The sequence below is a fragment of the Asanoa siamensis genome (genome assembly GCF_016862555.1).
Lineage (GTDB): Bacteria > Actinomycetota > Actinomycetes > Mycobacteriales > Micromonosporaceae > Asanoa > Asanoa siamensis.
This window is the reverse complement of sequence record NZ_BONE01000004.1, coordinates 1-184166: the sequence shown is the minus strand read 5'-3', so window position 1 is coordinate 184166 and position 184166 is coordinate 1. Positions and strand designations below refer to the sequence as shown.

The 184166-nt window shown below is 72.9% G+C and carries 160 protein-coding genes, 1 pseudogene and 1 riboswitch; of the genes and pseudogenes, 75 read left to right on the top strand and 86 right to left on the bottom strand.

Annotated elements, in window-relative coordinates; translation table 11 throughout:
* The 4 genes from Asi02nite_RS04530 to Asi02nite_RS04515 all read right to left on the bottom strand — a co-directional run.
* The coding region (locus Asi02nite_RS04530) for an ATP-binding cassette domain-containing protein (protein WP_203710860.1) at positions 1-152 on the bottom strand (152 nt) is incomplete at its 3' end.
* 1 nt (position 153) lies between these two features.
* The gene (locus Asi02nite_RS04525; protein WP_203710843.1) at positions 154-1071 is read right to left on the bottom strand and encodes an ABC transporter permease; all 918 of its coding nucleotides are present in this window, start codon (positions 1069-1071) and stop codon (positions 154-156) included.
* 55 nt (positions 1072-1126) lie between these two features.
* On the bottom strand, positions 1127-2119 hold the full coding sequence (locus Asi02nite_RS04520) for an ABC transporter permease (protein WP_203710842.1): 993 nt from the start codon (positions 2117-2119) through the stop codon (positions 1127-1129).
* Positions 2116-3861, bottom strand: coding sequence for an ABC transporter substrate-binding protein (locus Asi02nite_RS04515; RefSeq protein WP_203710841.1), 1746 nt, complete (start codon positions 3859-3861; stop codon positions 2116-2118). Before Asi02nite_RS04515 ends, Asi02nite_RS04520 begins: the two co-directional genes overlap by 4 nt.
* A gap of 232 nt (positions 3862-4093) precedes the next feature.
* Positions 4094-4182, top strand: a riboswitch (ZMP/ZTP riboswitch).
* A 24-nt stretch (positions 4183-4206) separates the two neighbouring features.
* On the opposite strand from Asi02nite_RS04515, the gene glyA reads away from it, so the two are divergent.
* Positions 4207-5475: a serine hydroxymethyltransferase gene (glyA, locus tag Asi02nite_RS04510; RefSeq protein WP_275410269.1), complete on the top strand. Its 1269-nt coding sequence runs from the start codon at positions 4207-4209 to the stop codon at positions 5473-5475.
* Between the two features lie 54 nt (positions 5476-5529).
* On the opposite strand, the gene Asi02nite_RS04505 is transcribed toward glyA, so the two are convergent.
* From Asi02nite_RS04505 to Asi02nite_RS04485, 5 genes are all read right to left on the bottom strand, one after another.
* Positions 5530-7128, bottom strand: coding sequence for a metallophosphoesterase family protein (locus Asi02nite_RS04505; RefSeq protein WP_203710840.1), 1599 nt, complete (start codon positions 7126-7128; stop codon positions 5530-5532).
* A gap of 18 nt (positions 7129-7146) precedes the next feature.
* A complete protein-coding gene (locus tag Asi02nite_RS04500) occupies positions 7147-8370 on the bottom strand; it encodes a PQQ-dependent sugar dehydrogenase (protein WP_203710839.1) in 1224 nt (407 codons plus the stop codon).
* 345 nt (positions 8371-8715) lie between these two features.
* On the bottom strand, positions 8716-9108 hold the full coding sequence (locus Asi02nite_RS04495; RefSeq protein WP_203710838.1) for a VOC family protein: 393 nt from the start codon (positions 9106-9108) through the stop codon (positions 8716-8718).
* A gap of 147 nt (positions 9109-9255) precedes the next feature.
* Positions 9256-9528: a MoaD/ThiS family protein gene (locus Asi02nite_RS04490; protein WP_239126463.1), complete on the bottom strand. Its 273-nt coding sequence runs from the start codon at positions 9526-9528 to the stop codon at positions 9256-9258.
* A gap of 67 nt (positions 9529-9595) precedes the next feature.
* Positions 9596-10678 carry a WD40/YVTN/BNR-like repeat-containing protein gene (locus tag Asi02nite_RS04485; RefSeq protein WP_203710836.1) on the bottom strand — a complete coding sequence of 361 codons (1083 nt, stop codon included), beginning with the start codon at positions 10676-10678 and terminating at the stop codon, positions 9596-9598.
* A gap of 65 nt (positions 10679-10743) precedes the next feature.
* Between Asi02nite_RS04485 and Asi02nite_RS04480 the strand changes: the two genes are divergently transcribed.
* Positions 10744-11166: a PH domain-containing protein gene (locus Asi02nite_RS04480; protein ID WP_308440142.1), complete on the top strand. Its 423-nt coding sequence runs from the start codon at positions 10744-10746 to the stop codon at positions 11164-11166.
* Between the two features lie 125 nt (positions 11167-11291).
* Here Asi02nite_RS04480 and Asi02nite_RS04475 read toward each other — a convergent pair whose 3' ends face one another.
* The 3 genes from Asi02nite_RS04475 to Asi02nite_RS04465 all read right to left on the bottom strand — a co-directional run bounded on the left by Asi02nite_RS04475 (position 11292) and on the right by Asi02nite_RS04465 (position 15501).
* Positions 11292-12212: a 2-hydroxyacid dehydrogenase gene (locus Asi02nite_RS04475; protein ID WP_203710834.1), complete on the bottom strand. Its 921-nt coding sequence runs from the start codon at positions 12210-12212 to the stop codon at positions 11292-11294.
* Between the two features lie 10 nt (positions 12213-12222).
* Positions 12223-14094 carry a hypothetical protein gene (locus Asi02nite_RS04470; protein ID WP_373312149.1) on the bottom strand — a complete coding sequence of 624 codons (1872 nt, stop codon included), beginning with the start codon at positions 14092-14094 and terminating at the stop codon, positions 12223-12225.
* Between the two features lie 207 nt (positions 14095-14301).
* Positions 14302-15501 carry an MFS transporter gene (locus Asi02nite_RS04465; protein WP_203710832.1) on the bottom strand — a complete coding sequence of 400 codons (1200 nt, stop codon included), beginning with the start codon at positions 15499-15501 and terminating at the stop codon, positions 14302-14304.
* A 58-nt stretch (positions 15502-15559) separates the two neighbouring features.
* Between Asi02nite_RS04465 and Asi02nite_RS04460 the strand changes: the two genes are divergently transcribed.
* The 7 genes from Asi02nite_RS04460 (at position 15560) to Asi02nite_RS04430 (ending at position 24837) form a co-directional block, all read left to right on the top strand.
* Positions 15560-16558, top strand: a complete 999-nt coding sequence (locus Asi02nite_RS04460) for a winged helix-turn-helix domain-containing protein (RefSeq protein WP_203710831.1) — start codon at positions 15560-15562, stop codon at positions 16556-16558.
* 410 nt (positions 16559-16968) lie between these two features.
* Positions 16969-17382: a PaaI family thioesterase gene (locus Asi02nite_RS04455; protein WP_203710830.1), complete on the top strand. Its 414-nt coding sequence runs from the start codon at positions 16969-16971 to the stop codon at positions 17380-17382.
* 113 nt (positions 17383-17495) lie between these two features.
* Positions 17496-20129 (top strand): putative bifunctional diguanylate cyclase/phosphodiesterase, encoded by a 2634-nt coding sequence (locus tag Asi02nite_RS04450; protein ID WP_239126462.1) that lies wholly within the window; start codon positions 17496-17498, stop codon positions 20127-20129.
* A gap of 544 nt (positions 20130-20673) precedes the next feature.
* Positions 20674-20973, top strand: coding sequence for an Asp-tRNA(Asn)/Glu-tRNA(Gln) amidotransferase subunit GatC (gene gatC, locus Asi02nite_RS04445; RefSeq protein WP_203710828.1), 300 nt, complete (start codon positions 20674-20676; stop codon positions 20971-20973).
* Between the two features lie 5 nt (positions 20974-20978).
* Positions 20979-22463, top strand: coding sequence for an Asp-tRNA(Asn)/Glu-tRNA(Gln) amidotransferase subunit GatA (gene gatA / locus Asi02nite_RS04440; RefSeq protein ID WP_203710858.1), 1485 nt, complete (start codon positions 20979-20981; stop codon positions 22461-22463).
* Positions 22463-23962 (top strand): Asp-tRNA(Asn)/Glu-tRNA(Gln) amidotransferase subunit GatB, encoded by a 1500-nt coding sequence (gatB, locus tag Asi02nite_RS04435; protein WP_203710827.1) that lies wholly within the window; start codon positions 22463-22465, stop codon positions 23960-23962. Before gatA ends, gatB begins: the two co-directional genes overlap by 1 nt.
* 206 nt (positions 23963-24168) lie before the next feature.
* Positions 24169-24837, top strand: a complete 669-nt coding sequence (locus tag Asi02nite_RS04430) for a hypothetical protein (protein WP_203710826.1) — start codon at positions 24169-24171, stop codon at positions 24835-24837.
* Positions 24838-24847: 10 nt separating this feature from the next.
* Here Asi02nite_RS04430 and Asi02nite_RS04425 read toward each other — a convergent pair whose 3' ends face one another.
* Together Asi02nite_RS04425 and Asi02nite_RS04420 are read right to left on the bottom strand one after the other, a co-directional pair.
* Positions 24848-25618 carry a phosphotransferase gene (locus Asi02nite_RS04425; protein WP_203710825.1) on the bottom strand — a complete coding sequence of 257 codons (771 nt, stop codon included), beginning with the start codon at positions 25616-25618 and terminating at the stop codon, positions 24848-24850.
* Between the two features lie 69 nt (positions 25619-25687).
* Positions 25688-26518: an alpha/beta fold hydrolase gene (locus Asi02nite_RS04420; RefSeq protein WP_203710824.1), complete on the bottom strand. Its 831-nt coding sequence runs from the start codon at positions 26516-26518 to the stop codon at positions 25688-25690.
* A 51-nt stretch (positions 26519-26569) separates the two neighbouring features.
* On the opposite strand from Asi02nite_RS04420, the gene Asi02nite_RS04415 reads away from it, so the two are divergent.
* On the top strand, positions 26570-27211 hold the full coding sequence (locus tag Asi02nite_RS04415) for a TetR/AcrR family transcriptional regulator (RefSeq protein WP_203710823.1): 642 nt from the start codon (positions 26570-26572) through the stop codon (positions 27209-27211).
* Between the two features lie 6 nt (positions 27212-27217).
* Here Asi02nite_RS04415 and Asi02nite_RS04410 read toward each other — a convergent pair whose 3' ends face one another.
* From Asi02nite_RS04410 to Asi02nite_RS04375, 8 genes are read right to left on the bottom strand one after another with little or no spacing between them, the layout of a single operon-like run.
* Positions 27218-28816, bottom strand: a complete 1599-nt coding sequence (locus Asi02nite_RS04410) for an alkaline phosphatase family protein (protein ID WP_203710822.1) — start codon at positions 28814-28816, stop codon at positions 27218-27220.
* Positions 28813-29445 (bottom strand): GTP cyclohydrolase II, encoded by a 633-nt coding sequence (locus Asi02nite_RS04405; protein ID WP_373312144.1) that lies wholly within the window; start codon positions 29443-29445, stop codon positions 28813-28815. Before Asi02nite_RS04405 ends, Asi02nite_RS04410 begins: the two co-directional genes overlap by 4 nt.
* Before the next feature lie 11 nt (positions 29446-29456).
* On the bottom strand, positions 29457-30149 hold the full coding sequence (locus Asi02nite_RS04400; RefSeq protein WP_203710821.1) for a RibD family protein: 693 nt from the start codon (positions 30147-30149) through the stop codon (positions 29457-29459).
* Positions 30142-31155 (bottom strand): lysylphosphatidylglycerol synthase transmembrane domain-containing protein, encoded by a 1014-nt coding sequence (locus Asi02nite_RS04395; protein WP_203710856.1) that lies wholly within the window; start codon positions 31153-31155, stop codon positions 30142-30144. Before Asi02nite_RS04395 ends, Asi02nite_RS04400 begins: the two co-directional genes overlap by 8 nt.
* 26 nt (positions 31156-31181) lie before the next feature.
* Positions 31182-31973, bottom strand: coding sequence for a class I SAM-dependent methyltransferase (locus tag Asi02nite_RS04390; RefSeq protein ID WP_239126461.1), 792 nt, complete (start codon positions 31971-31973; stop codon positions 31182-31184).
* A gap of 11 nt (positions 31974-31984) precedes the next feature.
* Positions 31985-32992, bottom strand: a complete 1008-nt coding sequence (locus Asi02nite_RS04385; protein ID WP_203710819.1) for a glycosyltransferase family 4 protein — start codon at positions 32990-32992, stop codon at positions 31985-31987.
* A complete protein-coding gene (locus Asi02nite_RS04380) occupies positions 32989-33387 on the bottom strand; it encodes a 6-pyruvoyl trahydropterin synthase family protein (RefSeq protein ID WP_203710818.1) in 399 nt (132 codons plus the stop codon). Before Asi02nite_RS04380 ends, Asi02nite_RS04385 begins: the two co-directional genes overlap by 4 nt.
* Before the next feature lie 8 nt (positions 33388-33395).
* A complete protein-coding gene (locus Asi02nite_RS04375; RefSeq protein ID WP_203710817.1) occupies positions 33396-34373 on the bottom strand; it encodes an MDR/zinc-dependent alcohol dehydrogenase-like family protein in 978 nt (325 codons plus the stop codon).
* 81 nt (positions 34374-34454) lie between these two features.
* Here Asi02nite_RS04375 and Asi02nite_RS04370 point away from each other — a divergent pair, with 81 nt between their 5' ends.
* The 5 genes from Asi02nite_RS04370 (at position 34455) to Asi02nite_RS04350 (ending at position 40984) form a co-directional block, all read left to right on the top strand.
* Positions 34455-35189: a CDP-alcohol phosphatidyltransferase family protein gene (locus tag Asi02nite_RS04370; RefSeq protein WP_203710816.1), complete on the top strand. Its 735-nt coding sequence runs from the start codon at positions 34455-34457 to the stop codon at positions 35187-35189.
* Between the two features lie 43 nt (positions 35190-35232).
* Positions 35233-36174, top strand: coding sequence for a uroporphyrinogen decarboxylase/cobalamine-independent methonine synthase family protein (locus Asi02nite_RS04365; RefSeq protein ID WP_203710855.1), 942 nt, complete (start codon positions 35233-35235; stop codon positions 36172-36174).
* 21 nt (positions 36175-36195) lie between these two features.
* Positions 36196-36558 (top strand): VOC family protein, encoded by a 363-nt coding sequence (locus Asi02nite_RS04360; protein WP_373312143.1) that lies wholly within the window; start codon positions 36196-36198, stop codon positions 36556-36558.
* A 65-nt stretch (positions 36559-36623) separates the two neighbouring features.
* The gene (gene ligA, locus Asi02nite_RS04355; protein ID WP_203710815.1) at positions 36624-38747 is read left to right on the top strand and encodes an NAD-dependent DNA ligase LigA; all 2124 of its coding nucleotides are present in this window, start codon (positions 36624-36626) and stop codon (positions 38745-38747) included.
* A gap of 164 nt (positions 38748-38911) precedes the next feature.
* Positions 38912-40984 carry a putative bifunctional diguanylate cyclase/phosphodiesterase gene (locus Asi02nite_RS04350; RefSeq protein ID WP_203710814.1) on the top strand — a complete coding sequence of 691 codons (2073 nt, stop codon included), beginning with the start codon at positions 38912-38914 and terminating at the stop codon, positions 40982-40984.
* Between the two features lie 223 nt (positions 40985-41207).
* On the opposite strand, the gene Asi02nite_RS04345 is transcribed toward Asi02nite_RS04350, so the two are convergent.
* From Asi02nite_RS04345 to Asi02nite_RS04335, 3 genes are all read right to left on the bottom strand, one after another.
* A complete protein-coding gene (locus tag Asi02nite_RS04345; protein ID WP_203710813.1) occupies positions 41208-41609 on the bottom strand; it encodes a hypothetical protein in 402 nt (133 codons plus the stop codon).
* 350 nt (positions 41610-41959) lie between these two features.
* Complete coding sequence (locus Asi02nite_RS04340) at positions 41960-42799, bottom strand: SCO6745 family protein (protein ID WP_203710812.1); 840 nt, start codon at positions 42797-42799, stop codon at positions 41960-41962.
* A 40-nt stretch (positions 42800-42839) separates the two neighbouring features.
* Positions 42840-43583, bottom strand: coding sequence for an FkbM family methyltransferase (locus Asi02nite_RS04335; RefSeq protein ID WP_203710811.1), 744 nt, complete (start codon positions 43581-43583; stop codon positions 42840-42842).
* A 77-nt stretch (positions 43584-43660) separates the two neighbouring features.
* On the opposite strand from Asi02nite_RS04335, the gene Asi02nite_RS04330 reads away from it, so the two are divergent.
* Positions 43661-45031: a ferredoxin reductase family protein gene (locus tag Asi02nite_RS04330; RefSeq protein ID WP_203710810.1), complete on the top strand. Its 1371-nt coding sequence runs from the start codon at positions 43661-43663 to the stop codon at positions 45029-45031.
* Here Asi02nite_RS04330 and mnmA read toward each other — a convergent pair.
* The 6 genes from mnmA to Asi02nite_RS04300 all read right to left on the bottom strand — a co-directional run bounded on the left by mnmA (position 45028) and on the right by Asi02nite_RS04300 (position 50490).
* The gene (mnmA, locus tag Asi02nite_RS04325; protein WP_203710809.1) at positions 45028-46098 is read right to left on the bottom strand and encodes a tRNA 2-thiouridine(34) synthase MnmA; all 1071 of its coding nucleotides are present in this window, start codon (positions 46096-46098) and stop codon (positions 45028-45030) included. The two genes, Asi02nite_RS04330 and mnmA, sit on opposite strands and share 4 nt — an antisense overlap.
* 21 nt (positions 46099-46119) lie before the next feature.
* Positions 46120-47286 (bottom strand): cysteine desulfurase family protein, encoded by a 1167-nt coding sequence (locus tag Asi02nite_RS04320; protein WP_203710808.1) that lies wholly within the window; start codon positions 47284-47286, stop codon positions 46120-46122.
* 79 nt (positions 47287-47365) lie between these two features.
* The gene (locus tag Asi02nite_RS04315; protein ID WP_203710807.1) at positions 47366-48325 is read right to left on the bottom strand and encodes an electron transfer flavoprotein subunit alpha/FixB family protein; all 960 of its coding nucleotides are present in this window, start codon (positions 48323-48325) and stop codon (positions 47366-47368) included.
* Positions 48326-48341: 16 nt separating this feature from the next.
* Positions 48342-49118, bottom strand: a complete 777-nt coding sequence (locus Asi02nite_RS04310) for an electron transfer flavoprotein subunit beta/FixA family protein (RefSeq protein ID WP_203710806.1) — start codon at positions 49116-49118, stop codon at positions 48342-48344.
* Positions 49119-49294: 176 nt separating this feature from the next.
* Complete coding sequence (locus Asi02nite_RS04305; protein WP_373312142.1) at positions 49295-49690, bottom strand: hypothetical protein; 396 nt, start codon at positions 49688-49690, stop codon at positions 49295-49297.
* 2 nt (positions 49691-49692) lie between these two features.
* A complete protein-coding gene (locus tag Asi02nite_RS04300) occupies positions 49693-50490 on the bottom strand; it encodes a GNAT family N-acetyltransferase (RefSeq protein ID WP_203710805.1) in 798 nt (265 codons plus the stop codon).
* 11 nt (positions 50491-50501) lie between these two features.
* On the opposite strand from Asi02nite_RS04300, the gene Asi02nite_RS04295 reads away from it, so the two are divergent.
* The 4 genes from Asi02nite_RS04295 (at position 50502) to Asi02nite_RS04280 (ending at position 55205) form a co-directional block, all read left to right on the top strand.
* Complete coding sequence (locus tag Asi02nite_RS04295) at positions 50502-50903, top strand: YidH family protein (protein WP_203710804.1); 402 nt, start codon at positions 50502-50504, stop codon at positions 50901-50903.
* 130 nt (positions 50904-51033) lie between these two features.
* A complete protein-coding gene (locus tag Asi02nite_RS04290) occupies positions 51034-51315 on the top strand; it encodes a DUF202 domain-containing protein (RefSeq protein WP_203710803.1) in 282 nt (93 codons plus the stop codon).
* A 50-nt stretch (positions 51316-51365) separates the two neighbouring features.
* Positions 51366-51773, top strand: a complete 408-nt coding sequence (locus Asi02nite_RS04285; RefSeq protein ID WP_203710802.1) for a PLD nuclease N-terminal domain-containing protein — start codon at positions 51366-51368, stop codon at positions 51771-51773.
* Positions 51774-51974: 201 nt separating this feature from the next.
* Positions 51975-55205 carry an AfsR/SARP family transcriptional regulator gene (locus tag Asi02nite_RS04280; protein WP_203710801.1) on the top strand — a complete coding sequence of 1077 codons (3231 nt, stop codon included), beginning with the start codon at positions 51975-51977 and terminating at the stop codon, positions 55203-55205.
* Here the strand turns inward: Asi02nite_RS04280 and Asi02nite_RS04275 are convergent.
* Together Asi02nite_RS04275 and Asi02nite_RS04270 are read right to left on the bottom strand one after the other, a co-directional pair.
* Entirely contained in the window at positions 55202-55672 is a 471-nt protein-coding gene (locus tag Asi02nite_RS04275) for a DUF6232 family protein (protein WP_203710800.1), read from the bottom strand. The genes Asi02nite_RS04280 and Asi02nite_RS04275 overlap by 4 nt on opposite strands.
* Before the next feature lie 22 nt (positions 55673-55694).
* A complete protein-coding gene (locus Asi02nite_RS04270; RefSeq protein WP_203710799.1) occupies positions 55695-56156 on the bottom strand; it encodes a DUF6232 family protein in 462 nt (153 codons plus the stop codon).
* Positions 56157-56245: 89 nt separating this feature from the next.
* Between Asi02nite_RS04270 and Asi02nite_RS04265 the strand changes: the two genes are divergently transcribed.
* The 4 genes from Asi02nite_RS04265 (at position 56246) to Asi02nite_RS04250 (ending at position 61324) form a co-directional block, all read left to right on the top strand.
* The gene (locus Asi02nite_RS04265; RefSeq protein WP_203710798.1) at positions 56246-57019 is read left to right on the top strand and encodes an enoyl-CoA hydratase/isomerase family protein; all 774 of its coding nucleotides are present in this window, start codon (positions 56246-56248) and stop codon (positions 57017-57019) included.
* A 79-nt stretch (positions 57020-57098) separates the two neighbouring features.
* Positions 57099-58916: an Hsp70 family protein gene (locus tag Asi02nite_RS04260; RefSeq protein WP_203710797.1), complete on the top strand. Its 1818-nt coding sequence runs from the start codon at positions 57099-57101 to the stop codon at positions 58914-58916.
* A 67-nt stretch (positions 58917-58983) separates the two neighbouring features.
* The gene (locus tag Asi02nite_RS04255) at positions 58984-60606 is read left to right on the top strand and encodes an acetolactate synthase (RefSeq protein WP_203710796.1); all 1623 of its coding nucleotides are present in this window, start codon (positions 58984-58986) and stop codon (positions 60604-60606) included.
* Between the two features lie 37 nt (positions 60607-60643).
* Complete coding sequence (locus Asi02nite_RS04250) at positions 60644-61324, top strand: hypothetical protein (RefSeq protein ID WP_203710795.1); 681 nt, start codon at positions 60644-60646, stop codon at positions 61322-61324.
* On the opposite strand, the gene Asi02nite_RS04245 is transcribed toward Asi02nite_RS04250, so the two are convergent.
* A complete protein-coding gene (locus Asi02nite_RS04245; protein ID WP_203710794.1) occupies positions 61296-62207 on the bottom strand; it encodes a ribokinase in 912 nt (303 codons plus the stop codon). The two genes, Asi02nite_RS04250 and Asi02nite_RS04245, sit on opposite strands and share 29 nt — an antisense overlap.
* 39 nt (positions 62208-62246) lie before the next feature.
* On the opposite strand from Asi02nite_RS04245, the gene Asi02nite_RS04240 reads away from it, so the two are divergent.
* The 5 genes from Asi02nite_RS04240 to Asi02nite_RS04225 all read left to right on the top strand — a co-directional run bounded on the left by Asi02nite_RS04240 (position 62247) and on the right by Asi02nite_RS04225 (position 67495).
* The gene (locus Asi02nite_RS04240) at positions 62247-63218 is read left to right on the top strand and encodes an LLM class flavin-dependent oxidoreductase (RefSeq protein ID WP_203710793.1); all 972 of its coding nucleotides are present in this window, start codon (positions 62247-62249) and stop codon (positions 63216-63218) included.
* Between the two features lie 74 nt (positions 63219-63292).
* Entirely contained in the window at positions 63293-64081 is a 789-nt protein-coding gene (locus Asi02nite_RS04235) for an ABC transporter ATP-binding protein (RefSeq protein ID WP_203710852.1), read from the top strand.
* 243 nt (positions 64082-64324) lie between these two features.
* On the top strand, positions 64325-65266 hold the full coding sequence (locus tag Asi02nite_RS41400) for an FAD:protein FMN transferase (RefSeq protein WP_239126460.1): 942 nt from the start codon (positions 64325-64327) through the stop codon (positions 65264-65266).
* 43 nt (positions 65267-65309) lie between these two features.
* The gene (locus Asi02nite_RS04230) at positions 65310-66635 is read left to right on the top strand and encodes a serine hydrolase domain-containing protein (protein WP_239126459.1); all 1326 of its coding nucleotides are present in this window, start codon (positions 65310-65312) and stop codon (positions 66633-66635) included.
* Positions 66632-67495, top strand: a complete 864-nt coding sequence (locus Asi02nite_RS04225) for an EamA family transporter (protein ID WP_203710791.1) — start codon at positions 66632-66634, stop codon at positions 67493-67495. The genes Asi02nite_RS04230 and Asi02nite_RS04225 overlap by 4 nt, the downstream gene beginning before the upstream one ends.
* An 85-nt stretch (positions 67496-67580) precedes the next feature.
* Here the strand turns inward: Asi02nite_RS04225 and Asi02nite_RS04220 are convergent, their stop codons facing one another.
* The 4 genes from Asi02nite_RS04220 to Asi02nite_RS04205 all read right to left on the bottom strand — a co-directional run bounded on the left by Asi02nite_RS04220 (position 67581) and on the right by Asi02nite_RS04205 (position 71480).
* Positions 67581-68399, bottom strand: a complete 819-nt coding sequence (locus tag Asi02nite_RS04220) for an ABC transporter permease (RefSeq protein WP_203710790.1) — start codon at positions 68397-68399, stop codon at positions 67581-67583.
* Positions 68396-69127, bottom strand: a complete 732-nt coding sequence (locus tag Asi02nite_RS04215) for an ABC transporter ATP-binding protein (protein WP_203710789.1) — start codon at positions 69125-69127, stop codon at positions 68396-68398. The genes Asi02nite_RS04220 and Asi02nite_RS04215 overlap by 4 nt, the downstream gene beginning before the upstream one ends.
* 42 nt (positions 69128-69169) lie before the next feature.
* Positions 69170-69937, bottom strand: a complete 768-nt coding sequence (locus Asi02nite_RS04210; protein ID WP_239126458.1) for a TetR family transcriptional regulator — start codon at positions 69935-69937, stop codon at positions 69170-69172.
* 91 nt (positions 69938-70028) lie between these two features.
* Positions 70029-71480 (bottom strand): glycoside hydrolase family 3 N-terminal domain-containing protein, encoded by a 1452-nt coding sequence (locus Asi02nite_RS04205; protein ID WP_203710788.1) that lies wholly within the window; start codon positions 71478-71480, stop codon positions 70029-70031.
* A gap of 133 nt (positions 71481-71613) precedes the next feature.
* Between Asi02nite_RS04205 and Asi02nite_RS04200 the strand changes: the two genes are divergently transcribed.
* A complete protein-coding gene (locus Asi02nite_RS04200; RefSeq protein WP_203710787.1) occupies positions 71614-72789 on the top strand; it encodes an ROK family transcriptional regulator in 1176 nt (391 codons plus the stop codon).
* A gap of 59 nt (positions 72790-72848) precedes the next feature.
* Here the strand turns inward: Asi02nite_RS04200 and Asi02nite_RS04195 are convergent, their stop codons facing one another.
* The 3 genes from Asi02nite_RS04195 to Asi02nite_RS04185 form a co-directional block, all read right to left on the bottom strand.
* Positions 72849-73520: a GNAT family N-acetyltransferase gene (locus tag Asi02nite_RS04195; RefSeq protein ID WP_203710786.1), complete on the bottom strand. Its 672-nt coding sequence runs from the start codon at positions 73518-73520 to the stop codon at positions 72849-72851.
* Between the two features lie 13 nt (positions 73521-73533).
* Positions 73534-75660, bottom strand: a complete 2127-nt coding sequence (locus tag Asi02nite_RS04190) for a heavy metal translocating P-type ATPase (protein WP_203710850.1) — start codon at positions 75658-75660, stop codon at positions 73534-73536.
* A 99-nt stretch (positions 75661-75759) separates the two neighbouring features.
* On the bottom strand, positions 75760-76572 hold the full coding sequence (locus tag Asi02nite_RS04185; protein ID WP_203710785.1) for a class I SAM-dependent methyltransferase: 813 nt from the start codon (positions 76570-76572) through the stop codon (positions 75760-75762).
* Between the two features lie 47 nt (positions 76573-76619).
* On the opposite strand from Asi02nite_RS04185, the gene Asi02nite_RS04180 reads away from it, so the two are divergent.
* Positions 76620-77189 carry a helix-turn-helix domain-containing protein gene (locus Asi02nite_RS04180; protein WP_203710784.1) on the top strand — a complete coding sequence of 190 codons (570 nt, stop codon included), beginning with the start codon at positions 76620-76622 and terminating at the stop codon, positions 77187-77189.
* A gap of 78 nt (positions 77190-77267) precedes the next feature.
* On the opposite strand, the gene Asi02nite_RS04175 is transcribed toward Asi02nite_RS04180, so the two are convergent.
* Complete coding sequence (locus tag Asi02nite_RS04175; protein ID WP_203710783.1) at positions 77268-82247, bottom strand: NAD-glutamate dehydrogenase; 4980 nt, start codon at positions 82245-82247, stop codon at positions 77268-77270.
* 171 nt (positions 82248-82418) lie between these two features.
* Between Asi02nite_RS04175 and Asi02nite_RS04170 the strand changes: the two genes are divergently transcribed.
* Positions 82419-84350 carry a penicillin-binding transpeptidase domain-containing protein gene (locus tag Asi02nite_RS04170; RefSeq protein WP_203710782.1) on the top strand — a complete coding sequence of 644 codons (1932 nt, stop codon included), beginning with the start codon at positions 82419-82421 and terminating at the stop codon, positions 84348-84350.
* A 325-nt stretch (positions 84351-84675) separates the two neighbouring features.
* Here Asi02nite_RS04170 and Asi02nite_RS04165 read toward each other — a convergent pair whose 3' ends face one another.
* The 3 genes from Asi02nite_RS04165 to Asi02nite_RS04155 all read right to left on the bottom strand — a co-directional run bounded on the left by Asi02nite_RS04165 (position 84676) and on the right by Asi02nite_RS04155 (position 86948).
* Positions 84676-85194, bottom strand: a complete 519-nt coding sequence (locus tag Asi02nite_RS04165) for a hypothetical protein (protein ID WP_203710781.1) — start codon at positions 85192-85194, stop codon at positions 84676-84678.
* 469 nt (positions 85195-85663) lie between these two features.
* A complete protein-coding gene (locus Asi02nite_RS04160; RefSeq protein ID WP_203710780.1) occupies positions 85664-86314 on the bottom strand; it encodes a hypothetical protein in 651 nt (216 codons plus the stop codon).
* Between the two features lie 34 nt (positions 86315-86348).
* Positions 86349-86948, bottom strand: coding sequence for a TetR/AcrR family transcriptional regulator (locus Asi02nite_RS04155; protein WP_203710779.1), 600 nt, complete (start codon positions 86946-86948; stop codon positions 86349-86351).
* Between the two features lie 59 nt (positions 86949-87007).
* Between Asi02nite_RS04155 and Asi02nite_RS04150 the strand changes: the two genes are divergently transcribed.
* The 6 genes from Asi02nite_RS04150 (at position 87008) to Asi02nite_RS04125 (ending at position 93045) form a co-directional block, all read left to right on the top strand.
* The gene (locus Asi02nite_RS04150; protein ID WP_203710778.1) at positions 87008-89056 is read left to right on the top strand and encodes a HelD family protein; all 2049 of its coding nucleotides are present in this window, start codon (positions 87008-87010) and stop codon (positions 89054-89056) included.
* Positions 89057-89083: 27 nt separating this feature from the next.
* Positions 89084-89536 carry a hypothetical protein gene (locus Asi02nite_RS04145; protein WP_203710777.1) on the top strand — a complete coding sequence of 151 codons (453 nt, stop codon included), beginning with the start codon at positions 89084-89086 and terminating at the stop codon, positions 89534-89536.
* Between the two features lie 52 nt (positions 89537-89588).
* Positions 89589-90809, top strand: coding sequence for an alpha/beta hydrolase family protein (locus Asi02nite_RS04140; protein ID WP_203710776.1), 1221 nt, complete (start codon positions 89589-89591; stop codon positions 90807-90809).
* Positions 90810-91220: 411 nt separating this feature from the next.
* On the top strand, positions 91221-91379 hold the full coding sequence (locus tag Asi02nite_RS04135) for a hypothetical protein (RefSeq protein ID WP_203710775.1): 159 nt from the start codon (positions 91221-91223) through the stop codon (positions 91377-91379).
* 274 nt (positions 91380-91653) lie between these two features.
* Positions 91654-92370, top strand: coding sequence for an SDR family oxidoreductase (locus Asi02nite_RS04130; protein WP_275410262.1), 717 nt, complete (start codon positions 91654-91656; stop codon positions 92368-92370).
* A gap of 99 nt (positions 92371-92469) precedes the next feature.
* Positions 92470-93045: a dihydrofolate reductase family protein gene (locus tag Asi02nite_RS04125; protein ID WP_203710773.1), complete on the top strand. Its 576-nt coding sequence runs from the start codon at positions 92470-92472 to the stop codon at positions 93043-93045.
* Here the strand turns inward: Asi02nite_RS04125 and Asi02nite_RS04120 are convergent.
* Positions 93030-93653, bottom strand: a complete 624-nt coding sequence (locus tag Asi02nite_RS04120; RefSeq protein ID WP_203710849.1) for a helix-turn-helix domain-containing protein — start codon at positions 93651-93653, stop codon at positions 93030-93032. The two genes, Asi02nite_RS04125 and Asi02nite_RS04120, sit on opposite strands and share 16 nt — an antisense overlap.
* Positions 93654-93755: 102 nt before the next feature.
* A complete protein-coding gene (locus tag Asi02nite_RS04115) occupies positions 93756-94775 on the bottom strand; it encodes an alcohol dehydrogenase catalytic domain-containing protein (protein WP_239126454.1) in 1020 nt (339 codons plus the stop codon).
* Between the two features lie 119 nt (positions 94776-94894).
* Here Asi02nite_RS04115 and Asi02nite_RS04110 point away from each other — a divergent pair, with 119 nt between their 5' ends.
* The 4 genes from Asi02nite_RS04110 (at position 94895) to Asi02nite_RS04095 (ending at position 98641) form a co-directional block, all read left to right on the top strand.
* Complete coding sequence (locus tag Asi02nite_RS04110; RefSeq protein WP_203710772.1) at positions 94895-95710, top strand: helix-turn-helix domain-containing protein; 816 nt, start codon at positions 94895-94897, stop codon at positions 95708-95710.
* Between the two features lie 79 nt (positions 95711-95789).
* Positions 95790-96365 carry a helix-turn-helix domain-containing protein gene (locus tag Asi02nite_RS04105; RefSeq protein WP_203710771.1) on the top strand — a complete coding sequence of 192 codons (576 nt, stop codon included), beginning with the start codon at positions 95790-95792 and terminating at the stop codon, positions 96363-96365.
* Between the two features lie 163 nt (positions 96366-96528).
* The gene (gene rox / locus Asi02nite_RS04100) at positions 96529-97950 is read left to right on the top strand and encodes a rifampin monooxygenase (RefSeq protein WP_203710770.1); all 1422 of its coding nucleotides are present in this window, start codon (positions 96529-96531) and stop codon (positions 97948-97950) included.
* A gap of 85 nt (positions 97951-98035) precedes the next feature.
* On the top strand, positions 98036-98641 hold the full coding sequence (locus Asi02nite_RS04095) for a DedA family protein (protein WP_203710769.1): 606 nt from the start codon (positions 98036-98038) through the stop codon (positions 98639-98641).
* Here the strand turns inward: Asi02nite_RS04095 and Asi02nite_RS04090 are convergent.
* The 13 genes and pseudogenes from Asi02nite_RS04090 to Asi02nite_RS04030 all read right to left on the bottom strand — a co-directional run bounded on the left by Asi02nite_RS04090 (position 98625) and on the right by Asi02nite_RS04030 (position 118373).
* On the bottom strand, positions 98625-99152 hold the full coding sequence (locus Asi02nite_RS04090) for a DUF4231 domain-containing protein (RefSeq protein ID WP_203710768.1): 528 nt from the start codon (positions 99150-99152) through the stop codon (positions 98625-98627). The genes Asi02nite_RS04095 and Asi02nite_RS04090 overlap by 17 nt on opposite strands.
* A gap of 1193 nt (positions 99153-100345) precedes the next feature.
* A pseudogene (locus Asi02nite_RS04085) lies at positions 100346-101312 on the bottom strand (arginase family protein); the annotation flags it as partial.
* Positions 101313-101325: 13 nt separating this feature from the next.
* Positions 101326-102267 carry a tetratricopeptide repeat protein gene (locus Asi02nite_RS04080; RefSeq protein WP_203710767.1) on the bottom strand — a complete coding sequence of 314 codons (942 nt, stop codon included), beginning with the start codon at positions 102265-102267 and terminating at the stop codon, positions 101326-101328.
* Positions 102268-102273: 6 nt separating this feature from the next.
* Positions 102274-105300, bottom strand: a complete 3027-nt coding sequence (locus tag Asi02nite_RS04075; protein ID WP_203710766.1) for an FtsX-like permease family protein — start codon at positions 105298-105300, stop codon at positions 102274-102276.
* Positions 105297-108389: an FtsX-like permease family protein gene (locus Asi02nite_RS04070; protein ID WP_203710765.1), complete on the bottom strand. Its 3093-nt coding sequence runs from the start codon at positions 108387-108389 to the stop codon at positions 105297-105299. Before Asi02nite_RS04070 ends, Asi02nite_RS04075 begins: the two co-directional genes overlap by 4 nt.
* Positions 108389-109255: an ABC transporter ATP-binding protein gene (locus tag Asi02nite_RS04065; RefSeq protein WP_203710764.1), complete on the bottom strand. Its 867-nt coding sequence runs from the start codon at positions 109253-109255 to the stop codon at positions 108389-108391. The genes Asi02nite_RS04070 and Asi02nite_RS04065 overlap by 1 nt, the downstream gene beginning before the upstream one ends.
* Before the next feature lie 66 nt (positions 109256-109321).
* Positions 109322-110995, bottom strand: a complete 1674-nt coding sequence (icmA, locus tag Asi02nite_RS04060) for a coenzyme B12-dependent isobutyryl-CoA mutase large subunit (protein ID WP_203710763.1) — start codon at positions 110993-110995, stop codon at positions 109322-109324.
* 33 nt (positions 110996-111028) lie between these two features.
* The gene (locus Asi02nite_RS04055) at positions 111029-111550 is read right to left on the bottom strand and encodes an Asp23/Gls24 family envelope stress response protein (protein WP_203710762.1); all 522 of its coding nucleotides are present in this window, start codon (positions 111548-111550) and stop codon (positions 111029-111031) included.
* Positions 111551-111583: 33 nt separating this feature from the next.
* Positions 111584-112258: an ATP-binding cassette domain-containing protein gene (locus Asi02nite_RS04050; protein ID WP_203710761.1), complete on the bottom strand. Its 675-nt coding sequence runs from the start codon at positions 112256-112258 to the stop codon at positions 111584-111586.
* The gene (locus Asi02nite_RS04045) at positions 112255-113127 is read right to left on the bottom strand and encodes an ABC transporter ATP-binding protein (protein WP_203710760.1); all 873 of its coding nucleotides are present in this window, start codon (positions 113125-113127) and stop codon (positions 112255-112257) included. The genes Asi02nite_RS04050 and Asi02nite_RS04045 overlap by 4 nt, the downstream gene beginning before the upstream one ends.
* Positions 113124-116171, bottom strand: coding sequence for an FtsX-like permease family protein (locus Asi02nite_RS04040; RefSeq protein WP_203710759.1), 3048 nt, complete (start codon positions 116169-116171; stop codon positions 113124-113126). Before Asi02nite_RS04040 ends, Asi02nite_RS04045 begins: the two co-directional genes overlap by 4 nt.
* 49 nt (positions 116172-116220) lie before the next feature.
* Entirely contained in the window at positions 116221-117192 is a 972-nt protein-coding gene (gene meaB / locus Asi02nite_RS04035) for a methylmalonyl Co-A mutase-associated GTPase MeaB (protein WP_203710758.1), read from the bottom strand.
* Positions 117189-118373: an acetyl-CoA C-acetyltransferase gene (locus Asi02nite_RS04030; protein ID WP_203710757.1), complete on the bottom strand. Its 1185-nt coding sequence runs from the start codon at positions 118371-118373 to the stop codon at positions 117189-117191. Before Asi02nite_RS04030 ends, meaB begins: the two co-directional genes overlap by 4 nt.
* 89 nt (positions 118374-118462) lie before the next feature.
* On the opposite strand from Asi02nite_RS04030, the gene mce reads away from it, so the two are divergent.
* Complete coding sequence (gene mce / locus Asi02nite_RS04025; RefSeq protein WP_373312147.1) at positions 118463-118912, top strand: methylmalonyl-CoA epimerase; 450 nt, start codon at positions 118463-118465, stop codon at positions 118910-118912.
* Here mce and Asi02nite_RS04020 read toward each other — a convergent pair.
* The gene (locus Asi02nite_RS04020; protein ID WP_203710755.1) at positions 118909-119838 is read right to left on the bottom strand and encodes a TIGR03621 family F420-dependent LLM class oxidoreductase; all 930 of its coding nucleotides are present in this window, start codon (positions 119836-119838) and stop codon (positions 118909-118911) included. The two genes, mce and Asi02nite_RS04020, sit on opposite strands and share 4 nt — an antisense overlap.
* Before the next feature lie 118 nt (positions 119839-119956).
* On the opposite strand from Asi02nite_RS04020, the gene ccrA reads away from it, so the two are divergent.
* The 10 genes from ccrA (at position 119957) to Asi02nite_RS03970 (ending at position 130257) form a co-directional block, all read left to right on the top strand.
* Positions 119957-121282, top strand: coding sequence for a crotonyl-CoA carboxylase/reductase (ccrA, locus tag Asi02nite_RS04015; protein WP_373312146.1), 1326 nt, complete (start codon positions 119957-119959; stop codon positions 121280-121282).
* 137 nt (positions 121283-121419) lie between these two features.
* Complete coding sequence (locus Asi02nite_RS04010) at positions 121420-122658, top strand: coiled-coil domain-containing protein (protein WP_203710753.1); 1239 nt, start codon at positions 121420-121422, stop codon at positions 122656-122658.
* 183 nt (positions 122659-122841) lie between these two features.
* The gene (locus Asi02nite_RS04005; protein ID WP_203710752.1) at positions 122842-124254 is read left to right on the top strand and encodes a coiled-coil domain-containing protein; all 1413 of its coding nucleotides are present in this window, start codon (positions 122842-122844) and stop codon (positions 124252-124254) included.
* Positions 124255-124339: 85 nt separating this feature from the next.
* Positions 124340-125680: a carbohydrate-binding domain-containing protein gene (locus tag Asi02nite_RS04000; RefSeq protein ID WP_203710751.1), complete on the top strand. Its 1341-nt coding sequence runs from the start codon at positions 124340-124342 to the stop codon at positions 125678-125680.
* A 141-nt stretch (positions 125681-125821) separates the two neighbouring features.
* The gene (locus tag Asi02nite_RS03995; RefSeq protein WP_203710847.1) at positions 125822-126922 is read left to right on the top strand and encodes an AI-2E family transporter; all 1101 of its coding nucleotides are present in this window, start codon (positions 125822-125824) and stop codon (positions 126920-126922) included.
* A 97-nt stretch (positions 126923-127019) separates the two neighbouring features.
* Complete coding sequence (locus Asi02nite_RS03990; protein WP_203710750.1) at positions 127020-128006, top strand: hypothetical protein; 987 nt, start codon at positions 127020-127022, stop codon at positions 128004-128006.
* 64 nt (positions 128007-128070) lie between these two features.
* Positions 128071-128829 carry a hypothetical protein gene (locus Asi02nite_RS03985; RefSeq protein ID WP_203710749.1) on the top strand — a complete coding sequence of 253 codons (759 nt, stop codon included), beginning with the start codon at positions 128071-128073 and terminating at the stop codon, positions 128827-128829.
* Positions 128826-129137: a transcriptional regulator gene (locus Asi02nite_RS03980; RefSeq protein ID WP_203710748.1), complete on the top strand. Its 312-nt coding sequence runs from the start codon at positions 128826-128828 to the stop codon at positions 129135-129137. The genes Asi02nite_RS03985 and Asi02nite_RS03980 overlap by 4 nt, the downstream gene beginning before the upstream one ends.
* Positions 129138-129196: 59 nt before the next feature.
* On the top strand, positions 129197-129727 hold the full coding sequence (locus Asi02nite_RS03975; RefSeq protein WP_203710747.1) for a GNAT family N-acetyltransferase: 531 nt from the start codon (positions 129197-129199) through the stop codon (positions 129725-129727).
* Positions 129724-130257 carry a GNAT family N-acetyltransferase gene (locus tag Asi02nite_RS03970; RefSeq protein WP_203710746.1) on the top strand — a complete coding sequence of 178 codons (534 nt, stop codon included), beginning with the start codon at positions 129724-129726 and terminating at the stop codon, positions 130255-130257. The genes Asi02nite_RS03975 and Asi02nite_RS03970 overlap by 4 nt, the downstream gene beginning before the upstream one ends.
* Before the next feature lie 8 nt (positions 130258-130265).
* On the opposite strand, the gene Asi02nite_RS03965 is transcribed toward Asi02nite_RS03970, so the two are convergent.
* From Asi02nite_RS03965 to Asi02nite_RS03950, 4 genes are read right to left on the bottom strand one after another with little or no spacing between them, the layout of a single operon-like run.
* The gene (locus Asi02nite_RS03965; RefSeq protein WP_203710745.1) at positions 130266-131807 is read right to left on the bottom strand and encodes a lipopolysaccharide biosynthesis protein; all 1542 of its coding nucleotides are present in this window, start codon (positions 131805-131807) and stop codon (positions 130266-130268) included.
* Positions 131808-132701, bottom strand: coding sequence for a glycosyltransferase family 2 protein (locus tag Asi02nite_RS03960; RefSeq protein ID WP_203710744.1), 894 nt, complete (start codon positions 132699-132701; stop codon positions 131808-131810).
* Positions 132701-133879 carry a class I SAM-dependent methyltransferase gene (locus Asi02nite_RS03955; protein ID WP_203710743.1) on the bottom strand — a complete coding sequence of 393 codons (1179 nt, stop codon included), beginning with the start codon at positions 133877-133879 and terminating at the stop codon, positions 132701-132703. Before Asi02nite_RS03955 ends, Asi02nite_RS03960 begins: the two co-directional genes overlap by 1 nt.
* Positions 133867-134895, bottom strand: coding sequence for an NAD-dependent epimerase/dehydratase family protein (locus tag Asi02nite_RS03950; protein ID WP_203710742.1), 1029 nt, complete (start codon positions 134893-134895; stop codon positions 133867-133869). The genes Asi02nite_RS03955 and Asi02nite_RS03950 overlap by 13 nt, the downstream gene beginning before the upstream one ends.
* Before the next feature lie 195 nt (positions 134896-135090).
* On the opposite strand from Asi02nite_RS03950, the gene Asi02nite_RS03945 reads away from it, so the two are divergent.
* From Asi02nite_RS03945 to Asi02nite_RS03925, 5 genes are read left to right on the top strand one after another with little or no spacing between them, the layout of a single operon-like run.
* Positions 135091-136320, top strand: a complete 1230-nt coding sequence (locus Asi02nite_RS03945; RefSeq protein ID WP_203710741.1) for a class I SAM-dependent methyltransferase — start codon at positions 135091-135093, stop codon at positions 136318-136320.
* Entirely contained in the window at positions 136320-137135 is an 816-nt protein-coding gene (locus Asi02nite_RS03940; RefSeq protein WP_203710740.1) for a glycosyltransferase family protein, read from the top strand. The genes Asi02nite_RS03945 and Asi02nite_RS03940 overlap by 1 nt, the downstream gene beginning before the upstream one ends.
* Positions 137135-137770: a PIG-L deacetylase family protein gene (locus Asi02nite_RS03935; RefSeq protein ID WP_203710739.1), complete on the top strand. Its 636-nt coding sequence runs from the start codon at positions 137135-137137 to the stop codon at positions 137768-137770. Before Asi02nite_RS03940 ends, Asi02nite_RS03935 begins: the two co-directional genes overlap by 1 nt.
* 14 nt (positions 137771-137784) lie before the next feature.
* Positions 137785-139032 carry a polysaccharide pyruvyl transferase family protein gene (locus Asi02nite_RS03930; protein ID WP_203710738.1) on the top strand — a complete coding sequence of 416 codons (1248 nt, stop codon included), beginning with the start codon at positions 137785-137787 and terminating at the stop codon, positions 139030-139032.
* Positions 139029-140297: a Coenzyme F420 hydrogenase/dehydrogenase, beta subunit C-terminal domain gene (locus tag Asi02nite_RS03925; RefSeq protein ID WP_203710737.1), complete on the top strand. Its 1269-nt coding sequence runs from the start codon at positions 139029-139031 to the stop codon at positions 140295-140297. Before Asi02nite_RS03930 ends, Asi02nite_RS03925 begins: the two co-directional genes overlap by 4 nt.
* A 56-nt stretch (positions 140298-140353) precedes the next feature.
* Here the strand turns inward: Asi02nite_RS03925 and Asi02nite_RS03920 are convergent, their stop codons facing one another.
* The 3 genes from Asi02nite_RS03920 to Asi02nite_RS03910 are packed head-to-tail and all read right to left on the bottom strand — an operon-like array spanning position 140354 to position 142473.
* On the bottom strand, positions 140354-140794 hold the full coding sequence (locus tag Asi02nite_RS03920) for a hypothetical protein (protein WP_203710736.1): 441 nt from the start codon (positions 140792-140794) through the stop codon (positions 140354-140356).
* Positions 140791-142203, bottom strand: a complete 1413-nt coding sequence (locus tag Asi02nite_RS03915) for an O-antigen ligase family protein (RefSeq protein ID WP_203710735.1) — start codon at positions 142201-142203, stop codon at positions 140791-140793. The genes Asi02nite_RS03920 and Asi02nite_RS03915 overlap by 4 nt, the downstream gene beginning before the upstream one ends.
* Before the next feature lie 45 nt (positions 142204-142248).
* On the bottom strand, positions 142249-142473 hold the full coding sequence (locus Asi02nite_RS03910; protein WP_203710734.1) for a hypothetical protein: 225 nt from the start codon (positions 142471-142473) through the stop codon (positions 142249-142251).
* Positions 142474-142593: 120 nt separating this feature from the next.
* Here Asi02nite_RS03910 and Asi02nite_RS03905 point away from each other — a divergent pair, with 120 nt between their 5' ends.
* Complete coding sequence (locus Asi02nite_RS03905) at positions 142594-143106, top strand: serine acetyltransferase (protein ID WP_203710733.1); 513 nt, start codon at positions 142594-142596, stop codon at positions 143104-143106.
* A gap of 93 nt (positions 143107-143199) precedes the next feature.
* Here Asi02nite_RS03905 and Asi02nite_RS03900 read toward each other — a convergent pair whose 3' ends face one another.
* Genes Asi02nite_RS03900 through Asi02nite_RS03875 form a run of 6 tightly spaced genes read right to left on the bottom strand, consistent with a single transcriptional unit; the run spans position 143200 to position 150334 of the window.
* On the bottom strand, positions 143200-143991 hold the full coding sequence (locus Asi02nite_RS03900) for a GNAT family N-acetyltransferase (RefSeq protein WP_203710732.1): 792 nt from the start codon (positions 143989-143991) through the stop codon (positions 143200-143202).
* A gap of 47 nt (positions 143992-144038) precedes the next feature.
* A complete protein-coding gene (locus tag Asi02nite_RS03895) occupies positions 144039-146045 on the bottom strand; it encodes an alpha-galactosidase (RefSeq protein WP_203710731.1) in 2007 nt (668 codons plus the stop codon).
* A 2-nt stretch (positions 146046-146047) separates the two neighbouring features.
* Complete coding sequence (locus tag Asi02nite_RS03890) at positions 146048-147262, bottom strand: cellulase-like family protein (RefSeq protein WP_203710730.1); 1215 nt, start codon at positions 147260-147262, stop codon at positions 146048-146050.
* A gap of 8 nt (positions 147263-147270) precedes the next feature.
* Positions 147271-148152, bottom strand: a complete 882-nt coding sequence (locus Asi02nite_RS03885) for a carbohydrate ABC transporter permease (protein WP_239126452.1) — start codon at positions 148150-148152, stop codon at positions 147271-147273.
* Positions 148152-149060, bottom strand: coding sequence for a carbohydrate ABC transporter permease (locus Asi02nite_RS03880; RefSeq protein ID WP_239126451.1), 909 nt, complete (start codon positions 149058-149060; stop codon positions 148152-148154). Before Asi02nite_RS03880 ends, Asi02nite_RS03885 begins: the two co-directional genes overlap by 1 nt.
* A complete protein-coding gene (locus Asi02nite_RS03875; RefSeq protein WP_203710729.1) occupies positions 149057-150334 on the bottom strand; it encodes an ABC transporter substrate-binding protein in 1278 nt (425 codons plus the stop codon). The genes Asi02nite_RS03880 and Asi02nite_RS03875 overlap by 4 nt, the downstream gene beginning before the upstream one ends.
* 104 nt (positions 150335-150438) lie before the next feature.
* On the opposite strand from Asi02nite_RS03875, the gene Asi02nite_RS03870 reads away from it, so the two are divergent.
* From Asi02nite_RS03870 to Asi02nite_RS03845, 6 genes are read left to right on the top strand one after another with little or no spacing between them, the layout of a single operon-like run.
* Positions 150439-151188 carry an SDR family NAD(P)-dependent oxidoreductase gene (locus tag Asi02nite_RS03870; RefSeq protein ID WP_203710728.1) on the top strand — a complete coding sequence of 250 codons (750 nt, stop codon included), beginning with the start codon at positions 150439-150441 and terminating at the stop codon, positions 151186-151188.
* Positions 151189-151215: 27 nt separating this feature from the next.
* Positions 151216-151965 (top strand): FadR/GntR family transcriptional regulator, encoded by a 750-nt coding sequence (locus Asi02nite_RS03865; RefSeq protein ID WP_239126450.1) that lies wholly within the window; start codon positions 151216-151218, stop codon positions 151963-151965.
* The gene (gene dgoD / locus Asi02nite_RS03860; RefSeq protein WP_203710727.1) at positions 151946-153094 is read left to right on the top strand and encodes a galactonate dehydratase; all 1149 of its coding nucleotides are present in this window, start codon (positions 151946-151948) and stop codon (positions 153092-153094) included. Before Asi02nite_RS03865 ends, dgoD begins: the two co-directional genes overlap by 20 nt.
* Positions 153088-153834: an aldose epimerase family protein gene (locus tag Asi02nite_RS03855; protein WP_203710726.1), complete on the top strand. Its 747-nt coding sequence runs from the start codon at positions 153088-153090 to the stop codon at positions 153832-153834. Before dgoD ends, Asi02nite_RS03855 begins: the two co-directional genes overlap by 7 nt.
* Positions 153834-154703 (top strand): class I SAM-dependent methyltransferase, encoded by an 870-nt coding sequence (locus tag Asi02nite_RS03850; protein WP_203710725.1) that lies wholly within the window; start codon positions 153834-153836, stop codon positions 154701-154703. Before Asi02nite_RS03855 ends, Asi02nite_RS03850 begins: the two co-directional genes overlap by 1 nt.
* Before the next feature lie 43 nt (positions 154704-154746).
* Positions 154747-155256 (top strand): FBP domain-containing protein, encoded by a 510-nt coding sequence (locus Asi02nite_RS03845; RefSeq protein ID WP_203710724.1) that lies wholly within the window; start codon positions 154747-154749, stop codon positions 155254-155256.
* Between the two features lie 10 nt (positions 155257-155266).
* Here the strand turns inward: Asi02nite_RS03845 and Asi02nite_RS03840 are convergent, their stop codons facing one another.
* From Asi02nite_RS03840 to Asi02nite_RS03830, 3 genes are all read right to left on the bottom strand, one after another.
* Positions 155267-156334, bottom strand: coding sequence for a DUF2855 family protein (locus Asi02nite_RS03840; RefSeq protein WP_203710723.1), 1068 nt, complete (start codon positions 156332-156334; stop codon positions 155267-155269).
* A gap of 20 nt (positions 156335-156354) precedes the next feature.
* Positions 156355-160047 carry an NIDO-like domain-containing protein gene (locus Asi02nite_RS03835; RefSeq protein ID WP_239126449.1) on the bottom strand — a complete coding sequence of 1231 codons (3693 nt, stop codon included), beginning with the start codon at positions 160045-160047 and terminating at the stop codon, positions 156355-156357.
* A 133-nt stretch (positions 160048-160180) separates the two neighbouring features.
* A complete protein-coding gene (locus tag Asi02nite_RS03830; protein ID WP_203710721.1) occupies positions 160181-163858 on the bottom strand; it encodes an NIDO-like domain-containing protein in 3678 nt (1225 codons plus the stop codon).
* A 348-nt stretch (positions 163859-164206) separates the two neighbouring features.
* Here Asi02nite_RS03830 and Asi02nite_RS03825 point away from each other — a divergent pair, with 348 nt between their 5' ends.
* The 6 genes from Asi02nite_RS03825 to Asi02nite_RS03800 are packed head-to-tail and all read left to right on the top strand — an operon-like array spanning position 164207 to position 170339.
* Entirely contained in the window at positions 164207-165478 is a 1272-nt protein-coding gene (locus Asi02nite_RS03825; protein WP_203710720.1) for a glycosyltransferase family 4 protein, read from the top strand.
* A 51-nt stretch (positions 165479-165529) separates the two neighbouring features.
* A complete protein-coding gene (locus Asi02nite_RS03820; RefSeq protein ID WP_203710719.1) occupies positions 165530-166474 on the top strand; it encodes a YveK family protein in 945 nt (314 codons plus the stop codon).
* A gap of 56 nt (positions 166475-166530) precedes the next feature.
* Positions 166531-167820: an O-antigen ligase family protein gene (locus Asi02nite_RS03815; protein ID WP_203710718.1), complete on the top strand. Its 1290-nt coding sequence runs from the start codon at positions 166531-166533 to the stop codon at positions 167818-167820.
* Positions 167821-167827: 7 nt separating this feature from the next.
* The gene (locus Asi02nite_RS03810) at positions 167828-168670 is read left to right on the top strand and encodes a glycosyltransferase family 2 protein (RefSeq protein ID WP_203710717.1); all 843 of its coding nucleotides are present in this window, start codon (positions 167828-167830) and stop codon (positions 168668-168670) included.
* Entirely contained in the window at positions 168664-169506 is an 843-nt protein-coding gene (locus Asi02nite_RS03805; RefSeq protein ID WP_203710716.1) for a glycosyltransferase, read from the top strand. The genes Asi02nite_RS03810 and Asi02nite_RS03805 overlap by 7 nt, the downstream gene beginning before the upstream one ends.
* Positions 169507-169523: 17 nt before the next feature.
* Positions 169524-170339 carry a serine hydrolase domain-containing protein gene (locus tag Asi02nite_RS03800; RefSeq protein WP_203710715.1) on the top strand — a complete coding sequence of 272 codons (816 nt, stop codon included), beginning with the start codon at positions 169524-169526 and terminating at the stop codon, positions 170337-170339.
* Here Asi02nite_RS03800 and Asi02nite_RS03795 read toward each other — a convergent pair.
* From Asi02nite_RS03795 to Asi02nite_RS03780, 4 genes are read right to left on the bottom strand one after another with little or no spacing between them, the layout of a single operon-like run.
* Complete coding sequence (locus tag Asi02nite_RS03795; RefSeq protein ID WP_203710714.1) at positions 170336-170662, bottom strand: Rv1322 family protein; 327 nt, start codon at positions 170660-170662, stop codon at positions 170336-170338. The genes Asi02nite_RS03800 and Asi02nite_RS03795 overlap by 4 nt on opposite strands.
* 16 nt (positions 170663-170678) lie before the next feature.
* Positions 170679-172463, bottom strand: coding sequence for a 3-hydroxyacyl-CoA dehydrogenase family protein (locus Asi02nite_RS03790; protein ID WP_203710713.1), 1785 nt, complete (start codon positions 172461-172463; stop codon positions 170679-170681).
* 59 nt (positions 172464-172522) lie between these two features.
* A complete protein-coding gene (locus Asi02nite_RS03785) occupies positions 172523-173386 on the bottom strand; it encodes an alpha/beta hydrolase (protein ID WP_203710712.1) in 864 nt (287 codons plus the stop codon).
* Complete coding sequence (locus Asi02nite_RS03780) at positions 173383-174441, bottom strand: alpha/beta hydrolase (protein WP_373312139.1); 1059 nt, start codon at positions 174439-174441, stop codon at positions 173383-173385. Before Asi02nite_RS03780 ends, Asi02nite_RS03785 begins: the two co-directional genes overlap by 4 nt.
* Before the next feature lie 82 nt (positions 174442-174523).
* Between Asi02nite_RS03780 and Asi02nite_RS03775 the strand changes: the two genes are divergently transcribed.
* Positions 174524-176029: an aldehyde dehydrogenase family protein gene (locus tag Asi02nite_RS03775; RefSeq protein WP_203710710.1), complete on the top strand. Its 1506-nt coding sequence runs from the start codon at positions 174524-174526 to the stop codon at positions 176027-176029.
* On the opposite strand, the gene Asi02nite_RS03770 is transcribed toward Asi02nite_RS03775, so the two are convergent.
* The 5 genes from Asi02nite_RS03770 to nucS are packed head-to-tail and all read right to left on the bottom strand — an operon-like array spanning position 176001 to position 182948.
* Positions 176001-178733 carry a tetratricopeptide repeat protein gene (locus Asi02nite_RS03770; protein ID WP_203710709.1) on the bottom strand — a complete coding sequence of 911 codons (2733 nt, stop codon included), beginning with the start codon at positions 178731-178733 and terminating at the stop codon, positions 176001-176003. The two genes, Asi02nite_RS03775 and Asi02nite_RS03770, sit on opposite strands and share 29 nt — an antisense overlap.
* Positions 178734-178738: 5 nt before the next feature.
* Positions 178739-180079: a hypothetical protein gene (locus Asi02nite_RS03765; RefSeq protein WP_203710708.1), complete on the bottom strand. Its 1341-nt coding sequence runs from the start codon at positions 180077-180079 to the stop codon at positions 178739-178741.
* Positions 180072-181148, bottom strand: a complete 1077-nt coding sequence (locus tag Asi02nite_RS03760; RefSeq protein ID WP_203710707.1) for a hypothetical protein — start codon at positions 181146-181148, stop codon at positions 180072-180074. The genes Asi02nite_RS03765 and Asi02nite_RS03760 overlap by 8 nt, the downstream gene beginning before the upstream one ends.
* On the bottom strand, positions 181145-182251 hold the full coding sequence (locus Asi02nite_RS03755; protein ID WP_203710706.1) for a hypothetical protein: 1107 nt from the start codon (positions 182249-182251) through the stop codon (positions 181145-181147). The genes Asi02nite_RS03760 and Asi02nite_RS03755 overlap by 4 nt, the downstream gene beginning before the upstream one ends.
* A gap of 37 nt (positions 182252-182288) precedes the next feature.
* Complete coding sequence (gene nucS, locus Asi02nite_RS03750; RefSeq protein ID WP_203710705.1) at positions 182289-182948, bottom strand: endonuclease NucS; 660 nt, start codon at positions 182946-182948, stop codon at positions 182289-182291.
* Between the two features lie 44 nt (positions 182949-182992).
* Between nucS and Asi02nite_RS03745 the strand changes: the two genes are divergently transcribed.
* From Asi02nite_RS03745 to Asi02nite_RS03735, 3 genes are all read left to right on the top strand, one after another.
* Entirely contained in the window at positions 182993-183598 is a 606-nt protein-coding gene (locus tag Asi02nite_RS03745; RefSeq protein ID WP_203710704.1) for a DUF4126 domain-containing protein, read from the top strand.
* Between the two features lie 74 nt (positions 183599-183672).
* On the top strand, positions 183673-183933 hold the full coding sequence (locus Asi02nite_RS03740; RefSeq protein ID WP_203710703.1) for a hypothetical protein: 261 nt from the start codon (positions 183673-183675) through the stop codon (positions 183931-183933).
* Positions 183930-184166, top strand: a 237-nt coding sequence (locus Asi02nite_RS03735) for a hypothetical protein (protein WP_203710702.1), incomplete at its 3' end; no start/stop codon positions are given. The genes Asi02nite_RS03740 and Asi02nite_RS03735, both read left to right, overlap by 4 nt.

Here is a 184166-nt window from a genome sequence, read left to right as displayed (position 1 = left end):
CTCTTGCCCAATGTGGACTTGCCGCAGCCCGACTCGCCGACGACGCCCATGATCTCGCCGTCGGCGACCGAGAACGAGACACCGTCGAGGGCCCGGACGTCGCCCCGGAGCGTGCGGTAGTGGACCCGGAGGTCGTCGACCTGGAGTGTCACCTCACATCTCCCGCAGCTTGGGGTTGAAGACCTCGTCGAGCCCGACGTTCATCACGTAGAGCGCCCCGACGATCGCGGTGATCGCCGCGCCGGGCGGCACGAACCACCACCACAGTCCTAGATGGAGCGCGCTCCAGTGCACGGCGCTGTTCATCATCAGGCCGAGCGAGACCACGTCGGTCGGGCCGAGGCCGATGAAGTCCAGCGTCGCCGCCATCAGCACCGCGCCGCCGAAGAGCAGAATGAACGTCATGAACAGGTAGGAGCTCATGTTCGGCGCGATCTCCCGGCGGATCACCGCGATGGGGCGCATGCCGCTCAACCGGGCCAGGTCGACGAACTCCCGCGACCGGAGCGAGAACGTCTGCGCCCGGACGGCCCGCGCCACCCACGGCCAGGAGAACAGCCCGATGAACAGCGCCTGCATCGGCACGGACGTGATGCCGACGTACGCGTGCAGGATGATCAGGACGGCCAGCGCCGGCAGCACCAGGACGATGTTGGTCAGCATGTTGAGCAGCTCGTCGACCAGCCCACCCCGGTAGCCGGCCACGAAGCCGATGGTCATGCCGATCAGGCCGGCGAGCACGCCGCCGAGCACGCCGACCACGAACGTCGCGCGGATCCCGTTGGCGAACTGGAGGAACACGTCCTGCCCGAATGTGGTCGTGCCGAACCAGTAGTCGGCCGACGGCGGCGCGGCCGGCGGGCCCACGTACTCGTTCGGGCCGTGGTCGGTGAAGAGCGGCGCGATCAGACCCAACAGCAGGAAGGCCAGGATCACCACCGCCCCGCCGACGACCTTCCGGTTGCGCAGCGCGAAGTGCAACGCCTCGCGCCGCTTGCCCACCAGGGGCGCAACCGGTTCAGCGAGCGCGGGCACCCCCGGCGCCTCCACCACGTGCTCGGTGTCGGTCATGCCGCCGCCTCCCTCCGGCCGGCGGCACCTGACCGGCGTCCGCCGAGTTGTCCGCTCACGTCGCTCCCTGCATGCCGGTCCTGGTGCGCGGGTCGACCAGGACGTACACGATGTCGATCAGGAAATTGGCGGCCAGCACGCCGATCACGATGAACAGGAAGATCCCCTGCAGCAGGAAGAAGTCCTGGTTCTGGATGGCCTGCAGGATCAGGTGGCCGAGCCCCGGATAGGCGAAGACGATCTCCGTGACCAGCGCGCCGGACACCAGCACGCCGAGTTGCAGCGCTAAACCGGTTAACTGCGGCAGCAACGCGTTGCGGAACGCGTAGCGGCGGATCAGCCGGCGCGGCGCACCGAGCGCCGCCAGATAGCTCGCGTAGTCGGCTTCCAACTCGTAGATGATCAGGTTTCGCATGCCGATGGCCCACCCGCCGAACGCCACCATGAACAGCGACAGGAACGGCAGGAACCAGTGCTGGGCAAGGCTTCCGACGAACGTCCACGACCATTGCGGGCGCAGCTCGAAGCTGTAGCCGCCGGCGACCGGGAACACACCGGCCACGATGCCGAGGCCCCAGGCGAGCAGGATGCCCAGCCACATGTACGGCGTGGCGGTCAGCGCGTAGGACACCGGCAGCGCCGTGTTGTCGAGCCACTTGCGGCGGGCCGCCAACGCGCCGACCTTGTTGCCGGCCCACCAGCTCAACAGGATCGACGGCAGCAGCAGCGCCAGCGTGTAGGGCACCGCCCGGACGATGACGTCGGCCACCGGCGCCGGGAACAGCCACACGCTGACGCCGAGGTTGCCCTGGAACAGCTCGACCCAGTAGTTCAGGTACTGCCTCCACAATGGAACATCGAGACCGAAGACGCTCTCGTAGTACGTCCGCATCGGCGCGATCGCCTCGGGGTTCGAGACCGAGGTGCGGGTCAGCATGCGCAGGACCGGGTCCCCCGGCATGAACCGGGGGATGATCCAGTTGAGGGTGACCGCGACGACGAAGGTGAGCGCGTAGATCCCGAGCTTGCGGCCGAAGTACCGGCTCATCCGGCGGCCGGCTTCAGCTGGGTCAGCATCTTGATGCTGCCCATCTCCCACAGGTTGTTCCAGGTGGTCGGCAGGTCCTTGGGAGTGTCAGCGGCCGACGACGGCCAGTTGGTCCAATGTGTTGTGTTGTACTGGGACCAGAGCCCGTTGTACCAGAGCGGAATCATCGGCAGCTCGGTGAGGTGGATGCGCTCCAGCTCGGCCATCGTCGCCTTGAACTCGGGCGCGTCCTGCGGGGTGCGGGCCAGCTTCTGCACCAGCTCCCAGGCCGGCTTGCTCTCGTACCGCGCGAAGTTGGCGCTGAACTGCTGAGCCTGGATCGGCAGCTGGAACACGTAGTTGAAGTAGTGCCACGGCGTGTTCGACAGTCCCGCCCAGTTGTTGATCAGCAGATCGAACGTGCCGGCGGTGCGGGCGTCGTCGAGCGCACCGGCGTCGGGGAACTCGGGCACGACGTTGATCCCGGCGGCCTGCGCGCCGGCGCTGATCACCCGCGCGGCCTCCATCCAGTCGGTCCACCCGGCCGGCACGATCAGCGACAGCTTGACCGCTTTACCGTCCTTGCCCTCCACGAAACCGTCGCGGTTCGTGTCCTTGTAGCCGGCGTCCGCGAGCGCCTTCTTCGCCTTGGCGGTGTCGAAGGCGAACCCGTTCTGGCTCACCACGGACTGGTCGACGAACTGGTCCCAGACCGGCAGCAGGCCCGTCGGGTTGGCGGCGCGGACGATGTTGCCGTACACGCCTTCCACGATCTTCTTCGTGTCGATCGAACTGGCCAGCGCCCGCCGGAACGCGACGTCGTTCATCGGCGCCTTGGTGGTGTTGGGAATCAGCATCGCGGTGTTGGCGGAAAGCATGTAGGGCGGATCGGGGTAGTAGGTCTTGATGTTGAAGTTTCCCTTGACCAGGTTGGCGATCCCGGGCAGGAAGTTGTTGGACAGGTCCATGTTTCCCTGCAGCAGCAGGCCGAGCGCGACCTCGTTGCTGGAGTTGACGATGTCCACGATGTAGTTCGGCTTGACGTCCAGGTTGAGCGCCTTGGTCGCCCACCAGTCCGCCTTCTTCTTCCACACCATGCGGTCCTGGTCATGCGTCAGGTACTCGTACGGTCCCGTGCCGACGGGCTTGTCGTTGGCGGTCGTCGTGATGTCGGCCTCGGAGCGCGACTCCCAGATGTGCTTGGGCACGATCGCGTTCTCGTAGAGCCAGTTCTCCCACTCCTGGATCCGCGGGTCGGAGAAGGTGAACTTCACGGTGCGCGGGTCGACGACGTCGACGGCGGAGAGCCAGGTCCAGAGATTGCTGTACGGAACGGCTTTGATCTTGCCGAGCTCGGCCGTGTATTTCACGTCGTCCGCGGTCAGCGGCTTGCCGTCGCCCCAGGTGATGCCCTCGCGCAGCGTCAGCGTGTAGGTCTTGTCGGCCCACTCCCCCTTCTCCGCCAGCCAGGGGGTGATCTCGGTCTTCTCGGGGTCGAAGAGGAACAGCGTCTCGTACGCGAGTCCCACCGTTCCCATCGCGTACCCGGGAATGATGGGGTTCCAGCTGTTCGGCGGTCCCCACTGGGTGCCACTGGTGTAGAGCGTCTCGTTGCGCGGGTAGGCCCCGCCCCCGCCGCCGGCCGGCCCGGGCAGCCCGCCGGCGCCCGACGTCGCGGCGCCGTCGTCTCCGCCGGTGCACCCGGCTACTCCCAAGGTGAGCGCGAGCACGCCCGCCACCAGCCACCTCGACCGCCTGTGCATTGCCGTCCTCCTTGCTGCTGGGAACCTCCGACGCGGGCTGTAAGCTAGATCACTTAACCGGATAAGTAGAGACACTGAAACACGGGTTTCGCCAATGGTCAAGAGCGCTCTCATGCGCGCAACGGCGTTCGTCCAGGCCCGAATGGGAGCGCGACCACTTAACCGGTTGCTTCAGCAGTCTTCGATGGCTTCGCGCCGTCACCCACGACGACCGGCGGCTCGGCTAGCATTTCGGGGTACTCGCGACTGGCGCAGCGAGGTGGAACTGACCACCGGGGAGCGATCGCAGGCAACGCCGCACCGCGCGCCTGGGTGTGGTGTTCGTCAGATGCCTCAGGAGACGCCGTGCACGTGCCACCGATCCCCCACCTGACCGCCGAAGACCCCGAGCTCGCCACCCTCGTCGAGGCGGAGGCGACCCGCCAGCACGACAAGCTGCGGATGATCGCATCCGAGAACTACGTGTCCGAGGCGGTGCTCGAGGCCAGCTCCACGGTGCTGACCAACAAGTACAGCGAGGGCTACGCCGGCAAGCGCTACTACGAGGGCCAGCAGCTCATCGACCCGATCGAGACGCTGGCGATCGAGCGGGCGAAGAGCCTGTTCGGCGTGGAGCACGCCAACGTCCAGCCGTACTCGGGCTCCCCCGCCAACCTCGCCGTCTACCTGGCGTTCCTGCAGCCGGGCGACACAGTGATGGGGATGTCGCTGCCGATGGGCGGCCACCTCACGCACGGCTGGTCGGTGTCGGCGACCGGCAAGTGGTTCAACCCGGTGCGCTACGCGGTGAACCGGGAAAGCGGCCGGATCGACCTCGACGAGGTACGCGACCTGGCGCGGGCGGAACGGCCCAAGGTGATCTTCTGTGGCGGCACCGCCGTACCCCGGACCATCGATTTCCCGGGTTTCGCGGAGATCGCCCGCGAGGTCGGCGCCGTCCTGGTCGCCGACATCGCCCACATCGCCGGCCTGATCGCGGGCGGCGCGCACCCGTCGCCGGTGGGCCACGCCGACGTGATCACGACGACGACGCACAAGACCCTCCGCGGCCCGCGCGGCGCCATGATCATGACGACCGCCGCGCACGCGTCGGCGATCGACAAGGCCGTCTTCCCGGGCCTGCAGGGTGGCCCGCACAACCACACGACCGCGGCGATCGCGGTGGCGCTGCGGGAGGCGTCGACCGAGGAGTTCGGCCGGTACGCGCACCAGATCGTCGCCAACGCGGCGGCGCTCGCGGCGGCCATGACGGAGCGCGGCTTCACGCTGATCTCCGGCGGCACCGACAACCACCTGATCCTGGCTGATTTGACCGGCAAGGGCATCGCCGGCAAGCCGGCCGCGCAGGCGCTCGACCGGGCGGGCATCGAGCTGAACTACAACACGGTGCCGTACGACGTTCGGAAGCCGTTCGACCCGTCCGGCATCCGCCTGGGCACGGCGGCGCTGACCACGCGCGGCCTGACGGAGCAGCACATGCCCCAGGTCGCGGCCTGGATGGACGAGGCGGTCACGGCCGCGCTCAAGGACGACGAGGCGACGATCGACCGCATCGCCGGCGAGGTGCAGGATCTGCTGGCGGGTTTCCCGATGCCGGGCTACCGCGCAGCCTGACCGGTTAAGCAACTCTCGGACGGGCGGCGGCCATCGACCGCCGCCCGTGGTCGGTCAGTCGCCCGGTGGGGCCGTCGTACCCGTCGGCGTGGGGGTTGGGGTTCGGGTTGGCGGCGGACTCGGCGTGATGGGTTTGCCCGGCTGCGGCCTGTCGATCACCGTGCGGTTCAGCGTTACCTGGGCCTGGCCCGTGCCGCCGAGCTGGATGTCGTCGTACGCCTGCAGGGTCTTGGTGTCGTCGAAGTAGAGCACCGACATCTGCAGCGGCGTCGGCTGCTCACCCTCCAGGCCGCGCAGGCCCGCGCCGCCTGTCGAACCCTGGACCAGTACGCGGCTCGGGGTCGTGATGCCCGGCAGCTTCGGTAGCGTGCGGACCTCGCGGTGGTGCAGGTGGCCGGAGAGGATCGTGGGACACACGCCGTTGAGCGCGGGCGCCGACTCCGGATCGTGGACCAGGCAGAGGTTAGCCGGCTTGCCGCTCGCCCGGATCGTCGCCGCGAGTTGCGCGCCCGCGTTGTAGACCTGCTCGATGACCTGGCGCGAGCGCCCGGAGCCTGACGGGGAGGTCTCCTTGTCGGGGGTGAAGCGGGGGTCGCCGATGCCCGCGATGCGCAGGCCGGCCACGTCGACGACCTGGTTCTCCAGGACGACGGCGCCGCGCTGGCGGCCGACCGCACCCGCGGTCACGGCCGAGTCGTGGTTGCCGCGGATATAGACGTACGGGACGCCGAGCAGGGAGATCGATCCGACGTACGTCGCCTCCGGCTCGGAGCCCCAGTCGGTGATGTCGCCCGTGTCGATCACGGCGTCGATGTCGAACTGGTCGACGACCGTGCGGATCGTCGGCCAGGCCGACGGGTTCAGGTGCAGGTCGGAAACGTGCAGGACGCGGATGCCGCCGTCGATCTGGTCGTAGATCGGCAGCTTGTTGACCGTCGTGTAGATCCGGCTGACGTTGGCGACGATGGTCTTGAGCTGCTCGGCGTACTTGCCGTAGTCCTGGGCGATCCGCCGCGCGTCACCGACGATCGCGGGGGCGTTGACGAGCAGGCCCTCGTACCGCGGCTGTTCGATCGAATCGGGCCGCAGCGTGCCGGCGGCCAGGCCGAGGCTACCGACGGTGACCGCCAGCGCGACGCCGCCGCACCAGGCCGCGCGGCGGGTGCTGCGGAAGACGAGCAGGCCGATGATGACGGCGCCGAGGACCGAGACCGAGACGGTACGGAAGCCCAGGCGCAGGATGCCCTCCTGGAGGTCGTCGACCACGGTCTGGCTGGCCCGGGTGATGCCGGACGGGTCGCTGATCAGCGCCTGGGTGCGGCCCTGGTCGAGGGCGCCGAGCTGGACCGTCAGCCGCAACGGCCCGTCGTGGCTGTCGATGTGCAGCGCGCCGAGCGGCGGGATGAGGACCTCGGTCTCGCCGCTGGTCGCGGGGCGTACGGACATCTCCGCCTGGAACGGGCCGATGTCGGTCTGCGCGCGGGCGCCGAGGAGCACGCCGACGACGACGCCGATCACGGCGACGCCGAGGATCGCGGAGGAGACGCCGGCGCGGCGGGTGAGCCGGGACCACGGGACTCGCCGGACGGCCGACCGTACCCTGGTCAGCCGCCGCGGCTTCGTCTCGCCGTCGTCGGTCACGGGATCAATCATTACCCGCCGCCGTCGTGGTCAACTCTTTCCCGCGCCGCCGCCGGAGAACACGAGGCGCAGGATGCGGTCGTCGTCCGGCTTGGGGTCGCCGCGCCCGTCCTTGTTGGAGGTGCTGACCCAGACCGAGCCGTCGGGGGCGACGACCGCGGTGCGTAGTCGACCGTACTCACCCTGCAGTAATGATCGTGGCGCGCCGAGGATCGTGCCGGAGTCGGTCAACTCCATCGCCCATAGTCGCTCGCCGCGCAGGCAGGCGGCGACGAGTACGCGCTCGACGATCGCGGCGCCCGAGCACGACGATTCGCTGGTGGGCCAGGTGACCAGCGGATCGACGAACTTGCCCTGGTTGGCGCCCTCGGCCTTGCCCTCGACGGTCGGCCAGCCGTAGTTCTTGCCGGGTTGGATCTGGTTGATCTCGTCCCACGTGCTCTGGCCGAACTCGGTGGCCCACAGCCGCTTGCCGGCGTCCCAGGCGATGCCCTGCACGTTGCGGTGGCCCATCGAGTAGACGAGCGAGTTGGGGAACGGGTTGCCGGGGGCGGGCTTGCCGTCGGGGGTCATCCGCAGGATCTTGCCGCCGAGGCTGGCCTTGTCCTGGGCGAGGCCGCGCTCGGACGCGTCGCCGGTGGTGACGTAGAGGAAGCCGTCGGGCCCGAACTCGATGCGCCCGCCGTTGTGGATGCCGGAGAGCGGGATGCCGGTGACGATGGGCTGCGGGGCCTGCCCGAGCACCATCTTGCCGACGCGGTTGTCCTCGGTGGTGGAGTAGTAGACGAAAACGGATTTGTCCGACTCGTACTTGGGTGACACCGCGATGCCGAGCAGCCCGCCCTCGCCCTGGGCGTCGACCCCGTCGAGCGTCGCTACGGTGCTGACCCGCAGGCCATTGGTGTCGGAATCGGGACCGACCTTGAGGATCCGCGAGGTGTCGCGCTCGGTGACGAGCGCCCCGCCGTCGGGCAGGAACGCGATGCCCCACGGCACCTCGAGGCCCTTGGCGATCACGGAGACGGCCACGGACTGCTCGAGCCCGCCGCCACTGGCACTGGACGGGTCGGCGGAGGGCGTGGGCAGGTTGGGCGGCTTGCCGGCGGCGTCGGGCTCGGGCTGGCCGAAGGCGCAACCACCCACCGCGAACAACAACGCGGCCATGACGGCACCACCTTTGAGGCGGCGGCGGAACGATGGATGCCCGGTCACCCGGCACAGCCTAGCGGGGCTGTCTGACAAGTCGGTGCGCATGCATCAACGGAGCCGCGCCGTGGCCGGGCGGTTCCGCCACCAGGCTGGGCGCCGGATCGGAGCCGGCGCCGCGGGCCGCCGCCGGGCCAGGCAAGGCCGGGCGGGGCCGCCGCAGGGCAAGGCCGCCGCAGGGCAAGGCCGCCGCAGGCAAGGCCGCCGCAGGGCAAGGCCGCCGCAGGCAAGGCCGCCGCGGGGCAAGGCCGGGCGGTGCCGCCGCGCGGGGCCGGGCCGCCGCCTCGCCCGCCAAACCTGGGCAGCGCCGGCCTAACGCCCGAGCCACCCGCGGCAAAGGCGTCCCTAGGCAGTGCCGGGCAGGCCCAGGCCCGCCGATCCGCAGAACCCGACCTAGCCCTCGACAACCGGCTCCGACACGATCCACAGGTGCCCGAACGGATCGGCGAGCCGTCCGTCCTTCGACCCGTACCCCCTTTCCGCGACCGGAAAAACAACCGTCGCCCCGGCCTCCACCAAGGCCCGCGCGGCCGCGTCAGCGTCGGTGACGCCGAGGTGGAAGAGCACTGGCGTCCCACCCAGCGACGTCGGCGCCGGGTCGCCGTCGCCTTCGTCCTTGAGGTGGATCCGCGAACTGCCGACGGTGAGCTCGGTATGAACGATCCGGCCGGCGTCGTCCGTGTGCCGCTCGCCCTCGGTCGCCCCGAGGGCGCGCTCGTAGAACGCCACGGCCTTGGGCCCGTCCGCCACGACGATGCGGGGGATCAGTTCGGTCACGAGTTCCATGCACCCATCGTCACCCCAGGGGCCGGTGGCGCCGCGCAGGAATCGCGCACGGACAGGGACGGCCCGTCGTGGGCACGACCGCCGCACACCACACCAATGACAGGTCCGCGCCGCTCACCCCCTTCAGGAACCACGAAACGAAGCCAACTAGCCCCCGGCGACCGACGGCAGCACCTGGATCTCGGCGCCCGCCGGGACCGGGGTGTCCAGGCCGCCGGACCGCCGGCAGTCGTCACCGTCGACGTAGATGTTGACGTAGCGGCGCAGGTCGCCCCGCTCGTCGCGCAGCCGCCGCTCCAGCCGCGGCCACTCCGCCGCCACGGCGTCGAGCACCGCCCGTAGCGACCCCGCGGCCGAAACCGTCAACCGACTCTGCCCGGACGCCTCCGCCCGCAACACCCCAGGCAGCAGAATCGTCACCGCCTCGCCGCTCACCGCTCCGCCGCCCGCACCGACAGCCCAATCGCGAGGCCCGCCGCGCCGGTCGTCATAGCTCGACCGCCCGCACGGACAGCACATCCGGCAGATGCGCCGCCACCGGCACCCACGACTCGCCCTCGTCTGGGCTCGACCAGACCGCACCCGACCGGGTCCCGAAATAGACCCCCGCCGGAGTCGCATCATCCACGCACATCGCGTCGCGTAGGACCGTCGGATAGAACGGCGCCGTCGGTAGGCCCGCTGACAGTGCCTCCCACGTCGAACCCGCGTCGGTCGAGCGGAAGACCCGGCAGCGGTGGTCGGGCGGGAAGCGCTCGCTGTCGGCCGCCAGCGGGAAGGTCCAGATCGTCGACGGCCGCTCCGGGTGGGCGACGATCGGGAAGCCGAAGTCGCTCGGTAGGCCCTCCGCGATCGACGACCAGGTCGCGCCCTCGTCGTCGGAGCGGTAGACGCCGCCGTGGTTCTGGGCGTAGAAGCGGGTCGGGTCGCCGGCGTCGCGGGCCACCTTGTGCACGCACTGGCCGAACTCGGGGAACGGGTCGGGGAAGAAGCCCGCCCGGATGCCCGCATTGCCGGGCGACCAGGTCGCGCCGCCGTCGTCGGTGCGGTAGACGCCGCCCGTCGACATCGCGACCAGCACCCGCGCCGGGTCGGACGGATGGGGCAGGATCGTGTGGATCGCCTGGCCGCCGAAGCCGGCGCCCCAGTCGGGCCGGTGCGGGTGGTCCCATAGGGCGCGGACCAGGGAGAACGTGCGCCCGCCGTCGTCGGAGCGGAACAGCGCCGAGGGCTGCGTGCCCGCGTAGACCACGTCGGGCTCGCTCGCCGGGCCCGGCGCCAACTGCCAGACCCGGACCAGCGACGTGTCGGTGCCGGCCGGGAAGGCGACGGGGGCCTCGTCGGGCTCGGACCAGGTCTTGCCCAGGTCGTCGCTGGTCGAGACGCTCGGCCCGAAATGCGAGCTGTCGACCCCGGCCAGCAGCCGGGGCGTGGCCCGCCGGCGGTCGATGCCGACCGCGTAGATCGACGTCATCGGAAAGTGCGGCCCGCTGACCTCCCAGTCGACCCTGTTGCCGCTGGTCGCCAGGAACAGGCCCTTGCTCGTGCCGATCGCGAGGAGGACGGTCATGGCGAGGAGTATGCCCTCGACCACCGACAGAAAAGGTCCGAAGGGAAGGTGGGAGGATGGCCGACATGAACAGGGTACGTTTCCGTCCGCATCAGTCGATCTTGATCGCCGCGTTCATCGCTTTCGTCGGCGTACTCCCGATCGCGTTCGGCCCCAGCATCCCCGGCGACAACGCGCTGACGGACGACGGCTCCAACGTGCGCTGGATCTTCGTACCCCTGCTGCTCATCCCGATCGCGGTTTTTGTCTGGGTTCTTCGGTCAGGAACAGACGCCGACGCCAGCGGCCTACGGGTCCGCGGCCTGCTCGGCACCAAGCGAATCCCCTGGTCACAGATCCGCGAGCTGGCGACCGACGACCGCGGGCGCGCGGTGGTCCTGCTCCGCGACGGCTACGCGGTCACCCTCTCGTCGGTCCGCCGCGACGACGTCGGCCGCCTCGTCGAGGCCAGCGGCCACGGCATCGTTTGGCAGCAGAACGAGCGATAACCGAAGATCAAGATCCGGCTTTCCCGGGTCCGTCGGGGGCACGACCGTCGCTCCCGCCGGACACCGCTCGCTCCGCTTCGCTGCCAGGTCCGCGGGAGGAAACACCCGATCGGGTGACCCCCGCTTCAGTAGCCGCCGACGACCTCGTTCTCGAGCGGCTCGCCCGCGACGAAGCGGCGTAGCTGCTCGCCGATCAACCGGTACGCCCGCGGATGCAGGCCGCGGACCGACCCCGCCACGTGCGGCGTGATCAACACGTTCGGCATGCCCCAAAGCGGATGCTCGGCCGGCAACGGCTCCGGGTCGGTCACGTCCACCGCCGCCCCGATCCGCCCGGTCGACAACGCCGCGACCAACGCCGAGGTGTCCGCCACGGGGCCGCGGGCGCCGTTGACCAGCAGCGCGCCGTCCTTCATCGCCGCCAGGAACTCGGCCGAGATCAGGCCGCGCGTCTCGGCGGTGAGCGGCACGATCACGATCACCACGTCGGCGGCGGGCAACAGCGTGGGCAGGTCCGACACGGGATGGACGCCGTCCCGCGCGGTGCGCGCCACAGAGGTCACCGACACCTCGAACGGCTCGAGCCGGGCCTTGATCGCCGCACCGATCGAGCCGGCGCCGACGATCAGGACGTGCTTGCCGGCCAACTCGTCCGTCGGCGCGAAGGCCGCGTAGGACCACTCCCGCCGGGCCTGGGCGAGGGCGAAACCCGGGAAGGAACGCAGGTACGACAGGACCGCGGTCAGCACCCACTCCGCTGTCGAGGAGTCGTGCACCCCGCGGGCGTCGTGCAAGGTGACGCCGGCGGGAAGCTGGCCGTACCAGGCGTCGGCGCCCGCCGAGAGCAGTTGCACCACCCGCAGCGCCGGCATCTTGGCCGCCAGCCGCACGGAGTCGGCCTGGGCGAGGAACGGCGGCACCCAGAAGACCAGGTCCGCCGGGTCGGAGGGCAGCTCGTCGGGCCGCTCGGCGATCTCCAGCGTCACCTCGTCGGGCACCGGCCCGAGCAACGCGCGGCCGTGGGGGTGGGGGATCCAGACCTTCACGTCCGTCAACCTAGTCCGGCAGCGGCAGGTCCACCCGGGTGGCCGGCTGGTAGAGGTCATAACCGGAGACCACGATCGACTCGTACGCGATGCGTCTGGTGTCGAGATAGTCCCGTACCGCGCGGCTCTCCGCCGAGTCCGTCGGCAGCGCGAACGTCCTGGTCGGTGCGGCCGCGACCGCCCGCTTGTAGGGCTGGTAGCGGTCGAAGCCCGGCTTCAGGTCGGCGCCGATCACGGCGCAGCGCACCCGCTCGGCGGAGATGTAGGCGATGTAGTTACAGGTCCAGTACTCGGAGTAGACCGTGGTCACGCCGCGCCGGTCGAGTTCGGCGAGCAGGCCCGGCTGGCGGTCGTCGACGGCGGCGATCCGGGGCAGCTCGCGTACGACCATGCCCGTCGCGACCAGCGCGAACGCGCAGATCACGGCCAGCCCGGCCGCGCCCAGCCAGCGGGTGGCCCGGCCGCGCAACGACCACAGCGGCCACAGCACAGCCGGCGTCGAGATCAGCAGGCAGTGCAGGTAGCGGCCGCTCTCCATCGGGGTGGCGCCGGCCGCGTTGCTGCGCGCGTACACCAGCAGGCTGACCAGGGCGGCGGCCACGAGGGCCAGCCGGCCCGCCGCGCGTACCCGATCGGGGTCGTTCCGGAAAGCGCGCCACGCCCCGTAGCCGGCGGCGGCGAGCAGCAGGAGCCAGACGGGCGCCCACCAGAGCTGCCAGGGCTCGCAGCGGCCGGCCGCGCACATGCCGGTGGCGAGGGGGATGCCGGTGAGCACGCCGCCGTGCAGTTGGTCGGCCCACGATGCGTCGGGTCCGCCGCCGTTGAGGCCGAAGAAGGTGGGGATCGCGCTGTGTTTCCAGGAGGAGGTGAGGTCGTGGATCAGGAGGGGCGCGACGCCGACGAGGGCACCGCCGGCCAGCGCGATCCAGCCGCGTCTGTCCGGGCGCTTCAGAAGGAGTACGGCTGTTGCGGCGGCGAGGTATGGGAGGACTAGCCAGTCGACCCAGACCATGAGCCCGGTGAGCAGGCCGAATGCGGCGTAGCCGGCGATCCGGGCGCGGCCGCCCCTCATGCTCGCGTGGCTGCGGGTGGTGCTCGGGTGGCCGCCCGTGGTGCTAACCTGGTCGCCCATGGTGCTCACCTGGTCGCCCATGGTGCTCACCTGGTCGCCCGTGGTGCCCGCCCGACCGCCCGTGGTGCCCGCCCGACCGCCCGTGGTGCCCGCCCGACCGCCCGTGGTGCCCGCCCGACCGCCCGTGGTGCTCGCCTGACCGTTCGTGATGGTCGCCCGACCGCCGACGGTGCCCGCGCGACCGCCCGTGATGGTCGCCGGACCGCCAGCGGTGCCCGCCCATCCGCCGGCGGCGAGCGCGACCGCCAGCAGCATGAGGGCGGCGCCGGCTGGGTTGATCTCGGGGTAACCCCCGCCGGATATGAGCTGATTTTTCAGGATCCGATCGGATCCGAGGGCGAGCAACCCGACGACGAAGGTCGCGAACCAGGGCGAGTAGAGCCGCCTGGTCATCGCCCACATGGCGGCCAGGAACGCGGCGAAGAGGAGCAGGTTGGGCAGCCGCAGGGCAAGCACGGACCCGTTGGCAAGGGCCACGAGAGGCGCGGCCAGGTAGGCCTCGAGCGTCCCCATGTAGTTCTGGCCGTAGAAATAGACCGGCAGCCCGCGCCCCTGCCCGATATGCAGGGCGGCGAGCCCCATCGTGCCCTCGTCGCTGTTGGTCGGCGGGGCACCGGCCAGCAGAACCGCAACCCGGTAACCGAGCGCCGCGACACCGAACGCGACCGCGGTGACGACCGCGGCGCCGGGCCGCCGCCACCACCGATTGGATGGCGACACCACGGGCGTGGTCTGCGCGCCGGTCAGGATCGCCACGCCGGGCAGTCTCTCACGATCCCGCCACCGCCGTCGGCTCCCGGTACACCAACCGATCTTGGCCCCCGGACCGCGACCTCACCACCCGACCGACCCAAGCCCCCGCCCACACAACGCCCGGACCGCGACCTCACCACCCGAGCGATCCGGGCTGCCGTGGTCACAGGTCCTGGTCCGCGCGTAGCCATGCGCGGTGCACCCTCAGGCGGAACCCGACGTGCCGGCCGGCTGAGCGACGCGTGGATCTTCGCGTGCGCGTAGGCGTGGCTGGAGCAGTGCCGTGACCGTGAGGCTGGCTATCGCCGCCACCGTCATCGCGGTCGCCGGGCCCGTTGCCTCGGCGACCAGGCCGACCGTGCCCGCACCGATTGCCTGGAAAGTCATCCGGCCGCTTCCGTCGAGGCCCAGCGCCTGGCCCCGCAGGTCCTCCGGCGTGTGGTCGATCAGCCGCTGTTGCAGGCCGAGCGTTCCGGCGTAGCCGAAGGACGCCACGAACACCGCTACCGCGCCGACGGTCAGGTCGGGGTGCAGGAAAAAGAGGAGATATGGCACCGCAAGCAGCGCCTGCAGTTTGGTGATGAAGCGGTTCAGCGTGGCGGGCGGGACGAAGCGGCCGATCACCAGGTCGCCCGTGAGCATGCCGGCCGCGGCCGCGACGAAGAGGACTGCTGCCCAGTCGCCGGCGTAGGGCACGTACATCGCTTCCGCGCCGACGATCAGGCCGTTCGGGACCCAGGCGGCGAGCAGGACCGCGCGGGTTGACCGGTTCGCGAACAGGGTCCTGTTGCCCTGCCAGGTCGCCGACACTCCGGCCCGGCCGGTGGCCCGGGGCGGCCGGGTACGCAGGCCGAGGAAAGTGATCACGGCCGAGAACGCGATAAAGACGGCTGCGACCGCCAGCGCGCGGTGCGGGCCGAGCGTCGCGATCAGGGTGCCGCCAGTCGCGAAGCCGAGGATCTGCATCGCGCCCACCGAGACGTTCAGTGTCGCCCGGCCTAGCACGAAGCCGCCGGGCAGCACGTCCACCAGGATCGCGTTGCGCACGCCGCCGCTCAGCGCGTCCACGGCACCGAACGCCATGATCAGCAGCAGCATGCCCCAGACGGGCAGCACACCCGAGGCCAGCACCAGCGCCGCGATCGCGCGGGCGACGTCCCACCCGGCGAGGAAACCGCGCGGGCGGACCCGGTCCGCGTACGCCAGCAGGGTCATCGCACCCAACGCCTGCGGCAGCAGCCCGCCGAGGAAGGCCAGCGCGGACAGCAGCGGTGAACCGGTTGAGGCGTAGACGAGCGCGGAGAGCGCCAGCATCTGGATGGTCTTGCCGGCCACGGTGGCGGCGTTGCCGGCGAAGAGCGCCCGGAACTCGCGGTTGGCGAAGATCTCGCGGTAGGTCGTCACGCCCCGCAATATCTGGCGGCGCCGCGCTGAACCGGTAGAGTTTCGGCTGGAGCCGAAAATGACCCTGGTGAAAGTCGACCCGACCGACCTGGCCAACACGCGTTTCGCGCTGTCGCCCATGGTCGAGCTCGTCGGTGCGCTGGCGACAATCGCCGACGCGGGGCACACCCCGGCCTGGCTGGCGCCGTGGGCCGACCGGCACCGTCCGGTCTTCGCGGCGGTAGCCGCCGCTGAGCCCACGCTCGCGGCTCTGCTGACCACGATGCGCGGCGCCCGCTGGACGCCCGACTTCATGGTGCCGCCACCGTCCGGAATGGACACTGAATTCGCCGAGGAGCTCGCCCGGGTACGCGCCACCCCGCCCGACCGGCTGCACCGTGACCTGAGCCTGACCGCGCTCGCCGGCCCCCACAACGCGGGCCAGATCAGAGCCGAGCGACCACCACCCGAGGCTTTTGCCGCTCCGGACGCCCTGGACCGCCTCGCCGACGCGCTTGCGATGCTCTGGGACCACACGCTCGCGCCGGACTGGCCACTGCGCAGGACGTTGCTGGAGCGCGACGTCGTGCAGCGGGCGGGCATGCTCGCCACCTACGGCTGGGCCCGCGCACTGGAAGGCGTCCGCGCCGGCTTCCGCTGGCTCGACGGCGCGATCCAGATCAACGACTGGGACGGGCCTCCGTACGTCGTCGCCGGTGCCCGTCTGGTCCTGGTCCCGAGCGGTTTCGGCCGCGGTTACATCGGCGCGGACCCACCCGAGGGCTACGCGCTGGTCTACCCGGCCCGCGGCATCGCCGCCCCCGCCGACGCGCCGATGGGAGACGGCCTCGACCGCCTGCTCGGCCGGTCGCGCGCCCGACTACTGCGCGCGCTGGCCGAGCCCGCGAGCACCACCCACCTGGTCGGCGCGCTGGGCATGCCCCTCGGCACGGTCGGCGACCACCTCACCGTCCTGCGCGACGCGGGCCTGGTCACCCGCACCCGCAGCGGCCGCTCGGTCCTCTACCGCCACACGCCGCTGGGCGCCGCCCTCGCCACACCGCCGAACGAGCCGTAACGACTCCTGTAGTGGCCCAGCGCAGAACACACACCCGGCGCGAAGACGGCAGGGCGGCGCTGAGGGGCGGGGTGTGGCGGCGGGCTGCGTCGCTGCAGTTCGCCCGGCGGAGGTGTGGTGGCGGTTGGGCTCCGAAGGACCGTTGACGGTGTGGCGAGGGCGGCGCGGGGTGCGGCGGATTGCGGCCCACAAACCGCACCCGCCGGGAACGCGGCGACCACCTCGAGGGCGGCGGGCACGTCCGCGGGCGACAGCGCCGGGCGGACCAGGTTCCGCAGGGTCCGGTCGAGGGCGGCGATCGCCAGGGTCGGCCACCCACACCTCCGCGCCGGCACCGCCGCTCCCCCGCACGCAGCTCGGGCTGTCCACAGGGTCCGCCGGAGCGCGTTGGCAGCCCGTACCCTCGTGTCGTGGGTTTCTCCGTCGAAGACGCGAACGCGGTGCTGGCCGAGAATTTCGCGCCCTGGGTGCGGGATCTCGGTCTGTTGGTCGAGCAGGTCGAGCCCGGCGTCGCCACGCTGCGGCTGCCGTGGTCCGATCGACTAGCCAGGCAGGGCGGCGCGATGAGTGGGCAGGCGCTGATGGCCGCCGCCGACACCGCCACCGTCATCGCGATCTCCGCTGCCCGGGCGGCGTTCGTGCCGATGACCACCGTGCAGTTGTCGACGACGTTCCAGCGGCCGATCGCCGGCGTCGACGTGCTCGTGCTGGCCACGGTGACCAAGCTCGGCCGCACGCTGGCCTTCGCCGACATCGCACTGACCCCCGACGGCGCGTCGGCACCCGCGGCCCAGGCGCACACGGTCTACGCGCTGCTGGGATGACCCTGATCGAATCAGTCGGCGTAACTTTCCACAGGTGCCCTCGTTGAGCGCATGAGGCGCGGTATCTTGTCGCCGCGACTCCCCCGGCCCCTCCACCCAAGGGGATGACCACCGTGTCATCTACGTCCCCACAGCTGCCCCGGTTCGTGCGGATCGTCGCCATCGCCGGGCCGCCCGCGGCGGCCCTCGTGGCGCTGGTCTGCGCGGGCGTCGGGGTCGTGCCGACGCTGCCCGCGCTGGCGGCCGCGACCGCGCTGACGGCCGCGGTCGGCACCACGCGGCTCGTCCGGCTCGCGCTGCGGATCCACGCGCGCGTGCACTCGTTCGGGCCGTGCCGCGGCGCCGGCTACCTCGGCATGGGCACGCTCGCCACCGGCCTCGGCGGGCTGCTTCTTCCCTTCGCGCCGCCGGGCGCCCGGGCACCGGTCGTGACCGTCGGCCTCGCCCTGGCGGCCGTGCTGTTCGTGATCGGGCTGCTGCTGCTACCCGGGGCCGCGACCACCACGCATGCCCGGCTACGCCGGCTCTTCGACGGGGTGAGCCTCGGCATCAGCATCGCGTTCGCGGTCTGGCTGCTACCCCCTCAGGGCGGGATGCCGGCGGCCGCGCTGGCCTCGGCGCTGCTCGGCTCGTTCGGGCTCGCCACCGCCACCGTGATCGTGCTGCGGGTGGTCGCCTATCGACGCGCGGCCTGGCTCTGCGGCGCCGGTGTCGGCATCGCGATGGGCGGCCTCGGCGGGCTGTCGATCATCCTCGCCTACGGCGGCCCGTCCTGGGCGCTGCTGATCGCCGCCGTCCCGGTCGCCGTCAGCCCGGCGCTGATCCTCGCGGGCGCGGCGCTGACCGAGGCCGGCGTGGAACCGGCACCGGTCGGCGAGCCCGAGTCGCACCTGTCCGCGTACCCGTTGCTGACCATCCCCGCCGTCGTCGCCACCCTGGCCGCCGCCTGGCACCTGATCACCGTCGGCGAGTTCGACAAAACCTCGATCGTGCTCGGCCTCTCAGTCATCCCCACGGTCGTGGCGCGCGAGGTGTTCGCGGTCTCCGACGTACGCCGGTACGCGAAGCGGCTGTCGTCGCAGGAGGCGCACTTCCGTTCGCTGGTCTCCGGCGCCGGTGACCTCACCATGGTGGTCGGCGAGGATCTCGTGGTGCGCTGGCAGTCACCGGCCGCCGCCCGCCTCTTCGGACTGTCCGATGCGGATGTCGTCGGTCGCCCGTTCCCGGACCTGATGCACCCCGAGGACGCGGCCGACGTATTGGCGGTCCTCAACCAGACACTGTCCACCGAGGACGAAGGTGCGCGGCCGGCGCTCGTGCCGGCCAGGCTGCGCGACGGGCACGGCGCCTGGCGCGACACCGAGTCGACGGTCAGCGACCAGCGCGACATCCCCGAGGTGGCCGGGCTGGTCGTGCACATCCGCGACGTCGGCGAACGGCGCCGGCTCGAGCGCACGCTGCACAAGCTGGCGTTCACCGACCAGCTGACCGGCCTCGCCAACCGGCGCGAGCTGATGCGCACGATCGCCACCCAGCGCTCCGTCGAAGGCCACACCGGGGCGCTGCTGGTGATCGACCTGCACGGCATCGCCGGTGTCAACGACGCCCGCGGGCGGGAGGTCGGCGACGCCGTGCTGATCGAGGTGGGCCGCCGACTACGCGCGACGGTCGGCACCGACGACGTCGCGGCCCGCCTGGCCGGTGACGAGTTCGCGGTGGTCACGGTCGAGGGCCCGGTCGTCGCGTACGCCCTGGGCACCCGCCTGCTCACCGCGCTGACCGAGCCCTACCTGCTACCCGGCGCGACGGTGCACATCTACGTCAGCGTCGGCCTGGCCGAGCTGTCCGGCGGCGACGGCGTCGACGACGTCCTACGCCGGGCCGACCTGGCCCGCCGCCGCGCGGGGCAGCTCGGCCGGAACCGGATCGAGTGGTACGACGCGTACCTCGAGGAGCAGCTCGTCCGCCGCATGGACCTCGAACGGGAGCTACCCGGCGCCACGACCCGCGGCGAGCTCGACCTGGTCTTCCAACCGATCCTCGGCCTGCACGACGGCCAGCCGGTCGGCGCCGAGGCACTGCTGCGCTGGCGCAGCCCCGCGCTGGGCACGGTGCTGCCAAACGAGCTGCTACCGGTCGCCGAGGACCTGGGCGTCATGGGCGAGATCGGCCAGTGGGTGCTCCAGGAGGCGTGCCGCCGCATCTCCGGCTGGGACCCGCGCCTGTGGCTGTCGATCAACGTTTCCCCCGCCGAGCTGGCGGCACCCGACTTCGTCAGCCAGGTCGCCGCGACCCTCGTCGCCACCCGCCTGTCACCGGAACGCCTGGTCATCGAGATCGCCGAGGGCCGCGTCAGCGCCGACACCCCGACAGTGGTCACCCAGCTCGCGGGATTGCGGGCTCTGGGCGTGCGGACGGCCCTCGACGACTTCGGCGCGGCGCAGGCGAGCCTGGCCCACCTGCGCCGGCTGCCGATCGACATCCTCAAGGTCGACCGCGCGCTCGTCGGCGAGCAGGGCGCGAGCCGCCAGAACGGCGGCATGGCCAAGCCTTTGATCGACGTTGTCGTCAGCGTCGGGCGGCGGCTGGGCATGGAGATCATCGCCGAGGGCCTCGAATCGGGCGTCCAGATCGACCAGGCGCGGGCCGCCGGCTGCCAACTCGGGCAGGGCTTCGCCCTCGCCCAACCGGCACCGGCCGAACGTTTCGAGGCCTTCCTCGCCGAACGCCTGACCCAAGGCAGCTGACCAACAACGAATAAAGCCAGATATGGCGCTCCCGGTCGGTCGTGGGCGCCGGTCACCTCGGTCAGCAGGTCACCGCACCACGGCGGCCACCGGATCACCGCAGCCACCGGATCACATTCGATCGTCTCGGGGGTCTCCGGGCGGTCGGGGCGGCTTCGGCGCGGTCGTTTTCCCGGCCGGGATCACAGGCAAAACGGATCAAGCCGGCTCCGCACGACCCCGGCCGGGCGAAATGTGGTTGTCGGGCCCCTTGGGTTTCCAAGCGCGGGCCTGGCAGGGACGGGCCCCCTGGGGCCCGGCCCGGTGTCCGGCGGGAGCGACGGTCCGGACCACCGCGGACCCGGGCAATCCCGATTGTGATCTGGATCCCCCAGGCCCCACCCCGCACCGAGTAGAAATGAATGGTTCCGGGCCGCCGGATCGGCGGAGGGGCCGCAGACACCGCCCCCTGCCCGGACAAATAGACTCGCTCGGGTCGCTGGCGGCGTGCCACGCTCGCCCGCGGACCGCATACGAATCGCCCACACGACGCAAGGGGGCACCGATGGCTGCCATTTCCCGCGATGAGGTCGCGCATCTCGCGCGGCTCTCGCGGCTCGCCGTGACCGAGCAGGAGCTCGACACGTTCGCCGGTCAGCTGGACGTGATTCTCCAGGCCGTGGCACGGGTGGGTGAGGTCGCCGCCGCGGAGATTCCGCCGACCTCGCATTCCGTGCCGCTCACCAACGTGTTGCGCGAAGACGTCGTGATCAACTGCCTGACCCGGGAAGAGGCCCTCGCGGGCGCACCGGACGTCGAGGCGGACCGGTTCCGGGTGCCGCGCATCCTGGACGAGGAGGCGTGACCAACGTGTCAGATCTGACCAGGTTGACCGCCGTCGACATCGCCAAGCGGATCAGCGACGGTGACGTCTCCGCCGAGGAGGTGACCCGGGCGCACCTCGACCGGATCGCCGCCGTCGACGGCAAGGTGCACGCCTTCCTGCATGTCGACGCCGACGGGGCCATCGCCGCCGCCCAGGCCGTCGACGCCAGGCGCGCCCGGGGAGACGAGCTCGGCCCGCTGGCCGGCGTGCCCGTCGCCGTCAAGGACGTCCTCACCACCAAGAACGTCCCCACCACCGCCGGCTCCAAGATCCTCGAAGGCTGGCGACCCCCCTACGACTCGACCGTCGTCGAGCGGCTGCGGGACGCCGGCACCGTGATCCTCGGCAAGACCAACATGGACGAGTTCGCGATGGGCTCGTCGACGGAATACTCGGCCTACGGCCCGACCAACAACCCGTGGGACCTCGGCCGGATCCCCGGCGGTTCCGGTGGCGGCAGCGCCGCGGCGATCGCCGCCTACGAGGCTCCGCTGGCCATCGGCACCGACACCGGCGGCTCGATCCGCCAGCCCGGCGCGGTCACCGGCACGGTCGGGTCGAAGCCCACCTACGGCGGCACCTCCCGGTACGGCCTGATCGCCTTCTCGTCGAGCCTCGACACCCCGGGCCCGTGCGCCCGCACCGTCCTCGACGCCGCCCTGCTGCACGAGGTCATGGCCGGCCACGACTGGCGCGACTCCACCTCGATCCCGCAGCCCGTGCCGCCGGTCGTCGAGGCCGCGAAGCGCGGCATGACCGGCGACCTGACCGGCGTCAAGCTGGGCCTGGTCACGGAGTTCGGCACGGGCGAGGGCGCGGAACCCGGCGTGCTGGCCGCGTTCAACGACGCACTCGCCGCGCTCACCAAGCTGGGCGCCGAGATCGTCGAGGTGTCCGCGCCGCACTTCCAGTACGCGCTGCCCGCCTACTACCTGATCGCGCCGAGCGAGTGCTCGTCGAACCTGGCCCGGTTCGACGGTGTCCGCTACGGCCTGCGGGTCGGCGACGACGGCAACCGCTCGCTGGAGGAGGTCATGTCGCTGACCCGCGAGGCCGGCTTCGGCCCCGAGGTGAAGCGCCGGATCATGCTCGGCACGTACGCGCTGTCCAGCGGCTACTACGACGCCTACTACGGTCAGGCGCAGAAGGTCCGCACGCTGATCACGCAGGACTTCAACCAGGCCTTCGAGCAGGTCGACGTGCTGGTCTCGCCGACGACCCCGTTCGTGGCGTTCCCGTTCGGGTCGCGCACCTCCGACCCCTACCAGATGTACCTCGCCGACCTCTTCACGATCCCGACCAACCTGTACGGCGGCCCGGGCATCTCGGTGCCGTGCGGGCTCTCCGACGGGCTCCCGGTCGGCTTCCAGATCATGGCCCCGACGATGGCCGACGACCGCATGTACCGGGTCGCCGCCGCGCTCGAGTCCGCCGTCGGCACGCTGACCCCGCCGTCCCTGGAGGGCTGATGACCACCACGACGCTGCCCGACTACGACGCCGCGGTCGCCGCCTTCGAGCCGGTCATCGGCCTGGAGACGCACGTCGAGCTCGGCACCAACACGAAGATGTTCTGCGGCTGCCCGACCGACTTCGGCGGCGAGCCCAACACCCGGGTCTGCCCGGTCTGCCTCGGCCTGCCCGGCGCGCTGCCGGTGGCCAACAAGGCGGCCATCGAGGCGACGATCCGGATCGGCCTCGCGCTGAACTGCTCGATCGCGACCTGGTGCCGGTTCGCCCGGAAGAACTACTTCTACCCGGACATGCCGAAGAACTTCCAGATCAGCCAGTACGACGAGCCGCTCTGCGTCGACGGCTACCTCGACGTGGAGGTCGACGGCCGCACCGTCCGGATCGGCATCGAGCGGGTGCACCTCGAGGAGGACACCGGCAAGACGCTGCACGTCGGCGGCGCCACCGGCCGGATCCACGGCGCGACCGAGTCGCTGGTCGACTACAACCGCGCCGGCATCCCGCTCGTCGAGATCGTCACCAAGCCGGTGCCGGGCGCCGGTGCGCTCGCGCCCGAGATCGCCCGCGCGTACGTGACCGAGCTCCGCGACATCCTCCGCGGCCTGGGCGTCTCCGACGTCCGGATGGAGGAGGGCTCGCTGCGCTGCGACGTCAACACGTCGCTGAACCGCCCTGGCGAGGAGTGGGGCACGCGCACCGAGACCAAGAACGTCAACTCGCTCCGCTCGGTCGAGCGCGCGGTCCGCTCGGAGATCATCCGGCAGGCGGCGGTGCTCGAGTCCGGCGGCCGGATCATTCAGGAGACGCGGCACTTCTCCGAGGAGACCGGCGACACCCGCCCGGGCCGGTCCAAAGAGGAGGCTACCGACTACCGGTACTTCCCGGAGCCGGACCTGGTGCCGCTCGCCCCGGACCCGCAGTGGGTCGAGGAGCTGCGCGCCGCCCTTCCGGAGGCGCCACGGGTGCACCGCAAGCGCCTCCAGGAGGCCTGGGGTCTGTCCGATCTGGACATGCGGTCGGTGGTCAACGCGGGCGCGGTCGAGCTGATCGAGCAGACGGTCGCGGCGGGCGCGACGGCCGCGGCGGCCCGCAAGTGGTGGCTGGGCGAGCTGGCCCGCCGCGCCAACGAGGACGGCATCGAGCTGTCCGCGGTCGGCGCCACGCCCGCGCAGGTCGCGGAGCTGCAGACGCTGGTCGACGGCGGCAAGCTCAACGACAAGCTGGCGCGGGTCGTGCTCGAGGGCGTCATCGCGGGCGAGGGATCCCCGACGGCGGTGATGGAGGCGCGCGGGCTCGCGGTGGTCTCCGACACGGGCGCGCTGACGGCGGCGGTCGACGAGGCCATCGCCGCGAACCCGGACGTGGCCGCGAAGGTCCGCGACGGCAAGGTGGCGGCGGCGGGCGCGCTCGTCGGCGCGGTCATGAAGACCACGAAGGGCCAGGCCGACGCGAAGACGGTCCGCGAGCTGATCCTGGAGCGTCTCGGCGCCAACTGATCGAACGAGCGGTGCCCGGGTCCGCGGTGGTCACGACCGTCGCTCCCGCCGGGCACCGCTCGCTTCGCTTCGCTGCCAGGTCCGCGTGTGGTCGAGGGACCCATCTGACGGGTCACGCGGTCGGGTGAAAGCTCCGCCGGCCCGGTGATGGCGCGCCGTGCGGCTACTAGGCTGGCGCGACCGTCCACAGTCGGAGGACACCCGTCATGCCCGGTCCCGGGGCAGCGCGCGAGCAGAGCTGGCTGAAGAGCAACCTGACCAACGTCGCGTCCGTGGCGACGGTTCTCGGTCTCGTGGTCGCCGTCCTGTCCCTGGCGAACGATGTGGACAGCCGGATCCGTGACGGCGCCGCCAAGGCGTCCGCGTCACCCACCCCGCGCGCCACGACCACGGCGCCGTCGCCGGCGCCGGCGCCGGCGACGACCCGACCGCCGGCGTCGCCGCGGCCCAGCCCCAGCGCGGACAGCCTCGAACAATTGCTGCCCGGTCTGTTCCCGGAGGATCCGGGCGAGCAGGCCACCCAGTGGCGGCTGCCCAGGCCCGGATGCGGGACGACCACGAACCTCCGGCTGAGCGGCGGAGTGGTCGAGGACGCGAGCTGGCACCTCCAGTTCACGGCGTGCGACGGGCGCTGGCGCCTGGTCGCCTACCCGTCGCGGACGTCGTCGGCCGTCAGTTCGGGCGCGCGGCACGCCGACTGTGTGAACGCGATAGCCGCGTCACCGCTCACCGCGAAGCTCACCCTGGAACGCGGCACGGTCTTCTGTGTGGCGACCGACTCGGTCGGCGGGCGGCGTCAGGACTACCGGATGCACGTGGACGACATCACCGCGGAAGGCGAGTTGGTCATCACGGCCTGGCACTGGTTGGGCTGACGCGAAGCGGTCACGCGTGGGAGCCCGCCCGTAGGGCCTGGGCCGCCGGGGTGGCCCTCGGGTTGCGGGCCGCGGCCGGGCCGCCGTCCGGGCGGAGCAACCAGAGCCAGTACATCGCCCACAGGCGACGGGCCGCGCGCAGCCGGTCGCGGTCGACGTCGAAGTGCGACAACAGCGCGTCGAGGTCGAAAGCCCGGTTCGACAGGTGTTCGCAGAGCAGGGCCAGTTCCGTCGCCGGATCGGACGTGCGGGCGTCCTCGAGGTCGACGATGCGGACCCGCGAGCCGTCCCACAGGTAGTTCGCCCTGTTCGGGTCGCGGTGCCCCAGCACCAGCAGCCGCGGCCGCTCCGCCAGCAGCGCGGGATCCGGCCCGCGCCACCAGTCGACGGCCGCGGCGAGGGCGGCGGCGATCTCGCCCGCGGCGCCCGGCCAGTCAAACCCCAAGAGCGGGCGGCCGAACGACAGGTCGTCATGCCACCCGTCGACCGCCGGCTCACCGTCGACCGGCACCATCCACAATGTCCGGAGCGCCGCGGCCAGTGCGCCGAGCACCGCCGCACCCGGCCGCTCAGGCAACGGAGCACCCGGCACGACGCTCATGGCGACGACGGGCGGCACCGCGTCAAGCCTCGCCGCGAGCGGTGCCGGGCCCAGACCCGGCGCGTGGCGGTGCAACCGCAGCAGCACCGACCACTCGCGGATGTGCTCTCCGCGGTCCCACGAGGTGTAACGCTTCGTTACCGACCCGCCGGCGACGTGCACCTCATGCGTCGTGGCCACGCCTCAGCGTGGCACGTTGCCGCGCGTCGCCACCGACCCGGCGGCAACCCGCACCTCGTGCGCCGCGGCCTAGCGTGGCAGGTTGTCGCGTGTCGGGGCCGCGAAGAAGGTCGCGAACGGCTCGACGAAGTGCGGTTGCGCGCGGTTGATGCCGTCGTGGCCCGCGCGCGGGATCACGATCGCCCGGGCGTGCGGCAGGGCCGCCGCCAGGGCCTCGTTGCCGGGCACGTAGTAGCGCGGGCCGTTCGCCCCGCAGGCGAGCAGGACCTCGGCCGTGACGCCGGACCACTGGCTGGCCGGCCCGTCGTGGGCGTGGATCAGCGCCGTCTCGTCCAGGGTGATGCCGACCAGGTCACCCATCGTGCGGCCGATCGGTGTGCGCAGGAACAGCCGGGTCATGGCGACCTGCAGGCCCAACGGCAGCCTGGAAGTGGCCTGGTGGGTGTTGATCCCCGCCGCGGTGATCGCCAGCGCGCGGGCCGCGTCGCCCGCGTCGGCCGCCGCTCGGGCCGCCGGGAGCCAGGCCGAGGGGGTGTTGCCGTCGATCGAGACGGCCGCGTCGTAGAGGGCCAGCCGGGTGATCGGCAGCCGCTGCGCCGCCTTCAGCGCGATGAAGCCACCGGCGCTGTGCCCGATCACGTAGCCCGCCCCCGTGTGGGAGAGCACCGTCGCCAGGTCGTCGACGTCCTGCTCGCCCGTGTAGGGCACCTCGCGCGGCCCCGCGTCGGCCCGGCCGCGCCGGTTGTAGAGGTGCACCGTGAACCGCTCGGCCAGCGCCGTCGCAAGCCGCCGGTAGACGTCGATCGTGACCCCGCCGCCGTGCACCACGACGATGCCGGGACCCTGTCCCATGGAATGCAGCACGATGGTCGCGCCGTCACCCGCCGAAATCCGCCGCATCTTGACCCTCCCGTAAAACCGTGAACGTGGTTCGCAGTTTACAGTAGTGAGGTGGCCGACGCACAACCCATCTGGAACCGACCCGCCCGCGGCGCCCGCGGACCCGCGCCCTCGCACAGCCGGGCGGAGATCGTGGCGGCGGCGATCGCCATCGCCGACGCCGACGGCCTGCCGGCGGTCTCGATGCGCGCGGTCGCGGCCAAGCTGGGCACGGCGGCGGGCGGCCTCTACCGCTACCTCTCGTCCCGCGACGACCTGCTCGACCTGATGACCGACCGCGCGGTCGGCGAACTCGAGCCCTATCACGACACGAGCGGGGACTGGCTCGACCACCTGGTCGCCCTCGGCCGCGCCCAACTCGACCTGCACCGCCGGCACCCGTGGCTGGCCGACGTCATCCAGCGCCCGTCCGCGGTCGGCCCGCACGCCCTGTCGTTCTTCGACCGCTGCCTGGGCGTGCTCGCGCCGCTCGACGCCCCGACCAGCGCCAAGTTCGAGGCCATCGCCCTGATGACAGGCACTGTCGTGCTGTTCAGCCGGAGCGCGGCAACCGGGCCGAACCCCTTCGCCGGCCTCGACCCCACCGCCCACCCACACCTGGCCGCGGCGCTGGCCAACCCCAGCGACCCCGGGCGCCAGGACCTCTTCGACCACGCCCTCCGCGGCCTCCTGCGCGGCCTGCTGACGCCGTGAACGACCTCAGGGAGTCGCGAACGCCGCCAGGAACCGGTCGCGGAAGGCGTCCATCCGCCAGACCGGCCCGTCGGCGACGGGCGCCAGGCCCGGCGACCAACCCCAACTCGAGATCCGCGGCAACACCTTCGGATCCTTGGCGATCACGGTGATCGGCACGTCACGGTTGGGATCCGGCCCCGTGATGATCGGCGACGGCTGGTGGTCGCCCAGCATCACCATCACCGTGTTCTCGTCGCCGTACTTCTCCATGTAGGACACGAGGCTGTCGATCGAGTACTCGACCGTACGCCGGTAGTTGTCCTTGACCTTCGACGCGTCCTCGTTGTCGATCTCGCCGGGATTGCCGCCGCGCCCGCCGTTGCCGGGATAGGTCGAGCCGTCGCCCAGCGTGTCCCAGTCCATCATCGGCGGCACCGGGTCCCACGGCGCGTGGCTCGACAGCAGGTCGATCTCGGCCATCACCGGCTGCCGCTGCGACAACGGGCGGGAAAGCTCGAAGTTGCGGAACGCGTGCATCGTGAACTGGTCCGGGATCGACGAGAACGCGAAGCCCTGGCCCTTGTAGCCGAGCGTACGGTCGTCGTACTCCTTGTCCCAGCCGTAGATCTTCCCCTCGGGCCAGTCGCGCCGGTTGGCCGGCATGACCGCCACCGTCCGCCAGCCCGCCTTCGCGAACGCGGTCGTCAGCGTGTAGCGCGAACCCTCCGTGAACTTCCCGTACCGCCGCTGGCTGTCGATCCACAGCCCCGACTGGAACGTCGAGTGCGCCAGCCACGAGCCGCCGCCGATCGTCGACGACGTCAGCCACCCGCTGCCGGTCTGGAAACCCGCCGCCGACAGCGCCGCCGAGCGCGACGCGAGCAGGGAGGCCGTCTGCGGATAGTTCACGGCGTCGCGGCCGTAGCTCTCGACGAACGCGAAGATGACGTCCTTGCCCCGCAGGCCCTGCAACAACCGCTCAGGCGGCACGTCCCGGTACGCGTCGGTCGCCTCCTCCCGGTCGTACGCGGCCTGGTCGCCGAGGTCCTCGCGCAACTGCGCCGCGTGCCCGTAGGCGGCCGCCGCCGTCGACCGCCCCGCGACCGGCACCCCGGGCACCACGTGGACGCCCAGCACGGCCAGCGCCACCCAGGCCACGCCGAGCACCGCGACCACCCGCAGCGCCAGCGACCGCCGGACGGCGACGACCCGGGAGAGCCGCAGGATCGACAGGGTCGCCAGCACCGGCACCGCGACCGCCAGCACGATCGCGAGGATCACCGCCACGACGGCGCCGGTCTTCCCGTACGACTCCGAGACCCACTCCGAGGCCGCCCGGAACAGCGACCAGTCCGAGAGCGGATCGAACTGCCGCGAGAGCGTGACGCCGAAGCCCAGGTCGAGCATCTTGAGGATCGTCAGCGCCCCGAGCAGCACGCCGGCGACGATGCCGGCCACGGTGCGGGCGCGGCCCGGCAGCAGCACCACGACCGCGACGCCGACCAGGGCCTCCAGCGGGATCACCACGATCGCCCACGGGCTCAGCGCGGCGAAGTCGTCCGGCAGGAGCAGGAGCAGCAGGACGAAGAAGGCGGCCAGGCCCGTCAGGATCCTGCCTTTCACGATGCGAGCCAGTCCGGTTCGACGGTACGGCGGGCGTGCCGCGCCTTGGCGGCGAGGTAACCCGCGTTGGCCGGGGACAGGTGCAGCCGGGTCGCCACCCGCTTGGTGACCGTCACCCCGAGCGAGGTGAGCTGCTCCTCCTTGTCGGGGTTGTTGCTGAGCAGGGCGATCCGCCGCACGCCGAGGGCGGCCAGCATCTGCGCCGCGACCGTGTAGTCACGCTCGTCCTCGCCGTGCCCGAGCGCGAGGTTGGCCTCGTACGTGTCCATTCCGGTGTCCTGCAACGCGTACGCGTCGAGCTTCGCGTAGAGGCCGATGCCGCGCCCCTCCTGGCGGAGGTAGAGCACGAGCCCGCCGGCACCGCTGATCCGCTCGACCGCCTCGCGCAACTGCGGGCCGCAGTCGCAGCGCTCGCTGCCGAAGACGTCGCCCGTCAGGCACTCGCTGTGCGGCCGCACCAGCAGCGCCTCGTCGCGGGCGAGCCGGCCACGCCAGTCGCCCAGACCGAGCGCGATGTGCTCGCGGCCGTCGGCGAGGCCGTGGAAGGAGAAGACCTCCGCCGTCGTCGCGTAGCCGTCGGGGAACCGAAGGGGGACCGATACCTGCGTGCGTATCGTCGCGTCGTCCATCAATCTCCTCATCAGACGGTGCCGAACCGGGGCGAGAGCGCGTATCGCAGCAACACGACGTCGCCGACCTGGCGGACCTCGGCCAGGGTCGCCCGGCGCTCCTGGCTCCAGGGGAACTCCCCGTCGCCCACGAAGCGGGGTGCCTTGGAGTCACCGACGAAGAAGGGCGCCACCACCAGGTGCAGCTCGTCGGCGAGCTGCGAGGTCAGGAACTGGGTGTGGATGCTGCCGCCGCCCTCGACCATCAGCCGGGTGACTCCGCGTGTGTAGAGGTCTTCGGCGACCAGCCGCAGGTCGACCGGCTGCCCGCCGTCGACGATGGTGGCGTGCTCGCCCAGGCGCCGCCGGGCCTGGTCCACAGTGGAACTCGCGCAGTAGACGAGCTTCTCGCAGTCGCCCTCGCTGAAGAACGCCGCGTCCGACTCGAGGCCGGCACCTTCCGTGACGGTCACCTTGCGCGGCGTCGGGTGCTGGCCGCGGGCCACCCGCTGGGCCCGGTGCTCCGCCGACTTCACGATGAGCCGCGGGTTGTCGCGGCGGACCGTCTCGGCGCCGACCAGGATCGCGTCGCAGCCGGCCCGGACGTGGTCGACCCGGTCGAAGTCGGCCGCGTTGGAGAGCAGCAGCCGCTCGTCGGCGGTGTCGTTGACGTATCCGTCGATCGACATCGCGCAGCTCAGCAGGATGTAAGGTCGCTCAGCCATGGCCGTGTCCCATTCGCCGGTGGACGCCGCTGTCCAGTAGCTCATGTTCCAGCATGACCGGTTTCCGCGCAGCGCGGCGCCGGTCGGCCCAGCGCAGCACCAGCACCACGGCCCCCGGCAGACTCGCCACCAGCGCCAGCACGCCGAACACGACGGCCGTCGCGACGCCCTGGCCCGAGGTCAGCCCGGCCGCGCCGAACGCCCAGGCGGCGACGCCCTCGCGGGGCCCCCAGCCGGCGATGTTGCAGGGCAGCGCCATGGCCAGCAGGGCCAGCAGCGTGAGCGGCGCGAGCAGGTGCAGCGGGGCGGTCGCCCCGGCGGTCCGGGCCGCCACCAGGAAGGTGATCAGGTGCCCGGCCAGCACGACGGCGGTCGTGAGCAGCACGCCGAGGCCGGTACGGGCGTCGGAGATCCCGGTGCGCCCGAGCAGCCGGTGCATCCGGCCCTTCACGAGCCAGACGAGCAGCGCCCCGACGGCCAGTGCGCCGACCGCGAGCGGCATGTGCGCGCGCACCGGGGACGGGAACACGGCCAGCGTCACCACGGACAGCACGATCGTGATCACGAAGCCGGCCGTCCGCTCGACCACGACCGCGCGTACGCCCAGCGCGACGTCGCCGATGTCCTTGCCGTGCCGGACCGCCCGGTGCACGTCGCCGACCACGCCGCCGGGCAGCGTGGTGTTGAGGAACTGGGCCCGGTAGTAGGCGCCGACCGCCTCCCGCAACGGGATCGCGACGCCGAGCCCGCGGGCCACCAGCGCCCAGCGGTACGCACAGGCCACGGTGGTCAGCACGCCGATCCCGAAGGCGAGGGCGATCGCCGTGGCGTCGACGCCGCGCAGGCCGTCGAGGAACGGTCCGCTGCCCAGCCGCCAGACGAGCACGGCCAGCACGCCCACGCCGGCGGCGAGCCGGACCCAGCCCCAGACGCGGGACCGCAGCGCGGACCTGGCGGGCTCGGCGGGCGCAACAGCGACAGCGACCGGCGCGGCCTGCTGGACGATCCGGACCGGTGGTGCGGCGGTCGTCGTCACGGCATCGCCAGCAGGTCGACGTGGTGGACGGTCACGGCGAGCCGGCCCTCGGCGATCTCCGCCAGCCGCCGCCGCGCGTACCCGTCGGCGGGTTTGCCCAATGCCGGCACGTGCTCGACCGCCGCGGCCAACCAGTCCCGGAACCACGGCGTGACCAGGTCCTTGTCGTCGGCGCCGAGCTCCCACGGGCTGGGCCGCAGCGTCGTCGTCATGCCGTGCCGGCCGAACGCGTCGTCCAGGGCGGCGACGGCGTCCGGGCCGAGCAGCGCGCGCCCGCCGACGATCCGCCGCTGGTGCGCATTGAACGCGGCCGCGACCTCGGCGTCGAACGGGTCGGCCGGGGACAGCTCCACCCGCCCGACGACGGAGAGCGTGATCAGGGCGGGTACGCCGGCCCCGGCGCAGGCGGCCGCCATCGCGTCGATCTCGGCGACCGTCAGGATGTCGATCAACGCGGACGCGGTGACCAGGTCGGCGCCGGCCAGGTCGGCGGCGCTCAGCGTGCCGATGTCGCGCTGCCGGGTCGCCCCGGTGACGCCGGCGGGCTTGCCGGACATGGCCGCGCCGAGCAGGTCGGCGTCGCGGTCCCACATGATCCAGTGCTGCCGGGCGGGGAGCTGCGGCGCGAGCCAGCGGGCGGCCGCGCCGGTGCCGCAGCCGAGGTCGTGGATCACCAGCCGGTCCGCGCCGGCGAACCGCTCGCGCACCCGCGCGACCAGCTCGGCCGAGCGTGCGGCCGCGTCGGCGGCCTCACGCAGACGCAGCCAGTTGGGACTGACCCTGGGCATCAGGACACTCGTCATCTGCTCGTGCTCTCCCGCATCGCGACCGTGGACAGGACATCGGAGGCCAGCGCCGCGGTGGCCGGCCAGCCCGGCAGCGTCGGACGACGCAGCAGGGCCGACGAGCGCAGCGCGGCGCGGGCGGAGGGTTCGGACAGCCAGCGCCGCAGCGCGGCGGCGAGCGCGGCCGGGTCGCCGGGCGGCACCAGCACGCCGGGCCGGCTGCCGTCGGGCGCGTGGCCGAGCGTGTCGGGCAGCCCCTGGGCGGTGGTGGTGAGCACCGGGATGCCCCGGGCGAGGGCCTCGGTCACCACCATGCCGTACGAATCGGCGCGGGACGGCAGCACCAGCAGGTCGGCGTCGGCGTACGCGGCGTCGAGATCGGCACCGACCAGCGGGCCGGCGAACCGCATCCCCGCCGGGGCCCGGCCCCGCACCTCGCCCGCGTAGCCGGGCTCCCGTTCGAGCGAGCCGACGCACAGGCAGCTCCAGCCGGCGTCCGGCAGCATGGCCAGCGCGTCGGCCAGGACGTCCTGGCCCTTGTGCGGCAGCACGGCGGCCACGCACAGGAGCCGGGACCCGGTCGCGCTGGGCGGCGTGACCGGGGCCGGCTCGACGCCGGGGGGTGCGGCGGTGGCCGCCACGCCGTAACGGCTGGCGACCTCCCGCCGGCACCATTCGCTCGTGGTCAGCACCGCGTCGGCGGCGTGCAGCACCTCGCGCTCGCCGGGAACCCCGAACAGCATGTGCACGAGCACCACGAGCCGGAGGCGGCGGACCCTTTCGACCGGCACGCCGGCCGCCAACAGTCCGTCGACGACGGTGACCGCGCCGTCGGGCAACGCCTCCAGCACCGGGCCCAGCGGCGCACCGACCGGAACCGGGTGCTCACGCACCGTCCAGCCGATCGCCCGCAGACCGTCGAGGACCCTGCGGTCGTACGCGTTCCCACCACTGGGGACCGCGGGGTCGTCGATGTCGTCCGGCACGATGACGTGTACGCCGCCCGGCGGCGAAAGGTTCACAGCGATCGCTCGTAGCTCGCCCACGCGATGTGCGACTCGTGCAGTGTCACGGTGATGCCGGCCAGGTCACGGCCCCCTTCGCCGAGGTCTCCGGCCAGCGCCTTCTCGGCCAGCCGGTCGGCGATCACCTTCGCCAGCACCTCGGTGGTCGTGTTGACGCCCTTCAGCGTCGGGTCGTCGTCGAGGTTCCTGAGATTGAACTGGCCGACGACGGCCTTGAGCTCGTCCGAGGCCTTGGCGATGTCGACGACGATCCCGTCGGCGTCGACGTCGGCCCGGCGGAAGGTGGCGTCGACCAGGAAGGTCGCTCCGTGCAGCTGCTGGGCGGGCCCGAAGACCTCACCGCGGAAGCTGTGGGCGACCATCATGTGATCGCGCACCGTGACGCTGAACATGTGTTTCTCTACTCTCCGTAGGTGATGACGTGGCACAACCCGGCCAGGCTGCCAGACGCGAGTTCCGGTAGCACTTCCGGCAGTCGCTCGAACGGGTGCTCGGCGCTGACCAGCGCGTCGAACGCCGGATCGCGGAGCAGGTCGAGGGCGATCGCCAGCCTGTCCGAATAGGACCGACTGGACCGCCGGGCCGGCGCGACCATGCCGACCTGGCTCGCCCGGATGCGCAGCCGTCCGGAGTGGAACCCGGCGCCGAGCGGGACGGTCACCTCGCGGTCGCCGTACCAGCTCAGCTCCACCACGGTGCCCTCCGGCCGGAGCAGCTCCAAACTTCGACGCAGGCCCGCCTCCGACGCGCTGGCGTGGAACACGAGATCGCGGCCGGTGGCGGCGTCGTCCGGATGGGCGAACCCGACGCCCAGCGCCGCCGCCGTCGCGGCCCGCGCCGGGTCGACGTCGACGAGCTCGACCGCGACGCCCGGGAACCGGGCCAGCAGGCGCGCGACGCCGCAGCCGACCATGCCACCGCCGACCACGGTGACCTTGTCGCCGACCAGCGGCGGGGCGTCCCAGAGCGCGTTGACCGCGGTCTCCACCGTGCCGGCCAGCACCGCGCGGGACGGCGGCACGTCGTCGGGCACCGGCACGACCGCCGACGCGGGCACGACGTACGCGCTCTGATGCGGGTAGAGGCAGAAGACCGTGCGGCCGCGCAGCTCCGCCGGACCCTCCTCGACCACGCCGACGTTGAGGTACCCGTACTTCACCGGGCCGGGGAAGTCACCCTCCTGGTGCGGCGCACGCATGGCCGTATGCTGGCTCGCTGGCACCAGGCCGCGGAACACCAGCGTCTCGGTGCCCCGGCTGACGCCGGAGCGGATCGTGCGCACGCGCACCTCGTCGGGGCGAGGAGCCGGGACAGTGGCCGGTCGGATCTCGCCGGTGCCCGGTGTGACCACCCAGAATGCGCTTTCCGTGGAGGTCATTCGTGGCTCTCCGTCATGTTCATGAACCGAACATTCCCATCTCCCGTACTTCCATGTGCCGCTACACGACACGGAGGAACGATGCGCCTGGTTCGATCCGGCCCCCTGGTCGGCATGTTTGCCCAGTTCAGCGTGCTTGCTGCGGTGGGGGCCGCGGTTGGTCTCGGCACTGCCGGCTGGTTCGCCGGCATCGCGTACGCGCTTGTCACCATGATCCTTCTCCAACACGGACTGTCATCGACCGGACTCAAGAGGTACGGGCCGGCCGACTGGGTGACGGCCGCCCGGACGATCTTGATCGGTGTGGTCGCGGCGCTGGTCGTCGACTCCCTCGACCACGCGCCCGCGGTCGGTGCGATCGTCGGCCTGGTCGTCGTAGCCCTGCTGCTCGACGGCGTGGACGGGCAGGTCGCCCGGCGTACGCGCTCGTGCTCGGCGTTCGGCGCCCGGTTCGACATGGAGGCCGACTCGTTCCTGCTGCTCGTGCTCAGCCTCTACGTCGCCCGGTCGGCCGGGTGGTGGGTGCTGGCGATCGGCGGCATGCGGTACGCGTTCCTGCTCGGCATCTGGTCGACCCGCTGGATGAGCGGCACGCTCCCGCCCCGCTACTGGCGCAAGGTGGTCGCCGCGACCCAGGGCATCGCGCTCGTCACCGCGACCGCGGGCATCCTGCCGTTCCGGGTCAACCTCGTGCTGCTGCTGGTCGCGTTCGCGCTGCTGGTCGAGTCGTTCGGCCGCGACGTCATCTGGCTCTGGAAGGACGGTCACCCCGTCACGCGTACCCGCGTGATCGGTAGGCTCGTTCCTCGTGAGTGATCCTTGGCCGTGGGCGGCCGGCAGCGCGACGGGCGTCGGCTCGATGCCCGGCACCGACATCGCCGAGGCGCAGCGGATCGTCCTCGGCGAGCTGCCCGACCTGCCCCACCTGGCCGAGTTGCCCGACCGGGGGCCGGGCGCCGACATCGTCGGACGCACGGCCGCGTTCCTGGTCGACCTGCCGGTCGAGCTCTACACGGGCCGCTGGCGGGTGGCCGCCCGGCCCGGGCGCGACCTGCGTCGCGCGCTCGACCTGCTGGAGCGCGACCTGGACCAGCTCACCGAGCAGGGTGACGGCTACACGGGCGTCGTCAAGGTGCAGGCGGCCGGGCCGTACACGCTGGTCTCGAACGTGGATCTGGCCGCCGGCGGGCGGCTGCTGCGCGACCCGGGCGCGGTCCGCGACCTGACCGCGTCGCTGGCCGAGGGGCTGCGGGGGCACGTCGACGACGTGCGGCGGCGGTTGCCGGGTGCGACCGTGCTGCTGCAGGTCGACGAGCCGTCGCTGCCGACGGTGCTGGCCGGGCGGGTGCCGACGGAGAGCGGGCTGAGCGCCTATCGGCCCGTCGAGACGTCGGTCGCCACGGACGCGCTGCGGTCGCTGGTCGACCGGGTCGGGGCGCCGGTGGTGTTCCACTGCTGCGCGGCCGACGTACCCGTGTCGCTCCTGGTCGCGGCCGGTGCTTCCGCACTGTCGCTCGACCTCTCGCTGGTCACGGCGCTGGATCCGCTCGGCGAGGCGATCGACGCCGGCGTCGGTCTGCTGGCCGGCGTGGCGCCGACCAGCGGTGCGCGGGCGCCGGACCACAAGGATCTGGTCGATCGGGTACGGGCGGTCTGGGGTCAGCTCGGCTTCGGGCGGGACCTGCTCGGCCGCCAGGTCGTGGTCACGCCGACGTGCGGCCTCGCGGGCGCGTCCGTGTCCTACGCCCGCGACGTGCTGGCGGCCTGCCGCGACGCCGGACATCGGCTGGTCGAGGAGTAGCCGGCGGCGCGGTGGGGAAAGATGTCCCGCATGATCGGCCGCCTCTACAACGTCGTGATCGACTGTCCGGATCCTGCCGCCCTGGCCGGTTTCTACAGTGAGCTGCTCGGCATGCCCGTCACGCACAAGCGCGAGGACTGGGTGGTGGTCTCCGACGACCACGTCCGGATCGCCTTCCAGGCGGCGACCGACCTGCGCGAGCCGCGCTGGCCCGACCCCGAGCGACCGCAGCAGATGCACCTCGACGTGATGGTCGACGACATCGACCGGGCGGAGGCGGCGGCGATCGCGCTGGGCGCCAAGCGGCTGCCGGGCGACGGGGCGGATTTCCGGGTCTTCGAGGACCCGGCGGGACACCCGTTCTGTCTCGTTTTCGAGGTCTGAGCTTTTGTCGTACCGGCGGGCTAGGTTGCTTTGAGAGAGCAGCACTAGTCCGGAGGTGTGACGGCGTGTCCGAGGACGCCCTTTCCCAGTCGGTGACGCCCGCCCAGGCGGCGGCCGCGGGCAAGGAGCCGCCTGCCTCCGCGCGGGAGCGGCACAAGTCGCTGGCCGAGGAGATCGACGGGCACACCTACCGCTACTACGTGCTCGACGCGCCGACGGTCTCCGACGCCGACTTCGACGCGCTGATGCGCGACCTGATCGCGCTCGAGGACGAGTTCCCCGCGCTGCGCACCCCGGAGTCGCCGACCCAGCGGGTGGGCGGGTTCACCACCGAGTTCCGGGCCGTCGAGCACCTGGAGCGGCTGCTCAGTCTCGACAACGTGTTCAGCACCGAGGGGCTGGCGGCCTGGGCCGAGCGCACGGTTCGCGACGCGGGTGGCCCGGTGCGGTTCCTCTGCGAGCTCAAGGTCGACGGCCTGGCGATCAACCTGACCTACGAGCAGGGGCGGCTGGTCCGCGGTGCGACGCGCGGCGACGGGCGCACCGGTGAGGACGTCACCGGCAACGTCCGCACGATCGCGGGCATCCCCGAGCGGCTCACCGGCACGGACGTGCCCGACCTGCTGGAGGTGCGCGGCGAGGTCTACTTCCCGATCTCGGCCTTCGCCGACCTCAACGCCGGCCTGGTCGAGGAGGGCAAGGCCCCGTTCGCCAACCCGCGCAACGCGGCCGCCGGCAGCCTGCGCCAGAAGGACCCGCGGATCACCGCCTCACGACCGTTGCGCATGGTGGTCCACGGCATCGGCGCCCGTCGGGGCTTCCAGCCGAGGTCGCAGTCCCACGCCTACGAGTCGTTGCGCCGGTGGGGCCTGCCGACCAGCGACCGGTGGAAGGTCGTCGACGACCTCGCGGGGGTCGACGACTACATCGCCTACTACGGCGAGCACCGGCACGACGTCGAGCACGAGATCGACGGCGTGGTGGTCAAGGTCGACGAGATCGCGCTGCAGGGCCGGCTCGGCTCGACCAGCAAGGCCCCGCGCTGGGCGATCGCGTTCAAATACCCGCCGGAAGAGGTCAACACCAAGCTGCTCGACATCCAGGTCAACGTGGGCCGCACCGGCCGGGTGACCCCGTTCGCCGTGCTCGAGCCGGTCAAGGTGGCGGGCTCGACCGTCGCGCTGGCCACGCTCCACAATGCCCGCGAGGTCGAGCGCAAGGGCGTGCTGATCGGCGACACCGTCGTGCTGCGCAAGGCCGGCGACGTCATCCCCGAGGTGCTCGGCCCCGTGATCGGGCTGCGCCCCGACGACGCCCGGGCGTTCGAGATGCCCACGCACTGCCCGAGTTGCGGCACGCCGCTCGCCCCGGCCAAGGAGGGCGACGTCGACATCCGCTGCCCCAACGCCCGGTCGTGCCCCGCGCAACTCCGCGAACGGGTCTTCGCCCTGGCCGGGCGGGGTGCCCTCGACATCGAGGTGCTCGGCTACAAGGCGGCGACCGCGCTGCTCGAGTGCGGCGTGATCACCGACGAGGGCGACCTGTTCGACATCGACGCGCTGGCGCTGCGCGACTGCCCGTTCTTCGTCAACAAGGACGGCACGCTCGGCAGCAACGCGGTCAAGCTGCTCGACAACCTCGAAGAGGTCAAGGCGCGCCCGCTCTGGCGGGTGCTGGTCGCGCTCTCCATCCGGCACGTCGGCCCCACCGCGGCCCAGGCGCTGGCCCGCCACTTCGAGTCGGTCGAGCGCATCGACGAGGCGTCGGTCGAGGAACTGTCCGGTGTCGACGGCGTGGGCCCGACGATCGCGGTGAGTCTCAAGGAGTGGTTCGCGGTCGACTGGCACCGCGAGGTGGTGCGCAAGTGGGGCGCGGCCGGCGTCCGGATGGCCGAGGAGCGCACCGACGAGGGTCCGCGGCCGCTCGAGGGCCTGACGGTCGTGGTCACCGGCACGCTCGCCGAGTTCTCCCGCGACCAGGCCGCCGAGGCGATCGGCAGCCGGGGCGGCAAGGTGACCGGTTCAGTATCCAAGAAGACCGACTTTGTCGTCGTAGGCGACAATCCCGGCTCCAAGTACGACAAGGCCGTGTCCCTCAAGGTCCCCATCCTCGACGAGGCTGGCCTGCGCGTTCTTCTCTCCGACGGGCCCGACGCGGCCCGTGCCGCTGCGGTGAGTGACGACTCCTGAGCTGACTGCTATCGGCAGAAAGCTGCCCGCTTGCCGTGTATTCCAACTTAATCACGACTCTGTCCGTTTCGCTCGGTTGGCAAATGGCGCCCATAAAGTGGGATCTTTAGTGGACTTTGGCCGGCGCCGGGGGGCGCGCGCTGTGGGGCGAGCGGGGAGGTGCGATGGACGCTGCCGCGCGGCGTAACACCGTTCCCGCCGAACGGGCCGCGTCGTTCTTCACCTTCGTCGCCGTCGTCGTCGCCCTCGCCGTGCTCGTGTGCGCGGTGCCGATCAGCCGATTGCCGCAGGAGCTACCCGGGCTGCCAGCCGCCTTCTGGGTGATGGCGACGCTGGCCGTCCTTTGTGACTACCGGCCCTTCGCGCCGCCCGGCCGCCGGCAGAGCTCCGCGGTCTTCCCGTCCATCTGCTTCACCTTCGCGATCCTGCTCGCCTGGGGTCTCGGCCCGGCGGTGCTCGTACAGGCCGCCGCGGTCGTCGTGTCCGCCACGCAGTTGCACCACACGACCTGGCGCGCGATCTTCAACATCGCCCAGTACGCGCTGGCGCTGGGCGCGGCCGAGGCGGTCCTGGTCGGCCTGCAGGAGACCGCGTTCGCCGAAGGGTCCGGTCCTGTCTGGATCGACGTGGTCGCGGCGACCGTGGCGGCCGTCGCCTGGTTCGTCGTCAAGTACGGCACGGTGACCGTCGCGGTCCGGCTGCACTCCGGCGGCAACTGGTGGAACACGTTCCGCCAGGGCATCGCGTTCGAGTCGCTCTCCGTCGGCGCGCTGCTGCTGCTCGCGCCGGTCCTGGTCGGCGGGCCGGCGTCGCGGAGCGTCGCGCTGATCCCGCTGATGCTGGTGCCGCTGTTCGCGGTCTACCGCATGTCGCGGCTGTCGTCCGAACAGGAGCATCTGGCCCGGCTCGACCCGCTCACCGGCCTGGCCAACCGTAAGGCGCTGCTCTCCGAGGTGCAGGAGCAGGCGACCCTGCACGCGGCCCGGGCGGCGGCCGGCGCGCCGGACCGGCACTTCGCGCTGCTGCTGCTCGACCTCGACCGGTTCAAGCACGTCAACGACGCCCTCGGGCACGCGGTCGGCGACCAGTTGCTGATCGAGGTGAGCGGCCGGCTGGAACGCCTCGTGGGCCGCAACGACGTGGTCGCCCGCCTCGGTGGCGACGAGTTCGCGATCCTCACGCCCCGGCTGACCGACGCGGCCGAGGCGCGTGCCCTGGCCGACCGCATCGTGGCGACGCTGTCGGAGCCGGTCGCCCTCGACGGCCTGCCGCTGGACGTGGCGGGCTCGATCGGCATCGCGCTCTACCCGGAGCACGGCGAGGACTTCGCGACGCTGATGCGGCACGCGGACGTCGCGATGTACGACGCCAAGCACCGCCGCGACACGGTCGTCGTCTACGCGCCGGAGTCCGACCACAACACGCCCGAGCGGCTCAGCCTGCTCGGCGACCTGCGGCGGGCGCTCGACCCCGACCTGGCGGCCACACCGGCGGCCGGCGAGATCACCATGTACTACCAGCCACAGATCGAGATCCAGACCGGCGCCGTGGTGGGTGTCGAGGCCCTGCTGCGCTGGCGGCACCCGAAACGCGGCATGGTCGACCCCGAAGAGCTGATCAAGGTGGCCGAGCAGAGCGCGGTGATGCGGCTGCTGACCCGCCGCGTGGTCGACGACGTCATCGAGCAGCTCGCGAAGTGGCAGGCGGCGGGCGTCTGCCTACGGGCCGCGGTCAACGTCAGCATCCGCGACCTGCACACGCTGGAGATCGTCGACCAGATCAGGGACCGCCTGGCGCGCTTCGCCGTACCGGCCGACCACCTGCAACTGGAGATCACCGAGGGCGCGCTGATGGCCGACCCGCGCCGGGTGCTGGCCACGATCTCGGAGCTGGCGAAGCTGGGGGTGGCGATCGCCCTCGACGACTTCGGCACGGGCTACTCGTCGATGCAACACCTGCGCCGGCTGCCGCTGACGGAGGTGAAGGTCGACCGCTCGTTCGTCCTGGGCATGGCCACGGACGCCGACGACCACGCGATCGTCCGCACGGTCATCGACCTGGCGGGCGCTCTGGGCCTGCGGGTGGTCGCGGAAGGCGTCGAGGACGAACGCACGTGGCGCCTGCTCCGCTCGGTCGGCTGCCACGTGGCCCAGGGCTGGTTCTACGCCCGCCCGATGCCGGCGGACGAGCTGGCAGAGTGGCTGGGCCGCTACCGCCCGCTCAACCCGGGCGCGTAACGGCAGATCCGCGGCACTCGCGGTCGGCGCCAGCCCACGCCACCGGCTGACCCGCCGCCTCACAGCCACGATCGCCACCGTCGACGCCAGGCCGCGCCGCCGTAAGGCCCGCCCGCCGCTCCGCACTTCCGGTCTGGCCACGTCGGGGTGAGGGCCGTGCGTGGGTGGACATGCCACGGTGGCGGGCGCCAGGCCCGCCACCCTTCGTGGTTCCGCTTTCAGGTCAGGCGGCCCGCAAGGGCTCGCTCTCCTGCGGCGTGTTCTTCACGACCAGCTCGTGCACCACCCGCTCGGTCGTCACCTCGTGGCCGACCAAATCGGCGACAGCCAGCGCCCCGAGCAGGGCCGCGTTGGCGAAGACCAGCCAGGTCTGCGTGGCGCCCGTGAAGGTCAGGGCGGCGACCAGGGTCCAGAGCCCGGCCACCGCGAGGAGGCCGTGCCCGACCCGCCAGGCCGGCTGGGTCGCCCGGGCGGCGCTGAGACCGCCCACCAGCGTCACCGCTGCGCCGACCGCGAAGGCGAGCCACCCCGCCGTGCCGGCGGTGAAGGTCATCGCGGCCACCAGCAGGAAGACGCCACCGAGCAGGAAGAACATGTCCAATGCGAAGCGCGGCGTGAGTTTCATCGTTGACACCCCCTGGCGCCACGCACCCGTGACGCCTGCTGTTGCGAAGGCGGGTCGTGGCGGGAGCGCCCCGGGACGGCTCGTCAGGTCCCGCGCCCATTCCGCGGTTCCTGTTGAGGAAAACCTCGTGACCTGCGGCTTCATGCCCACGGACGCTGTCTCACCGCTCACACCGCGGAGGCACGTTCGCCTACTGCCGCTACAGGTCGATCGACAACGGCCGGCTGACGGACGTCGCGGCGCGCTCCGTCGGAAACCAAGCCGGTCCCGCCAGCTATGCCGACGGACGTCCCGACCGGGAACGCCACCCGATCCGCGCCGGGGCCGGCAACCCGGCGCTCCGCCAACGTCTACTCCACCGGCGGCAGGCCGATCGGCGTCTCGGTCGGCAGCGCCGCGCGGGCGCGGACCGACAGCGGCCGGAGCACCTCGCGCAGGCGGGCCACCCCGCGCTCGCCGAGGTGCTGCCAGGGTGCGGCGGCCAGGCGGTCCGTGATCGACTCGATCTCGTCGCGGGCGTCCAGCGCCTCCTTGGTCGCCGCCCCGGACCCGTCGAGCCAGCCGCGGTCGCGCAGGCGCGCCGCCGCGGCCGACCATTCCTCGTCGGACCAGCCGCGGGCCGGCTGCAGATAGGCCCGGCGCTGGTCGATCGACGATCGCCAGACGCCCGTCTCCGCCCCGTCCAGGCCCGCCACCAGCAGCGCCGCCACGTGGCCGTCGCCGCGGTGTTCGCGCAGGATCGTGGCCGCCTGCCAGAGCACGTCGATCGGGTCCGTCGGCCACGGCAGGGCCGCGTTGGCGGCGCCCAGCGCGCGGCCCGCCGTCGGCACCGCGGACGCCGCCTCGCGCAGCAGCGCCGCGGCCTCGTCGACCGGGCCGGCGTCGGCGAGCAGCGACTCCAGCGACTTGCGGGCGCCCGCCGCGCGGGCCGCCAGCGCCTCCGCGGGCGTCGCCCGCGACCACACGTCGGGCAGCGCCCGAGCCACCATGCCGGGCGCGAAGCCCCAGAACAGCGCGGTCACCGGCGCCGCGTCGACCGCGCCCAGCGGGGCGGCGCGGCCCGCGAAGTAGCCGCGCCAGAAGCCGCGCAGGTTGGCCGCCTCGAACGCCGCCCTCGCCTCCGGCGCGAAGTAGGTGACGTCGTGGATCGGCTCGAACAGCGTCCACATCGTGCGCGGCAACGAGTCCATGCCGTGGACCGTACCGGCGGCCACGGTCAGAGAACCAGACTCACGACGTGCGTAGGCGGGCGTAGACGTCGCCGGAGCGGCCCGTCGGGCGCACCTCGCCGAGCAGCGCGACCAACTCCGCCGCCGTCAGCCACGACGGCCGTGCCCAGCGCATGGTCTCCACCGGCGAGTAGTTGTATTCGTAATCGCCCAGCGACTCGACCTGCCCCAGCACCGCGAGGCCGGCGTCGTGCGCCATCGGGAGATATTCGAAGCTCAGCGCCCGGACCGGCTGCGAGAGCCCGGCCAGCACGTCGGCCTCGAAACCCTCCACATCGATCTTGCAGAACGCCGGTACGCCGTACTCCCTGATCATGTCGTCCAAGGTCGTGACCGGCACCTCGACCGTGCGGTCCCAGCGGACCTTGGCGAAGCTGCTGTCGGTGGCGACCGTGTCACGCCACGCGGTCGAGAGCGTCGAGACCGTGGGCGTCGCCGTCGAGAGCGCGAGTTGCGCCGTCCCCGGCGCCGCGCCGACCGCGACCGGCGCGATCACCACCTGGCCGTCCCGGCCGAAGAAGGTGCGCAGCACCCGCAGGCAGTCGGGCTGCGGCTCGACGGCGATGACCCGGGCACCGAGCTTGCGCCAGGCCCGGACCCGGCTGCCGACGTGCGCGCCGATGTCGAAGGCGACGTCGCCGGGCCCGAGGAACTGCCCGTAGAAGCGGACGAGCCGACGGTGCCGGCCGGGCTGGCCGTGATAGATAACCAACGATCGGGCGATTCCCCACGCGCGGGTGAGCATGCAGCGACCCTAGCTGAACTACTCTCGCCGGAATCCCGTAGTCATATCGAGGAGCACCACCGACAGGAGATTCACTGATGACCGCTGCCGACGCGACCGCCTCGCCGACGGCCCGGGCCGGTCGGGCGGCCACCCCCAACCAGGCCCGGATCGCGCGGATCGCCGTGTGGGCCGGCTTGGCGTTCAACGTGGTGGTCGTCGAGATCCTGTTCTTCACGGGCGCACCGGCGAAGAACGACCTGATCGGCATCGCCAAGTTCTGCGCCCTGCACGCCGCGCTGCTGATGATGCTGCAATTCCTGCTGGTGGCCCGCCTGCCGTGGCTGGACACCTGGATCGGCCCCGACAAGCTCACCGCCTGGCACCGCTGGACCGGGTTCGCCCTGTTCTGGGCGGTGGTGCTGCACGCGAGCTTCATCCTGACGGGGTACGCACGACTCAGCGACATCTCCGTGCTCGACCAGATCGACGTCTTCCTCGGCATCCCGCCGACGCTCTACGGCATGCTCGCGGTCTCGGTCATCGTGGTCGTGGTGGCACTCTCCGTGCGGTTCGCCCGCCGCCGCCTCTCCTACGAGCTCTGGCACACGATCCACATGCTGCTGTACGCGGCCGTCGCGCTCGCCCTGCTGCACCAGCTCTACGAGGGCAGCAGCTTCCGGGCCAACCCGCTGACCACGGCGTACTGGTGGGGGCTCTGGGGCCTGGTGATCGTCTCCCTGCTGCACGGGCGGGTGGTCACGCCGCTGCTCCGCAACGCCCGGCACAAGCTGCGGGTCGCCGCCGTGGTGCCGGAGGCCCACAACGTCACCTCGGTCTACGTCACGGGGCGTGACCTGGCCGGGCTCGAGGCGCGGGCCGGCCAGTTCTTCGTCTGGCGCTTCCTGACCAAGGGCCGCTGGTGGCAGGCCAACCCGTTCTCGATCTCGTCGACGCCGGACGGCCAGGTGCTGCGACTGACCGCCCGGGCGGTCGGGAAGACCAGCGCGGGGCTACGGGACCTGCCGGTCGGTGCGAAGGTCTTCGTCGAGGGCCCGTACGGCGCGTTCACCACGCTGCACCGCACCCGCGAGGCCACGCTGCTCATCGCGGGCGGCGTCGGCATCACCCCGATCCGGTCGCTGCTCGGCGAGCTGGACGGTCCGGTGACGGTGCTCTACCGGGTGCCCCGCGAGGAGGACGCGGTGCTGCTCGCGGAGTTGGAGCACTACGTCACCGAGCAGGGCGTCACACTGCACGTGCTCGCCGGCCGCACGGGCTCGGGCCTGCCGCCGTTCCAGCCCTTCGCGCCCGCGAGCCTGACGGCGCTCGTCCCGGACATCATGGACCGCGACGTGTACGTCTGTGGGCCGCCCGCGATGACGGACGCCGTGCTGCGGTCGCTGAGGGAGATCGGGGTGCCCAAGCGCCAGGTGCACGCGGAACGCTTCGCCCTGGCGGGCGACTAGCGGATCGTGGCCGAGCCGAGGACGATGTCGCCGGCCGCGTCCGGACGGTAGGCCACCACCGCCTGGCCGGGCGCGACCCCACGCGCCGGGCTCCGCAGCGATGCGACCAGCGCGCCGTCCTGAAGCGTGACGACCGCGGGCACCGGGGTGCCATGCGCGCGCAACTGCACCTCGCACTCCACCGGCCCGTCCGGCAGCGCGCCGCCCGTCCACACCGGACGTTCGCCGGACACCGTCGACACCTCGAGCGCCTCGACCGGCCCGACCGTCACCGTGTTGGTCACCGGTGTGATCGACAGGACGTAGCGCGGCTTGCCGTCGGGTGCCGGGACCCCGATGTTGAGGCCGCGGCGCTGACCGACCGTGTAGCCGTAGGCGCCCGCGTGCGAGCCGACCACCGCTCCGGTCAGCGCGTCGACGATGTCGCCGGGCTCCTCCCCCAGCCGGTCGGCCAGGAAGCCGCGGGTGTCGCCGTCGGCGATGAAGCAGATGTCGTGCGAGTCGGGCTTGTCGGCCACCGACAGGCCGCGCGCGGCGGCCTCCTCGCGGACCTGGGCCTTGGTCGTGTCGCCGAGCGGGAACATCGACCTGTCGAGTTGCTCGCGGGTGAGGACGGCCAGCACGTACGACTGGTCCTTGGCGAGGTCGACGCTGCGCCGCAGCAGGCCGTCGGCGCCGAGCCGGGCGTGGTGCCCGGTGACCACGGCGTCGAAGCCGAGCGCGATCGCCCGGTCGAGCACCGCCGCGAACTTGATCTTCTCGTTGCAGCGCAGGCAGGGGTTCGGGGTGCGGCCGGCGGCGTACTCCGCGACGAAGTCGTCGACGACGTCCTCGTGGAAGCGGTCGGCCATGTCCCACACGTAGAACGGGATGCCGATCACGTCGGCGGCCCGCCGGGCGTCCCGGGAGTCTTCCAGCGTGCAGCACCCCCGCGCCCCCGACCGGTAGGTCTGCGGGTTGCGGGACAGCGCCAGGTGCACGCCGGTGACGTCATGCCCGCCCGCCGCGGCGCGCGCGGCGGCCACGGCGGAGTCGACCCCGCCGGACATCGCTGCTAAAACCCTCACGGCCGCAAGGGTACGCGCTGCCTAGCGGGACGACTTGATCATTCCCGCGCGGCGGGCCCGCTCCACCGCCGCCGGCAGGGCGCTGATCAGGGCGTCGACGTCGGCCTGGGTCGAGGTGTGGCCCAGGGTGAAGCGCAGCGAGGAGCGTGCCCGGTCGTCCGCGTTGCCCATCGCGAGCAGCACGTGGCTCGGCTGGGCCACCCCGGCCGAGCAGGCGGAGCCCGTCGAGCAGGCGACGCCCTGGGCGTCCAGGAGGAGCAGCAGCGCGTCGCCCTCGCAGCCCGGGAAGGAGAAGTGCGCGTTGCTGGGCAGCCGGTCGACCGGGTCGCCGTTGTAGATCACGTCGGGGACGACCCCGCGGACGCCGGCGACCAGTGCGTCGCGCAGGGCGGAGACGCGGGCCGCGTACTCCCGCTGGGTCTTGACGCTGGTCTCGACCGCGACCGCGAACGCGACGATGCCGGGCGCGTCGAGGGTGCCGGAGCGCACGTCGCGCTCCTGGCCGCCGCCGTGCGACAGCGGCGTGACAGTGACGTCGCGGCCGAGCAGCAGCGCGCCCACGCCGACCGGGCCGCCGACCTTGTGGCCGGTCACGGTGAGCGCGGCGGCACCGCTCGCGGCGAAGTCGACCGGCACCTGGCCGACCGCCTGCACGGCGTCGGTGTGGAACGGCACCTTGGCGGCCGCGGCCAACGCGGCCAGGTCGGCGACCGGCTGGACCGTGCCCACCTCGTTGTTGGCCCACATGGCGGTGACCAGGGCGACGTCGTCGTCGAGGGCCTCGGCCAGGGTGGCCGGGTCGACCTTGCCGGCCGGGTCGACCGGCAGCCAGGTGGCGACGGCGCCCTCGTGCCGGACCAGCCACTCGACCGAGTCGAGCACGGCGTGGTGCTCCACCGCGCTGGCGATCACCCGGATCCGGCCCGGACTCTCCGCCCGGCGCGCCCAGAAGATGCCTTTGACGGCGAGGTTGTCGGCTTCGGTGCCACCGCCGGTGAAGATCACCTCGGAGGGCCGGGAGCCGAGGGCGGCCGCGATCCGCTCGCGGGACTCTTCGACGTGCCGGCGCGCGCAGCGCCCAGCGGCGTGCAGCGACGAGGGGTTGCCGACCTCCCGGGCCGTGGCGGCGTAGGCCTCGATGGCCTCGTCGAGCATCGGCGTCGTGGCGGCGTGGTCCAGGTATGCCATCACGGTTCAGCGTAGCCCCGTGCGGTCCTTACCACCCGCACCGCCCGGCCACGCTGGCGTGGCCGGGCGGAAGGGCAGGTCACTTGCGCTTGCGGATCTCCTCGGCGGCCTGCGGGACGACCTTGAACAGGTCGCCCACCACGCCGTAGTCGGCCAGCTCGAAGATGGGCGCCTCGGCGTCCTTGTTGACCGCGACGATCGTCTTCGAGGTCTGCATGCCGGCCCGGTGCTGGATCGCGCCGGAGATGCCCAGTGCGATGTAGAGCTGCGGCGAGACGGTCTTGCCGGTCTGCCCGACCTGGAACTGGTGCGGGTAGAAGCCCGAGTCGACCGCCGCGCGGGACGCGCCGACGGCGCCGCCGAGCAGGTCGGCCAGCTCCTCGACCAGCTTGAAGTTGTCGCCGCTGCCGACGCCGCGGCCGCCGGAGACGACGACCGACGCCTCGGTCAGCTCCGGGCGGGAGCCCTTCTGCTCGACGACCCGGTCGACGACCTTGGCCAGCGTGTCGGCCGCGCCCAGGCTGACCTCGAGCGCCTCGACCTGCGGGGTCGCGGCCGCCGGGGTGGGGGCGATCGAGTTGGGCCGGACGGTGGCCAGCGGGATGCCCCGGCTCACCTTCGACTTGACGATGACCTGGCCGGCGAACGCCGGCTGGGTGGCCACACCGTCCGCGGTCAGCTCGACCACGTCGGTGAGCAGGCCGTTGTCGAGCTTGACGGCGAGCCGGCCGGCGATCTCCTTGCCCTCCTGGGTCGAGGGCAGCAGCACCGCCGCGGGCTGCACGCGGGTCACGAGCGAGGCCAGCGCGGTCGCCTTCGGCGAGACCAGGTGACCGTCGATCTCGTCGCCCTCGCCGGTGTAGATCTTCTCCGCGCCGTACTCGCCGAGCTTCTCGCTCATCGCCGCCGCGGCGCCGCTCGCGCCGAACACGACCGCCGCCGGCGACCCGATCTGGCGCGCCAGCGTCAGCAGCTCGAGCGTGACCTTCTTGACCGTGAAGTCGCGGGTGGCCTCGACCAGGACCAGTACCTCAGCCATGTTTGCCTCCCCCTGCTCAGACGAACTTCTCGGACGACAGGAACTCGACCAGCGCGGCGCCGCCGTTGCCGTCGTCGGCGACCTTCTGGCCACCCTGGCGCGGCGGGCGCTTGGCGTGCTCGACCACCTCGGAGGAGGCGCCGGCGAAACCGACCTCGCCCGCCTCGATGCCCAGGTCGGCCAGCGCGAGCGTCTGCACAGGTTTCTTCTTGGCGGCCATGATGCCCTTGAAGGACGGGTACCGCGGCTCGTTGATGGTGTCCCAGACACTGACGACGGCGGGCGTGGCGGCGGTGACGACCTCGTACCCCTCCTCGGTCTGGCGCTCGATGGTCAGCGTGCCGCCGTCGACGGTCAGCTTGCGGGCGCCGGTCAGGGCGGCGATGCCGAGCCGCTCCGCGATCATGTGCGGCATGACCTGCACCCGGCCGTCGGTGGACTCGGCGCCGGCGATGACCAGGTCGGGGTTGAGCGTGCCGAGCGCGGCGGCCAGCACCTTCGACGTGCTCAGCGCGCACGAGCCGTGCAGCGCGTCGTCGATGACGTGGACGGCCTTGTCGGGGCCCATCGACAGCGCCTTGCGGATCGACTCCGCGGCGCGCTCGGGGCCCATCGTGAGGATCGTGACCTCGCCGCCCTCTGCGGCCTGGATCCGCAACGCCTCCTCGATGGCGTACTCGTCCATCTCGTTGATGACGTTGTTGGCCGACTGACGTTCGACCGTGTTGTCGCCAGCGAGGCCGCGCTCCGAGCCGGAGTCAGGCACCTGCTTGACGAGGACGACGATATTCATGCGTTTCGACGACCCTCCTGGTTGGGTTAACGCTCATTCAGGCCGCAGCCTGCCGGGCGGTCGAGCGCCCGGTCAATCGCGGGGCGGTGTGGAGTTGCCCACCTGACACCCAGCGCTAACTTACCCGCCAGTAGGGTCCACTCCGCCGAGCATCAGCGTGACACGGGTCACGCCGGTCAGGCGAGCGCGGCGCGCACCTTGGCCAGGACGGCCGCCTCGGACGCGTTGACACCGTGGCTGGCCTCGGCGGCCCGCTGCGCCGCCGCCAGCACCGCGTCGCGGTAGTTGTCGACCTCGTCGGGCGCCTTCGCCCGCAGGATGCCCAGCGACGCGGTCAGCGCCGGCAGCACCTCGGCCTCCACCCCGCCCGGGTCCTTGCGCGGGAAGCGGGGCAGGCTGCCGCTGGTCAGCACGTCGCGGGCCAGCCCGCGGGCGCCGGTGAACGCACCGGAGGCGGCGACGCTCTCGCGCAGCATCGACAGGAAGCCGGGATCGGCGTTGGAGACGAGGTAGACCACGCCGAAGGCCGCCCGTTTCAGGGTCGCCCGCTCGTGATCGGTCAGCTCAGCCACGATCACGGATGGTAGACGTAGGGCGTGGTGGTGGTGACCGCCACGAAACCCAGGCGTTCGAGGATGGGGCGGCTGTCGGCGGACGCGTCGACCTGGAGCAGCGTGTAGCCGTTGGCCGCGGCCAGCCGGGCCCGGTGCGCGACCAGCGCGCGGTAGATGCCGCGCCGCCGGTAGGCCGGCAGCGTCGAGCCGCCCCAGAGCGTGGCGAACGCGGTGCCGGGCACGAAACGGACCCAGCCGGCACTGACCACCTCGCCGGTCTCGACGTCCTCGGCGACGGTGACGGCGAGGTCGGTCGGGTGGTGGGTGATCTCCTCGTGCAGCATGTCGGCGATCCAGGACCGGTCGTCGGACCAGACCGCCTCCTCCATCCGCACGATGCGGTCGAAGTCGGTGCGGTCGGTGACATCACGCAGGCGTACGCCGGTCGGCAGCACCGGCAAGGCCGCCGCCAGCGGGGCGACCGGGCCGATCACGACGGTCTCCAGCTCCTCGGGCTCGAAGCCGTGGGCGGTGAGCCGCTCCGCGAGGTCGGCCGGCTCGTCGTGCGCGTGCAGCTTCCACTCGACCTGCTCGCTCCGGTCGCGGAAATGGTCACGCTGGCGCGCGATCAGCGCGTCGAGCTCCGGGCCGGCGAGGCCGCCCAGGTCCTGGTAGACGATGTAACCGCCGCCCATCATCCCGGACGCCCGCTTGACCGGGCCGTCGAACTCGACGGTCACGCCGGGCAGCTCGGGATCGAAGGCACGGAGCTGGCTGTCGTAGGCGGCGCGCAGGGCGGGGATGTCCAGTTCGGTCACCGACCCAGGTTATGGGGTCCTGTCGAGGCAATAATCGAACCGTGGTCACGCGGTGGTTCGATCCCCAGGACGAGGGTGAGACGCCGGACTACCGGTTCTCGCTGGCCAACGAGCGTACGTTCCTCGCCTGGATCCGCACCGCGCTCGCGCTGGTCGCCGGCGGGCTGGCGGCGGCACAGTTCCTGCCGGTGCTCGGCATCGCCCACCTCCGCGAGGTGATCGCGGTGGCACTGCTCGTGCTCGGCGGCTTCGTCGCCCTGCGCGCGGTCGACCACTGGGCCCGCGCGGAGCGCGCGATGCGGCTGCGCCGTGACCTGCCGCCCTCGCGCTTCCCGGCCCTGCTGTCCATCCTCGTCGCCGTCGGCGCGCTGCTGCTCGTCGCCGCCGTCCTGGTGCAGGCCGCCCGTGCCTGATCCGGCCCCGCAGGGGTCCGGGCCGACTGACGGTCCGCCTGATTCGGCCCCGCCGGGGCCCGGGTCCTCCAGGCCGACTGTCAGTCCAGGCCTCGGAAGCCACACAGTCGTCGACACGGGGGTCGCCTGGGTGCGCACCCGGCTGGCCTGGGGGCGCACCATGTTGACGCTGTCGGTGACCGCGGTGCTGGCCGCCCGGTTCGCGGTGCGGCACGGCGCGCCGGGCGCGGTGTTCGCCGCCGTCGCGATCGCCGGGTGGGGCGTGGCCGGGCTGTGGGCACTGGGCCGCGTGCGGCAGCTCTCGGGCAGCTCGCGGCCCGTCTCCGGGGCGACGCCACGGATGCTGCTCATCGCCGCGCTGATCGCGCCGGCGTATGCCATTCTCGGCCTGTTGATGCTCTTCCTGCTCTGAAGAGCCCTCCGGGGTGGCCTCGACCGGGGCGGGCGGTCCATCATGTCCGCATGGTGCGCCTCTACGGTCTTCTCTTCGTGGTCCAGCTCGTGCTGGCCGTGGCCGCGCTGATCAGCTGCCTGTCCGCCGACGAGGGCGAGATCCGGGCGCTGCCGCGCCTCGTCTGGGTGCTCATCATCCTGTTCTTCCCGCTGGTCGGCGGCATCGCCTGGTTCCTCGCGGGCCGGCCGCGGCGGCAGGGGCAGGCCGCGGGCGGGCAGTGGCGGGCCGGCGGTGGTTTCCCCGAGAAGGCACGGCCACGCCCGCAGGCGCCCGACGACGACCCCGAGTTCCTCAAGTCGCTCGACCAACGCCCCGCGGACGACAAGGAGATGTTCGACCGCTGGGAGGCCGACCTACGCCGGCGCGAGGAGGACCTGCGCCGCGAGAAGGAAAAGGAAGACCCGCCCCGCGGTTGACCAGGGCGCGAGCAGAGGGAGGACGCGGCCCCCCGTTGGCCGCGTCAACCCCCCTCGGCGGCCGGCTGCGCGCAGGGCGAAGCGGCCGATGCCTACTGTGCAAGGCCGATGTTGGATCTGCGTTGGCTGAACCAGCAAGGGATGGCGCACGTGCGCTAACGTGAGTAACCGTCTTTGCCATGGTAACCAACGGGAGATCCCATGCGGTTCGAGGTGCTGGGCCCGCTGCGCGTGCTGCGCGCGGACGCCGATCCGGTCGTGCTGGCCGCCCGCCAGCATCGGGTGGTGCTCGCCAACCTGCTGGCCGAGTCCGGCCGCGCGATCCCGGTCGAGGTGCTGGCCGAGGCGCTATGGGAGAAGGGCGCCGCCGAGGAGAGCCGGCGCGGTGCCATCCGGGTCCTCATCCACCACCTCCGCCGCGCCCTCGGTGACGAGCTGCTCGACAAGGCGCCGGCCGGCTACGTGCTGACCGTGCCGCCGGGCCGGATCGACGCCGACGCGTTCGAGACCCTGGTCGTCCGGGCCGGTCGACTGCGCGCCGACGGCCTGGCTCCCGACGCGCGGCGGGCACTGCGCAAGGCGCTCGGGCTGTGGCGCGGCACGACCGCCTACGAGGGCGAGGACTACGGCGACCGGGTCCGCGCCGAGGTGGCGCGTCTGCACGAGCTGCGGCTGGCCGCCTACGAGGACTGCTTCGACCTCGAGCTGGAGCTCGGCCGGCACCGCGAGATCGGTGGCGAGGTGGCCGCGCTGGCCGAGCAGCACCCGCTGCGCGAGCGGTTGCAGGGCCAGCTCATGACGTCGCTGGCCCGGGCCGACCGGCGCGGTGAGGCGCTGGCCGCCTTCGAGCGCACCCGCCGGCTGCTCGCGGAGGAGCTCGGCGTCGACCCCGGCGAGAACCTGCGCGAGCTGCACCGGCGGATCCTCCGCGCGGCCGCGCACGAGCGCACCGCACCGGCCCAGCTCCCGCCGCCGGCCCGGACGTTCCTCGGTCGCGACGAGCCGCTGCGCCGGCTCGACAAGCTGGTCTCCGCCGAGGGCGGCAACGGCCCGGTCGTGGTGGTCGTGTCCGGCATGGCCGGCGTCGGCAAGACCACCCTGGCCGTCCACTGGGGACAACGGGCCCGCCGCCGGTTCGTCGACGGGCAGCTCGCGGTCGACCTGCGGGGCTGGGCGCAGAGCCGGTCGCTGCGGCCGCTCGAGGTGATCGGGCGGTTCCTGACCGCGTTCGGCGTGCCCACGGCCAGCACCCCGGCCGACCTCGACGAGGCGGTGCAGCTCTACCGCACCCTCACCGCCGACAAGCGGCTGCTGGTGCTGCTCGACAACGCCGAGCACGCCGACCAGGTGCGGCCGCTGCTGCCCGCCGGCGACGGCAGCGTCACGCTCGTCACCAGCCGCAACCGGCTGGCCGGCCTCGTCGCGGTCGACGGCGCGGTCGCGCTGCCGCTGGACGTGCTGCCGCCGACGACCTCGACCGCGCTGCTGGGCCGCCTGCTCGGCGCCGAGGTCGTGGCCCGCGAACCCACCGCCGCGGCCGACCTCGCCGCGCTGACGGGCCACCTCCCGCTCGCCCTGCGGGTCGCCGCGGCCCAGGTCGAGACCGACCAGCCCGCGCCGATCGCCGCCTACAACCTGCGGCTGCGCGGTGGGGACCGGCTGGCCGGCCTCTCCATCGAGCACGACGCGGCGGCCACGGTCTCGGCGGCGTTCGACCTCAGCTACGCCGCCCTGCCCGCGTCCGCCCAGCGGCTGTTCCGGCTGCTCTCCCTGGTGCCCGGCGCCGAGTTCGGCGCCGACCTCGCGGCCGCCCTGGCCGACCTCACGAACGTCGCGCCGGCCCTCGACGCCCTGGTCACCGCGAGCCTCGTCAACGAGCGCGGTGCGGGCCGGTTCGGCCTGCACGACCTGGTCGCGGAATACGCGCGCGGCCGGCTGGCCGCCGACGAGCCCGACCACGCCGCCGCCCGCGAGCGGCTCTTCGGCTACTACCTCGACCACGTCGAGCACGCGAGCCGCCTGGTCTACCCGGAGTTCTCCCGGCTGCCGACCGCGGCCCGCGCGCCGGCCCGGGCCAGGACCTACGCCGACGGTGCCGAAGCCGTCGCCTGGATCACGGCGGAGTTGCCCAACCTCGTCCCGGCGGTGGCCGCGGCGGAGCGGCACGGCCCGCGCTGGGCGGCCGTGCGGCTCGCCGACGCGTTGCGCCCGTTCCTCTGGTCGGCCGGCAGCCCGACCGAGTGGCAGGCGATCGCCGAGGCGGCGCTGGCGGCCGCGACCGCCGACAAGGACCAGATGGGCACCGCGGCCGCCGAGATGTGCCTCGGTGACCTCTACGCCCAGCGCTCCGACGCGGCCGCCGCGGAACGGCACTACACGCGGGCCCTGGAGCTGGCCCGGTCCAGCGGCTGGCGCACCGGCGAGGGCGGCGTGATGGGCAACCTCGCGCTGCTGCACTGGCGCAGCGGCCGGCTGCTCGACGCGATCGCGCTCTTCGAGGGCAGCATCGAGGTCGCGCAGCACAACGAGAACCGCACCGCCGAGGCGACCGTGCTGGGCAACCTGTCCGGCCTCTACTGGGCGCTGGGCCGGCTCGAGGAGTCGGCCAAGGTGCTCCAGCGCGGCCTGCGGCTGCACCGGGCCGCGGGCTGGCCGCAGGCGTCCGCGATCGCGTTCCTCGGGCTCGGCCTGATCCGGGCCGAGCAGGGCCGCTACAAGCAGGCCCGGCGCACGCTCAACGGTGCGCTGCGGATGGCCGTCAAGCACGCCAACCGGCGCACCGAAGGCGACATCCTCTGCGCGATCTCGCAGGTGCACGCCGCCTGCGGCGAGGGGGCCGAGGCGCTGCGCACGGCCCGGCGGGCGGTCGAGGTCGGCGTCGAGACCGAACGGTCCCGGCTGCTGGCCGACGCGCACAAGGCGCTCGGCGTCGCGCACGTCGCGAACGGTGATCTCGACCTGGCCGCCACCGCGCTCGACGAGGCGATCCGGCTCGCCCGCCGCGCGGCCTACCCGCACACCGAGCTGAGCGCGCTGGTCTCGCTCGCCGACCTGCGCTTCGAGCAGGACCGGCCCACCGAGGCCCGGGAGCTGGCCGACACCGCGCTCGAGCAGGCGCGAGCCTCGGGCTACCGGATCCTCGAAGGACGCGCCCTCTGGGTGCTCGCCAGTTGCGCCCACATCGCCGGCGACCGCCCGGAGGCCATGCGCGGCGTCCGCGAGGCGCTGCGGATCTACCGCGAGACGGGCCACCGGCCCGGCATCGCCGCCGCGCTGCTGCTGCTCGGCGACGTGCTGGTCGAGTGGGGCGATGTCGAGACCGGCACCGAGATGTGGATCAAGGCCCGCAACCTCTACGCCGACCTCGCCTCACCCCGCGTGGTCACCGCCCAGTCCCGCCTGGCCCTGGACCCCCGCCAGCCCAAGCCCTAGGTGTTCTCGACGGCCCGCTGGACCGCGCGGTAGATCTGCCCGAACCGCAATGCGTTGGTGGTGCGCAGCAGCATGCGGTCCTCCCCCACGTACCGCACCCACAGCTCGTTGACCACCGTGCCCTCGTCGTAGGAGCGGTCCAGCCAGCCCAGTGGCAGTTCCGCGAACGGCGCGAGGGCCAGCGCGCCGACCACGCCCACGGCGAGCACGCCGGCCGCGAGACCCCAGGCGGCCCGGTCGCTCGCCGAGTAGACCAGCGAGATCGCGCAGACGATCGCCGCCAGGGGAAGGATGGAGATGATCAGGATGAGGACGCCCCGGCCGACCCGCCGGGACCTCGTGCGGGTCGTTCCGGAGCCACGCCTGTGCCAGACGAGGGCCAGGCCCGAGACCGGATAGCTGACGCCGTCGACCCGCACCACGTCGGACGTCACCTGGACGTCCTTGTCGCGGTAGTAGACGGTCACCTCTTCAGGAAAACCGCCGGCGTCAATACCTGGGTGCCGCTTCGAGCGCCCGCTGCAGCGCCCGGTAGATCTGGCCGAACCGCAGGGCGTCGGCCGTACGCACGAGCAGGGTGGGCCGGCCGCCGACCTCGGCCCAGATCTCCAGGGCGCGGGCACCCTTCGAGTAGGACAGGTCCAGGCGGCCGAGCAGCAGGTCGGCCAGCGGCGCGGCGGCCAGGCCGACCAGCACCGAGCCGCCGACGATCAGCACGGTGGTGGTCGTCGTCGTGTGCAGCCGCAGCGCGAGCGCGATGCCGAGCCCGGCGGCCACCAGCGGCACGAGCAGGGCGACGCCGATCGCGCCGCGACCGGCCACCGTGCCCCACGAGCGCTGGCCGCGGCGGTGCCACACCCGGGACAACGCGGTCAGCGGGTAGCTCCGCCCGGCGACCCTGATCGCCTGGGACGTGACCTGCACCGCGCGGTCGTTGTAGTAAGTAATCATCCCTGCCACCTGTGAGGACCCACGTCAAAGTTACCCAGTCGCGGACCCCGTAATGTGTCTCGAACCTGATAAGCACATGGAGGTGTGACGTGGGCGAGCTTGTCCGCTTGGAGAAGCACGACGGAATCGGCACGATCCGGCTCGACCGGCCGCCGATGAACGCGCTCAACCGCCAGGTGCAGGAGGAGATCCGGGACGCGGCGCTCGCGGCGACGGCCGACGACGAGGTCCGCGCGGTCGTGGTCTACGGCGGCGAGAAGGTCTTCGCCGCGGGCGCCGACATCAAGGAGATGGCCACCATGTCGTACGTGGACATGGCGGGCCGGGCGGCGGGCCTGTCCGCGGCGCTCGGGGCGGTCGCCCACATCCCGAAGCCGGTGGTCGCGGCGATCAACGGGTACGCCCTGGGCGGCGGCTGTGAGCTCGCCCTGGCCTGTGACTGGCGGGTCGTGGCCGACGACGCCAAGCTCGGCCAGCCCGAGATCAAGCTCGGCATCATCCCCGGCGCCGGCGGCACCCAGCGGCTCGCCCGGCTGGTCGGCCCGGCGCGGGCGAAGGACATCGTGCTCTCCGGCCGGATGGTCGACGCCGACGAGGCGCTGCGGATCGGGCTCGCGGACCGGGTGGTGCCCGCCGCCGACGTCTACGCCGAGGCGATCGCGCTGGTCCGCCCGTACGCGAACGGTCCCGCCCAGGCGCTGCGCGCCGCCAAGCAGGCCATCGACGGCGGCCTGGAGATGGACCTGCACTCGGGTCTGGCGTGGGAGAGCCAGCTCTTCGCGGCCCTGTTCGCCACCGACGACCGCGCCGAGGGCATGGCGGCCTTCGTGGAAAAGCGCAAACCGGACTTCACCGGAAGGTGATCAACTGCTCAGCACGGGCCGCTAACGGATGTTGATCAACCCCGCTCGCCGGCGGGCGCGGTCCCGGTAGGCTCGGCGCATGTCACCGGGGGCCGCGCTGGGGGTCGATTTCGGGACCTCGCACACGGTCGCCGTCGTGCGCTGGCCCGACGGTCGGGCGCGCCCGCTGCTGGTCGACGGCTCGCCACTGCTCCCCTCCGCGGTCTACGCCCCGCCCGGCGACGCCCCGCTGGTCGCGGGCCGCGACGCCGTGCACAGCGCCCGCCTCGACCCGGCGCGGTTCGAGCCCAACCCGAAACGCCGGGTCGACGACGGCAGCGTGCTGCTCGGCGAGCGCGACATCCCGGTGGGCGACCTGGTCGGCGCCGTGCTCGGCCGGCTCGCCGAGGAGTGGCGCCGCACCGTCGGCGACCTGACCACCGGCGAGGTCACCGCCGACACCCCGCCCGCGCTGACCCTGACCTGCCCCGCCATCTGGGGCGCGACCCGCCGCGAGCTGCTCTCCCGCGCGGCCGCCGACGCGGGCCTGGGCGAGGGCCGCCTGGTCGCCGAGCCGGTCGCCGCGGCCACCTACTTCGCCGAGGTGCTCGGCCGGGACGTGCCGATCGGCTCGGCCGTCGTGGTGCACGACTTCGGCGCGGGCACCTTCGACGCCAGCGTCGTCGTCCGCCGGGCGACCGGCTTCGAGGTGCTGGCCGTCGACGGCCGCGCCGACCTGGGCGGGCTCGACGTCGACGCGGCGCTGGTCGAGCACCTGGCCACCACCTACGCGCCGGCCCACCCGCAGGCCTGGCAGCGGTTGCGCGAGCCGGTGACGGTCGAGGACCGACGGGCCAAGCGGCAGCTCTGGGACGACGTGCGGGTGGCCAAGGAGCGGCTGTCCCGCAGCCCGTCCGCCGACCTGGTCATCCCGCTCTGCGACGTCGAGGCCCACCTGACCCGCGCCGAGCTGGAAAAGGTGGCGATGCCGATCCTGGCCCAGACGGTGCAGGTGACCAAGGCCGTGATCGAGGCCGCGGCGCTGCCGCCCGGCAACCGCGCGGGCGTCTTCCTGGTCGGTGGGTCGAGCCGGATCCCGCTGCTGGCGACCCTGCTGCACCGGGAGCTGGGCGAGCCGCCGGTCGTGATCGAGCAGCCCGAGCTCGTGGTGGCGGAGGGTGCCGTGCTGGCCGCCACGGCGGTGCTGGCGAGCGCCCCGGCGGCCGTACCCGTGACCGGCGAGTTCCCGAAGATCGTCGAGCCGGCCAACGGCGCGCTGGCGGCGATCGCGCCCGTCTCACCCGCGCCGCCCGCCGGGAGCCAGGCCGCGCCGCCCGACAAGCCCCCCAAGCCCGGCGATCTCGACCAGCCTGGCAAGGCGGACAAGCCCGGTGACGGCGGCTCCGCTCCCGACCCGGACCGCACCCCGGCCCGGCCGGTGATCGCCAGCGCGCCCGTCGCGGTCGCGGCGAACGGCGCCCGCACCGCGACCCCCGCCAAGGCCAAGCCCGAGCCTGTCCCGTCGTTCCCGCCGGGTCGCGCGGCCGTGCCCACCCGGCCGGCCCGGAACGCCAGCCGCCCGTCCCGCTTCGGCCGGGACACCCTGGCCGAGCCCGCGCTGGTCGCCGACCTGCGGGCGCTGTCGGGCCACGACGAGCCACGCGTTTACCCCTACCCCGAGCCGGCACCCGCCCGGGTCCGCCGCGACGACCGGCCGCCGGTCTGGGACGCCCCGAAGCCGGCACCGCGACCCCGCCGCAGCGGCGGCTTCGGCCGGTTCCTGCGGGCCCTGTTCAGCCTCCTGCTGCTGGTGGCGCTGCCCGTCGTCGCGGCCGTGGTGGCCTTCCACTACGCTACCGGCGACTCGTACACCGACATCATCGACGGCATCCGGCGCTGGCTCGGCGAACTGAGGTGAGTCATTCTCACGTTCTTCGCTACCCACCGGTAAGGTGCTCAGAGCGAACCGAGCGACGGGAGTGGCGATGAGCGAGCGGATCGAGGGTCACGGCGGCGAGCTGGCCCTCGCGGCACTGCGCGCGGCCGGCGTCCAGGAGATGTTCACGCTCTCCGGTGGCCACGTGTTCCCGCTCTACGACGCGGCGCACAAGACCGGTTTCCCCATCTACGACGTCCGGCACGAGCAGTCCGCCGTCTTCGCCGCCGAGGCCGTCGCCAAGCTGCGCCGCCGCCCGGGGCTCGCGGTGCTCACCGCCGGCCCGGGTGTCACCAACGGCATCTCCGGCCTGACCAGCGCCCTGTTCAACGCCTCACCGGTGATGGTGATCGGCGGCCGGGCGCCGGCCATGCGCTGGGGTGCCGGCAGCCTCCAGGAGCTCGACCACGTGCCGCTGGTCGCCCCGGTGACCAAGCACGCGGCGACCGTGTTCGCCACCGACGAGATCCCCGGCGCGGTCCGCACGGCGCTGGGCGCGGCGCTGACCCCGCACCGCGGCCCCGTCTTCCTCGACCTGCCCCTCGAGATCGTCTTCTCGCACGGCGAGGCCGACGCGCCCGGTGCGCCCGACGTCCCGGTGGTCGAGCCGGACCCGGCCGACGTCGCCCGGGCCGCGCAGCTCATCGCCGAGGCCCAGCACCCGGTCATCATCGCGGGCTCCGACGTCTACGCGGCCGACGCCGTCGCCGCGCTGCGGGAGGCGGCCGAGACGCTGCGCGTACCCGTGATCGCCAATGGCATGGGTCGTGGCGCTTTGCCGCCGACCCACCCGCTCGCCTTCGCCAAGGCCCGCCGGGCCGCGCTCAAGGGCGCCGACGTGGTCGTGGTGATCGGCACCCCGCTCGACTTCCGCCTGGGCTTCGGCGACTTCGGCTCGGCGCAGGTCGTGCACATCGTCGACGCGCCGAGCCAGCGCGCCACCCACGTGACCCCGACCGTCTCCCCCGCCGGCGACCTGCGGCTGATCCTCTCCGCGCTGGCCGACTACACGGGCACCCGGGCCGACCACGAGGACTGGATCGCCGGCCTGCGCACCGCGGAGGACGCCGGCAAGGCGCGCGACGCCGAGGAGATGGCGGCCGACACCGACCCCATCAAGCCGGCCCGGATCTACGGCGAGCTGCGCCGCGTCCTCGCGCCCGACGCGGTGACCATCGGCGACGGCGGCGACTTCGTCTCGTACGCGGGCCGCTACCTCGAGCCCGCGCAGCCCGGCACCTGGCTCGACCCGGGCCCGTACGGCTGCCTGGGCACCGGGATGGGCTACGCGATGGGTGCCCGGGTGACCTACCCCGACCGGCAGATCTGCGTGCTGATGGGCGACGGCGCCGCCGGTTTCTCCCTGATGGACGCCGAGTCGCTGGTCCGCCAGGGCCTGCCGGTGGTGATGGTCGTCGGCAACAACGGCATCTGGGGCCTGGAGAAGCACCCCATGCAGGCGATGTACGGCTACGACGTGGCCGCCGACCTGCAGCCCGGGCTGCGCTACGACGAGGTCGTCCGGGCGCTCGGCGGCGCGGGCGAGACGGTCAGCAAGGCGGCCGACCTCGGCGGTGCGCTGGAGCGGGCCTTCGCGGCCGGCGTTCCCTACCTGGTCAACGTGCTGACCGACCCGGCCGACGCGTACCCCCGCTCGTCGAACCTGGCCTGACCCGCCGGGCTGGCCCGGCCGGGTGACAATGGTCGGCATGGCGCTGCCCATCCCGACCCCGAGCGACGTGATCGGCCTGACCCGTGCCGCGGTCACCGTCCCGGCCCGTGCCCTGCGCGTGATCGACGACATCGAGGCGCTGGTCAAGCGCGTCGGTGGCATCGCCGACCGGGCGGAGGCGTTCCTCGAACGGCTCGACGCGCTGGCCGACCGGGCCGGTGTGCTGATCGACGGCGTCGACGCCGCCGTGACCGACGCGGAGGCGGTGCTCGAGCGCACCCGCGCGCTCAGCGCCGCCGCGACGACGCAGGTCGAGCAGGTGACCCGGGTGGTCACCGCGACGCGGATCCTGGTCGAGGAGGCCGAGACCGTGACGGTCAAGGCCAACGCCGTCGTCGACAAGGCCGAGACCACCGCCGGTACGGCCGACGAGCTGCTCGGCGTCTACGCCCCCGCGTTGCGCCGGGGCGCGCCGATGGCCCACCGCTTCGTCGAGCAGCTCTCCGACGAGGAGGTCGACGCGGCCATCAAGCTGATCGACGAGCTGCCCCGATTCACGAAGCACATGGACGAGGACATCCTGCCGATCCTGGCGACGCTGGACCGGGTCGGCCCCGACATCCACGAGCTGCTCGAGGTCACCCGTGACCTGCGGCTGGCCGTGAAGGGCATCCCGGGCCTGCGGATGCTCACGAAGCGCGGCCAGGACCTCGGCTGACCGACCACAGCTCGTCGATCTCGGCCCGCCGCGGCAGGGCGGTCGAGGCGCCGAGCGTGCGGGCGCAGGCGGCGCCGGCGGCGCAGGCCCAGCCGACCGCGTCGACGATCTCGCGGCCCTCGGCCCAGGCCACCGCGAGCGCACCGGTGAACGCGTCGCCGGCCGCGGTCGAGTCCACGGTGTCCACCCGCACGCCGGGCACCTGGGCCGACGCGCCGTCGCGGTCGACGTACCAGGCGCCCGCCGGGCCTAACGTGACGACGGCCCGAGGCACCACCGCGAGCAGCGGCTCGGGCCGGCGCTCCCCCGTGATCGCGTCGGCCTCGGTCTCGTTGACGACCAGCAGGTCGACGGCGTCGAGCAGGTCGGCCGGCAGCGAGCGGGCCGGTGCCGCGTTGAGCACCACCCGGGTGCCGGCGGCGCGGGCCGCCCGGGCCGCCGCGGTGACCGTCTCCACCGGGATCTCGAGCTGGGCGACCAGCACGTCGGCGTCGGCGATCGCGGCGCGCTCGGGCTCGGTGAGGTCGGTGAAGGCGGCGTTGGCGCCCGGCGCGACGACGATGGTGTTCTCGCCGGCGTCGTCGACGGTGATCAGGGCGACGCCGGACGCGCCGTAGACCACCCGTACCAGTGCGGTGTCGACGCCGGCAGCGTCGATCCGCGCCTTGAGGGTCACGCCGAACGCGTCGGAGCCGATCGCGCCCAGCAACCGGGTCGCGGCGCCCGCGCGGGCCGCGGCGATCGCCTGGTTGGCGCCCTTGCCGCCGGGGATCATGGCGAACTCGCCGCCGAGCACGGTCTCACCCGGCTGTGGCAGCACGCCCGACCTGGCGACCAGATCCATGTTGGCGCTTCCGACGACGACCACCCGGGCGCGATCCATAGTCGGCGATTGTAGGGGCCGTCTGGCAGGCTGCTCCCCATGGACAATCCACCGATCGGTGTCATGTTCCGCTGTGACAGCCCGCCGGAGAACCTGCCCGCCTACGCGCAACTGGCCGAGCGGCTCGGCTACGACGAGCTGTGGGTGGTCGAGGACTGCTTCTTCACCGGCGCGATCTCCGCGGCCGCGGTGGCCGCCGCCAGCACCGAGTCGCTGAAGATCGGCATCGGCATCCTTCCGGCCGCGTTCCGCAACCCGGCGCTCGCCGCGATGGAGCTGTCCAACCTGACCCGCCTGTTCCCGGGCCGCATCCTGCCGGGCTTCGGGCACGGCGTGCCCGCCTGGGTCCGCCAGGTCGGCGCGCACCACCCGTCGCCGCTCGCGGTGCTGGAGGAGAGCATCGCCGCCGTCCGCGCGCTGCTGCACGGCGAGACGGTGACCAGGCACGGCCGGCACGTCGACCTCGACGACGTCACGCTGGCCTTCCCACCCGCGGAGCCGCCACTGATCTCGGCCGGCGTGCGCAACGAGAAGTCGCTGCGGCTGGCCGGGCGGGTCGCCGACGGCACGATCCTGGCCGAGGGCGCCGCACCCGCCTACATCGCCTGGGCGCGCGAACGGATCGAGGAGGGGCGGGCCGAGGCCGGCCGCACCGACCCGCACCGGGTGACCGTCTACGCGCACCTCGACTTCGACGACGCGGCCCGCAGCGCCCGCACCGAGTTGGCGGCGCAGTTCAGCGCGCCGGTGCAGCCGTCCGACCCGGCCGACGCGGAGACCCTGGCCGGCCTGGTTTCCGACGCCGGCGGCGACCTCGAGAAGCTCGCGGCCGCGCTTCCCGACGAGATCGTCGACCGGTACGCGATCGTCGGTGACGCGCAGACCTGCGGTGCCGCGCTGCACCGGCTGACGGCGGCCGGCGCCGACGCGGTGGTCTTCGTCCCGCCGCGCGACCCGGACCTCTCGGTCGCGCATCTGACGCTCGCCGCCGAGGCCCTCATCGGCGGGTGACCCCGGTCGCCGGGCCGCGGGGCGCGCCGCGCGGCCCGCGGCCTGCGTGATTTGATGACCGCGTGCCTGCCGACATGATCGACGACGCGGTCCTCTCCTTCGACGGGATCGGTGTCACGCGCAATCGCAACCAGTTGCTGCGCGACGTCGCCTGGACGGTGTACCCGGACGAGCGCTGGGTGATGCTCGGCCCCAACGGCGCCGGCAAGACCACCCTGCTGTCGATCGCCGCCGGGCAGCTCCACCCGACCACCGGCAGCGCCGTCGTGCTCGGGGAGAAGATCGGCCGCACCGACGTCTGGGAGCTGCGTACCCGGATCGGCCTCACCACCGCCAAGGTCGCCGAGCGGATCCCCGGCGAGGAGCGGGTCCTCGACGCCGTGGTCACCGCCGCCTGGTCGGTGGTCGGCCGCTGGCGGGAGCAGTACGACCCGATGGACGAGGCCCGCGCGCGCGGCCTGCTCGACCAGCTCGGTGTCGCCGCGCTGGCCGACCGCACCTACGGCACCCTGTCGGAGGGCGAGCGCAAGCGCGTGCAGATCTCCCGGGCGCTGATGACCGACCCGGAGCTGCTGCTGCTCGACGAGCCGGCCGCCGGCCTCGACCTGGGTGGCCGGGAGGACCTGCTCAAGCGGCTCACCACGCTGGCCGCCGACCCCGACGCCCCGGCGATCGTGCTGGTCACCCACCACGTCGAGGAGATCCCGCCGGGCTTCACGCACGCGATGCTGTTGCGCGATGGGGCGATCGTGGCGCAAGGGCCGGTCGAGCAGACCATCACCGCCGCGCATCTGTCGGAAACGTTCGGCCAGCCGCTGGTCGTCGAGCACAACGCGGGTCGTTACACCGCACGGGCCGCATAGGCCCCACCCGTTCAGGGCTCTCTCAGGGAGCTTTCAGGAAAGCGCGCTATGCCTGAGAGATCCGTCACTGAGGGGGCAGCGATGGTGTTCGTACGAATGGCTCTGCTGGCCTTGTTGGCCAGTGTCGTTGGCAGCTCCGGCCGCGGGTCGGGGCCGGCGCGCGGTTCCGGGCAGGGCCCCCCGCCCGGGGCCGCGCCCCCAGCCGCCCCACCGCCACCACCACCGGCGTTCACCCAGTGGCCGATGCTCACCCCCGGCGCCGCCGGGAAGTCCACTGTGGCCAGCTCGGAGTGGACGATGTGGGACGAGCCCGTCCGGGTCGCGGTGACCGATCCCGCCACCCTCGACCGCGCGGCCGAGCTGGTCGGCGGCGAGCTGGCCGCGATCGACGTGGCCGCGAGCCGGCTGCGCCCCGACTCCGAGCTCGCCGCGGCCGGCGACGGCGGCGAGGTGAGCCCGCTGCTGGCCGAGCTGGTGGCCGTGGCGCTGGCGGCGGCGCGCGAGACCGAGGGGGACGTCGACCCGACGGTCGGCGCGATGCTCAGCAGCCTCGGCAACGACCCGGACTTCGGCGGGCAGGTGGCCAGCGAGCCGACCCGGCACGTCCAGGTCGGACAGTTGGCCGTCTACCGCCCGCCGACCTGGGAAGAGGTGCGCCTCGACGAGCAGCGGCTGACCATCCCCGAGGGCGTGACCCTCGACCTGTCGGTCACCATGCGGGCGCGCGCGGTCGACCGCTGCGCCTCGCTGCTCGCCGCGTCGCTGGACGTCGGCGTGCTGGTCGCGATCGGCGGCGACGTCGCGACGGCCGGCCCGGCCCCGCGCACCGGTTGGCCGCTGGTCGTCCGCGACGGCCCGGTCGACCCCGCCGCGCTGGTGGGCCTGCCGGGTGGCGCGGCGGTGAGCACCGCGAGCAACCACCATCGCCGGCACTGGGACACGTCCGAGGAGCTGTTGCGGCAGATCGTCGACCCCGAGACCGGCCATGCGCCCCGGGAGGTCTGGCGCACCGCGAGCGTGTCCGCGTTCTCCGCGCTACGGGCCGCCGTCGTGGCCAACGCCAGCCTGGCCCGTGGCGTGCTCGCGCCGTCCTGGCTGCAGGCGCTCAGTGCACCGGCCCGGTTGGTCGGCCGCGACCGGTCGTTGCGCTTCTTCGGTACCTGGCCGTCCCAAGCCGAGACCTGAACGGGGTAGCCCGGCACGGGTGTCCCGTGTGACGATCGGCGGCGTGTCTGTCTCCCGACGTTCGGTGATCACGGGCGGCCTCGCGGCCGCCGTCGGCGCGCTCACGGCCTGTGCGGAACCCGCGCGCACGCAGTGGACCCAGACCGGCGGCGCGGGAGGGGTCGGCACGCCGCTCACCGGCACCGGAGGCCGGGCGGGCCTGGGCCAGCCGACCCTCGGCCCGCCGACGTCGCCCAAGCCGGCGCCCGCGACGCGGCTGACCACCGCGCTGAACACCTATCTCCGGCCGACCCCGGAGAACCCCGACCATCCGACCTACGCCGGCGCGGTCGCGCTGGTCAGCATCGACGGCACTGTCCGCACCCAGGTCGCGGTCGGCGACGCGCTGCGCTACAAGGCGGGCCCGGTCGAGCTGCCGGCGGCACAGCGCGTGAAGATGCGCACCGACTCGATCTTCGATCTGGCCTCGCTCACCAAGGTCTACACGTCGATCCTCCTGCTCAGGCAGGTCGACCAGGGCAAGGTGGACCTCGCCGCCCCGGTCGTCTCCTATCTGCCCGAGTTCACCGGCACCGGCAAGGCCGCGGTCACGGTCGAGATGCTGCTGACCCACACCAGCGGCCTGCCCGTGGGCGCCAAGGTGACCGGGCTGTCGTCCGACGCCGCGCGGCGCGCCGCGGTGCTCGCGACACCGCTGGTCAGCGGCGCGGTGCCCGGCAACACGTTCCGCTACTCCAGCGTCGGCCTGATGGTCGCCGCGTTCCTGGTCGAGAAGCTCACCGGGCAGACGCTCGACGCTGCGCTGAAAACCGAGGTGACCGGGCCGCTCGGCCTGCGCGACACCGGTTTCAAGCCGCTGACCTGGCTCAGCCAGGCCGACCAGGCCGCCCGGCTGGTGGCCACCGACGCCCGCACCTCGCGCGGGCTGCTGCGCGGCACCGTGCACGACGACGTCGCCAACATCATGGGCGGCGTCGCCGGCTCCGCGGGGGTGTTCGGCACCGCCGCCGACGTCGCCGCGATCGGCCACCTCCTGCTCAACGGCGGCACCGTCGGCGGCAAGCGGATCCTGTCGCAGGCCATCGTCACGCGGATGCTGACCAACGCCAACAAGGGCAAGCCCGCCGTCGACCCCGAGCGCCCGCAGCGCACCGCCGACCACGGGCTCGGCGTGGTGCTCGACCAGCCGTGGTTCATGGGCCGGCTGTCCGGCCCGCGTACGTTCGGGCACACCGGCTTCACCGGCACCTCGCTGCTGGTCAACCCCGACAAGAAGCTGGTGCTGGTGCTGCTGACCAACCGGGCCCATCCCAACTGGAGTTGGGCCGACCCCGATCCCGCCCGGGTGGCCGTCGCCAACGCCGTATGAGCCCGTGGGCCGGCCCCGCGGTCGTTTTCGCGGTGCTGGCGGCGGCGGTCCTGCACGCGTCGTGGAACGCGCTGGTCAAGGGCACCGACGACCGGATCGGGATTTTCGCCCGGTCCAGCCTGGTGGGCGCGGCCGTCTGCGTGGTGGGGCTCTGGTTCGTCGAGATGCCGGCGGCGGGCTCGTGGGGCTGGCTGATCGCCTCGGCGGTGATCCACGTGGGCTACAACCTGGGCCTGCTGGCGGCGTACCGGCTCGGTGACTTCAACCAGACGTACCCGTTGGCCCGTGGTCCCGGTCCGGTCGTGGTGGCGGTGGTGGCGGCGGTCGCCCTGCACGAGCCGCTGGCGCCGGTGCCGGCGGTCGGCGTCGTCGTCATCGCCGGCGCGATCGGGGTGCTGGGCCTGACACCGTGGCGCCGGGTACGCGCCAACCGCCCGGCGGTGCTGGCGGCGGTCTTCACGGGCCTGACGATCGCGGGCTACACGCTGGTCGACGGGGTGGGCGTGCGGGCGAGCGGCAGCGCGGCCGGCTACACGCTGTGGCTGACGGGTCTGGAGTGCGCGGCGACCGCGGTGCTGGCGTTCGGGTTCCGCCGCGAGACTCCGGTCCTGGCCGCGGGCGGCCGGGCCTGGCTGATCGCGGTCGCTGTCACTGTCATGTCCACATTGGCCTATGGCCTGGTGCTCTGGGCGCAGACGCGGGGGGCACTGGCCGCGGTGGCCGCACTGCGCGAGAGCAGCGTGGTGGTCGCGGCGGTGATCGGGATGTGGGCCTTCAAGGAGCCCATGGGCCGGGTACGCGTGGCGGCCAGCATCGCGGTCGCCCTCGGCGTCGCCCTGCTCGCCCTCCCGACCGCCTGACCGCGCAGGCCGGCCCGCGTGCCGCCCGGCCAGCGCGCTCGGACCGGCCGAGCACGGTCCGCGCGGCCCCACGGGCCGGCTCGGCCTACTCTCCGAACTTCGACAGGCGGCCTGTGCGGCGGGCGTGCCGCAGCGCGTGCGCCAGGAACGCGACCGCGCCGGCCAGCAGGGCCACGTCGAGGGCCGCTGCCGTGGCCAGGCCCGCCCAGTCGATGCCGTGGCCGGCGAGGAGGCCGCGTAGGCCCTCGAACACGTGGCTGGCCGGGACCGCCCAGGCGATCGCCTGCGCGACCGGCGGCAGCACCGCTACCGGGTAGAACACCGCCGCGAACGGCTGGAATGCCGCCGCCAGGACCCAGGCCACCGACTGGGTGCCCTCGCCGAAGCGGATCACGATGCCGATCGCGATGATGCCCAGGCCCCAGCCCATCCCGGTGAGCACGACGAGGAACGGCACGGCCGCCGGGCCGATCGTGGTGACGCCGATGCCGTACAGCAGCAGCGCCAGGGTCGACAGCACCGCCGTGCTCGCCGTGACCAGGCCGGCCACGAAGATGACGTGGCCCGCCAGGAACTCGCCCAGCGAGATCGGGCCCGCGAACACGTTGAGCAGGTTGCGGCTCCAGACGTCCTGCATGAACACCATCGCCAGCTCGGCCTGGGCGCGGGCCACCGCGTGCCACAGCAGCACCGCGCCGAGCAGCATCGACACCGCGATCGGCACGTTGTTGGCCCGCAGGAACGCGGTCACGAAGCCCCAGATCACCAGCTCGAGCACCGGCCAGAAGAAGATGTCCAGCAGCCGCCCGCCGTTGCGGTGCAGCGCGTACACGTCGCGCCGGACGATGCCGGCCACCCGGCGCCGGCGGGCCGCGCCGCTGGCCACGTCGTAGGCCACCGTCATGCCGGACCACCTCCCCTCGCCACTCGCAGGAACACCGCTTCCAGGTCGTCGACCCCGTAGGCCCCGGCCAGCTCGGCCGCACTGCCCGTCGCCACGATCCGGCCGCCGGAGACGAAGTGCACGCGGTCGCACATCCGCTCGACCTCGCGCATGTTGTGCGAGGTGATCAGCATGGCCCGGCCCGACCGGGCCGCCTGCTCGGCCAGCAGCCGCCGGATCCGGTCGGCCGCGTCGGGGTCGAGGTTGGCGGTCGGCTCGTCGAGGATCAGCAGCCCGGGATCGTTGAGCAGGGCCTTGGCCAGCAGCACCCGGGTCTGCTGCCCGGACGAGAGCCGCGCGAACCGCTGCCGGCGCAGGTGCCCGATCTCCAGCAGCTCCAGCATCTCGGCGACCCGCACCGCCGGCCGCCGCAGCGCGTAGAGGTGGGCGTAGACGGTGAGGACCTCCTCGACCCGCAGCACCGCCGGCAGGTGCAGGTAGCTGGCCGCGAAGTTGGCCCGGGCCAGCGCGCGGGCGCGGTCGCGGGTCATGTCGTGGCCGAACATCTCGACCGTGCCCGAGTCGGGCCGGGTCAGGCCCAGCACCATGTGCAGCGTCGTGGTCTTGCCCGCCCCGTTGGGCCCGAGCAGGGCGACCGCCTCACCCGCGCCCACGGTGAAGCTGACCCCGTCGACGGCTTCGACGGGACCGAACCGCTTGCGCAGTGCCGTGACCGTCAAGACGTCCATGCCCTCGATGGTCAGGCCCGAGGACCACGCTCAGCAAAGCATTTATTGACGCAGCGTACGGATGAGGCCCAGCACGTCCCTGGTCACCGGGCGCAGCACCCGCAGCCGGGACAGCCCGATCAGCTTGTCGATCAGCGGGACCACGCCGTCGATCAGCGCGCGCGTCTTCGCCTGGTCGGGTGAGCGGTCGTGCACCCAGTAGAGGACCACGCCGAGGTACGCGAGCCAGAGCAGCTCCGGCAGCTCGTCGCGGAGCTCCGGGTCCACTTTGGCCGTCGAGCCGAACAGCGTCTCGCGGAACAGCGCGATCGACGCCTCCCGGGTCGGCGACGACTCGGCCGAGAACGGGCTCAGCGGTGACGTCGGCTCGGCCGCGGTCTTGAAGAACATCGCCGCGAACTCGTGCGACGGCCCGACCGTGTCGATCCCGGCGTGCAGCACGCCGCGCAGCCGGGGCGCGAGCGCGGTCTCGCGGGCCAGCACGGAGGCGGCGCGGGCGCGGTGCTCGACCCCGGTCTCCGCGTAGAACTCCTGGATCAGGTGCTCTTTGGAGCTGAAGTAGTAGTAGGCGTTGCCGACCGCGACGCCCGCCTCCTTGGCGACGGCCCGCATCGTGGTCTGCGCGTAGCCGCGCTCGCGGAACAGCCGCATGGCGGTGTCGAGGATCAGTTGCCGGGTCTGCTCGCCGCGGGCGGTGGCCGGCTCGGCCCCACCCGGCTCGGTGGGCCGAGCGCCGGCGGCGCCACCGACCCCCGTTTGCTCGGCGGCACCGCCGGAGCCGGCGGGCGGCGGAACGGGTCGGTCGGTCATCGCTCTCACCGTACCGACTCCGCTCCGCGATGTCGAACACGTTCAACTTCGCAGCGCACATCATCGTACGCGAAGCTTGAACGCGTTCAAATCAGTGCAGGCCGAGCACCCCCGCGGCCGCCCGCCCGTTGGCGTGGCTGGCACCGTAGGTCGTCACGAACGCCCGCACGCCGGCCGGTCGCCAGCTCGACGGCCAGCCCATCTCGACCACGGTGACCGGGTGCCGGGCGGCCAGCGCCTCGATCAGCGCGGTCGCGTCGGTCAGCCGGTGCGCGTGCCGCGCGACGACCACGATCGGCCGGTCGCCGGCCCGCGCCAGCAACTCGTCGACGCCCGTGGTGGCGGCCACCGCGCGGATCTGCTCCACACCGTCGATGTGTGGCCCGAGGCCCCACGGCACCCGGCCCTCGGCGATGGTGGACGTGGCGGCCAACTCGACGACCAGCGGTGGGGCGCCGACCAGCGGGTCACCCTCGACGTGGACGGCGCGCCGGGCCGCGTCGTACCCGAGGCTCTCCGACCCGGTCTCGAGCGGGCCTGCCGGCGTGGCGGTCCAGGCGGCCAGGGCGGCGGTCCGCTCGGCCGCCTCCTCGACCCGCGCCGCGTCCAACCGCCCGTCCTGGACGGCCGTGACGATCTCGGCGGCGGTCTCCTCGACGAGCGCGGCGTCCACGTCGGCCCCGATGCAGAGCAGGTCGGCGCCGGCGGCCAGGGCCAGCGGCGCGGCCTGCGCGGTGCCACCGGCGACCACCGCCGCGCCCTTCATCTCCAGCGCGTCCGTGATCAGCGCACCGGCGAAGCCGAGATCGCCGCGGAGCAGCTCGTGCATCGCGGCCCGACTGAACGTCGCGGGCGCGTCGCCGGTCAACTCGGGCACCCGGATGTGCGCCGTCATCACGGCCTGGGCGCCGGCCGCGACCGCCGCGGCGAACGGCGGCAGGTCGCGCTCGCGCAGCACGGCCAGTGACGCGTCCACAGTGGGCAGTTCGAGGTGCGAGTCGGCCACCGTGGCACCGTGGCCCGGGAAGTGCTTGGCACAGGCGGCCACCCGGGTCTCCTGGAGGCCCTCGACCGCGGCCCGGGTGTGCGCGGCGACCCGCGCGGGGTCGGCGCCGAAGGAGCGCGTGCCGATGATCGGGTTGTCGTCGGCGGTGTTGACGTCGACGGTGGGGGCGAGGTCGACGGTCACCCCGACGGCGGCGAGCTCGGCACCGATCGCGCGGTAGACCGCGCGGGTCACCTCGACGTCGTCGAGGGCGCCGAGCGCGGCGTTGCCCGGGTACGGGCTGCCGGTGCGGTGCGCGAGCCGGGTGACGTCGCCACCCTCCTCGTCGATCGCGACGATGACGTGGGGGCTCGCCGCCCGCAGCGCCGCGGTGCTGGCCGCGACCTGCTCGCGGTCGACGATGTTGAAGCCGAACAGCGTGTAACCGGCCAGCCCTTCGGCGGCCAGGTCGACCGCCCAGGGCGGCGGCGTGCTGCCGGGGTATGCCGCGAGCAGCGTGCGCAGGGCAAGCCGGCGCAGAGCGGGATCAATCGCCATCGGTTCTCACCCTCTTGTGACTCGCTCCTGCCAGGTTGTGTGATCGTCGCACCATTCGCTTCCCAGTACGCTACGCCTACTCGTAAGGCGACTAATGTATTAGTAAACATTCCTTATTGCTAGAGGATGTCGCATGGGGTCGACCCGCCTGCCCGGCACACCGCGGCTGTTGCGAGCGCTGAACGACCGCGCCGCGCTGGAGCTGCTGCTCTCGCGTGGCCCGCTGACCCGCGCCCAGCTCGGTGAGCTGACCGGGCTGTCCAAGGTCACGGCGTCGCAGCTGGTCGAGCGGCTGGAGGAGCGCGGCCTGGTCACCCGGGTCGGCGAGCAGGCCGGCGGTCGTGGCCCCAACGCGCAGCTCTACGCGGTGCGGCCGGGCAGCGCGTTCGTGGTCGGCGTCGACATCACCGCCGACCGGGTGGTGGCCGCGTGCGCCGACATCACCGGCCAGGTGACCGGCCGGGTCGAGATGTCCACCAAGGACAATGACGACCCCGTCGGCGTGGTGCACGAGGCCGTGGTGCAGGCGGCCAGCAACGGGCACGCCCCGCTCGACAGCGTGCGCCGGGTGGTGCTGGGCACCCCGGGCCTCGTCGACCCGGGCTCCGGCGACATCACGTTCGCGTTCAATCTGCCGCGCTGGCACCGGGGCCTGCTCGCCGCGCTCCGGGAAGACCTGCACACACCGGTCGTCTTCGAGAACGACGTGAACCTGGCGGCCTGCGCCGAGGCCGAATACGGCGCGGCCGCGGGCGTCGACGACTTCGTGCTCGTCTGGGCCGACATCGGCGTCGGCCTCGCGATCGTGCTCGGCGGCCGCCTGCACCACGGCAGCAGCGGCGCCGCCGGCGAGATCGGCTACCTGCCGATGCCGGGCGTGCCGGTCAACCGCGACCAGTCACGGCGGTCGCAGCCGCCGTTCGGCCAGCTCGCCGGTGCCGCGGCGCTCCGCACGGTGGCCCGCGAGCACGGCTTCCGCGGCGGGTCGGCGGCCGACGCCATCCGGGCCGCGATCGCCGCGGGCACCGAGGGCGGCGCGGCACTCGACGAGATCGCCCGCCGGCTGGCGCTCGGCGTGGCCAGCACCTGCGTGGTCCTCGACCCACCGCTGGTGGTGCTGGCGGGCGAGGTCGGCCAGGCCGGGGGCAGCGCACTCGCCGAGCGGGTCCAGCACGAGGTCGCGGCGATCACGTTGGTCTCGCCGAAGGTCGTGGTCACCCAGGTCGAGGAGGAACCGGTACTACGCGGCGCGCTGCTCGTGGCCCTCGACGCCGTCCGCGACGAGATCTTCGGCTCCACGGTCGGCTGACGCCCAGCCCCACCGACCAACGCGACCTACGACGCCGCCGACTGCCGCCGGGACAGGGCTCAGGGGCCGTCGGGGCCGAAGACGCCGTAGCTGACCCAACCCAGGTCCGGGAAGCCCGCCGCGGCCGCTACCTTCGCGGACGCGATGTTGTCCGGGGCGTGCAGGTAGGTCGGGACGGCGCCCTCGTCGATCACCCGGCGGGCCGCCTGGGCGACCAGCCTCCGGGCCAGACCCTTCCCTCGCGCCGCCGGCTCGGTGCCGACCGAGAGTTCGTTGCCGTAGGTGTCGTGGCGCTTGACGCCGACGCCCGCGAGGTAGCCGCCGGCCTCGTCGCGCGCGATGAGCACCTCGCCCCCGAACGGGTGCAGCCACTCCGGCACCGCCGGGTCGTCGAACGGTACCCACTCCCCCGCGTCGGCCAGCGGTGCCGGGTCGGTCGACCAGCGGAAGATCGCCCGGTACGCGCGCCAACCGTCGTACCCGACCGCTCCGGGCAGTTTGTCGAGCAGGTCGGGCAGTGGCAGGTCGGCCAGCGCCCGGACGGGCTCGACCCGGTGCGGCGGCACCGACAGCAGCGTGCTCTCGGGCGTGCCGACGCCTACCGCCGGGTAGACCGCGCCGTCCCAGCCAGGCCGCAGGCGTCTCTCCGAACCCACGATCTGCAGCGCCGCCTGCGTCGGCCACTGGCCCAGCCAGGTCACCAGGTGGTGGTAGAGGCGCGTGTCGAGCACCCGGCTCCTCCGGTCAGTGGAAGCTGCGCAACCGCAGGCTGTTGGAGACGACGAATATCGACGATAGCGCCATCGTGGCACCGGCGATCATCGGATTGAGCAGCCCGGCCGCGGCGAGCGGGAGCGCGCCGACGTTGTAGGCCAAAGCCCAGAACAGGTTTCCCTTGATAACCCGCAGCGTACGCCGGGAGAGCCGGATCGCGTCGGCGGCGGCGGTCAGGTCGTCGCGGACCAGCGTCAGGTCGGCGGCCTCGATTGCCACGTCGGTGCCCGCGCCCATCGCCAGCCCCAGGTCGGCCTGGGCGAGGGCGGCCGCGTCGTTGACACCGTCGCCGACCATCGCGACCACGCGGCCCTCGTCCTGCAGGCGCTTGACCGTGTCGACCTTGTCGGCGGGCAGGACCTCCGCGATCACCTCGTCGATGCCCGTCGCGTCCGCGACCTGCCGGGCCGCGTCGGCGTTGTCACCCGTCAGCAGGACCGGCCGCAGGCCTAGGCGGCGCAGCGTCGCGATGGCTTCGCGGCTGCTCGGGCGGATGTCGTCGGCGAGCACCAGGCGACCGCGTACGTCCTGGTCGATCGCGACGGTGACCACGGTGTGACCACCGTGCTCAGCCTGCCCCGGGGCGGCGCCGGTGAACTCGGCGCGACCGACGAGCACCTCGCGGCCCTCGACGATGCCGCGGACGCCGCGGCCGGGTGTCGCCCGGAAGTCGGTGACCGCCGGCAACCGCTCACCCCGAGCGGCGGCAGCGGCGGCGACGATGGCCCGGCCGATCGGGTGCTCGGAACCGGCCTCGACCGCGGCCGCGTACCGGAGGATCTCGTCCGGGCCTTCCGTGCTGACCACCGCGAGCCGACCCGTCGTCACGGTGCCGGTCTTGTCGAGCACGATCGTGTCGACGGTGCGGGTCGACTCCAGCACCTCGGGACCCTTGATCAGGATGCCGCGTTGCGCGCCGCGCCCGGTGCCGACCAGCAGGGCGGTCGGCGTGGCGAGCCCGAGCGCGCACGGGCAGGCGATGATCAGCACGGCGATGCCGGCGGTGAACGCGGCGGCGAGCCCACCACCCGTCCCCCACCAGTAGCCGAAGGTGCCGGCGGCCAGGACGAGCACGACGGGTACGAACACCCCGGAGATCCGGTCGGCGAGGCGCTGGACCTCGGCCTTGCCGCTCTGGGCCTGGCTGACCAGCCGGGCGATGTGCGCGAGTTGGGTCTCGGCGCCGACCTTGGTGGCGGTGACGACCAGGCGGCCGTCGGCGTTGACGGTGCCGCCGGTCACCGAGTCGCCCGGGCCGACCTCGATCGGCACGGACTCGCCGGTGAGCAGGCTCTGGTCGATCGCGGAGGCGCCCTCCTCGACGACCCCGTCGGTGGCGATCTTCTCGCCGGGCCGTACGACGAAGCGGTCGCCTTCGCGCAGTTCCGCGATCGGCCTGATGGTCTCGCGGCCGTCCCGCAGGATGGCCACCTGCTTGGCGCCGAGGTCGGCGAGGGCCGCGAGCGCGGCACCGGCGCGGCGCTTGGCGCGGGCCTCGAAGAAGCGCCCGGCGAGCACGAAGACGGTGACGCCGGCGGCGACCTCGAGGTAGATCGCGTCGGTGCCCGCCCCCCGTTGCAGCGTGAGGTCGAACCCGTGCCTGATCCCCGGCTCACCGGCCATGCCGAAGAACAGGGCCCAGACCGACCAGCCGAGCGCGGCGAGCGTGCCGATGGAGATCAGCGTGTCCATGGTCGCGGCGCCGTGCCGCAGGTTGACCCAGGCGGCGCGGTGGAACGCGGCGCCGCCCCAGACCACGACGGGCGCGGCGAGGGTGAGCGAGAGCCACTGCCAGTAGGTGAACTGCCAGGCGGGCACCATGGCGAGCACGATCACCGGGACGGCGAGGGCGGCGGAGACGAGCACCGTGTCCCGCAGGACGCGCGTTTCGTCCCGTTTCGGCTCGGCCGGGGCCTGCTCGGCCTTGCGCTCGGCGGTGTAGCCGGTCTTCCGCACGGTCTCGATCAGGTGGTCGACGGTGACACCGGCGGGCGCGGCGACGGTCGCGACCTCGGTGGCGTAGTTGACGGACGCGACGACCCCGTCGAGCCGGTTGAGCTTCTTCTCGATGCGGCTGGCGCAGGACGCACAGGTCATCCCGCCGATAGCCAACTCGATCCGCTGCTCCACGCCCGCCACCTTACCCCCGGGAGGTATCGTCCTGACGTGCACACGATACCCCTCCGGGGTATGAGGTCAAGCGCGGGCCAGCCACACCGTCCGCGTCGTCCGCACGGTCAGGTCGGATCGGCCTCCCATGCCCGCCGCGATCTTCTCCAGCGCCGCCAGATCGGTCGGGGCCAGCCGCTCCTCCAGGCCGTGCCGCATCCGGAGCAGCGCGACCTCGGCATAGCGAGCGGCGGCCGGGGACAGCGGCGGCCGCAGCGAGATCTCGAAACGCCGCTCCGTCACCGCGCTGAACCCGGCACCGGCGATCAGCCCGGCCCAGTCGGCGCGCATGTGCAGGCCCGCCTCGTGCCGGCGCCTGGCGAGCTCGGCGTGGGCGCGATCCTCCAGTCCTTCGTCCGCGGTCCCGGTCAGGAAACGCGGGAACGACTCGAGCTCGGCGACCACCAGCAGCCCACCCGGCCGCAGGACGCGCAGCGCCGAGGCGAGTGCCCGGCCGGGGTCGGCCATGTGGTGCATCGAGGAGGCGGCCCAGACGACGTCGGCCGGACCGAGCGGCGGCCAGGCGGCGTCGAGGTCGGCCTCGACCGTACGGATCCGGTCGCCCAGCCCCGCCGCGTCGGCCCGGGCCCGCAGGTGGGCGAGCATGTCGGGGTCGACGTCGACCGCGGTGACCTCGGCGCCGGGCAGCTCCCGGGCGAGGGCCAGGGACCCGGTGCCGCTGCCGGCGCCGAGGTCGACGACCCGGGGCCGGTCGGCAGCTGGCCGGCCCTGTGGCCGGTCGGCGGACTCCTGGCCGACCCAGCCGATCAGCTCGCGGTGGTATTCGTGCAGGACCTCGGCGTCCAGGTCGAGCATCTCGACCAGGTGATCGTGTGGCATGCGTCGACGGTAGCCGCGCCTTGCGTCAAAGACATAGCATCTTGCGTATGAAGCAAGACGGAGATCTGGAGGCACTGGTCCGGCAGCGCATCCGCGGCCTGCGGGTGGCCCGCGGCTGGTCACTGGACGAGCTGGCCGCCGCCTGCCTGCTCAGCCCGTCCACCTTGAGCAGGATCGAGACCGGCCACCGCCGGATCGCCCTGGACCAGCTCGCCGTCATCGCCCGGGCGCTCGGCACCACGCTGGACCACCTGGTCGAGTCCGACGCCGACGACGACGTGGTGATCCGCCCGCACCGCGACGACGCCCGGGGCATCACCACCTGGCTGTTGTCCCGCGACAGCGGGCAGACCGTCAGCAAGATGCGCGTCACCCGCAGGGTGCCCGACCAACTGCGCGTGCACCCGGGGCGCGACTGGTTCACCGTGCTCTCGGGCACGATCGTGCTGCGCCTCGGCGAACGGACCATCCTGGTCGGGCCCAACGAGGCGGCCGAGTTCTCCACGACCGTCCCGCACGCGTTCGGCGCGCACGACGGTCCGGCCGAGATCCTCTGCATCCTCGACCACGAAGGCGAACGCAGCCACCTGGGCCCGCACGGCGAGGCCGCACACTGACGCTCCCGGCCCGGCGCCGCGCCCGGTGACCACGGCGGCCGGCGCCGTGCCAGGTGACGCGGCGGCCGGCCGGGTCGGTCAGTTGGCCGACGACGTGCGGACGAGCTGGCGGATCTGGCGCAGCAGCACCGACAGCGCCGCCAGGTCCGCGCTGGACTCCGCGAACTCCGCGATCGCGCGCCGGGCCCGGCCCATCGACGTGGCGTTCGCCTCTTCCCAGGCCTCGACCCGTTCCTCCACCGGCGCACCGTCCGGTGTGGACTGCAGGATGCCCGCCGTCAGGGCCGCCAGCGCGGCGTAGAGGTCGTAGCGCAGCGCCATCCGGGCCAGCGTCTGCCAGCGGTCCGAGCGGGGCAGCAGCGAGATCTTCGACAGCAGCGCGTCGACCCGCAGGCGATCGCTGAGCACGAAGTAGACCTGCGCGACGTCCTCGGGCGCCCGGGCCGTGATCCGGGCGGTCTCGACGACGTCGATCAGGCCGAAGCCGTACATCACCCGGGCCACCTCGGTGGCCAGGCTCGCCGGCATGCCGCGGGCCTCGACCTCCTCCATGTGGGCGAGCAGCGACTCCCGCTCGCTGCCGACGAAGCGCGTGTCGAGCTGGCCCAGCAGGTCGGCCACCGCGGCGAAGCGGGCGATCTCGCCCGTCACGTCGAGCGGCGAGCGCCGGTTGGTGACCAGCCAGCGGACCGCGCGGTCGAGCAGCCGGCGCAACTCCAGGTAGACCTTGGTCTGCGCCACGGTCGGCACCTGGTTGTCCAGCGCCTCCACCGCGGACCACAGCTTGCGCAGGCCGTAGATCTCGCGGGTGACCACGAAGGCCCGGATGACGTCGGCGGCCGACGCGCCGGTCTCCTCCATCGCGCGGTAGACGAAGGACGTGCCGCCGCGGTTGACGACCTCGTTGACCAGCACCGTCGTGACGATCTCCCGGCGCAGGCGGTGACCCGCCATCCGCTGCGCGTACGCGGTCCGCAAGGGCGTCGGGAAGTAGTCGGCGAGCACCTCGAAGGTCCACGGCTCGTCGACGATCGGGTCGGCGAGCACCTGGTTCTCCAGATCGATCTTGACGTACGCCAGCAGCACCGCGAACTCCGGCGCCGTCAGGCCCTCGGGCCGCGCCGCCAGCTCCTCGTCGGTCGGCAGGCCCTCCAGCGCGCGGTCCACCAGGCCCGAGCGCTCCATGTCGACGATCATCCGGCGGTGCACCGGGAGCAGCGACTCCGCCTGGACGATCGCGGTGCCCAGCGCGGTCGCCTGGTCGTAGTTGTCGCGGAGCACGAGCTGGGCGACCTCGTCGGTCATCTCGGCCAGCAGCGCGTCCCGGTCGGGCACCGTCAGCTCCCCGTCGGCGACCGCGCCACCGACCAGGATCTTGATGTTGACCTCGTGGTCGGAGCAGTCGACGCCGGCGGTGTTGTCGATGAAGTCGGTGTAGACGCGGCCGCCGCGCAGCGCGTACTCGATCCGGCCCAACTGGGTCAGGCCCAGGTTGCCGCCCTCACCGACCACGCGGGCCCGGATCTGCTTGCCGTTGACCCGGATCGCGTCGTTGGACTTGTCGCCCACGTCGGCGTGCGTCTCGGCCGACGACTTCACGTAGGTGCCGATGCCGCCGTTCCACAGCAGGTCGACCGGCGCCTGCAGGATCGCCTTCTGCAACTCCGGCGGCGACAGGGACGTCACCTCGTCACCGAGGCCCAGCGCCGCGCGGACCTGGGTGGAGATCGGGATCTTCTTGAGCGTACGGGCGAACACGCCACCGCCGTCCGAGATCAGCGCGGCGTCGTAGTCGGCCCACGACGAGCGCGGCAGATCGAACAGGCGCTTGCGCTCGCCCCAGGAGGACGCGGCGTCGGGCGTCGGGTCCAGGAAGATGTGCCGGTGGTCGAACGCGGCCACGAGCCGGATGTGCGGCGAGAGCAGCATCCCGTTGCCGAACACGTCGCCCGACATGTCGCCGACGCCCACGACGGTGAAGTCGGTGGTCTGGATGTCGGTGCCGAGGTCGCGGAAGTGCCGCTTGACCGACTCCCAGGCGCCGCGCGCCGTGATGCCCATCTTCTTGTGGTCGTAGCCCGCCGACCCGCCGGACGCGAACGCGTCACCGAGCCAGAACCCGTGCGCCACCGAGATCGCGTTGGCGTAGTCGGAGAACGTCGCGGTGCCCTTGTCGGCCGCCACCACGAGGTAGGGGTCGTCCTGGTCGTGCCGCACGACGTCGACCGGGTGCCGGATGTCGCCGCCGACGATGTTGTCGGTGACGTCGAGCAGGGCGGTGATGAACAGCTTGTAGCAGTGCACGGCCTCGTCGCGGTCGCCCGGCTTCTGCTTGAGCACGAAGCCGCCCTTGGCGCCCACCGGCACGATCACGGCGTTCTTCACCATCTGCGCCTTGACGAGGCCCAGGATCTCGGTGCGGAAGTCTTCCCGGCGGTCGGACCAGCGCAACCCACCGCGGGCGACAGGCCCGAACCGCAGGTGTACGCCCTCGAAGCGCGGCGAATAGACGAAGATCTCGAACTTCGGCCGGGGTGCCGGCAGGTCGGGCACCTGCTGCGGGTCGAGCTTGAAGGCCACATAGGACTTCGGACGCCCGTCGGTGCCCCGCTGGAAGAAGCTCGTGCGCAGCGTCGCCTGGATCAACGTCAGGTAGGACCGCAGGATCCGGTCCTGGTCGAGGCTCGTCACGTCGTCGAGGCGCTTGCCGATCTCGTCGACCAGCAGCGCGGCCCGCTCGGCCCGCTCGGACTCGCCCAGCTCGAGGCGCGGCGAGAAGCGCACCTCGAACAGCTCGACGAGCCGGGTGGCGATCTCCGGGTACGCGACGAAGGTCGATTCCATGTAGTCCTGCGAGAAGACGGTGCCGGCCTGCCGCAGGTACTTCGCGTAGGCCCGCAGGATCACCGCCTGCCGCCAGGTCAGCCCGGCGAGCAGCACGAGCTGGTTGAAGCCGTCGACCTCGGCCTCGCCGCGCCAGGTCGCCGCGAACGCGTTCTCGACGTGCGGCCGCACGGCGGTCGGCAGCCGTTGCCCGTCGGGGAGCTCCAGGCCGAAGTCGTAGAGGTAGACGGTGCCGTCGGAGCGCTCGACCTCGTAGGGCCGCTCGTCGGCGACCTGGACACCCAGCGAGTGCAGCACCGGCAGCACGGCCGAGAGGACCATCGGTTCGCCGTACCGGAAGACCTTGAAACGTACGTCCTCGTCGTTCTGGTTCTTCCGGAAGAGGTGCATCTCGAGCTGGCCGGGCTCCTCCAGCAGCTCGAGCTTGGCCAGGTCCTTGAGCGCCTCGTAGGGGGTGTTCTCCTCCTTGTAGCCGTCCGGGAAGGCGTCGGCGTACCGCGCGAACAGCGCCTTGCCCTGCTCGTCGCCGAGCTTGCGGCCGAGCACCAGGTTGAAGTCGTCGTCCCAGAGCCGGGTCGCGTCGGCCAGCTCCTCGGCCAGCGCGTCGACGTCGACCTCGCCGGGCGGGTTCGTCGGGTCGGTCCGCACGACCACGTGCACGCGGGCGAGCAGCGACTCGGTCACCCGGGTGGTGTAGTCGAGCCCGACGCCGTTGAACCGGCGCAGCAGGATCTCCTGCATGCGCAGCCGGTTGTGGGTGGTGAACCGGTCCCGCGGCAGGTAGATCAGGCAGGAGATGAACCGGCCGTACCCGTCGCGCCGGACGAACACCCGAAGCTGCCGCCGGCCGGCCATCCGCAGCACGCCGATCACCGCGCGGTAGAGGTCGTCGGTCTTGATCTGGAAAAGCTCGTCGCGGGGGTACGTCTCGAGGATCTGCAACAGGTCCTTGCCGGAGTGGCTGCGCGGGCTCAGGCCGGACCGGTCGAAGACCTCGGCGACCTTGCGCCGGACGACCGGGAGGTCGCGCACGCTGGTGCGGTAGGCGGCGCTGGAGAACAGGCCCAGGAACCGCCGCTCGCCGACCACCTCGCCGTTCTCGTCGAAGACCTTGAAACCGATGTAGTCGAGGTACGCGGAGCGCTGCACCGTGGCCCGGGAGTTGGCCTTGGTGATGATCAGCAGCCGCTTCTCCAGCACCTTGGCCCGCGCCTCGGGCGGCAGGGCGGTCAGCGCCAGCGGGGTGGTCTGGTCCTGGCGCAGGATGCCGAGCCCGGTGCCCAGCTCGGCGCAGAGCTGCGGCTCGTCGTCGTCGCCGTCGGTCAGCTTGTATTCGCGGTAGCCCAGGAAGGTGAAGTGCTCCCGGGCCATCCAGCGGAGCAGCTCCACCGAGTCGGTGATGTCCTTCTCGGGCACCGGCGGGCGGGCGTCGGTGGTGCGGGCGGCGGCCAGCTCGTCGGAGAGCGACAGGGCCTTCTGGCGCATCTTGGGCCAGTCCTCGACCGCCTCGCGCACGTCGGTCAGGACGCGGACGAGCTCGCGCTCGAGCTGCTCGCGCTCGGCGGCGTCGCGGATGGCGTCGATCTCGATGCGCATCCAGCTCTCGACCAGGTCGCCGTCGATGGCGTCGTCGGGCTCGACCTCGGCGGCCACCTCGATCAGCTTGCCCATCGGCTCGCGGCGGACCACGACGAGCGGGTGCACCAGCAGGTGGATGTCGAGGTGCCGGCCGGTGAGCAGGGCGGTGACCGAGCCGACGAGGAACGGCATGTCGTCGGTGACGATCTGGATCACGGTGTGCGGCAGGTCGGCCACCGGCTCGGTGATCCGCAGCTTGAGCTGACCCGGCATCCGCTGCTCGGCGAGGTCGCTGTGGCTCTGCGCCGCCTCGACCATCTCGCGCGCGGTGTAGCCGACCAGCTCCTCGTCGGGGGCGAACCGCCAGAACCGGGCGACCAGCGCGGCCTCGGTGCTGCCCGGGCCGGCGAGGGCGACCGCCTCGGCGACCAGCCGCTCGGCGTTGGGGACGGGCTCCTCGATCTCGCTCTCGTCACCGTCGTCGGAGGTCGCGGAGGCTACCCCGATCGACTCGACCGTGGTGTCGTCGTCGACGGTCGTGTCGTATTCATCGGAAATGTCCGGTGGCCCGGACCGGCGTGCGACTCCGCGCATGCCGCCTCCCTCAGACGTGTCCTGCGCCGAGCGCCGATCCATTGGTGCCACTCCCCTCGAAACCCACCACGTTGTGGGGCTCAATCCCGTCAGAGTACGGCCTGTCGCGGTAACGGTTCCGCTCCGGTTGGGCCTTCCTGAGCACGAGTGGTCATACCCATTTTGCGCCGCGTACTAGGGTCCTGATGTTCCCCGGGGGAAGGATCTGTTGGCATGCGTCGGTCATACCCGATATCGAAAAATCGACCCGCCGCGGCGCTGGTGAGTCTCGCGCTGTTGGCCGCCGGCCTGGCCGGTTGCTCCAGCGACCCGGGCCCCGACGACGCCACCGACGCGTTCCTCTCCGGCTGGCAGTCCGGCGACCTCAGCAAGGTCCCGTTCGTCGACCCCACGGGCACCAAGATCGCCGCCACCGACGTGGCCGCGGCCCTCAAGGAGATGTCGGGCGACCTGGCCAAGACGCCGCCGACCGCGCGCCGGGAGGGCGACCCCAAGGAGGTCGAGGGCAGCGCCACCGCCGCGGTCACGGTCGACTGGGCGCTGCCGGGCGGCGCGCACTGGACCTACCCGTCGACGGTCCGGCTGAGCCAGGGCAAGGACGACGTCTGGTCCGTCATCTGGGAGCCGGCGATCATCAACGGCAAGCTCAAGACCGGCGACCAACTCGGCCTGCGCCGCCAGCGGCCCGAGCGCGCCGGCGTCCTGGACGGCGCCGGCAAGCCGATCGTCGAGCCGCGCGACGTGATGGTGGTGGGCGTCGAGCCGGCCGCGGTCGACGACCCGGTGGGCATCACCAAGGCGCTCGACTCGGCGTTCAAGTCGATCCGCCCGCCGATCTCGATCGACGTCAGCGACCTGCCCAAGCAGATCGCCGACGCGCAGGACCCGACCCACTTCCTCACGGTCGTCACCCTGCGGGACGACGCGTACCAGCAGATCCGCTCCAAGATCCAGCCCTTGGAAGGCACCCGCTTCCGCGAGGAGAAGCGCGAGTTGGCACCGACCCGGGCCTTCGCCCGCGCGCTGCTCGGCTCGGCCGACCCGGCACTCAAGGAAGACATCGACAAGCGGCCGGACGAGGTCGCCGAGGGCGACCTCGTGGGCCACGGCGGCGTCCAGGGCGCGTTCGACAAGCAGTTGCGTGGTACGCCCGGCGTCTCCGTCGTGATCTCGCAGAAGGCGCCGGACGGCGAGGTCAACGACGGCGAGGAGCTGTTCCGCTCCGAGCCCAAGCCCGGTGAGCCGGTCAAGACCACCCTCGACCCGAAGGTGCAGAACGCCGCCGACACCGCGCTGGCGGGGCTCAAGCAGCGCTCGGCGCTGGTGGCGGTGCGCACGACCGACGGCGCCGTGCTGGCGGCGGCCAACGGCCCCGACGGCGGCACGGGCGAGAACCTGGCCTTCACGGCCCAGGTGCCGCCGGGTTCGACGTTCAAGGTCGTCAGCGCGTACGGGCTGCTGGACTCGGGCAAGGTGCAGGCCTCGACGGTGGTCGACTGCCCGCAGAACTTCGCGGTCGACGGCCGGTCGTTCAAGAACTCGGAGAGCTTCGCCCTGGGCAAGGTGCCGTTCCAGGTCGACTTCGCCAAGTCGTGCAACACGGCGTTCGCCCGGCTGGCGCCGGAACTCGGCCCCGACGGCCTGGCCGAGGCGGGCCGCGCACTGGGCCTCGAGGCCAAGTGGGACCTGGGCATCGACGCGTTCAGCGGCAAGGTCTCGACGGGCGGCTCCGACGCGGAGCGAGCGGCGGCGGCCTTCGGCCAGGGCACGACGCTGGTGTCACCCCTGGCGATGGCCGCGGCGACGGCGTCGGTGGCGCGCGGGTCCGCGGTGACACCGTCGGTGCTGGCCGACAAGCCGGCGGCGGCCGGCGCGGCCCTCAAGCCGGAGACCCTGGAGCCGCTGCGGGCGATGATGCGCCAGGTGGTCACGACGGGCACGGCGACCGCGCTCAAGGACGTCCCGGGCGGCGCGGTCTCGGGCAAAACGGGCACGGCCGAGTTCGACAACAACCCGGCACACACCCACGCCTGGTTCGTGGGTTGGCAGGGCGACGTGGCATTCGCGGTCTTCGTGGAGAACGGCGGCGGCAGCGGCGAGACGGCGGTCCCGGCCGCGGAGCGGTTCCTGCGCGCGCTGCGCTGACCGGCCGGTCGCTGCAAGCGCGGGCCGCGCGTGCCGGTCGCTCCACGCGCGGGCCGCGCGTGCCGGTCGCCCCACGTGCGGGCCGGTCGCCCCACGCGCGGGCCGCGCTCGCCGACCGACCCCACGCGGGCCCCGCGGGCCGGTCGCCCCACGCGCGGGCCGCGCCCGCCAACCGACCCCACGCGCAGGCCAAGCGGGCCGGTCGCCCCACGCGCGGGCCGCGCCCGCCGACCGACCCCACGCGGGCCCCGCGGGCCGGTCGCCCCACGCGCGGGCCGTGCCGGCCGGTCGGCCATGCGCGGGGTGGTCCAGCGGGCCGGGCCGGTCAGACCAGGTGTGGCTCGATGGCGATCCAGGCGTGCGTCTCGGCCGCCAGCCGCGGGTCCGCGACGTGCTCCAGGTGCCACCGGGCCGCGCGAACCAGGTTCCGCGCTCTGCGGGACAGCCGCATGGCGTCCGGGCCGAGATCCCCCAACCGCCGGCGATCGGTGATCGTCGCCACGGCGTCGCGGTTGACCGGCATGGCGTCCAGGCAGGACCGCACGATGTCGTCGGGGCGCGGCAGCAGTGCTTCCTCGACGCCCGCGCGGCGCATGGTCAGGACCGCGTAGGCGAGCTTCAGCGCGGTCTCGTCCGCGCTGAACACCGCTCGGGTCCCGGCCTGCCCGAGCAGCCAGAGGTGCAGTGCCACCACGTCCGGTCGGTCGGGCGCGACCCGCCGCTCGACGATCCAGAGCAGCCCCAACCACTCGTTGCCCGCGGGCCGGCGCTGGTCGAGCCACGCCGCGCGGCCGCGCTCGTCGAGGTCGAGCAGCGCGTCGACGGAGGCCTCGAGGTCGCTCACCCGGCAAGCATGCCGGACCCCGCTCAACGGCCGGTGGTCAGCTTGTCCTCGAGCCAGGCCAACATGCGGTCGTCGGTGAGGGTGCGGGCCCTCGGGCGCCGTCGAGGCGGGCCGATCGCACGGGTTGACACCGGCGCCCGAACCACTGCGCGGATCCCGCGGGAAGGCGGCGCGACTGCGGCCGTCGAAATGGGTCTGGTCTTTCCTGGCCGGGCAACGCCCGTATCGCGCTCCTCGGCCAACTGGCCTCCGTCGCGCTGGTGGGGGAACGGAGTTCCATCACCTCTGCCGCCCACGAGCGGATTCGCACGCGGGTCTCGACTATTTCAAACGCGAACAACTGGTCGATCTCGTCGGCCATCAGGAAGTGCTCGCCCGACGCGGACAGCACCTGTTGGCAGTAGTGCCCCCAGATCCCGCAAGGTCGAATTCATGACCGCTCGGCTCCATTGACGACAGCTGCGGCAGCCTACGCGTTCAGTGGCGTCCGCTGATTCGGCGAAATCGGCGCGCGGTCCACGTGCAGTGCGATCAGCGTGAGGACCGCCGCGTTCAGCACGTGCCAGAGCCAGTGCGTGCCCGACGGCAGGTGGGCGCAGAGCGGTTCGTCGAGCGTGCGCAGCGTCAGCGACGCCGCGAACACCGCCGCCGCGGCCGTCAGAAGATGGGAGCGTAGGGCCGCCGCGAAGGCGGCCAGGCCGAGTAGTGCCGGCAGATAGCCGCCGACCGTGAACGACGGGTCCACCGCGGCCAGCGCCCCGTTGACCACCGCCGCGAAGAGCACGAACGCCGGTGCGGCGAGCCACGCGCGGGACGGCCTGATGCCCCAACCACGGCGCACCAGCAGCACCACCCCCACGAGCACGTAGACCAGGATCGACAGCGAGTCGAGCGCCGCCGTCCACGGCGTCGCGAACGTGTGGAACACCAGGCTGCACAACCCGACCACGCCCAGCAGGGCCGGCAACGCCCACGACCCGAGCGATGGCGGCGGCACCGAGGGGCGCCGGGCCAAAAGCGTCAACAGCGCCGCCGAAGCGATCAGGAAGGCCACATTGGACACCGCGTTCAGCGGCTCCGCCCACAGACCCGGACCCAGCCGCTCGCAGTAGCCGTCCACGGCCGCAACCTACCGCGCGTCAGCGACGCCCCGGTTAACGGTCGCCCAGCAGACGGAACGCGGTGTCGGCCGCGGCCACCGCCGTCTCGTACAACCCGTCCGCCGTCTCCCCGCCCGCCAGCCGGCGCCAGTTCTCGCGGGCCAGGACCCGCGTCGCCGCGAGGATCATGGCCGCCCGCAGGCGCGCCGTCAGCGGGTCGTCGGTCTCCGCCAGCGCGGCCGCGAGCGCCTCCTCGTCGCGGGCGATGTAGTCGTTGACCCGCACCGAGAGGCTCGGCGTCGAGAAGACCATGTTGTGGAACGCGAGCACGCGCGGGTGGTCGTTGAGGCCGGTGACCGGGTCGCGGCGGGCCAGGCCGTCGAGGAAATGCGCGTGCAGGGCGGCCGGCGGCGACTGCCCGGCCGGGCGCGCGCGGACGACCCGGGCCGCCTCGCCCCGGTGGTCGGCGATCTGGTGCAGCACCAGGTCTTCCTTGCTGGGGAAGTAGCGGAACAGCGTCGGCTTCGAGATCTCGGCCGCCGCCGCGACGTCCGCGACCGAGACCCCGTCGAAGCCGCGTTCCAGGAACAGCGCGATGGCCGCGGCCGAGACCGCGTCGTGCGTACGCTGCCGCTTCTGTTCCCGCAGACCCATGGCCTCACCCTAGCAGTATTGATACTGAGTTAAAAACGTTACTGAGTTACAGTACGAGCATGAGCCACGAACTCGCGGACGAGCTCGCCTACCTGGCCGAGGCCAGGCGTGCCCTCGCCTGGATGCTCGCGCACGCCCGGATGCGCGTCTCCACCGGCGACCAGGTGGCCGGCGACCGCTACACGGCCGAACGGCTCGGGCGGATGCTCAAGAGCCACGCCAAGGAGCTGGCCGAGGAACCGGACAGCCCGCTCTACTTCGGGCGCCTGCGGTTCGGTGACGGCGACGACGCCGGCGAGCACCGGAACCAGAGCTACTACCTCGGCCGCCGGCGGGTCACCGACGCCGACGGGCGGGCGCTGGTGATCGACTGGCGGGCGCCCGTGTCGGCCCGCTTCTACCGGGCCACCGCCCGCGACCCGCGGGGTGTGACGGGGCGGCGCCGGTTCGGCTGGAGCACCCGCCACCCCGTCCAGCTCACCGGCTACGAGGACGAGCGGCTCGACCACGGCGAGGAGCTCGGCACCGCCAGCCGGCTCCTGGCCGCGGAGATCGAGCGCCCCCGGGTCGGGCCGATGCGCGACATCGTGGCCACGATCCAGCCCGACCAGGACGAGCTCGTCCGCGCCGACCTCGACCGGTCGCTGTGCGTACAGGGCGGTCCGGGCACCGGCAAGACCGCCGTCGGCCTGCACCGCGCGGCGTACCTGCTCTACGCGCACCGCCGCCGGCTAAGCCGCAACGGCGTGCTGGTGGTCGGGCCCAACCCGGCGTTCCTCCACTACATCGCCGCGGTGCTGCCGGCGCTCGGCGAGGTCGACGTGCGGCAGCGCACGCTCGACACGCTGCTGTCGCAGACCCCGCCGACCGCGACGGACACCGCCGACGCCGCCCGGGTGAAGCACGACGTGCGGATGGCGGCGATCCTGCGCCGGGCCCTCTACGCCAACCTGGAACCACCGACCGGCGAGGTCCTGGTGCCCGACGGCTCGTACCGTCTAAGGGTTTCCGTCCATGCCCTGGCCCGTGAGCTCGCCGCCATCGAAGCCGAGGACGTGCCCTACGGCGTCGGCCGCGAACGGCTGCGCGCCCGCATCGTGGCGATGCTCCAGCGTCAGCTCGAGTGGCACGGCGAGACGCCGACGAAGCGCTGGCTCGACCGGATCGGCCGCGGCCGGCCCGTGACGGCGGTCCTCGACCGGATGTGGCCGAAGATCCGCCCCGAGGAGCTGCTGACCGCGCTGCTCACCGATCCGACGACGGCCGCCGACGGGGTGCTGACCGCCGACGAGCAGCGGGCGATCCGCTGGCCGCGACCGCCGCGGAGCTTCCGGAGTGCGAAGTGGACCTCGGCCGACCACGTTCTGCTTGACGAGATCGCGGGCCTGATCGAGCACCCGGCCGGGTTCCGCCACATCGTGGTCGACGAGGCGCAGGACCTGTCGCCGATGCAGTGCCGCGTGCTCGCCCGGCGCAGCGAGCACGGCTCGCTGACCGTGCTCGGCGACCTGGCCCAGGGCACCACCCCGTGGGCCGCGACGACCTGGCCGGAGCAGATGGCGCACCTGGGCCGGCCCGACGCCGTGGTCGAGGCGCTCACCACCGGGTTCCGCGTACCCGCGACGGTGTTGAACCTGGCCAATCGCCTGCTGCCCGGCACGGCACCGCTCACCCGGTCGCTGCGCACGGACGGCGCGCTGCGGATCCGGCACGACGACGACCTGGCCGGGGCGACCGTCGCGGCGGTGCACGCGGCGCTCCAGCACGCGGGCTCCATCGCGGTGATCGCCACCGACGCGCGGCTGGCGACCCTGTCCGAGGCGTTGCGGGCGGCCGGCGTCGAGGTCAACACCGCGGACGACGACCGACACCGGGTGACCGCGCTGCCGGCCACGCTGGCCAAGGGACTCGAGTTCGACCACGTGATCGCCGTCGAACCCGACGAGATCGTGCGCGCCGAACCACGCGGCCTCAACCGGTTGTACGTGGTGCTCACCCGCGCCGTCACCCGGCTCGACGTGCTGCACTCCCGCCCGCTGCCGGCCCTCCTCACCGAACCGGTGAGGGAGGCCCCACCCCGGACCGGCCAGCCCGCGGGATGTTCCTGACCAGGGTGGGTTCACGATGCTCGATGCATGACAACCAACACCCCCGCGGCCGTACGCGCCGCGTTCGTGACGTGGCTCGTGGCGGTCGGCGCCGGAGCGTTCGAGACGGTTCTGGTGGTGGCGAGCGGCGAGGCGGGTGACGGCGCGGCCGTCGGCGTCGCGGTCCGGCTGACGGTGTTCGTGGCCGCCGTCCTGGTGGCCCTGCGGATGCGGGCCGGGCGGCGCTGGGCCCGGCTCGCCCTCACCGTCGGGCTGGGCGTCCTCGGCACCCTGTCGCTGGTGCTCGGCCCGATCGGCTGGCTGCTCGACGGCAACTCGTTGCCCGATCTGGTCAGCTCCGCCAGTGCGCTCGACCTGACCTTCGGTGCCAGCCGGGTGGTGCACGTCTGCGCCGTACTGGCGGGCTGTGTGCTGATGTTCGTGCCGTCGGCCAACGCGTGGTTCCGCTCGCGGGCCCGCGCCCGCGTCGCCGTCGGCTGAAGATCCACCGTTCCGGCCCGGGAGCGCGCACGGCATGTCTAGCGTGGACGTCGTGGCCTCGCACACCGTCTTCTCCAAGGGCTTCTTCCGCGACAAGGGCATGGACTACCGCGCGCGGGTGGTGCTGGGCCGGGCGGCCCACGGCGGCAGCGACGTCGGCGAGGTGCTGGCGACGCTGGACCAGATCTCCGATCAGGAAAGCTGGCGTACGGCCTGGTCCGCGACCGCGGACCGGGTCCGCCGGCTGGGGGACGCCTTCCGCGAGCGGGGCGACGAGCGCAGCGCCGGGTCCGCCTTCCTCCGCGCGGCGAACTACTGGGCCTGCGTGGTCGAATCACTGTCCGAACTGGACGACGACGCCGCGATCCGGCTCGCGTTTCGGGCCCACCGCGACTGCTGGGACGCCTTCGTCGACTGCGCGGGCGGCGCACACGTCCGCGTCGGGGTGCCGTACGAGGACCAGACCCTGCCCGGCTACCTGCTCCGCCCCGACGCCTCCGGCACGCGCCGACCGACGCTGGTCATCACGAACGGCAGCGACGGCGCGATCAGCGGCCTGTGGAGCAGCGCGGCGGCCGGCGCCGTGGCCCGGGGTTGGAACGCCTTCGTCTACGACGGCCCGGGCCAGCAGTCGATGCTCTTCGACCGCCAGACCTCGTTCCGCCCGGACTGGGAGGCCGTGCTCACCCCGGTGATCGACACGCTGGTGGCGCGGGACGACGTCGACCAGGACAAGCTCACCGGGTACGGCATCAGCCAGGGCGGCTACTGGCTCGTCCGGGCCCTGGCGGCGGAGCACCGCCTCGTCGCCGCGGTCGCCGACCCGGGGGTCGTGGACGTCTCGACGTCGTGGACGGCACCGCTGAGCAGCGGGATGCGCAAGGCGCTCGACAAGGGCGACCGCGCGGCCTTCGACCGCGACATGAAGCTGGCCACGATGCTGCCGAGCCTGCGCCGCACACTGGCCTTCCGATCACGCCCGTACGAGGCGGAAGCGGATTGGTTCGGCCTCTACGCGGAGATCCGGGCCTACCAGCTGACCGACGACCTGGCGGCGAAGGTCACGACGCCGGTCTTCGTCACGGACCCGGAGGACGAACAGTTCTGGCCGGGCCAGTCGCGCCGCCTGGCCACGATGCTCGGCGACCGCGCCCACGTGGCGGCGTTTACGGCCGAAGAGGGCGCCAACATGCACTGCCAGCCACTGGCTCGCACCCTCACCGACGACCGCATGTTCGCCTGGCTCAATGAACAACTCGGCACGGTCCACTGACCGCGCCCCGGCGTCGCCGCAACGCGCAGACAAAGGCTCGGTGGCTCCTCTTCAACTACGGCATAGCCAAGATCCACGGGGTTGAAGCCCTCAAAGCGGCGCCGCCAATCGCCGAAGCCTTCGCGGGCGCCGCCTGGGTATCGTCGCATCGGACTGTCGGTCCCTGGATCATGGAGCTTCTCGGCCAAGGCAGCCAACCGCCTCTTTGCCCTCCGGGCGTGCCTCCCGCTCTGCCGCCTCCACCGCAGTAGTTCTTCGGCGGAATCTAGCGTCGCGTGCCGATAGAGGGCCTCCCAACACCGGGTCTGGCTCTTCACACATCGAATCGCGTCGTCGCTGACGGGGATGGGCGCAGGTAACCCTGTGTCCTATCGTCGCGTCCATACATCGGCAAGTGTCGAAGGGAATGCGATGCGTAAGTGGTGGGCGCAACTGTGGGGTCTCGCCGCCATCGCTGGTGGCGTCATGCTCGTGCTGGGTTGGACACACGACACCGCTTGGTTCTGGTGGTCAGCCCACACCCTCGCTCTGTCCGCCGTGATGGGATTGCCACTGATGAAGCTGGAGTAACCCGTTGTGCGGCCCCGATCAGACCGGACCCATATCCGGCGACCACGGTCCGCCTTAGCGCCTTCCCGCTGAATGCGCACAGCGGCTGCAGCGTCTGCGTCGACCCCGCAAGGACGGCCACCCGCCGTGCCAACAGCCGCCCACCAGGTCGAACGGTTGGAACCGGACACCCGCGCCATCATCGGCGTTTCTTGTTGGTTGGGGCCCCCGCGCGTTTGACGTGGGTTCGTCGGGGAAGGCGGGGCGCAGACTGCGATCTACACGGGGGTAGGACATGCGGGTCAGGGGTTCGGTTGCCATGGTGACCGGCGGGAATCGTGGGTTCGGGCTTGCCATCGCCAAGGAGCTTCAGGAGCGCCAGGCCGCCAAGGTCTATGTCGGTGTGCGGAATCCGGCGGCGTTCGAGGAGGATGGGCTGCTTCCCGTCGCGCTCGACGTGACCGATCCCGCGTCCGTTGCGGCGGCGGCCGGGCAGTGTGGCGACGTCACCCTGCTCGTCAACAATGCCGGCACCGGGGCCGCGCATCCCGACGGGTCGCTCGATCCCGATCTCATCCAGACCACCGAGCGTGTCCTCGACGTCAATCTCTACGGCACGATCCGGACCACGCAGGCCCTCGCGCCCGTGATCGTCGACAACGGTGGCGGGGCGATCGTCAACGTCCTGTCCGACGAGGCCTGGTACGCCCTGCCCGTGCTCACCGGCTACGCGATGACCAAGTCCGCCGAGTGGAGCTTCACCAACGCGCTGCGGGTCGACCTGCGGCCCCGGGGCGTGGAGGTGCTCGGGCTGCACGGCGGGTTCATGGACACCGATCTGGTACGCGACCTCGACGTCGCCAAGAGCGATCCGCGGGACGTCGCCGCCGCCGCGCTGGACGGGCTGGAGCAGGGTAAGGAGGAGGTCATGGCCGACGAGCAGGCGCGGCTGGTCAAGCGCTCCCTGTCCACCGACGACGGCTACTACCTCCACCCGTCCGTGCTCGGCTGAGCGCGCTGTCGTTTCCGTACAAGACACGGTCCTGGCGCCTTTCCTAGCATTGCCTCATCGAACACATCGAACACGTGCGGCTTTGAGGAGTGGTTGGCAATGCGGGAATTGGTCTACACCGGTTTCATGTCGCTCGACGGGGTTGTCGACTCGCCCGGTGGTGGCCCCGGCGAAACGCACCGCAGCGGTGGTTGGGTGTTCAAGGACCTCGAGTTCGTACCCGAAGCCTGGTCGATCAAGGGCGAGGAGCTGGCGGAGACCTCGGCGTTGCTGTTCGGGCGGCGCAGCTACGAGTCGTTCTCCGGCACCTGGCCGCAGTCGCAGGACCACGCGGACTACAAGGATCTGCCGAAGTACGTGCTGTCGAGCACGCTGAGCGAGGATGCGCTCGTCGACGGCTGGGGGCCGACGACCATCCTGCGGTCGGCGGAGGACGTCGCCGCGCTCAAGCAGACCGACGGCGGCGCGATCTTCATCCACGGCAGCGCCGAGGTCGCCCGGCGGCTGGCCGACGCCGACCTGATCGACCGCTACCACCTGCTGGTCTTCCCGGTGCTGCTCGGCGCCGGCCGGAGCATCTTCAGCGACACCGACCGCGACAAGCGGATGCTGCGGCTGCGTGACTCCGAGGCCTACAAGAACGGCATCCTCAAGCTGGTCTACGAGGTCGGCTGATCCAGGGCCAGCGCGATCGCGCCGCCGGTGCCCTCGCGGAGCTGGCGGACGCCGCGGCCCACGTAGCGGCGCAGCGCCCGCGTCAGGTGCGGCTCGTCGAAATAGTCGAGCTTGCCGACGACGTCGCCGACCGGCACGCCGCCGGCCAGGAGGGCGGAGGCCTCGCGGGCGCGTTCGATCTGGCGTACCGCGCCCTGGGTCAGACCTGTCGCCGTCCGGAAGCGCCGTTCGACCGTGCGGGTCGAGGCCCGCGGCCGGTAGCCCTGCCGCACGTCGGTGACGATCGGGTCGCGCACCACGGCCCCGGCCCGGACGAGGCGCTCGACCAGCGCCTCGGCGTCGTCGGGGCCCGGTGTCGCCCACTCGACCCCGCCGAGCCGGAAGGTCGTGCGGGTCGCGCCGGGCAGTTCCAGGCCGCTGTCGACCAGGGTCGCGGTGGGCAGGATCGCCAGCGACGTGCCCACCGCGAACTGGATCCCGACGAACGTGGCCTCGGACGGGACGGCCGCCGTGCCCGTCCGCGTCTCGGGCCCGGTGACGCTGGCGAACGCCTGGCCCTCGTGCGCGAAGAACACCAGCCCCCAGTTGACCGCCGCGACGGAGGTCATCCGCTCGACCCGCTCGCTCGTGCAGGTCCACACCTCATCGACCCACGGCGAGTCGGACGCGCGCGTCTCGAACCGCAGTACCGCCACGTGGAGCAGGATAAGTCAGTAGGTCACCACGCCGCGGAACCGTAGCTGCCCGTTGATCAGCCGCTCGTACCCCTCGTTGACCTTCTCCTTCGGGAAAACGTCGATCATCGGCGTGACGTCGCCGCGGGCGACGATCTCCAGGGCCTCCGCAAGGTATTCCGGGCTGTTGTGGGCGGACCCGACGACCTGGTAGCTGTGACTCGTCACGGCCAGGGCCGGCAGCGGGAACGTGTCGTCGGCCGAGATGCCCATCAGCACGAGCTTTCCCCACGGGCGCAGGCCCCCGAGTGCGTCGATCGCCGTCTCGTGCCGCGGCGAGGTGTGCAGCAGCACGTCGGCACCGCCCGCGGCCTTCAGCTCGGCACCGTCGGCGACCACGTCGTCGGCGCCCAGCTCGCGCGCCAGGTCGTGCTTCTCGGGCGAGTGGGTCACCGCGATGGTGTGGTATCCGGCGGCCTTGGCGAACTGCACGCCGAGGTGCCCGACGCCGCCGATACCGCCGACGGCCACGCGCGCGTCCGGCTTCGGGTCGGCGCGCCGCAGCGCGGCCCAGACGGTGTAGCCGGCGCAGACCGTCGGAGCGGCCAACTCGTACGGGATCGCGTCGGGCAGCAGGACCGTCCCGGACTCGTCGGCCGCCACGTACTCCGCCTGGCCGCCGTCGACGTTGACCCCGGTCAGCACGGGGTTCGCGCAGTTGTTGGCGGTGACGAAGCTGTACGGGTGGTGCTCGCGGCAGAACGCGCACCGGCCGCACGGCTTCTGCGTGATCGGCAGGCCGACCCGGTCGCCGACCTGGCGTTCGGTGACGCCCGGCCCGACGGCGACGACCTCGCCCACCCCTTCGTGCCCCAGCACCAGCGGGAACGGGCGGTACGACAGCACGCCCCGGGCCATCAGCGCGTCGGTGTAGCAGAGCCCGCACGCATGGATCCTGACCAGCACCTGGTGGGGCCCGGCCTCCGGCATGGGCACGTCCCGCAGCTCCCAGGGCGCGTTCACCTCGGGCACGACGGCGGCTTTCATCTCCTGCATCTCCGACTCCTCTCCGCGCACCGGGGGTGTCCAACGCAAGCACGGGCCGGCCGCGGCGGGCAGGGTCGGTGCTGCCCTGGGTCGCGCAGACCCACCCAGGACCGCCGTATAATCGGTCTATGCCCGCAAATGAGGCGTTACGCGAATTTCTGCGGGCGCGGCGGGCACGCCTGACGCCGGAAGAGGTCGGGATCCCCGACGGCAACGGGCCGCGCCGCGTCGCCGGACTGCGCCGCGAAGAGGTGGCCCAGATCGTCGCGGTCAGCGTCGACTACTACACGCGGCTGGAGCAGGGCCGCGTGGCGCCGTCGCAGGAGATCCTGCTGCGGGTGGGGCAGGCGCTGCGGTTGAGCGAGGACGAGTGCGCGCACCTGCTGACGCTGGCGCACCCCGCGCGGGCCGACCTCGACGGCGACGGCCACTACGAGTTGCGGCGCGAGATGCGCTGGGTGCTCGACGCCATCCGTACCCCGGCGTTCGTCCTGGGTCGCTGCCTGGCCATCGTGGGTACGAACGAGGCGGCCCGCCGGCTCCTCGTCGACTTCGACGCCCGCCCGGCGCGGGAACGCAACGACGCGCGCTGGGTGTTCCTCGACCCGCTGGCCCGCGAACGGTACCTGGACTGGGACCTGGTGGCCCGCGACAACGTGGCGTCGCTGCGCCGGCAGGCGGGCCGCTTCCCGGACGACCGGCGGCTGGCGGACCTGGTCGCGGAGCTCACGGCCGCGTCGCCGGAGTTCGCGCGCTGGTGGGCGGAGCACGACGTGGTGCAGCACCGCCGCGGCTGCAAGCGCTACCGCCACCCGGTCGTCGGCGACATCACGATCGCGTACGAGGCGTTCCCGGTCTCGGGCACGGACGACCAGATCCTCTACGTGTACGGCACGGAGCCAGGCTCCCCGTCCGATGCGGCGATGGAGCGCCTGCTCCGCTAGACGAGGTGGACCTCGACGGCCTCGCGCAGGCGGTCGGACCCGGTGGGCAAACTCCGTTGCCGAACGGCAAACTGGGCTGATGGACGACGAACGGACGCTCGACGCCGTCGGGCCGCGGCTCAAGCTGTTGCGGCTGCGGCGGGAGCTGACCCTGACCGACCTCGCCGCGCAGACGGGTATCTCCGCCAGCACGTTGTCGCGGCTCGAGGCCGGTCTGCGCCGCCCCACGCTGGAGCAACTGCTGCCGCTCGCCCGCGCGTACGGCGTCACCCTCGACGATCTCGTCGACGTCCCACCGACCGGCGACCCGCGGGTCAACCTGCGGCCGATCGCGATGGGCGGCGGGGCGACCGTCGTGCCGCTGACCCGCCGGCCCGGGGGCATCCAGGCCTACAAGTTCGTGCTGCCCGCCGGGTCCGCCGATCGCGAGCCCGATCCGCGTACACACGAGGGTTTCGACTGGCTCTATGTCCTCAATGGAACGTTGCGCCTGGTGCTCGGCGAGCACGACCTGGTCCTCGATGCGGGCGAGACCGCCGAGTTCGACACGCGCACGCCGCACTGGTTCGGCGCGGCCGGTGCGGGGCCTGTCGAGTTCCTCAGCCTCGTCGGCCGGCAGGGGGAACGCGCGCACGTGCGGGTGGCGGCCAACTGAGCCGGCTGAGACACGAACGGCAGGGGATCTCCCCTGCCATATCTAACATATAGCGCACCCCCGGTCTTGCGGCAAGACCCCCGTCGTGCTGCAGAATCTCCAGCCGATGCGCAGAACACGGCAAAATCAGGGATTCGCGCATCGTGTACGCATTGGGGGGTTCATGTTCGACGTGATCGTGGCCGGTGCCGGACCGACGGGCCTGATGCTGGCCAGCGAGCTGCGGTTGCACGGCATCCGGGTGGTGGTGCTCGACAAGGACGCGGAACCGACGACGGTGGTCCGGTCGATGGGCCTGCACGTGCGCAGCATCGAGCTGCTCGACCAGCGCGGCCTGCTGGAGCGGTTCCGCGAGGTGGCCACGGAGTACCCGGTCGGGCGCTTCTTCGCGGGCATCGAGAAGCCGGCGCCGCGGCTGGACAGCGCGCACGCGTACGTCCTCGGCATTCCGCAGCCCGTCACCGATCGCCTGCTCGAGGAGCACGCGACCGAGGTCGGGGCCGAGATCCGGCGCGGGCGGGAGCTGGTCGGGCTGAGCCAGGACGACGACGGTGTCACCGCCGAGCTCGCCGACGGCACGACCGTGCACGGGCGCTACCTGGTCGGCTGCGACGGCGGGCGCAGCACCGTACGCAAGCTGCTCGGCGTCGGTTTCCCCGGCGAGCCCGCGCGGACCGAGACGCTGCTGGGCGAGATGTCGGTCGACGCTCCGGCCGAGACCGTGACCGACATCGTGACCCGCGTCCGGGAGACCCAGAAACGGTTCGGGCTCGCACCCCTCGGGGACGGCGCGTGGCGCGTCATCGTGCCGGCCGCGTCGGTGGCCGAGGACCGCGCGGTCCCGCCGACGCTCGAGGAGGTCAAGCAACAGCTCCGGGCGTACGCGGGGACCGACTTCGGCGTGCACTCGGCGCGCTGGCTGTCGCGGTTCAGCGACGCGACGCGGCTGGCCGAGCGCTACCGGGTCGGCCGGGTCCTGCTGGCGGGCGACGCCGCGCACATCCACCCGCCGGTCGGTGGGCAGGGCCAGAACCTGGGCATCCAGGACGCGGTCAACCTCGGGTGGAAGCTGGCGTACGTGGTCCAGGGCGCGGTCGCCGCGGATCTGCTGGACAGCTACGAGAGCGAGCGGCGTCCGGTGGCCGCGGCGGTGCTCGACAACACCCGCGCGCAGATGGAGCTCATGTCGACCGAGCCGGGTGCGCAGGCCGTGCGCCGGCTGGTCGCGGAGCTGATGGACATCGAGGAGGTCAACCGCTATCTGACCGAGAAGATCACGGCCACCGCCATCCGGTACGACTTCGGCTCGGACGACGACCTCGTCGGGCGGCGGATGCGGGACCTCGCGCTGAAGCGGGGCCGGCTCTACGAGTTGACCCGCGGCGGGCGCGGCCTGCTGCTCGACCAGACGGGCCGGCTCACGGTGCCGGCGGGTTGGGCGGACCGGGTCGACCTGGTCTCCGACGTGTCGGAGGAGTTGGCCGTGCCGGCCGTTTTGCTGCGCCCGGACGGGCACGTGGCGTGGGTGGGCGACGACCAGCGGGACCTGGAGGCGCACCTGCCGCGCTGGTTCGGGGCCCCCTGAGGGGGATTCCCCCACGGTCGTTTCCGGGGATAGCGCGGGACTCTCCCGGTGCCCGCGGCGGCGGGCGTCGCCGAGGGTGGAGGTCATGGATCTCCTCCAGGTCGTGCACGACGTGATGTCCTCGCCGTGGTTGTACGCGCTCGTCTTCGGGCTCGCGCTGCTCGACGGTTTCTTCCCGATCGTGCCGGCCGAGACCGCGGTCATCACGGCGGGCGTGTTCGCCGCCGGCGGGCAGCCGGACCTGCTGCCGCTGGTGGCGGTCGCGGCCGCGGGCGCGTTCGCGGGAGATCACATCTCGTACGCCCTGGGCCGCGCCGCCGGCGGCCGCTCCACCCGCGGCGGCCGCGCCCTGACCTGGGCGCGGTCTGCCGTCGCGGAACGCGGGGGCCTGATCCTGGTGGTGGCGCGGTACATCCCGGGCGGCCGGACGGCGGTCACGCTCTCGATGGGCGCGCTGCGCTATCCACGGTCGCGGTTCACGGCCTTCGACGCCCTGGCGGCGATCACCTGGGCGCTGTACTCGGCCCTGATCGGCTACTTCGGCGGGGCGGCGTTCGAGGGTGACCCGGTCCGCGGCCTGCTGCTGGGCCTCGGGATGGCGATGTCGGTGACGCTGGTGGTCGAAGCGGTGCGGTTCGCCCGCCGCCGGTCGGCCCGCCGCCGGGCCGCGGTCGTCACGGCGCGGCGGTGACGGCCGGGTTCGCGCCGGGCTGCTGCGCCATGGTGCTCGCCCAGGCGCTCGACTCCCGCGTCGCCACGTCCTGCAGGAAGTGGGCAAGCTGCCCGCGCCGGGTGTCGGCGTTGTCGTAGGGGGACGAGCCGGCCTTGAACAGGAACCCGTGCAGCCGCAGGGATTCGGCGACGCCGCGGTGCGAGAGCCAGTTGGGATGGAACTGGAACACCTGCTGCAGACCTTCGACGAACACGATCCCGGCGGCGACGACGGCGGTCAGCACACCGGGCGCGCCGACCGCGGCCATCACGGTGACGGCGGCGCCGAACGCCAACGTACCGACCTTCAACCCCTGATAAGCCAACCGATTCCGATTGGCGGACCGGTTGTACCAGCGGTACTGGTTCTGCAGCTGCCGCCAGACGAGCGCCTCCTCACCGGACAGCCCGACGGGCGCGACCAGCTCCCACTGTCCATCGTGGTCAGCGGGGTCGGACTCCGCGCGGCCAGGCACTTCCTCGGCAACCATGCGCAGAGACTGGCACACGGGCGGGCGGATCCGAAAGCCTGGGCGGCCCGCCTACTCGTCGGGGTCGGGCGGCCGCCGCCGAAGGCCGCCGGGCCGCACGTCCGTGCGGTCCACATCGTCGTCCGGGCGGCGCCGGAGTCCCCCGGGCCGAACGTCTGTGCCGTCCGCATCGGTGTCGGGGTCCGGGCGACGCCGCAGACCGCCGGGCCGCACGTCCGTGCCGTCCGCATCGGTGTCGGGGTCGCGGCGGAGGCCGCCGGGGCGGACGTCCGTCGTGATGGCGTCGCCGTCGGTGCGGCGGCGTAGGCGGCCCGGGCCAGCCGTGTCGGCGCCCAGGGGTGCCGACAGGATGTCGGCGGCCGAGCGGCGCTTGCGGTTCGGGCCGGCCGCGCCGTCGAGGATGTCGAAGGACGAGCGGCGTTGCCGCCCGATCACGGGCCTCCGCACGTCGGCCGCGACATCCCCGGCCGTCGGCTCGGTGGCGGCCGGCGGCGGGTCGGCCGCGGGCGCGCGTTCGGCGTCCGCCGGTGTCATCGCGGGCGCGGCGACGGGTGCGGCAGCGTCGTCCGGGTCCGCCGTCGTGTCTCCAGCCGCTACGGCTTCGTCCCGGTCCGCCGTCGTCGCGGCGGCCAACACCTCGGCATCATCCCGGTCCGCCGCCACGCCGCCTGCGTCAGCCGCTACGGCTTCGTCGCGGTCCGCGGTGGCCGCGGTGGCCAACACATCGACATCGTCGTGGCTCGCCGCCGCGCCGGTGCCGGCCACTATCGCTTCGTCGCGGTCCACGGTGGTCGCGGTGTCCGACACATCGACATCGTCTCGGACCGCCGCGCCGCCGCCGCCAGCCGCGATGGCTTCGTCCCGGTCCGGCGTGCTCGCGGTGGCATCGTCCCGGGCCGCCGTCGCGCCGGCCGCTACGGCTTCGTTCCGGTCCGCGGTGGGAGCGGCGGCGGGCACCCCGGCATCGTCCCGGTCCGTTGGCGGGGCGAAGGTCGCCTCGATGTCGTCCTGATCCGTCGTGGGTGCGGTCGCGGTCCGGTCCGTCGGGCGCAGCCCTGCCCGTCTCGGCCCGGCCGCCTCGCGCTGGATCGGCGCGGCTTCGTCCCGCGGGGAAACCACCGTCGGTGCCGGCGGCGAGTCGGCCGGCTTGTCCGGGACCGCGGAGATCGGGGGCCGGAAGCGTTCCCCGTCCGGGGCCGGCCGGCGGCGTGGGGTGAAGGCGAGCGGTGACGCCCGCCGCGCCGATGCGGCCGCGCGGATCGGGGCCAGGCCGGCGACCACGGCGCTGGTGATCTCGGCCGCGTACGCGCCGTCGGGGTCGTAGTCCGGGTCGAAGACAGTGAGTTCGATGCCCAGGCAGTGTGGTGTGTCGACCAGGCCGGCGATCAGCAGTTCGAGTTCGGCGAAGGCGATCCCGCCCGGATCGGGGGCGTCGACGGCCGGCATGACCGCCGGGTCGAGCACGTCCACGTCGATGTGCACCCAGTAGCCGGCGCAGTCCGCCAACTGGTCGCGGGCCCATTGGGCCGTGCGGGCCGCGCCCTCCGCGCGCAGCGCCGGCACCGGGCGGGTCAGGATGCCGGCGGCCTGGAGGTCCAGCCGGTACTCGTCCTGGGCCCGGATGCCGAGCACCACCACGTCCACGTCGCGGAAGTAGGGTCTTCGGCCCTCGATCGCGGCCAGGTCGGCCTGGCCCCGGCCCGTCGCCAGGGCCAGGCCCTCGCCGGCGGCCGCGCCCACGTACGACGCGTTGCCGGGGTGGCGGAAGTCCGAGTGACCGTCCACGTAGACCAGCCCGATCCGGCCGCCGACCGCCTCCCCGAGGCGGTGCATGGCGAGCGCCGAACCCAGCAGGATGGAGCAGTCACCGCCGAGGACGACCGGAAACTCATCAGCGTCGATGATGGCGCCGATCCGCCCGGCCAGCGCCACCGAGTAGGCCGCGATCGCCTCGGCGTGGGCGACGCCGTCGCCCGGGCGCCAGTCGCCCGCGTCGTAGCGCGGCGCCGTCAGGCACCCCGCGTCGCGGGCGACCAGCCGACCGAGCAGGCCGCGGTCGCGGAGTGCGCCGGGCGCCTTGGCGCAGCCGGGCGTCGACGTCGGCGTGGGCGGTCGCAGGCCCAGGTTCGACGGCGCGTCCAGGAGCGCTATCCGGCGCACGGCGCTCACCGACTCAGTAGAGGGCGCTGGCCAGGGCCCGGCGGGCCGCGGAGACCGCCGGGTCGTCCGGACCGGCGATCGTGAACAGCGTCACCAGATGCTTGCGGACGATCTCCTTCTCGTCACCGACGCTGCGCCGGACGAGGTCCACCAGGCGCTTGTAGGCCCGCTCGGCCTCGCCACCCAGGACCTCGACGTCGGCCGCGAGCAGTTGGGCCTCGATGTCGGACGGCGCCGCCGACGCGTCGGCCAGTGCCTTGGCGGCGTCGACGCCCTGCACGCGGCGGTAGAGGCCGACCTGAGCGAGCCCGGCCTCGGCGGCCTGGTCGGCCGGCGCCTCGAACAGGATCTTCTTGTAGGCCGCCTCGGCCGCGTCGAGGTCGCCGACCATCAGGGCGTCGTCGGCGGACTCCAGGCGCGGGTCGGCCGGGGTCTCCACCTCGACGCCGCCGGCCTTGAGGACCGCGCCGATCCACTGGCGCAGCTGCGATTCGGGCACGACGCCGGAGAACGCGTCGACGGGCTGGCCGCCGACGACCGCGAAGACCATCGGGATGCCCTGCACGCGGAACATCTGCGCGAGCCGCTGGTTGGCGTCGACGTCGATCTTGGCCAGCACCCACGCGCCGCCGCCCTCGATGGCGAGCTTCTCCAGGACCGGGGAGAGCTGCTTGCACGGCTCGCACCACTCGGCCCAGAAGTCGATCACGACGGGCGTGGTCAGCGAGCGTTCGAGCACCTCGGCCTGGAAGGTCGCCTCGGTCACCTCGATGATGGCCGCGTTGCCGAGACCGGCGGGCGCGGCGCCGGGCGGCAGGCCGGCGGGATCGCCGCCGGCAGGGGCGGCGCCCGCACCCGCACCGGCGGCGGGGGACGGTGATCCGGACGGCCGCAGTGCGCCGAGGTCGACCGCGCCGCGGGTGAAGATCGACGGAGAGGTCCGTGGTTCGCTCATGGTTCCCTAGTCTCGCACGCGCAGCGCGCGACGCAGACCGACCGCCACGGAGGTGAACAGCACCGCCACCGCGACCGCCGGAAGGACGATCGCGAGGGGCCGTGGCCAGGTCGGAGGCGCCAGCGCGAAGTCGTCATCGACGAAATACGGGACATACTGGCCGACCACCGCCCAGGCGATCACGGCCGCCACCAAACCGGTGACCACGGCCGCGACGGCGACCGGCAGATAGGCCCAGAGAACCCAACTCCCACCGGTACGCGCGGCGAGCCCCTGCCGGCGCAGGGCGACCAGGTCGTCGAGGGTGCGCCGGCGGTCGACGGCGGCCATCAGCCACATACCGCACGCGGCGAGAAGCACGGCGACCACGCCGGCCAACAGGTGGAACCAGACGGCGAGGGCGGGGCCGCGCCCGTCGAGCCGGTCGGCGGCGGCCGCCACGGAGTCCCGGCCGGTCACCACCAGGCCCTGGGCCGCCAGCCGCTGCTCGACGTCGGCCGGTGCGGCCGGGCCGAGCCAGACCTCGGCGGTGTCGAGGGCGGTGGCGGCGGTCGCGACGCGCTCGGCGTACCCGATGTCCATCAACAACCCGGTGCCGATGCGGGGCAGCGCCCGGCCCTCGGCCACGGAGCGGATCGCGACGATGTTGCCGTCGACGCCCTCGGCCTCGCCCGACTTCGGCGCCGGCCCGCCGCTGAGCACCGGCACGTCGCCGGGGGTGCTGACCGGCACCAGCACGGTGGGCCGGGGCTGGATGACCGCGCCGGGCACGACCACGTGCACGCCGCCGTCCTCGGCGGTCAACTCCGCGTCGTCGCTGGCCCGCCACCTGTCGACGGCGAAGGCCGGGACGACCTCGGTGAGCGGCGCGCCGGCTTCGGCCCGGACGCCGAGCGAGATGATCGACACCTCGGCCACCTCGCCACCGGCCGCGGAGTAGATCGCTTCGATCCCGGCGAGCCGGCACCCGTCGGCGCAGGCCTGGCTGGCCATCGTCCAGGTGTGGCGGCCCGTCTTGACGTCGGCGCTGCCGGCCCGCACCGGCGGGCCGCCCGCCAGCGGCCTCAGCAACGCGGTGAGCCGCAACTCGGTGCCGGGGGCGGTGCCGTCGGTGGCCGGAGGTGGCGCGTAGTCGACGGTCAACGCCAGTTCGGTGCCCTTGACCACCACCGGCTCGTCGTCCGGCGGCCGCAGCGCGGCGGCGATCTCGGCCGGCGTGCGGTCGCCGTACTCGGGTCGCCAGACCGCCACCGCGGGCAGGGCGGCGGTGTCGGCGAACAGCACCGGTGGTCCGTCGACGCCCGGCCGGACGCCGACGGCCATCGCGTACCGCCCGTCGGGGTCGACGGCCCGCACCGCGGCCCGCAGCGCGCCCGCGTCGGTCGGTGCCACGGTCAGCGTCCGGGTGGCGCCGGTCTCCACGGCGGCCCGGTCGGCGCGGGCGCGGTCGGCGACGTCGACCGTGGTGGTCGCGAATCCCAGCACCGCGACCGCGACGGCGAGCAGGACGAACAGCCGCTGGCTGCCGGGCCGGCGGGCGACCTGCAGCGCGCCGAGGGCGAGCCCGAGCCGGCCCCGCCGCACCGCTCCGCGCCCGAGCCGGGCGGCCAGCGGCACCAGCAGGCGACCGGCGAGCACGGCGACCGCCAGCGCGATCAGTCCGGGCACCAGCAGGCCGAGCCCGAGCAACTGGCCGTCGAACGCGCGGAGTTGCACGGCGGCCAGCACGGCGAGCACGACGGCGGCCGCGTCGATCGCGATCGTCCGCCAGGCGGCGCCGCGCGGCGGCACCCGGCGCAGCAGGTCGACGACCGGGCTGGACAGGTCGCGGCGCAGCGCGAGCAGGCCGACCAGCACGGCACCGGCGACGGCGACGAGGGCGGCGGCCGGCGCGCCCGGCGCCGGCGCGAGGTCGAACACCGGGACCGGGCCGAACCGGGCGTCGGCGATCGCCCGGGTGGCCAGCGTGCCGGCGACGTAGCCGAGCGGCGCGCCGACCGCGATCGCGATCACGCTCTCCCCCGCGGCCAGCCAGAACCGGCCGATCCGGGGCGCGCCGCGCAGCGCGATGAGCGCCTGCTCGTGCCGGCGGGCGGCGGTCGCCCCGGCCACGGCGACGAAGATGACGAGCCAGCACAGGCCGATCAGCGGCAGGCCGGCCAGCGGCACCACCTCGCGGGTGAGGGCGTCGGAGCGGTTCACCCGGTCGAAGAGCTTCGGCAGGTCGTCGGTGAGCGCGGCGAACCGGGCCATCTCCTCGTCGTCGCCGAGTTCCTCGCTCAGCTCGTCCAGGGCGGTCGAGAGCGCCGGGAGGGTGTCCGCGTCGAAGGCGCCCGGGCCGGGGATCGCCTCGACGCTGCGGTTGTCGGCGTCGTGCTCCAGGGCGTCGACCGTGGGCCGCCCGGCGAACACGGGTTCGGCCGCGGCGTCCGGTGCGGTCGGGGAGAAGTAGCCGCTGCGCCCCCAGTACGGCTCGGCCGGGTCGACGGGCTCGTAGACGCCGACGACGGTGGTCGGCGCCGGCCGTCCGGAGAGCACCCAGGCGCGGCTCGCCTCGTCGTAGGTGGCCCAGCCCAGCGACACCGTCCGGCCGGGCGTGAGGCCCAGCCGGCGCGCGGTCGACGCGCCGACGACCGCCTCGCCCGTGGCCATCAGGCACCGCCCGGAGACGATCCGGATGTGCTCGCAGACGCTGTCGCGGAAGGTGAACCACGAGATGTCGCCGGACTCGGGCTCCAGGCCCAGCACCGGCAGCGTCGCCGACAGCACGGTGGTGAACCCGGGCAGGTCGGCGAGATCGCCGGCGAGCGCGTCGAAGCGGTCCCGCTGGGTGCTCTCGAGCGCGGCCCGGACCGCGACCGTCCGGTCGGCCGGCGCGGTGTTGGCCACCTCGGCGGCGACCGCCGCCCGGTCGACGGCGTCGGTGTAGACGGGCCCCGCCACCGCGGCCGCCGTGGCCAGCGCGCTGAGCAGCACGACCAGGGCCGCCTGCAGCCGGCGGGCGGTGAGCATGAGGGTCACCAGCGCGATCACGAGGACTCCCCGTCCACGGCCCGGACGAGCAGCACGGCGGCGGTCGCGCCGGCCGCGCCGACGACCAGCAGGGCGCCGAGCGCGGCCAGGCCCAGCGGGCCGAACTGCGGGCCGACGTCGACCGGCAGCACGCTCCAACCGTCGAGGAAGAGCGGGATCGGCCGCCGGGTGACGGCCTGCGCCAGCGCGCTCGCACCCAGGCCCAGCAGCACGGCCGCGAGCGCGAGCCCGCCGTAGCCACCCCAGGCGACCCGGCGGACCACGCCCGGCCGCAGGCCCTGCGCGCGCAGCGCGGCCAGCTCGCCGGCCCGCTCCGGCCGCTCGACGGCGGCGACCACGATGAAGGCGCCGGCGGTGAGCAGCAGCCCGGCGAGGGCCGCGACGAGTTGGAAGCCCAGGGCGGCCGGCGGCGCCTCGCGGCCCAGGCGGTCGATCACCCCGGTCGCGGTCTCGTCGGCGATCACGGTCAGGCCACCGGCCCGCAGCCTGTCGACGATGTCCGGTGCGGCGTCCGAGGTGAGCCAGACCTGCGGGATGTCGACGGTGCCGGGGCTCTCGGCGACGCGGTCGGCGTACTCCAGGTCCATCAGGTAGCCGAACCGGCCGGCGGTCGGCAGCGTGCGCACCGTGCCGACCGTGCGGACCGGCACGTCCTCACCGCCGAAGACGCCCAGCCGCGCGTCACCGGCGGCCGGCGGCAGCGTGTTGCGGGTGGTGAGCACCGGCAGCGGGGCGGGTGCGTCGATCGCGTGCACCCGGGTCGACTGGTCGGCCTCGCGGGCCGCCCGGACGGCGGTGATGGTCAGCGTGCCGCCGGCCGTGGTCACGTTGGGCCCGACGGTGTTCCGGCCCATCCCTGCCCGCCAGCGCCGCACGTCGCCGAGCACGTCGGCCGGGACGACCGGCCCGGCGGCGCCGGTGAGGCCGAAGACCGTGACGGTCGCGCCGGGGTCGGGCGGCACCGAGCGGCCGGCGAAGTTCTGTGTCACCGACTCGAAGCCGAGCAGCCGGCAGCCCGCGCCGCAGCCGGACAGCGGAGCCGTGTAGCGGGCCCGCGCGCCGGTGACGGGGCCGAACCGGACGACCGTCTGGTCGCCGGCCTCGGTCGCGAGGTGCACGAGCACGTAGAGCGGGGGCGGCGGGGCCGCGCCGCCCGCCACGCCACCGGTGTCGCCGGGCGAGAGCGGCGCCAGCGGGGCGGGCAGCATCGTGCCGTCGACGTCGAGCGTCAGCTCACCGTCGGTTGTGGACAGTGGGGCCGGCGCCGGCGGGTGCAGCAGCGCGGCGTCGGGCGGCGCGCCGTAGACCGGCTGCCAGTCGGCGACCGCGGCGAACCGCGCGGAGTCGACGGCCAGCAGCACCGTGGCCGGGCCGTCGTTCCCGCGTACGACGGCCATCGCCTGCCGGCCCGTCGGGTCGGCGGCCCGCACCGCGGCGATCAGCGCGGCCCGGCTGCGGGTCTGCACGGTGAGGACGCGGTCGGCGCCCAGCTCGTGCCGGGCCCGGTCGACCCGGCTCTCGTCGGCCGCGCTCCAGCCGCCGACCGCGGTGCCGAGCAGCGCGACGGCGATGACCAGGAGCGCGAACACCCGGTGGGTGCCGGGCCGGCGGGCGAGCTGGGTGGCGCCGAGCGCGGCCGGCACCCGGCCGGTCCGCAGCGCGCGGCGGCCGACGCGCCCGGCGAGCGGGGTGAGCAGCCGGGCGGCGGCCAGCGCGATCAGCACCGCGACCAGGGTCGGCGCGAGCAGCGCGAGGCCGCTGGTGTCGTCGTCCTCGACCGCGGTCGCGTAGCTCTGGTAGAGGCCCGCGGCGGCGATCAGCACGATGACCAGGTCGACCACCTCGGCACGCCAGCCGCGCCGGCGCGACGGCACGTGCCGCAGGAGGTCGGTGACCGACGCCCGCATGCCGCCGGCGTCGGCGGCGACCGCGGCCAGCACGGCGCCGAGCAGGGCGGCCAGCGCGGCGACCCCGGAGAAGACGGCGGCCGAGCCGGCGTCGGGCACGTCGCCCGCGACCAGCCGTGCGACGCCGAGCCCGAGCGCGGCACCGCCCAGCGCGCCGAACAGCATCGGCACCGCGCTCTGCGCGATCGCCAGGTGCCAGAGCCGCCAACGGGCCGCGCCGCGCAGCTTCAACAGCCCGAGGTCGGGCCGGCGCTGCTCGGCGGTGTGCCGGACCGCGAAGAACAGGCCGAACCAGCAGAGGACCAGCAGCTGTACGGCGGCGACGCCGACCCCGAGCGCGACGAGCTCCCGTTCGCGGTCGATCCGGTCGGCCAACGTGACCGCGTCGGTCGTGACCCGCCAGGCCCCGCTGTCGCGGCCGACCGCGGCGAGGTCGGCGCGCAGCCCGGCGAGGTCGTCGAGGAAGAGCCGCTCCGGGATCCGCAGGTGGTAGTCGGCCACGATCTCCTTGACCGGCAGCGCGGCCAGGGTGTCGGAGCTGACGAACGCCGGGTCGCCGGGGCCCTCGGTGCCCGGGTCCAGCGCGGTCGTGCCGCCCAGCTCGGTGAGCGCCCAGTAGGTCCCGAGCGGGTCGAGCAACTGGTAGGTCCCGGCGACCGTGAACTCGATGGGCGGCTGCGAGGAGAGCACGAAGTCGACCCGGTCGCCGGGCCGCACCTGGAGCACCTGCGCGGTGCGCCGGCTCAGCAGCACCTCGCCCTTCGATCGCGGGCAGGCACCCTCGACGGCCAGGTGCTCGCACATCTCGTCGCGGTAGCCGACCCGCAGGTTGACCCGGCCCAGCTCGGACGTGAGCGCGCCGCTTTCGCGGAGCGACACCGTGCCGGCCGCGCCGGGCACGTCGACGAGGTCGCCGGCCTGCTCCTCGACCTCGGAGACCACGGTCGCGCCGGGGCGGACGCTGCCCCCGGCCGCGATGGCGCCCTCGACCCGGCCCGCGACCCGCACGACCAGCTCGCCGGACCGGGCGCCCTCGACGTCGGCGACCGCCACCGAGCGCTCGGCGGCCCGGACGTACCAGGGCGCGGCGGCGGCCACGGCGACGGCCAGGCCGGTGAGCACGAGGACGGTGGCGGCCTGTGCGCGGCGGGCTCGCAGCGCACCTCGGACGACTCCGAACATCAGGCCGCGTCGCCGGCGTGTGACTCCGGGATCTGCGCGGCGCCGCCGGGCACCAGGGTGACGGTGCCGTCGGCCTGGTCGACCGTGAACAGGGTGCCGGGCGGGAAGTGGCCGAGCACGTCGGGCGGAAGCTGCACGGTGCCGTCGCCCGCGACCACGGCGAAGTCCTGCCCGCCGCGGCCCTCGGCGCCGACGCGCCCGTCGCGGATGGTCACCGCGCGGCCGAGCCGGGCGCCGACCTCGGCGTCGTGGGTGACCACGACGACGGTGGTGCCGCGCTCGGCGTTGACCGTCTCCAGCGCGTCGAGCACCTCGTCGCGGCCGTGCGAGTCGAGCTGGCTGGTCGGCTCGTCGACGAGCAGCAGGCCCGGCGACGCGGCGATGCCGACCGCGAGCGCGGCCCGCTGGCGCGCGCCGGGGGCGAGGTCGGTGAGCCGCGCGGCGCCCTTGCCGCGCAGGCCCACCAGGTCGAGGATGCGCTCCGGGTCTTCGAGCTCGATGCCCTCGGTGCGGGCGGCGCGGCGCTGGGCCAGCCAGACGTTGCGCTCGAGCGACGCGTAGGGCAGGAGGTTGCGGGCGGCGCCCTGGAGCACCACGCCGATCTGGGTGCCGCGCAGCCGGGAGATCTCGGCGTCGCTGAGCTTGCCGAGGTCGTAGGTGCCGACGTTGACCCGGCCGGCGGACGGGCGCATCAGCCCGGCCAACAGGGCGACCAGGGTGGACTTGCCCGAGCCGGACGGGCCGACCAGGGCGAGCATCTCGCCCGGCCCGATCGACAGGTCGACGCCCGAGAGGGCGACGACGTCGCCCGCCTCGGCGCGGTAGATGTGCACCACCCGGCGGCAAGCGACTGCGAGACCTGACACGGGTACTGCCTATCACCTCGTCGGCGATAGCGCAGCCCCGTGATCACCCGGTTAACTGAGCCGGCTTCAGAATCGTGCGGGTTCCCGGTAAACGCCCCACTCGTCCTTGAGGACGCCGCAGATCTCGCCCAGGGTCGCCTCGACGCGCGCCGCGTCGAGCATGGCCGGGATCATGTTCTCGCTGGTCCGGGAGACCTCGACGAGCCGCTTCAGGGCCGCGTCGACGGCCGCCTGGTCGCGCCCGGCCTTGCGGCGGCCGAGCAGGGCCTTCTGCTCGATCTCGACCTCGTGCGAGATGCGCAGGATCTCCAGCTCCTTGGCCACGGTGCCGGTGTGCGTGTTGACCCCGACGATCCGCTTCTCGCCCTTCTCCAGCGCCCGCTGGTAGGTGAAGGCGGAGTCGGCGATCGCGGCCGTGAACCAGCCGTCCTCGATGCCGCGCAGGATGCCCGCGGTGATCGTGCCGTCGGAGCCCAGCTCACGGATCCGCTCGAAGATCTTCTCGGCCTCGGCCTCGATCTCGTCGGTGAGCGCCTCGACGTACCACGAGCCGCCCAGCGGGTCGGCCACGTTGGTCACGCCGGTCTCCTCCATCAGCACCTGCTGCGTGCGCAGGGCGATCTCGGCCGACTCGTCGGTCGGCAGCGCCAGCGTCTCGTCGAGCGCGTTGGTGTGCAGCGAGTTGGTGCCGCCGAGCACCGCGGCGAGCGCCTCGACCGCCGTGCGGACGACGTTGTTGACCGGCTGCTGCGCGGTCAGCGAGACACCCGCGGTCTGGGTGTGGAAGCGCAGCCAGAGCGCCCGCTCGTCGGTCGCGCCGTAGACGTCGCGCAGCCAGCGGGCCCAGATGCGCCGGGCCGCGCGGAACTTGGCGATCTCCTCGAAGAAGTCGACGTGCGAGTCGAAGAAGAACGACAACCCGGGGGCGAACTGGTTGACGTCGAGGCCGCGGGAGAGCCCGAGCTCCACGTAGCCGAAGCCGTCGGCCAGCGTGTAGGCCAGCTCCTGCGCGGCGGTCGAGCCCGCCTCGCGGATGTGGTAGCCCGAGACCGAGAGCGGCTTGTAGCGCGGGATCTCGTGGGCGCAGTATTCCATCAGGTCGCCGATCAGCCGCAGGTGCGGCTCGGGCTCGAAGAGCCACTCCTTCTGGGCGATGTATTCCTTGAAGATGTCGGTCTGCAGCGTGCCGTCCAGCTTGGACAGGTCGGCGCCCTGCCGCTCGGCGGCCACGAGATACATGCAGAAGACCGGCACGGCCGGGCCGGAGATCGTCATCGAGGTGGTGACCGCGCCGATGTCGATGCCGTCGAACAGCACGTCCATGTCGGCGGCGGAGTCGATCGCGACGCCGCAGTGGCCGACCTCGCCCAGCGACTGCTCCTCGTCGGAGTCGCGGCCCATCAGGGTGGGCATGTCGAACGCGACCGAGAGGCCGCCACCGCCCGCGCCGAGGATCAGCTTGTAGCGCTCGTTGGTCTGCTGGGCGTTGCCGAAGCCGGCGAACTGCCGGATGGTCCAGGTGCGGCCCCGGTAGCCGGTCGGGTAGAGGCCACGGGTGAACGGGAACTCACCCGGCCAACCGATGCGCTCGAACCCGGGCACGGCGGCGCCCGGCGGCGGCCCGTAGACCGGCTCGACCGGCATGCCCGAGAGCGTGGTGAAGTCGGCGTCGCGCTTGCGGGCGGCGTCGTAGCGCGCCTGCCAGCGGGCTCGCCCCGCGGCGATCTCCTCGGCGTCCATTCGGCCAGTCTAGAGGCACAGCCTGAACGATCGCTAAGCCTCCACGTGAACGTCGTCAACCCGGATGTTGACCTCGGTGACCTGCAGGCTCAGCATCTTCTCGACGGCGGCGATCACCTCGTTCCGCACAGCCTCGGTCACCGTGCGTACGACCTGCCCGTACTCGATGACCAGGGTGATCTCGACCGTGGCCTGGTCGCCCTCCAGGCGGACCTTGACCCCGCGGTCGGTGTCGGCGTCGGCGTCACCGAGCCCGACCCGCTCGCGCAGCCCGGCGACCACCCGCGCCACGTCGCCGCCGAGATCGTGCACACCGGGCACGCCGCGGGCCGCGATGCCGGCGATCTTCTCGACGACGTCGTCGGCGATCGTCGTCGAGCCGCGCTCGGCCGTCAGCGACCCCTCGTTGCGCAGCCGCTCGACCACCGCCGAGGCGACCCGCCCGGAGACGGAGATCTTCTCGGCGGCCGCGGTGTCGCTCTCGGGCCGCGGGGCGGGGACCTGGACCTGGGCCTGCGCCGGCTCGGTGGCGGGCGGCGTGCTGGTGTCAGTCATGGCCGGCACGGTAGCCCCGGCCGGCCACCTTTGTCAGTGGCCGACAGGTGACGGACCGCGGACAACCTCGGCCCGGCCGTCGACCAGGTGCAGCTCGGCGTCGCAGGCCGCGGCCGCCTCCGGGTCGTGCGTCGCGAACACGACCGCGGCGCCCCGGAACGCCTCCTCCCGGAGCAGGTCGATGACCTTCTGCCGGTTGCTCGCGTCGAGCTCGCTGGTCACCTCGTCGGCCAGCAGCACGTCGCCGTGCAGGGCCAGCCCGCGGGCGATCGCCGTGCGCTGCTGCTGGCCGCCGGAGAGCTCCTCGACGAGCTGGTCGGTCTGGCCGGACAGGCCCAGCCGCTCCAGCGACTCGGCCGTGCGCCGGCGCGCCTCCGGCGGGGTGACCCCGCCCGCGATCAGGGCGACCTGCACGTTCTCGGCGGCCGTCAGGATCGCGGCCAGGCCGTTGTCCTGCGGCACGAGCACGACCTGCTGGGCGACGGCGAAGTCACGGTCGCGGATCTGCTCGCCGTCGACGGTCACGCTGCCGGCCGACGGGCGCAGCAGCCCGGCCATGGTCCACAGCAGCGTGGTCTTGCCGGCACCGGACGGGCCGGTCACGGCGAGCACCTGGCCCGGCGTCGCGCGAGCGGAGACGCCGGTCAACACCGGCTCACCCGACCCGTACGCGACGGTCACCTCGTCGACGACGATGGTCCTGCTCATGCGGTTCCCCCTTCAAGCGCCGGTACGAGCCGGATCGTGCCGTCGGCATCGGACGTGATCGTGACGAGCGTGCCCGGCGGCAGCCGCTCGAGCAGTTCCGCCGGAAGGTGCACGCTACCGTCGCGACCCACCACGGAGTAGTCCTCTCCGCGCCGGCCCTCGGCGCCCACCCGGCCGTCCCGGATCGTCACCGTGCGGCCGAGGGCCGCGCCGACCTCCATGTCGTGGGTGACCACGACGACCGTGGTGCCGGCCGCGTTCAGCCGGTGCAGCACGTCCAGCACCTCGTCGCGGGAGTGCTCGTCGAGCTGGTTGGTCGGCTCGTCGAGCAACAGCAGGCCCGGCCGGGTGGCGCCGGCGACCGCGAACGCGAGCCGCTGCCGCTCGCCCGGCGCCAGCTCGCCCGGCACCGCGCGCCGCCGGCCGAGCAGGCCGACGTCGTCGAGGATCGCGGCCGGGTCGGGCGGGCGCCGGCCCAGGCTGCGGGCCGCGCGCTGGGCGAACCGCACGTTCTGCTCGCAGGTCAGGTACGGCAGCAGGTTGCGCGCGCTGCCCTGCAGGGCGACGCCGACGTCGACCGCCCGCAGCCGCTGCACCTCGGCGGCGTCGGCCCGGACCATGTCCAGCTCGCCGACGTGCAGCCGCCCGGCCGAGGGCCGCAGCACGCCGGACATCAGCGACAGCAGCGTCGACTTGCCGGCGCCGGACGGGCCGACCAGGGCCACCGACTCGCCGGGGGCGATGTCGAGGTCGACGCCGGCCAGCGCGACCACGTCGTAGCCCTCCAGCCGGTAGATGAGGACCACGCCCCGGCAGGTGACGCCGAGCGGCACCAGACCGGTTCCCGCCTCGAGCCTCGCGACGCTCATCGCGCACCTCCCCGCACCCGGCGCAGCACCACACCCGCGACCGCGAGCGCGACCAGCAGGAACAACAGGGATCCGGGCAGCCACCAGCCACCCAGCCGGTAGGCCTGGTCACCGCCGTCGATCGAGACGAGCGCGATCGCCGGCAGCACCAGCGCCGCCCCGCCCACGCCGGCGACGATGCCCGCGACGACCGGATAGCCGAGCACCATCAGGTTCTCCCGGTTGGCCATGCCGCGCAGCACCCGCACCGGCACGCCGGTCAGCCGCAGCCCGCGGGCCTGCTCACGCCGCCACGGCGCGGTCACCCCCGCGTCGAGCACGAGCGCGCCGAGGGCGAGCAGCAGCGCGACCAGGCCGGCGAAAAGATAGAGCCGCAGGGCCAGCGCCGGCGCGGCCCGGCCGAGCTGGGTCGTCCGGTCGGCCCACAGCTCGGTGCGCACCACCGGCATGCCCTCCGCGGCCAGCCGGGCACCCAGGTCGGCCGGTGCCGCGTCGGTCGCCCAGACCTCGTAGGTGAACTGGTCCACGTTGAGCCCGGCGGACCGCTCGGCCCGCTCCCCCAGCGCGGGACCGTCGAACAGCAGCGCGTAGTCACCGCCCCGCGGGACCAGCGGCACCCGCTCGACCACGTGCACCGGGTCGGGTGCCCGACCGAGCACCGGGAACGAGAAGCTCGTCGCGCCGGTGTCCTCGGCCGGTGCGGGCCCGGCCAGCACGACCGGCGCCTCCTTGCTCATGTCGCCGTACTGGGCGACGACGTCGGCGCTGGTCTCGCTGGTCACGTCGAGCGTGAGCCCGGCGTCCTCGGCCGTGACGGCGAGCGTCTGGCCCTCGGGCAGCGGATCGGTCGGCCGCCACGTGCCGGGCTGGCTGAACGAGCCGTCGATCGGGGTGCCGTCGAGCGCCAGGCTCTCGACGGTGACCGTGGTCGAGCCCGGCTCGTTGTCACCGGGATAGCGGCGCACCTGCAGGCCGAGCAGGCGGCAGCCGGCGCCGCAGGTCAGGTCGCCCGCGTACGTGGCCGGGCCGGTCCGCAGCACGCCCAGGTCGACGGACTGGGGCGCCTTGCCCGGCTCGCCGAAGACCAGGCCGAGCCGCATCGGCCGCTGCTGCTGCAGCGCGCGCACGGTCGCCCGCACCTCGAGCCGGCCCGACTCGAGCGGCACCGGTGGTGCGCCCGCGTCGGCGATGCGCGCGGCCACGGCGGCCACCTGCTCGGGCGACTTGTCGGGGAAATGGCTGACCGCCGCCAGCCGGTCGGCCTCGACGCCGATCAGGTCGACATAGTCGCCGCCGTAACTCTGCTTGACCCGGACGACCGCCATCGCCGTCGTACCGGTCGGGTCGATCTCGTGGACCGCGGCCCGCACGGCACCGGGCTCGTTCGCGTTGACGATGTAGACGCGGTCGGCGCCGATGTCGGCGTTGGCGGTGCGCAGCCGGTTGGCCGACGAGACGTCCCAGATGGTCGCCGCGAACGTCAGCAGGGCCAGCGCGACGGTGAGCACCGCGACCAGGCGCCCGCTCTCGGGCCGGCGCCCGACCTGGGCGGCGGCCAGCATCCCGGGCAACCGGCCCGCCCGGATCGCCCGTGGCAGCCGGCGCCGGGCCACCAGGCCGAGCAGCCGGGCGGTGAGCAGGCCGGCGAGCAGCGCGATCAGGGCCGGTGCCGCGTAGCCGAGCGTGGCGCTCTGCCCGTCGGCGCCGAACAGGAGCTGGTAGAGGGCGGCCAGGGCGAGCGCGGCGACGACCGCCTCCGCGACCAGCGCCCGCCGCCCGGCCCGGTGCGGCACCCGGCGCAGCAGCGCGCCGATGCTGGCCCGCACGGTCTCCCGGGCGCCGAGCACGGCGGCGGCCACCGCGCCGAGCAGCGCGCCGAGCGCGACCACGAGCACCGGCCAGCCGATCTGGACGTCGACCGCGGGTGCCAGGAAGGCGCGGCTCGCGAGCGCGGTCAACCCGATGCCCAGCGCCACACCGAGCGGCGCGGCCAGGGCGATGAGCAGCAGCGGCTCGCCGACCGCGAACCGGGTGATCCCGCCGACGCTCAGCCCGCGCAGCTTGCCCACCGCGATCTCCGCCCGCCGGTCGTCGGTGACCGCGGCGACCACCAGGAAGAGCACGAACCAGCAGAGGAGGACCAGCGGGAGGGCGACCGTGGGCACCGCGGCCGTGATGGCCGACCGCTGCCGGTCGGCGAGCCGCAGGCTGTCCAGCAGTCCGATGGTGAGGGCCACCCCCTCCATCGAGTTGCTCGCGCTCAGCGACTCGAGCTCGCCGGTCAGCGCCGGCACGTCGGCCAGCCGGACCCGCTCCGCGTCGAGCGGGTACTCCAGCGAGGCGACCGGGCGACCGAGCGCGATGCTCCGCACGGTGCTTTCGCTGCCGGTGAACAACTCGTCGACGATCTTGGTGCCGTCGGAGTCCAGTTCGTTGAGCGGCGAGCCACCGAAGAAGCCGGTGGTCTCCCAGTACGGGTCCGTGGGGTCGCCGATCCGGTAGACGCCCACCACCGGGTACGCGACGTCCTTCGGCGGCGGCTCTCCGAACGACGTCCGCGTGGTCCCGCCGGTGGCCGGCAACGTCAGCACGTCGCCCATCCGGATCTTGACGCGCTCGACGGTGCGGTCACTGACCATCAGCTCGCGGTCGCCCGGGCACCGCCCCTCGAGGATCGTGAGGTGCTCGCAGGAACCCGGGCGGTAGACCAGCCGGCCGCGGCTCTTCAGCTCGCTGGCCGGGTCGACGCTCACGGCGATGGTCTCCTGGGCCGGCCCGAGCACCGCGGCCACGGTCGGCGCGGCCCGCAGCCGGTCGCCGACCTGCGCGGTCATGCCCTCGAGCGCGGTGCCGCGCGCCGTCAGCCCCGCCACGATCGGCGGCGGATCCGCCACCGTGTCCGTCAGCACCGACTGCGCCGCGGCGCGCGAATACAGCGGCACGAGCACGGCGGCCGCGATCGCGACCGTTGACAGCAGGACGACGAGCGTCGACCGGCCACCCCGTGATCGGATGCCGCGCAGTGTCACGACCAGACCCGACACTGGCTCACCTCCGGGGAACCTAACGCGTTGCGTCGCCCCGAAGGTTGCGTCAGTTCGTGGTTTCCAGACTGGCGAGCAGCCGGTCGGCGGCGGCGTACGGCGACAGCTCACCCGCCGCCACGGCCGTGGCCAGCTCGCGCAGCGTCGTACCGTCGCGGAACGAGGCCATCCGGGCGCGCAGCGTGCCCAGCGTGATGGCCTCGACCTCGGCGGCGGCCCGCTGCTCGCGGCGGCGGCGCAGCTCGCCGTGCTCGACCAGCCAGCCGCGGTGCTTGTCGATCGCGCCGGCGATGTCGTCGATGCCCTCGGCCCGGCTCGCCACGGCGCGCACGACCTGCGGCCGCCACTCCCCCGGGCCGCGCTCGCCGAGCGCGATCATGCCCTGGATGTCGCGGTAGGTGTTGTCGGCGCCGTCCCGGTCGGCCTTGTTGACCACGAAGACGTCCGCGATCTCCAGGATGCCCGCCTTGACCGCTTGGATCGCGTCGCCCATGCCGGGCGCGAGCAGCACGAGCGTGGTGTCGGCCAGCGAGGCCACCTCGACCTCGGCCTGGCCGACGCCGACGGTCTCGACCAGGACCACGTCACAACCCGCACCCTCGAGCACGCGTACGGCCTGGGGTGTGGCGGCGGCGAGGCCGCCCAGGTGGCCGCGGGACGACATCGACCGGATGTAGACGCCGGGGTCGGTCGCGTGGTCCTGCATCCGGACCCGGTCGCCGAGGATCGCGCCGCCGGTGAACGGGCTCGACGGGTCGACCGCCAGCACGCCGACCCGGTGCCCCTGCTTGCGCAGCTCGCGGACCAGCTCGTTGGTGGTGGTCGACTTGCCGACGCCGGGCGACCCGGTCAGGCCGATCACCTGGGCGTTGCCCGTGTGCGGCGCGAGCGCGGCCGCGATCTCGGGCAGCAGCTCGTCACCGTTCTCGACCAGCGTGATCAGCCGGGCGACGGCGCGGGGGTCCCCCTCCCGCGCCCGCTCGACCAGCTGCGGAACGTCGCGACTACGCCGAAAGCTCATGCCTTCGGAACGGTGATGATCAGGGCATCGCCCTGGCCGCCGCCGCCGCAGAGCGCCGCCGCGCCGGTGCCGCCGCCGCGCCGCTTGAGCTCGAGCGCGAGGGTCAGCGCCAGCCGGGCGCCGCTCATGCCGATCGGGTGGCCCAGCGCGATCGCGCCGCCGTTGACGTTGACGATCTCGGGCGTGATGCCGAGGTCACGCATCGACTGGATGCCGACCTGGGCGAACGCCTCGTTGATCTCGATCACGTCGAGGTCCTCGACGGAGAGGCCCTGCTTGGCCAGCGCCTTCATGATCGCGTTGGACGGCTGGGAGTGCAGCGAGTTGTCGGGGCCGGCCACCATGCCGTGCGCGCCGATCTCGGCCAGCCAGGCGAGCCCCAGCTCGTCGGCCTTGGCCCGGCTCATCACGACCACCGCGGCCGCGCCGTCGGAGATGGGCGAGGAGCTCGCGGCGGTGATGGTGCCGTCGGACATGAACGCCGGCCGGAGCTTGCCGAGCGACTCGGCCGTCGAGTCGGGGCGGATGCCCTCGTCCTCGCTGATCACGATCGGCTCGCCGCGGCGCTGCGGCACCTCGATCGCGACGATCTCCTCGGCGAGGTAGCCGTTCTTCTGCGCGGCGGCGGCCCGCTGGTGGCTGCGGGCGGAGAACTCGTCCTGCTCGGCGCGGGTGATGCCGAGCTTCGCGCCGAGCCGGTCGGTCGACTCACCCATGCTGATCTGGTCGTACGCGTCGGTCAGCCCGTCGAGGGCCATGTGGTCCTTGACGGTCACGTCGCCGTACTTGTAGCCGCCGCGCTGCCCGAGCATGAGGTGCGGGGCGTTGGTCATCGACTCCATGCCGCCGGCCACCACGATCTCGGCCTCGCCGGCCCGGATGAGCTGGTCGGCCAGCGCGATCGCGTCGAGGCCGGAGAGGCAGACCTTGTTGATGGTCAGCGCCGGCACCGACATCGGGATGCCCGCGTCGATGGCCGCCTGGCGGGCCGGGATCTGCCCGCAGCCGGCCTGGAGGACCTGGCCCATGATCACGTAGTCGACCCGGTCGGGCGTCACGCCGGCGCGCTCCAGCGCGGCCTTGATCGCGAACCCGCCGAGCTTTGTCGCCGTGAAGTCCTTGAGGTTGCCCAGCAGCCGGCCCATCGGCGTGCGGGCGCCGCCAACGATTACGCTCGTCATGTCAGCTACCTCTCAGAACTCCGGTGTTCGTGCGAGCACCTTAGCGATCGTTAGGCCAGAATATCGCCATGGGCCAGAATGCCGCCGGGATGCACCCTGACGACTCAATCACAGGGGATGTGGGTCTGCTCCGCATCGACCACGTCGGCGTGGCGGTGCCCGACCTCGACACGGCGATCGAGTTCTACTCCCGCGTGTTCGGCATGACCTGCGTCCACATAGAGGAAAACACCGAGCAGGGTGTACGCGAGGCGATGATGTCGGTCGGCCCGACGCCCGCCGGCGGCTGCGTGCAACTGCTCGCCCCGCTGTCGCCCGACTCGGCCATCGCCAAGTTTCTCGACCGGTCCGGCCCCGGGGTGCAGCAGGTCGCCTACACGGTGCGTGACGTCGAGGCCGCCGCGGCGGCCCTGCGCGCCCGCGGCATGCGCCTGCTCTACGACGCGCCGCGCCGCGGCACCGCCGGCTCCCGGATCAACTTCGTCCACCCGAAGGACGCCGGCGGCGTGCTCGTCGAGCTGGTGGAGCCCGCGGCTTAAGCCAGCTTCGCCACGATCGGTGCCGCGGCGTCCAGGTTGCCGCCCAGGTGGAAATAGCTGATCCCGAACCGCTCGCGCACCTCGACCAGCTTGTCGACGCACGCGTCGACCGAGCCGTGCAGCACCGCGGGCGAGGCGGCCAGCTCCGCCGGCGACGCTTCCGCCGCCTGGCTGGACGTCGAGCCGTGCGTCTCGCCGCCGACCGTGACCCGCACGGACAGCATCGTCATCTGGAACTCCAGCCGCTCCGGGTCCGCGGCGGCGCCGCGCGCCCAGGCCACCTTTCGGGTGATCTTCTCGGCGGTCATGTCGGCCATCGCCGCCGCCAGCCCACCCGCCGCGGTCAGCCGCGGGTTGATGCCCACGATGTCGGCGACCCGGCCGGCCAGTTCCAGCACCGTGCGGCCGCCGCCACCGACCAGGATCGGCGGGCGCCGCGTGGCGGGCTTCGGCAGCCCGTCCAGCTCCGTGATCCGGTAGTGCCGCCCGGCGTAGGTCAGCGGCTCCGGCCCGAACAGCCCGGTGATCACCTCGATCGACTCGGCGAGCCGGGCGACCCGCTCGGCCGGCGGGTCGAAGGCGAGCCCGGCCGCCTCGTGCTCGCTGCGCTTCCAGCCCGCGCCCAGGCCGACCTCCACCCGGCCGCCGGAGAACGCGTCGAGGTTGGCCATCGACTTGTGCAGCAGCACCGGGTGCCGGAAGTCGTTGCAGAGCACCAGCGAGAGCACCTTGAGCGTGCTGGTCGCCTCGGCGGCCACCGTCATGGCCACGATCGGGTCCATCGCCCAGCCGTCGGTGAAGTGGTCGGACACGGCGACCGAGCTGAAACCGAGTTCCTCGATGCGGCGGATCTGGTCGCGCCAGCGCGCCGGGGTGCGGTCGAGCCCTGGCATGGACGCGGTGAACCGGAACGGCTTCGAGGGCATTGACGGATGCTACTGACCGCGTTTCGGCAAACGGATGCCCCGTTCGGGCAATGGTTTGTAACGTCCGTGCTATCGGCTGCGGCGGGGGGATCCGGTGCGCGAGATCATCGAAACGATCATGGCCGGCGAAGGTTCCGCCGCGCCCGACCTGTCGGCGCTGGGGCGGGTGCCGGTGCCGCCGACGTACCGCGGTGTGGTGGTGCGGGCCGACGAGACCGGGATGTTCGAGGGGCTCGCGACCGCCGACAAGGACCCGCGCAAATCACTGCACGTGCAGGAGGTGCCGACGCCGGAGCTGGCGCCGGGTGAGGCGCTGGTGGCGGTCATGGCCAGCGCCATCAACTACAACACCGTCTGGACCAGCATCTTCGAGCCGGTGCCGACGTTCGCGTTCCTGCGCCGCTACGGCAAGCTGTCGCCGCTGACCGCGCGCCACGACCTGCCGTACCAGGTGATCGGTTCGGATGCCGCCGGCGTGGTGCTGCGCGTCGGCGCGGGCGTCTCGAAGTGGAAGCCCGGCGACGAGGTCGTCGCGCACTGCCTCTCGGTCGAGCTGGAGGACGCCGACGGGCACGACGACACGATGCTCGACCCGCAGCAGCGCATCTGGGGCTTCGAGACCAACTTCGGCGGGCTCGCCGAGCTGGCCGTGGTCAAGGCCAACCAGCTCATGCCCAAGCCGCGGCACCTCACCTGGGAGGAGGCGGCCTGCCCGGGGCTCGTCAACTCCACGGCGTACCGGCAGCTCGTCTCGCACCACGGCGCGGCGATGAAGCAGGGCGACGTCGTGCTGATCTGGGGCGCCTCCGGCGGGCTCGGCGGGTACGCGACGCAACTCGCGCTCAACGGCGGCGCCACGCCGGTCTGTGTGGTCTCCTCGCCCGAGAAGGCGCAGCTGTGCCGGCAGATGGGCGCCGACCTCGTGATCGACCGCGCGGCCGAGGGCTTCACGTTCTGGCGCGACGCGCACAACCAGGACGCCGGCGAGTGGCGGCGGTTCGGCGAGCTGATCCGGTCGCTGACGGGTGGCCGCGACCCCGACATCGTCTTCGAGCACCCCGGCCGGGAGACGTTCGGCGCGAGCATCTACGTCGCCCGGCGCGGTGGGACGATCGTCACCTGCGCGTCGACGAGTGGTTTCCAGCACGAGTTCGACAACCGCTATCTGTGGATGAACCTGAAGCGGATCATCGGCAGCCACTTCGCCAACTATCGCGAGGCATGGGAAGCCAATCGACTCATCTCTTCGGGTCGAATCCACCCGACGCTCTCGCGCGTCTATCCGCTCGAGCAGACGGGCCAGGCGACGCTCGACGTACACCGCAACCGGCATCAGGGAAAGGTCGGCGTACGGTGTCTCGCACCGGCCGAAGGCCTGGGTGTGCGTGATCCTGAGCTGCGCGCGCGGCACGAAGAAAAGATCAACTTGTTCCGCGGCGAATAGCCGACTCGCCGTTTGTCCACGATCGGCGGAATTTCCTATGTCGACGGCCAAGGCTGGTAAGATGACCATGCTTTGTCGGGCGACATCGGCCGCACCGCCCTTGCGCTGCCCCCTGGTAGGTCTGCCAGGATGTCCCAATGCCCCAGCAGCAGTCCTCCCTTGGCTTCTTCGAGAACGCTAACTCGACGGAAGAGTTCACCGTCGCTCTGCGCGGCTACGACCGCAGGCAGGTCGACGACACCCTCGCGCGTCTCCAGAACCGCCTCGCCGCCGCCGAGAAGGAGCGCGCCGACGCGGAGCAGAAGACCAACGACGCGCAGCGCCGCCTGCGCCAGGCCGAGCAGCGGCTCGGCGCACTCGAGCAGAAGCTGAACGACACCAACAAGCAGCTCGAGGAGAACAACCGCCCGACGCTGTCGGGCCTGGGCACCCGGGTCGAGCAGATCCTGCGCCTCGCCGAGGAGCAGGCCAACGACCACCGGGGCGAGGCCAAGCGCGAGTCCGAGGGCATCCTCTCCGCGGCCCGTCTCGAGGCCCGCGAGATCACCGACAAGGCGCGGGCCGAGGCCGCCGCCATGAAGGCCAGCGCCGAGCGCGAGGCCGGCAGCGTCCGCACCGCCGCCGAGCGCGAGGCCGCCGAGGTCCGGGTGCAGGCCCGGCGCGAGGCCGACACGCTGCGCGCCGACGCCGACCGCGAGACCAAGCAGCTGCGCACCGTCACCGCGCACGAGGTCGCCGAGCTCAAGTCGACGGTCGAGCGCGAGGTCGCGACGCTGCGGGCCACCGCCGAGCGGGAGATCACCCAGCTGCGCGCCAAGGCCGGCCGCGAGGCCGAGGAGAAGCGCGCCGAGGCGACCAAGATGCTCAGCGACGCCCGCGACAAGCGCGACAAGGACCTCCAGGCCCTCGCGCTCGAGCTCGCCGAGCGCCGCGAGAAGTCCGAGCGCGAGGAGTCGGAGCGGCACGCCGCCCAGGTCGCGCAGACCCAGAAGCTGGTCGCCGAGGCCGAGGAGCGCGCCCGCGCCGCCGAGGACCGCGCCAAGGAGATCGAGCAGCGCGCCGAGGCGCGCCGCGTCGAGTCCGAGCGCACCGCGGCCGAGACCGTCGACCGCGCCCGCAACGCGGCCGACAAGGCGCTCAAGGAAGCCCAGTCCGAGGCGCACCGCCACCTCACCGAGGCGCGCACCGAGGCCGAGATCACCACGCAGGCCGCCCGCCGCGAGGTCGAGGACCTCACCCGGCAGAAGGACGCGGTCACCGCGCAGCTCGGTCAGATGCTCTCCGGCCTCGCCGGCATCGTCCCGACCGTGGCGGCGCCGAAGCAGGAGACCAAGCAGGACAAGGACGCCGAGGACAAGTCGGCGGCCAACGCCTGATCCGCGGCAGGGGCTGCACGCTGGCTACGACAGGCCGCATCGCGAGTTCGCGGTGCGGCCTGTCGCCGTGCCCGGCCTCCGCTAATATTGGTGTATCTCCCTCAATTCGGCCGCAACAGTCGCACGTCCCGCGATGCGGTGTGTATCGGAGCAGCACGGGACGTCGCGTGTGAGGATGTGACCATGTCCAACGGCGCGGAGCTGTTCGCTCTGGGCGGTGAAGCAGCGACCCCCCACTTCGAGTCCGCGCTGCGTGGCTACGACCGTCGTCAGGTCGAGCGCTACGTCAGTCAGGCCGAGCAGGAGATCGCGGCACTGCTCGCGGAACGCGACGAACGGTTCGCCCAGGTCCACATGCTCTCCGCGCAGGTCGAGCAGCTCCAGGTCGAGCTGGCCGCCGTGCGCCGCGAGGCCGCGAGCATCGACGTCGTGCGGTTCCGCCACCTCGGGCCCCGGGTCGAGCAGATCCTGGCGCTGGCCGAGGAGCAGGCCGACGAGATCCGCGCCGACGCGCACAAGTCGGTGCAGTCGCAGCGCGACCGGGCCGACAACCTCGTCGACGAGGCCCGCGGGCACGCGGCGTCGGCGATCCGCGACTTCGAGCTGGCCCTGGCCGCCCGACGCGGCGAGGAGGAGCGGGTCGACGCGACCCGCCGGGCCGAGGTGCAGGCGCAGATCACCGCCGGCCACGCCGAGATCCAGCGGCTGCGCGACGAGGCCGGGCAGATCCTGGCCACCGCCCGCCGCGAGGCCGACGCCACCCGCGACGCCGTCGAGCACGAGCTGGCCCGGCAGCGGGCCGTGGCCGAGCGCGAGGTGGCCGAGCTGCGCGCCGCCGCCGGGCGCGAGGTCGCCGCGCTGCGCACCGAGACCGAGCAGTTCGTCGCGGCGCAGCGGGCCGCGGTCGAGCGCGAGACGGCCGCCCAGCGGGCCGCGCTGGAGCGCGCGGGCGCCGAGCAGCGGGCCGCGCTGGCCGAGTCGGCCGCCGCGGGGCGGGCCGCCGTCGAGCAGGAGCTGGGCCAGCACCGGGCCGCGCTCGAGCAGCAGATCAGCACGCGGCAGCGCGACGCCGAGGCCGACTACGCGACCCGCAGCGCGACCGCCGACCGCGAGCTGACCCAGTGGCGCGCCGGCATCGAGCAGCAGGTGACCGCGCAACGGGTCGAGGCCGAACGCTACGCGACCGAGCTACGCCGCCAGGCCGAGGAACACGCGGCCGCGATCCGCCGCCGCAGCGACGAGGAGGCGGCCTCGCTGGCCGGCGCCCAGCAGGAGATCGAGGCGGCCCGCAAGCAGCTCGCCGAGCTACGCGCGGAGCTGGCCGAGGCCGAGGCCGAGGCCGAGCGTGCGCGCGCCGCGGTCACGCCGGAGCCCGCCACCCCGTCGGACGCAGTCGACGCGGCCGCCAACGGCGCGGCCAAGTCCGACGCGGAAGCCAACGGCGCGGCCAAAATCGACACGGACGCGATCGCCGCGGCCAACGCCAACGGCAAAGGCGACCCGGACCTGAACGGCGCCGGGAAAGCCGACGCCGGAGCCCTCACCGCGACCGTCGACGCCGGCGAGCGCAAGAGCCGTACCCTCGCCGCCGACTGACCGGCACGATCAGGACAGCTCGCGTCCACCTCGCCTCCCTAGCATCCGGTTGTCCATGGACGACCATGCATGGAGGAGATCGACGATGCGGGTCAGCACGACCAGGCTGGCGTTCGCGCTGGTCATCGCGAGCGTCCTGTCCACGGCGGTCACCGCCCCGGCCCACGCGGCCGAACCGCCCCAGTTCACCGTCGTCAACGGCGCGCTGCGCACGGCGACGGGCACGCCCCAACCGGCCTCCGGGGTGCACGCCTCGCTCTGGGCCGACTCGAGCTACGCGACCACCACGATCTCCGGCGGCGGCCGGGTGCAGATCGGCGCGATCGGCGACAACTGTGAGGGATGGCCGACCGTCGAGGTGACCGTCGACGGCGCGGTCGCCGGCCGCACGACGATCGTCAGCGCGACCCAGTACGGCACCTACGCGGTCGGCCCCGCGCTGGCCACCGGCAGCCACCAGGTCAAGATCCAACTGGTCAACGATTACCGGTCGGCGGCCTGTGACCGCAACGTGCACATCGCGTACGCGAACATGTCCGGCGCCGTCGACACGACCTTCAGCTTCGCGGTCATGCCGGACACCCAGCAGGAGGTCCTCAACGCGACCGACACCCGGTTCCTCAACCGGACCAACTGGCTGGTCGCCAACCGGTCGTCGCTCGACCTGCGGTTCGTCGCCTCGTCCGGCGACGTCGTCAACTGGGACACGCCCGACCACGCCCAGTACGTCATCGCCCGCAACGCCATGCGGCCGATCGAGACCGCGCGGATCCCGTACTCCCTCGCGATCGGCAATCACGACACCCAGGCGACCGGCGTCGGCGGCTCGGCCCGCGACCCCGCCCGCACCCGCGAGCTCGTCCGCGACACCACGGTGTTCAACCAGTTCTTCACCGCCGGCCAGTACGGCGCGGTCCGCGGGCAGTTCGAGGCCGGCAAGGTGGACAACTCGTACTCCGTCTTCGAGGGCGGCGGCGCGCAGTGGCTCGTGCTGACGTTGGAGCTGTGGCCGCGGGTCGAGGCGGTCACCTGGGCCAAGGGCGTCGTGGCGGCCAACCCGCGCAGCAACGTCATCGTCGTCACGCACGACTACATCGACGGCAACGGCACCATCGAGCAGAGCGCGTCGTACGGTGCGACCAGCCCGCAGTACCTCTACGACAACCTGATCAAGCAGTACGCGAACATCCGGTTCGTCTTCTCGGGTCACGTCGGCGTCGCCGGCAGCTGGGTCGACACCGGCGTGCACGGCAACAGGATCTACTCGTTCCTGCAGACGTTCCACTCGAACACGACCAACCCGGTGCGCCTGGTCGAGATCGACACGGCGGCCGACTCGCTGCACACCTGGATCTACGCCCCGCACGACAACCAGACCTTCAGCGAGTACGACAAGAGGTTGTCGGGTATCGGCGTCCTGCGCTGATCCGGAGCCGGTCCGGTGCGGCGGTCTCGCGGCCGTCGCACCGGTCTTGTAACGTGCCGGGCCTGACAGGTGAGGGGGACCCAGGTGAGCGCCGACGATCCGGCCCCGGCGGCCGACCAGCGGGAGACGGGCGACGAGCCCGTGCCCAAGCCACGCACCGCGCCGCCCGCCGACACCGCCGAAGACGACGACACGCTGCCCTACGGGCGGCCGGGCCGGCCGTTCCGCCGCAGCCCGTTCCTGCTCGGCTTCGTCGGCGGGCTGGGCCTGGTCCTCGCGTACGTCTCCTATCTCGCCGTCCGCAACGCGTTCGGCATCCTGGTCCTCATCTTCATCGCGCTGTTCCTGGCGATCGGGCTCAACCCGGCGGTGGTCCGGCTGCGCAAGATCGGCGTGCCGCGCGGCGGCGCGGTGGCGATCGTCGCGCTGTCCCTCGTGCTGGTGCTGGGCGGCGCGATCAGCGCGCTCGTGCCGCCGCTGGTCACCCAGGTCGGCGACTTCATCACCGCGGCGCCCGGCTACATCGAGGCGCTGCAGCGCAACGACACCATCAACGACCTGGTCGGCCAGTTCGACCTCGTGGAACGGGCCAAGTCGCTGGCCAGCCCCGAGACGTTCAGCCGGGCGCTGGGCGGCGTGTTCGGCGGCGCGCGGCTCATCTTCGGCACCATCTTCCAGGTGCTCACCGTGCTGGTGCTCACGATCTACTTCATGGCGTCCTTCGACAGGATGAAGAGCGCCGCGTACGGCCTGGTCCCCGCGTCCCGCCGCGACCGGGTGCGGCTGCTCACCGACGAGATCCTCGCCAAGGTCGGTGCCTACATCGTCGGCGCCCTGGCGATCGCCGTACTGGCCGGCATCACGTCCTTCGTCTTCGCGATGATCGTCGGCCTGGCCTACCCGTTCGCGCTGGCCGTGGTCGTCGCGGTCTCCGACCTGATCCCCCAGATCGGCGCGACCATCGGCGCGGTCATCGTCACCATCGTGGCGTTCGCCGACTCGTTGACGATCGGCATCGCCTCGGCCGTGTTCTTCATCGTCTACCAGCAGGTCGAGAACTACCTCATCTACCCGAAGGTGATGCGCCGCTCGGTCAAGGTGAGCGACGTGGCGGCGATCGTGGCGGCCCTGGTCGGCGTCGGCCTGTTCGGCGTGCTCGGCGCCCTGGTCGCCATTCCCGCGGTGGCGGCGATCCAACTCATCGTCCGCGAGGTGGTCATGCCTCGTCAGGAAGCTCGCTGAGGTCTTGTGACCTCCTGATGCCTGCTTGTAGCGTCGATGCGTTCGCAGCCCGGCGACGCCCACGAGGCGTCGTGCCGCGCGAAACCTGGGGGATCTCGTGACCAACACCGCCGTCGGCGTCGCTCGCGTGCGTGGCCCCGGCGACCCGCCGCCGCGCCCCCCGTGGCGGGTGCGCTGGCGCCGCCCGATCGCGATCGCGCTGGGCGTGCTGGCCCTGCTGCTGGTCGGCGCCCTCGTGGCACCGTGGGTGCTGCCCGAGGGTGACGAAGCGCCGCCGCCGGTCGCGGCCACCAGCGCGCCGGCCGCCTCGGCGGGCGCCGCGGTCTCGGCCGAGGGCGAGGTCCCGACCGACTGGCCCGGCGCGACCAACACCGGCGTGCCCGAGGGGGTCACGCTGACCAAGGCCGAAAGCCTCGACCTGGTCACCGACGGCCAGGTGGTCACGGGCCTCGACATCGACGGCTGCGTCGACGTGCACGCCAAGAACGTGACGATCCGCCAGTCGCGGATCACCTGCGACCGCAAGACCTGGGCCGTCCGCACCTTCGACACCACCGAGAACCTGGTGCTCGAGGACGTCGAGATCGACGGTTCGGGCGTCAACTCCACGGCGGTCTGCTGCGACAACTACACACTGCGCCGCGTCGACGTGCACAACGTCATCGACGGCCCGCGCCTCGGCAACAACACCGCGGTCGTCGACTCGTGGATCCACGACCTGGCCCGCTCGGGCGGCTCGCACAACGACGCCCTGCAGACCACCGGCGGCGCGGCCATCGTGGTCAAGCACAACCGCCTGGAGCCCTACGACAAGGCGGCGAAGGACCCGCTCAACGCCTGCGTCATGGTCGGTTCCACGTCGACGCCGCAGGTGCGCGACCTGGTCTTCGAGGACAACTACTGCAACGGCGGCAACTACTCGGTCGGCCTGCGCGACGACCTGTCGGCCGAGTCGGTCATCTTCCGCCGCAACGTCTTCGGCCGCGACTTCCGCTACGGCGTGGTCGCCCGCCCCGCGCACCCGGGCGTGACCTGGGCCGACACCAACCTGTGGGCCGACACCCGACAGCCGGTCGTCGACTGACCCCTTGCGCAGATCGGTTTGCGGTGCAAACCTTTCTGTACCGCAGGTGTCGAGGAGGCGCGCCATGTCGGATCCGCACCGCGACCAGTCACCCGCCGAGCTGCTCGAGTCGGTCACCGCGCTGCGCCGGCGCACGCGTGCGGACCGCCAGGCCTACTGGTTCCCGCTCGTGCTCTTCGGCCTGCTCACGGCCGCCGCCGCACCGTTCTATGTGGAGTCCGTCGCACCGTTCGACGGAAAGCCCGCGCCCGCGGATGCCCACCCGTTGGCCGCGCTCGGCGGCGTCTTCCTGGACCGTTCCGCGGCCCTCGGCTGGTACTGGCTGGTCGCCCTGGTCGCCGGTTTCCTGGCCACCCTCGCCTGGTACCACTGGCGGGCCGAGCGGACCGGCGTCGCCACCCCGACCCGCGGCTACGTCAAGGCCGGCGCGATCGGCGTGGCCGTGGGGCTGCTGCTCCCGGTCGTGCTGCGCTTCGTCCTGTTCAACATGGACAGCGCGATATCCGACGGCACGCGGTGGCTCACGATGCCGATGCTGGGCGTCGCCAACCGGGGCATGCTGCCCCACCTCGTCATCACGGTCGGCCTGCTCGTGCTGGCCCGCCTCGAACGCAGCCTGGGCCTGCTCGCGGTGGCGCTGGCCTTCGCGACCGCGGTGATCGCGGTCAACGGCTGGTTCCACCTCAGCGAGTTCGAGCCAGGCGACCTGACCCGGTTCAGCTTCCTGCTCGCCGCCGTGCCACCCGCCGCGATCCTCCTGGCCGGCGGCGCGATCGCCGCCCTGGCCGCGAAACGCGGCACGTCGACCCGGGGCCTGGTGTGACCGACGATGCGCCGTTCCCGACCAACGGCCTGAACGACACCGTCCACCAGCGCCACCGGCTGGGCATCCTGACGATCGCCTCCGAGTCGGACCGGGTGGAGGTCAGCTACCTCCGCGAAGCGCTGGAACTCACCGCGGGCAACCTCTCCCGCCACCTCGCGGTGCTGGCGGACGCCGACCTCGTGGCGATCGAGCGCGGCTACCACGGCAACCGGGCGAAGACCTGGATCCGGATCACCCCGGCCGGCGAGGCGGCCCTCGACGCGGAAGTCGCCGCCCTGCGCGAGCTCCTGGACCGCCACGGCTGACTCTTGTCGCGCGAGGCACGCTGTGCTTAGGTGAGCCTAACCAAACCTAGGAGCCCCTCTTGTCCGCAGTAGCGGTCGAGCTCACCGAGAGCGTCGACATCACCGAGTTGGCCAAGGTCTACCGCGAAGTCCACGCGGCCGACCTGCACCTGACCGACCACAGTGAGCCGACCGTCGAGCAACGGCTCGTCTGGACCGCCGAGGCGCCCGGGTTCGCCGCGACCGTCGCCTACGTCGACGGGAGGCTGGCCGGTGCGGTCATGGGCTGCCCGCTGCCGCCCGAAACGCTCTGGTGGCGCGGCCTCGACGGGCCCGTGACGCAGGAGTGGACCGGCCGCACCTTCGCGATCTGCGAAGCGTTCGTGCTCCCCGAGCACCGCCGGCACCGGCTGGGCGTGCCGATGATCCGCGAGCTGTGCGGGAGCCGGACCGAGGAGCGCGTCTCGGTGGCCGTGTCCGAGAGCAACGCGCGGGTCTGGCGGGCGTTGCAGGCGACGGGTTTCGCCCACGTCGGCGACCTGGTGCCGTTCCCCGGCTGGCGTCCACATCGGATGCTCGTGTGCCCGCTGCCCCTGGAGGGCCGGCGATGACGGCCTACCGGGAGGAGCTGCCCGGCCTCGGCACCTTCACGCTCGAACGCCTGGATCCGGTGCGCCACCTCGACGTCGTCCACGGCTGGGTCACGCAGCCGCGCGCCGAGTTCTGGGGCATGACCGACCACTCCCCCGAGCAGGTGCGGGAGATCTACGCGTTCGTCGACGGCCTCGACACCCATCACGCGTACCTGATGGTGCTCGACGACCGTCCGGTCGGCATCTTCCAGACCTACGAGCCCGCCGCGGACCCGATCGGCGAGTACTACCCGGTCCGCGACGGCGACTTCGGCATCCACCTGCTGCTCGCCCCGGCCGACCCGCCGGTGCCCGGGTTCACGGGCGCCGTGGCCGGCGCCCTGCTGCGCTTCGCCTTCACGAGCCGGCCGGGCACCGAGCGGATCGTCGTCGAGCCGGACGTCCGCAACGAGCGCGGGCTGGCCCGCTGGCGCCGCCTCGGCTTCGTCTTCGGCGACGTGGTGACCACCGAGCACAAGACCGCGCAACTGGCCTTCCTCGACGGCTAGGACACGCTTCAGGCGACGTGCCGGCCCGTACGCGGGTGGCTCAGCGGGATCCAGGACAGCCGGCCGCCGAGCTTGCGCCGGACCAGCGTCCGCAGGCGGCGGTCGGTCACCCAGAGCACGCCGCCGGCGAGGATGCCCGCCACCGCGCCGTAGACGACCAGCGTCAGCAGCGGTGGGCGCAAGGACAGGCCGAGCGCGCCGAACAGCCACGGCACCGCGGCGGCCAGGGCGCCGGCCAGCACGGACGGCAGGGTCGGCGCCAGGAAGCGGGTGACCGAGCCGCCGACCGCGCGGGAGACCGTGACCCAGACCGAGGCCGCGTTCATCGCGAACTGCATGCCGATCGCCGCCAGCGCGATCGCCGTCGCCTGGGTCGCCGCGCCCGCGTCGTGCAGCAGCGCGCCGACCGCGGCGAACACGGCGACGCCCAGGATGCCGCGCGTCCACAGGATCGCCGCGAGCTTCGCCGGCTGGCCGATCGCCTGCAGGGCCGGGCCGAGCAGCACCCCGTACGCGTTGAGCGCCCCGTAGAGGCAGAGCAGCGTGAGCGGCAACCGGGTGCCGTCCCACTGCGGCCCGAGGAACTCGATCAGCGGGCCGCCGACCGCGACGAGCACGCCCAGCAGCGGCAGGCCGCTGACCGCACCGAGGTGCTGCAGCGTGGTCAGGTGCCGGCCGAACGCCGCGCGATCGTGCTGGAGCCGGGACAGCGACGGCAGCGCCACCTGCTGCAGCGACCGCACGGTCACGTCGACCAGCATGTCGGGCAGCCGCGCGGCCAGCCGGTAGATGCCGGTCGCGACCGGGCCGAAGAACAGGCCCGTCAGGATCACGTCGGCCTTGGAGCTCAGCATCGAGCCGAGGCCCGCGCTGGCCGAGTGCATCGAGAACTTCCACAGGTCACGGATCGCGCCCAGCCGCAGCCCGCCGGACGGGCGCCACGGGCAGACCGTCCAGAGGATCACGAGCCCGACGAACGCGTTGACCAGCGCCTGCGCGACCAGCGCCCAGACACCCGCACCGAGCAGCGCGAGCACCACGCCGGCCACGCCGCTGACGACCGAAGCGGCCAGCGTACGCAGGGCGACCGTGCGGAACTGCAGGTCCCGCCGCAGCACCGCCTCCGGCACGATGGCCAGCGCCTGCATCAGCACGAGCGGCGAGAGCGCCAGGCAGACCGTGGTCAGCGACGGCTCGCGGTTGGCCAGCGCCCAGACCGGGCTCAGCGCCGCCGCGGCGCCGCCGACCACGAAGCCGGAGATCAGCATCACGCCGAAGGCGGCGTTCAGGTGCTCGGGGGTGAGCTTGTCGCGCTGCAGGATCGCGGTGAACAGGCCCTGCTGGAGGATCGTCTGTGCGACGGTGATGAACACGGTGGCCATCGCGACCACACCGAACTCGTGCGGGCCCAACAGCTTCGCGAGCACGAAGGTCACCAGCACGGTGGCGCCGACCCGACCACCGGTCAGCACGTACGACCAGCCGATCGCGCTGCCGACCCCGGGCTTCTTCTCGACCGGTGGCGCTGCCGCGGGAGGTGCCGAAACCACCTACGCGCCGCTCTCGGTCAGGGCCGGCATCGGCTTGCCGGTCAGCCGGCGCCGCCACGCGCCGAGTCGCACCCGGGCCCGCCGGGCGAACCAGGTGCCGAGGAACGCGGCCGAGTTGGCGAGACCGCCGGGATGGCCGCGCAGCACGCGGACCGTCTGGCGCAGCATGGTGGTGCGCGGCGCCTTGGCGGCCCGCCCGCCGTCAGGCGCGAACCACGACGTCGCGGCCGCGGCCGAGTTGCCCGCCTGCCGGGTCGACGCGCCGTGCACCCGCCGCAGGAACAGGGGTTCCGGCACCTCGTGGATCTCGCCGAGCGCGGCGACCTCGGCCATCAGCGTGTAGTCCGACGACAGGAACGGCCGGATCAGGCCGGTGCGCCGCAGCACGTCGATCCGGAAGACGCCGAAGTGCGCGTGGCACAGGCTGATGTTGTTGGCCAGCCCCGAGAGCCGCTTCCAGGCCCGCGCGTCGCGCAGGTCGAGCTTGTCGGCGTAGGGCCCGATCAGCTCGCCGTCCTCGTCGATCAGAACCGTCTTCGGGTACGCGAGCACCGCGCGCGGCCCGGCGGCGTCCAGCGCGGCCACGCAGGCGCGGACGAGGCCGGGGCGGCACAGGTCGTCGTACGCCGCCCACTTGAACAGCTCGCCCGACGCGAGCTCGACCACGCGGGCGAAGTTGGCGTGCCCGCCGAGGTTGCGCTCGTTGCGCCACAACCGGATCCGCGGGTCGGCCACGGCGTACGCCTGGCAGATCTCCCAGGTCTCGTCCGTCGACGCGTTGTCGCTGACGACGATCTCCAGGTCCGGATAGTCCTGCGCGCGCAGCGCGTCCAGCGCCAGCGGCAGGTAGCGGGCCGCGTTGTAGACCGGCACGCCGACGGTGACCCGGGGCATCACGCCACCAGCAGCTCGGCGTCGATGCCGAGGCCGCGCAGTGTCGCGCCGATCTCGCCGCGGTATGCCGGGTTGGTGATGATGACGGTTCTGGTGTCCAGCCCGCGCAGCGTCTCCGGCGCGGTGACCTCGTGTCCCGTCACGGGCAGGAACCTACCCCACTTGCGGGCGTTGACGTCGACGACCGCCGCGAGCCTGCCGTCGGGGTCGGCGAGGTGCAAGAACTGCACGCCGCGCGAGCCCGCGCCCCAGAGCACCGGGTGGTCGCCGGCCGCGATCCGGTCGGCGATCAGCGTGCGCCACCTGTCGCGCTCGGCGAAGTGCCGGGCGGCGAAGCCGCGGATCGCCTCCAACTGACGCGACACGGCGTCGGCGCCCGGCAGCGGCGCGGTCGAGGCGGTCGGGCCGGACACGTTGGCCGAGAACTCCACGAACCGGAACATGCCCTGGAACAGCGGGCCGGTGTCCTCGACCCGCCAGCCGGCCCGCTCGACGATCCGCCGCAGGGAGTACGCGTCGAAGTACGAGACGTGCGGGTAGATGACCTCCCAGCCCGCGGTGGCCATGTCGTAGCACGCGTCCGGCACCTCGATGTAGCCGCGCACCGGCCGGTCGCCGGCCAGGGTGCGCAGCGCCACGAGAAACGCGTACGGGTCGTCGACGTGCTCGAACCAGTGCCGCGAGGTGACGAAGTCGAACGGCTCCGTCGAACCGTCGAGCGGGGCGTGTCCACTGTGGAACTCGGCACCGGACGGGTCCGGGCCGGTCGGGCCCGCGTACATCGCGTCGTACCCGATGCCCCGTGCCCCGGCGACGTGGCACAGCTCACGCAGGAACTCGCCCTGGCCACAGCCGATGTCGAGCACCGTCGCGCCGCGCAGGGGATAGCGCTCGGTGAGGTGCTTGACCAGTTCCGCGGAGAACGTCTGGAACGCGGGCGAGTGGTGCAGGTTGGTGTCCATCGTCGTGTCGTAGTGCAGCAGCGCGGGCTCGAAGGCCACGTTGCGCACGTACGCGCAGGACGGGCAGTAGGCCAGCGACATGCGGCCGAGCGGCGAGGCGAGCGCCTCGTCGCGGCTGGCCCAGTGCACGCCGCAGAACACCGGGATGGTGCCGAGGTCGGCGAACGGGACGAGGTCGTCGTCGCCGCACGCGGAACAGCGGGTCACGACGTCCACCGGAGCTGCTCGTCGATCCGGCCGGCGGCGAGCAGGGCGCGGATCTTCTTGAGCCGCTGGTGCCCCTCGCCGGTGAACTGCTCGATGGTGAGCCCGTGCCGGCCGTATTCCTCGACGAGCTGCTCGACGCCCTTGCGCACCGTCCATGCTGGACGGAAGCCCGGCACCTCGGCGGCGATCCGGTCGCAGGAGACCCGGTAGTTGCGCGAGTCGGCCGAGGCGCCGCCGGCGAACGTGACCGTCGAGCCGGTGACCACGTCGCGGACGATCTCGGCCACGTCGCGGATGAGGTAGTTCTCGGTCGTCAGCCCGACGTTGTAGGCCCGGTTGTGCACCACGTCACGCGGCGCCTCGAGCAGTGCGAGGAACGCCGCCGAGATGTCCTCGACGTGCACGAGCGGGCGCCAGGCGGTGCCGTCGGAGAGCAGCCGGACCTCGCCGGTGAGCAGCGCGTGCGCGGTGAGGTCGTTGACGACCAGGTCACCGCGCAACCGCGGCGAGAACCCGTACGCGGTGGCGTTGCGCAGGTGGACGGGCGAGAAGTCGTCGTCGGCGAGCTCGGCCAGGCCCTGCTCGGAGAGGATCTTCGACTCGCCGTACGGGGTGACGGGCGCGAAGCCGGCCTCCTCGTCCAGCGGCCGGTCGTCGAGGCCGGCGCCGTAGAGCGAGCACGACGAGGAGAACAGGAACCGCTGCACGCCGGCGGCCTTGGCCGCCTTGGCGAGCCGGATCGTCGCCCGGTGGTTGATGTCGTACGTGAGGTCGGGGTTCAGGTTGCCGATCGGGTCGTTGCAGAGCGCCGCCAGGTGCAGCACCGCGTCGAAGCCCCGCAGGTGGTCGGGCTCGACGTCGCGCAGGTCGACGCGCAGCGCCGGCACCTCCGGCGGTGGCGGGCCGAGCACGCCGTCGGCGTACAGGCTGATGTCCAGGCCGGTGACGTCGTGTCCCGCGGCCCGCAGCAGCGGCACCAGAACGCCGCCGATGTATCCGTCGTGGCCGGTCACGAGTGTGCGCATGGTGAAGCTCCGCAGCGTTGTCCGGGGTGAGAATCGCGAGTCTACGGACGCTCCGGCCGGACGGTCCGGACTTGTGTCGGACTTCTTACTCCGTGCCCCGTGGCGATGGGCCACCTGGCTAGCGTTTCGGCGGGCGCGGACCGGGGCCGACCGACCGCGCTGACCGGTGTTTGCTCGAAATCGGGGTACCTGCGCATGACAACCGCCATATGCCGCCTTTGTGCGGCGGAGTTGACCGAGATCTTCGTCGACCTGGGCATGTCCCCGCTGTGCGAGAGCTACCTTCCGGCCGACCGCCTGGACAGCGCGGAGACGTTCTACCCGCTGCACGTGCGGCTCTGCCCGAGCTGCCTGCTGGTGCAGTTGCCCGCATACGTGCCGGGCGAGGACATCTTCTCCGATTACGCCTACTTCTCCTCGTACTCGGACTCGTGGGTGGCGCACGCCAAGCGGTACGCCGACGCGATGGCCGAGCACCTCGGGCTCGGGCCCGAGAGCCTCGTCACGGAGGTCGCCAGCAACGACGGCTATCTGCTGCAGCACTTCGTCGCCCGCGGGGTGCCGGTGCTCGGCGTCGAGCCGGCGGCGAACATCGCGGAAGTGGCGCGTAGCAAAGGGATCCGCACGGCCAACGAGTTCCTGGGCGCGGAGACGGGTGCGGCGCTGGCCGCCGAGTACGGCCGGGCCGACCTGGTCGCCGGCAACAACGTCTACGCCCACGTGCCCGACCTGGTCGGCTTCACCGCCGGCCTGGCCGCGCTGGTCAAGCCCGAAGGCCTGGTGACGCTGGAGTTCCCGCACCTGCTGCGGCTGATCGAGCGGCGCCAGTACGACACGATCTACCACGAGCACTACCAGTATCTTTCGCTGCTCACCGCCCAGCGCGCGCTCGCCACCGCCGGCCTCGTGGTCGTCGACGTCGAGGAGCTGTCGACGCACGGCGGGTCGATGCGGGTGCACGCGCGGCACGGCGCCACCGCCGGCGAGCCGTCCAGCAACGTGAAGTCGGTGCTCGAGGCGGAGGCCGAGGCGGGCCTGCACACCGTCGAGGGGCACAAGGGGTTCGCCGAGGCCGTCTTCGACATCAAGCGGGACCTGTTGGACTTCCTGCTCACCGCGCGGGTCGAGGGCAAGCGCGTCGTCGGCTACGGCGCCCCGGGCAAGGGCAACACCCTGCTCAACCACTGCGGCATCCGGGCCGACCTCCTCGAGTACACGGTCGACCGCAGCCCGCACAAGCAGGGCATGTTCCTGCCGGGCACGCACATCCCGATCCACGCGCCGGACCGGATCGCCCAGGACCGCCCCGACTACGTGCTGGTGCTGCCCTGGAACCTGCGGACCGAGGTCACGGCCCAGCTCGCGTACGTGCGAGAGTGGGGCGGCCGGCTCGTCTACCCGATCCCGGACCTCGAGGTGGTGTGATGAAGGTCGTCCTCTTCTGCGGCGGCCTCGGCATGCGGATGCGGGAGGACGCCCAGTCCGCGCCCAAGCCGATGGCCATGATCGGCGACCGCCCGTTGCTCTGGCACGTGATGCGCTACTACGCCCACTTCGGGCACACCGACTTCGTGCTCTGCCTCGGATACGGGGCGGCCGCGGTGAAGGACTACTTCCTGCATTACGACGAGACGCTCTCCAACGACTTCACGCTCGCGATGAGCGGTCGCGACCTGCAGCTGTTCTCGACCGACATCACCGACTGGAACATCACGTTCATCGACACCGGCCTGCACTCGACGATCGGCGAGCGGCTCATGCGGGTCCGGCCGCACGTCGAGAACGAGCCGGTGTTCCTGGCCAACTACGCCGACACGCTGACCAACGCGCCGCTCGACGAGATGGTCCGGCGGTTCGACGGCAGCGACGCGGTGGCCAGCCTGCTGGCGGTGCCGGTGCAGTCGACCCACCACATGCTCGACATCGGCGACGGCGACCGGGTGGCCGGCATCACGCCGATGCGCGAGCTCACGCAGTGGGAGAACGGCGGCTACTTCATCCTCCGGCCGGAGATCTTCGACCACATGCGCGAGGGCGAGGAACTCGTTCCGGACGCGCTGGAGCGGCTCATGCCCAGCGGCCGCGTGATCGCCCAGCGCTACAAGGGTTTCTGGCGCGCGGCCGACACCTTCAAGGACCGGGCCGAGCTGGAGCAGCTCTACTACTCGGCGCGCTGCCCGTGGATGCTCTGGGACACCAACCGCACCGGCGGCTCGCTCGCCCCGGCGCTGATCTCCTGATGCTTCCCTTCACGCTGGCCGGCGTCCGGCGGGTCGTCCTGTTCGGCGCCCACCCCGACGACATCGAGATCGGGGCCGGCGGGCTGCTGCTCGGTCTCGCCGCCGTTGTGCCCGGCCTGGACGTGCGATACGTCCTGCTCAGTGGTATGCCCGAGCGGCAGGCCGAGGCGCGCGCCGCGGCGGCCGCGTTCCTGCCCGACGCCCGGATCGAGTTCGTCCTGCACGACCTGCCCGACGGCCGGGCGCCGGCCCACTGGGAGCGGGCCAAGGCGGCGGTCCAGGCGGCCGCGGCCGACGGCGCCGACCTGGTCGTCGCGCCGGCGCGGGACGACGCGCACCAGGACCACCGGCTGCTGGCGGAGCTGGTGCCGACCGCGTTCCGCGACGCGGTGGTGCTGCACTACGAGATCCCCAAGTGGGACGGGGATCTGGGGCGGCGTAACGTCTACGTGCCACTCCCCGACGAGCGCGCCCGCCGCAAGGTGGAGCTGCTGCACGCCAACTTCCCGTCGCAGAAGGGCCGCGACTGGTGGGACGACGAGGTCTTCCTCGGCCTGGCCCGGCTGCGCGGCATGGAGTGCCGGTCGCGGTATGCGGAGGCATACACCTGTGAGAAGGCGGTGATGTCGCTGTGAGCGTGGCGGCGTGTTTGTTCGGAGTCCCCGGGTCCACATTGAACCTCGGCGTCGGTGCCCTGCGCGCGGCGACGGTCGGCGCGTTCCTGGCCCGCGTGCCGGACGCCCGGATGACCGTCTTCGACGACGGTTGGGGCGAACGGCAGGGCACGGCGTACGTGCACGGCCAGCCGGTGCCGATCACCCTCGCGGGCGCGCGGCACTCGCGCCGCTACCACCGTCCCGAGTCCTATGTGAACATGCGGGTGAGCGCGGCGCTCGGCGGCCTGGGCAACCACGGCGTCGGGGCGATCGACAGCGCCGACGTGGTGCTCGACGTCAGTGGCGGCGACAGCTTCAGCGACATCTACGGCGAGCACCGGTTCCGCACGGTCGCCTGGCCCAAGAAGCTGTCCCTGCTGCGCAAGCGCAAGCTCGTGCTGCTGCCGCAGACCTACGGCCCCTTCAAGATCCCGCGGATCCGGGCCGAGGCGCACGGGCTCGCCCGCGGCGCGGCGATGGCCTGGGCCCGCGATCCCGACAGCTACGCGGCGCTGCGCGAGCTGCTCGGCGCCGACTTCGACCCGCGCCGGCACCGCGAGGGCGTCGACGTGGCGTTCGGGCTGGAGCCGCGCGCTCCCGAGGGCCCGGCGTTCGACCAGCTCGCGTCCTGGTTCGCGGCGGCCGACGGCCCGGTGATGGGCATCAACGTCAGCGGCCTGATGTCGCGGGCCGAGGGCATCGCGCAGTTCCGGCTGGCCGGCGACGGCGGGCGGGTGGCCCGGCAGATCTGCGAGCGGGTGCTCGACGAGCCCGACACGCGGGTGATCATCGTGCCGCACGTGCTCGCCGCCGGCGGCACCGACGACGACACCGCGACCAGCGAGGCGCTGCGGGCCGACCTGGCCGCCAAGTACGGCGACCGGATCGCGATCACCCCGCGCGGGCTGGACCCGCACCAGACCAAGTGGGTGATCAGCCGGACGGCGTGGTTCTGCGGCATGCGGATGCACGCGACGATCGCGGCGCTCTCCTCCGCCGTACCGGCCGCGATCCTCGCGTACAGCCTCAAGGCCCGTGGGGTGTTCGCCACCGTCGGGCAGGAGCGGCACGTCGCGGACGCCCGCACGCTCGGCGACGACGAGTTGCTCGACACGCTCTGGAAGTCCTGGTCCAACCGCTCGGCCGCGGCGGCGGAACTGGCCGAGCGCGTGCCGGTCGCGGTCCGGCGGGCAGGAGAGCAGATGGACGAGATCGTGGCCCTGGCTCGGTCGCGGGCATGACCGCCACGCCGCGCGACGTGCACGACGTCGCGGAACACAAGATGTGCACCGGCTGCGGGGTCTGCGCCTACCTGGCGCCCGACGAGGTCCGCATGGGTGACGTCCTGGAGTACGGGCGCCGCCCGCTGCCGCTGCTGAACGTCCGCGGCCCTGGTGCGGCGGCCGCGCTGAGCTGCTGCCCCGGCGTCAAGCTGGAGCACGACTCCGGGGCGCCTGGCCCCGGCGAGTACGCGGAGCTGCGCGACGCCTGGGGTCCGGTGCTGCGGGTGTACGAGGGCTACGCGACCGACCCGGAGATCCGCTTCGCGGGGTCCAGCGGTGGCGTGGCGACCGCGCTGTCCGCCTACCTGATCGAGCAGGAGGGTCTGACCGGCGCCCTGCACATCGGGGCCCGGGCCGACGTGCCCTATCTCAACGAGGCGCGGCTGTCCCGCAGCCGGGCGGAGCTGCTGGCCAACGCCGGTTCGCGCTATGCACCGGCCAGCCCGTGCGAGCGGCTCGACCTGGTCGAGGCGGCCGAGACGCCGTGCGTGTTCATCGGCAAGCCGTGCGACGTCGCGGCCGTGTCGATGGCCCGCCGCGAGCGGCCCGAGCTCGACCGCAAGGTCGGCCTGACCATCGCGGTGTTCTGCGCCGGCACCCCGTCGACCCAGGGCACCCTCGAGATGCTCAAGGTGATGGGCGTCGACGACCCGGCGTCGATCACGCACGTCGCCTACCGCGGCAACGGCTGGCCGGGCAACGCCCGCACCGGCGTGGCCGGGGAGGACGGCGAGCGCACGCTGACCTACGAGCAGTCGTGGGGCGACATCCTGCAGAAGCACCGCCAGTGGCGCTGCTACCTGTGCGCCGACCACACCGGCGAGTTCGCCGACGTCGCGGTCGGCGACCCCTGGTACCGCCCGACCGCCGGCGACCCCGGCCGTTCCCTCGTGCTGGCCCGCACCGAGCGCGGCGTCAAGGCCATCGAGGCCGCGATCGCCGCCGGCGCTGTCACCTTGGAGCAGGTCGGCCCGGAGCTGCTGCCGGCGTCGCAGCCCAACCTGCTGCGGGCCCGCGGTGCCGTCTGGGGCCGGGTGGTCACGCTGCGGGCGGCGGGCCTGATGACGCCGCGGACCCGGCACCTGCCGATGGCCCGGATGTGGCGGGAGAACCTGTCGGCCAAGGAGAAGCTGCAGTCGACGGTCGGTACGGTCCGCCGGATCCGCCGCAAGCACCTGCGGGCGTCGGCCGACCTCACGCCGATGGAACCGCCGCGCGACTGACGCCGCCACGCGGTCTCCCCGGCTCGGGCAGGGAGACCGCATGACGGCGCGCCCTGCTAGCCGACGAGGGTGATCTCGCGGCGAGCCTGCACGGTGGTCCAGTACGGGTACTCGAAGTTGACGTCCGCGGTGGCGAAGGCCTCGCCCGCCTTGAACGCCTTGGGCGACGGCGACAGGCCGATCTTCACCCGCTCGCGCGAGCCGGTGCAGGTGCCGTAGACGTACCCGCCCCCGCGGGTGACCACCCCGCCGACCCGCTGGCTCACGTCGACCTGCGCCGTGAAGCTGGTGCCCGCCTTGCACTTCACGAGCACGGTGGCGACGAGGCCGGCGCCGTTGGCCTTGAGCTGAGCACTCTCGACGATGCGAACCGTCGCCGGCGGCGACTCGGACTGGAGCTGAACGGCCGCACCGGCCGGCACGGCAACCGCGACTGTCGCCCCCGCGGCGACGGCCGCGACGATGAGCCCGCGGGTGCGGCTCAGACGAACCTTCATGCGCTCTCCTTCGTGGGTAGGTAGCTGGGTTCTTCGCTGTGGACGGGGCCTGCCAGGCCGATCAGAAGACCGGCCAGCAACGGCAGCACGGCCGGCTGCCACAGGAAGTCAAAGGCGCTGTGCACGGCGAACGCGACGAGCCCAGCCGTCGCGCCGACGGCGGCCGCGGGCGGGGGGCCGGCGGTTCGGAGTCCACTTCGGACCGTGTGGGCGATTGCTCCGCACAGGGCCAGGAGCAGGAGGCCGCCGACCGCGCCTAGGTCGACGACCGTTTGTAGGTATTCGTTGTGGACGTAGCGCGCCACGTAGCCCGCGCCGGAGTCGTCCATCCACGCGTAGCTCGCGATGCCCGGGCCGCTGCCGATCAGTGGATGCGCGGCGATCAGGTCGAGTGCCGCGCCGGTGGCGCCGCTGCGGCCCGCCGAGGCCGCGCTGAACCGGTCGGTGACCAGGTCCGTCAGGTCGGGGCGGCGGGCCAGGACAGCCAAGGCGGCGGCGGCCGCCACGCCGGCGCCGATCGCGACCGTGATCGCCGTGCGGCGGCCGGCGCGGGTGGCGCCGGCCACCACCGCGAGCCCGGCCAGGAGGCCGCCGAGCGCGAGCGATGGCCGCGGCTCGTTGTCGACCGGTACGGAGGGCAGGAGCGCCCCGACCGCCAGCACGGCGCCGGCGACGACCGGGGCGGTGCGGGTGAGGACGCGCCGGCCGGCGATGACCACGAGCACGATCAGCCCGGCGACGAAGGCGATCGCCGCGGCCCGGCTCAGCGTCGCGCCAAGGCCGACCAGCAGCGTGAAGGCGACCGCGGCACCGAGCGCGGTCGGTTGCGGTGTGCGGGCGTGGCGGGCCAGCGCGAGCAGCGCGATCGGGGTCAGCACCGCCGCCGCCGCGTTGGGGTAGGTGAGTGTCGACGCGGCCCGCCACAACGACTGTTCGACCGGCACCGCGAACAGGCCGGTGTGCCAGGCGACGCCGATCCAGCCGGTTACGGCCACGAGCAGGCCGATGCCGAGCAGCCCCACGACGACCTGCTCGCGGGTCTCCGGCGTCGTGCGGGCGAGGACCGTGACAGCGGAAACCAGGGCGGCGATGCTGCCGGCGGTGGCCAGCGCCGTCGGGGCATGGCCGCCGGCGAGGGCGGCCCGCAGGAGGACCCAGGCGATCAGCGCGCCGGCCGCGAACAGGAGCGGGCCGGCGTCGCGGCGCGACCAGCGGGCGGCGGCGAAGGCCAGGCCGAGCGCGACCGCGGTCAGTGCGAGGGTGGCCAGGCGGCCGCCGGCGTAGAAGCCGCCCTGGGCGACGACGCCTGCGGCCAGTGCGGCGAGCAGCGCCGCCGCGTGCGCGGGCAAAGACGACTGTGCGGCATCGCCCGTAACGGGCGCGCCGACCGCCGATGGCGTCGGTGACACGCTGGCCTCCCCCGTAGTGGCCCGCGTCCATGGAATCGAATCGCGTCAACCGTCACAAGACCGGTCAGTGTCCCGTTTCGCGAATGGTTGATCTCCCGACTTAGCGCGGTAGATCTCAGCCAGGAACGCGCCGAGCACACCGACGGAGACGGGTACGCCCACCCAGGCCCGCCAACCGCCCTCCGCGACGATCTCGGGCAGGAGCACCGCGGTGAGCAGGAGCATGAGCCCCAGCGTCAGCAACCTCCGGCGCGGCTTCCTCGACGTCACGGGCGAATTGTGCCAGCCGGTCCGAAGCCTGGCCTGCCCCGCCCGACCAGCGGATGGAGGACGGCCGCGGCCGGGGTGCATACTGGCGCGGTTCACCGCCACCCACCCTGGAGAGCGACGTTGGCCGCGCTGCGCGAGAACCTCCGGCAGGACTTCGCCCGCAACCGTGACCCGCTGACCCGCGCGGTGTTGCTCGTCTTCCGCTACGGCCAGTGGGCCGACCGCCGGCGCGGTGCCGCCCGCCTCCTGCTCGGGTTGCCGCACAAGGTGGCCAACCTCTTCCTGCTGCGCCTAGGTGTCGGCTGCGACCTACCGCCGCAGCTCGCCTGCGGCCCCGGCCTGCGGCTGCACCACGCCGGGCGCGGGCTCGCGGTACACAAGCGCGCGGTGCTGGGCGCCAACGTGACCCTCTTCCACGACGTCGCCATCGGCCAACGCGACAACACCGGCGAGCCCACGCTGGAAGACGACGTCGTGATCGGCGTCGGCGCCCGCGTGCTGGGCCCGGTCCACCTGGGCCAGGGCGCGAAGGTGGGCGCCAACGCCGTTGTCCTGGACGACGTCCCGGCAGGCGGCTCGGCCCTCGGCCCCCGCGCCACGATCCGCCCACCAGCAGGCGCACCCGCGCTGTAGGCGACAGATCCCGGCCCACGGGTCGATGTGGTTCTACGGGCACCCGGACCCACCACCCACCCGGCACGGTCCAATCCGCCTGGACCAACGAACTTAGGAAGCCGGCGGTGTCCAGACCCACGGGGTGGTCGTGCCGACCGCGCGCAATCCCAGCCGCTGCAGGATCGGGCGGCTGTCGTCGGAGGCCTCGACCATCAGATATCTGATCCCCCGGTCAGCGGCGACCCTCGCCCGGCGGGCGACCAACGCCCGGTAAATACCCTTCCGGCGCCACGCCGCCAACGTCGAGCCGCCCCAGAGTGCCGCGAACTCCGTGCCCGGGAAGGCGGCCAGCCAGGCCGCCGAGACGACCTCGCCGTGCGCCTCCGCGACGAAGATGGCCAGGTCGTCGGGTGACGCCTCGATCCGGTCGTGCAGGTCGTCGGCCAGGAACGACCAGTCGGCGCCCCAGACCGAGGACTCCATCGCCGCGATCCGCCGCAGATCTGAGATGTCCGTGGTCGCGCGGATGGTGACACCGGCAACGTCCCCGCCCGCCTCCGTCAGGTCGGCCGCCGCGCCGATCACCACCGTCTCGACGTCCTCCGGCACGAAGCCCGCCGCCCGCAACCGCGACGTCAGGTCCGGCCGGTCATGACCATAGGTCTTCCATTCGACCGCCCGCCCGGCCGCCGCCGCCCGCTCGCGCACCCGGGCGATCAACGCGTCCAACTCCGCCCCGTCGACACCGCCGAGGTCCCGCGCGAACGCCATCTCCCGCTGCGGGGATCGGGCGTACAGCACCGGCCCGTCCCACGCCGCCCGCCAGGACGGGGGAAGCCGGTCCGCGATCGTCCCGCGTACCTGCTCGTCGTGCAACGCCAGCAACTCGTCGTCTGTGCTCATCACGCGGGAGCATCGCGCCCGCCGACCCCGCCGGGCAAACGCTTTTCCTACGCCAACCGAAGCGCGATCAGGTCCGCGTCGTGCGTGGCGGTCCAGCGCACGGGCAGCCCGACCGCCATCAGGTGACTGCCGGAATAGACCGCGTCGCCCGCGCGGTAGCGGGCGGCCGGGTCCAGGTCGCGCAGCGGCAGGCGGACGGCGCGGCCCGGCACCCGGTCGAGCCCGTCGAGACCCCCGGCGTTCCAGGCCAGCACGACGACCCGGTCACCGAGGCTGTACTGCACCGCGCACCGCGCCGACCCCGGCCCGCCGATGCGGTGCACGACGCCCCGCGTGATCACGTCGCGGACCTCCTTGTACCGGGCGACCCACGCGGCCGCCTCGGCCCGCTCCGCCGGCGACCACTTCGTGATGTCCGCGCCGATGCCCAGCACGCCGGCGCTCGCCAGCACGAACCGGAACGCCAGCGAGCGCGGGCGCTCGTCGAACAGGCCCGTCGAGTCGGTCACCCACGAGCTCATCAGGTGCGGCGCGTACGCCGACAGGAAGCCGTCCTGGATCCGCAGGCGGTCCAGCGGCGCCGTGTTGTCGCTCGGCCAGAGCACGTCGGTGCGCGCGGCCATCGCGAGGTCGACCCGCGCCCCACCCGCGGCACAACCCTCGATGGTCACGTCGGGATGCGCCGCGCGCAGGTGGTCGAGGATCCGGTAGAGGTTGCGCACGTGCGCGCCGTCCAGGTCGGCGACCGTGCGATCGGCCTCGGTCCGCGGGCGGTTGAAATCCCATTTCAGGTACGAGATCGGGTACGACGACAGCAATGAGTCCAGTGTGGACAACACGAACTCGTGGACCTCGGGCCGGCCGAGGTTCAGCAGATACTGGTTGCGGATCGTGCTGCGCGGCCGCCCGTCGGCCTGGTAGACCCAGTCGGGATGGGCCGCGTACAGGGCCGACCTGGGGTTGACCATCTCCGGCTCGACCCAGAGACCGAACTCGAGCCCCCGCGCGCGCACCTCGGAAACGAAGGCGCCGAAGCCGTCCGGGAACTTGGCCGGGTCCGGGGTCCAGTCGCCGAGGCCGCCGTAGTCGTCGTGCCGGCCCACGAACCACCCGTCGTCGACGACGAACGTCTCCACGCCCAGCGACGCCGCGACGTCGGCGAGAGCGAGCTGCCCGGCCGCGGTGACGTCGAAGGTCGTCGCCTCCCACGAGTTGTAGATGACCTTGGGAGTACGGTCCAGCCGGGCCGACACCCGCTGGTAGGCGTGCCACACCCGGGCCAGCCCGTCGAGCCCGTCGGCGCTGTAGGCACCGGCCGCGACCGGCGTCGTCACCGACTCGCCGGGCGCCAGCGTGACCGGCGCGCCGTCCAGCGCACGCCCCACCCGCACCCGGGTCAGCCCGGCCGCGTCGGCGTCGGCGGTGATCTGCCACGAGCCGGTCCAGGCCAGCGCGACGCCGTAGACGCCGTCCTCGGTGGACACCGCGAGGTACGGCGCGAACTGATGCCCCGTGACGCCCTGCGCGCTGCCGATCTCGAACCGCCCCCGCGCGAGCCGGGTGACAGCCGGGGTGAACTCCTGCGCCCACTGTCCACACAGGTAGGACAGCGAGGCACCGCCCGGCGTCGGCACGTTGAAGCCGGCCGAGCCCAGCCTGGTCAGCGAAACCGGCGCCGCGCCGTCGTTGTGCACCACGGCCCACCGCTCGACCACGTCCGTGCCGGGCGCGAACCGCCAGTGCGTCACCACGCGCAGCCCGGTCACCTCGTCGACGAACGTGGCCGCCAGCCCGTCCTCCGAAGAGACGGAGTCCAGCCGCCAGGTCAGCGCGTGCCCCGCCACGGCCAGGTCCGCGCCGAGGAACGGCCGCACGCCGTCGGGCGCGTACTCCACCGCGGCGACGTCGCCGGGCAGCATGTACTGCACCTTGCCGTGGAACGCGAACGGCGACGGCCCGTCGGACACCCCGACGGGGCCCCAGGCGACGAGGTCGACCCGGTCGTCGGCGGCGGCCACGGTGTACTCGGTGCTGGCACCGGCGATGGTCCACATGGTCAGCGGTTCTCCCGGAACTCGTCGTTCAGCCGGCGTTGCAGGACCACGTCTCCCCACATCGGATGGTGCGGTGCGGCGTTGGAGCAGACCACGGTGCCCCACGCCCCGAGGTCCCGGGCGGTACGCACGGCGTGGGCGCAGATCTCCGCGCCGACCGGCCCCTCCTCGAACGAGGCGTGCAGCGGGGTGTAGCCGACCCAGCCCTCGCCGAAGACCAGCGGGATCCCGCGCCCCGCCGCGAAGTCGGCCGCCACCGCCAGCCAGGTGTCGAGCGTCTCCCGCATCGCCCGCCGGTGCTCCCCGTAGCGGTCGTAGAGCCACCGGTCCCACTTGTCGGGGTCGCACCAGTCGTGGACGTAGATCTCGCGGTGCGGCACGATCGTCGCCTCGCTCTTCCACGACGCCGGCGGCCGCCAGTCCTCGAGTCTTGGCGCGCCGGCGCGGAGCAGTTCCGCGAACGCCCGCTCCTGCGGGAACGGCCGCGCGGTGTCGCGCAGCGCGAACTCGTCGTACAACTGCCCCAGCACGCCGTACACGTAGGGGTGGAAGACCGCGACGTCCATGTTGCGCGGCAGCCCGCGCATCTCCCCCACCGGCACCCGGGCGTAGTTGACCGTCACCGGCACGTCCGCGTGCCGCGCCTTGAACCGGTCGATCCCGCGCTCCAGCGACTCCCGCAGCCCGACGACACCCTCGCCGGCGTGCAGCCCGCTGTACTGGACCTCGTTGTGCAACTCGACGTACGCGATGACGTCGCCGAGCCCTTCGGCCCGCACGAAGTCGACGAGGTCGGCGTGCGCGTCGGCCAGCACGACCGGGCGCTCGCCGCGCGGCACCGCCCGCAGGGCGCGATGCCAGGCGTCGTCGACCGAGAACGACGGGCTCTGCTGATATTCCCAACTGGACACGATGATCCGGCAGCCGTGCGCGGCGGCCTGGCGGAACAGTTCCAGCAACCACGCCCGGCCGTCGACCGCCGGGCCAGGAGGCACGTCGTACCACCGGGTCCGTTGGGCGAACTCGCCGCCGAGACCGGCGAACCGCAAGGAGGACGTGTCCAGGCCGGAACCGAACAGGAGGTACGGCATGGCGCAGATCCGCACCGTGTCGTAGCCCCGGTCGACCGCCTCCCGGAACGCCACGCCCAGGTCGGCGAAGGGTTCACCGGGACCGGTGCGGGTGTACCAGGTGAAGTCCCACAACGAGATCGTCATCGGAGTGTTCACTTGCTCGATCCCATCAACAGGCCGGAGACGAAGTGCCGCTGGAAGGCGAAGAACACGATGGCGGTGGGCACGGCCGCGATCACCGACGCCGCGGCGACCACGTTCCAGTTGCTCACGTACCCGCCCTGCAGGTTGAGCAGTGCGGCGGTGACCGGCAGCTTGGCCTCGGTGCGCAGCACGGTGATCGCCCAGATCAGGTCGTTGAAGATCCAGGTGGTCGCCAGCGCGCCGAGCGCCGCCAGCGACGGCCGGCAGAGCGGCATGATGATCCGGGCGTAGATGGCGATCGGCCCGGCGCCGTCGATCTTGGCCGCCTCGGTCAGCTCGCCGGGGATCGACCGCATGAAACCGTGCAGCACGAACGTGTAGAAGCCGAGCCCGAAGCCGACATGGATGATCACCAGCGCGGCCAGCGTGTCGTAGATGCCCAGCGACTCCATCACCCGCGACACCGGGATCAGCAGGATCTGCGGGGGCAGCAGGTTGCCGGCCAGCATCGTGAGCAGGATGGCGCGCCGGCCGGGGATCGCGAACCGGGCCAGCGCGTACGCCGCCCACGAGGCCAACAGCAGGCTCAGCAGCACGGCCGGCACCGTCACCTGGACGCTCGTCCAGAGCGCCCGGCCCATCGTGCCCCGGCCCATCGCCTCGCGGAAGCCGTCGAAGCTGAACGAGGCCGGCCAGGCGGCGGTGCCGTTGCCGGCGATGTCGTCGAAGGACCGGAAGGCCAGCACCAGCACGAACACCATCGGCGCGACCCAGAGCAGGGTCAGTGGTGCCAGCACGGCGTGGAAGACCCAGCCGCGCCTGCGTTTCGGCTTGCCGGGCGCGGCCGGCGGGGTGCGCGGCGGCGCGGGGGTCAGGGTCGCGGTCGACATCAGGCGGCCTCCTCCTTGGTGGCCCGCACCAGGTAGGTGATGATGAAGACCAGCGCGAGTGCGAAGATCACCACCGCGATCGCGGACGCGTAGCCGAGGTTCAGGAACGTGAAGCCCTGCTGGAACATGTAGGTGCTGAGCAGCTCCGACGAGTGGTACGGCCCGCCCTGGGTCATCGCCCAGACGATGTCGAACGTGCGCAGCGAGTCGATCACGGTGACCGCGAAGACCACGGTGTTGACGCCGCGCAACTGCGGCCAGGTGACGTACCGGAAGCGTTGCCAGGCGCCGGCGCCGTCGGTCGCGGCCGCGTCGTCCAGCGACGGGTCGGTGCTCTTCAGGCCGGCCAGGTAGAGCACCATCACGTAGCCCACCTGGCGCCAGACCGCCGCGACCAGCACCGCCCAGAGCGCGGTGTCCGGGTCGGCCAGCCACTGCCGCTCGACGCTCTCCAGCCCGATCGCGCCGAGCAGCGTGTTGATGGTGCCGTCGGGCTGGTACTGCACCCGCCAGAACAGGCCGGTCACCGCGAGCGAGAACACCATCGGCAGGTAGATGGCGCTGCGGTAGAGGCCGACGCCCCGGCGGGGCCGGTTGAGCGCGATGGCCAGCCCCAACCCGCCCAGCACGGAGAGCCCGCCGAAGCCGACCGCCCACAGCACGTTGTTCCACAGCGCGTCGCGGAAGATGTCGTCGGCGAACAGGTTCCGGAAGTTCTCGAGCCCGACGGGCTGGGCGGCGCCCAGCCCGTTCCACTCGGTCAACGACAGGTAGAAGCTGTTGACCGCCGGCCAGAACACCATGCCGATCTCGACCGCCGCCGGGATCAACAGGAAGACCCAGACCACCTTGGGTACGGCGCGCAGTCCCGCGCGCCGCCGCCGTGGTGGGGCCGTCACCGCCGTCACGAGCCGAGGACCTTCTTCGCGGAGGCCTGCCATTCGGCCAGGATCGCGTTGACGTCGCCGGGCTTGTCCAGGAACTTGGTCAGCGCCGTGTCGGCCGTCGTCTGCAACTCGTCGCTGGAGTCGCGGTTGAAGAACTGGGTGATCGCCTTGCTCTCGTTCAGCAGCTTGATGCCCTTCTGCACCAGCGGCGCGAAGGTGGTCGTGTCGACCTGCTGCGACGTCGGCAGGTTGGACGACTTGGCGAGCTGGATGAACTGCTGCTGGGCCGGCGCGGAAGCGAGGTAGGAGAGCAGTTCCTTGGCGCCCTCGGGGTTCTTCGACTTGGCGCTCGCGAAGTAGCCGTCGGTGGGCGCCTCCTCGGCGACCGGCACGCTCGGGTCGATGATCGGCACGCGGAAGAAGTCGAGATCGTCGACCGCGTCGCTCGGGACGCCGGAGGTGATGAACGCGCCGATCAGGTACATGCCGGCCTTCTTCGAGGTCAGCGGCGTGACCGCGTCCTGCCACGAGTAGGACCGGCCCTTGGGGTCGATGTACTCGACGAGCTGGCGGTAGTGGTCCATCACCGTCTTGACCTGGGGGCCGTCGAAGGGGTGCTTGCCGGCCAGCAGCTCGCGGTGGAACTCGGCGCCGTTGATGCGCAGGTTGAGGTAGTCGAACCAGCCGGAGGCGACCCAGGGCGTGGAGCCGGTGCCCATGCTGATCGGCGCGACGCCCTTGCTCTTGATGGTCTTGCAGACGGCGATGAACTCGTCCCAGGTCGTCGGGACCTGCACGCCCCACTCCTGGAACGCCGACTTGCGGTAGAAGACGCCCCACCAGTAGTAGTTCGTCGGCACGAAGATCTGCTTGCCGTCGGCCGTGGAGAGCTCCTTGAGCGCCGGCGAGAACCCGGCGCAGGCGCCGCTGCCGGTCCACAGGTCTGAAACGTCGAGCAGGAAGCCCTTGCTGGCGTAGTCACGGGCCACCGAACCGGCGTACCAGGTCAGCACGTCCGGCGGGTTGCCCGAGTTGAGGTAGGTCGGGAGCTGGGCCCGGAACGTCTCGATCGCGATGGTGTTGAGCGTGACGGGGGTCTTGCCGTAGCCCTCGACGACCTTGGTGAGGGCGGCCTTGGGGTCGGGGTCGGAAAGCGACGACTGCAGGGTCAGCGTCGTGGCGGCGGCACCGCCGGCACTGTCACTCCCCGTAGCGCAAGCGCCGAGGAGCGAGGCCGCACCGATTCCGCCGATACCGGCGAGGAACCCGCGGCGACTGAAGGGAGCAGAAACCATGCGAAGCCTCCTGGGTCGTGTTTCCAAGAGGTTGCATCACGGTTGATGGCCTGTCAACATATCTTCGTAATTAATGAAGACATCGTGATCCGGGAGGATGTCCCATGGCGGGTAGCTTCGCAGGTCGCACTGCTGTTGTCACCGGTGCGGCCGGCGGCATCGGCGCTGCCTGTGCGGTGCGACTAGCCGCCGACGGGGCCGCCGTGGTGCTCGCGGACGTGCGCCCGACGGACGATGTCGCAGCCCGCATCACCGCTGCCGGTGGCCGGGCGCTGGGCATCCGCGCGGACGCGGCGAGCGAGGCCGACTGGGCGACGCTCGCGGCTACCGCACGTGATGAGTTCGGCCCGGTGGGTGTGCTCGTCAGCAACGCGTACACCGTGGATGTCGCCCCGGCCGGCGAGACCAGCCTGGCGTCCTGGGAGCGGCAGATCGGGGTCACGCTCACCGGCACGTTCCTGGGTGTCAAGGCACTGCTGCCCGACCTGCGCGCGCACGACGGCAGCGTGGTCGTGGTGAGCTCGGTCCACGCGCTGGTCGGACTGCCCGGCCGCCCCGCGTACGCGGCCGCCAAGGGCGGGCTTGTCGCGCTGGCCCGGCAGCTCGCCGTGGAGTATGGTCCGGCGCTACGGGTCAACACCGTCCTACCTGGACCGATCATGACCGCCGCCTGGGACTGGGTTTCCGAGGAGGACCGCGCGCGCAGCGTGGCCGAGACGGTGGCCAAGCGATTCGGCACGCCCGAAGAGGTGGCCGCTGCCGTCGCCTTCCTCGCCTCCCCCGAAGCGGCCTACGTGACCGGCACGAGCCTGGTGGTCGACGGCGGCTGGACCGCCACCAAGGGATCGGCATGACGGCGTGGCCGTCATCGAAGGGTCGGCATGACAGCGCAACCATGGGAGAGGCAACGGATGCAGCAGTACACGGCGCGCGGCGTGCACGGCCAGACGGTCGAGCTCCTCGCGCAGCGGATCGTCACCGGCCAGATCTCCGAGGGCGCCATCCTCGACCTGACCGCGCTGCAGTCCGAGTTCGACGTCAGCCTCACCGTGCTGCGCGAGGCGCTGCGGGTGCTCGCCGCCAAGGGCATGGTCGACGCGCGGCCCAAGCGCGGCACGTTCGTGCGGCCCCGGGCGGCCTGGAGCCTGCTCGACGCCGACGTGCTGCGCTGGCAGTTCGCCCGCGCGCACCGCCCCGGCCTCTTCGACGACCTGCACGAGCTGCGCAGCATCGTCGAGCCGGGCGCGGCCAGCCTGGCCGCCGCGCGGGCCACCGACGAGGACATCGCGGCACTCGACGCCGCTTTGGCCGACATGGCCGACGCCGGCGCCGACCCGCTCGCCGCGGTCGCCGCCGACCTCGCCTTCCACCGCGCTCTGCTCGCCGCCACCCACAACGAGCTGATCCAGCGCATGGAGGTGGTGATCGAGACGGGTCTGGCCGAACGCGACCGGATGGTGCACGGCGCGGACGGACCCACCGATCCGGTGCCCAGCCACAAAGCAGTGGTCGACGGGATCCGGCGACACAACCCCGCCCAGGCCGCGCGCGCCATGCGCAAGCTGCTCGACCAGGCCATCGACGACGTGGCCCGGCTGGAGAGGACCCACCGTGAAGATCGACAAGATTGAGACGTTCCTCGTCGCCCCGCGCTGGCTGTTCTGCCGCGTCGCCACCGACGAGGGGCTGGTGGGCTGGGGCGAGCCGGTGGTCGAGGGCCGCGCCGAGGTGGTCCGGGCCGCGGTCGAGGTGCTCTCCGAATACCTGCTCGGCGAGGACCCGCTGCGGATCGAGCAACACTGGCAGGTGCTGACCAAGGGCGGCTTCTACCGCGGCGGCCCGGTGCTCTCCAGCGCGATCGCCGGCATCGACCAGGCGCTCTGGGACATCGCGGGGCAGGCGTACGGCGCTCCCGTGCACGCTTTGCTCGGCGGCGCGGTCAGGGACAAGGCCAGGGTGTACGCGTGGATCGGCGGCGACGAGCCCGGCGAGCTGAACGACACCGTGGCGGAGCACGTCGCGGCCGGGATGACCGCGGTCAAGATGAACGCCAGCGGCCGGCTGTCCCCCGTGCCCACCAGCGCCGAGATCGACGGGATCGTGGCCCGCGCCGCCGCCGTCCGGGCCGCGCTCGGCGACGACCGGGACATGGCGATCGACCTGCACGGCCGGGCCAGCCTCCCGGCGGCCCGGATGATCCTGCCGGCCGTCGCGCCGTTCCGGCCGCTGCTGGTCGAGGAGCCGCTCGTGCCTGAGCAGACCCACCTGCTCGGCGAGATCGTGCGGCAGACCTCGATCCCGGTGGCCACCGGCGAGCGGATCTACGACCGGGCCGGCTTCCTGCCCGCGCTGCAGGCGGGCGTCAGCGTGGTGCAGCCGGACCTCTCGCACGCCGGCGGCATCTCCGAGGTGCGCCGGATCGCCGCGCTGGCGGAGACCTACGGCGCGCTGTTCGCCCCGCACTGCCCGCTGGGCCCGATCGCGCTGGCGGCCAGCCTGCAGGTCGCGTTCGCCACGCCCAACTTCCTGATCCAGGAACAGAGCATGGGCATCCACTACCACCGCGGCGGCGCGGACCTGCTCGACTACGTGGCCGACCCGGCGCCGCTGCGGATCGTGGAGGGGCACATCGCCCGCTGGGACGCGCCCGGCCTCGGCATCACCGTCGACGAGGCGGCGGTCCGGCGGGCCGACGCGGCCGGGCACGCCTGGCGCAACCCGGTCTGGCGGCACGACGACGGGTCCTTCGCCGAGTGGTGACGATCGCCGCCGACCCTTCGCACGGCGGGCGGTGGACCTCGCTGCGCGGGGCCGGCCGGGAGTGGCTGTGGCACCGGCCCGACCCGGCACGGTCGGCCGTGCGGCCGGGTGCCGCGTTCGTCGACGCGGGCGGGCTCGAGGAGATCCTGCCGACCGTCCGGGGCGAGCCCGACCACGGCGACGCGTGGAGTCGGGTGTGGACGGTCGTGGACGAGGCGACCGCGACGGTGGCGGGCGACGGCTACGTGCTGCGCCGCACGTTCGAGGCCGGCGGCGGCGTCGCGTACCGGCTGTCGGCGGATCCCGGCTGGCGGTTCGTCTGGGCCGCGCACGCGCTGCTCGACCTGTCCCCCGCCGCCGTCCTGGAGGCGCCGGCCGGCACCCGGGTGCTCGTGGACGGCGGCACCGCGCCCGAGGTCTGGCCGACGCCGCTGGCCCGGCTCGGCCCCGACGACGGCACCGCGACCGGCGCGATCCTGGTCGACTGCCCCACGGTCACCGTGGCGGACGGCGAACGGCTGACCTTCACGCTCGACGCGCCGGGCCAGCCGGTGTCCACCGCGCTCTGGCGCAACCTGCGCGGCTGGCCGGCGGACCGCCCGTACCGCAGCATCGGGGTCGAGCCCATGCTCGGCAGGGTCTGGGACCTGGCGGAGGCCGGGCCGGCCGACGCCGCGGTCGTGCCCGCGTCCGGTGTGTGTGAATGGCGGCTGAGGATCACCGCGCTACCGTCGAGGTGATGCCCGAGACACCCGCCAGCCGCACCGCCGTGCTGGTGTGCCAGGGCCGCGCCGCGGCCGACGGCCTGATCGCGCCGGACCGGTTCGCCGACCCCACCGCCCTGCCGCTGCTGCGCGCCGACGAGCGCGTGCCAGTGGCGTGGGTCCGCGACGGCGCGGCGCCGCGGGACTGGCAGGCGCGGGTCGCCTACGAAGGCGTCGCCGCGATCACCGAGCTGATGGTGCCGCGGACCGTGGCCATCGACGACGCGCTGCGCGCCGGGCCGCTCGCGCAGGTCGTGATCCTCGGCGCCGGGCTCGACGGCCGCGCCTGGCGGATGCCGGAACTCGCCGGCGGCGCGGTGTTCGAGGTCGACCAGCCGGCCTCGCAGCGGGACAAGCGGGACCGCGCCACCGCGCTCACCGGCCGGGCACCGGCCTTCGTACCCGTCGATTTCCGCACCGACGACCTGAGCCGGTCCCTCGCCGCCGCCGGGCACGGCCGCGACCGGCCGACCACCTGGATCTGGGAAGGCGTCGTCCCCTATCTCACGCCGGCTGACGTCGAGGCCACGGTCGGGGCGCTGGCGGCCTGCTCGGCGCCCGGCAGCCGCCTGGTCGTCAACTTCCAGCTCCCCGTGCCGTTCCTGCGCCTCGGTTTCCTGGTCGCCCGGGCGCTCGCCCGGTCCGCCGGCCGGTCCAGCGTCTTCACCCGGGAGCCCTGGCGCTCGACCTGGGCCCCCACCGCGATGGCGACCCTGCTCGGCCGGCACGGCTTCACGGTCACCCAGGACCAGAACGTGCTCGACGTCGCGGAGAGCCTGCGGATGCCGGTGCGGCATCGCCGGGCGCTCGCCCAGAGCCAGGTCCAGGTCGCCGACCGGAGCTGAAAACCGGATGACCCGGTGGCGGGCGGCGGTTAGCTTCGCCAGCGTGGAACCACTGACCGAAGACGCCATCCGGGACTCGTTCGTCAACTGCAGCAAGGGCGAGGCCGGCCGGATCCGGCTGCCCGCCGGCTTCGCCGGTGGCGGCGTGCCCTGGGCCGACCTCGACTTCCTCGGTTGGACCGACCCGGCCGCCCCGCTGCGGGCGCTGCTGGTGCTGCCGGGCGACGACGGGCCGACGGGCATCGTGCTGCGCCGCCCCGAGCCGCGCCGGGCGGCCGGCCTGACGCGGTCGAGCATGTGCCACGTCTGCCTCACCGAGCACGCGGCCTCCGGGGTCGCGCTGTTCGTCGCGCCGCTCGCGGGCCCGGCCGGCCGCAACGGCAACACGGTCGGTCAATATCTCTGCGCCGACCTCGCCTGCTCGCTCTATCTCCGTGGCAAGCGGCAACCCAAGATGCGGATGGTGCGCCGCGAGGAGACGCTGACGCTGGAGGAGCGGATCGAGCGGGCCATGGCCAACGTGACGGCCTTCGCCCGCCGGGTCGCCGCATAGTCGTCGGCCGTCAGAGCTGGACGACCTGGCCGATCCGGGCGGGCGTACGGCCGGCGACGGCGTCGAGCCACGCGGTGCGCAGCGCCTCGGGGCCGTGGCCGACCTGGATGTCGATCCGGTCGCCGAGCGCGTCGAGGAACCGCCGCCACGCCTGGGCGAACCGCCGGTCGAGCTCGTCGCGGCCCCAGTCGGCGCCACGCTTGCGCATCTGGGTCGGCGCGAAGAAGAACTCGCCGGCGGCCTCGATGTTGGGCACCTGGTAGGTCAGCCCGACCGCCACGTCCCGGATCAGGTGCCCACCGAGGTGCTCACGCAGCGACGCGCGGGTCGCGGGCGCGCCGGACAGGTCGAGATAGGCGGTCGGTGCCGGGGGCAGGGTCTCGACCTGGGCGTACGAGAGGACGTCGTCGTAACAGCCGAGCGACGCGGTGTAGGCCACGTTGCCCGGCGAGGTGAGCCCGACGACCCGCGGGCCGCGGCCGCGCAACTCGAAGGCGGCGGCGTACGCCGTCTTGCTCGACGCCGACGACAGCACGAGCGTCGTGGCGCCGAAGAAGCCGTTGTCGGCCAGGTAGTCGGCGAGCATGAACGACGTGAAGAACAGCGGCCGGAAGAGCACCAGCAGGTCCTCCTCGTCGGCCCGGTAGGCCGCGTCACCGGTGGTCAGCCGGTAGGCGTTGTAGGGCGAGGGCAGGTCGGCCCGATGCGCGGCCGCGTCCCGGAACCCGTTGGCGTCGACCCGCTCGGGCCGCACGACCAGGTGGGTCGCGGGCGGGAGGTAGCCGTAGACGCGCTGCCCCGCCGTCACCCCCTCGACCGTCGAGGCGACCACGTCGGCGAAGCCCCACAACGGCACGAGCCCCCAGCCCGCCTCGAGGCCGCGGTGGGCGGGCGGGAAGAACCGCCAATAACGGAAGGCCTCGCCGAGCACGGCGTAGGTCACGTTGTTGGCGGTCAGGCCGACCCGGTCGACCCGCAGCAACGCCTCACCGTCGCCGACCTCCCCGGCCACCCCGTGCGCGACGGTGGTGCGACTCAGATCGGTCGGATCGACGGCGAACGTCCACGAGGGAGCCATCCCGTGACCGTAGCGGGCGTTCAGTTCGGCGTGAAGACGATCGCCTGGTTGTCGGCCAGGACCGGCTGGTTGAAGGAGTGTTGGACAGCGGCCGTGCCCGTCGGGTTCTCCAGGCCCACCGTCGCGCTGTCGCCGCGTTCGCGGGTCTTCGAGGCCGCCAGGTCGGTGTAGTTGAAGGCGATCACGCCGTCCTCGCCGAAGCTCGCCTGCACCGTGATGCGGGCGGACGCCGAGCCGTAGTGGCCGACGTTGCTCCACTCGACGACGAACTGCCGGTTGGGTGCCGTGCCCGTGACCCTGGTGCGGATCGCGCTGTCCGCGCGCAGCACCAGGTCGTCCCAGAACGCGTACGCCCCGGCGTTGGGCAGTGCGGCCGCGGGGAGCGCGGCGTTCTCCGGCTGGGCCCAGTCGGGCTCGGCGAACGCGACGAAGCCGTTCGTCGACACCCACGCCTGCGTCCGCGCCTGCCCGTAGAACGGGATCGGGAACGGCAGGGTGAGCGCCGCCGTCGCGTCGTCGCCGGTGATCGGGACCGTGCTGCCGCCGGTCGCCGGCACGTACGCGCGCTGCTGGGTCGTCTTCGTGTAGCCGCCCGTCGGCGGATTCGGCGGGTCGCCGCCACCGATGGCCAGGTTGGCCGTCGCCGTGCCGCCCGCGGTCACCGTCACCTGCTTCGACGCCGACTGGCCCGACGAGGTCGCCGTCACCGTGTAGGTGCCCGGCGGCACCGCGCCGAACTGGTAGCCCCCACCGCTCGCGGTCACGGTCGAGCCTCCGCCGGGCGCCAGCGTCACGCTCGCGCCCACGATCGGCGCCCCGGTGCCCGCGTTGGTCACCGTGCCCCGCACGGTGCCGGTGGTCGGCGCCGGCGGTTCCTCGGGGCCCTCACCGGCCGGCGTGAACGTGATCCGCTTGCCGTTGGCCAGGTTGGCCTGGTTGAACGAGTAGGTCGTCGCGGCCGCGCCGGCCGGGTCCTCGACACCGACGGTGGCCGAGTTGCCGTACTCGCGGGCCGAGTTCAGCAGGTCGTAGTTGAAGTCGATGCGGCCGGACTCGTGGAGCACCGCGCTGATCGACAGCCGCGCCGAGTTGGAGCCGTAGTGGCCGATGTTCTCCCACTCGACCACGAACCGGCGGTTCGGCGCGGAACCGAGCGTCTCGGTGCGGATCGCCGAGTCGGCCCGGAGCACCAGGTCGTCCCAGAACGGGTAGATGCCCGCGTTGGGCGCGGTGCCGTTGGGCAGCGCGGTGTTCTCGGCGATCAGGCCGGTCCAGCCCGGGTCGGCGAACGACAGGAAGCCGTTGCTGGTCACCCAGACGCTGTTCTGCGCGACGCCGTAGAACGGGAACGCGAACGGCAGGGAGACCTGCTGCTTCACGTCGTCGCCGGAGAGCGGCAGCGTGGTCGCGGCGGCGCCCACGAACGGCTGGCCGGTCGAGTCGGAGACCTCGTAGGCACCGCCACCGCCGCCACCGGTCGACTCGTAGGTCGCGGTGTAGGTGGTCGGGTTGTCGGGCGCGACGACCACGTGCGTGGCGGCGCCGTTGTCGGACCAGCGGTCGAACGCGTACCCGGACTGCGGGGTCGGCGCGCTGATCGAGTTGGTCGAGCCGGCCAGCACGGTGTGGGTGGCCGGCGTGGTCACCAGCACCCCGTTGACGCTGAGCTGCAGGCCGGGCGGGTTGCTCTGGAACGTCAGGTCGACGTGCCGCGGGTCGAGCCGCCGCGTGACCGTGTGGCTGAGGCCGCCGCTGTCGGTCGCGGTGAGCTTGAGCTCCAGATAGGACGGGAACTCGTGGTCGGGCGCGTTGAACGTGCCGCCGGCCACGCCGTCCCACTCCTGCACGTTGTGGGTGTGGCAACTGCCGTCGGGGTAGCAGTGCTGCATCAGGAGCTGCCAGTGCAGCGCCGAGGCCGGCAGGGTGCCCTGCTGCGGGTCGGTGGCGTGGCCCGTGAACGAGACCGCGTCACCCACCTTGAAGCTCGGGTTGCTGGCCGGGGTGTCGATGACCGCGGTCGGCGCGCCGGTGCCGACCAGGATCTGCACCGTCTTTTCCGACGCGAGTCCGCCGAGGTCGGTCACCCGCAGCCGGGCCGTGTAGACGCCTGTCGCGCCGTACGTGTAGGAGGCGGTCACGCCGGAGGCGTCCCACGAGCCGTTGTTGGTGAAGTCCCACTGGTAGGACAGCACCTCGCCCGGGTCCGGGTCGGTCGTGCCCGCGGCGTCGAAGCTGACGGCGAGCGGGGCGTTGCCGGCCGTGGGCGTCGCGGTGACGGCCGCGGTGGGCGGCTGGTTGCCGGTGTTGTAGTCGAACCGGCGGATCGTGCCACCGTTGTGGTCGACGTAGTAGAGCCGCTGGTCGGGGCCGATCTCGAGGTCGACCGGGGTGGCCGCGGTCGAGGTGAACGGCACGATGTTGGCGGCGTCGGGCACCCCGCCGGCACCCGGCAGCATCGCCCAGACGCACTGCCGCGCGTAGTCACCGAAGAACAGTGCGCCGCGGTACGTCGCCGGGTAGTTGCCGCCGCTGGCCGGGTAGAAGGCCAGCGCGCTGGGCGACGAACCGCCGGTCGGGCAACCGTCTCCGGACGCGACCTGCGCGGCGTGGTGGTAGGTGTACTGCGGCCAGACGACCGCGTTCTGGCCCTGCGAGTAGAGGTTCTCGCAGAGCGAGAGATTGGGCGCGTTGTAGCCGTTCTGGTCCTCGTTGCCCTCGTAGCAGGGCCAGCCGAAGTTCTCCACGGGACCGTCGAGCGGGTTGGCCAGGCGGTCGATCTCTTCCCAGTTGCGCCAGCCGACGTCGCCGAACCAGACCTCGGAGGTGCCCGGCCGGAAGGCCCAGCGATAGGGGTTGCGCAGGCCGTACGCCAGGATCCGGCGGGTGTTCGGGTCGGAGCTGCCGGCCATCGGGTTGTCCGGCAGCGCGGCGCCGGTGGCGGGGTCGACCCGGATGAACGTGCCGTTCAGGCCCGTCGGGTCGCCCGGCGTGCGGACGTCCTGCGAGCGCAGCGCGCCGCCCTCGGCGGTCGGCGGGGTCATCGTGCCGCCGACCGGGGCGCCCGGGTCGCCGCACGCGTTGGTCACGGTGCCGCGCTGGCCGTAGTCGGGGAAGGCCGGCGAGGCGCCGTCGCCACCGCTGACGTAGAGCGCGCCGTCGGGGCCGAAGCCGATGTTGCCGATCGCGTGCGTCTCGTACTGGACGCACCAGTCGTGCAGCAGCACCTGCTCGTTGCCGGTCATCACGTCACCGGCCACCCGCAGCCGGGACACCCGGTTGCTCACGACGCAGTCACCGAGGTTGGCGCAGCGGTCGTCGTAGGTGGGCGCGCTGCCGCCGATCGGGCCGTCGTAGGTGTAGCTGACGTAGACGTACGGCGACGCCGGGAAGTTCGGCGGCACGGCGAGGCCGAGCAGGCCCATGTCGCCGTAGGTGAACACCTCGTCGCTCAGGTCGGCGAGGACCGTCGGCGTGGTGTCGGAGAGGTCGTCGAAGATCTTGACGACGCCGTTCTTCTGCGCCACCAGGATCCGGCCGTCGGGCGCGAACACCAGCTTGGTCGGGTTCGACAGGCCGCTCATCACGACCCGCTCCGTGAACCCGGTGGGTGGCGGGCCCGCGGCGGCGGGCGCGGCGAGCACACCCACGGTCAGGGGTGCGCCCAACACCGACGCCAGCAAGCCGGCGAGGAACCGCCGCACGCTCAACGACACGCTCTGCTCCATCCCGCGACGCGGACGATGACAACACATGCTCACGCCACGGACGACAGCGGATCGTCAGCTACGCGACCTGTCCCGTTAACCGGACGGTCCGAATCCGACCGTCCGGTTGGTCACGGGGACGTCAGTTGGGCGTGAACACGACCGCTGTGCCGTTGGTGAGCACGCCCTGGTTGTGCGAGTGCTGCACGGCGTTGACGCCGGCCGCGTCCTCGATGCCGACCGTGGCCGAGTCACCGCGTTCCCGACCCGACGCCGCGAGGTCAGCGTAATTGAAGCTGATCTCACCATTCTCGGCGAGTACGACCTGAACCGACATCCGCGCCGACGACGAGCCGTAGAGCCCGGTGTTGAACCAGTCGACGACGAACTGCCGGTTGGGCGCGGAGCCGACCACCTTCGTGCGGATGACGCTGCCCGTCCGCTGCACGAGGTCGTCCCAGAAGGGATAGAGCGCCGCGTTGGGCAGCGCGGCGGCCGGGATCGCCGTGTTCTCCGGGGTCGCGCCGTTGGGGTTGACGAACGACAGCACGCCGTTGGTCGACACCCACGCGGTGCTCTGCTGCTGCCCGTAGAACTCGAAACCGAAGGGCAACGAGACCTGGGTGTACGCGTCGTCGCCGGCGAGCGGCAACGCCGTGCCGTCCGCGGTCGACACGTACGCCCGTTGCGCCGTCGTCTTCGTGTAGTCGCCCTCGCCCGGCGGCGGCCCGGTCAGCGTCAGGTTGGTGGTGTGGGTGCCGCCCGCCGTCACCGTGACCGGCGCGGAGCCGGTGAAGCCGCCCGGCGCGGTGCCGGAAACGGTGTAGGCGCCCGGCGGCACCGCGGTGAACTGGTAGGAACCGTCGGCCGCGCTGGTCGCCGTGCGCCCGGAGGGCGACAGCGTCAGCGTCGCGCCGGCCAGCGGCGCGCCGTTGGCACTCACGACACCCGAGATGGTGCCCGAGGTCGGCGGCGGGTTGCCGCCCGGCGGCGTGAACGTCACCGTCGTGCCGTCGCGCAGCACCGGCTGGTCGAACGAGTGGGTCAGACCGACGGTGCCCGAGCCGTCCTCGATGCCGACCGTGGCGGAGTTGCCCTCCTCACGGTCGTTCGTGGACAGATCGCCGTAGTGGTAGGTGACCGTGCCGTCCTCGCCGAGCACCGCGGAGAACCGGATGCGCCCCGAGGCGGAGCCGTAGTAGCCGCTGTTGCGCCACTCCACGACGAACTTCCGGTTGGGCGCCGTGCCGGTCACGCCGGTGCGCACCGTCGAGTCGGCCCGCTGCACCAGGTCGTCCCAGAACGGGTAGAGCGCGGCGTTGGGGGTGCTGGCGTTGGGCAGCGGGCTGTTGACCGCGATCAGCCCGGCCTGGCCCGGATCCGCGAACGACACGAAGCCGTTGGTGGACACCCAGGCGTTGCCGTATTCCTGGCCGTACAGCCGGAACGGGAACGGCAGCGACACCTGGGTCAGCGCGTCGTCACCGGTCAACGGCAGCGTCGCGCCGTCGGCCGCGACGAACGGCTGGCCGGTCTGCGTGGAGCAGGTGTAGCCGAAGCTGTCGACGCAGCCGCTCGTGCCGGTGAACGTCGCCGTGTAGCTGGTGGCGGCGGTCGGCGCGGTGATGACGTGGCTGTTCGCGCCGCCGTCGGACCAGGTGGCGAACGTGTAGGTGCTGCCGCCGGAGCTCTGCGGCGACGGGGCGCTGACCGTGTTGGTCGAGCCCTGGATGACGGTCCGCGTGAACGGCGTCGTGCCGGTGAACGCGCCCGCGTTGAGCGACAGCCCGGACGGGTTGCTGCGGAACGTCAGGTCGACGGTCTTCGGGTCGAGCTGCCGGGAGGTGGTGTGGCTCAACCCGTCGGCGTCCGTCGCGGTCAGCTCCAGCTCCAGATAGGACGGATAGTCGTGGTCCGGCGCGACGAACGAACCGCCCGCGACGCCCGACCACTGCTGCACCTCGTGCACGTGGCAGTTGCCGACGCTCTCGCAGTGGTGCATCCGCAGCCGCCAGGACAGCCCGCCGGCCGGCAGCGTGCCCTGCTCGGCGTCGGTGGCGTGCCCGGTGAAGGTCAGCGTGTCGCCGACCTTCCAGGTGGTGCCCGCGGCCGGGGTGTCGATCGCGGCGACCGGCGCCGTGCGGCCCGGCTGGATCGTCACGAGGTGCGTGTCGGTCGCGCCGAGCGTGTCGGTCACCGTGAGCTTCGCCGTGTAGCTGCCCGCGGCCGGGTAGGTGAAGCTCGCCGTCACGCCGGTCGCGTCGGTGGAACCGTTGTCGGTGAAGTCCCACGCGTAGGTGAGCCGGCCCTGGTCGGCCGGGTCGGCGTCGGTCGAGGCGCTCGCGTCGAAGTCGACCCGCAGCGGCTGGCCCGCGACCGGCGTGGCGCTGAACGTTGCCGCCGGCGGCTGGTTGCCCGGGAAGTAGCGGATCCGCCGGACCGTGCCGCCGAGGTCGACGTAGTAGAGCTCGTCGCCGGGCCCGATGGCCAGGTCGACGGGGCCGGCCGCGGCCTGCCCGAACGCCTCGATGTTGGCGGCCGACGGCAGGCCGCCGGACGCCTTCATCGCCCAGATGCAGTTGCGGGAGTAGTCGGCGAAGAACAGCCCGCCCGCGTACGCCGCCGGGTAGTTGCCGCCACCGGCCGGGTAGAACGCCAGGCCGCTGGTGGCGTCGCCGCCGTTGCCGCAGTTCTCACCCGGCACGACCGCGCCGGTGTGGTTGTAGGTGTAGTAGGGCTGGGTGTGCCCGCCCGCGGTGTAGAGCGACTCGCACAGGTTGAGGTTGGCGCCGTCGTAGGAGCCCATCCGGCCGTTGCCCTCGAAGCACGGCCAGCCGAAGTTGGTGACGCCCGCGGTCGGGTTGGTCACGCGGTTGACCTCTTCCCAGACGTTCCAGCCGACATCCCCCGCCCACACCTCGTTGGTGCCGGGCCGCATCGTCAGCCGGAACGGGTTGCGCAGGCCGTTCGCGACGATCCGGCGGGCGTTGGCGTCGGCCGAGCCCGACAGCGGGTTGCCGGCCGCGGCCGCGCCGGTGGCCGGGTTGAGCCGCAGCACCGTGCCGTCGAGGCCGGTCGGGTCGCCGGTCGAGCGCACGTCCTGCGAACGCAGCGCGCCGCCCTCGGCCGTCGGCGGGTTCATCGTGCCGCCGACGCCGGACGGCGGGTCGGCGCACGGGTTGCGCGGGTTGCCGAGCTGGCCGTAGTCGGTGGCGCTGAAGCTCGCGCCGTCGCCGCTGCTCACGTAGAGCATGCCGTCGGCGCCGAACTTGAGGTCGCCGATCGAGTGGCTGGGGAACTGCTGGCACCAGTCGGTGATGAGCACCTGCTCGCTGCCGGTCATCACGTTGCCGGCGGCCTGCAGCCGGGACAGCCGGCCCTGCACCACGCACTGGCCGTTGTTGGCGTCGCCGCAGTTGTCGTTCCAGTAGGGCGCCGTCTGGCCGGGCGGTGCGTCGTAGGTGTAGAGCACGTAAACGAAGGGGTTCGCCGGGAAGTCGGGCGGCAGCGCGAGGCCGAGCAGGCCGCGGTCCCAGACGTTGAAGACGTTGGTGGACAGGTCCGCGAACACCGTCGGGGTCGGGTCGGCCAGGTTGTCGTAGACCTTCACCCGGCCGCCCTTCTCGGCGACGAAGATCCGGCCGTCGGGGGCGAACTCGATGTTCGTGGGCTGGCTCAGCCCGCTGAACACGATCTGTTCCTGGAAGCCGCTCGGCAGCGTGGTCGCCTCGGCCGGGTTGGCCGGGCCCAGCGCGCCGAGCCCTCCGGCGACCAGCGCCGCGGCCAACAGGGCGCGCAGCGGACGTCGTGGGCGCGTCATGCGCCACCTCCCCCAAAGATTCACATGTACGCATCCGGTGCGCAGGCGCACAGGCTAGCGACTGGATCAAGTGGAGGTGATGTCTGATTCCTGACGGGCCATTCCCAGCAAATCCGGCGGACCACCACCATCTGGTGGCACTTCCGGGATTTAGCCGACCGACCCGCCAGCAAGTATGGTCCGAGACTCCGACGAGCAATCGACCGATCAGCCACGCCCATGTAGTGAAGTCGACACTAGCGGCGCTCCGGTCACCCTTGCCACGCGTGGCTCGGATAGAGCATCGTCGCCTGTGTTAAGTCTCCCTTAAGGGAACACACAATCTGTCCACAGTATCCAGAGGTGGAGATGACCAAATCGCGGGGGCACGTGGTCATCGTCGTGGTGAACCTCCCGGTCGAGCGTGATCGGCGGGTCATCCGCGAGTGCCTGGCGCTGGAAGAAGCCGGCTACCGGGTCACGGTGATCTGCCCGCGGGGTTCCGCCGGCCTGACCCGCCTGCCGGGCAGCCGGGCGACCGACATCCGGTCGTTCCCGCAGCCACTGGCCGGTTCCGGCGTCCTGTCGTTCGCCTTCGAGTTCGCCTGGTCGTTGCTCGCCGTGACGTTCCGGCTGCTGGGCCTCATGCTGCGCACCCGCGTCGACGCGGTGCAGGCGTGCAACCCGCCCGACGTCTTCTGGGTGCTGGCGGTGCTGATGCGCGCGCTCGGCCGGCCGTTCGTGTTCGACCACCACGACCTGAGCCCCGAGCTCTACGAGTGCAAGACGGACACCCCCGACCCACGGGTGCTGGCCATCCTCAAGTGGTTCGAGAAGATGTCGTGGCGCTGGGCCACCGCCGTGGTCTCGACCAACGAGTCCTACCGCGACCTGGCCATCACCCGCGGCGGGCTCGACCCCGGCAAGGTGGTCGTGGTGCGCAACGGCCCGACGATCGCCGAGGTCGCCTTCGACGGCAACCTGCCGCACACCGGCCGGCACCAGATCGTCTACCTCGGCGTCATCAACCCGCAGGACCACGTCGACGCGGCGGTGCTGGCCGCCGAGCGGCTGATCGGCCTGCGCGGCAGCGCCGACTGGAAGATGGTCGTCGCCGGCGACGGCGACAGCCTGCCCGAGCTGCGCGCGCTCGCCCGTGCCCGCAACCTCGACGACGTGGTCGAGTTCCGCGGCTGGCTCGAGGCCGACGAGGTCGACGCGCTGCTCAACACGGCCACCGTCGCGATCCAGCCCGACCCGCCGACGAAGATGGCCGAGCTGTCGACGATGGCGAAGACCGTCGAATACGTGGCCCGCGGTCTCCCGGTCGTCGCCGTCGACCTGCTGGAGACCCGGCGCACCGCCGAGGGCGCCGCGCTCTACGTGCCGACCGGCACACCCGACGAGCTCGCCAAGGCGCTGGACCTGTTGCTCAGCGACGGCGCGGCCCGCGCGACGATGAGCCGCGTCGCCCGGCAGCGGTTCGTCGACGAGCTGGCCTGGGACCACCAGGCCAAGTCGTACATCCGACTGTGGGACCGGTTGCTGGTCGAGACGCGAAAAGGCTACAAATCAGGTTCACCGGTGGGGGGAGGCAACCGACCGGCGAGCCCTCGTGATACCAACCAGACGGTCAACTGACGACCCGACGCCCCCTTCTTTTCCCGCCGCATCCGATCAAAGGGCCTTTTCATGGACCTCCTTGACCTCCTCAAGCTCGTCGTCCGGCGGTGGTACGTCGCGGTCCCGGTCGTCATCCTGACGCTGGCGGCCGCGGTCGCCCTGGGCAGCTCGATCCAGCCCGAATACAAGACCACGGCCACCGTGATCCTCGTCCCGCCGACCACCTCGGTGAGCACGCCGGCCAACGGCGCCACGCCGGCGCCCGGCAACCCGTGGCTGCGGATCGGCGAGACCCAGATGGCCCAGGCGGTCCAGATCGCGGCGTCGTCCGGCGAGGCCCGGCAGAAGGTCGTCGCGGCGGGCGGCGACTCCGCCTACGAGATCACGCTGGTCACCCGCAGCTCGATCATGTCCGTGGAGATCTCGAGCGAGACCAGCGCCAAGGCGCTCGCCACCGTCGAGGCGGTCACCAAGCTGATCAGCGACGAGGTCAAGGCGCGCCAGGCCGAATACAAGCCCAAGGCGGGCGAGGAGATCAGCACCCAGGTGCTCGACCCGGGCCTCAACGTCACGCCCTCGCGGTCCAACGTGCTGCGCGCCCAGATCGTCGTGCTCGCCGTCGGCCTGCTGCTGATGGCGGCCGCGGTGGTGGCCTACGACGCGATCGCCCGGCGCCGCCTGACCAAGCAGGTCAACGCGCGCGCCGGCATCCGGGGCAACGCCACCGCCGGCTCCGCCGCGGTCGAGCAGCGCCGCCCGCAGCCGCCGCTGGCCAAGCAGGTCGGGCCGGTCAACCGTCCGGTCGCCGGGCGCGACGCCGACGTCGAGGCCGACGAGCCCGCCGACGCGACCCAGATCATCCGGATCAACAGCACACCGGTCACCGCCAACGGGCACGCCGCGAGCGGCAGCCCGCAGCAGGTGTCGGCCGACTTCGTGCGGGCCCCCGAGACCGACGACACCATCCTGCTCACCGCGGTGCGGACGCCCAGGCCTGACGACGACCAGCAGTAGTGGCCGTAGTGCAGACCTATCTATCAGCGCGGAGAACGGCGACCGTCTACGACGGCGTGACACCCAGCGTCATCGACTTCCGGGACGCGACAGCCTGGGTGAGCTTCACCATCTTCGCGATGTACCTGCTGCCCGCCCGGCTGATCTTCCCGCCGCTGACCACGCTGGGCCGCCCCGGCGTGATGGCGGGGCTGCTCCTGTTCGTCTGGTGGATGCTCACCCGGCTGCACCCGTCCCTGGTCACCCGCGGCCAGCAGCCGATGCGCTGGGCGCTGGCGTTCTACTTCGTGACGATCGGCACCTCCTACATCGCCGGCCAGGCCCGCGGCCTCGACCCGCTCGAGGCCAACCAGGCCGACCGGACCGTGCTGATGGCGTTCGCCGCCGGCGGCATCCTGCTCGCCGCCTGTGACGGCGTGCTGACCCGCGAGCGGATCGACACGGTGCTGCGCTGGCTCTGTTACGGCTCCGCGGTGATGGCGCTGTTCGCGTTCACCCAGTTCGCGTTCCGCCAGGACTTCACCGGCTACCTCAAGCTGCCGCCGGTGCTGCAGTTCCAGCGCGACCTGGTCGGCTTCGACGACCGCGGCGGCGGAGGCCTGGTCCGGGTGGCCGGCACGGCCGGCCACTACATCGAGTTCAGCGTGCTGATGGTCGTCGCGCTGGTGGTGGCGATCCACTATGCCCGGTTCGCGGCCACCCGCCGGGATCGCCAGATCTTCGCCGGCATCGCGATGATCGTCGCCGGCGTCATCCCGATCTCGCTGTCCCGCACGGGCGTGCTCGCGCTGGCCGCCGCCATCCTGCTGCTGATCCTCGTCTGGCCGCTGCGCACGACGTTCAACGTGCTGGTGGTCGGCGTCTTCCTGACCGCGATCATCCAGGTCGGCAAGCCCGGCCTGCTCGGCGCGCTGCGCTCGCTGCTGTTCGCCGGCTCCAGCGACCCGAGCGTGCAGGGCCGGCTCGAGGACTACGACTACGTCGCGCCGTTCATCAGGGAACGACCGTGGTTCGGGCGCGGCTTCGGCACCTGGCTGCCCGAGATGTACCAACTGCTCGACAACCAGTGGCTGGGCACGATGGTGACCACCGGCATCATCGGCGTGGCCGGCCTGGCAGTGCTCTTCCTCGTCGGCATCGTGGTGGCCGCCCGCGTCCGCCGGTTCGCCAAGACCGACAGCGACCGCGACCTGGCGGCGGTGCTCGCGGTCGCGATCGGCGTGATGGCGGTATCGGCGTTCACCTTCGACGCGCTGTTCTTCTCGACCTACCTGTTCACGATGCACCTGCTGCTCGGCCTGGCCGGCGCGATGTGGCGGCTGACCCGGGCACAACGGCTGAACTGAGGAAGACATGGGCGGCATCGACATTCTGATGATCACGTACGACCGGCCGGAGTACGTCCGGCTGTCGCTACCGCACCTGCTGGACAGCTGCACCGACGACGCGCGGGTCTGGCTGTGGCACAACGGCTCCGACGCCGCGACGCTGGCGGCGGTCGAGGAGTTCCGGCACGACCCGCGCGTGCACCGGTTCCACCACAGCCCCGTCAACGCCGGGCTGCGCGAGCCGACCAACTGGCTGTGGGCCGAGTCGTCCGGCGACTACCTCAGCAAGGTCGACGACGACTGCCTGCCCGACAAGTCCTGGCTCGAGGTGCTCCGCCGCGCCCACGAGGACGTCCCCGAGTTCGGGGTGATCGGCACCTGGCGGTTCCCGGAGTCCGACGTGCGCCAGGACCTGGTCGACCGCAAGCTGGCCGACTACGCGGGCGGGCACCGGCTCATGCGCAACCACTGGGTGCAGGGCAGCGGCTACCTGCTCAAGCGCGCGATGGTCGAGCGCACCGGTCCGCTGGCGGAGGACGACTCGTTCACCTCCTGGTGCCTCAAGGCCGCGCGGCTCGGCTTCGTCAACGGCTGGGTCTACCCGTTCCTGCCCGAGGACCACCTCGACGACCCGCGCAGCCCGCGGACGATCTACCACACCGACGAGGACTTCCTGGCGCGCCGCCCGCTGTCCGCGCAGAAGACGGGCGTACGCACGGTCGCGGAGTGGACCGAGCAGATGAAGCGGTCCGCGTACGTGGTCCAGGCGGCCTCGCTCGACCTGCGCGAATACTCGGGCTGGCGGGCGCGCGGCAAGTCGCTGTCCAAGCGGGTCCGCCGCGCGATCACCGGGCGCGCACCGTGGTGAGCATCGTGGTGGCCGCGCACAACGAGGCGACGGTCATCGGGCGTACGCTCCGGCACCTGCTCGACGGCGCCGACCCCGGTGAGTTCGACGTCGTCGTGGCGGCCAACGGGTGCACCGACGACACCGCGGGGGTGGCCCGCGCGGTGCCGGGCGTGCGGGTCGTGGACGTCGCCGTGGCGTCCAAGCCGGCCGCCCTCAACGCGGGCGACGCGGCCGCCACCAGCTTTCCCCGGATCTACCTCGACGCCGACATCGCGCTGACCGCCGACGGCGCCCGCGCCCTGGCGGCGGCGGTGTCCGGGCCGGGCGGGGTGATCGCCGCGGCGCCGCGCCGGGTGCTCGACACGGCCGGGCGGCCCCTGCTGGTGCGCGCGTACTTCGCCGTCAACGGCCGGCTGCCCGCCTTCCGCGACGCGCTGTTCGGGCGCGGGGCGATCGTGCTGTCCAAGGACGCCCGGGCCCGCTTCGACCGGTTCCCCGACCTGGTCGCCGACGACCTGTTCCTCGACGGGCTGTTCGCGGTCGGCGAGAAGCGCGAGGTCGCGGCGGTGCCGTCGGTGGTCGCCACCCCGACCCGCACCGCGGACCTGCTGCGCCGGCTCGGGCGGGTGCGCGGCGGCAACACCGCCCTGCGCGAGGCGGCCGCGGCCGCCGGGGCGACCCTCGCGGTGCGCCCGTCCCGCAAGGCTTCCTGGCTGGTCGACGTGGTCCTGCCGCGCCCGTGGCTGTGGCCCGCCGGGGCCTGCTACGCGGCGCTGACCCTGCTCGCCGAACGCCGCGCCCGCCGCACCCCCGCCGGCGCCGCCTGGGCCCGAGACGAGTCCACCCGCACCTGACCGCGTACCTTTGCCGCGTGGTTGATTCACAAGCCCTCGCCCTGGTCGGCTCCTGGCCGGTGCGCACCGTCGCGGTCGCCGTCGTCGGCAAGGACGGCGTGCTCGCCCGCACCGGCCCGGACACCCCGCTGCCCTGGGCCTCGGTGACCAAGCCCCTGACCGCGCTCACCGCGCTGGCGGCCATCGACGACGGACTCTTCGGGCTCGACGACCCGGCCGGGCCGCCCGGCTCGACCGTGCGGCACCTGCTGGCCCACGCGTCCGGGCTCAACTTCGGCGACGACCAGGTGATGAGCCAGCCCGGGAAGCGCCGGATCTACTCGAACCGCGGCTTCGAGGTGCTGGCCGACCACGCGGCAAGGCGGGCCGAGGGCAGCTTCGGCGACCTCATGATCGACCTGGTGCTGGACCAGCTCGACATGCCGAACACGGTGCTCGAGGGCTCGCCAGCCGCGAAGGTGACGGGCTCGATCGGCGACCTGGCCAAGCTGGGCCGCGAGCTGCTGGCGCCCACGATCGCGCCGGCACTGACCCGCGAGGCGGCGAAGGTGGCGTTCCCCGGCCTGGCCGGGGTGCTGCCCGGCCACGGGCGGCAGGACCCCAACGACTGGGGTCTGGGCTTCGAGATCAAGTCGCACAAGCAGCCGCACTGGACGGGCACCGACAACTCGCCCGAGACCTTCGGGCACTTCGGCCAGACGGGCACGTTCCTCTGGGTCGACCCGGTCGCGGGCCTCGCCCTGGCCTGCCTCACCGACCGCAACTTCGGCGAGTGGGCGGCCCCGCTCTGGCCGGCCCTCTCCGACGCGGTCCTCGCCGAGTTCCGCGCCTAGCCGTAGCGGGGCGCGCTGCGCGAGCGCATGATCCCGGGCGCCCGGCGGTCGCGGGCGCGCCAGCAGCCGCTGTGCCAGTGCCGGCGGTCGGTCAGGTCGCCGCGCTCGTCGGCCGGCCAGACCACCACGTGCGCCGTGCCCGGGCGGATCTCCTGGTCGCAGCCCGGGCACCGGTAGGTCTTGGCGCTGGCCCCGCCGGGCACCAACCGCACCATCCAGTCGCCGTGCCGGTCGCCCTCGACCGACCCGACGCCGCGGCGCAGCGCCTCGTCGTCGAGCGGACGGCCTTCATCGCCCTTCGGGCGGTTGCGACGCGGGCTCACGACCCAAGATTAGGGCTCACTGGGTGTGGTCGCGGAATCCGCGCCCGGCCTTGCGTCCCACGTACCCCGCGGTCACCAGGTGTTCCAGCAGCGGCGCCGGCGCGAAGCCCGGCTCGCGCAGCTCCAGGTAGAGCTCGCGCTGGATGGCCAGCGCCACGTCGAGGCCGACGGTGTCGAGCAGCTCGAACGGGCCCATCGGGTAGCCGCAGCCGAACTTCATCGCGTAGTCGATGTCGTCGACGGTCGCGTACGACGCCTCCAGCATCCGCACGGCGTCGTTCAAATAGGGGAAGAGCAGCGCGTTGACGATGAAACCGGACCGGTCGGCGCACTGCACCCCGTTCTTGCCCAGCGCGGCGACCAACGCCGCGGCGGCCCCCGCGGTCTCGGGCGAGGTGCGGATCGTCCGGACGATCTCGACGAGCTTCATCACCGGCGCCGGGTTGAAGAAGTGCAGGCCGATCACGTCGGCCGGCCGCTGGGTGGCCATCGCGATCTCGATGACCGGCAGCGACGAGGTGGTGGTGGCCAGCACGACGCCCGGCTTGCAGATCTCGTCGAGGGCGGCGAACACGGCCTTCTTGGCCGAGATCTCCTCGACGACCGACTCGATCACGAGATCGGCGTCGTCGAGGTCCTCGAGCCGGTTGGACCAGGTGACCCGGCCGAGGGCGGCGCCCTGCTCCTCCTCGGTCAGCTTGCCCTTGACGACCGCCTTGGCCAGGGAGCCGCGGACGGCCTCGGCCACCGCCGACGACTGCGCCTCGCCCCGGGTCACCGAGACGACGTCGAAGCCGGCCCGCGCCACGACCTCGACGATCCCGCGGGCCATCACGCCGGAGCCCACGACGCCGATCGTGGCGATCGCGGCGCTGTCGCCGAGGCTCGCCGGCGCGGGCGGCGCGGTCAGCTCGTCGGGCACGACCTTGGGCGAGCCGGGACCTTCGTACGTGTAGAAGCCCCGGCCGGTCTTGCGGCCGAGCAGCCCGGCGGTGACCATCTGCTTGATCAGCGGCACGGGCGCGTGCCGGCGGTCGCGGCCGCCCCGCCGGTACATCGTGTCCAGGATCTCGTACGCGGTGTCGAGACCGATCAGGTCCATCAACGCGAGCGGGCCCATCGGCAGCCCGCAGCCGAGCCGCATCGCCGCGTCGATGTCCTCGCGGGTCGCGTACCGCGCCTCCAGCATCGAGACGGCCTGGTTGAGATAGCCGAACAGCAGCGCGTTGGCGATGAACCCGGCCCGGTCGTTGATCGTCACGTCGGTCTTGCCGAGCCGCGCGCAGAGCGCCTCGACGTCGGCGACCACCTCCGGCGCGGTGACCACGGTGCGGACGATCTCGACGAGCTTCATCACCGGCGCCGGGTTGAAGAAGTGCACGCCGATGACCTGGTTGGGCCGGGTCGTGGCGACCGATATCTCGGTGACCGACAGCGACGAGGTGTTGGTGGCCAGGATGGCGTCGGGCTTGCAGACCTGGTCGAGCTCGGCGAAGATCCGCTGCTTGAGCGGGAGCTGCTCGGGCACGGCCTCGATCACCAGGTCGACGTCGTGCAGCGCGCCGAAGCCGGCCGCGAACCCGACCCGGGCGAAGATCTCGTCGCGCTGCTCCGGCGTCATCTTGCCCTTGGCCACCGCCCGGTCGATCGAGCCGACCAGCGTCGCCTGGCCGCGGGCCAGCGCCTCCTCGGTGACCTCGACGGCGACGACCGAGATCCCGCTGCGCGCGAAGACCTCGACGATGCCCGCGCCCATGGTGCCGAGTCCGACAACTCCGACGGTGTTGATCTCCCGCGACACGCAGCGCTCCCCTAACGATCCATCAGGTCAGGGGTCAGTCTGCCATGCGCCGACCCGCGTCAAGCAGCGCTTGCGATCGCGGCGGCGACCTCGGCGGCACCCTTCGGGGCAAGGGTGATCGTGTAGTGGTTGGTGCCCGGGACGTCGCGCTCCGTGATGCCCGGAAACGCCCGCGCCGCCGCTCCCGGCGCGAACATCCCCTCGGGCTGGTCGAGCATGCCGCGCTCGGCCCGCAGGAAGACGGCCGGCACGGGCAGCGCCTCCGGTGCCACCGGTTGCCAGGCGTAGAGGTCGCGGGCGTCGGCCAGCGCCGCCTCGAGCCGGCAGGCCGGGCGCAGCGCGCCACCGTCCTCGACCAGGTCGTAGTCGGCGTACGCCGCCATCGCGTCGTTCCACTCCGCGAGCGACGGGTGCGCCCGCCACAGGTCCTGGTAGGCGCCGCGGTCCGGGAAGGTCAGGGACAGCCGCGCGTACGCCTGCCCGACGGTCTCGGTGATCACGTGGGTGACCTGCTCCGGGCTGGGCTCGGCCGGCGCGCCCGGCGGCGGCGCCAGCGGCGGCCCACCGTCGACCAGCACGAGGCGCGCGACCAGGGCGGGTGCGGTGCGGGCCAGCGCGACCGCGGCCCAGCAGCCCATCGAGTGGCCGACCACGATCGCCGGGCCGCCGCCGTAGGCCCGGATCACCGCGGCCAGGTCCGCCGCGTGCCGGTCCATCCCGTACGGCGCCGGCAGGTCCCGACTGTGCCCGCGGCCCCGCAGGTCGGGGGCGACGAACAGGTGGGTGTCGGCCAGGGCCGGCGCGACCAGGCCCCAGGCCAGGTGATGCGAGGTGATGCCGTGCGCCGCCACCACGAGCGGGCCGCTGTCGCCCCAGACGCCGACCGCCAGGTCGCCGCCCTCGACCTCGATCGCGTCGATCACCGCACCAGCTCCAAGAGCTCGGCGACGAACTCCGCGGGCCGCTCGATGTGCGGCGAGTGCCCGCAGCCCGCGTAGACCACCTCCCGGTAGCTGCCCCCGCCGGCGGCGTACCTCTCCAGCACCGCCCGGGTCTGCCCGACCATCGGCTGCGGCGGGCTCGCCTGCGCGCCCGGCCAGCCGGGCACGGCACCGAGCGAGCCGAGGTACGACAGGTCGAAGAACGAGGTGTCCGAGACGATCGCGTCCCTGTCCCCGCGTACCCAGGTGACGTGGGGCTTGGTCTCTATCGCGACGAGGTCGTCCGCGATGCGGAAGTTGTTGGGCGCCATCGTGTTGAGCACCCCACGGTCGCCGGGCGCGACCCCGGGCCAGTTGTCGCTCGGCACCGACGTGCCGGGGTAGTTGTCGTCACCGGTCACGGTGGAGAGCACGGTGTCGAGCAGCAGGTCCTCGTCGGCGCCGAGCGACGCCGGGTCGGCCACGTAGGCGGTCCGCAGCACCGTGCGCGGGCTCGTCTGGGCGTCGGCCTCGCGGTCCTTGGCGGCCAGCCGGGCGACGAAGTCGGGGTTGGCCGTGCCCGCGCCCGTGCCGGCGAAGTCGGGCGTCGTGGGCGTGCCGTCGAGGTCGCGGGTGCCGCCGAACCCGTACGGCGACAGTGGCGCCTCCAGCAGCAGCGCGTCGACCCGCTCGGGGTGGTCGACCAGCAGTTGCATCGCCACGCCGCAGCCCATCGAGTGGGCCACGACCAGCGGCTTCGCACCTTCTGGGAAGAGTTCCGGCGCCTCCAGGAGGGCTGCCACGTCGTCGGCGAAGTCCCGCAGGCCACGGGTCGCGTCCACCGGCGCCGCCTCGGTCGCGCCGTAGCCGCGCAGGTCGGGGGCGACGATCCGCAGGGTGCCGGGCAGGTGCCGGAGCAGCGGACGCCAGAAGTCGGCCGACGAGCAGTTGCCGTGGATCAACAACACCGGCCGGCCGTCGACCGGCCCGGCCACGAGGACGTTCTGCTCGATCCCGCGCGCCGTCACGCGTACCTGCTGGTGCTCCATGGCCGACATCCTGCACCCACACCACCGCCCTCCGCTGTGTGGGCCATCCACACCTACCGACGGGTAACTGTGACGGCATAGACTCCGCCCCATGACCGCAACGCGAGCCGCCGGTGTCCCGGTCGTCGAGTCGGGCGAGTTGGTCTCGACCAACCCCGCGACCGGCGAGGAGGTCGGCCGGTTCCCGGTCGCCGACGCCGACGACGTGGCCGCCGCCGTGGCCCGGGCCCAGGTCGCCGCCGACTGGTGGGTCGCCCTCGGTCACGCCGGCCGGCGCGCCCGGCTGCTGCGCTGGCGCGGCCTGCTCGCCCAGCGGGTCGAGGAGGCCGCCGCCCTGGTGAGCCGCGAGGGCGGCAAGCCGGTCGCCGAGGCCATCGTCGAGACCGCCTCGGCGATCGACCACATCGACTGGGCCGCCCGCAACGCCCGCCGGGTGCTCGGCCCGCGTCGGGTGCGCGGCCGGCTGGCGCTCGCCGAGTTCTCGGCCCACCTCGAATACGTGCCGATGGGCGTCGTCGGCGTGATCGGGCCGTGGAACTATCCGGTCGTCACGCCGGTGGGCTCGGTGGCCTACGCGCTCGCCGCGGGCAACACCGTCGTCCTCAAGCCCAGCGAATACACCCCGGCCGTGGGCCAGTGGCTCGTCGACACGTTCGCCGAGATCGTGCCCGAGCAACCGGTGCTGCAGGTCGTGCACGGGCTCGGCGAGGTCGGTGCCGCGCTCTGCCACTCCGGCGTCGACAAGATCGCTTTCACCGGCTCCACCGCCACCGGCCGGAAGGTGATGGCCGCCTGCGCCGAGACGCTGACGCCCGTGCTGATCGAGGCCGGCGGCAAGGACGCGCTGATCGTCGACGACGACGCCGACGTGGCGGCCGCGGCCGAGGCGTGCGTCTGGGGCGCGCTGACCAATGCCGGGCAGACCTGCCTCGCGATCGAGCGGGTCTACGCGGTCGCGCCGGTCTACGACGCGTTCGTCGCCGAGGTGGTCCGCCGCGCCGGGAAGCTCGAGGTCGGCTACGGCGACGGCTACGACATCGGGCCGATCACGATGCCCAAACAGATCGACGTCATCCGCCGGCACATCGACGACGCGCTGTCGCGTGGCGGGCGGGCCGTGCTCGGCGGGCGCGACGCGGTCGAGCCGCCGTTCGTCAAGCCGACGATCCTGGTCGACGTGCCGGAGGACTCGGCGGCGGTGCGCGAGGAGACGTTCGGGCCGACGCTGGTCGTCACCAAGGTCGCCGACGTCGACGAGGCGATCCGGCTCGCCAACGACACCGCGTACGGGCTGGGTGGCGCGGTCTTCGGCAAGCGGCGCGCGGTGGCCGCGGCCCGGCGGCTGCGCACGGGCATGGCCTCGGTCAACTCGGTGATCACCTTCATCGGCATGTCGTCGCTGCCGTTCGGCGGCGTCGGCCACTCGGGCTTCGGCCGCACCCACGGCGACGACGGCCTGCGCGAGTTCTCGCGGTCCAAGGCCATCACCACCCGGCGCGGCCCGTCGGCGCTCAAGGCGATGACCTTCGAGCGCACGCCGGCGCACGTCGCCCGGATCGTCAAGGCGGTCAAACTGATCTACGGCCGCTCGCGGTAGCCGTCTCCTTCGCCAACCGGTCGCGCAGGTCGGCGACCTGAGCCGTGTCGGCGACGACGCCCCGCGCGACCGACGCGCGCAGGTCCTCGGCCGCGACCGCCAGCATGCCCGCGACCCGGGTGCGCGGCATCGCCGACAACACCCCGAAACCCTGGGCGTACGCGTCCGCGGCCCGCACCTCCTCGCCGGCGGCCAGCCAGTTGAGGCCGATGTCGAACAGCAGCGCCGACCGCTCGTCGCTGGCCGGCAGCGCCAGCAGGTAGGACTCGGCCGCCGGCGCGTACCGGCCGAGCCGGTGCAGGCACCAGCCGATGCCGTGCCGGGTCCACGCCTCGTCCTCGCCGAAGCTCTCGTAGAGCGCGATCGCCGCCCGGTAGGCGACCTCCGCCTCGGCCCGCCGCCCGACCGTCCAGTGCACGTCGCCGATGCCCTGCGGGCCCATCGGGTTGTCCGGCTCCCGCTCGCGCATCGCCTCGAACGCGGCCAGCGCCTCGTCGGGGAGGCCGCCGTCGAGGTAGCGCAGCGCCCGGCCGAACTCCCAGTGCGCCCACGGGTCGACGGGCTCGACCACGAGCGCCTCGGCCGCCGCCTCCCGCGCCGCCGCCCAGTCCGCGAGCCCCGCGAACACCTCGGCGCGCAACCGGAGCAGCGCGGACGTGCGGGCGACGGCGAGCCCACGGTCGATGGTGCGCAGGGCCTCCGCCGCGTCGTCGCCGCGCGCGACCATGGTCGCCAGGTCGGTCAGCGTCGTCACGTCACCGTGCAGGGCCGCCGCCCGCTCGAGCGTCTCGACCGCCCGCGCCCGGTCACCGAGCGCCAGCCGGGCCCAGCCCAGCGAGCGGAGCAGGCCCACGTGGTCGGGTCGCACCATGAGCCCGCGTTCGGCCGCGTCGACCGCCTCCCCGTAGCGGCCGGCGCCGTGCAGCACGTCCGAGTAGATCTCCAGCACGTCCGGTTCGTCGAGGTGGAGCGCGGCGGCCGCGCCGATCTCGTCGACGAGCGCGTCCTCGTCGACGCTGCCGCGCAGCGCCTCGCACAGCCACCACACGGCGAAGCCCGGCTCGGCGCCCCGGCCCAGCGAGCGGCGCAGGTCGGCGAGTGCGCCGGTGACGTCGCCCAGGGCGTGCCGGGTCGCGCCGCGGCTGGCCAGCGACCAGCCGTCGTCGGGTTGGGCCTCGACGGCCGTGGTCAGCTCGGCCAGCGCGGCGTCGAACCGCCCGACGATCCGGTACGCCTCGCCCAACGCGGCATGCGCCTCGGGGAGATCAGGCTGGCCCTCGGCCGCGGCCTCGAGGTCGGGCAGCGCCCGCTCGGGATCGCCGGTGGTGCGCAGAAGCTGACCGCGGAGCAGCCGGGCGAGCGGGGAGTCGGGCAGGCCCGCCACGGCCTGCTCCGCGCAGCCGAGCGCCTCCTCGTAGGCGCCCTGGTCGAACAGCAGGAGCCCCAGGTAGTAGGCGAGGCTCGGATCGTCGGGATTGGCCGCCCGTGCCGCGCGCAGCGCGGTCTCGGTCGTCGCGGGGTCGGCGTCGCGCCGCAGCCGCGTCACGTAGCCGACCAGCCGGAGCGCGGCGGCGTCACCGGGCTTGATCTCCAGCGCCACCCGCAGGTGGGCCAGCGCCCGCTCGACGTCGGCGTCCGCCGCGGTGTCCTCGGCGCGGATGTAGTAGGCCTCCGCCGCGGTCAGCCGGATCAGCCCGGCCCGCGGCTGGGCGGCCGCCGCCAGCTCCAGGTCGGCGATCGCCTCGTCGTGCTGGCCGCGGGCCAGGCGGAGCTGACCGCGGGCGAGCAGGGCGCGGGCGTCGTCCGGGTCCAGCCGCACCGCCTCGTCGAACGCCCGGTCGGCGGCGGCGTCGTCACCGAGATCGCGGCAGGCGATGCCCAACAGGGCGTGCGCTCCCGCGTGCTCGGGCTCGACCTCGATCGTCCGCTCGAGCAGCGCCCGGGCGACGTCCGGCGCCGCGCGTACGAGGGGCTCGGAGGCCTCGAACAGCATCGGAACGAGCTCGGAGGCCTTCATCGGCACCGAGCGGCCCAAGGTCGCGAACAGCTCCTCGACGTCACCGACGAACGCGCAGGCCCGGGCCTTCTCGGCCAGCAGGTGCGGGTCGTCCGGGGTGAGCTCCAGCGCGCGGGAGTAGGCCGCCAGCGCGACGTCGCCCCGCCCGGCCGCCAGGCTCAGCGCACCCGCGACCGCCCAGGCGTCCGCGGCGACCGGCGGCCGGTCGGTGAGCAGCTCGGCGCGGCCGGTGAGCAGCTCGGCGCGGTCGTGGGCGACCAGCCAGTCGGCCGGGTACGCCCGCGCCGCGGCGGCGATCGCGCGGCCGGCGCCGGCGTCGTCTCCCTGCCGGGACAGCACGCGGGCCAGGCAACGGAGGACGTCGGGGCCGGCGGCGCCGAGGGTCACGGCCCGGCGTAGCACCGGTTCCGCCTCGTCGAAGCGGCCGCTCAGGGTCAACGCGATGCCGTACTCGGCCAGGAACCGGCGATCGGGCCGCGGCGTGGCCTCGAACCGTCGCACCGCCTGGGCGAAGAGGTCCTCGTCGGCGCTGTCGAGGCGGACCCGGCACAGGCCCCGGAGCGTGAAGGCAGCGCCCTGGACGGCCGGGTCGTCGGCGCGGCCCGCCTCCTCCGCGCGCTGCCGTGCCGTCGCGAGGTCGCCCGCGCGATAAGCCGCCCAGGCCCGCCTCAGCCGATCGTCCGTCATCGCGGTCACCGGCCCTGGTAGGGAAGGCGGTAGTCACCGGTCCGGCTCGACGGGCGCGCCTGGGCCGGCCGCCCCGCGTGGCGCTCCCGCGGCAGCATCGCCTTGCGCGGGCCCAGCAGCGCGCGGGCCGCGTCGGCGACCTCGCGCAGCGCGTGCGCGTCGTGCGGGTCGGCGAGCGTCAGCCGCGCCGCCCAGGCGGCGTTGAGCAGACCCCGCACGCTGGCTCCGCCGCTGCCTCTTTCCTGACTCCGGTCGAGTGCGGCGTAGGGCTCCGCCGCCTCGGCGTCCCACTGGATCGCGTCGAAGCCGCGGAAGGAGCTGATGTCGCGCAGCGTGGCGTACGCGGTCGACGCGAACGCGTCCAGCTCGGCCCGCCGCGCCGGGGCCGGGTCACCGCCGCGCTCGCTGATCGCGCCCTGCCAGCACTGCTCGACCAGGTCGACCACCGCGGCGGCCATCCCGTCGACGGCCATCGACCGCAGCACGGCCAGGATGACGTACGCACGGTCCACATCGGACGAATCCGCGCGCATCCGCAGCAGGAGCACCGCGCACGCGTACGCCGGGCCGAGCGCGTAGGCGGCGTAGGCGTCCGCGGCCAGGGTGCGCCGCCGCGCCGGCGGGTCGTCGCCCAGCAGGTTGCCGGCCAGCGGCGACGTGCGGCACCAGGCCAGCCCGGCCTCGTGACCGAAGAGCGGCACGTCCCAGATCGTCCACTCCGGGAACCAGAGCATCACGAGGTCGCCCAGCGCGTGGTCGCCGGTGAGGTCGGCGGGGCGGGCCGGCACCGCCCGCAGCGGCACGGTCAGCTCGTCGAGCAGGCGGTCCGTCAGCTCGCTGACCCGGTCATCGAGGCCCGTGTCGCGCAGGGTCAGCCCGCCGAGCAGGTCGACGTAGTCGGCGAACAGCCGCCGGCCGGTCGTGTCGGTCAGCTCGTCGACCGCGGCCCACGCCGCGGGGCGGTCCAGCGTGCCGGCCCGCAGCGCGCCCTCCAGCTTGTCGATCTCGTCCAGCATCGCGCCGCACCGCGCGCTCATCGTGTCGGTGTTCATCAGCCGGATCATCGAGCCGTCGAGCTGGTCCAGCATCACGCCGGCCCGCGACATCTTGCGATCCAGGTCGATCAGCAGGTCGTCGAGGTCGCCCAGCCGCTCCAGCTCCGGCGCGTCGCCGCGGATCTCCAGGATCATCCGCCGCGCCTCCAGCAGGCCGTCCCAGACGTCCTTGCGTACGCCGCGCAGGCCGTCCAGGCGGCTGTGCCGGCTCTCGGCGAGGTCCGCGACCCGCTTCACCTTGTCGACGTCGTCGCGCAGCTCGGCCAGGCGCACCGCGAGCAGGTCAAGCATCGGCACCCCCCGCGAGGGCTCGCAGCGCGATCGTGTCGACCCGGGCGACCGGCCCGTCGGGGTGCGCCAGCCGCCAGCGCCAGGCGGCCGCGACGATCGCGACCGGATCGCCCGCCGGCGGCTGCCCGCGGTCGAGCGCGTCGACCAGCGGGGCGAGGCCGATCAGCGGGTCGAAGCCCAGCCGGGCCGGCGCGTTGTGGTCGAGCAACTCGACCAGCCCGCGGGCGTCCTCCTCGGCGCGCTTGGGCGGCTCGGTCGTCACGGGGTTGAGCGCTTTCCACCGCCGGGCGACCTCGTCGGCCGCCCTCCTGTGGCCGGCGGCCGTGAGCGGGTCGGCGGCGAGGTCCGCCTGTGCCCGCAGGGCCGCCACCATCGTCCACACGCGCCGGTCCCAGGAAGGGTGGGTGGCGGTCGCGTCGTCGAACCGGTCGGGCCGGGCGCGCAGCGTCATCACCGCGACCGGGTACGCCGGCCCGAGCGCGTAGGTCGCGAACACGTCGGCGAACAGCTCGCCCAGCAGCGGGTCGTCGGACCGGTCCAGGTGGAACAGCACGGGGCGGGCGTCCTTGTCGCCGGGCGCGGGCAGCGCGTCGGCGACCAGGTGGCCCAGCTCGTGCACCAGGATCGGCAGCCCCCAGACGCCCGCGTCCGGGAAGCGCGTCCGCACCAGGCCCGCCAGCCGCTCGAAGCGGTCGCTGTCACCGACCGAGAGCAGCACCGTGCGCCCGATGCCGCCGGCGTCGACGAGCGCGTCGAGCAGCGTCTCGGCGGCGATCCGGGTCGGCCGGAAGAACGGGTGGCCGCGGAGCTGGATGCCCTCCAGCACGGCGAGGGCGGCGGCCAGCACCGGCGCCACCCGGTCGCGCCGCACCCTCTCGAGCCCGGCCCAGCCGGTGCCGGCCACCGCCTCGACCTCACGGGCGCGGGCGCGCAGCAGCAGGACGAAGTCGTCGCGTACGGCTGCCGTGGTGTTGCCCAGGCGCTCCTCGGCCACCAGCGCCTTGCCCACCCGGGCCAGGTCGAGGGTCGCCTGCGCCACCTGGGTCGCGAACCAGTCGCGCTCGCTCATGCGACCCGCACGGCGTCGTCGACGATCAGCCGGACACCCCGGACCGCGCCGACGTGCACGGTGGTGTCGACGTAGTCGATCGCGAGCGCCACCGCGACGGCGCCGATCAACAGCTCGGCACCGAGCAGGGCGAGGGGCAGCCAGGGTACGGCGAAACCGAAGTGGCCCTGGACGAGCAGGATGCCGCCCACCGCCGCCTGGGCCAGGGCAAGCTTGCCGATCACGCTGTCGAACCGCGCGGCGAGGGCGGCCAGCGCCTCCGAACCGCTGTCGAGCCGGCCGAGCACGAGCCCGGCGCCGGCCAGCCGGGCCTCCGTCTCGGTCCGGGTGCGCTCGGCGCCGATCACGTCGCCGAGCAGCGCGGCGCCGACGCCCGTGTCGACCGTGCGGTCGGCGAGGGTGACCAGGTGGTCGCGGGCGCGGGTGAGCCAGTCGAGATCGACGACCCGGCGCAGAGCGCCGAGGGCGGCGGCGAGCGCGCGCAGGCCGAGCCGGACCAGGCGGCCGCCGATGTTGTCGAGGTAGAGCTGCTTGCTGACCTTCTCCCAGGCTTCCTTGAGCTGCTGGGGAGCCTTGCCCGCCACGGTCTTCAGCGGGCCGGCGACGACGTCGGCGGTGCCGGTCGCGATCGCGTCCAGGGTGGTGCCGAGCGCCCCGCGCAGGCTGGCCACGGCCTCGGGGACGTCGCGCGAGGTGACCCGGGCGCTGCCGCGGGTAGGGCCGGGGTCCTCGAGGGTGCTGGTGGTCGCGCGCAGATCGGCCAGGGCACGGTCGAGCGCGGCGCCGGCGTCCGTGGTGGTGGGTGCCGGGGTTTCTCCCACGGCGCCGCCCGCGGCCAGGGCCACCTCGCCGAGCTGGAGCTGGCCGGCCACCACCGCGAGGACCGCGTCCGGGTCGGTCCGTACCCGTTGCTCGGCGCCCTCCGGGCCGAACCAGGCCGTCTCGGCCCGGCCGAGGTCGGCCAGGCCCATCTCGATCGACGCCGCCAACCGCTCGGCGGCCGCGTCGCTCCCCGCGCCGCCCAGTGCGTCCCGCAGGTCACGGCCGGCGCGGTGGGCGGCGGTCGCCGAGCGTACGAACCGTCCGATCTCGACATCGGTCACGCGTACAGCCTGTCATCAGGGACGCGCCGGACGGAAGTCAGAACAACGTCAGCTCGTCCCGCTCGATCCCGCGGAGCTTGTCGTAGTCGACCACCACGCACCGGATGCCGCGGTCCTCGGCGAGCACCCGGGCCTGCGGTTTGATCTCCTGCGCGGCGAACACGCCGGCGACCGGGGCGAGCAGCGGATCGCGGTTCATCAGTTCGAGATAACGAGTGAGCTGCTCCACGCCGTCGATCTCGCCGCGCCGCTTGACCTCGACCGCGACCGACCCACCGGCGGCGTCCTTGTAGAGCAGGTCGACGGGCCCGATGGCGGTCATGTACTCCCGCCGGACCAGCGTGTAGCCCTCGCCGAACGTGGTCGGGTTGGCGGCCAGCAACTCCTGCAGGTGCGCCTCGACGCCGTCCTTGACGAGGCCGGGATCGACGCCGAGGTCGTACGACGTGTCCTGGAAGATCTCCTCCAGGGTGATCCGCAGCTCCTCGCCGGCCTTGTTGACCACCCGCCAGACGCCGGGCTCCTCCTGGATGCGACAGGGCGGGCTCATCCAGTTGAGCGGCTTGTAGGCACGGTCGTCGGCGTGCACCGAGACGGAGCCGTCGGCCTTGACCATCAGCAACCGGGTGGCCGGGGGCAGGTGGGCGGAGAGCCGGCCGACGTAGTCGACCGAGCACCGAGCGATGACGAGACGCACCGCTCCACCCTATGCAAGTGGATCCGTGGTGCCATGCTGAGGTCGTGCTGGAAGCCCTCACCGGCGCGGGCCTCGCGACCTCGGCCGGCCTCAACGCGTACATCCCGTTGCTCGCGATCGGGTTGTTGTCCCGCTACACCGACGTCGTCGCGCTGCCCGCCGGGTGGAGTTGGCTCGGCAACGGCTGGGTGATCCTGATCCTGTCCGGGCTGCTGGCGATCGAGGTGGTCGCCGACAAGGTGCCCGTGCTCGACTCGGCCAACGACGTGGTGCAGACGGTCGTCCGGCCGACCGCGGGCGGGCTGGCGTTCGGCGCCGGCACCAGCACCGCGACGGTCTCCGACCCGGGCAGCTTCTTCGGCTCGCACCAGTGGGTGCCGGTCGCCGTCGGCGTGCTGCTGGCGCTCGGCGTGCACGGCATCAAAGCAACGGCAAGACCTGTGATCAACGTGGGTACGGGCGGCGTCGGCGCACCGGTCGCGAGCACCCTCGAGGACGTCGCCAGCGTGGTGATGTCGGTCGTGGCGCTCGTACTCCCCCTGCTGATCCTGATCTTCCTGGTCGGGTTGGTGCTGTTCTTCGTCTGGGTGCTGCGACGGCGGGGTGCGCGCGCCCGCGCCCGGTCTTCTGGTGGCCAACGGGTCGCCTGAGTCCGGCGCGGCGCGCTCACCTCTCGCATTCCGGCGATAACGTAGCGTTATCGACTCGGGTCGGAGGGGGAACCGTGGCGAGCGTTGCCGAGGTCAAGGCCGCCATCGACGTCGCGATGGCACATGTCCAGGAAGGACAGGAGGCCGTCCGCGCCGCCAACGACAAGCTCGACGAGGCGCGGGCCAGCCTCGCGGCGGCGGTCGACGGCAGCGCGCACGAGTCGGTGGTCGCGGCGCGGTCGGCGCTGGCGCAGGCGGCGGCCGAGCTCGACGAGTGCATGTCGGCGACGCTGGGCGCGATGGAGCAGGCGCAGACCTACGCCGCGGCGCTGTGAGCCTGGTGGAGGCGCTGGCCGACCGGGTGGTCGGGGTCCGCGGGTCGCTGCCGCTCCCCGAGGTCGAGGCGGCGTCGGGGCGGCTGCGGTCGGCGGTCGTGCTGCTGTCGTCGACATTGTCGTCCAGCTCGTCGTCGTCGCCGTCCTTGCTGGCGGCCGCGGTGTCCCGGTTGGACGCGGCGGCGTTCGCGCTCGGGCGGGCCGGCGACGAGTTGTCGCGGTATCTGGCGTCT

What these genes read in the sequence shown, in the direction of transcription:
- Asi02nite_RS04350 (WP_203710814.1), top strand. Translation starts at nt 38,912, where the DNA reads ATGGACGCTGCCGCGCGGCGTAACACCGTTCCCGCCGAACGGGCCGCG.
- Asi02nite_RS03935 (WP_203710739.1), top strand. Translation starts at nt 137,135, where the DNA reads ATGCTTCCCTTCACGCTGGCCGGCGTCCGGCGGGTCGTCCTGTTCGGC.
- Asi02nite_RS04170 (WP_203710782.1), top strand. Translation starts at nt 82,419, where the DNA reads ATGCGTCGGTCATACCCGATATCGAAAAATCGACCCGCCGCGGCGCTG.
- Asi02nite_RS04135 (WP_203710775.1), top strand. Translation starts at nt 91,221, where the DNA reads ATGCGTAAGTGGTGGGCGCAACTGTGGGGTCTCGCCGCCATCGCTGGT.
- Asi02nite_RS04125 (WP_203710773.1), top strand. Translation starts at nt 92,470, where the DNA reads ATGCGGGAATTGGTCTACACCGGTTTCATGTCGCTCGACGGGGTTGTC.
- Asi02nite_RS04360 (WP_373312143.1), top strand. Translation starts at nt 36,196, where the DNA reads ATGTCCCGCATGATCGGCCGCCTCTACAACGTCGTGATCGACTGTCCG.
- Asi02nite_RS04525 (WP_203710843.1), bottom strand. Translation starts at nt 1,071, where the DNA reads ATGACCGACACCGAGCACGTGGTGGAGGCGCCGGGGGTGCCCGCGCTC.
- Asi02nite_RS04210 (WP_239126458.1), bottom strand. Translation starts at nt 69,937, where the DNA reads ATGACCGACCGACCCGTTCCGCCGCCCGCCGGCTCCGGCGGTGCCGCC.
- Asi02nite_RS03920 (WP_203710736.1), bottom strand. Translation starts at nt 140,794, where the DNA reads ATGAAGGTTCGTCTGAGCCGCACCCGCGGGCTCATCGTCGCGGCCGTC.
- Asi02nite_RS04200 (WP_203710787.1), top strand. Translation starts at nt 71,614, where the DNA reads ATGGGGTCGACCCGCCTGCCCGGCACACCGCGGCTGTTGCGAGCGCTG.
- Asi02nite_RS03875 (WP_203710729.1), bottom strand. Translation starts at nt 150,334, where the DNA reads ATGGTTTCTGCTCCCTTCAGTCGCCGCGGGTTCCTCGCCGGTATCGGC.
- gatC (WP_203710828.1), top strand. Translation starts at nt 20,674, where the DNA reads ATGGCTGCCATTTCCCGCGATGAGGTCGCGCATCTCGCGCGGCTCTCG.
- mce (WP_373312147.1), top strand. Translation starts at nt 118,463, where the DNA reads ATGCACCCTGACGACTCAATCACAGGGGATGTGGGTCTGCTCCGCATC.
- Asi02nite_RS04180 (WP_203710784.1), top strand. Translation starts at nt 76,620, where the DNA reads ATGAAGCAAGACGGAGATCTGGAGGCACTGGTCCGGCAGCGCATCCGC.
- Asi02nite_RS04245 (WP_203710794.1), bottom strand. Translation starts at nt 62,207, where the DNA reads ATGGATCGCGCCCGGGTGGTCGTCGTCGGAAGCGCCAACATGGATCTG.
- Asi02nite_RS04320 (WP_203710808.1), bottom strand. Translation starts at nt 47,286, where the DNA reads ATGGCATACCTGGACCACGCCGCCACGACGCCGATGCTCGACGAGGCC.
- Asi02nite_RS03885 (WP_239126452.1), bottom strand. Translation starts at nt 148,152, where the DNA reads ATGTCGACCGCGACCCTGACCCCCGCGCCGCCGCGCACCCCGCCGGCC.
- Asi02nite_RS04260 (WP_203710797.1), top strand. Translation starts at nt 57,099, where the DNA reads ATGTCACCGGGGGCCGCGCTGGGGGTCGATTTCGGGACCTCGCACACG.
- Asi02nite_RS04120 (WP_203710849.1), bottom strand. Translation starts at nt 93,653, where the DNA reads ATGACCTCCGTCGCGGCGGTCAACTGGGGGCTGGTGTTCTTCGCGCAC.
- Asi02nite_RS04430 (WP_203710826.1), top strand. Translation starts at nt 24,169, where the DNA reads ATGCCCGGTCCCGGGGCAGCGCGCGAGCAGAGCTGGCTGAAGAGCAAC.
- Asi02nite_RS04500 (WP_203710839.1), bottom strand. Translation starts at nt 8,370, where the DNA reads ATGCGCACCGACTTGTCAGACAGCCCCGCTAGGCTGTGCCGGGTGACC.
- Asi02nite_RS04400 (WP_203710821.1), bottom strand. Translation starts at nt 30,149, where the DNA reads ATGGCTGAGCGACCTTACATCCTGCTGAGCTGCGCGATGTCGATCGAC.
- Asi02nite_RS04280 (WP_203710801.1), top strand. Translation starts at nt 51,975, where the DNA reads ATGCGGTTCGAGGTGCTGGGCCCGCTGCGCGTGCTGCGCGCGGACGCC.
- Asi02nite_RS04330 (WP_203710810.1), top strand. Translation starts at nt 43,661, where the DNA reads ATGACCGCTGCCGACGCGACCGCCTCGCCGACGGCCCGGGCCGGTCGG.
- Asi02nite_RS03775 (WP_203710710.1), top strand. Translation starts at nt 174,524, where the DNA reads ATGACCGCAACGCGAGCCGCCGGTGTCCCGGTCGTCGAGTCGGGCGAG.
- Asi02nite_RS04495 (WP_203710838.1), bottom strand. Translation starts at nt 9,108, where the DNA reads ATGGAACTCGTGACCGAACTGATCCCCCGCATCGTCGTGGCGGACGGG.
- Asi02nite_RS03945 (WP_203710741.1), top strand. Translation starts at nt 135,091, where the DNA reads ATGACAACCGCCATATGCCGCCTTTGTGCGGCGGAGTTGACCGAGATC.
- Asi02nite_RS03765 (WP_203710708.1), bottom strand. Translation starts at nt 180,079, where the DNA reads ATGCTTGACCTGCTCGCGGTGCGCCTGGCCGAGCTGCGCGACGACGTC.
- Asi02nite_RS04080 (WP_203710767.1), bottom strand. Translation starts at nt 102,267, where the DNA reads ATGAGCGAACCACGGACCTCTCCGTCGATCTTCACCCGCGGCGCGGTC.
- Asi02nite_RS04515 (WP_203710841.1), bottom strand. Translation starts at nt 3,861, where the DNA reads ATGCACAGGCGGTCGAGGTGGCTGGTGGCGGGCGTGCTCGCGCTCACC.
- Asi02nite_RS04460 (WP_203710831.1), top strand. Translation starts at nt 15,560, where the DNA reads ATGACCCTGGTGAAAGTCGACCCGACCGACCTGGCCAACACGCGTTTC.
- Asi02nite_RS41400 (WP_239126460.1), top strand. Translation starts at nt 64,325, where the DNA reads ATGCTCACCCCCGGCGCCGCCGGGAAGTCCACTGTGGCCAGCTCGGAG.
- Asi02nite_RS03865 (WP_239126450.1), top strand. Translation starts at nt 151,216, where the DNA reads ATGACAGCGCAACCATGGGAGAGGCAACGGATGCAGCAGTACACGGCG.
- Asi02nite_RS04070 (WP_203710765.1), bottom strand. Translation starts at nt 108,389, where the DNA reads ATGTTCGGAGTCGTCCGAGGTGCGCTGCGAGCCCGCCGCGCACAGGCC.
- Asi02nite_RS03760 (WP_203710707.1), bottom strand. Translation starts at nt 181,148, where the DNA reads ATGAGCGAGCGCGACTGGTTCGCGACCCAGGTGGCGCAGGCGACCCTC.
- Asi02nite_RS04285 (WP_203710802.1), top strand. Translation starts at nt 51,366, where the DNA reads ATGGTGCGCCTCTACGGTCTTCTCTTCGTGGTCCAGCTCGTGCTGGCC.
- ccrA (WP_373312146.1), top strand. Translation starts at nt 119,957, where the DNA reads ATGGCCGGCGAAGGTTCCGCCGCGCCCGACCTGTCGGCGCTGGGGCGG.
- Asi02nite_RS04105 (WP_203710771.1), top strand. Translation starts at nt 95,790, where the DNA reads ATGGACGACGAACGGACGCTCGACGCCGTCGGGCCGCGGCTCAAGCTG.
- Asi02nite_RS04130 (WP_275410262.1), top strand. Translation starts at nt 91,654, where the DNA reads ATGCGGGTCAGGGGTTCGGTTGCCATGGTGACCGGCGGGAATCGTGGG.
- Asi02nite_RS04090 (WP_203710768.1), bottom strand. Translation starts at nt 99,152, where the DNA reads ATGGTTGCCGAGGAAGTGCCTGGCCGCGCGGAGTCCGACCCCGCTGAC.
- Asi02nite_RS04220 (WP_203710790.1), bottom strand. Translation starts at nt 68,399, where the DNA reads ATGACGGTGGCCTACGACGTGGCCAGCGGCGCGGCCCGCCGGCGCCGG.
- Asi02nite_RS04215 (WP_203710789.1), bottom strand. Translation starts at nt 69,127, where the DNA reads ATGGACGTCTTGACGGTCACGGCACTGCGCAAGCGGTTCGGTCCCGTC.
- Asi02nite_RS04380 (WP_203710818.1), bottom strand. Translation starts at nt 33,387, where the DNA reads ATGTTCAGCGTCACGGTGCGCGATCACATGATGGTCGCCCACAGCTTC.
- Asi02nite_RS04255 (WP_203710796.1), top strand. Translation starts at nt 58,984, where the DNA reads ATGAGCGAGCGGATCGAGGGTCACGGCGGCGAGCTGGCCCTCGCGGCA.
- gatB (WP_203710827.1), top strand. Translation starts at nt 22,463, where the DNA reads ATGACCACCACGACGCTGCCCGACTACGACGCCGCGGTCGCCGCCTTC.
- Asi02nite_RS03900 (WP_203710732.1), bottom strand. Translation starts at nt 143,991, where the DNA reads ATGAGCACAGACGACGAGTTGCTGGCGTTGCACGACGAGCAGGTACGC.
- icmA (WP_203710763.1), bottom strand. Translation starts at nt 110,995, where the DNA reads ATGGACGCCGAGGAGATCGCCGCGGGGCGAGCCCGCTGGCAGGCGCGC.
- Asi02nite_RS04050 (WP_203710761.1), bottom strand. Translation starts at nt 112,258, where the DNA reads ATGAGCAGGACCATCGTCGTCGACGAGGTGACCGTCGCGTACGGGTCG.
- Asi02nite_RS04030 (WP_203710757.1), bottom strand. Translation starts at nt 118,373, where the DNA reads ATGACGAGCGTAATCGTTGGCGGCGCCCGCACGCCGATGGGCCGGCTG.
- Asi02nite_RS03960 (WP_203710744.1), bottom strand. Translation starts at nt 132,701, where the DNA reads ATGCCCCGGGTCACCGTCGGCGTGCCGGTCTACAACGCGGCCCGCTAC.
- Asi02nite_RS04335 (WP_203710811.1), bottom strand. Translation starts at nt 43,583, where the DNA reads ATGCTCACCCGCGCGTGGGGAATCGCCCGATCGTTGGTTATCTATCAC.
- Asi02nite_RS04045 (WP_203710760.1), bottom strand. Translation starts at nt 113,127, where the DNA reads ATGAGCGTCGCGAGGCTCGAGGCGGGAACCGGTCTGGTGCCGCTCGGC.
- Asi02nite_RS04365 (WP_203710855.1), top strand. Translation starts at nt 35,233, where the DNA reads ATGCCCGGCACCGACATCGCCGAGGCGCAGCGGATCGTCCTCGGCGAG.
- Asi02nite_RS04095 (WP_203710769.1), top strand. Translation starts at nt 98,036, where the DNA reads ATGGATCTCCTCCAGGTCGTGCACGACGTGATGTCCTCGCCGTGGTTG.
- Asi02nite_RS04420 (WP_203710824.1), bottom strand. Translation starts at nt 26,518, where the DNA reads ATGCGGCGGATTTCGGCGGGTGACGGCGCGACCATCGTGCTGCATTCC.
- Asi02nite_RS04405 (WP_373312144.1), bottom strand. Translation starts at nt 29,445, where the DNA reads ATGGACGACGCGACGATACGCACGCAGGTATCGGTCCCCCTTCGGTTC.
- Asi02nite_RS04000 (WP_203710751.1), top strand. Translation starts at nt 124,340, where the DNA reads ATGCGGGTCAGCACGACCAGGCTGGCGTTCGCGCTGGTCATCGCGAGC.
- Asi02nite_RS03950 (WP_203710742.1), bottom strand. Translation starts at nt 134,895, where the DNA reads ATGCGCACACTCGTGACCGGCCACGACGGATACATCGGCGGCGTTCTG.
- Asi02nite_RS04390 (WP_239126461.1), bottom strand. Translation starts at nt 31,973, where the DNA reads ATGCCCAGGGTCAGTCCCAACTGGCTGCGTCTGCGTGAGGCCGCCGAC.
- Asi02nite_RS03840 (WP_203710723.1), bottom strand. Translation starts at nt 156,334, where the DNA reads ATGGCTCCCTCGTGGACGTTCGCCGTCGATCCGACCGATCTGAGTCGC.
- Asi02nite_RS03925 (WP_203710737.1), top strand. Translation starts at nt 139,029, where the DNA reads ATGACCGCCACGCCGCGCGACGTGCACGACGTCGCGGAACACAAGATG.
- Asi02nite_RS04345 (WP_203710813.1), bottom strand. Translation starts at nt 41,609, where the DNA reads ATGAAACTCACGCCGCGCTTCGCATTGGACATGTTCTTCCTGCTCGGT.
- Asi02nite_RS04480 (WP_308440142.1), top strand. Translation starts at nt 10,744, where the DNA reads ATGAACAGGGTACGTTTCCGTCCGCATCAGTCGATCTTGATCGCCGCG.
- Asi02nite_RS03830 (WP_203710721.1), bottom strand. Translation starts at nt 163,858, where the DNA reads ATGACGCGCCCACGACGTCCGCTGCGCGCCCTGTTGGCCGCGGCGCTG.
- Asi02nite_RS04155 (WP_203710779.1), bottom strand. Translation starts at nt 86,948, where the DNA reads ATGGGTCTGCGGGAACAGAAGCGGCAGCGTACGCACGACGCGGTCTCG.
- rox (WP_203710770.1), top strand. Translation starts at nt 96,529, where the DNA reads ATGTTCGACGTGATCGTGGCCGGTGCCGGACCGACGGGCCTGATGCTG.
- Asi02nite_RS04225 (WP_203710791.1), top strand. Translation starts at nt 66,632, where the DNA reads ATGAGCCCGTGGGCCGGCCCCGCGGTCGTTTTCGCGGTGCTGGCGGCG.
- Asi02nite_RS04205 (WP_203710788.1), bottom strand. Translation starts at nt 71,480, where the DNA reads ATGGCGATTGATCCCGCTCTGCGCCGGCTTGCCCTGCGCACGCTGCTC.
- Asi02nite_RS04235 (WP_203710852.1), top strand. Translation starts at nt 63,293, where the DNA reads ATGATCGACGACGCGGTCCTCTCCTTCGACGGGATCGGTGTCACGCGC.
- Asi02nite_RS04190 (WP_203710850.1), bottom strand. Translation starts at nt 75,660, where the DNA reads ATGACCTGTGCGTCCTGCGCCAGCCGCATCGAGAAGAAGCTCAACCGG.
- Asi02nite_RS04010 (WP_203710753.1), top strand. Translation starts at nt 121,420, where the DNA reads ATGCCCCAGCAGCAGTCCTCCCTTGGCTTCTTCGAGAACGCTAACTCG.
- Asi02nite_RS04375 (WP_203710817.1), bottom strand. Translation starts at nt 34,373, where the DNA reads ATGACCTCCACGGAAAGCGCATTCTGGGTGGTCACACCGGGCACCGGC.
- Asi02nite_RS03810 (WP_203710717.1), top strand. Translation starts at nt 167,828, where the DNA reads ATGGGCGGCATCGACATTCTGATGATCACGTACGACCGGCCGGAGTAC.
- Asi02nite_RS04175 (WP_203710783.1), bottom strand. Translation starts at nt 82,247, where the DNA reads ATGGATCGGCGCTCGGCGCAGGACACGTCTGAGGGAGGCGGCATGCGC.
- Asi02nite_RS04505 (WP_203710840.1), bottom strand. Translation starts at nt 7,128, where the DNA reads ATGATTGATCCCGTGACCGACGACGGCGAGACGAAGCCGCGGCGGCTG.
- Asi02nite_RS04020 (WP_203710755.1), bottom strand. Translation starts at nt 119,838, where the DNA reads ATGCCCTCGAAGCCGTTCCGGTTCACCGCGTCCATGCCAGGGCTCGAC.
- meaB (WP_203710758.1), bottom strand. Translation starts at nt 117,192, where the DNA reads ATGAGCTTTCGGCGTAGTCGCGACGTTCCGCAGCTGGTCGAGCGGGCG.
- Asi02nite_RS04055 (WP_203710762.1), bottom strand. Translation starts at nt 111,550, where the DNA reads ATGACTGACACCAGCACGCCGCCCGCCACCGAGCCGGCGCAGGCCCAG.
- Asi02nite_RS03850 (WP_203710725.1), top strand. Translation starts at nt 153,834, where the DNA reads ATGCCCGAGACACCCGCCAGCCGCACCGCCGTGCTGGTGTGCCAGGGC.
- Asi02nite_RS04310 (WP_203710806.1), bottom strand. Translation starts at nt 49,118, where the DNA reads ATGAATATCGTCGTCCTCGTCAAGCAGGTGCCTGACTCCGGCTCGGAG.
- Asi02nite_RS03890 (WP_203710730.1), bottom strand. Translation starts at nt 147,262, where the DNA reads ATGACGATCTCGTTGTGGGACTTCACCTGGTACACCCGCACCGGTCCC.
- Asi02nite_RS04315 (WP_203710807.1), bottom strand. Translation starts at nt 48,325, where the DNA reads ATGGCTGAGGTACTGGTCCTGGTCGAGGCCACCCGCGACTTCACGGTC.
- Asi02nite_RS04185 (WP_203710785.1), bottom strand. Translation starts at nt 76,572, where the DNA reads ATGCCACACGATCACCTGGTCGAGATGCTCGACCTGGACGCCGAGGTC.
- Asi02nite_RS03970 (WP_203710746.1), top strand. Translation starts at nt 129,724, where the DNA reads ATGACGGCCTACCGGGAGGAGCTGCCCGGCCTCGGCACCTTCACGCTC.
- Asi02nite_RS04370 (WP_203710816.1), top strand. Translation starts at nt 34,455, where the DNA reads ATGCGCCTGGTTCGATCCGGCCCCCTGGTCGGCATGTTTGCCCAGTTC.
- Asi02nite_RS04110 (WP_203710772.1), top strand. Translation starts at nt 94,895, where the DNA reads ATGCCCGCAAATGAGGCGTTACGCGAATTTCTGCGGGCGCGGCGGGCA.
- Asi02nite_RS03985 (WP_203710749.1), top strand. Translation starts at nt 128,071, where the DNA reads ATGTCGGATCCGCACCGCGACCAGTCACCCGCCGAGCTGCTCGAGTCG.
- Asi02nite_RS03780 (WP_373312139.1), bottom strand. Translation starts at nt 174,441, where the DNA reads ATGTCGGCCATGGAGCACCAGCAGGTACGCGTGACGGCGCGCGGGATC.
- Asi02nite_RS04005 (WP_203710752.1), top strand. Translation starts at nt 122,842, where the DNA reads ATGTCCAACGGCGCGGAGCTGTTCGCTCTGGGCGGTGAAGCAGCGACC.
- Asi02nite_RS04240 (WP_203710793.1), top strand. Translation starts at nt 62,247, where the DNA reads ATGGACAATCCACCGATCGGTGTCATGTTCCGCTGTGACAGCCCGCCG.
- Asi02nite_RS04520 (WP_203710842.1), bottom strand. Translation starts at nt 2,119, where the DNA reads ATGAGCCGGTACTTCGGCCGCAAGCTCGGGATCTACGCGCTCACCTTC.
- Asi02nite_RS04270 (WP_203710799.1), bottom strand. Translation starts at nt 56,156, where the DNA reads ATGATTACTTACTACAACGACCGCGCGGTGCAGGTCACGTCCCAGGCG.
- Asi02nite_RS04340 (WP_203710812.1), bottom strand. Translation starts at nt 42,799, where the DNA reads ATGGACTCGTTGCCGCGCACGATGTGGACGCTGTTCGAGCCGATCCAC.
- Asi02nite_RS04295 (WP_203710804.1), top strand. Translation starts at nt 50,502, where the DNA reads ATGGGGTCCTGTCGAGGCAATAATCGAACCGTGGTCACGCGGTGGTTC.
- Asi02nite_RS04150 (WP_203710778.1), top strand. Translation starts at nt 87,008, where the DNA reads ATGAGCCACGAACTCGCGGACGAGCTCGCCTACCTGGCCGAGGCCAGG.
- Asi02nite_RS04115 (WP_239126454.1), bottom strand. Translation starts at nt 94,775, where the DNA reads ATGCAGGAGATGAAAGCCGCCGTCGTGCCCGAGGTGAACGCGCCCTGG.
- Asi02nite_RS04485 (WP_203710836.1), bottom strand. Translation starts at nt 10,678, where the DNA reads ATGACCGTCCTCCTCGCGATCGGCACGAGCAAGGGCCTGTTCCTGGCG.
- Asi02nite_RS03940 (WP_203710740.1), top strand. Translation starts at nt 136,320, where the DNA reads ATGAAGGTCGTCCTCTTCTGCGGCGGCCTCGGCATGCGGATGCGGGAG.
- Asi02nite_RS03870 (WP_203710728.1), top strand. Translation starts at nt 150,439, where the DNA reads ATGGCGGGTAGCTTCGCAGGTCGCACTGCTGTTGTCACCGGTGCGGCC.
- Asi02nite_RS03770 (WP_203710709.1), bottom strand. Translation starts at nt 178,733, where the DNA reads ATGACGGACGATCGGCTGAGGCGGGCCTGGGCGGCTTATCGCGCGGGC.
- Asi02nite_RS04145 (WP_203710777.1), top strand. Translation starts at nt 89,084, where the DNA reads ATGACAACCAACACCCCCGCGGCCGTACGCGCCGCGTTCGTGACGTGG.
- Asi02nite_RS03895 (WP_203710731.1), bottom strand. Translation starts at nt 146,045, where the DNA reads ATGTGGACCATCGCCGGTGCCAGCACCGAGTACACCGTGGCCGCCGCC.
- Asi02nite_RS03825 (WP_203710720.1), top strand. Translation starts at nt 164,207, where the DNA reads ATGACCAAATCGCGGGGGCACGTGGTCATCGTCGTGGTGAACCTCCCG.
- Asi02nite_RS03820 (WP_203710719.1), top strand. Translation starts at nt 165,530, where the DNA reads ATGGACCTCCTTGACCTCCTCAAGCTCGTCGTCCGGCGGTGGTACGTC.
- Asi02nite_RS04250 (WP_203710795.1), top strand. Translation starts at nt 60,644, where the DNA reads ATGGCGCTGCCCATCCCGACCCCGAGCGACGTGATCGGCCTGACCCGT.